This is a genomic window from Nocardioides aromaticivorans (assembly GCF_013408525.1).
Taxonomy (GTDB): domain Bacteria; phylum Actinomycetota; class Actinomycetes; order Propionibacteriales; family Nocardioidaceae; genus Nocardioides; species Nocardioides aromaticivorans.
In genome coordinates, this window is record NZ_JACBZM010000001.1 from 2884914 (window position 1) to 3112010 (window position 227097).

Below are 227097 nucleotides of genomic sequence, written 5' to 3' on the forward strand. Positions count from 1 at the left end.
GGCGCGCGGTCGCGTCGACCGCGGTCCAGCCGGGGCCGGAGACCCAACGCTCGACGGCGACGTCCGCCGGCGAGGCAGGCCCGTCGCCGGCCGACGAGCCGAGGAGGGTGAGCTCGCCGCCGACCTGCGGGAAGACCGTGACCGACTCCACCGTGGGGGTCGCCGCGGCGGCCGGCGACGCGAGGACCGGCCCGAGCGGCAGGCAGGCCAGGGCCACGACCAGCGCGATGCGCAGGGCGTTCCGCACGCTGCGAGCTCCTCGTCCCCCTCCCCAGGGGTGGACCCTGGCGAGGGTAGCGACGGGTCGCGCTGCCGTTCACCGGTTCGGCCGAAATTTCACGCGTGCTCGCGGCTCCGTAGGCTGGGGGTGTGAACCCGCGCCACCGTCGACTCGTCATCCCGGCTGCGCTGGTGGTCCTGCTGCTGATCGTGGTCGTCGCCGCGCTCGTGAAGTGAGGCCCTGATGGCGAGCCGTACGGAGACGCTGGAGCAGGGACTGGCCCGGGTGCGCGAGGACCTGCTGGCCGACGACCGGCTGGTCCGGGCCGTCGCGTCCGGCCGGCGCCGCTCGGCGACCCCCGACTGGCGTCGCGTCGAGCTGCGCTGGGTCGACCTCAAGGCGGGCCGGCACCTGCAGGTCGTCCGGTACGACGCCACCCAGGCGCACACCTCCAACCACCTCGCCGGCGACGCGGCCGCTGCCGTGGTCGAGGACCTCCTCGCCGAGCCGTTCGGCAACTGGACGGTCGAGACCACGGCCCACCTGCTGTCGCTGCGGGTCACCAAGAAGGGCGACGCCGCACTGCACACCTCGGCCCGCACGCTGCCGGCGGCCGGCGCGGCGGTGGCGCCCGACCGGGGCCACGACCGCGCCAAGGAGCGGATGCTCGCCGAGGACGACCCGCTGTTCGCCGCCCTCGGGCTGGCCGACGCGCAGGGCCGGATCAAGCCCAGCCGGATGGCGAAGTACCGGCAGGTCGAGGACTTCCTGCGCATCCTCGACCGCTCGGTCGCCGACGCCCGGGCGCGCGGCCACCTGCGCAAGCCGACCGCCGAGGACCCGCTGCGGGTCGTCGACCTGGGCTGCGGCAACGGCTACCTCACCTTCGCCGCGCACCGCTTCCTCACCGAGCGCCGCGGCCTGCCGGTGCACCTGACCGGCGTCGACGTGAAGGAGCAGTCGCGCGACCACAACGCCGCCGTCGCGGCCGGCCTCGGCATCGACGCCTCCTTCGTGGCGGGCACGATCGGCGAGGCCGTCCTGGCGGAGGCGCCGGACGTCGTCCTCGCCCTGCACGCGTGCGACACCGCCACCGACGACGCCCTCGCCCGCGCCGTCGACTGGGAGGCCTCGCTCGTGCTGGCCGCGCCCTGCTGCCACCACGACATCGCGGCCCAGCTGCGCAAGGCGGACACCCCGACGCCGTACACGGCGCTGGTGCGCGACGGCATCCTCCGCGAGCGCTTCGCGGACACCCTCACCGACGCGCTGCGGGCGCAGCTGCTGCGCAGCCGCGGCTACCGGGTCGACGTGATGGAGTTCGTCGACAGCGCGCACACCCCGCGCAACACCCTGCTGCGCGCGGTGCGCACCGGCGGCGTGCAGCCCCTGACCGAGTACGACGACCTGGTGGCCACGTGGGGCATCCACCCTCGCCTCGGCGAGCTCCTGGGGACGTGAGGCGGGTGGAGAAGGTCCTGCTCGCGTTGCTGCCCGTGCCCTTCGGGATCGGCTTCCTCGCCCCCGGACCGGTCGAGGAGCCGATCGCGTCCGAGGTGGCCTTCCACTTCACCGACCCCGAGATCGTCGAGTCCAGCGGCCTGGTCGCGCAGGACGGGCTCGTCGTCACCGTCAACGACTCCGGCGACAGCAACCGGATCTTCACCGTCGACCCGGCGACGGGCGACACCGTCGGGGTGACCCGCTGGCAGGGTGAGGCCGACGACATCGAGTCCCTCGCGCCGGCCGGTGACGGGCAGGTGTGGGTCGGCGACACGGGCGACAACGAGCATGCCCGCGACACCATCACGGTGACCGAGGTGCCCTTCGGCCGCGGCGAGCGCGAGGTCCGCGGGGCGTCGTACGAGCTCTCCTACGGTGGGGCGCCGCAGGACGCCGAGACGCTGCTGAGCGACCCGACGACGGGGCGGCTCTATGTCGTCACCAAGGGCGTGTTCGGGCGGGTCTACGCGGCGCCGGAGGAGCTCGACCCCGATGCGGTCAACCAGCTCACCCCGGTCGACGAGGTCCTCGGGATCGCGACCGACGGCGCCTTCCTCCCTGACGGGAGGCACGTGATCATCCGCAATTACACGCAGGCGGCCGTCTACACCTGGCCCGACCTCGACCGGGTCGCCCTGCTCGACCTGCCCGCGCAGCAGCAGGGCGAGGGCGTCGCGGTGACCGCCGACGGCGAGATCCTGCTCAGCTCGGAGGGCCAGGACGCCGAGGTGCTGCGGGTGGAGCTGCCGGCCGACGTCCGCGCGCAGCTGGCCGGCACCTCCGCGTCGCCGTCGCCGTCGCTGTCACCGGACGCCGCGACGGGCCACGACGAGGTCGCCAACCACACGGAGTGGTGGCCGTGGGCGCTCGGCGGCCTGGCCGGCGCGGCGATCATCGCGGTGCTGGTGCGCTCGCTCCGACCCCGCTGACGGGTCCGAGAGGCTGAACCGGGCGTCGCGGGATACCGACGAGCCGTGGCCCGTCTCCGTCGCAGCTCACCCGACCAGCCGGGCTGGACCCGGCGTCGCGCCGGGCGAGGCTTCGTTCACCTCGACGAGTCCGGCCGGCCGCTGCCCGCCGAGGACGCCGACAGGTGCCGCGCGCTGGTGATCCCGCCGGCCTGGCGCGACGTGTGGATCTGCCCGTTCCCGAACGGGCACCTGCAGGCCGTCGGCACCGACGACGCCGGCCGTCGCCAGTACATCTACCACCCGGACTGGGTCTCCCGCCGCAGCGACGAGAAGCACGCGCGGGTGATCGGGCTCGGGCGCCGGCTGCCGCGGATCCGTGAGGAGGTGCTCGCCGACCTCGGCGAGGACGACCTGGGGCAGAAGGCGACCTGCGCCCTCGCCGTCCGGCTGATCGACCTGGGCTGCTTCCGGATCGGCAACGACATGTACGCCGAGGAGTACGGCTCGTTCGGGCTGACCACCCTCGAGCGCCAGCACGTGCGCCGGTCGGGGGACGCGATGGTGTTCGAGTTCATGGGCAAGTCCGGGGTCGAGCACCACGTGGAGATCGACGACGTCGTGGCCGTCGAGGCGCTCGACCGGCGGCGCCGGCGCCGCCGGTCGGACCGGAGGCTGCTGGACGTGACGGGGACCGACGTCAACGAGTACCTGCGCGGCGTCAGCGGACTGGACGTGACCGCCAAGGACTTCCGCACCTGGCACGGGACCGTGCTGGCGGCCGCGGCGCTCGCCGAGGCGCCGCCGGCGTCCGAGTCGTCGAAGACCGCACGGAAGCGAGCCGTGGCGGCCGCGATGCGGGAGGTCTCCGAGTTCCTCGGCAACACGCCCGCCCTCGCCCGCTCCGCGTACGTGGACCCGCGCGTCGTCGACGCCTACGAGGAGGACCGGACGATCCGGGCCGCCGTCCGTCGTACGGCCGGCGAGGTGGACCCGGACGCCCGCCGGGCGGCGCTGGAGCGCGCGACGCTGCGCCTGGTCGGTGGTCGGTGACACGATCGGCTCGTGACCGAGCACGAGTTCACGGCCGACCTGTGGCGCTGGCAGGCCCGCGACGAGGAGACCGGTGGTGCGTGGTTCTTCGTCAGCCTGCCCTTCGAGGTCTCCGACCTGCTGGACGAGGCCGGTCCGCGCAAGGGCTTCGGCAGCGTGCGGGTGGAGGTCAACATCGGGGCGAGCACGTGGCGGACGTCGGTGTTCCCGAGCGCCGAGGAGAAGACCTTCGTGCTGCCGGTGAAGAAGGCGGTCCGCGCCGCCGAGGGACTGGTCGAGGGCGGCCCGTGCCGCGTTCGGCTGCGGACGGTCTGAGGAGGACCCGCTGATGGAGATCGAGGTCGTCGAGGGCGACATCACCGCGCAGCAGGTGGACGCCGTGGTCAACGCCGCCAACCGGGCGATGCGGGGCGGCGGCGGCGTGGACGGCGCCATCCACCGCGCCGGCGGGCCCGCCGTGCTCGAGGACTGCCGGCGGCGCTTCCCCGACGGGCTGGCGACGGGCGACGCCGGCTGGACGACGGCGGGAGACATGCCGGCCCGCTGGGTGATCCACGTCGTCGGCCCGAACCACCACCGGGGCGAGCGGGACCGGTCGCTCCTCACCTCCTGCTACCGCCGCGCGCTCGAGGTCGCCGACGATCTCGGCGCCCGCAGCGTCGCCTTCCCGCTGGTCAGCGCCGGCGCCTACGGGTGGCCGCAGGAGGACGCGGTCGACGCCGCGCTCGAGACCCTCCGGGGGACGCCCACCCGGGTCGAGCTCGCGCGGATGGTGGCGTTCGGCCGGTCGTCGTACGAGCTCATCGTGCGGCGGCTCTGAGGCCACGGGCCGGGACTTCGTCCCGAATCCACTGACCGGTCGTCACCGCACGCGCCCGGGCGTCGTTGGTCCGCTACCGAACCAACCAGCCCCGACGAAAGGTGCGGACCATGTCGATCGAGCTCCTCGCAGCAGCCCTGCTGGTCGTCGTCGCCTTCGTCTGCGCGGGCAGCCTGGCCCGCGGCCGCGACGTCATCGCGCTGGCCCCCGTGCCCGCCGCTCCCGCGAGTGCCGACGAGTGGCGCTCCGCGGCGCTGCACCACTTCCACGAGCACAAGGACCTGCGGCGCTCGGTCGCCGAGGCCCTCGCCACGCCCGGTGCCGTCACCGGCGAGGCCCGGCGCGACCTGATGGTCGCGCTCGGGGCCCCACGGGTGGACGTGATGGCCTGATCGGGCCGCGGGGGGCGTCACTCCTGTCACAAGATTCACCGGCCGGCCGGTGAATCTCCCGTCCTTGGACGACGAAACTCATGCCTGGACGACGAAACTTCGTCGTCCAGCCATGAGTTTCACCGGCCGGCCGGTGAAACTCCCGCCAGCCGCCCCGCTCAGACCCCGAGCTGCTCCACCACGTAGTCGATCGACCGGGTCAGCGCCTCGACGTCGGCCGGGTCGATGGCCGGGTACATCGCGATCCGCAGCTGGTTGCGGCCGAGCTTGCGGTAGGGCTCGGTGTCGACGATCCCGTTGGCGCGCAGCACCTTCGCCACCGCGGCGGCGTCGATCGCGTCGTCGAAGTCGATGGTGCCGATGACCAGCGAGCGGTGGCTCGGGTCCGCCACGTAGGGCGTCGTGTACGACGTCCGCTCGGCCCAGCCGTAGAGGGCGTCCGACGACGCGGTGGTCCGCTCGACCATGCCCTTGAGCCCGCCCTGGCCGTTCATCCAGTCGAGCTGCTCGGCCATCAGGAACAGGGTGGCGACCGACGGGGTGTTGTAGGTCTGGTTGAGGCGGCTGTTGTCGATGGCCGTCTTGAGGTCGAAGAACGGCGGGATGTAGCGCTCCGACGCGGCGATCCGCTCGGCCCGCTCGATCGCGGCCGGGCTGAAGATGCCGAACCAGAGGCCGCCGTCCGAGGCGAAGCACTTCTGCGGGGCGAAGTAGTAGACGTCCGACTCGGTCAGGTCGACCGGCAGGCCGCCGGCGCCCGACGTCGCGTCGACGAGGACCAGCGCACCCTCGGTGCCCTCGGGCCGCACGACGGGGGCCATCACGGCGGTCGAGGTCTCGTTGTGGGCCCAGGCGTAGGCGTCGACGCCCTCCTCGGCGACGGCGACCGGCCGCGAGCCCGGGTCGGCCTTGATGACCGACGGCTCGTCGAGCCACGGCGCGGCCTTCACCGACGACGCGAACTTCGACGAGAACTCGCCGAACGCCAGGTGCTGCGACTTCCTCTCGACCAGCCCGAACGCGGCGATGTCCCAGAACGCGGTCGCGCCGCCGTTGCCGAGCACGACCTCGTAGCCCTCGGGCAGCGAGAACAGGTCGGCGAGGCCCTCGAGGACGCGGCCGACGGTGTTCCGCACGGGTGCCTGGCGGTGCGACGTACCCATGAGCGCGTCGCCGGTCGCGGCCAGCGCGTCGAGGTGGCTGGTCTGGATCTTCGACGGTCCCGCGCCGAAGCGGCCGTCGGCGGGCTTGAGGTCAGCGGGGATCTGGATGTCGGTCACGTGGTCAACCTTCTCGATCGGCACAGGCAGAGAGGACAGGCTGACGACGCTGTCAGAGATGTCCCCATTGTGACAGGCAGATCACGCCCGTGTTCAATCGGTTTCGCCATGCAAGCCCCGCTCGACCTCCGCCCCGTCGGCTACCTCCACCCCGACGCGACGAGCCTCGTCGCCCGCGTCCAGCGGGAGTACGTCGAGCGCTACGGATCGCCCGACGAGAGCCCCGTCGACCCCGCGCTCTTCGACCCGCCGGAGGGCCTCTTCCTCGTCGGGTACGACGGCGCGGACCCGGTCGCGACGGGCGCTTGGCGTCGCTCGCCGGTCCACGCCCTCGGCGGGTCCAGCGCGGTCGAGGTGAAGCGGATGTTCGTCGTCCCGGAGCGGCGGGGGCGGGGGTTCGCGCGGGCCGTGCTGGCGGAGCTGGAGTCGACCGCGGCCGCGGCGGGGCACGACCTCGTCGTCCTCGAGACGGGCTTGAAGCAGCCGGAGGCGATCGCGCTCTACCTCAGCGAGGGCTACGTGGAGATCCCGGGCTTCGGCTTCTACGCCGGCTACCCGTTGTCGCGGTGCTTCGGGAAGCGGATCGCCGCGGCTGGTTGAGGTCCGCGTGCCGGCGAGCCCCGACAGTCGGGCGACGATCCGGGGCGGACGTCCGGACGTCATGCGAAGTGGTCGCCCGGACGACCGTTTCGCATGACCTCCCGGGCCAGGGGCCGCCGCAAGCGGGTGACGTCATGCGAACCGCGCGCGATGACGCTCGATTCGTATGACGTCCTGACGGCGAGCCCGGCGGAGCCCCAAAAACGGGCTGAGCGGCCCCGAGATGGACGGCCGCTCAGTTCTCCCGACCGGTCCATGCCCGGGGCCGCCCGCCCCAAACACGCGTGAAGGTAAAGACTTCAGGCGACGTCGCGACGGCGGACCAGCAGCAGGCTGAGCGCGATCGCGGCGACGATGTAGACGGTGACCGTGAGCGCCGCCTGCGGACCCGGGACGGTGTCGAGCACGCCGGGTGTCCCGTCGCCCTCGCCGACCCCGACGATCGAGCCGATCAGCGAGCCGGCGCTCGTCCCGGGCAGCACCTCGGTCAGTGCCTCGACCCACGAGAGGAGCTGGCCGACGCCGCGCAGCAGGTTCTCCACGACCAGCGCCCAGACCAGGCCGAGGCCGACCGACAGGGCCGGGCCGCGGGCGAGGGTGCCGAGCGCGAAGCCGAGCACCGCCCACATCTCGAGCACGAGGAAGCCCGCGCCGAACGCCTCCGCCGTCGAGCCGAGCGACGGCAGCACGACGTCCTGGCCCTCGGTCGCGGTGATGACGAGGGAGATGCCGAGGTCGAAGACCAGCGTCACGGCCAGGGTCGCGACGACGAACACGGTCAGCGCGGTGACGGAGCCGATGACGGCGGAGCTGCGGCGTACCCCCTGGGAGAAGACGGTCTTCCACGTGCCCCAGCCGTAGCCGTTGCCGGCCACGAGCGCGCCCAGCACCATCATCAGCGCGCCGCCGAACATCGGCATGCCCTGCAGGAAGACGTTGGGCACGGCGTCCGGCAGGAGCCGGGCGAGCTGCTCGGCCTGCGTGGTCCCCTCGTCGGCGAAGCTGGCGTCGCCGGTCGTGTAGGACAGGTAGGTGAACAGGTAGCCGAACATCAGGCTCAGCGCGAGCCAGGCGCCGAGGGTGATCCACACGGCGGGCCAGGCGCGCAGCCGGCCGAGCTCGGCGCGGGTGCTGCGCAGAGTGCTGGCGACGAGGCCGGTGGACGGTACGACGGTGCGGGGTGCGGTGGTGGCGCTCATCGGACGGCATCCTTGGGTGCAGTGCTGCCGGAGGTGCTGCCGGAGGTGCTGCCGGAGGTGCTGCTGGTGGTGCTGCCGGAGCTGTCACCGGAGGTGAGGTCGAAGAAGACCTCCTCCAGGCTGCGCTCGGCGGCGGTGATCTCGTGGACGTCGATGCCGGCGCTGACCAGCTCACGGGTGACCCGTGGGGCCTGGTCGGGCGGCAGGGTCAGCTGCAGGGCTCCGTCGGTGGTGCGCTGTACGCCGTCGTCGCCGGCCAACCGCATCGCGACCGCCAGCGCCTCCGGCTCGGGGGTGGCCCGGACCCGGATCGAGATGCCCCCGCGGAGCTCGGCCACGCCTCCCTCCCGCAGGAGCCGGCCGTCGTTGATCACGGCGACGCGGTGGCAGATCTCCTGCACCTCGGCCAGCAGGTGGCTGGACAGGAGAACGGTCTGACCGCCGCGGGCCAGGTCGACGACGAGTGCGCGCATGTCGGCCATGCCCGCGGGGTCGAGGCCGTTGGTCGGCTCGTCGAGGACGATCAGCTCCGGGTCGCCCATCAGCGCGGCGGCGACGCCCAGTCGCTGCTTCATGCCGAGCGAGTAGCCCTTGAACCTGTCGTCGCCGCGGCCGGCCAGGTCGACCCGCTCGAGCACCCGCTCGACCTCGGCGTCGTCGAAGCCGCGGTACCGCGCGAGGGTGCGCAGGTTGGCGCGACCCGACAGGTAGGGGAAGAAGCCGGGGCCCTCGATCAGCGCGCCGACCGGCGAGGTCGCGTACGCCGTGCCGGAGGTCGGCCGGATCAGGCCCAGCAGCATCCGCAGGGTCGTGGTCTTGCCGGCGCCGTTGGGCCCGAGGAAGCCGTAGACCTCGCCGCGCCGCACGGTCATCGTCACCTTGTCCACGGCGACCCGGTCGCCGTACACCTTCGTGAGGTTGTCGGTGGAGGCCACCGTGTCGTGTGCGTTCATGTCCTCCAGCGTGCTGCGGCCGCGCCTTTCGCGCGTCCGACGGAGCGCGGCTCCGGCGTACGCAGGACTGCGTACGCCGACGGCGCCCGTCGTCGTACACGCGTGGGGCGCGGCGCGCCTAGCCTCGGTGCCATGAACCACTCCCTGGCCGAGATGCACCGCGCCCACCGCTCGTGGTGGCCGTGGGCCGTGCTGGCGATCGTCCTGCTGGGCACCGCGGCCTCCAACGGGAAGAACGACGTCGAGAACGCGGTCCTCGGTGGGGTGCTGCTGGCCGTGCTCGCGACGGTGCCGGCGGTGCTGCCGGTGCTGCCGGGAGCGCTGGCCTCGGGGCCGCTCCTCGCGTCCGGCGCGCTGTCGGGCGCCTACTTCGCGCTCGGGTACGCCGACGGGCCGATCTTCCTCGCCCTGCCGACCGCGACCTTCCTCGTCGCCTCGGTGGTCGCCGTCCGCCGCTGGCTGCCCGGCGCGCTGGTCGGCGCCGCCCTGCTCGCGGGTGGGCTGGCGGGACGCTGGCAGTGGTACGCGGACGAGCCCCACAAGAGCCTGTGGCAGGGCATCGGCATGTTCGGCGTCGTGCTCGCGGCCGGGGCCGTGGCGACCGCGACGCGCAACCGGTTCGAGGCGCGCGCGGAGCGGGTCGAGCGGGCGTCGACCGAGGAGCGGCTGCGGATGGCCCAGGACCTGCACGACGGTGTCGGCCACGGGCTCGCAGTGATCGCGATGCAGGCCGGGGTGGCGCTGCACGTGCTGGACCGCGACCCGGCCAAGGCGCGGGAGAGCCTGGAGGCGATCCGCGCCACCAGCCGCGAGGCGCTCGAGTCGCTGCGCTACGAGCTCGCGACGATCGCGGGGGAGCCGGCGCCGCGCCGGCCCGCGCCGGGCGTCGAGGCGGTGCCGGCGCTGGTGGAGCGGGTGCGCTCGGCCGGGCTGCGGGTCGAGGTGATCGGTGACCCGGGCACGCTCGCGGAGCCGGTCGGCGAGGCGGCGTACGCGGTGCTGCAGGAGGCGCTGACCAATGTGCTGCGGCACGCGGTCGCGACCACCGCGACGATCGTGTGGGAGCGGGGGAGCGACTCGGTCGCGCTGCGCGTCTCCGACGACGGCCGCGGCGGCGAGGTGCAGGATGAGGGCATGGGCATCGGCGGCATGCGGGCACGGGTGACCGCGATCGGCGGCACCTTCCGGGCCGGGCCGCAGCAGCACGGCGGCTTCGAGGTCACCGTGGTGCTCCCGGCATGAGGGCGGGCGGGAGCATCAGGGTCGCGCTGGTCGACGACCAGCCGCTGGTCCGGATGGGCCTGGCCACCCTCGTCGACGCCGAGCCCGACCTCGAGCTGGTGGGCGAGGCCGCCGACGGCCGGGAGGGCCTCGCGCTGCTGCGGCGTACGACACCCGACGTCGTGCTCTGCGACATCCGGATGCCGGTGATGGACGGTCTGGCACTGCTCGCCGAGGTCGCGGCGGACCCGTCGCTCGCGGACGTGCGGGTGGTCGTGCTGACGACCTTCGAGCTGGACGAGTACGTCTTCGAGGCCCTGCGCAACGGCGCCAGTGGCTTCCTGCTCAAGGACGCCGAGCCGACGGCGCTGCTCGACGCGGTGCGGGTGGTCGCCGAGGGCGGCTCGCTGCTCGCCCCGTCGGTCACCCGCCGAGTGATCGACCACTTCGGCACCCGCGGCGCTGAGAAGCCGCACCCGCGGTTGGGCGACCTGACCGAGCGGGAGCGCGAGATCCTCGGCTGGGTCGCGACCGGCCGGTCCAACGCGGAGATCGCCGCCGAGCTGGTCGTCAGCCCCGACACCGTCCGCACCCACGTGAGCCGAGCGATGGTGAAGCTGCAGGCGCGCGACCGGGCCCAGCTGGTCGTCTTCGCTATCGAGTCCGGCCTGCGCCGCTGACGTCGTCGGGCACCGCGAGGCCGGGGAGGTTGTCCTCGGCGGGGACCGGCGCGTCGATCACCCGGCGCACCGGCACGTGCCCGCCCCAGACGCCGGCCTCGACGTCCTCGGGCTCGTCGACCGGGCCGCCGGCGCGGGCCTTCATGGATGCCTCGTGCAGCGGGACCGCGAGCACCGCCGTCGCGGCCAGCTCCTTGCGGGTGCTCGGGCGCAGCGTCGCCGCGCGTCCGGGGAGCATGTGGTCGACGATCAGGTCGAGCGCGTGCTGCCGCTCGTCGGGGTCGTCGACCAGGCGCGCCCGACCGATCACCACGGCCGAGCGGTAGTTCATCGAGTGGTGGAAGGCCGAGCGGCCGGCGACCAGGCCGTCGAGCTCGGTGACCGTGACGCAGACCGTTCGATCGACCGACGCGCGCAGCCACCGGGCCGCGACGGAGCCGTGCACGTAGAGCGTCCCGCCCGCGTCGGGTCCGTCCACGTCGACCGCGTACGCCGTCGGCAGCACCACCGGGTGGCCGGGCCGGCCGTCGGTGCCGGGCGCCTGGACGCCGACGTGGGCGACCAGTGCATCGGCCAGCAGGTCCAGCAGCTCCGCACGGTCGGCGACGGCGCGGTTGCGGCCGCGGTTGATCCGGGTGCGTCCGGTGGGCTCGAGTCTCGCCTCGGTCACGGTGCTCATGGCACCATCGTGGGCGACAAGTGGCCTGCGCGCACGGGCCAGTTCCGATCGACTTGGACAGGCCAATGCTGACTCTCCCCGTCCGTCTCGACCGCGCCGACCCCCGTCCGCTCGGCACCCAGCTGGCCGACCAGGTCCGCCGGCTGGTCCTCGACGGCGTCCTCGACCGCGGCGACCGGATGCCCTCCTCCCGGCGGCTGGCCGCCGACCTCGGGGTGTCGCGGTCGGTGGTGGAGCAGGCATTCGACCAGCTGCTCGCCGAGGGCTGGCTCGAGGCCCGGCAGGGGTCGGGGACCTGGGTCGCGGGGGGTGCCGGCGCCGAGGGTGCGGCGCGGCCCGCGCGCCGCCGGGCGCCGGCTCCCACGCGTCCGCTGGTCATGCTCGACGCGGGCACGCCGTGGATCGACCCACGCCACGAGGCCGTCTGGCGCCGGGCGTGGCGCGAGGTGTCCTCGGCCACCCCGCCGCGGGGGTACGACGACGCGCGCGGCCTGCTCGAGCTGCGCACCCTGGTGGCCGAGCGCCTCGGCCGCACCCGGGGGCTCGCCGTCGACGCCGACCGCGTGCGAATCACCGGCGGCACCGGCGCCGGCCTGCGGCACCTCCTCGCCGTCCTCCCGCGGGGCCCGGTCGCCGTCGAGGACCCCGGCTACCGCGCGGCGGTGGCCACCGTCCTCGAGTCCGGGCGCACCGTGCGCGACCTGCCCGCGCTGGAGCCCGTGCACGACCTCGCCGGCTGCGTGGCGGCGTACACGACGCCGGCGCACCAGCACCCGCTCGGGCGGGTGATGCCGGCCGCGGACCGGCTCACGCTCCTGGCCACCGCCCGCCGGGACGGGGCGCTGGTGGTGGAGGACGACTACGACTCGGAGTTCCGGTACGACGTCGCGCCGGTGCCGGCGCTCGCCACGCTCGACCGCGAGCAGGTGGCCTACCTGGGGACCGCGTCCAAGTCGATCCTGCCCTCGCTGCGGCTCGGCTGGACCGTCGTACCGGACCGGCTGCTCGACGCCTTCGACCGCCACCGCGACCTGATCCACGACGCGCCGCCGTGGCCGGTGCAGCGGGCGATGGTGACCCTGCTGCGCGACGGGTACGTCGACGCGGTGGTCCGCTCCGCGCGCCGGGTCTACGCGGAGCGGGCGCCGCGGGTGGTCGCCGCGCTGGAGCCGTACGGCGAGCTCGCGGGGCCGGTCGCCGGGATGTACTCGACGTGGCTGCTGCCGCACGCCCGGGCCGCCCGGGCGCGGGCCGCGGCGGAGGAGGCGGGCTTCCGGGTCAATCTGCTGCGCGACTACTGCCGGACGGCGCGGCTCAGTGGTCTGGTCGTCGGCTTCGGCGGCCCGACCGACGAGGAGCTGGATCGCGCGCTGGCGGAGCTGGTCGGCTCGCTCAGCGGCGCGCGCCGATGACGACCGGCCGCCCCGCGAGGTAGCCGGCGCTCACCTGGACGACTCCGAGCCCGACGAGCAGCGCACAGGGGAGCGCCCAGCCGCCGGTGGCGTGGTGCAGGGTGCCGATCAGGAACGGACCGCCGGCCGCGAGCAGGTAGCCGACGCTCTGGCCCATCGTGGACAGCGCGGCGGTGTCCGCGCTGGTCGAGGTGCGCAGCGCGAAGCAGAGCAGCACGACCGGGAACACCGCGCCGCCGGCGCCGAGCAGGGCGGCCCAGACCCAGGCGCCGCCCTCGGGGGCGACCCACAGGCCGGTCCAGCCGATCACGGTCAGCAGGGTCAGGCCGGCGACCAGGTGGCCCTGGTGGCGCAGCCGGCCGGCCACGCTCGGGACGAGGAAGAAGAAGGGGACGCCGATGACGATGCTGATCGCCAGGAGCAGGCCGGCCGTCTCGTCGCTGAAGCCGGCGTCGGCGTACAGGCTCGGGAGCCAGCTCATCATCACGTAGGCGTAGAGGGACTGCGTGCCGAAGAGGACCGTCACGGCCCACGCGGTCGGGCTGCGCCACATCGACGCGCCGCGCTCCGTGGAGCGCGCGACGGCGCGGCCGCGGGCGAAGGGCGCCCAGGCGAGGGCGGCGGCGACGGCGACGAGCGCCCACAGGCCGAGGCCGAGGCGCCAGGTGCCGGTCGCGTTGGTGAGGGGCACGGCGAGGGCGGCCCCGGCGGCGGAGCCGAGCGAGAGGACGGCGGTGTAGGCGCCGGTCATCGCGCCGACGCGGCCGGGGAAGTGCTCCTTGACGATCGCCGGGATCAGCACGTTGGCCAGGGCGATGCCCGCGCAGGCGACGAAGGTGCCGGCGAGCAGCGCGGGGGTGCCGTCGAGGACGCGCAGCACGAGGCCGGCAGTGAGGATGACGAGCGCGAGCGCGAGGCCGCGGTCGACGCCGATCCAGCGGGTCACGGCCATCGCGGTGGCGCCGACGAGGGCGAAGCAGAGCACGGGCAGCGAGGTCAGCAGGCCCTGCGTGGTCGCGGAGACGCCGAGGTCGCCGAGGCGGTCGAGCAGCGCGCCGAGGCTGGTGACCGCGATCCGCAGGTTGAACGCGATCAGGAGCACCGCGAGGACCAGTCCGGCCCCGGCTCGGCGGCGCGAGGCCGCGTCCGGGCCGGGGGATGATGGGGTGGCACCGGTGGGGATCTGGTGGACGACGGTGGCCATGTCCCCTAGCATGACAGACATCGGATGATTGGACGAATGATGCCGCTGGCTCCCGCCGCTCCCACCTCCCTGGTCGACCAGGCCATCGAAGGCATGCGCGCCCTGCTCGCCACCGGCGAGTGGACCCTCGGCACCCGGATCCCGCCCGAGCCGCAGCTCGCCGCCGACCTCGGCGTCAGCCGCAACACCGTCCGCGAGGCGGTCAAGGCGCTCGCCCACGTCGGCGTCCTCGAGGTACGCCGCGGCGACGGGACCTATGTCGCCGCCACCACCGAGGTCCAGGCGCTGATGCGCCGGCAGGCGGAGCGCGTCGAGATCGAGCACCTGCTGGAGGTGCGGCACGCGATCGAGGTACGGGCCGCGGCGTTGGCCGCCGGTCGTCGTACACGGGCGGACCTGGCGGCGCTCGACGCCATCGCCGCCCGACGACTCGCGGCGCTCGACGCCGGTGACGGCGCCGGCTTCGTCGACGCCGACGTCGACTTCCACGTCGCGGTCGTCGCGGCCGCCCACAACCCGCTGCTGAGCGAGCTCTACGACGGCCTCGTGGAGACCCTGCGGGCCAGCATCGACGACCCGACGAAGGGCTACCCGGCCATGCTCCCCGAGCACGACGCCGTGCTCGAGGCGATCCGCCGTGGCGACGCCGACGGGGCCGCCGCGGCCGGCGCCGAGCTGCTCGACCACGTCACGCGCTGACCCGGGAGGCGGCGAGCTGGCCGCCGACGATCGCCGCCAGTGCCACGGCGAACCCGACGAGCTGCACCGGGCGAAGGTCCTGGCCGAGCAGCAGCCAGCCGAGGGTCGCGGCGACCACCGGAGACAGCAGGCCGAGCAGCGCGGTGGCGGCGACCGGGAGCCGGCCGACCCCGCGGAACCAGAGCAGGTACGCCGCCAGCCCGCCGACACCGCCCAGCCACAGGTAGCCGGCAGCCGCCGGGCCGTCGATCGCCGGGGGAGCACCCTCCACCAGGAAGGTGGCCGGCAGCAGCACCAGCCCGCCGGCGGTGAGCAGCCAGCTCACGAGCACCGGCGAGGAGACGCCGTCCGGCCGGCCCCAGCGCCGGGTCAGCACGATGCCGGCCGCCATCGACAGCGCCGCACCGGCGCCCGCCACCATGCCCAGCGCATCGAGCTCGGCCGCCGGGTTGAGGACGACCAGGGCCACGCCGGCGGCGCCGGTCAGCGCCCAGCCGACCCGCGACCGGGTCGGCCGCTCGCCGAGGACGGGGAGCGCGAGCAGGACGACGAGGAGCGGTTGGATCGCACCGACCGTCGCGGCGACACCACCCGGAAGCCGCTCGGCCGCGACGAAGAGGAGCGGGAAGAAGAGGCCGATGTTGAGGGTGCCGAGCACCAGTGCGCGCCACCACCACACGCCCTCGGGCAGCCGGCGGAGCAGGACCAGGAGGACCAGGCCCGCGGGCAGCGCGCGGAGGAGGCCGGCGAAGAGCGGGTGCCCGGGCGGCAGCAGCTCGGTGGTGACGACGTACGTCGTGCCCCACACCATGGGCGCCAGCGCGGTGAGCAGGGTGAGCGCGGCGGTGGAGCCGGCTGCCGTGTCGGAGCTGGGCGCCGGGGCGGAGACGGTGGCGGTGGTCATGCATCCAGCCTGCGGCCTCCTCATTGATGAGTCCAACGCATGCTTTTCATCGGATCGATCGTGATGCACGATTGATCGATGGAGCTCCAGCAGATGAGATATGTCGTGGCGGTCGCCGAGCTCGGCAGCTTCACCCGCGCGGCTGAGCGGTGCTTCGTCGTCCAGTCCGCCCTCAGCCACCAGGTCGCGCGGTTGGAGCAGGAGCTCGGCGCCCGGCTGTTCCACCGCACCAGCCGCCAGGTGCGGTTGAGCGCGGCGGGGGAGGCCTTCCTGCCCGTCGCGCGGCAGTGCCTGGAGGCGGCCGACCGGGCGGCCGCCGAGGTCGCCGCCGCGACCGGCGAGATCCGCGGCCCCCTGTCGGTCGGTGTCATCCCGACGGTCGCCGCGGTCGACGTCCCCGCCACGCTCCAGGCCTTCCGCGCCGAGCACCCAGGCGTCCAGGTGCGGTTCGCCAGCGGCAGCAGCGACGAGCTGGTCCGGAGCGTGGCGGAGGGCAGGCTCGACCTCGCCTTCCTCGGTCTGCCCGAGGGGCAGGAGGTCGCCGGGGTCGCCAGCCGCGTGCTGGCCCGGGACCGGCACCGGGCCGTCGTCGCGCCGGACCACCCACTCGCCGGCCGGCGACGCCTCCGGCTCGACCGGCTGGCCGACGAGACCTTCGTGGACTTCCCGGCGACGAGCCCGGGCCGGCTGCAGACCGACCTCGCCTTCGAGCGCGCGGGACTGGTCCGCGAGGTCGCGTTCGAGGTGACCGACATGCTGCTGATGGCGCGGATCCTGCGCGCCGGCCTCGCCGTCGCCCTGCTGCCGTCGACCTTCGTGGCACATCTCCCGGAGCTCGTCTCGATCCCCGTGGTGGGCGGTCCCGGCCGCACCGAGCACGTCGCGTGGAGCCCGTTCGGGCCGGCGCCCGCGGCCGTCGTACTCCTGGGGCAGCTGGGCATCACGGTCTGACAGGCCCCCGCTCAGGTCGCCGTCGGCCCTGCCGATCGGACAGATCTGTCATCCGCCTGGAGGAACCGTGCGCCGCCTGTCCCTGCTCCTGCTCGTCGTCGTCACCTCGCTGGCGCTCGCGCGCCCGGCCGCTGCCGCGGAGCTGGAGGGCTACGCGCCGTACCAGCCGGCGACGCGCTGCGCGCCCGCCGCCAAGCCGGGCACCGTGCTGTTCGCCCGCTGGACGGTGAACAGGTACGGCGGCCGCTTCGGCGGGATCTCCCGCGCCTGCGGCGGGAGCCGCTCGGAGCACCAGGAGGGTCGCGCGTTCGACTGGTCCGTCGACGTACGACGCCCGGCCGACCGCGCCCGCGTCGCCCGCCTGATGCGTGACCTCTTCGCGGCCGACGCGGCCGACGCGGCCGGCGAGGCCGACGCCCTCGCCCGGCGGATGGGCATCATGTACCTCATCTGGAACGACCGGATCTGGTCGGCGTGGGACGGCTTCGAGCCGCGCCCCTACCGCAGCTCCTCCTGCCCGTCCCTGCGTCGCTGCTCCCGCACCCTGCGCCACCTCGACCACGTGCACGTCTCCCTCACCCGGAGCGCGGCCGCCGGCCACACCTCCTGGTTCGTGGGGCGCCTCTGAGGGCGCGAAGTGTGAGGCTTTCTCCGCCGAAGTGCGTCTTCCCCTCCATCGAGACGTGACATCTCGATGGAGAAACCCTCGCACTTCGCAGGAGAAACCCTCACACTTCGCGGCGAAAACGGCCGACGGGGGGAGCCGCCGGCTGGCAGCTCCCCCCGTCGTACGGGCCCGTTGGGGCTACGACGTCACTTCGCCCAGTCGGGGTTCCAGCCCTCGATGTCGCTCGCGGGGCGGGTCGAGGGGCCGGTGTAGACCGCCGACGGACGGATCAGGCGACCGGTCTTCTTCTGCTCCAGGATGTGCGCCGACCAGCCACCCGTGCGGGCGCAGGTGAACATCGAGGTGAACATGTTGGCCGGGACCTCGGCGAAGTCGAGGACGATCGCCGCCCAGAACTCCACGTTCGTCTCCAGCACGCGGTCGGGGCGACGCTCGCGCAGCTCGGTGAGGGCGGCCTGCTCGAGCGCCTCGGCCACCTCGTAGCGGGCGGCGCCCAGCTCCTTGGCGGTACGACGCAGCACCCGCGCGCGCGGGTCCTCGGCCCGGTAGACGCGGTGGCCGAAGCCCATCAGCCGCTCGCCGGAGTCCAGCAGGCCCTTGACGTAGGCACGCGCGTCGCCCGACTTCTCGACCTCCTCGATCATGCCGAGCACACGCGAGGGGGCGCCGCCGTGCAGCGGGCCGCTCATCGCGCCGATGGCGCCGGAGAAGGCAGCCGCCACGTCGGCACCGGTGGAGGTGATGACACGCGCGGTGAAGGTGGAGGCGTTCATGCCGTGCTCGGCGGCCGACGACCAGTAGGCGTCGATCGCGTGCGCGTGCTTGGGGTCGGCCTCGCCGCGCCAGCGGATGAGGAACTTCTCCGCGAGGGTCCTGCCCTCGTCCACGAGCCGCTGGGGTACGACGGGCAGGTGGATGTCGCGGGCCGACTGGCCGGCGTACGACAGCACCATCACGGCGACCCGGGCGAGGTCCTCGCGGGCCTGCTCGTCGGAGATGTCATAGGTCTGGCCGAAGCCGAACGCCGGCGCCAGCATCGCGATCGCGGCCTGGACGTCGACGCGGACGTCACCGGTGTGGACCGGCAGGCTGAACGCCTCCGCCGGCGGCAGGCCGGGGGTGAACGAGCCGTCGATCAGCAGGCCCCAGACGTTCTCGAAGGGGACCCGGCCGGCCAGGTCCTCGATGTCGACGCCGCGGTAGCGCAGCGCCGAGCCTTCCTTGTCCGGCTCCGCGATCTGGGTCTCGAAGGCGACGACGCCTTCCAGTCCGTGGTGTACCTCGACCATCGGCGACTCCTTCGTTCCTTCGGGCGGCCGGCCGGGAGCCGGCAGGCCGCGGGCCACAGGCATTCTGCCCCACCCCGCATCGGGCCTCGGAGCCGCGGCCTAGATTGGGTCCATGTCGGATGACCGATCGGTGGACCTGGCCGCCCTGCGAGCGGAGTACGGCGACGCCGGGCTCGACGAGGCGAGTGCCGGCGCGGATCCCTGGCAGCTGTGGCAGCAGTGGTTCGACGAGGCGGCCGCAGCGGGCCTGCACGAGCCGAACGCGATGGTCGTCGCCACCGTCGACCCCGATGGCGCGCCGTCCGCCCGGACCGTGCTGCTGAAGGGCGTCGGGCCGGACGGCTTCCGCTTCTTCACCAACACCGCCTCCCGCAAGGGCGCGGCGCTGGCCCACGAGTCCCGCTGTGCACTGCTCTTCCCGTGGCACCCGCTCGAGCGGCAGGTGCGGGTCGAGGGGCTCGCTCGCCCGCTGCCGGCCGGCGACGTGGCGGCGTACTGGGCCTCGCGGCCGCGGGGCTCCCAGCTGGGCGCGTGGGCCTCACCCCAGTCCCAGGTGGTCGCGGGGCGCGACGAGCTCGAGCTGCGCCACCGCGAGGCGGAGGAGCGCTTCGCCGGCCAGGACGTCCCGGTGCCCCCGGAGTGGGGTGGCTACCGGGTCGAGCCGGCGTCCTTCGAGTTCTGGCAGGGCCGGCCCGGCCGCCTGCACGACCGGATCCGCTACGGCAGGGCGTCGAATGGCTGGGAGGTCACCCGGCTCGCGCCCTGAGGCGCACCGGCCCCGTTGCTGTCCTCGTCGCCGCCGTTCTGCGTCGCCCAGAGCACGCCGAGGATGATCAGGACCAGGATCACGCCCACCAGGAGCAGGGTCTGGCGCCGGTCGTCGTCGGACGAGGCGTTCGCGACGGGGGTCCGCTCGGCGCGCACCTTCGGGGGCTTCGATGCCTTTGATGCCTTCGGGGCCTTGGCGGGCTTCGCCGGCTCCCTGGCCGGCTCGGGCTCCACGTCCCGCGAGGACTTCCGGGTACGACGCCGCCGGACCCGGTCGCTCCCCGCCGGCAGCGTGCCCTCGAGCGGCTCGAAGTGGGGCACCGCGAAGCTCGGCGAGACGAAGTTGCGGAACTCGTCGTGCATGCCGCGCGGCCCGTCGTCGACGACCTCCTCCTCGACCTCTTCGACCTCCTGGACGACCTCGTCGACCGGCTCGGGGTCGGGTTCGACGGGCTCGGGTTCGACGGGCTCGACGTCGGCCTCGATGGCGTCCGGCTCCTCGACGACCGGCTCCGGCTCCGTCGTACCGGTCACGAGGTCAAGGTCGATGCGGGCGATCTCGCCCGTGTCGGGATCCCACGGATCGGTGAGCGGGTCGTTCAGCGGGTCGAACCGCGGCACCGCCCGCGACGGGGTCAGCAGGCTGCGGAACTCGTCATGGTGGATCGCGGCGACGCTCGGCTCGGGAGCGCGCTCCTCGACCTCCTCGTCGACCTCGACCTCGACCGCGGGCTCGGCCTCGGGCTCGACCTCAGGCTCGGGCAGGGCGACGACGGGAGTCTCGACCGTGGCGGGTGCGCGGTCCACGACCGGCGTCTCGACGGTCGCCGGCGCCACGTCGGCCACTGCTGCCGGCGCCGCCTCGCCGAGCGTGACGAACGGCTGGTCGGCGCCCGGCCAGGACGCCAGCGGCACCGTGTCCAGCACGATGAGCAGCGCCTGCGCCGTCGGGCGCCGGTGGTCCGGGCCGCAGATGGCGCGCATCAGCACCTCGGCCGCGAACGGCGGGAAGCCGGGAGCGACCTCACCGGGCGGGGGCGGGTCGCCCTCCCCGGGGTCGACACCGGTCAGCGCGTGATAAGCGAGTCGCCCGAGGACCGCCGCATCCTTCTCGCCCGACTGCTGCAGCAGGGGGAGGGCCTGCCCGGCGGGGAGCGGGTCGGGTGCGGCCGCAGAGATCAGCGCGTCCAGCTGGGCGCGCTCGTCCGACGGTTGCCCCATGTCCATGGGCGCATGATGCCCCGCAGATGCCGATTTCGTGGCCGAATCCGATAACCCGCGCGGGCGTGGGACGCGGCCGTCGTACCCGCCGACTTGTGCGTTCCGCCCGCCGAGTTGCCGGTTTCGCCCGCCGAGTTGCCGGTTCCGCCCGCCGAGTTGCCGGTGAGGTGCGTCGAGTTGCCCCTTCGTGCGATCTCGACCGACGAAACCGGCAAGTCGACCGACGAAACCGGCAAGTCGACCGACGACACCGGCAAGTCGACCGACGAAAGTGGCAAGTCGCGCGGCCGAAGCGGCAACTCGGCGGGAGGGGGTCAGGGGAGGAGGCGGGCGCGGACCTCGTCGGCGATGAGGTCGACCGCGGGACGGGCGGCGATGTCGGCGGCGACCTGCTGGGCGGCGCGACGGTACCGGGGGTCGTCGAGGACCTGGCGGATCCGGTTCGCGAGTCCGGCGGGTTGGAAGAGGCGTACGGCGACGCCCGCATCGACGAGTCGCACGGCGTGGTCGAACTGGTCGTAGTCCACCGGCCACACCACGGACGGCAGGCCGGCCGCCAGCGTGTGGCCGAGCACGCCCGCCCCGCCGTGGTGCACGACCGCGTCGAACCGGGGGAGGTCGCGGGCGTAGCTGACGTAGTCGTGCACGACCACCCGTTCCGGCAGCCCGACTCCGGGTCCGCCGACGGGGCCCGCGCAGCCGCCGAGGGTCAGGTGCACCATCACGTCGTCGGGCAGGTCCGCGACGGCGGCGACGGCCGTGTCGAGTAGCGCCTGCTTGTGCCAGGGCAGGTGCGTGCCCGCGGTGAGCAGGACGTGCCGCCGGCCCGGCGCGAGGGTCACGGGAGCGGCGTCCACGGGCGGGGTGAACAGCACCGGGCCGGCGTACCGGACGGCGGCGGGGAGGTGGCGCTCGTACTCGATCGCGGCGGGGGTGAGCGCGAAGGTGCGGTCGGCGGAGTAGATCGCCTCGGAGCCGTCGGGGCGGTAGATCCGCTCCACGCCGACGTCGGCGAGCCGCACCCCGGCCAGCCGCGGAGCGATCCGCTTGAAGCCGCGCACCCACCGGCGCCCGATCGCGTCGCGGGCGCGGCCGGGCAGCCCGACGCCCGGCCGCCACCCGCCGAGGTACGCCGGCGGACCGCTCCGTCCCTCGATCGCGCACGGCGACGGGTGGACCGTCCACCAGGGCAGGCCGGCCTCGTCGGCGGCGGTGCCGACGGCGCCCATCGTGAAGTCGGCGATGACCAGGTCGGGCCGTCCCTGCTCCCACAGGGCCAGCAGCTCGGCCCGGAAGTCCTGCTGCAGCCGCACCGCGGCGCGGAACTGGCGGAAGAGCCTCCGCGGGTTGCTGCCGATCCGGTACGGCGGGTTCACGACCGTCTCGATGACCTCGTCGGCGCCGTCCAGCAGCGCCTGCCCGGTCAGGCCCGCGGCGCGGATCGCCGGCTGTGCGGCGGCGGTGCTGACCACCCGCACGGACAGGCCGGGCTCCGCGGCCAGGCGCTCGGCGATGCCGAGCACCGGGTGCAGGTGCCCGGCCATCGGGGGCGCGACGAGGTCGACGTGCTTCATGCGTCCAGTGCGTCTCGTGACGGTTGCTGCGCAACCTCCTCGACGACCGGGGCGGGCGTCAGCTCGACGGCCAGCCGCCGGCAGAGCGCCGCGAGCTCCGGCGAGGCGAGGTAGTCCAGGTGCCCCGCGGCGACCTCGAGGTCGCGCGGCCACCACCGCGCGAGGTGGTCGCTGCTGCTCGCGACCCGGATCGTGCGGCAGTCCGGCGGCCGGGTGGCGACGGCGCCGTACGCGACGACGGTGAGCCGGTCGAGGACGTCGCGGGGAAGGTCCAGCCGCCCGAGCAGGTCGAGGCCGATCGAGCCGGCCAGGACGAGGGTGTGCTCGGCCCTGCGGAGCTGCTCCTCGACCCGCGGTCGGTGTGTCGCGGCCCAGCCCGCCCTGAGGAGCCGGACCCGCAGGAAGAGCACGAGGTGCCGGAGGCTGCCCAGCCACAACGGCACGGCACGGTACGGCGCCAGCGTGGCGTCGTACGGGAAGTTCAGCCGGACCTTCGCGGCCTCCGGCACGGGCAGGTCGTCGAGGAAGGCCTGCTGGACGGGGGAGAGCGCGCAGCTGCGCGGGTCGCTCTGGCCGGTCAGGTGGAGGACCTGGAGCCTCACCGCACCTCCCGGAAGTCGTCGTCGGCGACGACGCGGTAGGTGTGCGTCCGCCACCGGATGGTCCGCTGCACGGCGCCGTGCCCCAGGTGGAGGGGCTGCACCAGCTCGGACACCAGCGAGATCCCCGGGCGGTGCAGCGGCCGTCCGTAGATGCGCAGCTGGACCAGCCGCAGCAGCAGGAACCGTCCACCGAGCAGCGCCGCTAGGGGCCCGAGACGCCGCTCGCGGACGGTCCCGAGGAGCACCGCCCACAGCAGGTTCGGGTGGGTGCCGTGCAGGACGCTGATCGCGGCGACGGTCCTCAGCGGCTGGCGCCGCAGCAGCAGGTTGGCGAAGAGCATCCAGCGGTGAAGCAGGCGGACGTAGGCGCCGGGGGAGTCGACCGTCGTGGTGATCCACTGCGGCGACGCGGTCTGGCAGATGGTCCCGCCAGTGCGCTGCACGGCGCCCGCGACGGCGAGGTCGTCGGTGAGATTGCGCAGGATCGGCGTGAACCCGCCGAGCGAGCGCAGGTCGCGCACCCGCATCGCCCACGTCATCCCGTTGATCGTGACGGGGTCGAGGGTCAGGTAGGTCATGGCCGCGTTGTTGTCGACGAACTGCTCGACGAGCTGCGCCCACGGCGTCCCGCCCGGGAGGTACGCCGGCAGGCCGGTCGCCAGCGTCGCCCGCTCCAGGCCGCCGAGCAGCGCGCCCAGGCTCGCCCGGGGCAGACGGGTGTCGTCGTCGAGCACGAGGAAGATCTCGTCGTCCGCGGCCTCGTCCAGGGCGGGCTGCAGCTTGGCGAGCTTGGGGTTGGTGCCGTCGGGGGCGGGTGGGCAGATGCGGATGTCGAGGCGGGTGCCGGTCGCGCCGGAGCGTGCGAGCTGGTCGCGGAGGCGGCCGACGATCCGCTGCGCCTCCGGGTCGTCCTCGTCCACCAGCCAGCAGAATCGCGCCCCGTCCAGCGACAGCAGGTTGTCGCGCAGCGCGTCCTCCAGGCCCGGGTCGCCGGAGAGGATCGGCTGCACGACGACGACCTTCCCGATCTCGGCGGGGCCGGGCTCGACGGCCGCGGGCGCACGGGAGGCGGTGCGCAGCGTGATCGCGGCCTTCGCCGCCTGCAGGCCCAGGTAGCCGACGGCAGCGGCGGTGGTGGCTCGGCGACTCACAGGCGCTCCCGCTGCCACGCGACGAACCGGTCGACGCCCTCGGCCACCGACACCCGGGGCGTGCCGAGGTCGCGGAGCATCTTGTCGGGCACGAACGTCTTCGACCAGCTCAGCACGCCGACGCCGTAGGGAGTGATCGGCGGTTCGCCCGGCAGGTGCAGCAGCCGCCACGCCCGCTCCAGCACGGTCGCCGCGCGCATCGCCGTGGTCAGGCTGACCTCGCGGGTCGGCGGCTGCAGGCCGAGCCGGTCGATGACCTCGAGCAGCATCGCCTGGATCTCCACGGGCTCGGCGTTGGTCAGGTGGTAGACGCCGCCGAGCTCGGGCCGGGCTGCCAGCTCGATCAGGTAGGCCGCCAGGTTGTCGACATAGATCAGATCGCCGACGGCAGGCTCGGCACGTCCGGTCAGCCGCGGGACACGGCCGGCCTTCGCGGCGGCGATGATCCGCGGGAACAGCACCGTGTCGCCCGGCCCGAAGACGGCGCGCGGGCGCGCGACGACCCAGCTGCCGTCGTACTCGCGGACGACGGCCTCGCTCTCGGCCTTGGTGCGGGCGTAGTCGTTGGCGAACGTCGGGCCGACCGGCGACTCCTCGGTCAGGTCGAGCTGGTCGCCGTCGCGGTAGAGCACCGAGCTCGACGACACGTGCACCAGCCGCGGGTTGCCGAGCCGCCGGCACCACTCGACGACGGTGCGGGTGGCGGTGACGTTGTCGCGGTCGTAGGCCTTGCGGGGTGCGTACGGCGTCGCGCGGGCCGCGCAGTGGATGACGGCGTCGGGCTGCCAGGGCAGCGCGGGCAGCCCCGCCGGGTCGCCGACGCGGCCGAGGTCGACGCTGGCGTAGTCGTCGCGGTCGAGCCGCCGCCGGCCGATCCCGAAGGTCTCGTGCCCGGCCTCCTGCGCCCTCTCCACGAGCCGTCCGCCGACGAACCCGGACGCTCCGGTCACCAACAGCCTCACGAGACCCTCCTGATCCGACGGCGCTTCTGGTCCGGGGCCTCCACCGGCCACCCCATGGGTACGACGACCGGCGGCCGCGCGCGCAGCCGCTCCGCCAGCCGCTCGATCTCCACGCCGACGCGGGAGATCCCGGCGGGCAGGCCGGTCACGGCGACCCGCCACTCGTCGCCGTGCTGCTCGATCCGGTAGTCGCCGAGCTCGCCGGCGAGCGCCACGGCGTGGCGCAGCGCGTCGGGCCAGACCGGCACGGCGCCTCCGTCGCCGGCCAGCGTCAGCACGTCGTCGGCGCGGCCGAGGACGGCGGCGATGCTGCGGCCCGGACGCCCGCACGGGCACGGACCCGGCGCGGCGAGGAGCACGTCGTCGAGGCGGTGCCGGACGACGAGCTGGGTGGTGCGGGTGAAGTCGGTGACGACCGGGTGGAAGCGGCGGTGGTCGATCCACTCCGGCTCGATGTGCACGTGGCCCTCGTTGAGGTGCAGCCGCCCGGCTGGACAGCTGACGGCGAGCAGGCCCTCGGTGGCCTGGTAGATCTGCTCGACCGGCAGGCCGAACGACCCGCGGATGACGGCCTCGTCCTCGGGGTCGAGGGTCTCGGCGACGGAGATGACCTGGATCGGCCGCAGCCCGGCCGGCTTCGACGCAGCGATCCGGCGCAGCACGCTCGCCGGCGCGACGAGGACGTCGGTGCCGGGCAGGTCGGGCAGGTGGTCCTCGACCGGGACGGTCAGGTCGTGCCACGAGAACGCCACGCGTCGGCTGTCGAGGGTCTCGTAGAGATTGCTGTTGGCGCGGAGGAAGAGCGCGACCCGGAGCGGTCGCCGGGCGAGCACGCGCAGGGACGCGGGCGCCATCATCTGACCGAGCAGGATCCCTGCCCACAGGCGGCTCTCCTGCTCCGAGACGAGGAAGACGCCGCGGGTGCCGGTGGTGCCGGACGACAGCCCGACGGTGACGCCGCCCGGCAGGGTGGCGGTGAAGTCGCGGGAGCGCTCGGCCGCCTCGGCGACGGCGAGCGCCTGCTCGAGGGTGATGCCGTAGCGGTTGAAGGCCGCGAAGTCGGCCAGCACGGTGCGCTTGTCGACCACCGGGAGGTCCCCCAGCGGTCGGCCGGCGAGGCCCGCGTAGAAGGACGCCCGGGGGAGGTCCTCGCGCAGGAACCGCTCGAGCGCACGGGCCCGCGCGGCGTCGTACACGCCGGGGAGGAGCCAGCGCTCGCGGGCGAACGAGGCGGCGACCGCCGCCTGGCTTCCGGGCATCGGCTCAGGCCCCGGCGGTTCCGGTGGCGCCCGCGGTCCACGCCGCGTGGCCCTCCGGGCAGTGCGCCGGCAGTACGAGCAGGCCGGGGTTGGCGGCGTCGAGCTCGTGCAGCACCCCGAGCGTGCGGACGGTGCTGGGCCAGTCGTGCATGACCCCCTTCGCCAGCCGCGACGGCGGCTTGAGGTCGCGGAAGGAGCGCGTCGTCCACGCGGCGTCGCCGACCAGCAGCACCTGCCGGCCGCCGGAGGTGAAGAGCAGGCCGAGGTGGCCGGGCATGTGGCCCGGCAGGTCCACGGCGAGCAGGCTGCGGTCGCCGAGCAGGTCCCAGGTCTGCAGCCCAGCGACGGCGAGTGACGGGAACCCGTCGACCGGGTCGAGCCGGTCGCGCAGGTCGTCGGGCAGCAGCGCCGGCAGGATCGCGTGCCGGGTGGCATTGAACCCGCGCAGCGACAGCGCGTGCTCGGCGCCGGAGGCACCGGCGATGATCCGCGCCCGCGGGTGGTCGAGGAGACCGCCGACGTGGTCGCCGTGGAAGTGCGAGACCACGATCCGGCGTACGTCGACCGGGTCGACGTCGAGCGCCGCGAGCTGGCGCGGCAGGTGCTCCTCGTCGGGCAGGCTCACCGGCAGGGTGGTGCGGTAGAGCAGCTCGGGCAGCCGCCGGGTCGCGTCGAAGAAGTGCTGCGAGTAGCCGGTGTCGAAGAGCGTCCAGCCGTGGCTCGGGTGGTGCAGCGCACCGACGTACGACGGGAACTCGACCGGCCGCAGCCGCCCGCCCTGCCGCGCCAGCGCCTCGGGACCCTTGCAGTGGCCCACGCGGAGCCAGTGGAAGGTGACCTCGGGCTGCTCGATCGTCAGTAGCACAGCACCATCCCGCCCAGGCTGATCCCGGCGCCGGTGCCGAGCAGGAGTGTGTGGTCGCCGCGCTGCAGGCGACCGCTCTCGATCGCGGTGTGCAGCGCCGTCGGCAGCGAGGCGCCGACCTGGTTGCCGTGGTCGGCGTAGATGTCGACCAGCCGGTCGCCGACTCCGAACTGCTGGCGCACCCAGTCGAGACCGTGGTGGCTCGCCTGGTGGGGTACGACGACCGGGAGCTCGTCCATCGTCACGCCCGCCTCGGCGAGCAGGCCCGCCACGAACGGCGGCAGGTGGCGGAAGGCCAGCCGGAACACGGCGCCGCCGTCCATCCGGAAGCGGCCCCAGTCGGCGTACTCGCCCTCGACCCGGTCGGGGGCGTAGCGCGAGCCGCCACCGCGGATCTCGCACGTGTGCGCGCCCTCGCTGTAGGTCTCGAAGCCCGACGACAGCACGGCCGACCCGGTCTCGCCGGCGGGACCGACGACCGCCGCGGCGGCTCCGTCGCCGAAGATCCCGGACGCGCCGAGGTCGTCCCAGTCCAGGCCGACCGAGGCGAGGTCGGAGGACACGATGAGGATCCGCTCGTGGCGCCCGGCGTCGACGAGGGTCGCCGCGAGGTCCAGGGCGACGAGGAAGCTCATGCAGCTGGCGTTGACGTCCCACGCGGGGATCGGCCGCCCCGGCGCGAGCTGCTCGTGCATCAGCGACGCGTTGCAGGGCAGCGGCTGGTCGGGCGTCGCGCTGGCGCCGATGATCACGTCCACGTCGTCGAGGTCGACCCCGGCGGCCGCGAGGGCCTTGCGGGCGGCACGAGCGCCCAGCTCGGCGGCGGAGCCGCGCTCGACGTACCGCACCCGGACGCCGGTCCGCGCCTCGACCGTGCCGGCGGGGAGGCCGAGGCGCTCGTCGAGCTCGGCGCTGGTGAGCGCCTCGTCCGGCAGCGCGGCGCCGGTGCCGAGGATGCGGAGTGCGCGCTTCTCCCGAGATGACTGCGCTGGCACCGGGTCCCCCTTCGTCGTGGTGACTCGGAGGATAACCGGCGTGCGTGGCGGTCCCGTGAGTTTCACCGGCCGGCCGGTGAAACTGGCGTCCTTGGACGACGAAACTCATGCCTGGACGATGAAACTTCGTCGTCCAACCATGAGTTTCACCGGCCGGCCGGTGAAACTCCCACCACCCGGATCCGCATCAACGATCGGCGTCGTCCAGCGCCTGCTTCGTGAGCTGGCGGCCCAGCTCGACCAGCTCCTCGGCCCGGTGGAAGTCGAGCGTGCGGGCGGCGCCGAGCGGCACGGTGACCAGCACGTCGGGCGGCAGCGCGGCCAGCCGGTAGCGCGTGATCAGGCTCTGCATCGCGTCGAACGACAGCGACACCACCTCGGAGGTGCGCACGTCCGGGCGTACGTCGACCTCCGGGCCCACCTCGGCGGGCGCCTCCACCGCCCCGATCGGTACGACGTCCGCGAGATCGTCCACGGCAGCGAGCGCCTCGCCGCGGCGGAACCGGCGGCGCAGGTCGGCCGCCCACTCGGCTCGTCGTACGGAGAAGCCCCGGGCGGGCGAGGAGGGCTCGTTGGGCTCACGGGGGCCCTGCAGGGAGACGGCGAGCGTGAAGTCGGCGGCCGCGGCGGCGGTCGGGTCGAGCGGCAGGGGGTTGAGCAGGCCGCCGTCGACGAGGATCCGGCCGTCGACGACGGCGGGCGTGAACAGGCCCGGGATCGCGATCGAGGCGCGGATCGCCGGCAGCAGCGGGCCGCGCTGGAACCACACCTCGCGCCGGGCGGCGAGGTCGGTCGCCACGGCGGTGTAGGGGATCGGGAGGTCCTCGATCATCACGTCGCCGACGAGCTCGTCGAGGGCCGCCATCAGCCGCTCGGCCGTCGCTGCGCCGCCGCCCGCCCACGTCGGGTCGGCCAGGCGCAGCACCCGGCGGCTGGTCAGGGTGGAGGCCCAGTCGGCGAACTCCCGGTCCTTGCCGGCCGCGACCAGGCCGCCGACGACGGCACCCATCGACGTACCGGAGACGGCCACGATCTCGTGGCCGCGCGAGCGGAGCTCCTCGACCGCACCGAGGTGCGCGTAGCCGCGAGCGCCTCCGGAGCCGAGGACGAGTGCGACGCGGGCCATGGCTCCATTGTCCGGGGTCGGTGGTCCGCGCCCCAGCCCCCACGGGCGTGACGGTGGACATAATGCTCGTCGTACCGGACCCATTGGCTGTGAATCTGGGGGATTTGCAGCCAATGGGTCCGGTACGACGAGGTCGTGGTTGAGCTGAGCCGACCCACCAGACCAATGCGCGGACCCTCGGACGAATAAGCAGTTGTGAGTGAGTGCTCACTCACTTACAGTGGCAGGCATGCCACCTCGTGCCGCGCCGCTCTCCCCGGAGGACCGCCGGGAGGCGCTGATCCGCGCCACCCGGCCACTGCTGTACGAGCACGGCACGCGGGTGACGACCAAGCTGATCGCCGAGGCGGCCGGGGTGGCCGAGGGCACGATCTTCCGGGTCTTCGACTCCAAGGACGACCTGGTCGACGCGACGATCGCCCGCTGCTTCGAGCCCGGTGACGTGCTGACCCGGCTCGACGAGATCGACCTCTCGCTGCCCCTTCGCGACCGGATGCTCGCGATGACCTCGATCCTCCAGCAGCGCTTCCTCGCCATCTTCGAGCTGATGCGGGCGATCGGGGCGGTCGGCCCGCCGCGGCACCTGCACGACCGGCCCGAGATCGCCGACGGCCTCGAGGAGGTACGACGCCGGCTGCTCGCGCTGATCGAGCCGGACGCCGACCGCCTCACCATGCCGCCCGCCCAGGTGCTGCACGTGTGGCGCCTGCTGACCTTCGCCGGCTCCCACCGGGAGATCGCCGACAACGACCTGCTCACCCCCGCCCAGATCGTCGACACCGTCCTGCACGGTGTCGAGAAGACGGTCGAGAAGGGCACCGAGAGGAGCGCCCCCTGATGCTCGTCCGACTCCTGCGCACCCACCTCGCGCCGTACCGCGGCTGGCTCACAGCCATCGTCGTCCTGCAGTTCACCTCGACGGTCGCGATGCTCTACCTGCCCCACCTCAACGCCGACATCATCGACAAGGGCATCGCCCGCGGCGACAACGGCTACGTGCTGAGGATCGGCGCGATCATGCTCGCCATCTCGCTGGTCCAGGCGGCCTGCTCGATGACGTCCGCATGGTTCGGCGGCCAGGCCGCGATGGCCTTCGGCCGCGACGTCCGCAAGCGGATCTTCGGGCGGATCGGCAGCTTCTCCGCCCGCGAGGTCTCGACCTTCGGCGCCCCGTCGCTGATCACCCGCGCCACCAACGACGTCCAGCAGGTGCAGATGCTGGCGATGATGACCTGCCTGATGGCCGTGACCATCCCGATCATGATGGTCGGCGGCGTGATCATGGCGATGCGCGAGGACTTCGGCCTCTCCTGGCTGGTGGTCTCCGTCGTACCCGTCCTCTTCCTGTGCATCGGCCTCGTCGTCTCGCAGATGGTGCCGGCGTTCCGCTCGGTCCAGGAGCGCCTCGACGACGTCAACCGGATCCTGCGCGAGCAGATCACCGGCATCCGCGTGGTCCGCGCGTTCGTGCGCGAGCCCTACGAGACCAAGCGCTTCGACGACGCCAACGGCGACCTGACCGCGGTCTCGCTGCGCGCGGGCCGCTGGATGGCGCTGATGTTCCCGCTGGTCATGGGCGTGTCCAACGTCGCGAGCGTGGGCGTGATCTGGTTCGGCGGCCACCGCGTCGACAGCGGGCAGATGGAGGTGGGTGCGCTGACGGCGTTCCTGTCCTACCTGATGCAGATCCTGATGTCGGTGATGATGGGCACCTTCATGCTGATGATGGTGCCGCGTGCCGCGGTCAGCGCCGACCGGATCAGCGAGGTGCTCGCGACCGACACCAGCGTCGTACGACCGAGGGAACCGGTCACCGAGGTCCACGTCGCCGGCCACCTCGACCTCGAGGGCGTCGGCCTGACCTACCCCGGCGCCGAGGCTCCGGTGCTGTCGGGCGTCAGCTTCTCGGCCCGCCCGGGACAGACGGTCGCGCTGATCGGGTCGACCGGCGCCGGCAAGACCACCCTGGTCAACCTGGTGCCGCGGCTCCTCGACGCGACCGAGGGCGTGGTCCGGGTCGACGACGTCGACGTCCGCGAGCTCGACCCCGAGCTGCTGTGGTCGAGGATCGGGCTCGTCCCCCAGCGGGCCTTCCTCTTCTCCGGCACCATCGCGTCCAACCTGCGCTACGGCCGGCCGGACGCCACGGACGAGGAGCTGTGGGAGGCGCTGGAGATCGCCCAGGCCGCGGACTTCGTGCGCGAGATGCCCGAGGGCCTCGACACCGCCGTCGCGCAGGGAGGTACGACGGTCTCCGGCGGCCAGCGGCAGCGCCTCGCCATCGCCCGCGCACTGGTACGACGCCCGGAGATCTACCTCTTCGACGACGCCTTCTCGGCGCTGGACGTCGCCACCGACGCCCGGCTGCGCGCGGCCCTGGAGCCGGTCACCCGCGACGCCACCGTCCTCATCGTCGGCCAGCGCATCGCGACCATCCGCGACGCCGACCTGATCCTCGTCCTCGAGGACGGGCGGGTCGTCGGGCGTGGCACGCACGAGGAGCTGATGCGGGACAACGAGACCTACCAGGAGATCGCCGCCTCGCAAGGCATCAAGGGAGAGGAGGTCATGGCATGAGCGGGACGAAGCCCCAGAGCACGATGAAGACGACCGAGCGGATCGTCCAGCAGGGCGGTCCCGGCCGGGGCCCGGCCGGCGGCATGGTCGGCCAGAAGGCCGACGACTTCCGCAGCTCCGGGCGCCGCCTGCTCGGGCTGCTCCGTCCGGCGCGCGGCCGCGCCGTCGCCGTACTCCTCCTCGGCATCGGCTCGGTCGCCTCCGTCGCCGTCGGCCCATGGCTGATGGGCAAGGCGACCGACGCCGTGTTCAACGGCTACATCGGCGGCCGGATCGACGCCGGCACCACCAAGGCGGAGGTCGTTGCCGACGCCGAGGCGAAGGGCGACCAGGGCCTTGCCGACTTCCTGCGCGGCCTCGACTTCGTGCCCGGACAGGGCGTCGACTTCGACAAGGTCGGCCACATCCTGCTGATCACGCTGGCGATCTACGTCGGCGGGCAGGTGCTCGGCTGGCTGCAGGGCTTCCTCGTCAACGACATCGTGCAGGCGACCGTGCGGCGGATGCGCACCGACGTCGAGGAGAAGGTCCACCGGCTGCCGCTGTCGTACTTCGACCGCCAGCCGCGCGGTGAGCTGCTCAGCCGGGTCACCAACGACATCGACAACGTCGCGCAGAACCTCCAGCAGACGATGAGCCAGCTGCTCACCTCGATCCTGATGGTCGTCGGCGTGCTCGGGATGATGTTCTGGGTCTCGCCCTTGCTCGCCCTGATCGCGCTGGTGTCGGTGCCGATCGCGATGTTCACGACCGGACGCGTCATGAAGCGCTCGCAGGGCCAGTTCATCGCGCAATGGCGCGAGACCGGCCGGCTCAACGCCCAGGTCGAGGAGTCGATCTCCGGGCACGCGCTGGTGACCGTCTTCGGCCAGCGCGCGCAGGTCGAGGCGGAGTTCGAGGACGCCAACGAGAAGCTCTACCAGTCGTCGTACCGGGCGCAGTTCATCAGCGGCCTCGTGATGCCGATGATGATGCTGATCGGCAACCTCAACTACGTCGTGATCGCCGTCGTCGGCGGGCTGCGGGTCGCGTCCGGCTCGCTCAGCCTCGGTGAGGTGCAGGCGTTCATCCAGTACACGCGGATGTTCACCCAGCCGATCACCCAGATCGCGTCGATGGCCAACCTCCTGCAGTCCGGCGTCGCGTCGGCCGAGCGGGTCTTCGAGCTGCTCGACGCCGAGGAGGAGGTCGACCCGTCCTCGCTCTCGACCGAGCCGGTCCGCGCGGCCGACACGAGGGGCGAGGTGGCGTTCGAGCACGTGTCCTTCTCGTACGACGCCGACGAGCCGCTCATCGAGGACCTCTCGCTCGTGGCGCACCCCGGCCAGATGGTCGCGATCGTCGGCCCGACCGGCGCGGGGAAGACCACGCTGGTCAACCTGATCATGCGCTTCTACGAGCTCGACGGCGGCCGGATCACCCTCGACGGCGTCGACGTGAAGGGCCTGTCCCGCGCCGAGCTGCGCTCGCGGATCGGCATGGTCCTCCAGGACACCTGGCTCTTCGAGGGCACCATCCGCGACAACATCGCCTACGGGCGACCCGGCGCGAGCGAGGAGGAGATCCGCGAGGCCGCCCGGGCGACGTACGTCGACCGCTTCGTGCACTCGCTGCCCGATGGCTACGACACCCGCGTCGACGACGAGGGCTCGAACCTCTCGGCCGGCGAGCGGCAGCTGATCACCATCGCGCGGGCGTTCCTCGCCCAGCCGGCGCTGCTGATCCTGGACGAGGCGACCTCGTCCGTCGACACCCGCACGGAGCTGCTGCTGCAGCAGGCGATGGCGGCGCTGCGCACCGACCGGACGTCGTTCGTCATCGCCCACCGGCTCTCCACGATCCGCGACGCGGACCTGATCCTCGTCATGGAGCACGGCCGGATCGTCGAGCAGGGCTCGCACGCCGAGCTGCTGGAGCGGGACGGCGCGTTCGCCCGGCTCCACGCGGCGCAGTTCGCGGCGGCCTCGGCCTGAGGGGTTGGCCACGCACCTACCGAATTCGCTGCTCCCGTGAGGGATTCACGACAATTCTGGTAGGTGCGTCGCCAACCGGGGAGGCGCCGATCAGCAGTCGTACTGGAAGTTCGGCTTCTGCCCGCCGCTGACGCCGATCACGGCGACCTCGGTGTCATCGGTGACCTCGTCGACCGGGGCGTCGAGGAGGAAGGCGATGTAGACGTCGCCGTCCTCCTCGCCCGGCGGGTAGACCGACGCCTGGTCGAAGCCGTCCTCGACCGGCTCGGTCAGGTCCGGCCAGGCGGCCTTGAGCTCGCCGTAGGTGGAGCCGACCTCGATGTCGCCGTGCTTGGTGTGCGGTCCCGGGGTGCCCACCGTCAGCTGGGTGATCGTGGCGTCCTCGTCGGTGAGGACGCCGAAGCCCTTCGGCTCACCCGCCCAGTGGATCAGCTCGCCCTCGCAGACGAGTGCGCCGTCCTCGAAGAGGCCGGTGCCCTCCCACTCGGCACGGGTCATCCCGACCCGTGCCGCACCGATCGCGCCGGGCTCGATCACCACGTCGCCCGCGTCGGCGTCGGCGTCGTCGCCGAGGTCGGCGTCCGTGGTCGGCGCCGGGGCGTCGCTCGACGTGTCGGTCGTCGCCGTGTCGCTGGTCGGCGTACCCGACGGTGTGCTGTCGGACGCCTTGTCGTCGTCGTTGCAGGCGCTCAGTGACGCGGCGCCGAGGGCGAGGAGCAGGGCGAGGGCGGCAGGGGTACGACGGAACATGAGCTCTCCCGAGTCAGGGGCCCGCCGCGGTGGCGAGCGTCTGCCGGGTGTGATGCGTCGACCCGCCGATTGGTTGTCAGCGGCTGGTGGTCGTCGGGTGGTGGTCGTCGGCTGGTGACGTCATACGAACCGGTCGCCGGGGCGCTCGCTTCGTATGACGTAAACCCGGCGGGTGGGGGCGGTGGGGGGTCGGCCCCCAACGGCGCGGGGACGTCATGCGAACCGGTCGCCGGGGCGCTCGCTTCGTATGACGTAAACCCGGCGGGTGGGAGGGGTGGGGGGTCGGCCCCCAACGGCGCGGGGACGTCATACGAACCGGTCGCCCGGACGCTCGCTTCGTATGACGCATACCCGTCGGGTGGGAGGGGTGGGGGGTCGGCCCCCAACGGCGCGGGGACGTCATACGAACCGGTCGCCCGGACGCTCGCTTCGTATGACGCAAACCGCAGCCGCAGCGGAGGACGTCCCGACCGCCGCCGACCCGCCGCCGCCGACCCCCGCCCGCGGAGCCGCCGATGGGTTGTCAGCGCCGCAGGATCCGTCGCGCGAGCACGTTGCCGCCGAGCTGGATCAGCATCACCATCGCGACCAGCACGAGGATCGCCGCCCACATCACCACCTGGTCGAACTGGCGGAACCCGAAGCGCTGCGCGAACGAGCCCAGCCCGCCACCCGCGATGACACCGGCGATCGCCGTCATGTCGACGATCGCGACGAACGCGAAGGTGTAGCCGAGCACGAGCGGGCCGAGCGCCTCGGGCACCAGCACGGTCAGCGTGATCCGGGTGCGGCTGGCGCCCATCGCGCGGGCGGCCTCGATGACGCCGGGGCTCACCGTGACGAGGTTCTGCTCCACGATCCGGCTGATGCCGAAGACCGCCGCGACGGTGATGCCGAAGGTGGCGGCACGGATGCCGATGCCGGTGCCGACGACGTGACGGGCCAGCGGCTGCAGGGCGGCGATGAAGATGATGAACGGGATCGGCCGGAAGAAGTTGACGACCACGTTGAGGACGACGAACAGCGGCCGGTTGGCGAACAGGGCGCCGGCCCGGGTCAGGTAGAGGCCCAGCCCGAGCGCGAGGCCGAGCGCGCCGCCGATGAGCAGCGCGGACGACGCCATGATGATCGTCTCGCCGGCGGCCGACCAGAACTCCGGCTGCAGGTCGCCGAGCCGGGTGTCGATCGCAAGGCTCTCCAGGGCGGGCGCGCTCATCGGGCCACCTCCGTCCAGGGCACGGTCGTGCCGATCTCGGCCAGCGCCGCGTCGATCGCGGCGTCGTCGCCGGTGAGGGCGAGGGTCAGGTTCCCGAAGCTGCTGCCCTGGATCTCCTCGATGCCGCCGTAGACGAGCTCGAAGGAGACGTCGTGGCGCAGCAGCGCGGCGAACGCGTCGGACTGGCGTACGGCGGGGTCGCGGAAGGCGAGCCGCACGAAGCGGCCCCGATGGGTCGCGCGCAGCGCGGCGAGCACCTCGTCCGGCGGCAGGTCGTCGACGACGGTCCCGACGAAGCGGCGGGTCACGGCGTGCTGCGGGTCCGCGAAGACGTCGAGGACGGGCCCGGTCTCCACGACACGGCCGTTCTCCATCACCGCGACCCGGTGGGCGATGCGGCGTACGGCGTCCATCTCGTGGGTGATCAGCAGGATCGTCGTACCGAGCTCGCGGTTGACCTTCGCGAGCAGGTCGAGGACGTCGCGCGTGGTCTCCGGGTCGAGGGCGCTGGTGGCCTCGTCGGCGAGCAGCAGGCGCGGGTTGGTCGCGAGCGCGCGGGCGATGCCGACGCGCTGCTTCTGGCCGCCGGACAGGTCGGCGACGTGGGCGTGGGCCTTGTCGGCGAGGCCGACGAAGTGCAGCAGCTCCGAGATCCGCCTCTGCTGCTCGCCCTTCGCGACGCCGGCGACCGTGAGCGGGAACGCGAGGTTGCCCCACACGGTGCGCGACTCCATCAGGTTGAACTGCTGGAAGACCATGCCGATGCCCTGGCGGAGCTCGCGCAGGGCGCGCTCGGAGAGCGTGGTGACGTCGACGCCGTCGACGACCACGCTGCCCGAGGTGACCGGCTCGAGCGCGTTGACGAGCCGGACGAGGGTGGACTTGCCGGCGCCGGAGTAGCCGATGATCGCGAAGATCTCGCCCTGCTCGACGCTGAGGTCGACCCCGTCCACCGCACGGTGGACGGGGTCGCCGCGGCGCGCGCCGGGGAACTCCTTGACGACGCGGTGCAGCTCGACCAGTGCCATGGTCACTTCTGGTCGCGGATCTGCGCCTCGACCTCGCGCAGGCTGGCCTCGAGGTCGGCCTGGCTGATCGTGACGAACTCCGCGGTGCCGCCCGACGCCTCGTCGGCGCCGTCGAGCACGGCCTGCGTCTGCTGGTAGACCTCGACGAGCTTCTTCAGCACCGGGTTGTCCTTGTCCTCCGCGCGGACGGCGAAGATGTTGACATAGGGCACGGCCTTCGGGTCGCTCGGGTCGTCGACCGCGATCGCGTCGTCGAACTTCAGCCCGGCGTCCTCGACGAAGTCGTTGTTGACGATCGCCGCGGCGACGTCGGGCAGCGAGGTCGGCGTCAGGTCGGCCTGCAGGGCCTTGACCTTCACCCGCGACGCGGAGGTGTCGACGTCGGCGACGGTCGAGAAGATCGAGCCGCCGTCCTTGAGCTCGATCAGGCCGGCCGACTGCAGCACGAGCAGGCCGCGGGCCTGGTTGGAGTCGTCGTCGGGGACGATCACGGTCTCGCCGTCGGGGATGTCGGCGACGTCGTCGTACTTCTGCGAGTAGAGGCCGAGCGGGTAGATGGCGGTCGAGCCGAGCGGGACCAGGTCGTCGTCGTTGGCGACGTTGTACTCGGCGAGGTAGACGATGTGCTGGAACTGGTTGGCGTCCAGCTCGCCCTCCTTGAGGGCGGGGTTCGGCTGTGTGTAGTCGGCGAAGTCGCGGACCTCGAGGTCGATGCCGGCCTCCTTGGCCGCCTCGGTCAGCGTCTCCCAGTAGGGGTCGCTCGCGCCGACCGCACCGAGCACGAGCTTGACCGGCTTGTCCTTCGAGAGCTCGGCGGGGGCGTCGTCGCCGGTCGCACGCGGGGCGTCGTCGCCGCGGGTCGCGAGGAACGCGACGGCGCCGATGATCGCGAGCACGACGACCACGACTGCGGCCAGCAGCGGCAGCCGGGACTTGGGGGCCTCGATGAGGGGGATCTCGTCCGACATCGTCTTCCTGTTCGTCGGGGCGCGCTGGTGGGCGCACCAAGGGGAGCGGCGGGGTGTGCCGCGGACTGCCGTCACCTTAAAGACATGTATGTCGATAGTGTTAATCGACCATGCCGTGGGCGACAGGAGTCACAAGGTGCTCCCACGGCGCGACATTCCCCGCAGCGCCGGCGAACGGGTGTGATCTCAGTCAGTGGTCATCGCGGGGACTGCGCGGCCAGCCGGACGTGCGTGTTGGCAGCGCCGTAGCCGTCGTAGCCGCCGCGCCGCTCGAGCAGCTCGATGCAGAAGCCCTGCGGCAGCACCGGGGTGTAGGCGTGCAGCAGCTCGCCCTGCGCGCTGCGGTCGTAGAGGGCGCCGTGCTCGCGCAGGGTCGCCACGAACGCGGCGTCGAGGTCGAGGCGCGCCTCGAGGTCCACGTAGTAGTTGTCCGGGACGGCCATCAGCGGGACGCCGGCCGCCCGCAGGCGGCGGACCTCCGCCAGCAGGTCGGTGCAGCCGAAGGCCACCTGGACGACGCCCGTCGGGCGCGGCACGTCGGCCACCTCCGCGACGTTGACCACCACGCGCAGCTCGCCCTTGGCGGGCCGGAACGCGCGGCTGCGGATGCGCCCGTGCGGGTCGATGAACTCCTCCAGCGGCGCGGGCTCCAGGCCGAGGAGGGTGCGCAGGAAGGCCACCTCCTCGTTCAGCCGTCCCGCCGGTACGGCGACGCCGAGGTGGTCCAGCCCCACCCACCCCTCGGGCGAGCGCCCCGGCGCGGCGGCGAAGTCGCGCTGCCAGTCGTCCTGCTCGCCGGCCGGCGCGCTGACGAAGACCGGGACGCCGGCAGGGGAGGTGATCCCGGGCAGCAGGCTGTCGCCGGGGGTGCGGGAGACCGCGACGCTCGGCCACAGGAGGGCCTCCGCGCGCTCGGCGACCTGGGCGACCGGGGAGGCGACGATGCCGAGTGCGGGCTCCGTGGCGGCGGCGTTGACGAGCACGTCGGCGCTCCCGTTGCGCCACCAGGCGACCGGCTTGTGCCGGTGCCAGCCGGCCAGGGTGAAGCCGAGCCGCACCAGAAGGTCGTCGGTCGCCGGGCCGGCGGGCAGCTCGAGGAAGGCGGCGTCGGCGCGCTCCGGCACCGCCGGGGCGAGCGGCGTCCCGCCCGGGCGGAGCCGGGCCAGCTCGTCCTCCAGGAACACCAGCGAGCGGAGCGCGTCGCGCGCGGTCTCGGCCGCCGGGGCCTCCCGGACGACGTCGCTGAACACCTCGAGGGACAGCGGGCCGTCGTACCCGGAGCGGATGACGGCGTCGACGACGCCGGAGACGTCCATCGTCCCCTGGCCGGGGAAGCAGCGGTGGTGGCGGCTCCACTCGAGGACGTCCATGTCGAGCAGCGGCGCGTCCGCGACCTGCAGGAAGCCGATCCGGTCACCGGGCACGCCCTCGAGCGCCTCGGGCCCATCGCCCCGGGAGAGCATGTGGAAGGTGTCGACGGCGAGGGTCACGGCCGGGTGGGCCGCGCGCTGCACGATGTCCCACGCCTGTCCGACCCGGTGCACGTGGCGCCCCCAGGCGAGTGCCTCGAAGGCGAGCACGAGGCCGCGCTCGGCGGCGAGGTCACCGAGGGTCGCCAGCTGGGCGGCCGACAGGTCGGGGTCGTCGATCGCGTCGGGCTGCACGTTGGAGCACAGCAGCACCGCCGGCGCCCCGAGGGCGGCCGCCACGTCGAGCTTCCGCGCCACCCGTCGTACGACGGCAGGGAAGTCGGACGGGGCGACGCCCTCGACGTCCCGCACCGGCTGGAACAGCTCGACGCGCAGACCGAGGTCCGCGCACCGGGCGGCCACCTCGGCCGGGCTGAGCGGGGACGCGACGAGGTCGTTGTCGAACACCTCGATCCCGTCGAAGCCGGCGGCCGCCGCGGCGTCGAGCTTGTCGGCCAGCACGCCGGAGAGGGACACGGTCGCGATGCTGCGGCGCAGGGTCATGACGACGTCAGCTCCGCGAAGTGGCGGGCGATCCGGTCGGCGTCCGCGCGGCGTCCGGTGAAGAGCTCGAACGCGTCGACCGCCTGGCCGACGGCCATCCCGCCACCCGGCAGCACGCGGCAGCCCCGGCCGCGGGCCAGGGCGACGAGCTCGGTCTCCAGCGGGAAGTAGACGACGTCGGCCACCCACAGCCGCTCCTCGACGAGCGCCGCCGGGACCGGCAGGCCGGCGTGGCCGTGCATGCCGATCGGGGTCGCGTTGACGAGTCCGTCGGCGTCGGTGATCGCGGCGGCGACGTCGGTGACCGCGTCGATCCGCTCGGCCGCGAACCGCTTGCCCAGCCGGATCGCGGCGGCCTCGGCGCGGTCGATGTCGGTGTCGTGGATCGCGACGTGCGCCGCGCCCTGGTCGAGCAGCGCGTAGGCGACGGCCAGGCCCGCGCCGCCGGCGCCGACCACGACGGCGCGGTCGGTGACCGCGTCGGGGAGCGTGCTGCGGAAGGCGCGGCCCCAGCCGGACCAGTCGGTGTTGTGGCCGACCAGCCGGCCGTCGCGCATCACCACGGTGTTCACGGCGCCGAGGTCGTCGGCGGCGCGGGACACCTCGTCGAGCAGGGGCAGCACCGCCTGCTTGAACGGGTGGGTGATGTTGAGGCCGTCGAAGCCGAGCGCCTGGGCCCAGTGCACGACGGACGGCAGATCCTCGACGGCGAGGCCGCGGACCTCCGCGTCGATGCGTCGGTAGGTCAGGTTCAGGCCGTGGGCGCGGCCCTCGGCCTCCTGCATCGCGGGCGTCAGGGAGCGGCCGATGCCCGCGCCGACGAGGCCGAGCGCGAAGGACGTCCCGCTCATGACGCGACCTCCTCGACCGCGCCGGCGACCAGGTGGGCGACGTGCTCGACGGCAATCGCGTAGCCACGGGCGCCACAGCCGGTGACGACCCCGTCCGCGACCTCGGCCACGAACGAGTGGTGCCGGAAGACCTCGCGGCGGTGGATGTTGCTCAGGTGCACCTCGACGACGGGGCCCTCGACCACGGCCAGCGCGTCGCGCACGCTGACCGAGGTGTGCGACAGCGCCGCCGCGTTGATGACGACGCCGGCGGCGGTACGCCGCAGCTCGTGGATCGCGTCGACCAGCACGCCCTCGTGGTTGGTCTGGCGGAAGTCGACGTCGAGGCCGAGCCGGTCACCGGTCTCGAGGCAGAGCTTCTCGATGTCGGCCAGGGTCGCGGTGCCGTAGGCCTGCGGGTCCCGCTCGCCGAGCAGGTTGAGGTTGGGGCCGTTGAGCACGGCGACCACCGGGCGTCGTACGGGATCGCTCATCGGGCCAGCTCCGGGACGCGCAGGGCGGCGGCCTCGGCGCGGGTGCGGCCGACCTCGGGCGTGGGGACCCTGTGCGTGCCGGACGGGCCGCTGAGGACGGCGATCGCGGAGATCCCGCAGGCGGCGACGACGAAGGCGGCGACGCGATACCAGTTGGCGGCGTCGCCGTCGATCAGCCAGCCGGCGATGGTCGGGGTGAAGCCGGCGAGGGCGAAGCCGAACTGCGTGCCGACGGCCATGCCGGAGAGGCGGACGGAGGTGGGGAAGTACTCCGCGTAGGTCGCGGGCCAGACGGCGTTCGGCATGCTGTAGACGACACCGGCCAGCGCGATGCCGCTGACCAGCACGAGCGGCACGTTGTGCTCGGTGATGGACCACAGGAAGAGGGTCACCAGCGCGGCGCTGCCGACGAGGCCGGTGAGGAAGACCGGCTTGCGGCCGATGCGGTCGGACAGGCTGGCCCACAGCGGGATGGTGCCGACGGCGACGATGTTGGCGATGATCGCGAGCCACAGCATGGTGGTCTTGCTGATCTCGATGCCGTAGTCCTCCGACGTCGCGAGGTTGAGCGCGAAGACGGCGAACATCGTGTTCACGACCGCGACGAACGCGGCGAAGAAGACGCGGAGCACGCCGGCCCAGTGGTGCCGGAAGAGCACGCCGAGCGGGGCGGCGGCCTTCTCCTGCCGGTCCTGCTGCTCGGCCTCGCGGTGGAACTCGGGGGTCTCGTCCAGCGTGCGGCGGATGAGGAAGCCGATGAGCACGACGGCGGCGCTGAGCCAGAAGGGCACCCGCCAGCCCCAGCTGAGCAGCGCGTCCTCGGGCAGGACCGCCGCGAGCGGCAGGAAGACCGCCGGGGCGAGGATCTGGCCGCCCTGGGTGCCGCTGAGGGTGAAGCTGGTGAAGAAGCCGCGGCGGTCGTCGGGGGCGTGCTCGAAGGACATCGAGTTCGCGCCGGCCTGCTCGCCGGCGGCCGACAGGCCCTGCAGCAGGCGCAGCGTGACGAGCAGCGCCGGCGCGAGCAGCCCGACCTGGTGGTACGTCGGCAGGCAGCCCACGAGGAAGGTCGAGATGCCCATCAGCAGGAGGGTGCCGATGAGGATGCGCTTGCGGCCGAGGCGGTCGCCGATGTGGCCCATGAAGAAGGAGCCGATCGGGCGGGCGACGTACGCGACGCCGAAGGTCGCGAAGGAGGCGATGCTCGCCGCCGTGGCGTTGCCCTCCGGGAAGAAGATCTTGGGGAACACCAGCGCCGCGGCGGTGCCGTAGATGGCGAAGTCGTAGTACTCCAGCGCGCTGCCGCACCACGCGGCGAGGGCGGCCTTCCGCGGGGTGCGGACCGGGGTGAGGTCCGCGGTGTGGTCCTGGGACATCGGAACTGCCTTTCTCCGTCGCCTCCACTGTGGACGCGATCTGCGCAGGACGCTACGAGTGGCGCCCGTCACATGGCAATCGTTTGCCATTTGTTGCCATACACTGCTCGCATGACGCTTCCGAAGCGGGTCACCATCACCGACGTGGCCGAGGCGGCCGGGGTCGCGGCCTCCACCGTGTCCCGCGCGCTGAGCACCCCGGGGCGGGTCAACGCGACCACGCGGGAGCACATCCTCGAGGTCGCCGAACGTCTCGGCTACGTGCCGAACCCGAGCGCCCGGGCGATGAGCTCGGGGCGCACGCACACCTTCGCCCTGCTCGTCCCCGACATCACCAACCCCTACTTCGCGGGCGCGATCAAGGGCGCCGAGCGGGCGGCCGCGGCGGCCGGCAAGACGCTCGTCCTCGGTGACACGCAGGAGAGCCCGTCGGTTGAGCGGGAGCTGGTCCAGCGGCTCGGCCCCGCCGTTGACGGGCTGGTGATCGCGGCCGCCCGTGGCACCGACGAGGACCTCGCCGCAGCTGCTGGACGACACCGGCTGGCGCTGGTCAACCGCACCCTGCCCGGTGTCGCCGGCGTGCCGAGCGTGGTCGCCGACTACGACGCCGGCACCCGCCAGATCGTCGACCACCTGGTCTCGCTCGGCCACGAGTCGCTGGTCTTCCTCGCCGGGCCGCACGAGTCGTGGTCGGGGGCGCGGCGCTGGGCGGGGCTGCTCGCCGCGGCGGAGTCGTCGGGCGTGGCGGCGCGCCGGCTCGGCCCCTACCAGCCGACGCTCCAGGGCGGCCCCGCTGCCGCCGACGCGGCGCTCGCGGCGAGGGCGACCGCGATCGTCTGCCACAACGACATGCTGGCCATCGGCGTGCTCCGCCGGCTGGCCGGCCGGGGCGTCCGGGTGCCCGACGACGTCAGCGTCGTCGGCTTCGACGACATGTTCGGCGCCGACTTCTGCCAGCCCGCGCTGACCACCCTCGCCGAGCGCACGGAGGACGCCGGCGCCTGTGCCATCGACCTGCTGCTGCGACCGGGGTCGGCGGCGACGGTCGTCGTACCGACACAGCTCAAGGTGCGCGACTCCACCGGTCCCTGCCGTTAATCCATTGTGCGGCGCCGGAGCCCGACCTACGGTTGTCGCACACGGGAAAGGAGGTGGTCCGAAGAATGATTTCTCATCGGATGCGTGAGGTGGCTGCTCGCTAGCAGCCCGCAGTACGTACTACTTCGGCTGCGACGCGAATCCAACAGCAGCCACCCGACCCGCAGGTGAGTCCGGATCATCCACCGGACGGGGCTCGTCCGAGCCGCACCTGCGGGTCGCTGCATTTCCGGGGTGCTCGCTGGGGGCCGGTCGGCGGGTGCTGTAACACGCTGTCCACCCGACTGGTCGGCGCTTTTCGGCACGACACGCCGGGCGCGTACGCCGAATCACGCCGAGAACCGCCGGGTAGTCGGGCGAACAGCGTGTTACAGCGCGACCGGGCGGCCGATGTCTGACCGGTCACAGAAAGTTGCCGTCGTCAACCAATCCGAGATATGGTTGATACATGTCAACTACTTCATCGGCGACCGCCGAGCCGGGTCAGATGACCCACCGCGAGATCATGGAGGCCCTGACCGGGCTCCTCCTGGCGATGTTCGTCGCCATGCTCTCGAGCACCGTGGTCAGCAACGCGCTGCCCGCGATCGTGACCGACCTGCACGGCAGCCAGACCGGCTACACGTGGGTCGTCGTCGCCACCCTCCTCACGATGACCGCGACCACCCCGATCTGGGGCAAGCTGGCCGACCTGTTCAGCAAGAAGCTCCTCGTCCAGGCTGCGCTGGTCATCTTCTCCATCGGCTCCGTCGTCGCCGCGATCGCGCCCAACATGGGCGTCCTGATCGGCGCGCGCGCCTTCCAGGGCCTCGGCGTCGGCGGCCTGACCGCGCTGGTGCAGGTCGTCATCGCCTCGATGGTCTCCCCCCGCGAGCGCGGCCGCTACAGCGGCTACATCGGGGCCGTCTTCGCCACCGCGACCGTCAGCGGCCCGCTGCTCGGCGGCCTGGTCGTCGACAGCCCGCTCGGCTGGCGCGGCTGCTTCATGATCGGTCTCCCGGTCGCGGCGATCGCGTTCGTCGTACTCCAGAAGACGCTGCACCTGCCGACGGTCAAGCGCGAGGTGAGGATCGATTACCTCGGCGCGACCCTGATCATGGGCGGCATCAGCCTGATCCTCGTGTGGGTCAGCCTGGCCGGCAACAACTTCGACTGGATCTCCGGTACGTCGGCCGCACTCGTCGCTGCGAGCCTGCTCCTGATCGCCGCGGCCCTGTGGGTCGAGGCCCGCGTCGCCGCCGAGCCGGTCATCCCGCTGCGCCTCTTCCGCGACCGCACCACCGCGCTGGCGACCGCCGCGTCGGTGATGATCGGTGTCGCGATGTTCGGTGCGACGGTCTACCTGAGCCAGTACTTCCAGCTCGCCCGCGGGATGAGCCCGACCGAGGCCGGCCTGATGTCGATCGCGATGGTCGGCGGCCTGCTCGTCTCGAGCATCATCAGCGGCCGGGTCATCACCCGCACCGGCCTGTGGAAGCGGTGGCTGGTCGGCGGCATGGTCTTCGTCATCGCCGGCATCGCCCTGCTCGGCACCATCGACGCGGAGACCCCGCTCCTCGTGGTCGGCGCCTACATGGCGCTCACCGGCATCGGCCTCGGCGCGACCATGCAGAACCTCGTGCTCTCCGTGCAGAACAACACCGCTCCCGAGGACCTCGGCGCCGCCAGCTCGGTGGTCGCGATGTTCCGCTCGATCGGCGGCTCGGCCGGTGTCGCCGCGCTCGGCGCGGTGCTCGCGCACCAGGTCACCTCCAGCGTCAAGGACGGCCTGGGCGCGCTGCTCGCCTCCGGCCAGGTCAGCCCGGAGCAGCTCGCGCAGATGCAGCACTCCACCGGCGACATCCCCGACCTGGCCGCGCTGCCCGCGCCGATCAGGGCGCTCTACGAGGCGTCCTTCGGCGAGGCGGTCGGCCACCTGTTCATGGTCGCGGTGCCGTTCGCGATCGTCGCCTTCGTCTGCATCCTCTTCATCAAGGAGGTCCCGCTGCGGACCACCACCGGCAGCCCCTCGGTCGCCGAGTCGGAGATCGAGGCCGGCGTGGTCGCCACCGGCGAGGCCGTCGACTACCCGGCCTTCGACGTGGAGGGCGAGGGCGCGCGGGTGGGTGAGCGGCGATGAAGGTCGCGGCCTCCCGGACCGACACGCTGCGTGAGCTCGAGGGCGAGGTCGGCGTGCTGATCCGCCGGATCCGCAGGGTCATCGGCGAGCGGGCCCGGGCCGTGCACCCCGAGCTGCTGCCGGCGTCGTACCTCATGCTCAGCTACGTCCGCGACAACGGGCCGCTGCGGGCCTCGGCCATCGGCCAGGTCTTCGACATCGACAAGGGCGCGATCAGCCGGCAGGTCCAGCACCTGATCGACCTCGGCCTGCTCGACCGGTCGCCCGATCCCGCCGACGGCCGGGCCACCCTGCTGACCGCGAGCGAGGACGCCGTGCGCCGGCTCGAGCAGGTCGCCGACGACCGACGGCAGTACCTCGCCGATCGGCTCGGCGACTGGTCCGCCGAGGAGGTGGCGGCGTTCACGGCCTCCCTGCGCCGCTACAACGACGCGCTCAACGAGCCCGGCGACCGCTGACCTGCGGTAGTCCCTGACGAAAAGCACCGGATCCCGCCCGGATCCGGTGCTTTTCGTCAGGGACTACCCTGCGGCGGTCAGCGGAGCCAGGCCGCGGTGTCGGGTGGGAGGACACCGCCGGGCAGCGGGCCGCTGCTGATCAGGACCTCGCCGTCGGGCAGCCCCGCGGGGCGGTCGCCGGTGTTGACGACGACGGTGACATCGCCGCGGCGGATCACCAGCACCTCGTCCTCCGCCACCGCGGTGGTCGCGTCGGGCACGCCCTTGAACACCGCACGGCGCACGGCGAGCGCGCGGCGGTAGAACGCCAGTGTCGAGTCCGGGTCGGCCTGCTGCGCCTCGACCGTCAGCCCGGCCCAGTCGTCGGGCTGCGGGATCCACGGCTGGGTGCCGTCGGCGCCCCCGAAGCCGTACGGCGGCGCCGAGCCCGACCACGGCAGCGGCACCCGGCAGCCGTCGCGCCCCGGCTGGCCGGTCCGGAACCACGACGGGTCCTGCCGGGCCTCGGGCGGCACGTCCACCTGCTCCAGGCCGAGCTCCTCGCCCTGGTAGAGGTACGCCGACCCGGGGAGCGCCAGCATGGCGAGGGTCGCGGCGCGACCGCGGGCGATGCCGGCCGGCCCGCCGCCGTACCGGGTGGGGTGGCGGACGACGTCGTGGTTGGACAGCACCCAGGTCGGTGCGGCCTCGGCGGTCGCCACCGCCGCGATCGAGGACGTGATCACCTCGGCGAAGTCCGCGGCCGACCACGGGGTGCCGAGCCAGCCGAAGTTGAACGCCTGGTGCAGCTCGTCGGGGCGGATGAACTCGGCCATCGACTCAGCGGTCTGCGTCCACGCCTCGGCGACGGCCATCCGGTCGCCGGGGTACTCCTCGAGCACCTTGCGCCAGCGGCGGTAGACGTCGTGGACCTCGGGCTGCTCCCACATGGGCTCGTCGCGCAGGGTCCGCTCGACCATCGACTCGGGCTGGCTCTTCTTCCTGCCCTTCGCCTTCTTCGTCTCCTTCGGCAGGACCTGGTCGCGCAACGAGGCCTCCTTGTAGAGCCCGTGCGCGACGTCGACGCGGAAGCCGTCGACGCCCCGGTCCAGCCAGAAGCGCAGCACGCCCTCGAACATGTCGCCGACCTCGGGGTTGCGCCAGTCGAGGTCGGGCTGGGAGCTGTCGAAGAGATGCAGGTACCACTGGCCGTCGGGCACACGCGTCCACGCCGGCCCGCCGAAGATCGAGCTCCAGTTGTTCGGCGGCTCGCTGCCGTCGGCCCCCTTGCCCTCGCGGAAGAGGTAGCGGGCGCGCTCCGGCGAGCCCGGCCCGGCGGCGAGGGCCGCCTGGAACCACACGTGCTGGTCGGAGGTGTGGTTGGGCACCAGGTCGACGATCACGCGCAGCCCCAGCTCGTGGGCCGTCGCGAGCAGGGTGTCGAAGTCGGCGAGGTCGCCGAAGAGGGGATCGACGTCCTCGTAGTCCGCGACGTCGTACCCGTGGTCCTTCTGGGGGGAGCGGTAGAAGGGCGTGATCCACAGGGCGTCGACACCGAGGTCGCGCAGGTGGGGGAGCCGGGCGGTGATGCCGGGCAGGTCGCCGATGCCGTCGCCCGGGACGGGCATCCCGTCGGCGAAGCTGCGGACGTAGACCTGGTAGACGACGGCGTCGTACCACCAGGGATGGGTGCTGGTCATCGGAAGTCCTCCGGGTCGATCGCGATCCAGACGTGCTCGGCCGTGGCGACCACCTCGTCGCCGGGCCCGTACAGCGTGGCAGCCGTGAACGTCTTGCGCCCGTCGAGGCGCCGCTGCTCGCCGACCACGACGTAGCGCTCCGACGTGCGGGGCAGCCGGTGCACCTCGACGGTGATCCGGCCGAGCACCGACGGACGGCCCTCGAGGTCGCTCGACCAGCCGCCGGTGCAGTCGAGGGCGGCCCAGGTGACCGGGACGGTGCTCTCGTACGGCGTCCAGGTGGCCGCGACCCGGTCCGTACCCACGGCTCCCGGGAAGATCCGCAGTCCGTCGCCGGGTCGGCGGGCGGGCCCGCACACGAAGCAGCCCGGGAAGGGGTGCGTGCGGTGGCCCGGGTACGACGCCTCCGCCTCCGCGGCCTCGCGGGCCGGGGCCGGCGCGACGGCGGTCGGCGCGTGCTCGGCGTACGACGCCTCCGCGACGAGCCCCCCGTCGTGGCTGATCGTGGCGCCGTTGGCCGTCGCGGTGAGCGGCATCGGCGTCTCGAGCGGCGGCGGCTGGCGCAGGGTGACCGTGACCGCGCGCCCCATCGACTGCCCGGGCAGCCGCGCGGCGAGGGCGCCGGCGACCCAGCCGCCGTTGCCGGAGCGTGGCGGGCCGTTGAACCGGTGGGGGACGAGCAGCGTGGTCACGATCCCAAGCCTGCCAGCAACATAGGAACACGGCCGGCAGCGCGGCGGGACGCGGCGCCGGGCAGCGTGCTGACCCCCTCCGCGGTAGACGCGCTCGGCGAATGCGACAGAATGGGCAGGTGAGCGACCTGATCGACACCACCGAGATGTACCTCCGCACGATCTACGAGCTGATCGAGGAGGGCATCGTCCCGCTGCGGGCGCGCATCGCCGAGCGCCTGCACCAGAGCGGGCCGACGGTGTCGCAGACGGTGGCCCGGATGGAGCGCGACGGTCTGCTCACGGTGGAGGGTGACCGCCACCTCGAGCTCACCGAGGACGGCCGCCGGCTGGCGACGCGCGTCATGCGCAAGCACCGCCTCGCCGAGCGCCTGCTGATCGACGTGATCGGCCTCGACTGGGAGCAGGTCCACGAGGAGGCCTGCCGCTGGGAGCACGTCATGTCCGAGAGCGTCGAGCGCCGCCTGCTCGAGCTGCTCGACCACCCGACCGAGTCGCCCTACGGCAACCCGATCCCGGGTCTCGACGAGCTGGGCGAGGCCAAGCCGGTCCAGGACTTCATGGACGACGTCGAGCCCCTCTCGAAGGCCGCCTCGAAGGACTCCTCCCGGGCGCTCGTGCGTCGCATCTCCGAGGAGATGCAGAAGGACGAGGCGTTGATGAGCGCGATGCGCCGCGTCGGTGCGCTGCCCGACAAGACGATCACCATCCAGTCGACGGCCGACGGCGTGCTCGTGGGCTCCGGTGGCGAGACCGCGGAGATCTTCCCCGAGGCGGCCGACCACATCTTCGTCAAGAAGCTCTGACGGCGGCGAGCGCGGTCAACCACTCGCTGGTCCCCGCCTCGACCTTGTACGACGCCAGGTCGTCCCCGCGGGTCGTCCCCCGGTTGACGATGACCACCGGCGTGCCCTGCCGGGCGGCCCGGCGGACGAAGCGCAGCCCGCTCATCACGGTGAGGCTGGACCCGGCGACGAGCAGGCAGCCGTCGGTGCCGGCGAGGGCCTCGACGGCGGCGTAGCAGCGCTCGACGCGCGGCTTGGGGACGTTCTCGCCGAAGAAGACGACGTCCGGCTTGAGCGCTCCGCCGCAGTCGAGGCAGGGCGGCACCACGAACCCGGCGGTGTCCTCGAGGTCGACGTCGCCGTCGGGGCGGACTGCCACGTCGGCGTGCGCCGCGGCCCAGCCGGGGTTGGCGTCCTCGAGCCGTTGCTGGAGGGCGGCGCGCGGCGTCGTACGACGGCAGGCGAGGCAGATGACGTCGGCGATCCGTCCGTGCAGGGCGACCGTGCGGGGCGTCCCGGCCGCCTCGTGGAGGCCGTCGACGTTCTGGGTGATGACCAGCGCGGCGCCGAGGGCGGCGACGGCGCGGTGCCCGGCGTTGGGCTCGGCCCGTCCCATGCGGGACCAGCCGAGGTGGCTGCGCGCCCAGTACCGCTGCTGCGCGGCCGGCCCCGACACGAACTCCTGGTAGGTCATCGGCATCCGCGCCGGCGCCCCCGGGCCGCGGTAGTCGGGGATGCCCGAGTCGGTCGAGAGGCCCGCCCCGGTCAGGACCACGAGCGGTCCGGCGGTGCAGCGCTCGAGCGCGGGGTCCTGCTGACCGACCCCCTGGTGCCCGGGCTGCTGGCCGACGAGTGTCACCCGATCAGGATACGAGCGGCACGAAGACGTAGCGGCCGTGCTCCTCGACCTGCGGGGTCGAGCCGGGCCGCCGGTGGATCCGCAGCATCCGTCCGCGGACCGGGCCGACGAGGGTGCCGTCGGGGGTGAGCTGCTCGACCAGCGGCACCGGGACGTGGGCGGCGTCGGCGGACACGAGGATGCGGTCGTACGGCGCGCCGTCGGGCCAGCCGAGCTCGCCGGGGAGCGCTTGGTGGAGCTCGATCTGCGGTAGTCCCTGACGAAAAGCACCGGACGCGGACGGATTCCGGTGCTTTTCGTCAGGGACTATCCCGAGGGCGCGACCGCAGGAGGCCAGCACCTCCGGGATGATCTCCACGCCGGTGACGTGGCCGTCCGGGCCGGTCAGGTGGGCCAGGAGGGCGGTCGTCCAGCCGGAGCCGCAGCCCACGTCGAGCACCCGGTCGCCGGGCCGGACGGCGAGGAGCTCGAGCATGGCGCGGACCGTCGACGGTTGGGAGTTGGTGACGTCGTACCCGATCGGGAGGGCGCGGTCGACGTCGGCGAACCGTTGCTGGTCCGGCGGCAGGAAGCGCGCGCGGGGGACCGCCGCGAACGCGGCGGCGACGCGGGGATCCCGGGGATCACCCGTAGCGGAGCCGCGCACGCTCGCGCGCCTTCTCGGCCTCGACCTCCCGGTTCTTCGGCGGCGCCGTGGTGACCAGGTCGTCGAGGAGGTGCTGGGTGATGTGGGCGATCTCGTGGACCGCACGGTCGAACGCGGCCTGGTTGGCCTGGCTCGGCTTCGTCGTCCCGCTCACCTTGCGCACGAACTGCAGGGCGGCAGCGGTCACCTCGTCGGTGGTGGCCGGCGGCTCGAAGTTGTTGAGCGGACGGATGTTGCGGCACATGCCTCCACGGTACGCCGCAGCGCCGACCGCCGGCCCCGGTCGCGGCTCAGGACAGCTCGAAGAACTGCGCCTTGTCGCCGGTCACCAGCACGACCCGCCCGTCGGGGAGGGGGACCGCGCGCACGTCGTCCACGTCGGCGCCGTACTCCACCTGGACGAGGCGCTGCTGCAGCTTCCCGTCGACGAGGTGGACGACCGAGACGAAGCCGACCCGGGTGCGGGCGGACCTATCCAGCACCGTGATCACCGTGCGCTCGTCGGGCAGCCAGGTGAACGCGCGCGGGTCGGCGCCGGCGAGCGCCCGGAAGGACCGGCCGTAGTCGTGCACGTCGAGCCGCTTCACCCTGCTCACGTCGCGGACGTCGAAGAGCCCGATCTGCGCGCCCCAGCCCCCCTTGCCGTCGGGACCCTCGCCGAGGCCGATCATCCGCCAGGAGCCGAGCGGGTGGAGGTAGGTCGAGAAGCCGGGCACCTTCAGCTTGCCGAGCAGCCGCGGCTTCGCCGTGTCGCTCAGGTCGATCGCGTACATCGGGTCGACCCTGCGGAAGGTCACCAGTACCGCGAGGTCGTCGAACCACCGCACCGACTTGATGTCCTCGTTGACGCCGAGCCGGTCGAGCCGGCCGTGCTCGACCAGCTCCTTGCCCTGGCGCTGCAGGGTGATGACGGAGTTGAAGCTGCCGGTCTCGCTCGTCGGCCCGACCGCGACCCGCAGCACCCCGTCGGCCTCGTCGACCGACCAGCGGTCGGCGATCGAACCCTCGACCTCGCCGGAGGCGACGTGGGTGGCGGCGGTGCCCTCGAGCTCGAATTCGAAGAGGTACGACGTCCCGCTGGCCGGGCCGCGCACGACTGGTGAGCCGACGCCGTCGAGGCAGCGGATGCAGTCGCCCCACCCGCCACCGCCGGCCTGGGTGGCGAGGTAGAGGTGGTCGACCGACTCGTAGGCGATGCCGGTGTGCCCGGCGAGGCCGATCGCGTCCAGCTTGGCCGGGCTGCCGGCGTCGAAGCCGACGATGCTGGTGGTGTCCAGCAGCAGGTCGTCGGAGGGGACCGCGACGTTGGTGCAGTCGAGGAGCTGCTTGCTGTCGCCGTCGGCGGTGACGGTGGGCAGCCAGTCCTCGATGGTGGTCTTCGCGACGAGCTCGCGGTTCCTCTTCAGCGCCTCCCGCTCGGTCACCTTGCCGCGCGGCTCCACGAAGTCGAGCTGCGGCAGGCCGGACTCGAGCACGACCCGGATCGCCTCGCCGTGCTGGCGCGCGGACATCAGCCCCGCGTCGTAGGTGACGTCGTCGGTGACCTCGGGCGCCGACGGGTCGGCGAGGGAGACGGTGAGGACGCGGGTGCCCGGGTCCTCGTCGTCGGACTCGTCGTCGCGACCGACCGCCACGACGGTGTCACCGGACAGCAGCACCTCGGCGTCCTCGACGCCGGTCAGCGGGATCGAGGAGAGCTTCTCGGTGGAGGAGCCGGAGACGTCGTAGGTCACCAGGTCGTCGTCGCGGACGGTGACGAGGAGCCTGCCGTCGGTCTTGACGGAGTCGGGCTCGTCGACGCCGGCCTCCTGCACGTTGGTGCCGGTGTCGCTGTTGGTGACGCGGTCGGTGCGGGGCGCACGGTCGTTCGCGCTCTTGGTGAAGTCCTCAACGCTGGCCTGCTCGCTGAGGGGCATCGTGCGCCTCGCGCCCTCCAGCAGCCCGTCGTAGCCGTCGGCGTAGTAGTAGGGCCCGCCGCCCCACCCCCACGCGGACACCAGCTCCTTCCCGCGCTTCCGGTACGTCGCCAGCAGGTCGTCGCAGGACTTCGCCGGCTCGAGGTCGGCCTGGAAGGCGACGCGCTGGGGCAGCGCCTGGATCCCGCCGGGGCTGCCCGGACCGGACCCGCCGTCGACGAGCGTCCCGGCGACGAACGCGCCGGCCAGGCCGGTGACCACGCCGGCGGTCAGCAGCGGGCGGAGCAGCACCCGCCGGCGGCGGCGCTGCTCGCCGGCCGCGGCGGCGAGGATCGAGGTGACCGGCGCCTTGCCGGTCGGGTAGTCGTCCCAGAGGTTCTCGAGATCGGTCATTTCGCGTCTCCAGCGATGTCGAGGAGGTGGTCGTTGGCAGCGAGGTGGGCCAGCGCCCGGGAGAGCCGGCTCTTGACCGTCCCGGGCGGTACGCCGAGCGCCTCGGCGGTCTGCTTCTCGCTGAGCTGGACGAAGTAGCGGAGCACCACGACGTCCCGGTTCGGCTTGGTCAGCCCGCCGAGCGCCCGGTGCACGGCGTCCGCGATCGCGACCCGCTCGGCCGCGTCGGAGCCGCCGGGGTCGGTCGCGGGCCGGTCGAGGGCCGCCTGGTCGTCGTACTGGCGGTCCTTCCACCACCGCGTGCGGCGGGTGTCGCGCAGGCAGTTGAGGAGCATCCGGTAGACGTACGCGTCGCGGTTGTCGGCGCTGCTGACCCGGTCCCAGCCGGTGTAGCAGCGCACCAGCGTCGTCTGCGCCAGGTCCTCGGCCTCGTCGGGCCGGGCGCCGAGGAAGACGGCCGCGCGCACCAGCGACGGCCAGCTCTGCTCGACGTAGTCGGCGTAGGCCGACTCGTTGTGTGGTTCCACGGGCGCTCCGGTTCTCCTGGCTGCTTGCTGAAGGTACGACGGGGGCAGCCCGGTCCGGGGTTCCATCGGGTCCCGAGACGGTCGCTGGGCGACCTCCTCGACCACCGGCGGGGGCGGATGGAAGAGTGACGCCATGGCTGACAGCTCCCGCCCGTACGACGTCGTCCTCTTCGGCGCCACCGGCTTCACCGGCGGCCTCACCGCCGACTACCTCGCCTCCCAGGGAGGTGACCTGCGGTGGGCGATCGCCGGACGCAACGAGCAGAAGCTGGAGGGCGTGCGCGACCGGCTCGCCGCGACCAACCCGGCGCTGAAGGACCTGCCGATCCTGGTCGCCGACGCCGAGGACACCGACGCGCTCGCCGAGGTCGTGGCGACCACGAAGGTCGTCGCGACGACGGTCGGGCCCTACATCGAGTACGGCGGCCCGCTGGTCGCCGCGTGCGCCGTCGCCGGCACCGACTACGTCGACCTGACCGGGGAGCCGGAGTTCGTCGACCGCACCTACGTCGAGCACAACGCCGCGGCGGAGGGCTCCGGCGCGCGGCTGGTCCACTGCTGCGGCTTCGACTCGATCCCGCACGACCTCGGCGCCTACTTCACCATCAAGGAGCTGGCCAAGGAGGTCGGCGGCGAGATCACCGCCCCGGTCACGATGCGCGGCGTCGTCCGCTCGAGGGCCGGCTTCTCCGGCGGCACCTTCCACTCGGCGCTGACGGCCTTCTCGCGGGCCCGCCAGATGAAGGAGGCGTCCGGCGCGCGCCGCCGGATGGAGCCGCGTCCCGAGGGCCGCCGGTCCCGGGCGTCGGTGGGCAGGCCGAGCCGCGACCACGACCTCGGGTACTGGCTGCTGCCGCTGCCGACCATCGACCCGTTCATCGTCGCGCGCAGCGGGGCCGCCCTGGCGTCGTACGGGCCGGCGTTCACCTATTCCCACTACGCCGGCACGAAGACCCTGCGCTACGCCGTCGGCGGCGCCGTCGGCGTGAGCGGCCTGACCGTCGCCTCGCAGGTGCCGCCGCTGCGCAACGCCCTGCTGAAGCGGGTCCCGCAGGGCGAGGGGCCCTCGGAGAGCCGCCGCGAGAAGTCGTGGTTCACCGTCGACTTCGTCGCCGAGTCGGCCGGCAGGAAGGTCCACACCCGGGTCTCCGGCGGCGACCCGGGCTACACCGAGACCGCCAAGATGCTGGCCGAGTCGGCCGTCTGCCTCGCCCTCGACGAGAACCCCAACGTCTCCGGCCAGGTGACCACCGCGACCGCGATGGGCGACGCGCTGCTGGCGCGGCTGCAGCGGGCGGGCATCTCGTTCGAGCGCCGTTGACCTCGGTCTTCCCCGAGGAGACGACGACGGCCGCCCGGGTGACCGGGCGGCCGTCGTACCTGCGATGGGCCGTGGCCCCACTCCACGACCCACGTGCGGGGGAGGTCAGCGGCGCGCGAGCCGCTGGCGGGCGAACGCCGCGCCCGCCGCGGTGACGACACCGCCACCGGCGAGCACCCACATGAGCTCCAGGCCCTGATCGTCCTCGGTCGTCGAGACGGCGCCGGCGTCGATCCGGGTCGGGACCGGGACCTCGTCGGCGATCAGGCCGCCGCTGTTGAAGACGTCGAGGTCCTCCTTGTCGCCCTTGTCGCCCTTGTCGTCGCCGCCCTTGCCGCCCTTGTCGGCGGGCTCATCCTCGGGCTCGTCGCCCGGCTCCGGGTTGGCGATGTCGCCGGGGCCGTCGGGGCCGCCGTCCTCGGGGTTGGCGATGTCGCCGGGGCCGTGGGGGTTCGGCTCGGGGTCCTCCTCGCCGTTCGGGCCGTCCTTGTCGTCGGGACCGTTCGGGTTCGGGTCGTCGCCCGGCTGGGGCTGCTCGAAGTCGCCGGGGCCCTGCGGCTCCGGGGCCGGCGGGTCGGGCTGCGGCTCCGGCTCCGGGTTGGCGATGTCGCCGGGACCCTTCGGGCCGTCCGGGTTCGCGATGACGATCGGGCCGTCGGGGTCGAAGCCGTCGGCGTGGGCGACGCCGGCGCCGAACGCGACCGCGCTCACGGCGATCGGGGTGGCGACCAGCAGGCGGAGGGCGGTGCGGGCGGTGCGGTTGCGGTTCATGACTACTCCCTGGTTTCGGTGGGCCGTGGTGGCCTTCGTTGGGAGTAGGAGCAGCGGGTGCTCGGGACCTTGCAGATTTTCTGGCGAGTTTTTCGGGATCCTTCCGGGGCTCCGCGCGGGATCAGCCGACCCGGCGCAGCACGCAGACGAGCAACCGGTCGCCCTGCAGCTCGTGCTCGGTGTGGCTCTCCAGCGCGAACCAGTGGTCGCGGAACGCCCGGCGCACCTGCTCCGGCGTCCGGTAGTCCTCGTGCCGCCGTGCGAATCCCTGCGGCAGGTCCGGGCGCGCCGGACCGCCGGTGTCGGCGCCGAAGGTGGCGGTGACCAGCCGGCCGCCGGGGCGCAGGACCCGCGCCCACTCGTCGAAGGCGAGCTCGGGCTCGGCAAGCAGGTGCAGGGCGGTCACGCAGGTCATGAGGTCCACGGACTCCCCGGCGACCGGCAGGGCGGCGGCGTCCGCCTGCACGAACTGGGCCCGCGGCAGCGCCGTCCGCGCGACCGCGAGCATGCCGGGGGAGAGGTCGACGCCGACCAGCCGTGCCTCGGGACGGCGCGTCGCGATCGCGCGCAGCACGAGCCCGGTCCCGGTCGCCACGTCGACCACGAGCCCGTCCCCGAGGTCGGGGGCCCGCTCGGCGACGAGGGCGGCGAGGTCGCGGTGCATCCCGCTGGCGTCGTACGTCGCGGCGCGGGCGTCGTAGTGCGCGGCGACCGCCTGCTGCTGGGCTTGCGCCTGTCGGAGGTCGGTGAGGAGCGAGAGGTGGAGTTCGCGCTCCTGGAGGACCGCGGCGCGCTGCCGGCCGGAAGTCTGGCGGAACTGCAGGTCCGCGACGGCCCTCGCCTGAACGATGTCGAAGCCGAAGTGGTCGCGCAAGGCGGCGTTCGCGCCATCCTCGTCAGCGCTGTCCAGAACCAGCTGCAGCACCGCGACCGGGTCCTCGAGAGCGGTCGCGAGCGCGGAGATGACGTGGAGTCGATCCTCGACCTGGCGGATCCGCTCGGCGAGCGGCGGCGGTCCGTACATGCGCCCGACCCTCCCATGTCAGGACGGTCATGTCCCGAGAAGGTGTGCGAAGACGATCGTGTTGTCCGGATAGCCACTGGCCGTCCGCGTGCCGCCGCAGGTGATCAGCCGCAGCAGCACGTCGTCGCCGACGGGCCAGATCCGGTCGTAGGGGAGGCGCTCCTTCGGGACGTCCTCGACGGCGTCGACGACGAAGGTCGCCACCGCGCCCGGGCGGTGCACCCGGATCGTGTCCCCGGGCGTGAGCCGGGCGAGGTCCCAGAAGACGTCGGGCCCGTCCGGGCCGTGCACGTGCGCGACGACGACGGCGCCGCCCGGCTCACCGGGACGGGGGCCGGGGGAGTACCAGGCCGCCTTCCCGAAGTCCGGGGTGTCGAGCGAGCCGTCGGCCTTCAGCCCGCGGGCGGTCAACCGCTCGTCGACGCCGATCGCGGGCACCTCGATGCGGCTCGGTGCCGCGACCCGTTGTGCCGGCACTGGTGCGGCCGGGACGGGCGGTGCCGGTGGCAGCGCCAGCGCCGGAGGAGGTACGACGACCGCCGGCTCGGGCTCCGGACCGCGGAGCCCCAGCAACAGGCCGGCCACGAGGGCCAGCACGCCGGCGGCGAGGGCGAGGTCGGTGATCAGTCGGCGGGTGCGCTCCATGGGGGTAGGAGCGCGGCGGCGCCGGGACCTTGCACTTTCCGGGTCAGCCGGGGCAGGGGTCGAAGGTGAAGGTGCGCGACCTGCTCGACCGCAGGCCCGCCTTGTCGGTCGCGGTGAAGGTGACCTTCACGTTGCCGCCGACCGCGACCGGGATGGTCACCCGCCAGCGGCCGCCGGACAGCGTCGCCGTGGCCTGGCCGTCGGCGGAGCCGGACCACGTGGCCTGGACCGACTGCACACCGGTCCCGTCGCTGACGGCGGCGGAGACGGGGATGCTGCAGCTGGTCGCACCGGCGGTGATGGTGCCGATCACCGGCGCCCGGTTGACGGTCAGGCTCACGGCGACCAGCACCGTCCCACCCGACCAGGTGACCGCGACCTGGCCGCGGTGCGTCCCCTCGGCGAGCCCCGAGCGGCTCGCGGTGATCCGCAGCCCGGTGGCGTCACCGGCGGCGACGGAGCCGCCCCCGGTGGACACCGACAGCCAGCCGACCCGTGGCCGCGCGGTGAAGTCGACCGGGCTGCCGCCGACGTTGGACAGGCGCACGGTGTCGCTGGAGCGCCCGGTGCCGAGGTCGATCGAGCGGGTGGAGACGCGCAGGTCGCCGGGCGCGGCGACGGTGGCGTCGGTGCTGGCGGCGGTGCTGCTGGGAGCGGCCGCGGACGAGGTCGCCGTCGCGGACGAGGTGGGCGCGGTCGTCGTACCCGCGGGGGTGGAGGAGGGGGACGCCGGGGTCGACGAGGCCGAGGTCGCGGTGTCGACGGCGACGAGGTCGTCCTCGCCCTGCGGCCAGAGCACGGCGAGCAGGCCGACCCCTGCGAGCAGGAGCAGGACGGCGGCGATCGCCGCCAGCGCCCGACGGCGGCGCGCGCCGCCGTCGTCCGTACCGGCGCCTCCTGCCGGCGGCGCGCCACCGGGCGTCGGCTGGTCCACGTAGAACGCCACCAGCCGCTCGTCGCCGAGGACCCGGTCGCGCAGCGACGGCGGGGCGGCGAAGGCCGGGACGCCGGCGAAGAGGGCCAGCGGGCTGACCATCAGCTTGCGGCGGGTCTCGCAGACCTCGCAGCCGTCGATGTGCCGCGCGACCCGCTTGCGGATGAGCGGCGAGAAGGTGCCGTCCCAGTCCTTCAACAGCGCCGCGAGCTCCTCGCAGTCGTCGCTGCCCCTGCGCGCGATGAGCAGCGCGCCCAGGGCGCGCTCGACCTGGTCACGCGCGCGGCTCAGCATGACGTAGGCGTTGGCCGGGGTGACGTCCATCGCCGCCGCCAGCTCGGCGCCCTCGAGCCCCTGCCGCAGGTGCAGGTCGATCAGCGCGCGGTCGCGGTCGTTGAGACCCTCGACCGCGGCCCACACCAGCTCGCGCAGCTCGGCCTGGACCGCGTCGTCCGCAACCTGGTCCTCGGGTCCCCGTCCCTGGTCAGGCATGGCTTCCAGCCATTCGTCGTCGTGCGCCTCGCGCCCCCGCGCGCGCAGCGTGCGCAGGCACTCGTTGCGGACCACGGCGTACAGCCACGGCCGCAGCCGCGACGGGTCGCGCAGCTGGCCGACCTTCTCGGCCATCACGACGAAGGAGTCCGCGACGCAGTCCTGGGCCTCGACCGGGTTGCGCAGCATCGAGAACGCGAAGTCGTGCAGCCGGTCGGCGTACTTCTCGTAGACGGAGGCGAAGGCCTGCCGGTCCCCGGCGAGCACGCCGGCAACCAGGGACGCGTCGTCGGGCAACGCGTCCGAGGAGCTCATGGCGAGATCGTAGGGACACACGAGTACGAGCGCCCACGACTTCGCACCTTTCACTTTTCCAGAAGTAGAACGAGTTCTAGTGTTCGGCCATGGACAGCACCCGTACCCCGGCCGAGGCGGTCCGTGGCCTCTGGCGCACGCTCTCGGACCGCGACTGGACCGGCATCGCCGACTGGGTCACCGACGACTGCCTCTACGTCGACATGCCCGTCGGTCCCGCCCTCGCCGCGCGCGGGCCGGTCGACATCGTCAAGCGGCTCCAGGTCGGCCTGCGCGACCTGGCGGCGTACGAGAACCACGAGGGGCTGCTCGTCGCCGACGGCGACGTCGTCATGTACGAGCACTCCGAGACGTGGACCTTCGGGACCGGCGAGGTCGTCGAGCTGCCGTTCGTGACCGTGCACCGGGTGCGCGAGGGCCGGGTGTGCCTGTGGAAGGACTACTGGGACTTCGGAGGCGTCGCGAACAGCGCTCCGCCGGACTGGCTGGAGAGCTTGCAGGCCGCCGACATCTCCTGGGTGTACGACGCCACCGGGCAGGTCTGAGGCGTCGTCGGCCGCCCCCGGCCGACCGGGGGCTGGATGGTGCCGACAACGAATCGGCCGCAATCCTGTGGGATCTGTTGTGTCGGCGGGAGGCCGCTGACTGGCACTGTCGGGAACGTGCCTGAGGTCTCTCGAATCGCCATCGTCAACCGCGGTGAGGCCGCGATGCGGCTGATCCACGCCGTCCGCGACCTGAACGCCCGGCACGCGTCGCCGGACGGGCCGATCCGCACCGTCGCGCTCTACACCGACGTCGACGCCGGGTCCGCCTTCGTGCGAGAGGCCGACGAGGCGTACCTGCTCGGTGCCGCCGCCGACCGGCCCTATCTCGACCTCGCCGTCCTCGAGCAGGCGCTCACCCGGACCGGGGCGGACGCCGCCTGGGTCGGCTGGGGCTTCGTGGCCGAGGACCCCGCGTTCGCCGAGCTGTGCGCCCGGCTGGGCGTCACCTTCATCGGCCCCAGCGCCGACGCGATGCGCAAGCTCGGCGACAAGATCGGCTCGAAGCTGATCGCCGAGGAGGTCGGCGTACCCGTCGCTCCGTGGAGCCGCGGCGGCGTCGACACCCTCGAGGAGGCGCTGGCCAGCGCCGAGGAGATCGGCTACCCGCTGATGCTGAAGGCCACCGCCGGTGGTGGCGGCCGCGGCATCCGCAAGGTCACCTCCGGCGAGGAGCTCGCCGACGCCTACCAGCGCACCCGCGACGAGGCCGAGCGTGCCTTCGGCAGCGGCGTGGTCTTCCTGGAGAAGCTCGTCACCGACGCCCGCCACGTCGAGGTGCAGGTCATCGCCGACGGCCAGGGCACCGCCTGGGCGATCGGCGTGCGCGACTGCTCGGTCCAGCGGCGCAACCAGAAGGTCATCGAGGAGTCCGCGTCGCCGCTGCTGGCGGACGCGCAGGCCGCCGACCTCAAGGGCTCGGCGGAGCGGCTCGCCAACGCGGTCGGGTACGCCGGCGCGGGCACCGTCGAGTTCCTCTACCACCCGGGCGAGCGCACCTTCGCCTTCCTCGAGGTCAACACCCGCCTGCAGGTCGAGCACCCGATCACCGAGGAGGTGACCGGCACCGACCTCGTCGCGCTGCAGATCCAGGTGGCGCGCGGCGTCCCGCTCACCGGCGACCGGCCCACGGAGCGCGGCCACGCCGTCGAGGCGCGCCTCAACGCCGAGGACCCCGACCGCGACTTCGCGCCCGCGCCCGGCCGGATCACCCGCCTGGAGTTCCCGGCCGGTCCGGGCATCCGTGTCGACACCGGCGTCGCCGAGGGTGACACCATCCCGGCCGACTTCGACTCGATGATCGCCAAGGTCATCGCGTGGGGTGCCGACCGCGACCAGGCGCTGGCCCGCCTGCGCCGCGCGATGGGCGAAACCACCGTCGTCATCGAGGGCGGCGCCACCAACAAGAGCTTCATCCTCGACCTGCTCGACCAGTCCGAGGTCACCACCGGCACGCCCGCCTGGGCCGACACCGGCTGGATCGACCGCGTGCGCGGCGAGGGCCGCCTGCAGGCCGCCCGCCACTCCGGCGTCGCGCTCGTCGCCGCCGCGATCGAGGCGTACGCCGAGGAGGAGCGCGCCGAGATCGCCCGTCTGCTGCAGACCGCCCAGGGCGGGCGGCCGCAGGTCCAGCACGACCCCGACCGCACCATCGAGCTCAAGCTGCGCGGGGCGACGTACGCCCTGACCGTGCGGCAGACCGGACCCGCCCGCTACCAGGTCACCGTGGCCGCGGGCGCCGACGAGCGCACGGTCACCGCCGGCCTGGACCGCATCGACGAGGTGCACGGCCGGCTCACCGTGGACGGCCACCGGTTCCGCCTGGTCACCGCCACGCACGGCCCCGTCCAGCTGGTCGAGGTCGACGACGTCATGCACCGGGTCAGCCGCGACGAGGGCGGCATGGTCCGCTCGCCCGCGCCCGCCCTGGTCGTGTCGACGCCGCTCGCCGTCGGCGACGAGGTCACGGCCGGCCAGCCGGTGCTTGTGCTCGAGTCGATGAAGATGGAGACCGCGCTCCACGCGCCGTTCACCGGCCGGGTCAAGGAGCTCCTCGTCCGTGTCGGCAGCCAGGTCGAGACGGGTGCGCCGCTGGTACGCCTCGAGCCGACCGGTGACGCCGCCGCCGAGGCCGGCAGCACCGCCCGGATCGCCGACCTCGACCTGCCGACGCCGGTCGGTGCCGCCGCGGGTGCCGAGGGCTGCCCGCTCGACGAGATCGCCAGCCAGATCCTCGGGTACGACGTCGAGGCCGGCCGGCGCCAGGAGCTGCTGGCCGCGCACCTCGCCGGTCGTGACGCGAGCGCTGCCGGCACGCTGCACGCCGAGATGGCGCTGCTGTCGCTCTTCACCGACTTCGCCGAGCTCAGCCGCAACCGCCCGGCCGGCGACGAGCCGCCGGCCGAGCTGCGCGTGCACAGCTCCCGCGAGTACTTCCACACCTACCTGCGCAGCCTCGACCCCGACCGCGGCGCCCTGCCGGACCACTTCCGCGACAAGCTGCTCAAGGTCCTCGCGCACTACGGCGTCACCGACCTCGAGCGGACGCCCGAGCTCGAGCGCGCCGTCTTCCGGGTCTTCCTCGCGCAGCAGCCGCCGTTCGAGGTCGACGTGGCCGTCGCCGTCCTCCAGCGCTGGCTCGGCGACCCGCCGCCGGCCGCCGAGGACGCCGCCGCCGTCCGCGCCCTGCTGGAGCGGATGGTCCGCGCGACCCAGCTCCGCTTCGCCGCCGTCGGTGACCTGGCCCGCTCGGTCCGGTTCGGCTGGTTCGACCAGCCGCTCGTCGACGACGAGCGCCGGAACGTCCTCGGTGGCGTCGCCGCCGAGGTGGAGGCCCTGACCGACCCGGCCGCCCCCGACCGCGACGCGCGGATCGACGCGCTCACCGCGATCCCCGAGCAGCTCGTCGGCTTCCTGCGCGACCGGATCGCCGAGGGCCTGCCCGCCCGCGAGCCGCTGCTCGAGGTGCTGATCCGCCGCCACTACCTCGAGTTCGACCTGCACGACCTGACCGTCAGCAGCCCCGAGGAGTACGACGGCCGCCCCGTCGTGCACGCCGAGTACGCCACCGACGAGAAGGGCGCCACCCGGGTCGTCTCCACGATCGGCGACATCGCCGAGCTGGCCGACCCCGGCAGCGCCCTGGGTGCCGCGATCACCTCGGTGCTCACGGCCGACCACGACGACGTCGTCGAGGTCTACCTGCGCTGGCCCGACGTACCGGCCGACCCCGACGAGGTCTCGGCCGAGGTGGCGAAGATGCTCGCCGGCCAGGAGTTCGCCGCCCGCGCCCGCCGCGTCTCCGTGGCGGTCTGCCCGCCGGCGCCGCAGCCGGTCGGCTACTTCACGTTCCGCGCCGAGGACGGCGCCGAGCTGGTCGAGGACACCCTGGTCCGCGGCATGCACCCGATGGTCGGGCGCCGGCTGAACCTGTGGCGTCTGCGCGAGTTCGACGTCACCCGACTCACCGCCCCCGACGACGTGCTCCTCTACGAGTGCGTGGCCAAGGCGAACCCGGACGACCGGCGCCTGGTCGCCGCCGCGCAGGTGCGGCAGCTGGCCGTCGTACGCAACGAGGACGGCGACGTGATCGCCCTGCCGCACGCCGAGCGCGCGGTCGAGAACTGCCTGGAGGCGATCCGCCGCGTCCGCACCGCCCGCGGCCGCGAGGGCACCAAGCTCGACGTCAACCACGTGTGGGTCACCGTGTGGCCGGTCGTCGACGCCGACCTCGACCAGCTCACCGCGCTGCAGGGCAAGATCACCCCGCTCAGCGAGGGCGCCGGCATCGAGGAGGTCCTCGCCGAGGGCCGCGTCGCCGGCCCGGACGGCACGCCCGTCCCGCTCGCGATCCGCTTCCACGCCAAGCCCGGCGCGGGCGTCGTCGCCGACGTGATCACGCCGCCGACCGAGCCGCTCGCGCCGATGGACGAGTACGCCGCCAAGGTGCTGCGGGCGCGCCGTCGCGGGCTGGTCTACCCCTACGAGCTGCAGGCCGTGCTCGCCGGTGGCGGCACCCTGGTCGAACACGACCTCGACGACACCGGCGCACTGGTGCCGGTGGACCGCGCGCCGGGCCACAACAAGGCCGGCATCATCGCCGCCGTCGTCACCACGCCGACCGCGCTGCACCCCGAGGGCATCACCCGCGTCGTGCTGTGCGGTGACCCGCTGAAGTCGCTCGGCGCCGTCTCGGAGCCCGAGTGCGCGCGGATCATCGCGGCCATCGACCTCGCCGAGCAGATGGGCGTCCCGGTCGAGTGGTTCGCCGTCTCCGCCGGCGCCCGGATCTCGATGGAGAGCGGCACGGAGAACATGGACTGGGTGGCCGCCGCGCTGCGCCGGATCATCGAGTTCACCCAGGCCGGTGGCGAGATCAACATCGTCGTGGCCGGCATCAACGTGGGCGCCCAGCCGTACTGGAACGCCGAGGCGACCATGCTGATGCACACCAAGGGCATCCTCGTGATGACGCCCGACAGCGCGATGGTGCTGACCGGCAAGCAGTCGCTCGACTTCTCCGGCGGCGTCTCGGCCGAGGACAACCACGGCATCGGCGGTTACGACCGGGTGATGGGCCCGAACGGGCAGGCGCAGTACTGGGTGCCCGACCTGGCCGGCGCCTTCGGCGTGCTCATGGCGCACTACGAGCACACCTACGTCGTCCCCGGCGAGGCCGGCCCGCGCCGCGCGCCGACCACGGACCCCGTCGACCGCGACGTCACGACCCACCCGCACGAGGGCGACTTCGCGACGGTCGGCGAGATCTTCTCCGCCGAGCACAACCCCGACCGCAAGCGGCCCTTCGACATCCGCACCGTCATGCGGGCGCTCGCCGATGCCGACCACGAGATGCTCGAGCGATGGGCCGGCATGGCCGACGCCGACACCGCCGTCACCGTCGACACCCGCATCGGCGGCCACCCGGTCAGCCTCATCGGCATCGAGTCCCGCCCGGTGCCGCGCGCCGGCTTCCCGCCCACCGACGGCCCCGACACCTACACGGCCGGCACGCTCTTCCCGCGCTCGTCGAAGAAGGTGGCCCGCGCGATCAACGCGGCCTCGGGCAACCGCCCGGTCGTCGTACTCGCGAACCTGTCGGGCTTCGACGGCTCACCCGAGTCGATGCGCAATCTGCAGCTGGAGTACGGCGCCGAGATCGGTCGCGCGATCGTCAACTTCCGCGGCCCGATCGTGTTCTGCGTGATCTCGCGCTACCACGGCGGCGCGTTCGTGGTGTTCTCCAAGCGGCTCAACCCGTCGATGACGGTGCTGGCGATCGAGGGCTCCTACGCCTCGGTGCTCGGCGGCGCGCCCGCCGCGGCCGTCGTGTTCGCGGCCGAGGTCGCCAAGCGCGCGGCCGCCGACCCGCGGGTCGCCGAGCTGGAGCAGCGGATCGCCGGGGCCGAGGACGCCGAGCGCGGGGCGCTCGTGGTGGAGCTCGCCGAGCTGCGGGCCCAGCTGCGCGCGGACAAGATCGCCGAGGTCGCCGCCGAGTTCGACGGCGTCCACAACATCCACCGCGCGGTCGAGGTCGGCTCCGTCGACGAGGTCATCGCCGCCAGCGACTTGCGACCCAAGGTCGTCGCCGCGATCGAGAAGGCCCTCCCCGCCTGACCCACCCCCTCCGCCGAGTTGCCGGTTTGCCCGGTCGAGTTGCCGGTTTGCCCGGTCGAGTTGCCGGTTTGCCCGGTCGAGTTGCCGACTCCTGACGAGGGGCCGGACGAAACCGGCAACTCGACGACTCGAAGTGGCGAGTCGGCGCGAAAAGGTGGCAAGTCGGCGCGAAAAGGCGGCAAGTCGCGCGGAGGGTCAGACGGGGGTGATGGGGAGCGAGCGGCGGGGCTGGAAGGCGAAGGTCGCGCCGGTGCTGAAGCGGGTGACGGCGACCTCGTCGGCCTCCGGCGCCGGTTCGGTACGACGGACGACGCGCCCCAGCCAGCCACCGCCCTCCGGCAGCGGCGAGACCTCCACGTCCAGGTGGGCGTCGACCGCCCGGACGACCGCCTGCAGCGCGCCGGTCCACCCGGGGCCGCACAGCGAGATCCAGGCCTGGTCCTCGTGGGCGGGGGACGGGCGCACGACGAGGGTGTCCTCGGCGAGCGTCGCGTCGACGTACACGGCGGGGTTGAGGAGCGGGTGCACGGCGAGCAGCCGGACCGCGGCCGCCACGGGGTCCGCGAGGTCCAGCAGCCCCAGTGCCCGGGCGAGCCGCTCGGCGCCGATGCCGGCGACGCCGACGAGCTGCTTGCGGCGCAGCTTCTCCAGCTCGGCGTCGGTCTCGGTCCGCTCGGCGACGGCGAGCGCGAAGCCCCGGTCCAGCAGGTGCATCTGGAGGCAGACCTCGTCGGCGATGCGCACCAGCGCGGACTTCGAGAAGGCGGCGAAGTCGATGTCGGAGAGCAGCGGGCCGGCGTAGTCGGCCAGCCCCTCGTCAGCCGGGTCGATCGGCGCCAGCTCGAGGGTCGCGGCCCGGGACGCGGCGTTGACCGCCAGGGCCGGCACCGGCTCGGGCTCGGGGAACGCGTCGTCGATGACGACCGTCCACGCACAGTGCGGGTGCCCCTCCGCGGCCCGCTCGGCGTCGCTGCGCGGCGGGCGGTGGATCGGCCGCACCTGCGCGTGCGGGTTGGAGGCGATCGCGGTCGCGTCGAAGGTCGGGTCCTCGATGTCGTGGCACATGCCGCGCACGTAGTCCTCGCCCATCGGCTCCACGTCCATCAGCGCGCCGCAGTGGTCGAGCCGGAACTCCCCGCGCCACGGGTCGTGGACGGTGTAGCGGAAGTCCATGAACTGCGGGGGAGCGCCGATGTCGAGCTGCAGCCCCTTGAAGATCGTCACCACGTCGCCGCGCCCCGGCTCGGTGGGCGCGTAGCCGAGCGCCTCCTGCATCCGCCGCGTGTAGATCGGCGAGGCGGCCGCCCACTCCTCGATCGCGACCTGGAGCATCTCCTCGCGCCCGAAGGCCGCGATGCACCACGCCATGCCGGAGCGGTCGATGAGCTGGCCCATCAGCAGCAGCTCGGGTACGACGACCGCGAGCTCCTCGCGGGTCAGGTCGGCGAAGCGGCTCGCCATGTCAGGCCGACAGCCCCAGGCGGGCCGCCATCTTGTCCAGGTAGGTCAGCACCGCGGACTCGTCGGAGTCGGGGACGCCCCAGATCAGCTCGGACGCACCGGCGCCCATCCAGTCGGCGAAGTCCTCCTCGGTGGGCCGCTTCGCGACCAGGATCCGCACGTCGGGCTGGCCCTCTCGGCCTGCGTCGGCCCACACCTTGCGCAGCTTGTCGGCGTTGGCGGCGACGTCGGTGGTGGTGGGCGTGGTCATCCAGCCGTCGGCGTTCGCCGCGATCCAGTCGAAGGTCTTCGGGCCGGCGCCGGCGCCGATGATGACGGGGATCCGGCCCTGCGGGGGCTTGGGGTAGGCCCAGCTCGGTCCGAACGAGACGAACTGGCCGTCGTACGACGCCTCCTCCTGGGTCCACAGCGCCCGCATCGCCTCGAGGTACTCCTTGAGGACGGTGCGCCGCTTCTCCGCGGGGACGTGGTGGTCGGTCAGCTCGTCGGTGTTCCAGCCGAAGCCGGCGCCGATGGTGACCCGGCCGCCGGAGAGGTGGTCGAGGGTGGCGAGCGTCTTGGCGAGGGTGATCGGGTCGGACTCGACCGGCAGGGCCACCGCCGTGGAGAGCCCGATCGTCGTGGTGACCGCGGCGCAGGTCGCCAGCGAGACCCACGGGTCGAGCGTGCGCAGGTAGCGGTCGTCGGGCAGCTCCTCGCCGCCCGTCGGGTGCAGCGCGTCGCGGCGCACCGGGATGTGGGTGTGCTCGGGCACGTAGATGGTGTCGAACCCGCGCTCCTCGGCGGCCACGGCGAGGCGGGCCGGCGTGATGCCGCGGTCGGAGGTGAAGAGGACGATCCCGTTGCGCATGTCCACCAAACTAGAACGAGTTCTAGGAAATGTCTTGCGCCTGCCCGGATCGTCTCCTATGTTGGACACATGTCCAGTCAGGTGTTCGAAGCGCCGCGCCAGGGGCTCAACCCGCGCCAGGCCGAGACGGTCGAGAAGCTCCTCGCCGCCGGCCTCGAGGAGCTGCGCGCGGTGGGCCACGAGGCGCTCACCGTCCGCACCGTCGCCCAGCGGGCGGGGGTCTCCCCGGCGACGGCGTACACCTATCTCGCCTCCAAGAACCACCTCTTCGCCGAGCTCTTCTGGCGCCACCTCAGCGGGGCCCCGGCCCAGCCGCCCGCCGGAGGTACGGCGACCGCGCGGCTCCAGGCCACCATGCGGGCGCTCACGGCACGGATCGTCGAGGAGCCCGCGCTCGCGGCCGCGGTCACCCCCGCGCTGCTCGGCACGGACCCCGACGTGGAGCGGCTGCGGCTGCGGATCGGCGGGGAGTTCCTCAGCAGGTTCGAGGCGGCGATGGGGGACCAGGCCGACGCCGGCGTGCTGGAGGTGCTGGTGCTGACCTTCTCGGGCGCGCTGCTCCAGGCGGGGATGGGCCTGATGACCTACGACCAGATCGCCGAGCGGCTCGTCGCCGCCGTCGACGTGATCATGCGAGGCAACTGATGACGGTCTCGACAGGCTCGACGACCGGGGCGCCGCTCGTCTTCGACCCCTACGACTACGCCTTCCAGGACGACCCCTACCCGACGTACCAGCGGCTGCGCGACGAGGCGCCCGTCTTCCACGCGGAGGCCGACGACATCTGGGTCATCTCGCGCCACCAGGACGTCTTCGACGTGCTGCGCAACGACACCGTCTTCTCCAACCGGATGGGCGTCTCGCTCGACGCGTCGGCCTGGAACCCCGAGGCGCACCGGGTGATGAGCTTCCTCGGGCTCGACGGCGCGGAGCAGTCGCGCATCCGCAAGCTCGTGTCCGCCGCCTTCACGCCGCGCCGCGTGCGCGAGCTGACGCCGGAGGTGCAGGCGCTGACCGAGCGCTATCTCGAGCGCACCTTCGCGGCCGACGCGGAGCGGGGCGAGGCCGACTGGATCCGCGACTTCGCGGGCCTGCTGCCGATGGACGTCATCTCTGAGATGATGGGCGTCCCGGTCGCCGACCGTGACGAGGTACGACGCCTGGCCGACCTCGTCGTGCACCGCGAGGACGGCGTCCGCGACGTCCCGCAGGCGGGCATGGAGGCGTCCTTCGCGCTCTTCGAGTACTACGGCCAGATGGTCGCGCAGCGTCGTACCGCCCCGAGCGACGACCTCACCTCCGCGCTGATCGCGGCCGAGCTGGACGGCGACCGGCTCACCGACGGCGAGATCATGGCCTTCCTGTTCCTCATGGTCGTCGCCGGCAACGAGACCACCACCAAGCTGCTCGGCAACGCGCTCTTCCACCTCGCCGCGCACCCGGAGCAGAAGGCGCAGGTGCTCGCCGACGTCGCCCTGGTGCCGACGTGGATCGAGGAGACGCTGCGCCACGACACGTCGAGCCAGATGCTGGCGCGCTATGTCACCGAGGACGTCGAGGTCGGCGGCGTGCTGATCCCCGGCGGCTCCAAGGCGCTGGTCCTGCTCGGCAGCGCCAACCGCGACGACCGGGTCTTCACCGACCCGACGGTCTACGACATCCACCGCGAGAGGTCCGAGCTCTCCGAGATCCTCAGCTTCGGCACCGGCCGGCACTTCTGCCTCGGCGCCAACCTCGCCCGGCTGGAGGCCCGCGTGGTCCTCGAGGAGCTGGTACGACGGGTGGCCCACTTCGAGGTGCACGCCGACCGCGCGGTCCGGGTGCACTCGACCAGCGTGCGCGGCTTCGCGTCGCTGCCGGTGACCTTCACGGAGCGGAGCCGCTGATGCCCAGGCCCGTCCACCCCGACCGCCGGCCCGCCGTCGTCGCGGGCGCCTCCTCCGGGATCGGCGCCGAGACCGCGCGCGCCCTGGCGGCCGCCGGCTTCCCCGTCGCGCTCGGCGCCCGCCGTGTCGACCGGCTCGAGGAGCTGGCCGCCGAGATCCGCGAGGCCGGCGGCGAGGCCTTCGTGCACGCCCTCGACGTCGCCTCCACCGAGTCGGTCGAGAAGTTCGCCGCGGCCGTGACGGCCGGGCTGGGCGAGGCCGAGGTCGTGGTCTGCAACGCCGGCCTGCTCGCCCCGGGCAGCCTGCTCGACGCGACCACCGACGACCTCGCCGCCGAGTTCGACGTCAACGTCCTCGGCGCCCATCGGCTGGTCCGGGCCTTCGGTGCCGGGATGGTCGAGCGGCAGCGGGGCGACCTCGTGTTCGTCTCCTCCGACACCGCGCTCCGCGCGCGGCCCTTCATGCGCGGCTACAGCGCCACGAAGTCCGGCCTGGAGGGGCTGGTCGAGGCGCTGCAGATGGAGCTCGAGGGCTCCGGGGTGCGGGCGTCCGTCGTACGGCCGGGGCCGACGTGGTCGGAGATGGGCTCCGACTGGGACGCCGAGGCCGGCGCGAAGGTGCTGACCGAGTGGATCAAGTGGGGCCACGCGCGGCACTCCCACTTCCTGAAGGCCACGGCGATCGCCGACGCGATCCTCACCGTGGTCAGCGCGCCGCGCGGCGTGCACATCAGTCCCGTCGACGTGAACCCCGAAGCACCCCTGGAGGGCAAGTGAGTCTCCACGACATCCCCGAGGTCTCGACCGTCCTCGACGACCAGGACGCCAGCGTCCCGGCGATCATCAAGGGCACCGGGCACCTGCCCGAGATGCGCGTCGACCCGATCGCGCTCTTCCACCGCGTCCGCGAGGAGTGCGGCGACATCGGTCGCTTCCGCCTCGCCGACAAGCAGGTCGTGCTGGTCACCGGGGCCGAGGCCAACGAGGCCTTCTTCCGGGCGCCGGAGAGCGTGCTCGACCAGGCGGCGGCGTACCCGTTCATGACGCCGATCTTCGGCAAGGGCGTGGTCTTCGACGCCTCCCCCGAGGAGCGCCAGCAGATGCTGAAGAACCAGGCGCTGCGCGGCGACATGATGCGCGGGCACGCGCAGACCATCGAGGCCGAGATCCGCCGGATGGTCGCCGGGTGGGGCGACGAGGGCGAGATCGACCTGCTCGACTTCTTCGCCGAGCTGACCATCTACACGACCTCGTCCTGCCTGATCGGCAAGCCCTTCCGCGACCAGCTCGACGGGTCGTTCGCGGAGATCTACCACCGCCTCGAGCACGGCACGGACGCGATCGCGTACGTCGACCCGTACGCCGACATCGAGAACTTCCGGATCCGCGACGAGGCCCGCGAGGAGCTGGTCGCGAAGGTGCAGGCGATCATCGCGGCGCGGGTCGAGCTGGCCGAGTCGCTGGGCGGTGAGATCCCCAGGGAGGACAGGGACCTGCTCGACGTCCTCATCGCCGTCGGGTACGACGCCGAGATGGTCACCGGCATCTTCATCTCGATGATGTTCGCCGGCCACCACACGTCGTCCGGCACGGCGTCGTGGGCGATGATCGAGCTGCTCCGCAACCCCGACGTGATGGGCGACGTGGTCGCCGAGCTCGACGCGCTCTACGCCCCCGACGCCGACGGCACCGCCCCCGAGGTCTCCTTCCAGGCGCTGCGCTCGATCCCGGTGCTGGAGGCGGTGCTCAAGGAGACCCTCCGGCTGCACCCGCCGCTGGTGATCCTGATGCGCCTGGTGCAGGAGGACTTCGACCTGCTCGGCCGGACCATCCCCGCCGGCACCGTGCTCGCCGCCTCGCCGCGGGTGTCGAACAGGATCGAGGAGGACTTCCCGAAGGCCGACCGGTTCGACCCGGCCCGGTACGTCGACCCGCGCCAGGAGGACCTGCAGAACCGCTGGACCTGGATCCCGTTCGGCGCCGGCAAGCACCGCTGCGTGGGCAACGCCTTCGCGATGATGCAGATGAAGGCGATCTTCTCGGTGATCCTGCGCGACTTCTCCTTCGAGCCGGTGCAGCCGCTCGACTCCTACCGCGACGACTTCACGAAGATGGTCATCCAGCTCGCGCAGCCCGCCCGGGTCCGCTACCGCCGGAGGGCCCGATGAGGGTCGTCGCCGACACCGGCCTCTGCCAGGGCCACCAGCTCTGCCAGGGCGAGGCCCCGACCGTCTTCGGCTTCGACGAGGACGCGGACGTCGTCGTACTCCTCGACGAGCACCCGGACGAGGCGCTGCGCGCCGACGTCGCCACCGCCGTGAAGTACTGCCCTGCTTTCGCCCTGTCCATCGAGGAGGACTGAGATGAGTGACCCGACCCCGCAGCTGAGCAGGGCCGAGATCGAGGAGTTCTGGGCCACCTGGCTGCAGATCAACCGCGACGTCGAGGCGACGGGCGACTGGCGTCCGATGGCCGAGTGGTACGCCGAGGACGCGACCTACGGCTGGATGTACGCGCCCGACGAGCACTTCATGGCGGTCGGCCGCGACCAGATCCGCGACTGGGCGATCGGCATCGAGATGGACGGCCTCGACGGCTGGCACTACGACTACGTCTGCACCGTCATCGACGAGCAGAAGGCGATGGTCGTCGGCTTCTGGAAGCAGCGCTCCGGCATCCTCGACGACGACGGCAAGGAGTTCGAGATCCTCGGGCTCGGCGGCTCGTGGTTCGGGCTGAAGCGGGTCACCGAGGGCGCCGACGCCGGTCTGGTGAAGATCGACTGGCAGCGCGACTGGTTCGACATGCCGTCGACGGCGCACACCTTCATGGAGATCATCAAGGCCGACAAGGCGCCCGACACGCTGCTCAAGCGCATGTCGGTCGCCGGCCACGGCGTCCCCGGGCACTACCACCACGAGGACCTGCCCTCGACGGTGTGGCCGCCGCCGGTCGAGGCCGGGCTGTACGTCGAGCAGGCCGCGGCGCCGGAGGTGACGGCGTGAGTGCCCTGCCTCCTCCCGCCCAGCAGCTGATCGACGGCAAGCTCGTCGCCGCGTCGTCCGGCGAGACCTACCCGATCCTCAACCCGGCCACCGGCGCCGAGATCGGCGTCGCCCCCGACGGCAGCGCCGCCGACGTGGATGCCGCGATCGCCGCGGCCCGGCGGGCCTTCGACGAGTCGTCGTGGTCGACCGACGTCGAGCTCCGGCTGCGCTGCCTGCGGCAGCTGCACGCCGCGCTGCTAGAGAACGCCGACGCCTTCCGCGCGCTGACCACCGCCGAGGTCGGCATGCCGGGCTTCATGATGGGCGCGGCCGGCTTCGACGTACCCGTCGACGGGTTGAGGTGGGTGACCGACCTGCTGGAGTCCTACGAGTTCGAGACGGACCTGGGGGTCGCCTCGCCGATGGGGATCCCCTCGCGTCGTACCGTGCGCCGCGAGCCGGTCGGCGTCGTCGCCGCCATCACGCCGTGGAACGTCCCGACGCAGATCAACCTCGCGAAGGTCGGCCCGGCGCTCGCCGCCGGCTGCACCGTCGTCCTGAAGCCGGCGCCGGACACCCCGTGGGTGGCGGCCGAGCTCGGCCGCCTGGTCGCCGAGCACACCGACATCCCCGCCGGGGTCTTCAACGTGGTGACGCCGCGCTCCAACGAGGTCGCGTCCGTGCTGTCGACGGACCCGCGCGTCGACATGGTCTCCTTCACCGGCTCGACCGCGGTGGGGCGCGCGATCATGGCCGCCGCCGCGCCGACCCTGAAGAAGGTCTTCCTCGAGCTGGGCGGCAAGTCCGCGGCGATCGCGCTCGACGACGCCGACGTCGCGGCCGTCGCGGGCGGTACGGCGTTCGCCGCCTGCATCCACGCCGGCCAGGGCTGTGCGATCACGACCCGCCTGATCGTCCCGCGGGACCGGTACGACGAGGCGGTCCAGGTCGCGGCGCAGACGATGGAGTCGATCGGGGCCAAGGACCCGGCCGACCCGGGCGCGATCTGCGGCCCGGTGATCTCCGCGGCGCAGCGGGACCGGGTGGCGTCGTACTTCGCGGTGGCGCTGGAGGAGGGCGGTCGTTTCGCCACGGGTGGGGCGATCATCGACCAGCCCGGCTTCTGGGTCGCGCCGACGGTCGTCGCCGGCCTCGACAACTCCTCGCGCCTCGCGCAGGAGGAGATCTTCGGCCCCGTGCTCGTCGTCATCCCGCACGACGGCGACGACGACGCGGTCCGGATCGCCAACGACTCGGCGTACGGCCTCTCGGGCTCCGTCGACTCGGGGTCGCTGGACCGGGCCAAGGCCGTCGCTGCCCGGATCAGGACCGGGACCCTCGCGGTCAACGGGGGTGTGTGGTTCAGCCCGGACGCGCCGTTCGGTGGCTACAAGCAGTCCGGGATCGGCCGGGAGATGGGGGTCGCCGGGTTCGAGGAGTACCTGGAGATGAAGACGGTGGCGTTTCCCGCGTGAGCCTGCAGGTGCATGAATCCCCGGTCGACCGGGGATTCCGGCGCTTGACGGCCGTTGCAACCCCCGACAAGTGCATGAATCCCCGGTCAACCGGGGATTCATGCCCACCAGAGTGACTGGAGTGAACATGCGTTTCGAGAACAAGGTCGTCGTCGTCACCGGCGCGGCGCAGGGCATCGGCGAGGCCTACGCCCGGGCGCTCGCGAAGGAGGGCGCGGCGGTCGTCGTGGCCGACCTCAACGAGGAGTCCGGCGCCAAGGTCGCCGCCTCGATCAACGAGGAGGGCGGCCGGGCGATCTTCGTCAGCTGCGACGTGTCCTCGGCCGAGTCCGCCGAGGCCCTGGTCCGGCAGACCGTCGCGGAGCTCGGCGGGATCGACCACCTGGTCAACAACGCGGCCATCTACGGCTCGATGGAGTTCAACCTGTTGATCTCGGTCGACTGGGACTACTACCGCAAGTTCATGAGCGTCAACCTCGACGGCGCCCTCGTGATGACCCGCGCGGTGTACCCCGAGATCGCCAAGCGGGGCGGTGGCGCCATCGTCAACCAGTCCAGCACGGCGGCGTACCTCTACTCCGGCTTCTACGGCCTCGCCAAGGCCGGCATCAACAGCCTCACCCAGCAGCTCGCGCACGAGCTCGGCGGACAGCGGATCCGGGTCAACGCGATCGCCCCGGGCCCGACGGACACCGAGGCGACCCGCACCCAGGCCGGCGACGCCGCCAAGGACATCGTCCGCAACAGCCTCGCCATCAAGCGGATGGGCTCGGTCGACGACATGGTCGGTGCGCTGCTCTTCCTGCTCTCCGACGACGCGTCGTGGGTGACCGGCCAGGTGCTCGCCGTCGACGGCGGCCAGACCTTCCGGCTCTGATGGCCGACGTGATGGGTGGGGGGATGCGCGTCGGCTTCGTCGGCCTCGGCAACATCGGCAAGCCGATGGCGCTGCGCCTCGCCGCCACCGAGGGCCTCGCCCTGCAGGTGTACGACGTCGCGCCGGACCCCGTCGCCGAGCTGGTCGCGGCCGGCGCCACCGCCGTCGCGTCGGTGGCCGCGATGGACGCCGACGTCGTGTGCGTGATGGTGCGCGACGACGACCAGGTGCGGGCCGTCGCGGCCGAGGTTCCCCACGGCACGGTGCTGGTCGTCCACTCGACCGTGGCGCCGGCGACCCCGGCCGAGCTGGTGGCGGCGGGGCACCGGGTCCTCGACGCCCCCGTCAGCGGCGGTCCGATGGGCGCGGCCGAGGGCAGCCTGGCGATCATGGTCGGCGGTGAGGCCGACGCGTTCGACGCCGCCCGGCCGGCGCTCGAGGCGATGGGCACGAAGGTCGTCCACGCCGGCCCCATCGGTGCCGGCACCCGGATGAAGCTGGCGCGCAACCTGATCCACTTCGTCGCGTTCACCGCCGTCACCGAGGCCCAGCGCCTCGCCGAGGCCGGCGGACTCGACCTCGTCGCGCTCGGCGAGGTCGTGCGGCACACCGACGCGATCACCGGCGGACCGGGCGCGATCATGTATCGCGGCACCACGGCGCCGATCGCCGAGGACGACTTCTGGCACGGCGTCTTCTCCCACGTCGCCGCACTGGGGGAGAAGGACCTGGGCTTCGCGATCGCGCTCGCCGACGAGCTCGGCGTCGACGTACCACTGGCACGCGAGGCGCTGCCACGACTGGGGAAGGGACTGGGACTCTGATGGGCGAGGAGAGCGACAAGTTCGACGACCTGCCGGAGGCGCGGGCACGGGGCCTGCGCAAGATGGAGGAGGTCTACGGCTTCGACATGACCGACGGCACGGGCGACTTCTTCCGCTACACCGCGGAGCACCTGTTCGGTGACATCTGGCAGCGCCCGGGCCTCTCCACCCGCGACCGGCGGCTGTTCCTGATCGGCATGCTGGTCGGCCAGCGCGCCAACGACGTGCTCGGCATCCAGGTCCCCGCGGCCCTCGCCAACGGCGAGCTCGACGAGGAGGCGCTGCGCGAGCTGGTCATCCTCGCCTGCCACTACGACGGCTGGCCGAACGGCTCGCGGATGAACTCGGTCGTCGAGGACGCCATCGCCAAGGCGGCCCGGGCGCGGGCGAAGGCCGCCGAGTCCGACTGACGCACCGGCGAGCCGGGGTCGGTCCTCCGGGTTGAGGCGCATCCGGTCCAGCAGGCCCGGGATGACACCGACCTCCGCCCGGTCGAGCCCGTCGGGTCAGTGACGGGCGGGCTGGCCGGCCAACGCCTCGAAGGAGTCGAGGAGGACGTCGATGCCGGCCAGGAAGACCTCGCGACCGGTGAGCACCAGCAGCTCGGGCAGCACCGCGGCCAGCGCCGGGTGGCGCGCGGCGTCGACGGCACGCAGGTCGCCCACCCAGCTCGTCGGCGGTACGCCGGCTGCCTCGTCGAGCTGCTGCTGGGAGAGGGTCGCGGCCGCTGCCAGCACGTAGCTCGAGTAGGCCGCGTAGCAGCGCACGACCTGGGGCTTGTCGAGCCCGGCCCGGCCGAGCTGCTCGAGGATCCAGTCGATCACCGCGAGCTCGCCCGGGCCGCCGGTGGATATGGCCGCCGCCTGGACCCCGATCTGCGGATGGGAGGCGAAGATGTCGATGGTGTGGAGGGCGCCCCCGCGGAGCTGGTCGCGCCAGGGTGCGTCGCGGTCGACCGCGGCGAGCGACGCGGCGATGAGGCCGTCGAGGAGCGCGGCCATCAGCTCCTCCTTGTCGCGGAAGCGTCGGTAGATCGCGGTCGGGTCGGCGCCCAGGGCGCTGCCCAGCGCACGGAACGTGAGCGCGGAACCGCTCGCGGCGAGCTCGGTCGCCGCCGTGAGGATGGCCTCGCGATCGAGCGCGGCGCGCTTGCGGGGCCGGGGGCCGGTGGGGGATGGGGGCATGCGTGACCTCTCTGTCGCTACAGAACAATAGCGTTGCCAACACCGTTGACAACGCTGTTGGCAAAGTTCTAGCGTTCCCGCCAGTGACCCAGCCCACATCGACGCGGGTCCGGACGCGGAGGACACCCTTGAGCAAGCACGCCGATCTCCTGTTCGCCGGTGGCGCGGTCCACCTCGGCAACGCCGCGCGCAGCCGCGCGAGCTCCGTCGCGGTGCAGGGCGAGCGGATCGTCGCCGTCGGGCACGACGAGCTCCGCGAGCTGGTCGGTCCGCGCACCGAGGTGGTCGACCTCGCCGGGCGCCTGCTCGTGCCGGGCTTCCAGGACGCGCACGTCCACCCCGTCGGCGCCGGCATCGAGCTCGGGCAGTGCGACCTGACCGGGACCGTCGACCCGGAGGAGTACCGCCGCCGGATCGCCGCGTATGCCGCCGCCCACCCCGACCGCCCGTGGATCACCGGTGGTGGCTGGTCGATGGAGAGCTTCCCCGGGGGTGCCCCCGACCGAACGTTCCTCGACGCGATCGTGCCGGACCGGCCGGTCTACCTCGCCAACCGCGACCACCACGGCGCGTGGGCGAACAGCCGCGCGCTCGAGCTCGCGGGCATCGACGCCGGCACCCCCGATCCCGTCGACGGCCGGATCGAGCGTGACGCCGGCGGCGTACCGACGGGCATGCTGCAGGAGGGAGCGATGCACCTCGTCGCGGCGGTCGTCCCCGAGACGACCCGCGAGGAGAAGCTGGCCGGCCTGCTCCGCGCGCAGGAGGTGCTCCACTCCGTCGGCATCACCGCCTGGCAGGACGCGCTCGTGGGTGCCAATCCGGTCATGGGTGACGCGGCCACCGCGTACGCCGACGCCGTGGCGCAGGACGCGCTGACCGCCCGCGTCGTCGGCGCCCTCTGGTGGAGCCGCGACCGCGGGGGCGAGCAGATCGACGACCTGCTGGCCGCGCGCGAGCAGCTCACGCGGGGTCGCTTCCGCGCGACGAGCATCAAGATCATGCAGGACGGCATCGCCGAGAACCACACGGCGGCGATGATCAGTCCCTACGGCCCGGGGTGCGGTTGTCGCGACGCCGGGGACCACCGGGGGCTCTCGTTCGTCGACCCGCAGGCCCTCAAGGAGTACGTCGTCGCGCTGGACGCGCACGACTTCCAGGTCCACTTCCACGCCCTCGGCGACCGCGCCGTCCGCGAGGCGCTGGACGCGATCGAGGCAGCGCGCGAGAAGAACGGCCCCAGCGACGGCCGGCACCACCTCGCCCACCTGCAGGTCGTCCACCCCGAGGACGTCGCCCGCTTCCGCCGGCTCGGTGCGAGCGCCAACATCCAGGCCCTGTGGGCGGCACACGAGCCGCAGATGGACGAGCTCACGATCCCGTTCCTCGGCCCGGAGCGCTCGGCGTGGCAGTACCCGTTCGGCTCGCTGCTCCGGTCCGGCGCGACCCTCGCCGCCGGCAGCGACTGGCCGGTCAGCAGTCCCGACCCGATGCTCGCGATCCACGTCGCCGTCAACCGGGTCGAGCCCGGCACCGACAACCCGGTCTTCTACGCCGAGGAGCGGATCGACCTCGGGAGCGCGCTGGCGGCGTACACGTCGGGGACGGCGTACGTGAACCACCTCGACGACACCGGGACGATCGCGGTGGGCAACCTGGCCGACCTGGCCGTTCTCGACCGCGACCCGTTCGACGGGCCTGCGGCGGACATCTGGGACACGCACGTGGAGCAGACCTTCGTCGGCGGCCAGCGGGTGTTCGCGCGATGACGGGCACCCTGCTCGACGACGCCCCGGCACGGGCCCTGGCCGGCGCCGCGCCGGTGCCCTTCTGGCTGGACGACGTGGACCGGCCGGCCGCCCGTGGCCGGCTGGACGGCGACCTCGCCTGCGACCTCGCGATCGTCGGTGGCGGCTACTCCGGGCTCTGGACGGCCCTGCGGGCCAAGGAGCGCGACCCGGGCCGCGACGTCGTGTTGCTCGAGGCGGACCGAATCGGAGGCGCCGCCAGCGGACGCAACGGCGGCTTCTGCGAGGCCAGCCTGACCCATGGCGAGGCCAACGGGCGCCGTCGCTGGCCGGACGAGGCCGACCGGCTCGAGGAGCTCGGCCTGACCAACCTCGACGAGATCGAGGCGACCCTCCAGCGCTACGGCATCGACTGCGACTTCCGGCGCACCGGCCAGCTCGCGGTGGCCACGGAGGCGCACCAGGTCGAGGAGCTGCGGGCCGAGGCCGACGGCACCACGACGGTGTTCCTCGACGAGGCGGCCGTCCGGGCCGAGGTCGCCTCGCCGACCTATCTCGCCGGGCTGTGGAGCAAGGACACCTGTGCCACCGTCGACCCCGCCCGGCTGGCGTGGGGCCTCGCCGAGACCGCCGAGAGGCTCGGCGTCCGTATCGTCGAGGGCACCGCGGTCCGGCGGATCCGCCGCAGCGGCGGCCAGGTCGCGGTCGAGACCGCGCACGGGACGGTGCGTGCGCACCAGGTCGCGCTCGGCACCAATGCCCACCGGCCGCTGCTACGCCGGCTCCGACTGGCGACGGTGCCGGTCTACGACTACGTGCTGATGACCGAGCCACTGTCCGACGCACAGCTCGCGTCGGTCGGCTGGGCCCACCGGCAGGGCCTCGCCGACTGCGGCAACCAGTTCCACTACTACCGGCTGACCGCGGACAACCGCATCCTGTGGGGCGGGTACGACGCGATCTACCACTTCGGACGCAAGGTCCGGGCGACGTACGACCAGCGGCCGGCGACCTTCGAGGTCCTCGCCCAGCACTTCTTCACGACCTTCCCGCAGCTCGCCGGCATCCGGTTCACGCACCGCTGGGGCGGGGCGATCGACACCTGCACGCGCTTCTGCGCCTTCTTCGGCACCGCGTACGGCGGCCGCGTGGCCTACGCGCTGGGCTACACCGGCCTCGGGGTCGGCGCGACGCGCTTCGGCGCCGACGTGATGCTCGACCTGCTGGCGGGCGAGGACACCGAGCGGACGCGACTCGCGCTGGTGCGCCGGCGACCGCTGCCGTTCCCGCCGGAGCCGGTCGCGTGGATCGGCATCCAGGTCACCCGCTGGTCGCTCGCGCGGGCCGATGCCCGCGGTGGCCGGCGCAACCTGTGGCTGCGCCTGCTCGACCGCCTCGGCCTCGGGTTCGACTCGTGAGCCGGCTGCTCGGGTCGGTGCACGAGCTCGCGTGCGACGACGACGTCCCGCCGGGCGAGGAGGTCCTCGACGGTTCACCCACGGCCGCCGTCGCCGAGCTGGGGACGGTCGGCGGTGCCGAGGTCGGGATCTGGGAGATGACACCCGGGACCGCCCGCGACGTCGAGGCCGACGAGCTCTTCGTCGTGGTCTCCGGCCACGCCACCGTCACCTTCGACGACGACGAGGTCGTCGAGCTCCGTGCCGGCTCCGTCGTCCGCCTCGCCGCCGGCGACCGCACGACGTGGGTCGTCCACGACACCCTCCGCAAGGTCTACGTCACCCCTCGGGACCCGCAGCATTCCGTCGTACAAGGAGAGATCCCGTGACCCGCAACAACCTCGTGCGCGCCGGCGCACTGCTCCTGGCCTGCTCGGTCGCCGCCGTCGGGTGCGGGCGCTCGGCGGACGACCCGTCCACCTCCCGCACGGCGGGCGACCTCAGGCCGACGACCGCGGCGGCGACCAAGGACGCGGACGCGATCACCTGGGCGGTCTACCGCGACGTGCAGACGATCGACCCGCTCTACGTCTTCGACTACCCCGACAACACGGCCCTCACGCTCTTCTGCGAGTCGCTGCTGCGCACCCAGCCGGACGGCACGATCGCCGACGGGATCGCCTCGCTGTCGCGCACGGACCCGACCACCGTCGTGCTGGACGTCAACGCCGACGCGACCTTCTGGGACGGCAGCCCGGTCACCGCCGACGACGTCGTCTACAGCCTCGAGCGGCAACGTGACCCCGAGCTCGGCGGCTTCTACGGCCAGGCCTTCAGCCGGGTCGACACCATCGAGGCCACCGGGGACCGCCAGGTGACCCTCACCCTGAAGCAGGCCGACTACTGGCTCGACGGCGAGCTGGCATCGGTGCCCGGCATCGTCGTGCAGAAGAAGTACGTCGAGGCGAAGGGCGCCGACTACGGCACCCCGTCCGGCGGCGTCATGTGCTCGGGTGCCTACCGCTTCGACTCCTGGTCGCCCGCCTCCGGCGTGGTCGCCGTCCCCAACGACGACTACTGGGGAGAGGCCGACGCGCGGGTCGCGAAGATCACCGTCAAGGGCGTCGTCGACGAGGCGGCGCTCACCTCGGCCCTGATCGCGGGCGAGATCGGCGGCACCTACCCGCCGGCGATCTCCACCCTGCCGGTGCTCGAGGACAACGACGCGGTCACCGTCACCCAGGGCCCGGGCTACGCCACGGCCGCGCTCGTCATCAGCAACCTGAAGGGCACGCTGGGCGACGTCAAGGTGCGCCAGGCCCTGTCCCTCGCCCTGGACCGCGACGGCATCGTCGAGAACGTCTACCACGGTGCGGCGACCGACGCCCGCTGGCTGGCCAACCCCGGCACCTTCGCCTCGGCGCGCGAGACCTACCAGGCGGCGTACGACGACAGCCCGGCGCTGGAACAGGACCTCGACAGGGCGAAGGCGCTCGTCGAGGAGGCCGGCGCGAAGGGCCGGACGATCACGATCGGCATGTCCTCGGCGATCCCGGACATCGCCTACACCGCCGGCGCCTTCAGGACGGCCGCCGAGAAGATCGGCCTCGAGGTGGAGTTCGAGTCGGTGTCCGCCGACGCGTTCATCAACTTCTTCATCGACCCCAAGGCGCGGGAGGGGGTCGACGCCTTTCCGACTGTCACCTACGGCGACTACGCCGACCCGGCGGCACTGTCGGCGACGGTCGTGCTGCCCGACGGGGCGCAGAACTACTCCGGCTTCGACGACCCGGAGGTCACCCGGCTGATGGAGGAGGCACGCGGCACCGAGGACGCCGAGGCCCGCGCCGAGCTCGTCATCGAGGCGCAGCAGCGCACGATGGAGCTGCTGCCGTGGATCCCGACGGCCCAGCCGAACGCGGTCGTGGTCACCGGCAAGGACCTGACCGGGGCCGTGTCCTCCTTCGCCTACATGTCCGCCCCGTGGGCCGAGCACCTCGGAGCGCGCTGACCATGCGGATCGGATACCTGTTGCGCCGGGTGGCGATGCTGGCGGTCACGCTCCTCGTCGCCAGCTTCGCGATCTTCACGGCGACCTACCTCGCGCCGGGCAACCCGCTCGCGGCGCTGTCGGGCGGCAAGTCGCTGTCGCCCGAGGCCCAGGCGGCGCTCGAGCAGCGCTATCACCTCGACGAGCCCTTCCTGGCGCAGTACGGCCACTGGCTCGCCGGTGCGCTGCGCGGCGACCTCGGGGTGTCCATCCCGCTGCACGAGGACGTGTCCTCGCTGATCGCTGACCGCGCGCTGATCACCCTCACCCTCGTCCTGTACGCAGCCCTCCTCATCGTGGTGATCGGCATCGGCCTCGGCCTGCTCGCCGGCCTCCGCCCGGGCTGGATCGACTCGTCGGTGCTGGTGGTCTCGTCGATGGCGGCGGCGGTGCCCGCCTTCGTGGCGGCCATCGTGCTCACCGCGGTGTTCGCCGTGTCGCTCGGCTGGTTCCCGACCATCGGCGCCGGGGAGGGCTTCGTCGGCCGGCTCGAGCACCTCACCCTGCCGGCCGTCGCGCTGGCCCTCTCGTCGGTCGCCGTCGTGGCCCGGGTGACCCGGACGGCCATCCGCGAGGAGGTCGCCCGCGAGCACGTGCAGACCGCGATCAGCCGCGGGATCCCGCAGCACCTCGTCGTGACCCGCCACGTGCTGCGCAACGCGGCCATTCCGATCACGACGGTCACCGGCGTCACGGTCGCGAGCCTGATCGCGCTGTCGTCGGTCGTGGAGACGTCCTTCGGGCTCAACGGCCTGGGGCAGTACCTCGTGAAGTCGGCGCAGTCGAAGGACATCGCCGTGGTGCAGGGCATCTCGCTCGTCCTCGTCGTGGCGTTCGTGCTCGTCAACGTCGTCGTCGACGCGCTGTACGCCGTCCTCGACCCGCGGGTCCAGCTCGGGGCGCGTGCCGCATGAGCGTGGCAGCAGCGGCACCGGCCGCCAACGCGGGCGCGGTCACCGCGCCCCGGCGCCGGGGCCGGCGCGGCCTCGGGCCGACCGGACGCATCGCGGCGGGCGTCGTCGTGCTCGCCACGGTGGTGGCCGTCGTCGGTCCCTGGGTCACGCCGGACGACCCCAACGCGGCCGACCTCGCCCAGGCCTGGATCGCGCCGGGAGGCGGCCACCTGCTGGGCCTGGACGTGCAGGGCCGGGACGTCCTGTCGCGGCTCCTCGCCGGCGCGCGCTCCTCGATGCTCGGGCCGCTGCTGATCGTCGTGCTCTGCATGGTGATCGGCTCCCTGCTCGGCCTGGTCTCCGCCTGGCGCGGCGGCATGGTCGACACCACGGTCGGGGCCGGCCTCGACATCCTCTTCGCCTTCCCCGGCGTGCTCCTGGCCGCGCTGACCGCCGCCGTCTTCGGGGCCGGCCTGTGGGCGGCGGTGCTCGCGATGGCGGTGGCGTACACGCCCTTCGTCGCGCGGATCCTGCGCAGCGCGATGCTCAAGGAGCGCAGCCAGCCCTACATCACCGCGCTGGAGGTGCAGGGCCTCGGCGCGACCGCGATCTGCGTGCGGCACCTGCTGCCCAACGTGTTCCCGTTCATGGTCGCCCAGGCGTCGATCCTCTTCGGCTACGCCGTCCTCGACCTCGCCGTCATCTCCTACCTCGGCATCGGGGTGCAGCCGCCGGACCCGGACTGGGGCGTGATGATCTCCGAGAACCAGTCGGGCATCCTGCTGGGCTACCCGTTGCCCGCGTTGTGTGCCGGAGCGTGCATCGTCGCGGTGGTCGTCGCCATGAACGTCCTCGGGGAGCGCCTCCTCGAGCGCGCGGAGAGGAAGGGCGGCCGATGAGCGCGCCACTGCTGCAGGTCGACCACCTCGGCCTCGACCTGCCGGTCCGGGGCGAGCACCGCACGGTCCTGCGCGACGTGTCGTTCACGGTCGGGGCGGGCGAGGCGGTGGGCCTGGTCGGCGAGTCGGGGTCCGGTAAGTCCATGACCGTCCGGGCGATCGACCGGATCCTGCCGAAGGGTGCTGTCCAGCGGGGCACCGTCTGCTTCGACGGCCAGGACGTCGGCGCCCTGTCCGGCACGGCCTTGCGGACCTATCGCGCCGAGGTGGCGGTCGTCTTCCAGGACCCGCGGGTGCACATCAACCCGGTGCGCCGGGTCGGCGACTTCATGACCGAGGTGCTGCGGACCAATCGCGGTGTCGGGCGCCGTGAGGCCGCCGAGCGCGCCGTGGCGATGCTCGCGAGGGTGGGCATCCCCGACGGCGAGCGCCGGCTCGGGCAGTTCCCGCACGAGCTGTCCGGCGGCCTGCTGCAACGCGTCATGATCGCCAGCGCACTGCTCACCGAGCCGCGGCTGCTGCTCGCCGACGAGCCGACAACGGCGCTCGACGTCACCACGCAGGCCGAGATCATGGGACTGCTCGACGAGCTGCGCCGCGACCTGGGCCTGTCGATCCTGTTCATCACCCACGACCTCGACCTGGCCGCCGCCTGCTGCGACCGGACGGCCGTCATGTACGCCGGCGAGATCGTCGAGCTGCGCGCGTCGCGCCTGCTGCACGACGACCCCCTGCACCCCTACACGGCGGCGCTCGCGGCGGCGCGGCCGTTGCTGGACCGCCGGATGGAGGAGCTGGCCGCCATTCCCGGCCGGCCGCTGTCCGCGCTCGAGGCACCCGCCGGTGCCTGTGCCTTCGCCGCGCGTTGCCCGCACCGCGAGGACGCCTGCACGGCGTCCGCCCCCGGCCTGGTCGAGATCGACAGCGGAGCGGCCCGGTGCCTCCGGGCGGACGCGCTCCGTGGCGTCCTGGGAGGAGCCCCGCATGTCCGTCACTGAGGTCGAGGAGGAGGAGCGGGCCGTCGACGTACCCGTGCTCGAGGTCCGTGGCCTGCGCAAGGAGTTCGGTGGCGTCGTGGCGGTGGAGGACGTGTCCTTCACCCTGCGCCGCGGCGGCTCGCTCGGGATCGTGGGGGAGTCGGGGTCCGGCAAGACCACGATCGCGAAGATGGTCACCGGCCAGGAGCGACCGACGGCCGGCTCCGTCACGGCGTGCGGGCGCGACCGGTCGACGCCGTCGCGCCGAGGCGCCGAGCGCCGTCGCCGGGGGAGCGAGGTGCAGATCGTCTTCCAGGACCCGTACTCGAGCCTCGACCCGCGCCAGCCCGTGGACCGCGCGATCGACGAGGTGCTGCGTCTGCACCGGCCGGACTGGACCCCGGCGCAGCGCACGGCGCGGGTCGCCGAGCTCGTGGGCATGGTCGGCCTCGACGAGCGCCAGGGCAGTGCCCTCCCGCGGGCCCTCTCGGGCGGCCAGCGGCAGCGGGTCGCGATCGCCCGTGCGCTCGCGGCCGAGCCGGAGGTGCTGATCCTCGACGAGTCGGTCGCCGCGCTGGACGTCTCGATCCAGGCGCAGGTCCTGAACCTGCTCATCGACCTCCGCCGCCGGCTCGGCATCAGTTATGTCCTGATCAGCCACGACCTCGCGGTGGTCCGCCAGCTCACCGACACGGTCGTGGTGATGCACCGTGGCATCGTGGTCGAGCGCGGCAGCACCGAGGACGTGCTGGACGATCCCCAGCACGAGTACACCCGGCGGCTGCGGGCCAGCGTGCCGACGCCGGGCTGGGACCTCGCCGAGGTACGACGGGCGCTCCACCGGGCCCCGGAGTGACGCCGACCACCTCCTTGTTAGCCTCGGAGACGATGAGTCGCGACGTGGCGGAGGCGGAACCGGATCGATCGGCGATCCCGGTGGAGCCCGCAGTGCTCGGCTCCCTCCTCGACGCGCCGGAGCCGCGCGCGGAGGCCGGGGTCGGCCTCGGCGTGTGGCGGATGGAGACCGCGCGCTTCGGCGACCACGAGCTCGAGCTCGGCGCCGGGTGGCTCGACGAGGCGGAGCGGGAGCGGGCGTCGTCGTACGTCCGCGCGGAGCTGCAGCGGGCCTACGTGCTCGCCCACGCGGCCGCGCGCCTGGTCGTGGGCGCCACGACCGACACCCCGCCGGAGAAGGTCGTCTGGGGCCGCCATGCCTGCCCCGGCTGCGGTGAGCCGCACGGCCGGCCCCGGGCGGAGGGCGCGCCGGTGGAGTTCTCGCTGTCGCACACGCCGGGTCAGGTGCTGATCGCCGTCGCCGACGTGCCCGTGGGCGTCGACGTCGAGCGTCATCCCGACGACCCGGTCGCGCTGGCCGGCCTGCTCCACCCGCGGGAGACCGACGAGATCAGCGCCGCCGCGCACGGGACCCTCGACGGGGGTCGTGCGACGGTCCGGTTCACCCGCGCCTGGTCGCGCACGGAGGCCTACCTCAAGGGCATCGGCATCGGGCTGGGCCGTGACCCACACCTCGACTACCTCGGCACCGACGACGCCCCCGGCCGCACCATCGGACCGTGGGTCGTGCGGGACGTGGCCGTGCCCGAGGGGTACGGCGCCGCGGTGGCCGTGCTCGGCTGAGCCTGCCGAAATCCTCGCGCTCAGCGCCGCGCGATGGCCACCACGGCCATCGTCAGCACGAGGGCCCACATCACCAGCGCGGCTGTCCACATGATCGTCACACCCGTAGAGACGCGCGGGAGCCGGATTCGGTTGCATGCCCTGGCGTCGGCGATGGGGGACTCTGCCCACCCCCGTCGGATACTTGCCGACGTGGTGAGCTTCCTCCTGTCGGTCACGTTCGCGTGCGGTGTGGTCATCGCGGTCGCGCACGTCATCAACGCCCGCTTCATCGCGCCCGTGTACGACGTCGTGGCCAACCTGGTCGCGTTCGTCTCCGCCGTCGCGGCGTCGGTGATGCTCGGCCACTGGATCCCGGCGGGGCTCTCGAGCCTCGCGGTCGTGTGCTGGCTGGGGCTCGCGCGGCGCACCTGGCGTGCGCTCCGCAACCGGGACGCGGCGCCGGCCGGGGAGCGGGTCAGCGCCCACTGAGTCGTCGGACGCGAAGGGTGCCCCCGGTAGGAGTCGAACCTACGACCTTTCGCTTAGGAGGCGGCTGCTCTATCCACTGAGCTACGGGGGCTCGGCGAACCATCTTGTCAGGACCGGGCGCGTCGGGCCGAGTCGGGGCGGGCCGGACGATTCGCCGCGCGGCGGGGTGAGCGGCGAGAATGGTGTCCATACCACGGACCCGGCTTGGCCGGGACCGTACGGTGGGTGCGGCGCGTGAGCGTCGTACGGCAGCTGACTCGGCAGCGCGTTGAGTTCCACTGACCACGTTCCGCCCCGAGGCGGCCGCACGACCAGGTGATTGATGACGCAGGTAGCTCCTCCCCGGCCCACGCCGGGAGGTCCCCGTGAGCCCGGTAGCCGGGCTCGCCGCGTGTCGACCTCCCGTCCGGTACGACGCACCCGCGGCACGCGTGTCGCGGGCCGGCGCAAGCGGCCGCAGCCCGGCAAGGTGGTCTTCAAGGTCATCATCTCGAGCCTGCTGGGGCTGGGCCTGCTCACCGGCGTCGGCGTCGTGGCGCTCTACAACAACCTCAACGGCAACATCCAGCACGAAGAGGTCGACGCGCAGCTGAAGAACCGGCCCGACAAGGAGGCGGTGGCGGGTCCGCAGGAGCCGCTCAACGTCCTGGTCATGGGCTCGGACACGCGCTCCGGCGAGGGCAACGGCATCGACGGCGAGGCCGGCGGCGGTCTCTCCGACACCACCATCCTGTTCCACCTCTCGGCCGACCGGACGTTCGCCTACGGCATCTCGATCCCGCGCGACAGCGCCGTGATCCGGCCGACCTGCTACGACCACGACGGCAAGGAGATCGCCGGCAGCGGCGGCTACGTGAAGTGGAACGAGGCCTACGCCTCGGGTGGCCCGGCCTGCACGATCCAGCAGTTCGAGCAGCTCTCGCGCGTGCGCATCGACAACTACGTCGTCGTCGACTTCAACCAGTTCAAGGACATGGTCAATGCCCTCGACGGCGTCGAGGTCTGCATCCCCGAGGACATCGACGACCCCAACCACGACGTGCACCTCGAGGCCGGCACCCGCGAGATCAAGGGCAAGGAGGCGCTGACCTACGTCCGCGCCCGCTACCGCATCGGCGACGGCACCGACCCCAACCGCACCCGCCGCCAGCAGGCCTTCATCGGCTCGATGATCAACAAGGCGCTCACCGCCGGCATGCTGGCCCGCCCGGACCGCCTGATCCGGTTCATGAACGCCGCGACCTCCTCGCTGCAGACCGACTTCGACGGCATCGCCGAGATGGCCGACATCGCACTCACCGCGAAGGGCATCGGCGCCGACAACATCAAGTTCGTCACGACGCCGTGGGTGTACTCCGACAAGGTCAGCGCCGGCATCGAGTGGACCCCCGAGGTCGACAAGCTCTGGCGCCTGGTCCGCAAGGACAAGCCGCTGACCTCGGAGTTCCTCAAGGACGCGCTCAGCGCCGGCGACAAGCCCGACGGCACGCCGTCGGCCGGCGGTTCGGGCTCGGCGAGCGACAAGGCGAGCGACAAGGCCAGCGATTCCGCCAGCGGAAGCGCCTCCGGCGGTGCGACGGGTGGCGCCACCGACACCGCGACCGACGGTACGACGAACGGCTCGGACGGCCTCTCCGACGAGGGCCGCGCCGCCGCCGGCCTCTGCTGAGGGACCCGACTGCCATGGCCGACACCCGCGATCCGGACGAGCCGGAGTGGAAGCGCAAGCGCCGCCTCGCCGCGATCTTCGGCGACGTCGAGCCCTCGGTGACCTCCGACGAGAAGGACGACGCCCGACCTGAGGCGGCCCGTGAGTCCGCCTCGGAGAAGTGGCTGAAGGAGCAGGTGCCGCCCCACCACGGCCAGTGAGCGGGTGTCCGGTGTCGGCCCGGTCGGACGTCGGGCGGCGAGGGTTGCGTCATGCGAAGCGGTCGTCCGAGCGCTCGGTTCGTATGACGTCCCGGGCCTGGTCCGTGGCGGCGAGGGTTGCGTCATGCGAAGCGGTCGTCTGGGCGCTCGGTTCGTATGACGTCCCGCCGACGTTGCCGGCGTGCGCACCGCGAGGCGGAGGATCTCGGTCGAAAACGAGCGGTGCCGCCCCACCACGGTCAGTGATGGAGCGGCACCGGGAGTGCTGCGGGCCGGCGTTGCCGGCCGGGGATCAGCGGTTCTGGAGCGAGTCGCGGATCTGGGTGAGCAGGACGATGTCCGGGGCCTCGGCCTCGGGCTGGTCCGGGAAGAAGCGCTCCTTCGCCTTCGTGTACGGCGTCACGACGAGGAAGTACACGATCGCGGCGAGGATCACGAAGGAGATCACCGCGGTGATGAAGGTGCCGATCGGGATGCCGACTCCGTCGCTGTCCTTCCAGATGACGACGCTGTCGAAGTTGGGGCTGCCGCCGAAGATCCGCGACACGAAGCCGAGGAGAACGTCGGTGAAGGTCTTGACGACGACCGCGAACGATGTGGCCATGATGAAGGCAACGGCCACGTCGACCAGGTTGCCCCTGAGCAGGAACTTCTTGAACCCGTCCATGTGATCTCTCCTCTTTCCGAGACTTCCGCGTAGTGAGCGTGCTACGACTGCGAAGCAACCTAACTGCGACGCCATGTATAAGTCACGTAGGCAGCAACGGACGCGGACGTGACCTGATACACGTCCTCCTGGGCCAAGCCCACCACCACCAGGCGCCCCGGCAGGGCACCGTCCCCGGCGTGGCGCGCGTCGGGAATCGCCAGCACCAGCGCGTCGTCGGCCAGGGGCTCGGCGGTCCCGGCCTGCGGATCGGTCGCCACCAGCGTGATCCGGTCGCCCACCGTGAGCAGCGCGGCCTGCCCCGCGTCGGACAGTCGCACGGGCAGCGCGACCGTGCCCGGGGGCTGCGCCGAGGCGAGCCCCTCACCGACCAGGCGGACGTCGGTGACCGGCTCCCCTGCCCGGAGCGGGGCCGCCAGCACCCGTCCCTCGGGGTGCCCCTCCGCCCCCTCCGGTACGACGCCGGGCGGCACCTCCGCGTCCACGAGGTCGTCGTCGGTGAGGACGTGGCCGGCGGGCAGGTCGCGGGCGGCGACCCGCAGGCCGGTGCTCGCCGGTGGTGGCGGCGCGAGGGTGTGCAGCGCGGCGGCGACCGCCCCGGCGGCCAGCAGGACCGCGAGCGGCCGGCGCCGGCGGAGCACGCGGCGTCGTACCCGGGTCAGGGTGTCGGCGACGCGGTGCCGCAGCGGGCGGGGCGGGCGGGGCGGGGTGGACGGAGCCATGCCCGCGACGCTAGGTCGTGGCGCGACCGCGTGCAGCGGTCATCCACAGGCCCCGAGCCGCAGGCCTCAGGCGGGGGAGGCCGCCGCGCCGGTCGAGCTCGACGAGGAGCTGCTCGACGAGCTGCTCGACGAGGAGCTGCTGGACGAGCTGCTCGAGGAGTCGGAGGACGACGAGCTGGACGAGCTGTCGGACGAGGTCGACGCGGCCGGCGTCGTCGACGTGCTCGAGGAGCGGCTGTCGGTCTTGTAGAAGCCGGAGCCCTTGAAGACCACGCCGACGGAGTTGAACACCTTGCGCAGCACGCCGTTGCACTCGGGGCAGACGGTCAGGGCGTCGTCGCTGAAGCTCTGGACCTGCTCGAACGCGTGGCCGCACTCGGAGCAGCGGTACTGGTAGGTGGGCATCGGTGGACTCCGTGGTGATGCGTGTTGGCACTCTCGACTGTCGAGTGCCAATGATACGTCACGCCCACAGGAGGGTGGGCATTCGCCGCGACGCAGGGACCACCCGGCACAATGGCGCCCACCATGGTGGACGGAACCAGCAGCACCGACGACGCGCCCGCCGCGTCCCCGCTCCAGTCCCGCGAGGCCACGACGGACCTGACCCGCCGGGGCTTTCGCGCCTGGTCGGGCCCCCTGCGCTGGATGGCCGGCATCGCCGTCCTCCTGGCGCTGGCGCTGGTCGCCGGGCTCGTCACCGCGGTCGTCGTGGTCCGCCGCCCGTGGCCGCAGACCAGCGGCGAGATCGAGCTGTCCGGCCTCGAGGGCGAGGTCGAGGTGGTGCGCGACGACGCCGGCATCCCGCAGGTCTACGCGGACTCGATGCACGACCTGATGATGGCCCAGGGCTTCGTCCACGCGCAGGACCGCTTCTTCGAGATGGACGTACGACGCCACGCGACCGCCGGGCGGCTGTCGGAGCTGTTCGGCGAGGACGGCCTGGAGAGCGACCTGGTGGTGCGCACGCTCGGCTGGCGGCAGGTCGCGGAGCAGGAGCTGACCATGCTCCGCCCGGCCACCCGCAGCGCGCTCGACGCGTACGCGGAGGGCGTGAACGCGTGGCTGGCGGGCCGTTCGACGTCCGAGATGGCGCTCGAGTACACCCTGCTCGGCATCACCGGCCTCGACTACACCCCCGAGAAGTGGAGCGCCGTCGACTCGATCGCCTGGCTCAAGGCGATGGCGTGGGACCTGCGCGGCAACCTCGAGGAGGAGATCGGTCGCGCGCTGACCGCCGCCGCGGTCGGGACGGAGGCGAGCGCGGAGCTCTACCCGTCGTACCCCTTCGAGAAGCACGCGCCGATCGTCGAGCAGGGCGGCCTGCTCGGCGACGTGTTCGACCAGGACGTCGAGCCCTCCGGGTCCGACCTGCTGCGGCGTCCCGCGCCGGGCGGGCGGCGTACCGTCGCCGCGCTCGCCGGCGTGCGCTCCGTCCTCTCCGGGGTGCCGGCGCTGCTCGGCAGCGGCGACGGGATCGGCAGCAACAGCTGGGTCGTCGACGGCGAGCACACCGCGACCGGTGCGCCGATCCTCGCCAACGACCCCCACCTCGGCATCTCGCTGCCCGGTGTGTGGACCCAGGTCGGGCTGCACTGCCGCACGGTGTCCACCGAGTGCCCGATGGACGTCGCCGGCTTCAGCTTCTCCGGCGTCCCCGGCGTCGTGATCGGCCACAACGCCGACATCGCGTGGGGCTTCACGAACCTCGGCCCCGACGTCACGGACCTGTACGTCGAGCGCGTCTCCGGCGACACGTGGCAGTCCGGTCGCAAGGAGCTCCCGCTGACCACCCGCGACGAGACGATCGAGGTCCGTGACGGCGACCCGGTGGACATCACCGTGCGGTCCACCGACCACGGGCCCCTGCTGACCGACCTGGTCGACCTCGACGAGGAGCTCGACGCCGTCGACCTCGCCGACGACGACGGGCTCGTCGAGCAGGCCGACGACGTCGCGCGGGCCGACACCGCCGCGCCCGGCGACGGCTGGGACGTCGGGGTCTCGCTCGCGTGGACCGCGCTCCAGCCGCACCCCACCGCCGATGCGCTGCTGGCGCTCGACATGGCGAGCGACTGGGAGTCCTTCCGTGCCGCGCTCAGCGACTTCGCCGTGCCCGGCCAGAACGTCGTGTACGCCGACCGCGAGGGCCACATCGGCTACCAGGCGACCGGCCTGGTGCCGATCCGCAGGGCCGGCAACGACGGGCGCACGCCCGCCGCCGGCTGGGAGCCGGACACCGCGTGGACCGGCCGCTTCGTCCCGTACGACGCCCTGCCCAACGTGCTCGACCCCGAGTCCGGGATCATCGCCACCGCCAACCAGGCCGTCATCGACCCGCGCCGCTACCCGCCGCACCTCACCGACGACTGGGACCAGGGCTACCGCTCCACCCGGATCAACGAGCTGCTCGACGCCGACGACGAGCTGAGCGTCGCCAAGATGGGGGCCATCCAGCTCGACGACTGGAGCGCGATCGGCGAGGCGCTGACGCCGTACCTCCTCGAGGTCGACCTGCCCCGCGGCTACTACTCCGACGGCCAGAGGCTGCTGCGCTCGTGGAACTACCGCCAGGGCCCCGACAGCGCGGCTGCCGCCTACTTCAACGTGGTGTGGCGCCAGGTGCTCGAGCGGACCTTCGCCGACGAGCTGCCCGCGGCGCTCGAGCCGGACGGCGGCGACCGCTGGTTCACGGTCGTGGCGCGGATCCTGCGGCGCGCGTCGAGCCACTGGTGGGACGACGTCGAGACCGACGACGTCGTGGAGGACCGCGACGACATCCTGCGCGAGGCGATGATCGCCGCGCGCGACGAGCTCACGGCCCGGCAGTCGCCCAACGCCGACGAGTGGACGTGGGGCGCGCTGCACGAGCTCGAGCTCCGCTCGGCCACCCTCGGCGAGTCCGGCATCGGCATCGTCGAGCGGCTGTTCAACCGCGGCGGCTGGGAGGTCGGCGGTGGGGGATCGCTCGTCGACGCGACCGGCTGGGACGCGCGGGAGGGGTACGACGTCGTGACCGCCCCGTCGATGCGGATGGTCGTGCCGATGGACGACCTCGACGCCGCGACGTGGATCAACCTCACCGGCGTCTCCGGGCACGCCTTCCACCCGCACTACACCGACCAGACCGACAAGTGGGCCCGCGGCGAGACCCTGCCCTGGGCGTTCTCGGAGGATGCGGTCCAGGACGCCGGCGAGGACGTCCTCACCCTCACCCCCGGCGGCTGAGCGTCAGAAGCGGGTGATCCCCGACGGCGTGGCGGCCGCGCTGACCGGCCGGTCGTGCGGCTCCGCGGGTACGACGGGGAGCCGCTCGTCGTCGTACAGGAGCACGCAGGTGAAGGTGCCCACCGGCACGCGACCCAGCGCGCGGTCGTAGGAGCCGCCGCCGCGACCGAGCCGCAGGCCGTCGGCACCGACGGCGAGGCCGGGCACGAGGACCGCGTCGCACGTCGCGACCGCCTCGACCCCGAGCGGGGTGGTCACCGGTTCCAGCAGGCCGCGCCGGGCCGGGGCCAGCGAGCCCGGCCCCGTGTACGGCGCCCAGTCGAGGTCGTTGTCGGGCAGCAGCACCGGCAGGACGACCCGCTTGCCGGCGGCGACCAGCCGGTCGAGCAGCTCGGTCGTGCCGGGCTCGCCGCCGACGGAGACGTAGCAGGCGACACTGGCCGCTCGTCGTACCTCCGGGGCGTCGAGCAGGGCGTCGGCGATCGCCCTGGCGGCGGCCCCGACCTCGGCGAGCGGCCGCCGGCGGCGGGCCGTGAGGAGCTGGTCACGGACTGCCAGCTTGCTGATCGCACCGTGGCCGGTTTGCCCATCCATCACGAAGCAAGCCTACGATCGGAAACATGGGTATGAGTGGCCGCAGCAGCGGCCTGGAGATGGCACGGGCGAAGATGGCCGATGCCGGGGTCGACCCCGTCGCGATCGAGACGTTCGCGCACTACTACCGGCTCCTCGAGCACGGCGAGACCGGGATGATCCCCGAGTCGAGCATCGAGCCGGTCGACATCGAGAGCCTGGCCGACGCCGAGGTGGCCGACGACGTCGCCGCGGACGCCATCGGCAAGACGGTGGCCATCAAGCTCAACGGCGGCCTCGGCACGTCGATGGGGATGGAGCGCGCGAAGTCGCTGCTCTGCGTGCGCCGCGGGCTGTCCTTCCTCGACATCATCGCCCGGCAGGCGCTCCACCTCCGCGCGGAGTACGACGCCCGGCTGCCGCTGATCTTCATGAACTCCTTCCGCACCTCGGCCGACACGCTGCACGCGCTGGGCCGCTACGACGAGCTCGCGGTGGGGGACCTGCCGGTCGAGTTCCTGCAGAACAAGGAGCCCAAGCTCCTCGCCGACTCGCTCAAGCCGGTGGAGTGGCCCAAGGAGCCCGAGCTGGAGTGGTGTCCGCCGGGGCACGGCGACATCTACACGGCGCTGCGCGGCACCGGCCTGCTCGACCGGCTGATCGCGGAGGGCTACCGCTACGCCTTCGTGTCGAACTCCGACAACCTCGGCGCCGTCCCCGCGCCGCGGGTGGCGGGCTGGTTCGCCGCGTCGGGTGCTCCGTTCGCGATCGAGGCGGTCCGTCGTACTCCCTCGGACAAGAAGGGCGGCCACTTCGCGCGCCGCAAGGCCGACGGCCGGCTGGTGCTGCGCGAGACCGCGCAGACGCTGCCCGAGGACCGCGAGGCGCTGGCCGACCTCAGCCGCCACCGCTTCTGCTCGACCAACAACATCTGGTTCGACCTGCGGGCGATGAAGGCGACGCTCGACGCCCGCGACGGCGTCCTCGGACTCCCGCTCATCCGCAACGAGAAGAATGTCGACCCGGCCGACCCGGACAGCCCGAGGGTGATCCAGGTCGAGACGGCCATGGGCGCCGCGATCGAGGTCTTCGAGGGGGCGCGGCTGATCGAGGTCGGCCGCGACCGGTTCATCCCGGTCAAGACGACCAACGACCTGCTGGTGCTGCGCTCCGACGTGTACGAGATCGGCGCCGACTTCGCGCTGACCCAGATCGCGGCCGACGTCCCGTACGTCGAGCTCGACGCCGACCACTACCAGGTCGTCGGAGAGTTCGACAAGCGCTTCCCCGAGGGTGCGCCGTCGCTGGCGAAGGCCTCCTCGCTGAAGGTCGAGGGTGACTGGACCTTCGGCCACGGCGTCCAGGTCGTCGGCGACGTGGAGCTCGACGGCCGCGGGGCGCAGCGCGTTCCCGCCGGTGAAGTCCTCTCGGGGGACGCCAGCGGGTCGGATGCCTGACCCCTCGGTCGCCGACCACCGGCGCCGCGTCGAGCAGGCGATCACCCGGCTGGCGCCGGTCGAGGTGCCGTTGGCGCAGGCTCGCGGACGCGTGCTGGCGGCCGACGTGACCGCCGTGCTGTCCGTCCCGCCGTTCGACCACTCCGCCATGGACGGCTTCGCCGTCCGGGCGGCCGACGTCGCTGCCGTACCGGTCGAGCTGCCGGTCGCCGGTGTCGTCGCCGCGGGCGACCCGGTGACCCCGCTGGAGGCGGGTACGGCGATCCGGATCATGACAGGGGCCGAGGTGCCCCCCGGGGCGGACCTCGTGGTCCCGTTCGAGTGGACGACCGGCACCGACCCCGTGCGGGTCCTGCAGACGGCCGCTGCCGGCCGGCACATTCGTCGTGAGGGCGAGGACGTCGCCGCCGGCGAGGTGGCGCTGAGGGCCGGGAGCGTGGTCGGCGCGGCGCAGCTCGGCCTGCTGGTCTCGACGGGGCACGCCAGCGTGCTGGTCCACGCACGCCCGCGCGTCGGCATCGTGTCGACCGGCGCGGAGCTGGTCAACGGCAGCGTCCCCGACAGCAACTCGGCCACCCTCGCCGCCGCGGCCGCCGGCCTCGATGCCGACGTCGCCTGCTTCGGACCCGCCCCCGACGACCCCGACGGCTTCCTCGTCCAGCTGCGCGAGGCGGCGGCGGTCTCCGACCTCGTCGTCACGACCGGCGGCGTCTCGGCCGGCGACCACGACGTGGTCAAGGCCGCGCTGCGCGACGTCCCCGGCTTCTGGTTCGGCCCGGTGGCGATGAAGCCCGGCCGGCCCCAGGGCTTCGGCGTCCTCGACGTCGACGGCCGGCAGGTTCCGGTGCTCTGCCTGCCGGGCACGCCCGTCGCGGCGTACGCGTCCTTCCTCCTCTACGGCAGCCGCGCCGTGGCTGCCCTCGCCGACCCCGGTCGCATCGAGGTCCGCCTCGCCCGGCTGGCCGTCCCGGTCCAGGCGGGGGACCGCACGGTTCTCCTGCCGGGGGTCTACGACGAGAATGGCCACGTCGTGCCCCTGCCGGGCCACGCCGGCCACTCGCAGCGGCTGCTCGCGACGGCCGAGGTGCTGCTGGTCGTGCCCCCGCGCGAGCAGGAGATCCCGGCGGGCGAGGCGATCGAGGTCCTTTCCCTGTGAACCCAAGGAGCGGTGATGGCTGACCGGCTGACCCACGTCGACGAGACCGGCGCTGCCCGGATGGTCGACGTGTCGGCGAAGGACGTGACGACCCGGGTGGCCCGTGCGTCCGGCCGGGTGCTCGTCTCGCCCGAGGTGGTCGCGCTGCTCCGGGGCGAGGGCGTGCCCAAGGGCGATGCGCTGGCCGTCGCCCGGATCGCCGGGATCATGGGCGCCAAGCAGACGCCGGCGCTGATCCCGCTGTGCCACCCGCTCGCCGTGTCCGGCGTCAAGGTCGACCTGTCGGTCGCCGACGACGCCGTCGAGATCGAGGCGACGGTGAAGACCACCGACCGCACCGGCGTCGAGATGGAGGCGCTCACCGCCGTGTCGGTCGCCGCGCTCACCGTCGTCGACATGGTCAAGGCCGTCGACAAGGGCGCCGTGATCACCGACGTGCGGGTGGAGTCCAAGTCGGGGGGCAAGTCCGGGGACTGGGCCCGATGAGCGGTCTCCCCGCCGTCGTCGTCGTTGCGTCCAACCGCGCCGCCGCCGGCGTGTACGACGACACGACCGGCCCGCTGATCGTGGAGGCCCTGCGGTCGTGGGGCTTCTCCGTCGGTGAGCCGGTGGTGTGCCCGGACGGCGAGCCGGTCGGCCTCGCGATCGCGGCAGCCGTCGACGGCGGCGCCCGGGTGGTGCTCACGACGGGCGGCACCGGGCTCACCCCGACCGACCGCACGCCCGAGGTGACCCGGCCGCTGCTCGACCGGGAGGTGCCCGGCCTGGCCGAGGCGATCCGGGCCGCGGGTGTCGCGAAGGGCGTGCCGACCGCCGTACTCTCGCGCGGGCTGGCGGGCGTCGCCGGCAACGCCCTCGTCGTCAACCTGCCCGGCTCACGCGGGGGAGTGAAGGACGCGCTCGCCGTGCTCGAGCCGGTGCTGGTGCACGCGGTCGAGCAGGTCGTGGGGAGCGACCATTGAGCACCGGTGCGGCGAGCGGGGCGAAGGAGGGGCCGCGCGAGCGGATGGTCGTGGGCGTGCCCGGCCGGGCCTGGCCCAACGAGCTGATCTCGGGCACCCACCCCGTCGTCCGGCTGCGGCCGATCAGCAGGCGCGACGCGAAGGCGTGGCGCTCGGCCCGCCGCCGCAACGCCCTGTGGCTGGCCCGCTGGGACGCGACGGCGCCGCCGGGTGCGGATGCACGGCCGATGACCTTCCGGGCGCTGGTGAAGCGGCTGCGGCGCTCGGCCCGGCAGGGCACGACCTTCCCGTTCGTGGTGGAGGTCGACGGCCGGTTCGCCGGCCAGGTGAGCGTCAACAACATCGTGCGCGGGTCCGCGCAGTTCGCGTCGGTGGGCTACTGGATCGACCAGGAGTTCGCCGGCCGCGGCGTCATCCCGCGCGCGGTCGCGATGGTGATCGACCACAGCTTCTTCACCGCGGGCCTGCACCGGATCGAGATCTGCATCCGCCCCGAGAACACCAACTCGCTGCGGGTCGTGGAGAAGCTCGGCATCCGCGAGATCGGCTACGCGCCGCTGTTCCTGCACATCGACGGCGAGTGGCGCGACCACCGGATCTTCGCGGTGACCCGTGAGGAGGCGCCGCGCGGGGTGCTGGTCCGGCTGGAGTCCCCGGAGGCCGGATCCTCGTGATCCCCGCCCGGTGACGCCGAATCACATCCGTCACACCAATCAATCTGTGACACACCGATGGACATGCGCCCCACTTTGAGTTAACGCTCCTAACCTCTCGGTGTGGACCTGAGCGCGCTGATCTTCGTCGCACTGGCGGTGGCCTGGGCGGTCTACCTCGTGCCGAAGGCGCTCAAGTACCACGAGGAGGACTCCGCCAACCGCTCCGTCGACGGCTTCTCCGACCGGCTGCGGGTGCTCGCCCGGCGCGAGGCCGTCTCGGCCTCCGCGGCCGAGCTCGTCCCGGCCGGCCGCAAGCCGTCCACCGCGCGCGTGGAGGAGTCCGTCGAGGAGCCCGCAGCCCCGGCCGAGCCGGAGGTCGCGCACGACGAGGAGCCCGCGGCGCCCACCCCTGCGCCGCGTGCCCCGCGTCCGGCCCTCGCCCGCCGCCTCGCCGCCCGTCGTGCGGCCGAGCGCCGGCGCCGGGTCTTCAACGTCCTGCTCCTGCTCAACCTGGTCGTCGCCGGCCTCGGCATCGGCAAGGTCATCGGCCTGGCCTGGATCGCGGCCCCCGTGGCCCTGCTGGTGGCCTGGCTGGTCGCCTGCCGGCTGATGGTCCGTCGCGAGCGGGCTGCCCGCGCGGCCGCGAACCGCCGGCGCCGTCGTACCCTCGCCGACGAGGCGATCGCCGCCGAGGACGCCGAGACCGACGAGGTCGCCGACGAGCCGGCCGAGGTCCTCGGCGAGCTCGACGCCGACGACAACACCGACGAGATCCCGGCCGTCACCGCCGCCCTGCTCGAGGAGGAGCCGGTCGTCGACGGGTGGACGCCGGTGCCGGTCCCGCTGCCGACGTACGTCGCCAAGGCGCCGGCCGGTCGCACGGTCCGCACCATCGACCTCGACTCCACCGGCGTGTGGAGCTCCGGGCGCAACGAGGCCGACTCCCAGCTCGCCCGCGAGGCCGACGCCCAGCGCGCGCAGGCCGACGCGGACGCCGCGGCCGACGAGCGCCGCGCCTCCGGCTCCTGACCCGATCCGCTCGCACCACCCGTCTCCCGGACGGGTGTCCGGGTAACTCCTGGGTCCGCGAGGCCGCGTCACGCACCGGCCCCTCGCGGCTGCGGCCGGGATCCACCCGGCCGCCCGAGCTTGGGAGTTGATCCGCATGACGCAGGACAGCAGCGGCGCACAGCAGGCGCAGGACGCTGACGACCAGCGCGCGTACGGCGGCGAGCCCGTCGGCCAGGCCGACGAGGAGCAGGCGCAGCGCGAGGAGCTCGAGTACGGCGACTCCAGCACCGCCGTCTCACCGGACACCCAGTTCAGCGACCCCGGCGAGATCGGCGACGACGGCGAGCAGGCGTTGTCCTCCCAGGGCCAGTCGACGACGTGGCACGACCCCGCCAAGCCGCGGGGGAGCTCGGACGTCGACCAGGGACCGCACGGCGACGAGATGCCGCGCCCGCCCGGCACCGCCGACGAGGACCGCAACCCCGACCAGGCCGACGCCTTTGCCGGCACCACCGACGGCGACCAGGACGCCGAGCCCCCGACCTCCGGCTACGGCGAGCAGCCCGAGGTCGTCTCGGGCGACGACGTCGACGGCGAGTCGGCCGGCGAGACGTCGTACGGCGACGACCAGGACGCCGCTCCTTCGCAGGCTCCGTACGAGCAGCAGTGACCGGCTGACGCCGGAGAGGGGATCCGGATTCGGCTGCGCTCGGGGCGTGGTGCTAACGTTTCCCCTCGCTTGGGGGTGTGGCGCAGTTGGTAGCGCGTCTCGTTCGCAATGAGAAGGTCAGGGGTTCGAATCCCCTCACCTCCACCAGCAAGCAAGAACCGGCAGGTCGCTTCTGACCTGCCGGTTCTCGCGTTTTCGGGTCTGATGGTGTGGGACTTGCATGGGCGGGATTCACCAGGCCGGGCCGTCTCGCTTACCCCCGGCGTACCCCCGGCCCGTGGGGGAGCCGCGCAGCGCCTCCCGCGTGCTTCGGTCGAGGCGGTCAGACGCCTCTGTCTTAGGGTCGGGTCTCGGGGCGGGCCCACGGATGGGGTCGTTCAGGCGATCCAGGCCGGCCTGGTCCGCCGAGGTGCCGAGGAAGTGCAGGTAGCGGTACGTCGTGGCGATCGACTCGTGCCCCATCCATGCCTGGACGGTGCCGGGATCCACACCGCGCGCCAGCCACAGGCATGCCGCGGTGTGGCGCAGGTCGTGGATGCGCCGCCCGCCCGCTGTCTGGTCCCACTTGACCGTGCGCAGCACGGCAGTGCGGTGCAGCTGGGCGCCTCCGCCGGTGGTGATCAGGAGGTCGGTCGGCTGCTTGCCCTCGGCCATGCGCTGGACGATCGGCAGGATGCGGTCGGCTACCGGCACCCGACGGCCGCGGCGTCCCTTGGTGGCCTTGACCGCACCGCCCTCGGTCTGCGAGCGCCGCACCAGCAAGCCGGGCGTGGGTACGACGACCACGTCCTCGACCAGCACGGCCCGCGCCTCGCCCCACCGCATCCCGGTCCAGCCCAGCACCAGGAGCGCGTCGGCCAGGTGCGGATCCCGGGCCTTCCAGCGGTCGTAGGTGGCCTCGAGCTCGGCCTCGGTCCACGGCCGCATCTCCGTCGGCTCCTCCGATGACCGCGGGACCTTCGCCGCGGTCACCGGGTTGCGGACGACCGCCTTCTCCCGCACGCACCACGCGAAGAACGTCGACAGGCTGGCGCGGTACCGGATCACCGAGCGCTCGCTGAGCCCCCGCTGGATCAGCGTCTCGAACGACCGCGCGACCTCACGCTCGGAGACCGCCCCCACCTGCATCGCCTGCATGCTCGTCGGCACCAACCGCTGCAAGGCCTGGTCGCTGCGGTAGGTCTTCGCCGCCACCGTGAACTCCCGAACGACCAACCACTCCTCGAGCAGCGTCCGGACCGGCCGCCGCCCGGCACGAGGATCCATTCCCCCGTCGAGCGCAGCCTTCTCCCTCGCCAGCCAGTCGCTCGCCTCACGCTTCGTGTCGAACGTGCGGCTCGCGACGAACTGCCGCCCGCTCTTCAACCTCGCCCGGAACCGGCCGCCCGAGGTCTTCTCGATCATGGCCGTATTCGCAGTCTGTCGCTCAGGACGCCCGCGCGAGCCACTGCTCGACGTCGCTGCGGCGATACCGCGGACAGGTCGACGTCATCCACGTGACCCGTGGCCCCATCCCGCGCTGCCGCCACCGGCACAACGTCGACTCCGACACCCGGATCCACCGAGCCACCTCGCTGCTGGTGAGGATCTCCTCCACCGTTTCCATCTGGTCACCTCCGACTCCGAGAGCGGCAACCGCCGCCCGAGACACCTGACAGTCACCTAAGGAATGGATGGGCGCTTGAGCGATCAGATGCCGGCGGCGAATCTCCTGCAATGCTCGGGCCCGCTGAGGATCGATGACGCGCAGAACACATCCGGGGATCGTTCGAACTGCGCGGAAGGTTCGGCGGCTGCCGATGCGCTGGGGGCCTTCCGCCGCTATTGCCCTTGCTGAAAGCGCGCCTGCAGGCTCGAGTCCCGAACTTCGAACGGAGAGAACGCCAACTCGGTCAACATCGGGCCGAGGATCCCTTCGATGGCTACGACGTCCCTCAAAGTGAGCTGCGCGTACCCGCGAAGTAGTTTGCTGAGGCGTCCCGCCGCGATCCCGGAGCGCTCTTCCAGCCAGGACTTCGAACGTCCGAGCCGCTCCAAGCGATCGGTCGTCTCGACCACGAAGTGGTGCTGCAGTTCGGCTGCCCGGGCGCTCGCGTACGCCGCGGGCGTCGTCGGTTGAATCCAAGTGACATCGCCTGGCCGGCCGAACATGACGGACTCCTCGAGAAGGTCCCGGGGCATGGTCGACGGAGGCTTCGGCACCGGTCAAACATACGGCGCGAGGATGGTCGATCTGGACCTGTGGATGGCGATGAAGGGCCGGGCGTTTCGGCGTATCTTCCATTTATGGAAGAAGACAAGAAGTGCGAAGTTGACGCCCTTCCCGGGCGAGTGGTGACGCGCATGACGATGACCGGGCATGCGATGCGGTGTGGTGAAGGCTGGTTTGCGCTCGTTGAAGAGCTCGATCGGGCGCTGGCGGCCCTCGATCCGGGCTACCGCCTCTTTGCGATTGCCCGCACCGGTGGTGCGCTCGTTTTCGATGCCGAGCCGTCGTCACCCGAACTTGCTAATCGTTTCGCTGCGATCGTCGGCTCGGCCTCTGAAGCGGCGAGCAGGAACTGTGAGGTCTGCGGGGAACCTGGCGAGAGGAGCGCGATCTGCGGGGTGGTCGAGGTGTTGTGTGCTGAGCACCGAGCCGCCGCCGAAGCAGCCGGACGGCGGCATCGAGAAACGCCGTACTGACCGATTCCCCGGACGAGCAGCGGGCACATCGGCTTCCATGGTGCAGAGGCCGAGGAGGTCATATGCGTTCGTTTCAGCCCTTCCCGCGACGAGAACTGAAGCGGTTGCGGCGCCGCTGGCTGCGCCGCAACCTCGGCATCGTCGCCTTCTTGATGGCCGGGTTCGTCCTTGTGGCGGCACTGACATCGGTGCCCCTGGCTACTAGTGAGCTACCGGTCCGGTGGTACGTCATCGGACTCCTCCAAGCCAGCCTCGTTGCTGCGGCTCTGCACCTCGTCAACTCGGCGTTCCTGGCGCACGAGGCAACTGCGATATGGCAGCTCAGGGGTGCATGGGGTGAGGACAACACGCGGTCGGAGCTGCAGAAGGCGAAGCGACGACGGCTCGTCTGGGGGTGGGTCGACAGCATCACGCTGCAGGGTGGCGACCTCGACCACGTGGTTGTCACGCGCTCGGGTGGCATCGTCGTACTGGACTCCAAGTGGCGCGGCTCGATCGACGCGGACGCTGTTGCGGAGATGACCGCGTCCGCCAAGAAGGCAGCGATCAGGGCACAGGGACTCGCCAGATCCATGCTCAAGTCAGAGCGCGGAGCGAAGCATCGGGCGCGCGCGCAACCGGTGACCGTGGACGCCGCCGTGGTGCTCTGGGGTGCGGCGCGGGAGCTAGTGAACGACGGTCGGGAGGTCGACGGCGTGCGGTTCGTGGATGGTCGCAAGCTCGTCGATTGGCTCCGCCAGCTCGAGGGGCCGCCAGTGCCGCCGGACGCGGCCAAGGAGTTGCTCGAGCAGCTGGCGGCGTACCGCGCGACGGCATTCAAGGCAGCGGAACTTCGGGCGGCAGAGCGCGCGTGAGGGTGGCCGTGCGGAGCCAATCGCGCCGCGCGAAACGTCCGGCAGATTGCTTCAACGAACCCAGCGACTCCCGGTGTCCGGCCGACGGAGGCGAGCGATTTCGTCCGAGACTGAGCTCCATTTTGCGTCCACGAGCTCGCCCCGAGCACTGCGGTCGTTGAGCTCTCGGAGGACGCGTCGGCAGGCACTGGGGGAGTCGAGAACGGCGCTGACGTGTTGCTCGATGCTCACCGGCTCGGTGACATAGGTGATCGCTGTGCGGCCCGCTTGAGCAGCACGACGTTCCTCGGATGCAAGCCTCCGGCAGGCACTGCTGCACCAGCGACGAGGGCGGCCGGCCTTCGGCCGATCGGAGACGAAGAACGGCCGGCCGCATCGGGGACAGGCCTTCTCGATGATCACTGGTTCCGCTCCTGGTCCAGCGACCATTCGAAGACCGTGGCCACCCGCCAGCGGAGATGCTTGCCGACGCGGAATCCCTTGGGCCCGCGTCCTCGGCTGCGCCAGGCGTAGACGGTCTTGATGGGTACACCGAGGTACGCAGCCACGTCGATGGCTGTCCAGAGGCGCTCGCCGGCGGAGTGGGGTTGGGGGTTCGCGGGAACGGTCGGCTGGGGTGGGGGAGCGGCCTCAGGGCGGGGTCGCGTGCGGCAGCGCGTCCGTGTCGACTCCGGTGTGGGTTCGTCCCAAAGGGCTGGTTGTTCGAGGTTGTACTCGTTGTTGCTCATCGCGTGCCCGTCTTGATCCCGTGGGTGCTGGATGCACCCCTCCTGGTCTCCTAAGACATCGCCAGCCGCTCGAGCGATCACTACGCGGCGAGAAACTTCCGCCGGCAAAGGGGGACGCGGCAGCTCCGGATGCTCGCAGGCATTACGCCGGACGTTTCCGCGCCGAGAATGCAAGAGGTGTGTGGCACTTCATCAGTCGCGCGTGGGCGACGGGAGCAATGTCAGGATTCCTGTGTAAGCGGGCGTCGGGCTCGGATGCCTGCGGCCGTCATGGCGAGGTGCGCCTTGCATTGGTTGGAGACGCACATCAGCAGAGCCTGACGTAGCCGTGGGCTTCGAGTTGCTACGCCGAGAGGGGCACTCGGGCACCGGCTCCGGCGCTCGTTCGAACCAACCTGTGAGGTCGCTCTCCGGAGCGAGGGTGGGCTTCGTCTCAGGAGTCGAATCCCAGGCCGACGGCGTCCAGCGCGCGCAGGAAGGCATTCCTCTGTCCTTGTTGGTGATCTGCCCGGTTCAGGGACCACCTGGTGAGGTTGATCCCGGCGGCCGCTGCGGGCTCGGGCGGGAAGGGGAGTGGCCTCTTGCGGACCATCTCGAGCTCGGTGCGTTCGGTTCGCTCTCCGGAGAGCTTGTCGAGCAGGACGTTGGCGGCGAAGCGGGTGGCGCCGACGCCGAGGCCGGTGAAGCCGGCGGCGTAGGCGATGCGTCCCTGTCGCGCGAGTCCGTAGTAGGCGGCGAACTGTGTGCAGGTGTCGATGGCGCCGGCCCATTGGTGACTGAACCTGAGGCCTTCGAGCTGCGGGAAGGTCGCGAAGAAGTGTGAGGCGAGCTTCTCGTAGGTGTGAGGCCGATCCTCGTAGGTCGCGCGGATCTTGCGGCCCGCGTGATAGACGGCGTCGTAGCCGCCGTAGAGGATCCTGTTGTCGGCGGTGAGTCGCGAGTAGTGAAACTGGTTGGCCATGTCGGCGAGGCCTTCGCGGTCGTTCCAGCCGATGGAGCTCAACTGGTCGGCACTGAGGGGCTCGGTCATCAGGACGTAGTCGTACACCGGCACCGTCATGAGCCGGTTGCGGCGCAGCAACGACGGGAAAACGTTGGTCGCGAGCGCCACCCGGTCGGCAGTCACGACGGCGCGTGCGGTTTCGAGTCGAACCTTGCCGGTCGAACGACTGGAGAGGCCTGTGACAGACGAGTGTTCGTAGATCTCCACGCCGAGGTGCCGCGCGACCCGAGCCAGCTCGTTGGCAAGGCGAGCCGGGTGGACGAGCGCGCACCCGTCCGGCTCCTGGCTCCCGCCCAGGAACAGCGGGCTGTTGATGCGACTGCGGACCGAGTCCTGGTCGAGGTGGTTGTCGCCGAGCCACGGGATCTCGTGGGGTTCGACGGCAACCCTGAGGGTGCCGGTTCGCTCCCACTGACAGTCGATGGCAAGGTCGCCGAGGTCCTTCTCGAATTCGTCGAGGTTGTCTCTCCCGAGACGCTCGAGAATCGTGTACTCGTCGCGCCACCGTGCGCGGCCGTTCTCCTCGCCGTGGGTGATGGAGGCTTCGCAGAAGCCGCCGTTGCGGCCCGACGCAGCCCATCCGACTCGTTGGGCTTCGAGGAGAATCACCTTCTGGCCAGGGTTGCGGCGCTTGGCGAGGACCGCAGTCCATAGGCCGAGATACCCACCTCCCACGATCGCAAGGTCTGCGGTCGTGGCGGACGTGAGAACCAGAGCGGGTCCGTCTTGGCCGGCGTCCTCGATCCAGAACACCCCTCGATTCGTCGTCGCCAGCGATTCCCGGACGACCCGTGCATCCGGGGCGTTCCTCTCGTAGGCGGTCTCCTGCAATGGACCCGGCATGATGCGCTCCTCAAAGTGTGTCTAGCGGTGTGTCGATGGACGTGGCGGGGAACTCGAGCACGCGGTCGAGCTCTCTGCGGACCGGCACCCCTTGAGGAAGTACAACATGTGTTGTACGTTCCCCGCACCCGGTATCGCTACTTGTGCCGGACGCCGTTACGAGAGGCCGAACCATGTCGCAGTACGTCGTCGTTGACCCGTTCACTGGGTGCGAGCATCGTCGGTTTCCAGGCATCAATGATCGCCAGCTCGATGACCTCGTCGCGCAAGCTGCGAGCGCGGTTCCGGTCGTGGCACGTTCGACATCGGCTGACCGCTCCGGGCTGCTGGCCAAGGTTGCCGACCTGTATGTGGAGCGGTGCCGTGATCTCGCCGAGATCTCGGTCATGGAGATGGGCAAGCCGATCGCCCAGGCGATTCACGAGATCGAGTTCACGGCCAGCATCTTCCGGTACTACGCGACGAACGCCGATGACCTGCTGGCCGACGAGCCCATCCTCGTGCGCGACGGAAGGGGAGAAGCGCTCCTGCGACGTGCACCGCTAGGAGTCATTCTCGGTGTGATGCCCTGGAACTACCCGTACTACCAGGCGGCTCGATTCGCGGCGCCGAACGTTCTGGTCGGCAACTCGGTCCTGTTGAAGCCTGCGCCCCAATGCCCCGAGTCGGCCGCGGCCATGCAGCAGGTCATGCAAGACGCGGGCGCACCCGATGGGGTGTACTCGACAATCCTGGCCTCCGACGAGCAGGTCGTCTCGTTGCTCGAGAATCCCGATGTCCAGGGAGTGTCAGTGACGGGATCTGAGCGCGCGGGCGCCGCCATCGCAGAGGTCGCGGGTCGAAATCTGAAGAAGGTCGTGCTGGAGCTCGGCGGGTCCGATCCCTTCATCGTCTTCAGCACGGGCGACCTGGACGCCACGGTCTACCACGCGGCGACCACCCGGCTGGAGAACACGGGGCAGGCGTGCAACGCGGCCAAGCGATACATCGTGCACGATGACATCTACGACGAGTTCGCAGCCCGGCTGGTCGAGCTGTTCGGCAGTGATCAGCTACGTCCGGCCGATCCGCGCCTCGAGGAGACGATGATCGGTCCGGTCTCGTCGACTGTCGCGGCGGACAGGCTCGCCGACCAACTTGCGCGAGGCCTCGAGCAGGGCGCCCGGGTCCTCGTCGGCGGGCAGCGAGACGGGAACCTCTTCGCTCCGACCGTCCTGGTCGACGTCACTGCGGACAACGACATCTACCACGAAGAGGTCTTCGGGCCGATCGCCGTTCTGCACCGCGTTTCCAGCGAAGGGGAAGCGATCGCGTTGGCGAACGACACCCCCTTCGGGCTGGGTGCCTACGTGTTCAGCGCCGACCTCGAGCAAGCAGAGCGTGTTGCTGACCGGCTGCAGACAGGAATGGTGACGATCAACCTGGCGCACGGGGAGGCTCCTGAGCTGCCCTTCGGCGGCGTGAAGCGCTCCGGGTACGGGCGTGAACTGGGGCGGCTCGGGGTCGACGAGTTCGTCAACAAGCGCCTCGTTCGGAAGGCGTGAGTGCGATGGCGAGCTGCACTGACTCATTCATGGTCGCGATGGCCGACGGCGTCCGTCTGGCCACCGACGTGTATCTCCCTGAACCCATCCACCACTCGCGAGCGACAGTTCTGGTCCGCCTTCCCTACGACAAGACGGGTCGCTACACCTTCCTGCCTGACATCGCGGCCCGGATGACCGCCCACGGATTCGCCGTGGTCGTCCAGGACGTACGCGGGAAGTTCCTGTCCGAGGGAGAGCGCGTTCCGTTCGTCAACGAGGTGGCGGACGGCGCCGCGACGCTGGACTGGATCGTCGCGCAATCCTGGAGCAACGGGGTCGTCGGAATGATGGGCGACTCGTACTACGGCTTCACGCAGTGGGCAGCCGTCGCGTCGGGCCACCCCGCACTCCGGGCCATCGTTCCTCGCGTGACCGGGTCGGAGTTCTTCCGCATCTTCGCCCCGGACCTGGTGCCTCGGCTTCCGCTGCACGAGTGGGTCATGCACACCTTCTCGGTGCCGGAGATGCTCGAGAGCCCTTACGCCACCATGCGCGGTGGGCGAGCTGCATATGAGCTGCCGGCGGAGGCCGCTCGCGTCGGCGATCTTATTCGGGACCTCGCGAACGGCCATGCGCGAAGGTCGCTGGTCACCCCAGCCCTCCCACTTGGCCGGCCGGCTGCGAACCTGAGCATCCCGGCGCTTCACATGGGCGGCTGGTGGGACAACCTACAGCGCCACCAGCTCTCGGACTGGCATGCCGCAAGCAGATCACCCGCCGGCGGACACCAGTTCCTGCGCATGGGCGCATCCGACCACGAGGACTTCAGGCTCCACGAGGATGACGAGCCGCACGCCAACCATGAAGTCGACGACGACGCACTGGCGCACTACCTGGACCGCATGACTGCTGATCCGATCGCCTTCCTGGATCACTACCTCCACGGGCGTCAAGGACGGTGGCTCGCGCCGCGGGTCCGGTACGAGATCGCCAACCTGGGCTGGCAAGCCGCTGACCGGTGGGTCCCCGCGGACGTGGTTGAGCGCCAACTGGTGCTCGGTCGCCTCGAGGCGGCAACGGGAACTGCCGACGGTGGCAGCCTGTCCCCAACCGTAAGGGCCGAGCGTTCCAGCATCAGCTGGACGCACAACCCGGCCGAGCCGGTTCCGTTCCTCATCGCGTCCGAATGGGCCCAGTGCGAGCACCTGCCAGACGAGCAGGCCTTGCACGAGCGCGCTGACGTCGCCACCTTCACGACCGACGGGTTCGGGCTGGCGACCGACATCGTCGGACATGTCGAGGCCGAGCTGCACGTGAGCACCTCTGGTCCGAGCGGTCACATCGTCGCTCGGCTCCTCGATGTGTACCCGTCTGGTCGAGCCCGTGTCGTCCTCGAAGGCGCTGCCCTGGTCGAGGGTCCGCAAGTGGCCACACGATGTCGAATCGACCTGGGAGACACCGCCTACCGCATGCGGCCAGGGCATCGCCTGCGGCTCGCGATCAGCGCATCGTGCTTCCCGCTGTACCCGGTTCACCCCGGCACGTCCGCCGAGGTCTGGGACGCGCAAGCAGCCATTGCCCCCGCGACGCACACGCTGCTGGGTATGCCCGGCGCCCCGTCCGTCCTCAAGATCACGACCCGCCGCTGACTGACTACTGAAGGAGAACCATGACCGACGAACTGATCTGGAAGAGCGCTGCCGACCTCGGCGATCTCTACCGCCGTCGCGAGGTATCGCCTGTTGAGGTGGTCGAGGCTGTCCTCGACCGCATGGACCACGTCCAGCCGATCCTGAACATCATGGTCACCGCGACCGCGGAGCAGGCCCGGGCAGACGCAAAGGAAGCCGAGAAGCGCTTCACGGCCGGGGACGATCTTCCCCCGCTCTTCGGTGTGCCCATGACGGTGAAGGACCTGGCCGAGACGAAGGGAGTGCGAACCACCTACGGATGTGTCGCGTTCGCCGACCACGTCCCGGACTTCGACGCCGTAGGTTGGGAACGACTCAAGGCGCAGGGCGTGATCCTCCTCGGCAAGACCACCACTCCTGAGTTCGGGCTCCTCGGCGTCACCGAGAGCAAGCTGACCGGCTCGACCAGCACTCCGTGGAGACCGGGCTTCAACGCCGGCGGATCCTCGGGCGGTGCAGCGGCCGCTGTGGTGGCAGGAGTCGGCCCGATCGCCTGGGGGTCGGACGGCGGAGGCTCGATTCGGGTGCCGTCCTCGCTGTGTGGAGCTGTCGGCATCAAGCCCTCTCTCGGCCGCATCCCGACGATCGACTCCGAGGACGGCGACTCGACCGACGGTCCGATCGCACGGACCGTGCTCGACGCCGCCATGGTCCTGGAGGTCACCAACGGCCACGATCCGCGCGATCGCCACTCCGTTGCAAAGGACACGCGGAATTACATCGAAGCAGCAACGGCGCCCGGCGATCTCACGGGCGTGCGCATCGCAGCCTGCTACCACCTGGGCCAGGACATCCTCGACCCGGAGGTGCGACGCCTCTTCGGGGAAGCCGTCGATGACATGCGTGCCGCCGGAGCCGTCGTCGAGGAGGTCGAGATCGAGCTGCCTGACACGATGACCTACTTCGACCACATCAACGGTCACGCCTATCAGCAGGCCGCCGAACAGATGAAGACCTGGAGCATCGAGATCTGGCCCATGATCCTCGAGCTTGCCGACCGAGCCGGTGCGGCCACGGCCCGGCAGATCCACGACGCCAACCACCGCGTCAAGACCGACATCTACAACGCGTTTCGTGCAGCGATGAACGGCGCTGACGTCATGGTCACGCCCACCACAGCGACCCCGGCCTTCCCTCATGGCGGACCCGGTGGCCCCGCGGGCACCGTCGACGGCCGCCACGTGCCTGCGCTCGGGAACCTGGCCCACATGACCACCGAGCCGCCAAGCCATGCCGGCCTGCCCGCGATCAGTGTCCCGGGCGGCTTCACGTCGGACGGCCTGCCTATCGGAGTGCAGTTCATCGGCAAGCTCTGGGCCGACTTCGATGTCATCTCTGCAGCGTCGAGGTATGAACGGGCCACGACCTGGCACACCCGTCACCCCATGCTCTGACCCATCGGCTCGATGCGCGGGACACCGATCCAAAGATCGGGGAGCAAAACGCTGGCGCGTAGTAGAACACTTGTTGTACATTCATTGTTGTAAGTGACCTGGATCACCCGAAGGACATCTCATGGCGCACCAAACCTCTGGCCCACGACGTCTCGGTCTGTTGGCGCTCTCGCTGGCAGCGACGGCGATGCTCGCTGCATGCGGGAACGGCTCGGACGACCGACCCGAGCCGGTGACGAAGGACGACCTGGTCGACGTCCTGCCGCGCGCGAAGGGTGGCGTCGACGTCGTCAAGTGGAATCTCCCCGCCGAACCCGACACGCTCGACCCGGCCAACACGGTGACCTACGCGTCCGGAACGGTCGTCCGTAGCCTCTGCGACACCCTGCTCACACGTGACCCCGACCTCGCGCTGAAGCCCAACCTGGCCAGCTACGAAGTCGTGTCGCCGACCGAGATCGTCTACACCATCCGGGACGACGTGAAGTTCTGGGACGGCACGCCCTTGACGGCCGAGGACGTCGCCTGGAGCCTCAACCGGATGCGCTCCTCGGACTTCGTCCTCAGCTTCGCGTTCATCAACGTGAAGTCCATCGACGTCACGGGGCCGGACCAGGTGACCGTGTCCTTCAGCGAGCCCGATGAACTGTTCCTCAACTCTGGTCCGGCTCTCGGCGTGATGGAGAAGAAGTACTCCGAGGAGCACGCCGACGCGATCGGGACACCTGACGGTGGCCTGATGTGCAGCGGACCGTTCGAGCTCGAGTCGTGGAGCCCCGGCAGCAGCATCAAGCTGAGCCGCAACCCGGACTACTGGAACGCCGAGCGAAAGCCGTTCGCCGAGACGGTGGCGTTCTCCTTCGTGGGTGACGCCACTGCTCTCACGCAAGCCCTGAACGCCGGCGAGATCGACGGCGCTTACGAGATTCCGGCCTCGGCCGTGCCGGCGCTGTCGAAGTCCAGCGTCGGGCGCATCACCTTCGGCCGGTCCATGCAGGGGCTCAACCTCAACGTCGCGCGCCCGGACGGTCCCATGTCCGATAATGACGTGCGCCAGGCCCTGCAGCGCGGCATCGACCGGGGGGCGTTGGCCGACGTGATCTACAACGGGGCAGCAGAGCCGACCTATACCTACGTCACCCCCACGACCTGGCCCGAGGGGCAGAAGGACGCCTACCAGAAGGCCTACGACGCCTTCGTCGCCGAGCGCAAGTATGACGTGGAGGCCGCCAAGAAGCTCGTCGCGAAGTCGGGTTACGACGGCGAGACGATCGTGCTGGCGCTCACAGCCGGAGACGACACCGAGTCGCGATCCGCGCAGCTCATCCAAGAGCAGGCGGCAGCGATCGGGCTGACTGTCAAGCTCAAGCCGCTGCAGCCCCTGGTATACGACCAGGCTGGCTACGACGCAGCCAAGCGCAAGGAGCTCGGCCTCGATCTGATGCTGTCCTCGAACTTCAACGGCGCTCCGGACCCGCTGGAGCCGATGGGATTCACGTCCCTGCCTGGGCAGCCGTACAACTACACCGACTTCGACGATGCCGAGGCGACGGCTCTGCTGACCGAGGCGCGACAGACCTTCGATGACGACCAGCGCGCTGAGATGGTGATCAAGGCGCAGCAGATCATCGAGGAGGACTCGGCAGTCATCCCGTTGTTGTCGACCTACACGACAACGTTCCTCAACGACCGGCTCACTGGCGCGATCACCTCGTTCGCCTACTGGTCGATGCCGGCCATGGCCTTCATCGGCGCTGCTAAGTAGAGCCAGAGATGAGTCTTCTGTCGACGGTCTCGGCCGGGGTGAGTGCCGGCGCAGCTCGGGGGCGGGGCGAGTTGGGCCGCCGAGCGGTGACCACCGTGCTGGGCGCGTGTGGAACCATCGTGGCGTCGTCGTTCGTGATCTTCGTCGCGCTGAGCAACGCCCCAGGTGACCCGGTCGCCGGTCTTCTCGGGGCCAAATCCACGGATGCGGCGCGCGCGGCGAAGAGGGCGGAGCTCGGCCTCGACGACCCGTTGCTGGTCCGCTACTGGCACTGGCTCACCGACGCACTCCACGGTGACTTCGGTACCTCGGTCGTCTTCAGGCAAGACGTGGCCGGCCTCATCGGACCGCGGCTCGAGACGACTCTGCTGCTGGTGGCGCTTGCATCTGTTCTGATGCTCGCCGCTGGTATCTCGCTCGGCGTGGCTGGCGGGGTGTCGCGCCGGTGGCGGTCGCTGGTCAGTGCGGCTGTCGGCCTCGGGATCTCCGTGCCGGCGTTCGTAGCAGCCGGTTTCCTCACCAGCGTGTTCGCCGTCAGTCTGGGCTGGTTCCCCACCTTCGGGGCAGGAGTCGGCCTTCTGGACCGGATCCACCACCTCGCGCTTCCTGCGGTGGCGTTGTCGATCGGGTACGGCGCCTACATCGCTCAGCTCACCTCGGCCGCGGTCCATGAAGAGAGTGGCAAGGAACACGTGGAGACCAGCAGGGGGCGTGGGATCTCTGAGAGACGCATCCTGCGCGCGCACATCCTGACCAACGCTGCTCTTCCGGTGATGACGGCATCCGGGCTGGCCATCGCGGGGCTGGTGACGGGGGCAGTCGTCGTCGAGGAGGCCTTCGCAATCGACGGAATCGGCTCCCTCCTGGTCAAGAGCATCTCCAGCAAGGACTACTCCGTCGTTCTCGCCGTGAGCCTGGTCATCGTGACGGTGTTCGTCGTTATGACGACCATCATCGACATCGCGCAGGCGTTCCTCGACCCGCGACAGAGAGGAGCTGTGCGATGAGCGCCATCACTGCGTCGTTGGGAGACCTCGCAGGTCGACGACTCCCTCGTGACCCCGTCCTCCTGATCTCCGGGGTGGTCTGCGCGGTGCTGGTGGCCCTGGCGGTCATCGGCCCCTTGCTGGCGCCGTACCCGGTCGGCAAGTCAGACATCCTGGCCTCCGGGCAGGGGCCGAGCGCTGACCATTGGCTCGGCACAGACTCTCTCGGGCGGGACCTGCTGTCGAGGGCGCTCTCTGGTGCTCGGCTGAGCCTGACCGGCCCGGCGATCATCGTGTTGGGCAGTGCAGCGGCCAGCACTGCCCTCGGCATCCTGGCCGCCTGGCGCGGCGGTTGGATCGACCGGATGCTCAATCGAGCACTCAACGTGATGTTCGCGGTTCCGGGGATCCTGGTTGCGGTCTTGGCGTCGGCATCCTTCGGAGCGGGCTTCTGGGCTCCGGTCGTCGCGCTGAGCATCGTCTACACGCCGTACGGCGCCCGGGTCGTACGAAGTGCTGCCGTCAAGGAGCGGAACATGCCCTACATCGAAGGCCTGCGTCTCGGGGGAGTCAGTTCTTGGCGGATCTGCACGCGCCACCTCCTCCCCAATGTCGCTCCCATCGTGCTGGCCCAGGCCACCGTCGCTTTCGGTACCGCCCTCGCCGACTTCGCCGCAGTCTCGTTCCTCGGCCTCGGCGTTCAGGCGCCTGCCGCGGAGTGGGGCCTCATGGTCGCCGACGGCAGGTCGGAGATCCTGGAAGGAGCGATCCAGCAGAGTCTGGTGGCCGGCCTCCTCATCGTCGTGACCGTGGTCGCCTTCAACGTGCTCGGTGAGCGCGTTGCTGCCCGGCTGGGGGTGGACCTGTGAACGACGGCACACTCCTCGACATCCAGGGGCTCGGCATCGAGCTCACCCGCACGCGGCCGGCTCGCCCTCTCGTGCGCGATGTCAGTCTCGCGATCAGGTCCGGCGAATCCGTCGGCCTGGTGGGCGAGTCGGGGTCTGGCAAGTCGATGACGGTCAAGGCAGCGATGCGTCTGTTGCCGGCCGACGCGAAGGTTGACGGCGACATCATGTTCGAGGGCCGTTCCGTGCTCCGTCTCGACAGGTCCGGTCTCGCAAGCTATCGGCGGGCGGACGTGGCGATGATCCATCAAGACCCCCGAGCGCACACGAACCCGATCCGAACGGTCGGCGACTTCGTCACCGAGGCCGTCGTCACAACCGGGCGTGCAACCAAGCGCGAGGCGGCCGAACGCGCCCGTGAGCTGCTCGAACAGATGGGTGTGCACGACGCAGACCGTCGTCTGCAGCAGTATCCTCACCAGCTCTCGGGTGGGCTGCTCCAGCGGGTCATGATCGCGGCAGCGCTGATGACCGAGCCGAGGCTGATCTTTGCCGACGAGCCGACGACGGCGCTTGATGTGACCGTTCAGTCGGAGGTCGTCGCGATTCTCGCGGAGCAGGTCCGTCAGCGGGGTCTCGGCATGCTCTTCATCACCCACGACCTCGATCTCGCCGCTGCAATTACCGACACGCTCGCGGTCATGTATGCCGGCACGCTGGTCGAGAAGGGGCCATCCGCGGATCTGTACGCAGCGCCGCGACACCCTTACACGGCCGCTCTCCTGGCATCGCGGCCCAGTGCTACCGAGGTTCGGCGTCTGGTCACGATCCCCGGCAGGCCAGTGGCGGCCTTCGAGGTCGAGCAGGGGTGCGCCTTCGCGGCGCGCTGTCCGTTCGCGGTCGACCGTTGCCGGGGCGAGAGGCCGGCACTGCGCGACATCGGCGGCCGCAGCGTCGCTTGCCACCGTGCAGAGGAAGTGGCCTCAGAGCTCAAGATGGCGGCGTCCGCGTGAACGCCGGGGGAGCAGTGGCCAGGCGAGGGAAGGCGAGGGACGTGGTGCAAGAGCCGCAGCGCTCAGGTGGGGACACCATTCTCGAGGTCGATGGCCTGACCAAGGTCTTCGCGTGGCGAGGTCATTCCCACGTTGCGGTCGACGGCGTGAGCTTCGCGCTGCACGCGGGCGGCTCGCTCGCGGTCGTCGGTGAGTCCGGGTCCGGCAAGACGACGATCGCGCGCATCATCGCCGGCCTCGAGACGGCCACGTCCGGCACCGTGGTGGTCGATGGCAGGACGATCACGGCAAAGGCGGGCGACGTATCCGCTCGCCGTGGTCTCCGGGGAAACCGTGGTGGCCGATCGGAGCGCGACCGGGTCGTGCAGATGGTGTTCCAGGACCCCTTCGGTTCGCTGGATCCGCGGCAGCGCATCGGTGCGGGGCTGAGTGAGCTGCTGACGATCCACTTCGACCTGAGCCGCACGGCACGCAGCGCCCGTGTCTCGGACCTGTTGCAGCAGGTGGGTCTCGACGACCGGCACGCGCAGATGGTTCCTCGGACACTGTCGGGCGGACAGCGTCAGCGCGTGGCGATCGCGCGGGCGCTCGCAGTCGAACCCAAGGTTCTCATCCTTGACGAAGCCGTCTCAGCGCTCGATGTCAGCGTTCAGGCTCAGGTGCTCAACCTGTTGGCCGACATCCGCGCCGAGACCGGCATCTCCTACCTCTTCGTGTCTCACGACCTTGGTGTGGTCCGGCAGATCACCGACACGTGCATCGTCCTCAACCGCGGGGCCGTGGTGGAGGCGGGATCGACGAGTCAGGTTCTCGACGACCCCCGCGACCCCTACACGCAGGCATTGCTCGAGGCCGTCCCGAAACCGGGCTGGCGGCCGCGCCGCCGTACCTGATTGCTGGCCCCTGCCACGTGCATCGCACTGTCCTCGTAGTGGAACAACCGTTTCAAGAAAGAGAGCTCGCTGAATGACCATCGACAGCACGGACACGTCCGAGGTCGTCACCCTGACCGTCGACAGTCCGGACGAGGTGCCGACCCTGGCCGGAAAGACCTTCGTGACGCCCTGGTTCACCATGGACGAGGACCGGCACAAAGCATTCGAGCACGGCACGTACCTCGACAGCTACCCACACGGATACGGTGGAGAGTCGGGGTACGGCGACGATCTCATCGAGGGCTTCCATCTGCTGGGGATGCTCGACTACCTGTGCAACCACGCTCTGTGGTCCGAGGGACCGTGGCTCGCCTGGAACTACGGGCTGGACCACGTGCGGTTCGTCAGTGTCGTGCGGAGTGCCGACTCGCTGCGGATTCGCGGAACGGTACGTGAGGTCATCGACCGCGGAGATCAGGGTCACCTCGTCGTGGTCGATGCCGTCGGCGAGGTGAAGGGGCGGGAGAAGCCCGGATTCGTCGCCACGTTGCGCGCTCTGTGGACCACGGTCGACGAGGAGGCCGGTCGATGACGACGGCGAAGATCGAGCTGAACGAGTTCCAGGCCTCGTTGCGCGGGTTGTCGATGCCTGCGGCGCTGGACCGAGCGGCGGCTATCCACGGGTCGCGGCTCGCCATCACCCACATCGAAGGTGGCGGTCCGTCGGTGACCTGGGCTGAGTTCCGCGATCAGGTCTCGCGCCTTCGCAGCGGTCTGCAGCAGTTGGGGGTGCGGGCTGGGGACAAGGTGGGTGTCCAGCTGCGCAATCAGCTCGAGTTCCCGCTGACCTGGTTCGCCGTGGCCGAGATCGGAGCGGCTGTCGTTCCCCTCAATCCCAAGTACACCGCACGTGAGTGTGCCTTCGTTCTGGAGGACTCGGGCGCCTCGTGGCTGGTGGTGGCCAGCGACATCGTCCAGACCTACGTCGACGACGGGCAACTGACTGCGCCAGTTGAACGCGAGCGCATTGTCGTGGTCGGTGACCGGTCCTCGATCGCGCCAGGGTTCGAGGACCTCCGGGCGTTCGGGGAGCTTGCCTCGGCGGAGGTCACCCCCCTGGCGGACTACCCCGATCAGGACACGGTCGTGAATATCCAGTTCACGTCCGGAACCACGGGCCTTCCGAAGGGCTGCCTGCTGACGCACCGGTACTGGATCGAGCTTGGCGTGTGGGGTTCAGGTCTCTATCACAGCGAGCGCATCCTCGCCGACCACCCGTTCTACTACATGCAGAACCAGGGCTACCTGATGAACGCCCTAGCGGGCGGAGGTGCCATCTACGTCACCGCCGGGATGAGTCGGCGCAAGTTCATGGACTGGCTCGTCGACCACGAGATCGACATGGCCTGGATCGACGAGGGGCTCCTCGACGAGCCGGTGAGCGACAAGGACCGGCGGCTGAAGCTGAGGCGGGCCCCCGTGGCAGCCGTGCCACCGGAGGAACTGGCGAAGCTCGAGGAGCGATTCGGGCTTCTGGCGAGAGACTTCTATGCCAGCACCGAGGTCGGATGCGGCACTGTCGTGCCGTGGGACCGGGCCGACCTTGCTGCCAAGGGCTCAATGGGCCTGTGCTTCCCGACCAGGGAGTCCAAGATCGTCGACGAGAACCTCGAAGAGGTGCCGCCCGGTCGTTCGGGCGAGCTGTGCATTCGCGGCGAGGGGATGATGCTCGGCTACCACAACCGTCCCGAGGTCAACGCCGAACTGTTCTTGCCCGGTGGCTGGTTCCGAACCGGAGACGTGGTGCGAAAGGGCGCCGACGGCGCCCACTACTACGAAGGCCGCCTCAAGGACATGATCAGCCGAAGCGGCGAGAACATCGCGTCGGCCGAGGTCGAGTACCAACTCCTCACCATGCCGGAGATCGACGACGTGGGTGTCATTCCCGTTCCTGATCCGGACAGGGGAGAGGAGGTCAAGGCGATCGTCGTGCTCAAGGCCGGTGCTGACGTCACGCACGTTGCGGTCGTCGACTGGGCGCGGCGCGGCCTCGCCCAGTTCAAGATCCCGCGCTACGTCGAGTTCCGCTCCGAGCTGCCCTACACGGCGAGCGGCAAGGTCCACAAGGCCGGGTTGAAGCAAGAAGCGCCGTTCAACGCCGCGACGGTGGACGTGACTGGCTCGGGCTCACGGACCGTTCAGGGCGCGTCGTGATGGTGTTGGCCGGCCGGCGGGCGCCGCCGGCCGTAAGGTGATTCGCGTGTTGTACAACGTCGAAGGAGGCTGGTAATGCCGCGCTATGTCGATCCCGAGCAGCGGAAGAACGACATCATCGATGCCACCTTCGAGGCCATAGCTGAAGGTGGATTCCCTCAGCTGACGGTGCGCTCTCTCGCCAAGCGGCTGGGTGGCTCGAGCACGTTGGTCACCCACTACTTCCCCAACCGCGACGCGTTGCTGTCGGCGATGACCGACCGCGTCCTCAGCGACGCGGAGTCAAAGAGCGCCGAGCTCTTGGAGATCGCCGATCCGCACGACCGGCTCCACGCGGTCCTCGAGTGGTTCCTGCCCAACACGCCCGAGTCCCTGATGGTCGAGCGCGTCCGCGTCGTCCTCGTGGCGCACATCGCGACCGAACCGGTCGTCGCTGACATGTCCGCTCGCATGGAACCCGGGATGCGTGGCCTCATGCGGCAGGCGTTGGCGGAGTTCGTGGACCCGGCCGAGCTCGAGGGCATGGTCGATCTCCTCCGCGCCTGGACCAGCGGCGTCGTCCTGTCGGCCGTCGAGCATCCAGACCTCTGGACACCGGAACGACAGGCAGCGGCGCTGGACCGGTTCCTGTCGTCGTTCGAGCTCCCGCTCTCGCGGTCAGCTGCGGGAGCTCCTGCAGTCAACCGCTGACCAAGTCCCGCGGCCTCCTAGGTCGCCCCTCTCCCTACTTCGTCCCAAGGAGCGTCCTCATGACGTTCGAGATACTCGAACACGTCACCGCGGCAGAGCCCGTCGCGCGGGCCGAGCAGAGCATGGTCCGCATGCGCGACGGTGTTCGGCTCGCGACCGACGTCTACCTGCCTCCGGTGCCGGGCCGTCACGGCGTGGTCTTGATCCGCGGTCCGTACGACAAGAACAGCCGCTACCAAGGGTTGGCGGACATGGCCGAGGTGTTCAACGATCGTGGACTGGTCCTCGTCGCCCAGGACGTCCGGGGCAAGTTCCGTTCCGAGGGCGTCACGCACCCGTACGTGTCGGACGTCGCGGACGCCTACGACACCCTGGACTGGATCATCGGCCAGTCGTGGAGCAACGGCAGTGTCGGTCTCGTCGGCGTGTCCTATCTAGGTTTCACGGTCTGGGCAGGCATTGCCTCGGGTCACCCGGCGGTCAAGGGCGCGGTGCCCCAGGGAACCGGCGTCAACATGGCTCGCCACCACCTCGGCAGCCCCTGGCGACAGGACCCGGCCCCGCTCCTCGGAGCGGACGACCTGCTGCAGATCTGGGCGGACAACGACATCCGCTACCTCTCGATCGACTACACCCGTGCACCGCTCATCGACACCTTCGAAGAGGCTGCGCGCTCGATCGGCGTCCGGCCTCCTGCCCTGGACGACTACTTCCGGCGGGTCCGGACCGGCGACGTCTTCAACCCGTACGGCGACCGCCACCCCTACTGGACCACCAACGTGCCGGTGCTCCACTGGAGCAACTGGTTCGATCCCGGTCTCGGTCCCGAGGGACTTCACGACTTCCGCTACTTCCGAGGTGCAGGCGGTCGCCGCGGTCTGCACTACCTCCGCGCCGAGTCGGCGGACCACGGCGGCGTACGGCTCGAGGACATTCCCTACGCAGACCAGCAGCACCCGTGGGTGAACGATGCCGAGCACACGCAAGTCCAGTACCGGCAGGCGATCGATGCGGCGGACTTCCTGCTACCGCTGCTGACGGGGCGGGGCTCGCTTCCGTCGCCGTCGCAGCGCGTCAGGTGGCACACCGGCCACGCCGGATGGCGCACGGCGGAGGACTGGCCTCCGGCCGGCGTCGTGCATCGGAATCTGTTCCTGTCGGCAGCGGACAGCGCCCTCGACGGGTCGGAGGGCGGTGCACTCTCGCATCATCCGGACACCGAACGCGCGACGGTCTCGTGGGAGCACGATCCGGCGAGCCCAGTTCCTTCCTCGGTCACGCACGATGAGTGGTGGACGTTCCTCGCCTCCTACCCTGACGAGCGCGACTTCGGTAGCCGGTCTGACGTCGTGACCTTCACCTCCGAGCCGACTCCGACAGCCCTCGACATCGCTGGCAATGCAGTGCTCAACGTTCGTGCCGCGACGAGCGGTCCGTCCATGCATCTCTTCGCCAAGCTCCTTGATGTCGCGCCTGACGGATCGGCCCGACCCGTCTCGCATGGCCGGACGTTGCTGGAGCGGCCTGACCTGGAGGATCTCATTTCCTTCGAGCTCGACGCCGTCGCCTATCGGGTGCGCCCGGGCCACCGACTCCGGCTCCACCTCGCATCCAGTGACTATCCGCTCTGGGTTCGACACCCGGGCACGGATGAGAACCCTTGGCACGCCGAACTCTTCGAGGTGAACCATCAGCGGCTCCTCCTCGGCGGCCTCGACGCGAGTCACCTCCGGCTTCCGATCTACCCAGACTCAGGGGACGAGGGTCTGCGCCTGTGATGGCTCCACTGTCCATGGCCGAGGAACTGGCGAAGTGTTGACTCGCGGCGCTTGTCAATCACGAGACCAGTCTCGCGGAGCAGCCTTCGGCAGCTAGCCCAAGTGCCCCCGGGGCGGCAAGGCAGTCACGATGTTCCTTGGCTCGACATGAACTCCTGGGTCATGTGGCCGGTGGTGTTGACCATCTGGCAGTCCCGTGTGCTGCCCAGCATTGTCGCTTGTTCGGCAATGAGCCCTTCGGGAATCGACTGTCGGGCTTGTTGGGCGCAACGAATGCACCCTCACCAGCTTGGACAAGCTCCAGCAGCTCGGCGCGCTGACGACGTGCTTGGTGAGTCTCGGTCGACGAGTCCCTGCTTCCGCGGCGGACGTTGATGGGCTCCGCGGCGTCTACAACGCTTACCCCCGGCGTACCCCGCGGATGCAATCCGTGCGGTTCCATGCGTTGAATCCACGCCTGCACAGGCGTGAAACCGGCCAACCGATGGGCAGGAAGCCATTCGCAATGAGAAGGTCAGGGGTTCGAATCCCCTCACCTCCACCAGCACAGCTTGAACCGGCAGGTCGCCTCTGACCTGCCGGTTCTCGCGTTTTCGGGTCTGGTGCGTTGAGACTTCCACGGGGGATTCACCGTGCCGGGATGTCCCGCTTACCCCGCCGGGTACCCCGGGCGACGGGGAGCCGCGCAGCGCTTCTTGGGTGCTCCGACGAGCCGGTCAGACACTTCGGTCTGGGCGGGCCTCGGTGACCTGCAGTCACAGTGAGTGCACAGGTGGGGGACAGGGCGGTCCCACCGACGGTTCCGAGACTGGGCGTGTGAATGACGACACCACCACCTCGACACCGGAGACCGAGCCGCTGGTCGCGGGCTCCGGCAACCGCTGGGAGCGCAGCGCCCAGCCCGACGACGCCCCACCCGCCGACGGTCCGCCGTCCGGTCCGCCCCCGGACACCGGGGCTTACCCCGTCGTCGCCGCGCCCGTCGCGAAGCGTCGCCGGGCTCGGGCCGCGGCTGCCATCGCCGCCGCGGCGGTGGTCGCGGGCGCCGGCGGCTTCGGGATCGGCCGCGCGACGGCGGGCGGCGACGCCGTACCGGTGAGCAACCAGGTCGGCGACTCCGACCAGGGGCCGGGACGGTTCGGCGATCGTCAGTTCGGCGACGGCGACCGGCCGGAGTTCCCGGGCGACGGTCAGCCGCCGGGGGACTTCCCCGGACAGGGCCAGGACACGGGCCAGGACTCGGGCCAGGACTCGGGCCAGGACTCGGCGACGTCATGAGCACGACGCCCGCCGCTCGTGGCTGGGAGGTGTCCCTGTCGTCGGCGACCCGGCCGCGAGCAGCGGTCGTCGACGAGGCGGTCCGCACGGTTGCCGGTCTGGCGTTGTGGGTCGGGCTGTTGCTGGTGGCCTACTGGTGGGTACGCGACGGCGGCCTCGGTGCTCTCGGCAGCGCCGGCGCGGCCTTGACCGGCCTCGGTCAGCTGTCGGGACTGGTCGGCTCGGTGCTGCTGCTCGCGCAGGTGCTGCTCATGGCCCGCATCCCGGCACTGGAGCGGGCGTTCGGCCAGGACCGGCTCGCGGGGCTGCACCGCACGATCGGGTTCACCTCCTTCAACCTGGTGCTGGTGCACGTGCTGACCGTGACGTGGGGGTACGCCGCCGGCTCGCTTCTCGCCGTACCCACCACCTTGTGGGAGCTCACCTGGGACTACCCGGGCATGTTGCTGGCCGCCGCCGCGACGCTGTGCCTGGTGCTGGTCGTGGTGACGAGCGTCCGGGCCGCGCGTCGGCGGCTGCGCTACGAGTCGTGGCACCTGATGCACCTCTACGCCTATCTCGGTGTCGGGCTGGCGCTGCCTCACCAGCTCTGGACCGGTGGGCAGTTCACCGCCTCGTCCGCCCGCACCGTGTTCTGGTGGGGCACCTGGATCGTGGCGGCGGGGGCCGTGCTGGCCTGGCGGGTCGGGCTGCCGGTCGTCGTCAACCTGCGCCACCGGCTGCGGGTCACCTCGGTGGTCGGTGAGGCGCCGGGTGTCTGGTCGGTGTACGTGACCGGCCGCAGGCTGGACCTGCTGCGCGTCGAGCCCGGCCAGTTCCTCACCTGGCGCTTCCTCGGCGCGCCGGGCCGGAGCCGGGCCCACCCCTACTCCCTGTCCGCCGCACCCGACGGCTGCAGCCTGCGGATCACCGTGGCCGATGCCGGGGACGGCAGCCGCGACGTCGCGACACTGCGGCCCGGCACCCGTGCGTTCGTGGAGGGCCCGTACGGACGGCTCTCGCCCCGTGCCCGCGAAGCCGGCGCGTCGGGCAAGGTCGCCTTCCTCGGCGCCGGCGTCGGCATCACGCCGCTGCGGTCACTGCTCGAGGGGATGGCCTATCCACCGGGTGCTGCCGTGTACGTCGAGCGCTACCAGCACACGCCGCTGTTCGCCGCGGAGGTGGACCAGATCGCCGCCGAACGCGGCGCCCGGGTGCTCCGGCTGCCGGGTCGGCGCCGTGCCGACGGATCCTGGCTTCCCCACCTGTCCGCCCCCGTCGACGACGTGGGCGCGCTGCGCGGCTGGATCCCCGACGTCGCCGAGCGCGACCTCTACGTCTGCGGACCCCCGGCATGGACCGAGTCGGTCCGCGCCGCTGCCCGAGCCGCCGGCGTACCCGACCGGCAGCTGCACATCGAGAAGTTCGAGTGGTGACCTCCATGCGACGCATCGCCCTGTGGGCAGCCAGCACCGTCTCCGTGCTGGTCCTCCTCTTCGGCTACCACACCTCCTCCAGCGGACCCGAGGCGACGACAGCCGCTCCGCCGGTGTCCGGATCCCTCCCGGTGTCCGGGACCTCCGGCTCGTCCAGCTCGTCGGGAAGCCCGGGCTCGTCCGGCGGCTCGGGGTCGGCCTCGGGTGCGACGACGACCGGCGACTCCGTCGACACGCGATGGGGACCGGTCCAGGTCGCGATCACCGTCGAGGACGGCACGATCACGGCCGTCGACGTCCCCGTCTACCCGACCGGGAACCCCAAGGACCAGCAGATCAACAGCTACGCACTGCCGATCCTCGTGCAGGAGACCCTTGATGCGCAGAGCGCGTCGATCGACATGGTGAGCGGCGCGACGGTCACCAGCGTCGGCTACCAGCAGTCGCTGCAGAGCGCGCTCGACCAGGCCGGTCTCTGAGCATGGGTACGACGCACCGCCGCACCGTCGAGGTGATGGGCACCGTCGTCAGCCTCGCCCTGCGTGGCCGCCACGCGGACGGGCCCGAGGTCGACGCGCTCTGGGCCGAGGTCGTCGGTGTGCTGCGCCATGCCGACGAGGTGTTCAGCACCTACCTGCCGGATTCGCCGATCAACAGGTGGGGCCGGGGTGAGCTCTCGCTCGCCGAGGCTCCGCCGGAGATTGCGGAGGTGCTGGCACTGGCCGAGGAGGCCCGCCTCCTGTCGGGTGGTGCGTTCGACATCAGGGCCACCCGGTCGCAGTACGGCGGCGGTCCGGATCCGTCCGGCGTGGTCAAGGGCTGGGCCGTGCAGCGGGCAAGTGCGCTGCTGGAGCGGCTTGCCGACACCGACTTCTGCCTCTCTGCCGGCGGTGACATGGTCTGCCGGACCCGGCGTGTCGACGCCGAGCCGTGGTGGATCGGCATCGAGGACCCGGTCGACCCGACCCGACTGATCGCCCGAGTTCCCGTCCACAACGGTGCGATCGCCACCTCTGGCACGGTGCACCGCGGCGAGCACATCATGGATCCGCGGACGGGCTCGCCGGCGCGGACCCTGCGGCAGGTCACCGTCATCGGCCCCGACCTGACGGAGGTCGACCCAGAAGCCACGTCCGCATTCGTCCTCGGCGACGAAGCCCGCGGCTGGCTGCAGGCGCGACGGAGGACGGGTGTCCTGGTGCACACCGACGGCCGGGTCGAGGTGGTCGCACCTGCAGCCGGCCGGCGCGTCACTCCGGTTCGGCCGGGTGCTCCTCGGTCGAGTGGGAGTCGGTGAGGGTGAGCGCGCCGACGACCGCGACCAGGCCGACGACGACCGCGAGCACGCCGTAGGTGATCCGCTCGCCGTGGAAGAAGGACTGCACCAGCGCGCTGCTCCACGTGCCGGCCGGGAGCTGTGCGGTGACCAGGGCGGCGATCAAGGTGCCGACGACCGCCGTACCCACGCTGGTGCCGATCTCCTGCGCGGTGTCGTTGAGGGCGGCCCCCATCGAGGTCCGGTTGGCGGGCATCGCGTCGACGAGCGCGATCGCGCAGATGGTCATCACCGTGCGCAGTCCGATGGTCATCACGACCATGGCGGCGGCGATCGCCGAGTAGCCGTGCTCGACGCCCCACGCCAGGCCGGCCAGTGAGCCGGTCAGGGCGAGTGCGCCGACCAGGCAGGCGATCCGGTGGCCGAAGCGGGCGGCAAGGCCCTCGGACAGTGGGGTGGCGGCGATCATCGTGACGATGATCGGGAGGTTCGCGAGGCCTGCCCGCACAGGGCTCCAGCCGTAGGCGTACTGGAAGTGCAGGATCAGTCCGAACATCACGCTGGCCATCGCGATCGACGTGCCGACCTGGGCGATGACCGCGCCGCGGACGGTGCCGTTGGAGAAGAGGCCCAGGTCAAGCATCGGGGAGTCGGTACGACGCTCGCGCCACACGAACCCGAGTCCCGCGCCCACGGCGCCGGCGACCGACGCCAGGGTGAGGGCGGAGAGCCAGCCGTGCTCGACGCCGCTGGTGAGCGACCAGCACGCCAGCCCGATGCCGGTGATGCTCAGCAGGGTGCCGGGGACGTCGAGCCGGTCCCTGGTCAGGCCGTCGGCGTCGTCGGCGGGGACGCCGAGGTGGACGCCGACGAAGGCGACCAGCGCGATCGGCGCGTTGACCAGCAGCAGCCACTCCCATCGCACGTGCGCCAGGGCGGTGCCGCCGAGCAGCGGACCGAGGACGAAGCCGGACATGCCGACGAGGATCATCACCGTCATCGCCCGCATCCGCAGCGTCTTGTCGTCGAAGAGCCGGAAGACGAGGGAGTTCGTGATCGGCGCCATCGCCGCGGCGGCGACGCCGAGGGCAGCCCGCAGCGCGATCAGCTCGCCCGCGGTGCTGACGAACACCACCAGCCCGCTGAGCACGCCGAACACGACGAGGCCGACCTGCAGCACGCGGCGCCGCCCGAACCGGTCGGCGATCGACCCAGCGGTGAGCAGCAGGCCGCCGAAGGTGAGCGAGTAGGCGCCGGTGACCCACTGCAGCGCCGTCGTACCGCTGCCCAGGTCGCGGCCGATGGTCGGCAATGCGATGGACAGCAGGGTGTTGTCGACCATCTCGACGAAGAAGGCCAGGCACAGTGCGGCCATCGGGATCCACGCCGCACGCAGCGACGGGTAGGTGCGTGACGGACCGGCGGTCACGATCGTGGTGCTGGACATGGTGGGCTCCCCTCGGGTCAGGGCCCACCTTGAGGAGCACCGGTTTCACGGTGGTTTCACGACGCCTTCACGGCTCTTCGGGCCACGCGCCGACAGGCGAGGTATCCCTTGCGGAGATGGCGCCGTCCTCGACCGCGTGCCGAGGCGGCCGACGTCGTGACTGCCTGGAGTCCCGATCCGATTCCAGGGCTGGCAAGGCGGTGGACGCGTCGCCAGTTCGCCTGCTGTCTCGGCAGGAACTCAGCCTGTCGAGCGTCGTACGACGAGCTCGGGCTCAAGCACGATGTCGCGCACCTGCGCGGACGGATCCTCGATGGCGGCCAGCAGGAGGTCGGTGGCGACTTCGCCCAGCTCCTCGCGGGGCTGGCGGACGGAGCTCAGCGGGATCGCGGCGGACGCGGCGAAGTCGATGTCGTCGTAGCCGAGGATCGCGACGTCGTCGGGCACCCGGACGCCGGCGAGGGTGAGCGCCTGGAGCACGCCAAGAGCGACGAGGTCGTTGGCTGCGAAGATCGCGTCGGGCCATTCGCGGGCAGGCAGTGCGAGCAGCGACTCCGCGCCCTGGCGGCCGGCGTCGGCGTCCATGGTCCCGGTCTCGACGAAGCGGAGCGAGGTGCCGGCGTGCTCGGCGACGACTGACTCCGCCCCGCGGAGGCGGTGCTTGATCTGGGTCAGGCCCCGCGGGCCGCCGATGAAGGCCAACCGGCGGCGTCCCACTTCGACGAGGTGCGCGGCGGCGATCCGCCCGCCCCGCACGTCGTCGACAGCGACTGACGAGAACTCCCGTGAACCGGTACGACGGTCGACCACCACGACCTGTGTGCCGCGCTCCCTCAGCCGACGCAGCCGGGGGAGCACCTTGCCGACGGGGGTGATGAGCAGGCCGCTGACCCGTTGCTCCTCGAACAGGTCGAGGTAGGTCGACTCGCGCTCGGCGTCCTGGCCCGAGCTGCCGAGGATGAGCGGTCGGCGGTGCTCGCCCAGGCGCAGCTCGACGCCCCGCGCGACGTCGGTGAAGAACGGGTTGCGGACGTCGAGCACGATCATCCCGACAGCGCGGTTGGTGCCGGCCCGCAGCTGGCGCGCGGCGTCGTTGCGGATGAAGCCCAGCTCGCCGATGACGCGCTGCACGTGCTCGAGCGTGGCGGGGGAGACCTTCTCCGGTCGGTTGAGGACGTTGGACACCGTCCCGACGGAGACGCCGGCCGCGGACGCGACGTCCTTGACCGAGACGTTGCGTCCCTGCTCGCCCGGCCGGGCGGCCTCGCTGGTGGTCACCGTTCCTCCTCCGTGTGGGCTCACCCTAGGACCACGGCGCCGTCAGCCCGCGACATTTGATTCGTTTCAAGAAAGTTTCGACGGGCTCCTTGACGTGTGTGATCGCAGTCACCTACTGTCCCGTTATCGCCGATTGAAACCTTTCAATCGCCTGATGTCCAGAGCTTGAGGAGAGAGATGTCGACAGCAGCGGGTCACGAGGAGCGCATCGCGCCGACCCTCGAGTTGCGTGACGTCGCGAAGTCCTTCGGCGCCGTCGCGGCCCTGCGTTCGGGCACTCTCGTGGTGGACCCCGGGTCCATCCACGCGCTGGTCGGCGAGAACGGCGCCGGCAAGTCGACCCTGGTCAAGATCGTCGCCGGCGTGCACCGTCGCGACGCGGGGGTGTTCCGGCTCCTGGGCCAGCCAGTCGACTTCGGCTCGACGGCCGACTCGAAGGCCGCTGGCGTCGCGGTGATCTACCAGGAGCCGACGCTGTTCCCGGACCTCTCGGTCGCGGAGAACATCTTCATGGGCCGGCACCCGCTCGGCCGCGGCCGCCGGATCGACCGCACGCGGATGTACGACGAGGCGAGCGCCCTCTTCGCCCGGCTGGGCGTCGCCATCGACCCCCGCCGGGTCGCGAACGGCCTGTCGATCGCCGACCAGCAGCTCATCGAGATCGCCAAGGCCATCTCGCTCGACGCGAAGCTGCTCGTGATGGATGAGCCGACCGCGGCACTGAGCGGCAACGAGGTCGCCCGTCTGTTCGCGGTCGCGCGCAGCCTCCGCGACGAGGGTCGCGCGCTGGTCTTCATCTCGCACCGCTTCGACGAGGTCTTCGACCTCTGCGACACCGTCACCGTCATGCGCGACGGGGCCTACGTCTCCACCCACCGGATCGCCGAGACCACCGAGGCCGAGATCGTCGCGAAGATGGTCGGCCGCGAGGTCGCCGAGCTCTTCCCGAAGACGCCCGCCGAGATCGGCGAGGTCGTCCTCGAGGTCGAGGACCTCAGCTCCGCCGGCGAGTTCCACGACATCACCTTCCAGGTCCGTGCCGGGGAGATCGTCGGCCTGGCCGGCCTTGTCGGGGCCGGCCGCAGCGAGATCGCGCGGGCCGTCTTCGGTGTGGACGGGTACGACGCCGGGCGGGTCGCGCTCAACGGCAGGCCCGTCCCGAAGCGGCAGCCCCGGCGGGCGATCCGTGCGGGCATGGCGTTCGTCCCGGAGGACCGGCGCCAGCAGGGCCTCGTGATCGAGGGCTCGGTCGCGAAGAACGTCGCGTCGGTCATCCGCGGCGGGCTCAGCAAGGCGGGTCTGCTCACCGCCTCGGCCGAGAACAGGGCGGCCGGACCATGGGCTGCGAAGCTGCAGGTCAAGACGAGCGCCCTCGACATGCGGGCCGCCACCATGAGCGGCGGCAACCAGCAGAAGGTCGTCATCGCCAAATGGCTGGCGACCGGGCCGAAGCTGCTGATCATCGACGAGCCGACCCGCGGCATCGACGTCGGCACCAAGGCCGAGGTCCACCGCCTGCTCTCCGACCTCGCCGGCCAGGGCCTCGCGATCCTGATGATCTCCTCCGAGCTGCCGGAGGTCCTCGGCATGGCCGACCGCGTCCTCGTCGTCTGCGAGGGCCGGCTGACCGCCGACCTCGCCCGCGACGTGGCTACCCCCGAGAACGTCATGGCCGCCGCCACCCGCTCGGCGCAGCCCTCGTCCACGAAGGAGCCGGCTGCATCATGAGCACCGCCACCCTCCATCCCTCGCAGGAGAGCGCTGCGACCCGCGTACTGCAGGCGCTGCTCCGCTCCCGCGAGCTCGCCATCGTGATCGTGCTGGCATTGATCCTCATCGTCGCGACCAGCCGCCGCAGCTCGTTCGTGTTCAGCGCCGACGGCTGGCGCGACACCCTGCTCGCGCCGTCGATCCTGCTCCTGCTCGCTGTCGGCCAGATGGTGGTCGTGGTCACCCGCAACGTCGATCTCTCGGTCGGCTCGACGCTCGGCATCACCGCCTATGCGACAGGGAAGATCTTCGTCGCCAATCCCGAGACGTCGGTCGTGGTCGTGTTCGTGGCCGGCCTCGCCATCGGCGCGGTCGTCGGCGCCCTCAACGGCCTGCTGGTCACCGTCTTCAAGGTGCCGGCCCTGGTGATCACGCTCGGCACGATGTACGTCCTGCGTGGCGCGCTGACCCATGAGGTCGGCAGCGACCGGATGACGGCGGGCGACTACCCGGCCCACTTCGAGAAGCTCGGCACCCAGCAGGTGCTCACGATCCCGGTGCTCACGATCATCGCGCTCGTCGTCGTCGGCCTGGTCGGCTACTACCTCCACACCGCCCGCGGCGGCCGCGAGCTCTACGCGATCGGCTCCGACCCGGACGCCGCCGACCTCTACGGGCTGCCCTCCGGTCGCCGCGTGTTCGGCGCCTTCGTCCTCTGCGGCGCGCTCGCGGGACTCGCCGGGGTCTTCTCCGCCGCCCGCTACGCCACGGCCTTCTCCGGCACCGGCTCCGGCATCGAGCTCCAGGCCGTCGCCGCCGTCGTCATCGGCGGGGTCGCCATCTTCGGCGGCAGCGGCACCGTCTGGGGCGCCGCCATCGGCGCCTTCCTCCTGGTCACCATCAACCGGGCGCTCCCGATCCTCGGCATCAGCGAGTTCTGGCAGGGCGCCGTCGTCGGCGCTCTGATCATCGGCTCGATCGTTCTGGACCGCGTGCTGAGCGTCCGTCGTACGAACAAGCTCGTGGAAGCGAGGGACCACGCATGAGCACCCTGACGAAGGAGCCGACGCCGGCTGCTGCCGCTCCGGCCCGCACCTACCCGGCGTACTCCCGCAACCTCCTTGCCCGCGTCCTGCTCAACCGCGAGGCGGCGGTCATCCTCGGCCTGGTCGCGGTCTACCTCTACGCGATGGCCAACGTGCAGTTCTTCGACGGCCCACTGACGACGTACAACCTCAGCAAGGAGTACGCGCCGATCCTGCTGATGGCGCTGCCGATGACGCTGATCATCATCACCGGCGAGATCGACCTCTCCGTCGCGAGCACCCTCGGCGCGAGCGCCGCGATCACCGGCGTGCTGGTCGTGGAGCACGACCTGTCGGTCCCGGTCGCCGCGCTCGTCGCGATCGGCGTCGGTGCGCTCCTCGGCGCGCTCAACGGCTTCTTCGTCGCCTACGTCGGACTGCCCTCGCTCGCGGTCACGATCGGGAGCCTCGCGCTCTACCGCGGTCTGGCGGAGGGACTCATCCAGGACAAGCGGATCGCCGGCTTCCCGGAGAGCTGGCAGGACTGGCCGACCGAGCGGATCGGCGAGTCGCAGTACCCCAACATCGTCATCCCGATCGCCGTCCTGGCCGTGCTGTTCGCGCTGCTGCTGCACTTCACCAGCTTCGGCCGCGGGGTCTTCGAGATCGGCCTGAGCGACGAGGCCGCGCACTTCTCCGGCGTCAACGTCGCCCGCACCAAGCTCATCCTGTTCACGCTCAGCGGTGCGGTCGCCGCCCTCGCCGGGGTGTACGTCGCGCTCAAGGCGAACTCGGTCGCCACCGACACCGGCAACGGCTTCGAGCTCAAGGTCATCGCGGGCGTGCTGCTCGGCGGGGTCTCCATCTTCGGCGGGCGCGGAGCCCTGCACGGCGTGGTCGCCGGCGTCCTCCTCATCGCCGTCCTCAACTCGGCGCTCCAGCTCGACGGGCAGGGCTCCGAGGTCATCCAGATCATCATCGGCCTCCTGCTGGTCGGCTCGGTGATCGCCTCCAACTTCCTGCCGCGTATCCGGGCCTTGATCCCGCGGCGGGCAGCGGTAGCAGCTACCGCACCACAGACGCCGGTCAACGGCGACCAAACCCGAAAGGCAAGTCAATGAGGATCAACTCCAAGCGGTTCGCTGCCGGCGCCGCCCTGGCGCTGGTCGCCTCCCTCGGCCTCGCCGCCTGCGGAAGCAGCGACGACGGCGGCTCGGGCAGCGACGGCGGTGACGTCACGGTCACCTTCCTGCCGAAGAACCTCGGCAACCCGTACTTCGAGACCAGCGACGCCGGCGGCAAGAAGGCCGTCGAGGAGTTCGGTGGCACGTACGACGAGGTGGGTCCCGACACCGCCGGCCCCGACGCCCAGGTCAGCTTCATCGACACCGCCGCCCAGCAGGGCGTGAAGGGCCTCGTCGTCTCCGCCAACGACCCGACGGCGCTGTGCGACTCGCTCGACGCCGCCCGCGACGCCGGCACGAAGGTCGTCACCTTCGACTCCGACACCGACGCCGAGTGCCGCGACCTGTTCATCAACCAGGCCACCGCCGAGGGCATCGCGAAGGTCCAGGTCGACATGATCGCCGAGCAGATCGGTGACTCCGGCGAGATCGCGATCCTGTCGGCGGCCGCCAACGCGACCAACCAGAACGCCTGGATCAAGCTGATGGAGGAGGAGCTGAAGAGCCACCCCGACATCAAGCTCGTCGACACCGTCTACGGCGACGACGACGACCAGACCTCGTTCGACAAGACGGCCGCGCTGCTGGCGGACCACCCGAACCTCAAGGGCATCATCTCGCCCACGACCGTCGGCATCTCCGCGGCCGCGCGCTACCTGTCGACCTCGGACGCCAAGGGCAAGGTCGCGCTGACCGGCCTCGGCACCCCGAACCAGATGCGCGACTACGTCAAGGACGGCACCGTCAAGGAGTTCGCGCTCTGGAACCCGGAGGACCTGGGCTACCTGGCGGCGTACGCCACCAAGGCGCTCGTCGACGGCGACATCACCGGCAAGGAGGGCGACACCTTCGAGGCCGGCGACCTCGGTGAGTTCACCGTCGACGAGAACGGCACCGTCCTGCTGGGCGACCCGTTCCGCTACAACGCCGACAACATCGACGACTTCAACTTCTGAGCCGTCACCCACCCGCAGGAACAGGGAGAGGAGGTCACCCATGCCCCGCTACTGCTTCAGTCTCCAGGTCCGTCCCGACCGGATGGAGGAGTACGTCGAGCGCCATCGGACCGTCTGGCCGGAGATGCTCGACGCGCTCGAGGAGACGGGCTGGCGCAACTACTCCCTGTTCCTGCGGGAGGACGGGCTGCTGATCGGTTACGTCGAGTCCGACGACCTGGTCGCCGCCCAGGCCGCCATGGCCGCCACCGAGGTCAACGCCCGGTGGCAGGCCGAGATGGCGCCGTACTTCACCCAGCTCGAGGGCGCACCCGACGAGGGGTTCGTCCTGCTCCACGAGGTGTTCAACCTCGACGACCAGCTCGAAGGCACACGATCATGACAAGTCACCAGGGATTCGCCGCCATCGCGGCCCAGCTCGAAGGCCAGGCCATCGAGCTCCCGTCCTGGGCGTTCGGCAACTCCGGCACCCGGTTCAAGGTCTTCGGCAGCGCGGGGACCCCGCGCTCGGTCGAGGAGAAGATCGCCGACGCCGCGACCGTGCACCGGTTCACCGGACTCGCCCCGACGGTCGCCCTCCACATCCCGTGGGACAAGGTCGACGACTACGCCGCGCTGCGGTCCTACGCCGGCGAGCAGGGTGTCGCGCTCGGCACCATCAACTCGAACACCTTCCAGGACGACGACTACAAGTTCGGCGCCCTGACCCACGTCGACCCCAAGGTCCGCCAGAAGGCGATCGACCACCACTTCGAGTGCATCGACATCATGCACGCGACCGGCTCGCGCGACCTCAAGATCTGGCTCGCCGAGGGCAGCAACTACCCCGGCCAGGCCGACCTCCGTGGCCGCCAGGACCGGCTCGCCGAGTCGCTGGCCGCGATCTACGACCGGATCGGCGAGGACCAGCGACTCGTGCTCGAGTACAAGTTCTTCGAGCCGGCGTTCTACCACACCGACGTCCCGGACTGGGGCACGTCGTACGCCCAGGTGAGCGCCCTCGGCGAGCGCGCCGTGGTCTGCCTCGACACCGGCCACCACGCGCCCGGCACCAACATCGAGTTCATCGTGATGCAGCTGCTGCGGCTCGGGAAGCTCGGCTCGTTCGACTTCAACTCGCGCTTCTACGCCGACGACGACCTCATCGTCGGCGCGGCCGACCCGTTCCAGCTCTTCCGCATCCTGTTCGAGGTGATCCGTGGCGGCGGCTACGGCCCGGCCAACCCGGACGGCCGCAGCGAGGTCGCGTTCATGCTCGACCAGTGCCACAACGTCGAGGACAAGATCCCCGGCCAGATCCGCTCCGTGCTCAACGTGCAGGAGATGACCGCGCGGGCGCTGCTCGTCGACCGCGAGGCGCTCGACGCCGCACAGTCGGCCGGTGACGTGCTCGGCGCACACGGTGTGCTGATGGACGCCTTCTACACCGACGTCCGCGCCGACCTCGCCGCTTGGCGCGAGGAGCGCGGCCTGCCCGGCGACCCGATGAAGGCGTACGCCGAGTCCGGCTACCAGGCGCAGATCGAGGCCGCCCGCGTCGGCGGCACCCAGCTGTCCTGGAACTGACCAACCGCCGGTGGTCGAGGAGGTCGCGCAGCGACCGACACGAGACCCCGTGACCGACCAGACCAACCGCACCCCGAGAAGGACGTCATGACGAACCCCGCAGCGGCCGCGCTGATCGCGCGCTCCAACCGCCTCGGCGCCGACCCCAAGAACACCAACTACGCGGGCGGCAACACCTCGGCCAAGGGCACCGAGACCGACCCGGTCACCGGCGAGCCCGTCGAGCTCCTCTGGGTGAAGGGATCCGGCGGCGACCTCGGCACCCTCACCGAGTCCGGACTGGCCGTCCTCCGCCTCGACCGGATGCGCAGCCTGGTCGACGTCTACCCCGGTGTCGAGCGCGAGGACGAGATGGTTGCCGCGTTCGACTACTGCCTCCACGGCAAGGGCGGCGCCGCGCCGTCGATCGACACCGCCATGCACGGCCTCGTCGACGCTGCGCACGTGGACCACCTGCACCCCGACTCCGGCATCGCGATCGCGACCGCCGCCGACGGCGAGGCGCTGACCAAGGAGATCTACGGCGACAAGGTCGTCTGGGTGCCGTGGCGCCGTCCCGGCTTCCAGCTCGGCCTGGACATCGCCGCGATCAAGGAGCAGAACCCGCAGTCGATCGGTTGCATCCTCGGCGGGCACGGCATCACCGCCTGGGGTGACACCAGCGAGGAGGCCGAGGCCAACTCGCTCTGGATCATCGACACCGCGGCGGCGTACATCGCCGAGCACAGCAAGGCGGAGCCCTTCGGCGCCGCGCTCGACGGGTACGGCGCCCTGCCGGCCGCCGAGCGCCGGGCACGGGCCGCCGCGCTCGCCCCGACCATCCGCGGCATCGCGAGCGCTGACCGGCCGATGGTCGGCCACTTCACCGACAGCGACGTGGTCCTCGAATTCCTCGCGAGCAGCGAGCACCCGCGCCTGGCCGCCCTCGGCACTTCCTGCCCCGACCACTTCCTGCGTACCAAGGTGAAGCCCCTGGTGCTCGACCTCCCCCCGACCGCGTCGGTCGAGGACAGCATCGCCCGGCTGCACGAGCTGGCCGTTGCCTACCGCGAGGACTACCAGGGCTACTACGACCGCAACGCCGTCGCGGACTCGCCGGCGATCCGCGGCAAGGACCCACTCATCGTGCTGGTGCCCGGCGTCGGCATGTTCAGCTTCGGCAAGGACAAGCAGACCGCCCGTGTGGCCGGTGAGTTCTACGTCAACGCGATCAACGTGATGCGCGGCGCCGAGGGCCTGTCGTCGTATGCGCCGATCGACGAGGCGGAGAAGTTCCGCATCGAGTACTGGGCGCTCGAGGAGGCCAAGCTCCAGCGGATGCCGAAGCCGAAGCCGCTCGCCACCCGGGTCGCGCTGGTCACCGGCGCCGCCTCCGGCATCGGCAAGGCGACCGCCGCCAAGCTGGCTGCCGAGGGCGCCTGCGTCGTGATCGCGGACCTCAGCCTGGAGAAGGCCCAAGAGGCCGCCGCGGAACTGGGCGGCTCGGACGTCGCCGTCGGCGTCCAGGTCGACGTCAGCGACGAGGCCGCCGTCCAGGCCGCCGTCGACGCCGCGGTCCTGGCGTTCGGGGGTGTCGACCTCGTCGTCAACAACGCCGGCCTCTCGCTCTCGCGCTCGCTGCTCGAGACCACGGAGAAGGACTGGGACCTCCAGCATGACGTGATGGCCAAGGGCTCCTTCCTCGTCGCCAAGGCGACCGCGAAGGTGATGATCGACCAGCAGCTGGGCGGTGACATCGTCTACATCTCCAGCAAGAACTCGATCTTCGCCGGCCCCAACAACGTCGCGTACGGCGCCGCGAAGGCCGACCAGGCCCATCAGGTCCGCCTGCTCGCGGCCGAGCTCGGCGAGCACGGCATCAAGGTCAACGGCGTCAATCCCGACGGCGTCGTCGCCGGCTCGGGCATCTTCGCCAGCGGCTGGGGCGCCAACCGGGCCGCCGTCTACGGCGTCGAGGAGAAGGACCTCGGCAAGTTCTACGCCCAGCGCACGATCCTCAAGCGGGAGGTGCTGCCGGAGAACATCGCCAACGCCGTGTTCGTGCTCTGCGGACCCGAGCTCACCCACACCACCGGTCTGCACATCCCGGTCGACGCCGGGGTGGCTGCCGCCTTCCTCCGATGAACGCCGTCCGGGTCGCAGCGGTCGACCTCGGTGCCACCTCCGGCCGGGTGATGTCCGGCCGGATCAGCGGCGAGCGCGTCGAGATCAACGAGATGCACCGCTTCCCCAACGGGGCGGTGCGGGTGCGCGGCTCGCTGTTCTGGGATGTCCTCGGCATCCACCGCGAGGTGCTCAACGGCATCGGCGAGGTGGCCCGGACCGGCCCGCTGCACGGCATCGGCATCGACTCGTGGGCCATCGACCACGGGCTGCTCGACCGCGACGGCCAGCTGCTCGGCCAGGTCTTCAGCCACCGCGACGCGCGCGTCGACGGAATCGCCGAGAAGGTGGTCGCAGAGGTCGGTGCCGACCGCCTCTACGGGACGACCGGCATCCAGCAGCTCCCTTTCAACACCCTCTACCAGCTGGTCGCCGCCCGCGGCACGGCTGCGCTGGAGTCCGCGGAGACGATGCTGCTGCTGCCCGACCTGCTCGGCTACTGGCTCACTGGCGCGATCGGCGCCGAGCGCACCAACGCCTCGACCACCCAGCTGTACGACGTCCGCACCGGCACCTGGGCGGTCGACCTGTGCCGGGAGCTCGGGCTGCCGTGGGGGATCCTCCCTCCCCTGCGGGAGCCGGGCTCCCTGCTCGGCCCGCTGCTGCCCGACGTCGCCCGGGAGCTCGGTGTGTCCGCTGACGTACCGGTCGTCGCAGTGGGCTCGCACGACACCGCGTCGGCGGTCGTCGGCGTCCCCGCGCAGGCCGAGGACTTCGCCTACATCTCCTCGGGCACGTGGTCGCTGGTGGGCCTCGAGCTCGACCAGCCGGTGCTGACCGAGGACGCCCGCCTGGCCGACTTCACCAACGAGATCGGCGTCGACGGAACGGTCCGCTTCCTCAAGAACGTGATGGGCCTGTGGGTCCTCTCGGAGTCGCTGCGCTCGTGGAGCGAGCGGCGCTTCAAGGACGTCGAGCTGCGCTCGCTGATCGAGGCCGCGGCCGGGTTCGAGCCGCTGCGTACGGTGGTCGACATCAACGACCCCCGTCTGCTCTTCCCGAGCAGGGCGGCCGACCCGATGCCCGAGCGGATCGCGAAGCTGGCGGCTGAGGCCGGCGAGGTGATCCCGCACTCGCCGGTCGCGATCACCCGCTGCATCGTGGACAGCCTCGCCGTCGCCTACCGTCGGCACGTCCGCACCGCGGCAGCGCTCGCGGGCACCGCGCCCGAGGTCGTCCACGTCGTCGGCGGTGGCTCTCAGAACGAGGTGCTCTGCCAGCTCACGGCCGACGCCTGCGGCCTGCCCGTCCTCGCCGGCCCCGTCGAGGCGGCCGCACTCGGCAACGTCCTCGTCCAGGGTCGCGCCCTCGGCGCGGACCTGCCGGACCTGCCGGCGATGCGTGACCTCGTCCGTCGCTCGTACAACGTCAAGCGGTTCGAGCCGCGCGACGGACTCGACTGGGATGCGGCCGAGGCGCGCATCTCCTGACCTGCTGCTCCTTCCTCCTCCCACTCCTCCCGGAAGGCCGACCCGCATGACCGACCCGACCCCCGTCCCCGGCGCCCGCCTCAACCGGCGCGCGCTCTTCGGTGCCGCCGCCGCGACCCTCGGCACGGCCGCCGCGGTCGGCGCCGCCGGCACCGCCGCCATGGCTCCGGCCCAAGCCGCTGCGCCCGGCACCGCCGGACTCCCCGACGCCCTCGTGAAGGCCTTCCGCAAGCCGGGGACCGCCACCGCAGCGGGCTTCCGCTGGTGGTGGCCGCACGGCCTCGTCGACCCGGTCGAGGTCGCCCGTGAGGTCGACCAGGTCGCCGACGCCGGCTTCGGCGTGCTCGAGGTCGCCGACGTCACCCACAGCCTGCGCGCCCGCGGCATCGAGATCGACGTCGCGTCCCACGGCTGGGGGACCGGCCCGTGGGTGGCCGGGGTCAAGGCCGCGCTGGCCCGTGCCGCGCAGCGGGGAGTGCGCGTGGACGTCACGGTCGGGCCCTCCTGGCCCGCGGCCGTCCCGACCATCACGCCCGACGACGACGCGGCCTGCACCGAGCTGGTGCACGGGCAGGCGACATTGCTCGCCGGCCAGGCCTACGACGCCGCGTTGCCCGAGCCCGTCGTCGAGGCCGCGTCGTCGGTGACCCGTCAGGAGCTGGTCACGGTGCAGGCCCACCGGGTCACCGGCCACGTGCGTGACCGCAACAACAACATCACCAGCACGATCCTCGACCCGGCGTCGTACGTCGACCTGGCCGCCGAGGTCGATGGTGAGCACCTCACCTGGGCCGCCCCCGCCGAGCCCGCCGGTGCGACCTGGGTCCTGCTCGCCACCTGGCAGCGCGGCTCGGGCCAGGAGCCCGAGGCCGGCCCGCACACCTCGCCCCGCGCCTACGTGGTCGACCACTTCAGCCGCCGCGGCGCGCAGAAGGTCATCGACCTCTGGGAGGACCGCGTGCTCGACGGGGAGCTGCGGGCGCTGTTCCGCGCGGCCGGCGGGTACCTCTTCGAGGACTCCCTCGAGATCGAGACCGACGCGACCATCTGGACCCGCGACTTCCTCGACGCGTTCGAGGCGACCCACGACTACGACCTGCGGCCGTGGCTGCCGTTCGTGCTGGAGAAGGACGAGAAGTACCAGTTCTCGCTGGCCGCCGCCGACCCCACGACGGCCGACAACCTTCGCACCAACGAGGTCCGCGACGACTACAACATCGTCCTGTCCGACCTCTACCGCGACCAGCACCTGCGCCCGATGCAGGAGTTCGCGAAGACGCTCGGCATGGGCATCCGGATCCAGCCCTACGGCCTGGAGACCGACACCATGCAGCACGCGGCGGTCGTCGACGTGCCGGAGACCGAGTCGCTCGGCTTCAAGAACCTCGACGACTACCGGGTGATGGCGGCCGGTCGCGACCTGGCCGGCCACAAGGTCCTGTCCTGCGAGGCGATCTGCTACAACGGCGCGGCCTACAACACGACCTGGGGCGCCAACAGCACCAGCCCGACGGCACAGAACCAGGCGCTGTTCACCATCAACAGCATCTTCGTCGCGGGCGTCAACCACCTGATGGTGCACGGCTTCCCCTATGCGAAGGCGCCCGACGTCACGTGGCCGGGCTTCGCGGCGTTCTCGCCCTACTACAACAACGCCGTCGGCTTCGGTGAGGCCTGGGGACCGCGGACCCCGCAGTGGCAGCACGTCCCCGGCATCGCCGCCTACCTCGCCCGGACCCAGCTGGTCCTGCAGACCGGCGCCCCGAAGTACGACGTGGCGTTCTGGCGGCACAAGGGCTGGGCATCGACCGGCATCGGCCCGCAGTGGATCACCAACAACGGCACCAAGCTCGGCTGGTCGCACTCCTTCGTGAGCGCGTCGTTGCTCGCGCTCGACGGCGTGGACTTCGCGAACGGCCGCCTGGCCCCGGACGGCCCGGCCTACAAGGCCGTCGTCGTGGGCCCCGACAACCTGCGTGGCAACGCCTTCACGATGGACGTCGACGGCGCGAAGCGACTGTTCGCGCTGGGCCGCAAGGGCCTGCCGATCGTGCTCATCGGCGACTGGACACAAGTGACGCCGGCCGGCCGGGACGACGCCGCGGCGACCACCGAGGTCCGCTCGCTGATGACCCAGATCGGTGCGTTGCCGACCACCCGCACGGTCCCCGAGGCCGAGGTCGGCAACGCGCTGGCTGCCCTCGGCGTCGTACGCGACGTCGAGCACACCGACTCCACGGTCATGCACGTCCGCCGGGTCACCGGCGACGTCGACCTCTACTACCTCGCCAACGCTCGCCACGCCGAGAACCGACGGCTCAACCCGGTCCAGCAGGACGTGTGGCTCACCGCCACCGACCGCGCGTCCGTCCCATGGCTGCTGGACGCATGGACCGGCGAGGTCACGCGGATCGCAGCCTACGAGCGCTCGGGCGCCCGAGTCCGGGTCCGGGTCGACCTGGTGCCCGGGCAGTCCACCGTCGTCGCACTGGCCGCGCCCGGCGCGGGCGTCGCCCGCTCGGTGCTGCCCGTCGCGACGGCCGGCCAGAGCATCGTGGCGCGCGGCGCCAACGCCGCCCTGCGGACGACGACCGCCGGCACCTTCGAGCTCACGAAGGCCGACGGGCGCACCGCGAAGGTGGTCGTCGACCGGGTCCGGCAGCCCGTCGTACCGGCGTCGTGGAGCCTGGAGCTGGAGGACTGGAGGCCGGCGAACCCGGCCGACCCGAAGGACCTCGCGACGTCGAAGGAGGTCCTCACCCGCGACCTCGCCTCCGTGCAGGCGTGGTCGAAGGTGAGTGGTCTCGAGGACGTCTCCGGTGTCGGCCGCTACCGCATGACCGTCGACCTCGGCGCCGACTGGACCGCGGCCGACGGCGCCTTCCTCGAGCTCGGCGAGGTCAACGACACCTTCCGGGTGCGGGTCAACGGCGAGCTGCTGCCGGCCCTCGACCCGATGGACGCGGTCGTGGACCTCGGCCACACCCTCGTCCCCGGTGCGAACGTGATCGAGGTCGAGGTGGCCTCGACGCTGCTCAACCGGCTGCGAGTCGTGACGCCCGGCGTCTACGGCGTCACCACCCGCCAGAGCTACGGCCTGACCGGTCCGGTACGGCTCGTGCCCTACGTCGAGAAGGTGGTCCCTGCCTGATGGACTCCGCGAGGATGAGCGCATGCGCGTCGCACTGATGGTCACCTGCGTCAACGACGCGATGTTCCCCGGCACGGGCCAGGCCGTCGTACGGCTGCTGCGGCGGGTCGGCGTCGACGTCGACTTCCCGCAGGCGCAGACGTGTTGTGGGCAGCCGATGGTCAACACCGGCTACCTCGACGAGGCGGTCCCGGCGGTGCGCTCCTTCGTCCGTGCCTTCGAGGGGTACGACGCCGTCGTCACGCCGTCCGGGTCGTGCGCGGGCTCGGCGCGGCACCAGCACCAGCTGGTGGCCGCACGGTCGGGTGATGCGGGGCTGGCTGCCGCGGTCGCGGAGACCTCGCCGAAGACGTACGAGCTGACCGAGTTCCTCGTCGACGTGCTCGGCGTGACCGACGTGGGGGCCTACTTCCCGCACTCGGTGACCTATCACCCGACCTGCCACTCGCTGCGGATGCTCAGCGTCGGCGACCGGCCCCGGCAGCTGTTGGAGAAGGTGCGCGGGCTGCGGCTCGTGGACCTGCCGAAGGCCGAGGAGTGCTGCGGCTTCGGCGGCACCTTCGCGCTCAAGAACGCCGACACCTCCGTGGCGATGGGCACGGACAAGGCCCGGCACGTACGGGAGACCGGCGCCGAGGTCCTCGTCGCGGGTGACAACTCCTGCCTGATGCACATCGGCGGTGTGCTGAACCGCGGCCGCTCCGGCGTCCGGGTGATGCACTTGGCCGAGATCCTCGCCTCGACCGAGGAGCGGCCGGCATGACGGGCACCTTCGTGGGCATGCCGACGTTCCCGTCGGCCGCGCGTACCGCACTGGCGGACACCCAGCTGCGCCACAACCTCGCCCACGCCACCGGGGTGATCCGCGGCAAGCGCGCTGCGGTCGTCGGTGAGGTCGAGAACTGGGAGGACCTGAGGCTCGCCGGTGCGGCCGTCAAGGACCGCGCCCTGCGCTCACTGGACTCCCGGCTCGTGGAGCTGGAGGAGTCGCTGACCGCCCGTGGTGCCGTCGTGCACTGGGCCCGTGACGCCGACGAGGCCAACCGGATCGTCGTCGAGGTCGCGCGCGCGCACGCGGTCGACGAGGTCGTGAAGGTCAAGTCGATGGTGACCCAGGAGATCGGCCTCAACGAGGCGCTCGAGGCTGAGGGCATCGCAGCCTGGGAGACCGACCTGGCCGAGCTGATCGTCCAGCTCGGCGGTGACCTGCCGAGTCACATCCTGGTGCCCGCGATCCACCGCAACCGCGCGGAGATCCGTGAGATCTTCCGCCGCCGGATGGGCGAGGTCGGGCGGCCCGCGCCGGACGACCTGACCGACGAGCCGGCGGTCCTCGCCGGCGCGGCGCGCGAACACCTGCGCGAGAAGTTCCTGCGCGCGAAGCTCGCCGTCTCCGGCGCCAACTTCGCCGTCGCCGACTCCGGCACCCTCGTGGTCGTCGAGTCCGAGGGCAACGGCCGGATGTGCCTGACCCTGCCCGACGTGCTGGTCAGCATCGTCGGGATCGAGAAGGTCGTCCCGACCTGGGCCGAGCTCGACCCCCTCATCCGCTTGCTGCCCCGGTCCTCGACCGGCGAGCGGATGAACCCCTACACCTCCACCTGGACCGGCATCACCCCCGGCGACGGACCCCAGGAGGTGCACGTCGTCCTCCTCGACAACGGCCGCACCCGCGCACTGGCCGATGAGACCGGCCGCCAGGCCCTGCGGTGCATCCGCTGCTCGGCCTGCCTGAACGTCTGCCCGGTCTACGAGCGGACCGGTGGACATGCCTACGGCTCGGTCTACCCCGGCCCGATCGGCGCGATCCTCAACCCCCTGCTCAAGGGGACGGGCGACCCGCAGACCGACTCGCTGCCCTATGCCTCCTCGCTGTGCGGCGCCTGCTTCGAGGCCTGCCCGGTGCGGATCGACATCCCTGAGGTGTTGGTCCACCTACGTGCCAAGGTCGTCGACGGCCACCGCGACGACCGGGTGCCGAAGCCCGAGGCGCTCGCCTTCCGCGGCGCGGCCTGGGCCTTCGCCGACCCTGGTCGCCTCGGCCGCGCCGAGCGGCTCTCCTCCGTCGCGGGGCGGGTCCTGCGCCGGCGCGGCAAGGCTTCGCTCGGGCGACTGCCCGGTCCGGGCGGTGCGTGGACCGACGCCCGCGACCTGCCGGTCCCGCCGGCCGAGTCGTTCCGGGACTGGTGGAAACGGACCGACGGAGGTGAGCGCGAATGACGAGCGCCAGGGACGAGGTCCTCGGCCGCGTCCGCGCCGCACTGCGCGACGTCGAGGGCGCCGACGAGCCGGTGGTCGCACCGCCCGGCGCTGCGGCGCCGGCAGGTACGTCACTGGTCGAGCATTTCGCCGAGCGGGTCGCCGACTACCGAGCCACGGTCGTCCAGTGCCCGCCCGACGGGCTCGCCGCGGCGGTCGCGGCCGCCCTCCCGGACGGCGCGCGGGTCGTCGTACCGGTGGGGCTGCCGGACGTCGTGCTCGCCGGCATCGCGTCGCCGGTCGTCGACGACGCCCTCTCGGCGGCCGACCTCGACGCGATCGACGCGGTCGTGACCTGCGCCCGCGTCGGCATCGCCGAGACCGGCACCATCGTGCTCGACCATGCGCCCGACCAGGGCCGCCGCGTCATCTCGCTCGTGCCCGACCGCCATGTCTGCATCGTGTACGCCGACCAGGTGGTCGCCGACGTGCCCGACGCCTTCCCGCTGCTCGACCCCGTCCGCCCGCTCACCTGGATCAGCGGCCCGAGCGCGACCAGCGACATCGAGCTGGACCGGGTCGAGGGGGTCCACGGGCCGCGGCATCTGCACGTGATCGTGGTGGATGAGTCGTCATGAGCGCAGGCGGCGGTCGAGCCGCCGACACCTCGACGCACTCAAGCGTGTCGCAGCCCGCGCACGCCTCGACGCCCGTGCGGAGTCGAGACTCTGTGCAGGCGTGAATCCGATCGCCCAACGGCCGGAGAGCCATTCACGGTGAGAAGGTCAGGGGTTTCGAACCCCCTCGCCTCCACCGGTGCAGCGTGAACCGGTCCGACGCCTCGATCCGAGGCGGGTCGCGGGCCAGCGCATCGGCCGGCTGCTCGCGGATCTGCCGGCTGCGCATCCGTCGGTCCGGCGTGCACAGCGGTTCCATCCACCGTGCACGTACGTCCACGCGGCGGCGGGGGGCAGGCGGAGAGATTGGGCGCATCACGAGATCTCCGTCACGTGACGGAGTCGCAACCCGAGGAGGCCGCCATGGCAATCGACTTCACCCTGAGCGAGGAGGAGCTGGGTCTCCGCAAGCAGGCGCGGGCATTCGCTGACGAGGTGCTCAGCGGCGTCGCGGACGCGATCGCCCCGTTCACGGACCCGCTGGACCGGTTCCGTGCCATCCGTCCGTTCTACGAGCAGATGGTCGCCGGTGGCTTCCTCCGCGGGCTGGTCCCGGCCGAGTACGGCGGCGGCCGCTTCACCAACCTGCAGTTCGCGCTCGCCTGCGAGGAGATCGCCCGTGTCGACGTCAACGTGGCGTCGGCACTGCTCGGCACCGGCCTCGGTCTCCACCCGGTCATCGTCGGGGGCACCGAGGAGCAGAAGGAGCGCTTCCTCCGCCCGTTCACGGGCGACCAGCCACGGCTCGGCGCCATCGCGTTCACCGAGGCCGCGGGCGGTGCGAACTACGACTCGCCCGACCCGGCGGCCGGCACCCGGACGTTTGCCGAGCTGGACGGGGACGAGTGGGTCATCAACGGCAAGAAGGCCTACACCACCAACGCCTCCGGGTGGGACGACCGCGGCGCCGACCTGATCAGCGTCATGGTCCGGACCGACATGTCCCGGCCTTCGTCGGAGTCGTTGGCGGTCATCGTCGTCGAGGCCGGTGCGCCGGGTGTCGAGATCACCGGCATGATCGACACGATCGGCCACCTCGCCACGAACTCGCCCGTGGTGGAGTTCAACGACGTCCGGGTGCCGGCGTCCAACATGATCGGCTCGCCGGGCGACGGACTCGAGCTCATCAAGGCCGCCTTCTCCTGGACCTGCTCGAGCATCGGGGCTGCCTGCGTCGGTCGGATGCGCGCGGCCTTCGACTTCGCCTACGAGTTCACGCGGACCGACCACCGGTCCGGTCCCCACCCCGTCCTGGAGTACCAGAACGCCGGCTACATGCTCGCCGACATCAAGACCCGCATCGAGGCCGCCAGGTACTTCGCGTGGAAGGCGGCCGACCACTACGACAAGACCGGCGGCAAGGACCGGGAGCTGGCCAACATGGTCAAGATCTTCAACTCCGAGCTGTCGGTGCAGACGGTCTACGACGCCATGCGCCTGGTGGGCGTCGAGGCGTACGGCGACCGCACCCCGATCGCGTCGATCATGCAGGACGTCCTCTGCTTCCCCGTGTACGACGGCGGGAACATGGGCGTCCGGCGCCGCGCGATCCACGAGATGCTCCTCAACCCTGCCTTCGACCCGCTGGCTGCCGGTGAGAACCGGCTCTCCCTCTGACCACTCCCTCGATGGGCGTCGGGTGAACCAGCCCGGGCGGCCACGCACACAGACGAAAGAAGGCACATCATGACGATCTCCCTGGAGATCCCGGACGCCGTGTCGGCGTTCCTGAAGTCCACGGTCTCCCACCTGATCGGCGGGGCGGACGTCTGGTCGGCGAGCGGCGAGACCTTCACGACACTGAACCCCTGCGACGGATCGGCGCTGGCCGACGTCGCCTCGGGCGGCCCGCGCGAGGTCGACTTCGCGGTCACGGCCGCCCGTCTCGCCCTCGACGGGCCGTGGAAGCGGATGCCTGCGGGGGAGCGCTCCAAGGTGCTCTGGCGGCTCGCCGACCTGATCGAGGAGCGGGCCGAGGAGTTCGCCACCCTCGAGGCGCTCGACACCGGCAAGCCGCTCACGCTGGCCCGTGCCGTCGACATCCCGCTCGTGGTCGAGTGGTTCCGTTACATGGCGGGTTGGCCGACCAAGCTGACCGGCTCCACCATCCCGGTCACGGCGCCGGCCGGACCCGGGAACTACTTCGCCTACACCTTGCGCGAGCCGGTGGGTGTCGTCGGCGCGATCATCGCGTGGAACTTCCCTCTCCTGCTCGTGGCGTGGAAGCTCGCGCCCGCACTGGCGGCGGGCAACACGGTCGTCCTCAAGCCGGCCGAGCAGACGCCACTGACGGCTGCGCTCTTCGCCGAGGTCGTCCGGGAGGCAGGGATTCCCGACGGTGTGGTCAACATCGTCCACGGCGGCGGCGAGGAGACGGGCGCCGCGCTGGTCAACCACCCGGGCGTCGACAAGGTGTCGTTCACCGGTTCCACGGAGGTCGGCAGGAAGATCATCCAGGGAGCAGCCGGCAACCTGAAGAAGGTGACGCTCGAGCTGGGTGGCAAGTCCCCGAACATCATCTTCGGTGACGCCGACCTGGACACGGCGATCCCGGGCGCCGGCATGGCGATCTTCCTCAACCAGGGCGAGGCCTGCGAGGCGGGGAGCCGCCTCTTCGTCCACGACAGCGTGTACGACGAGGTGGTCGCCGGCGTCGCCGACATCGCGCGCGGGTTCAAGCTCGGGAACAGCCTGGACCCGGAGACGACCATGGGACCGGTCGTGTCGCAGGCCCAGCTCGACACCGTGCTCGGCTACCTCGACGCCGGGCGCCAGGAGGGTGCCCGTGCGGTGGCGGGGGGCCGCCGCCACGGCACCGAGGGCTTCTTCGTCGAGCCCACGGTCCTGGTCGACACCGAGCCCGGCATGCGGGTGGTCGACGAGGAGATCTTCGGCCCGGTGCTGACCGTTCAGCGCTTCACCGACACCGAGCAGGTCGTCCAGGCCGCCAATGCGACCGCCTACGGACTGGCCGGCGGCATCTGGACCCGCGACCTGGCGCTCGCCCACGACGTCGCCGGCGAGCTGCGTGCCGGATCGGTGTGGATCAACACCTACCACGTGCTGGACCCGGCCCTCCCCTTCGGCGGCTACAAGCAGTCCGGGTGGGGACGCGAGCACGGCGCCGAGGTCTTCGACGCCTACACCGAGACCAAGACGGTCGTGGTCAACAAGGGCTGACCACGGTCGTCAGTCGGCCGCGACGCCCTGGCGGGGCGTCCCTGGCACCGGACGGGGCGAGAGCGGATCACCTCCCGCCCCGTCCGGTCACCAACGGGACGGCAGAGATGCCAGAATGGATGGGGATGCACCGATCCGCGCCGCACGGGCGGATCCACCCGTAGACCGAATCCCGTTCTCCTGAGCAGCACCAAGACGGAGAAGTGGTGGACAGAACCTGGAGCACCGACACCTACCCGGTCGACCAGCAGCTGGCGTACTGGGCCGATGTGGTGTGCCAGGCCTTCACCCCCCTCGCGCCGACCCGCGCCCGCGAGCACATCGACCGCAGCCGCACGCCCGTCGGGCTGGAGGGCTGGGTCCGGTCCACCCGCCTCGGCGAGACGAATGCGGCCGAGATCGCCTCCTGCACCCAGCTCCTGCGCCACGGACCCCGAGAGGTCCGGCAGTCCCCGAGCGAGGAGGTCTTCGTCAACCTCCAGCTGGCGGGCTCCTGCAAGGGCGAGCAGGGCGACGAGCGGCTGGTGATCGGCCCCGGTCAGATCGGGATCTACGACACGACGGCGCCGTACACCCTCGAGTTCGAGGAGGCCCGCGACGGACAGGCGTGGCGCGTGCTGTCGTTCCGCGTCCCGCGGACCAAGCTCGCGCGGATCATGCCGGCGGACAGCAGGATCGGAGGGCGAGGCATCGACCGCCAACGCGGTGCCTCGAGGGTGGCCATCGACATGATGCTGAGCATCTGGGAGTCGCGCGGGCATCTCACGCCGGCCGCGCAGCTGGCGCTCGACGACAGCTTCGCCCAGGTCCTCGCCACTGCTCTCGGAGCGTTCGACGGGCCCACGATCGAGGACCGCGGCGCACGCGACGCGGCATTGCGGGCTGCGGCCACGCGCTACGCCCGCAGCCGCATCAGGAGTGGGCGAGTCCTCGCCGAGGAGGCGGCCGGTCACGTCGGGATCTCCGTGCGCAAGCTCCACCAGGTCTTCTCGAACGACGGTGAGTCCTTCGGATCCGTCGTACGCCAGCTCCGTCTGGAGCAGGTCGCCCGCGAGCTGCGCGCCCAACCGTCGGCGAACGTGACCGACCTGGCCCATGCGTGGGGGTTCTCCGACAGCTCCCACATGATCCGGCTCTTCAGGGAGCACTTCGGCTGCACCCCGACGGAGTACCGGTCGAGGACGGAGTGGGTGTCCCCGACGCCCAGCACGTAGGGGTCGGCCTGCGGCGCGCGTTCGGGCGCGCCTTCGAAGGTCCGGCGCCTGGGGCCGTCAGAGCAGGACGGTCCGTGCCAGCTGCTTGAGCCGCTCGACGTGGCGCCGCGTCGGCTCCTCGCGGGGGTCGAACGAGGTGGTCAGCGCCATCCCGCGCAGGCTGGTGAAGAGCACCTCGCGCAGGCCCTCGTAGCCGGGGCGCGCGCAGAGCTCCTCGCCGAAGAACGAGTCCATCGCGACGCGGACCGCGCGGGCGATCTCGCGCTCACCGGGCAGCAATGCCTCGCGGAGGTCCTCGTGGGTCCGGGCTGCGATCCAGAGCTCGGTCGCTGCCCAGAAGTAGGGCTGGGTGAAGGTGCCGGCCATCGTCTCGACGACGGCGTCGATCCGCTTGCCGGGGTCGGCGGGCCAGGAGTGGCCGGACGGCAGCTCGCCGACGCGGGCGCGGGCGAGGTGCTGGGAGGCCGCGATCAGCAGCGCGTCGCGTGAGGGGAAGTGGTGCAGGAGCCGTCCGCGGGAGACGCCCGCGCGCTCCTGGATCCGCACCGTCGAGGCCCCGCTGTAGCCCTGTTCGAGCATCACCTCGACCGCCGCGTCGAGGATCCGGCGCTGCACGTCGATGGTGCGGCTCTGCACGGCGCGCGACATGGGGCGCTCCTCTCGATCCGGGTCGGGGAGGGGTGACAAACGGCGGAGTCGAAGGCTACCCTCGACCTAACCAGTCAGCACTGACTGGTTTGTTGTCCGTCCTCCCGGAGGTCCCCGTGCCCACTCCCGTCATCGTCGACGTCGTCCGCCTCGCCTCCGGAAGGGGCAAGCCGGGCGGCGCCCTGTCCGGCACCCACCCGACGTCGATGCTGGTCCACGTCCTGCGCTCGATCGTCGAGCGCAACGACCTCGATCCCGCCCTCGTCGACGACGTCATCGCCGGCTGCGTCATGCAGGCCGGCGAGCAGGCGATGAACATCGGCCGCGCCGCGGTCCTCGGCGCCGGCTTCCCTGAGTCGGTCCCGGCGACGACCATCGACCGCGCCTGTGGCTCGAGCCAGCAGGCCGTCCACTTCGCCGCCCAGGGCGTCGCCGCCGGTGCGTACGACGTCGTGATCGCCGCCGGCGTCGAGTCGATGAGCCGCGTCCCCATGGGCTCCTCGACGATGGGCAAGGACACGTTCGGGCCGGAGGTCCACGCCCGCTACCCGGAGGGCCTGGTGCACCAGGGCATCTCCGCCGAGCTGGTCGCGCAGCGGTGGAAGCTCGACCGCGCGACCCTCGACGCCTACTCCGCCGAGTCGCACCGCCGCGCCGCCGAGGCCACCGCAGCCGGCCTGTTCGACAGGGAGATCGTGCCGATCACGGTGACCGACGCGGAGGGGAACGCGGTCGAGCACCGCGTCGACGAGACCGTGCGCGCGAGCACGACCGCCGAGGGCCTCGGCGGCCTCCAGCCGGCCTTCCGCACCAACGAGTTCGCGGCCCGCTTCCCCGACATCGAGTGGCAGATCCACCCGGGCAACTCCTCGCCCTTCACCGACGGCGCCTCGGCTGCGCTGATCATGAGCGAGGAGATGGCGAGCCGGCTCGGCCTGACGCCGCGGGCCCGCTTCGCGTCGTACGCCGTGACGGGCGACGACCCGCTGCTCATGCTGACCGCGCCCATCCCCGCCACCCAGAAGGCCCTGGCCAGGGCCGGCCTCGGCATCGACGACATCGACGCCTACGAGGTCAACGAGGCCTTCGCGCCGGTCCCGCTCGCGTGGGCCCACGACCTGGGCGCCGACCCGGCGCGGCTCAACCCGTGGGGCGGCGCGATCGCGCTCGGCCACGCGCTCGGCTCGTCCGGCACCCGCCTGCTGGCCACGCTCGTCAACCACCTCGAGGCGACCGGCGGCCGCTACGGCATCCAGACCATGTGCGAGGCCAACGGCATGGCCAACGCCACGATCATCGAGAAGTTCTGAGAAGGAAGACCAAGCATGCAGATCAACGACACCGTCGCCCTCGTCACCGGCGGGGCCTCCGGCCTCGGCCGTGCCACCGTCGAGGCCCTCCTCGCCAAGGGCGGCAAGGCCGTCATCCTCGACCTGCCCGGGGGTCCGGGCGAGGTCGCCGCGAAGGAGCTCGGCGACGCCGTGTGCTTCGTCCCCGGCGACGTGCGCAGCGAGGACGACGTGCTCGCCGCGATCGCCGCGGCCTCCGAGCTCGGCACCCTGCGGGTGGTCGTGAACTGCGCCGGCACCGGCGACGCGATCAAGACCGTCGGCCGCGACAACACGCCCTACCCGTACGACAAGTTCCAGCGGATCATCGAGATCAACCTGATCGGCACCTTCAACGTCATCCGGCTCGCCGCCGCCCACATCGCCGGCCTCGAGCTCGTCGGCGAGGAGCGCGGCGTCATCATCAACACGGCGTCGGTCGCCGCGTTCGACGGCCAGATCGGGCAGGCGGCGTACTCCGCCTCCAAGGGTGGTGTGGTCGGCATGACGCTCCCGATCGCCCGCGACCTGTCGACCATCGGCATCCGCGTGGTCACCATCGCGCCGGGCCTCTTCGACACCCCGCTGCTCGCCTCGCTGCCGGAGGAGGCCCGCACGAGCCTCGGCCAGCAGGTCCCGCACCCCTCGCGCCTCGGCGACCCGAAGGAGTACGGCGCCCTGGCGGCCCACGTCGTCGAGAACCCGATGCTCAACGGCGAGACCATCCGCCTCGACGGCGCGATCCGGATGGCGCCTCGATGAGCGGGCCGATGAGCTCGCTCAACCACCGCACCGGCTTCTACACCGAGGACCACGAGGCCTACCGCGCCTCGGTCCGGGAGTTCGTGCGCCGCGAGGTCGAGCCGCACCACCTCGAGTGGGAGGACGAGCGCCTCACCCCGCGCAGCGCGTGGCAGGCCGCCGGCAAGAACGGCATCATCGGCCTCGCCGTGCCCGAGGAGCTCGGTGGCGGCGGCGAGCCCGACTTCCGCTACCCGATGGTCGTGGCCGAGGAGCTCGCGGCGATCGGTGCGACGTCGTACTGCCTGGGGCTGCGGCTCCAGGACGACATCGTGCTGCCCTACCTGCTCGACCTGTGCACCGACGAGCAGAAGCAGCGCTGGCTGCCGGGCATGGCCACCGGCGAGCTGGTCGGCGCGATCGCGATGACCGAGCCGGGTGCCGGCAGCGACCTGCAGGGCATCCGTACGACGGCCGTCCGCGACGGCGACGGCTGGGTCCTCAACGGGCAGAAGACGTTCATCACCAACGGCATCAACGCCGACCTCGTCATCGTCTTCGCGAAGACCGACCCGGACGCCGGCTCGCGCGGCTTCAGCCTCTTCGTCGTCGAGCGCGACGACCCGGGCTTCTCCCGTGGCCGCAAGCTCGACAAGGTCGGCCTGGCCGGCCAGGACACCGCCGAGCTCGTCTTCGAGGACGTCCACGTCGGACCGGAGAACGTGCTGGGCGAGATCGGGCAGGGTCTCATCTACCTCATGCAGCGGCTCCCGAAGGAGCGGCTCTCGCTGGCGATGCAGGCGCTCGCCTCCGCCGAGGCGGCGGTGCGGTGGACGCAGGACTACGTCTTCGACCGCACCGCCTTCGGCCAGCGGGTCGGTGACCTGCAGGCCACCCGCTTCGAGCTCGCCGAGCTCGAGACGGAGGTGGAGATCACCCGCGCCTACGTGCAGAACGCCGCCCTCGCGCTCAACGAGCACTCGCTGACGACCGCCGAGGCGTCGAAGGCGAAGCTGTGGGCGACCGAGATGCAGGTGCGCGTCACGAGCCGCTGCCTGCAGCTGTTCGGTGGCTACGGCTTCATGAACGAGTACCCGATCGGGCGGGCGTTCCGGGACAGCCGCGTGCAGACGATCTACGGCGGCACCAGCCAGATCATGAAGGAGATCATCGGCCGCGACATCGCCGGCCGCTACGCGAAGGACGCCACCCGATGAGCACGGCACCGACCGACCGGATCAAGCTCGGCATGGTCGTCGACTACGCCGGCGGCTTCGACGAGACCGTCGAGCTGATGCTCGCCTACGAGCAGGCCGGACTCGAGCTGGCCGCGATCCCGGAGGCCTACTCCTTCGACGGCGTCAGCCAGCTCGGCTACCTCGCCGCGAAGACCGAGAGGCTCGAGCTGCTCTCCGCGATCTTCCAGATCTACTCCCGCACCCCGGCCCTGCTGGCGATGACGGCAGCGGGCCTGGACTTCGTGTCCGGCGGCCGGTTCACGCTCGGCCTCGGCGCCAGTGGCCCGCAGGTCGTGGAGGGCTTCCACGGCGTCAAGTACGACGCCCAGCTCGGTCGCACACGCGAAGTGGTGGACATCTGCCGCCAGGTGTGGCGGCGTGAGCCCGTCGTCCACCGGGGGAAGAACTACACGGTGCCGCTGACCCGCGAGGACGGCGGTTCGGGCCTGGGCAAGCCGCTCAAGCTCATCAACCACCCGGTCCGCAGCGAGATCCCCGTGTCGATCGCGGCGCTGGGGGAGAAGAACGTCGCCCTCGTCGCCGAGATCGCCGAGGGCTGGCAGCCGCTCTTCTTCCACCCGCTCAAGGCGCAGCAGGCTTGGGGCGACGCGCTCGCCGCCGGCTTCGAGAAGCGTGATCCCGCGCTCGGCGAGCTCGACATCCAGCTGCAGGTGAACTTCCACGTCGGCGAGCCGCCGGCCGAGGTGGTGCAGAAGGTGCGCGACCAGCTGGCGCTCTACATCGGCGGCATGGGTGCGCGCGACAAGAACTTCTACAACCAGCTCACCTGCCGCTACGGCTACGAGGACGAGGCGAAGGAGATCCAGGACCTCTACCTCGCCGGCCAGAAGGCGGAGGCGGCCGCGACCGTGCCGCAGGACCTGGTCGAGGCCGTCACCCTGATGGGCGACGAGGCGTCGATCGCCGGCCAGGTCGAGGAGTTCCGCGCCGCCGGCGTGCGCACCTTCCTGGTCAACCCGATGGCCGCCGACCCGGCCGACCGGGTGGCCCACGTGCGCAGCCTCGCCGGGATCCTCCAGAGCGCGCGGGTGCCGGCATGACGACGATCGCGATCCTGGGCGGGACCGGCCGCAGGGGCGCGGCCTCGCGCAGGTCGAGGCACTGACCGCCGACCTCGCCGCCGTCGACAAGCGCTACAAGGCCCACGCCGGAGTCCACATCACCGACGTCTGAGGGCGTTCGCCGGTGACGCCCCCGCCAGACGTCGATACGGTGGCGGCATCGGTGGCGCACCGTGGCGCACCCGTACCGAGGGGAGACGGCGGTGGACCAACGGGCAGGCAGGCCGGCGGAGGCGTCCGACCTGGTCGACGTCGCGCACCTGGTGACGGCGTACTACACGCAGCAGCCCGACCCCGACGATCCCGAGCAGCGCGTGGCCTTCGGCACGAGCGGTCATCGTGGGTCGTCGCTGCGGACCTCCTTCAACGAGCACCACATCGCCGCGACGACGCAGGCGATCTGCGAGTACCGCGCCGGCCAGGGCATCACCGGGCCGCTCTTCCTCGGCCGCGACACCCACGCCCTCTCCGAGCCGGCGTGGGCCACGGCGCTGGAGGTGCTGGCCGGCAACGACGTGACCGTTCTCGTCGACGACCGTGATGGCTACACGCCGACGCCAGCCGTCTCGCACGCGATCCTGAGGGCCAACGCGGGTCGGGCCCCGGCGGCGCCCGGCCTCGCCGACGGCATCGTGGTCACGCCCTCCCACAACCCGCCCGCCGACGGCGGCTTCAAGTACAACCCGCCGCACGGCGGCCCCGCCGACACCGACGCGACCTCGGTCATCGCGCAGCGCGCCAACGAGCTGATCGCGGCCGGGCTCACCGGCGTACGCCGGGTGCCGTTCGCGCGCGCTCGGGCCGCCGCGTCGGCGTACGACTTCATGGGCACGTACGTCGACGACCTTCCGTCGGTGCTCGACCTCGACCGGGTCCGTGACGCCGGCGTCCGGATCGGCGCCGACCCGCTGGGCGGAGCCAGCGTCGCCTACTGGGCCGAGATCGCCGAGCGGCACCGGCTCGACCTCACGGTCGTCAACCCCCTCGTCGACCCGACCTGGCGGTTCATGACGCTCGACTGGGACGGCAGGATCCGGATGGACTGCTCGTCCCCGGCCGCCATGGCCTCGCTGATCGGGCTGATGGCCGGCGGCGACCGCTACGACCTCGCCACCGGCAACGACGCCGACGCCGACCGGCACGGCATCGTCACGCCCGACGGCGGCCTGCTCAACCCCAACCACTTCCTCGCCGTGGCCATCGGCCACCTGTTCGGCGGCGCCCGGCCCGACTGGCCGGCGCGCGCGAGGATCGGGAAGACGCTCGTCTCGTCGTCGATGATCGACCGGGTGGGAGCGGACGTGGGGAGGCCGGTCGTCGAGGTGCCGGTCGGGTTCAAGTGGTTCGTGCCGGGGCTGCTCGACGGCAGCTTCGGCTTCGGCGGCGAGGAGTCGGCCGGCGCGTCCTTCCTGCGCCGGGACGGGTCGACGTGGACGACCGACAAGGACGGCATCCTGCTCGCCCTCCTCGCCTCGGAGATCCTCGCTGCCACCGGCTCCACGCCGAGTGAGCTGTACGCCGACCTGGTGGCGCGCCACGGCGACCCGGCCTACGCCCGGGTGGACGCGCCCGCCGACCGCACCCAGAAGGCGAAGCTGGCCGCTCTCTCGCCCGACGACGTCACCGCCACGGAGCTGGCGGGCGAGCCGATCGTCGCGCGGCTGACGGCGGCGCCCGGCAACGGTGCGCCGATCGGCGGGCTCAAGGTGACGACCGCGTCGGCGTGGTTCGCGGCGCGCCCCTCGGGCACCGAGGACGTCTACAAGATCTATGCGGAGTCCTTCCGCGGCCCCGAGCACCTCGCCGAGGTGCAGGCCGAGGCCCGCGAGGTCGTGGCCGCGGCGCTCGGCTCCTGACCGGTCGAGCACCCGGGCGAGCAGCTCAGGCGAGCAGCTCAGGCGAGCAGCGAGGAGTACAACTCCACCGTGCGGGCCGCGATCGGCTCCCACCCGAAGGCGTCGGTCGCGCGCGCCCTGCCGGCCGCGCCGAGGGCGCGGGCCCGCTCGGGGTCGGCGACGAGCGTGTTGGCGGCCGCCGCGAACCCGCGCTCGAAGTCCTCGGGCGCCGCGGGGTCGTAGTCGACGAGGAGCCCGGTCTCGCCGTCCACCACGACGTCCGGGATGCCGCCCACCCGGCTGGCGACGACGGCGGTGCCGCAGGCCATCGCCTCGAGGTTGACGATGCCGAGCGGCTCGTAGACCGACGGGCAGCAGAAGAACAGCGCGTGGCTGAGGACCTGGCGCACGTCGCCCGGCGGCAGCATCTCGGAGACCACGAAGACGCCCGTACGCCGGGCGTGGAGCTCGGCGATGGCGGCGTCCGTCTCCGCCTTGAGCTCCGGGGTGTCCGCGGCTCCCGCGAGCAGCACGAGCTGGATCTCCGGCGCGAAGTCCAGCGCCGCCCGCAGGAGGTGCGCGACGCCCTTCTGCCGGGTGATCCGGCCGACGAAGGCGGCGTAGGGCCGGTCGGGGTCGACACCCAGTCGGTCGAGCGTGTCCCGCGACGGGTCCGGGTGGTAGAGGTCGGCGTCGATCCCGTTGTGGATCACGTGGACCCGCGACGGGTCGACCGCCGGGTAGGCGCGCAGGACGTCGTCGTGCATCGCCCGGCTGACCGCGACGACCGCGTCGGCGGACTCGTACGCCGTGCGCTCGGCCCAGCTCGAGAGGGCATAGCCGCCGCCCAGCTGCTCGGCCTTCCACGGCCGGTCCGGCTCGAGCGAGTGGGCGGTGATGACGTGCGGGACGCCGTAGAGCAGCTTGGCCCAGTGGCCGGCCATGGCGGCGTACCAGGTGTGGGAGTGCACGATCGCCGCGCCCTCGCAGGCGGCGGTCATCGCGAGGTCGGTGGAGAACACGCGCAGCGCGGGGTTGGCGTCGCTGAGGCGGGCGTCCTTCTCGGAGTGCGCGGTCGCGCCCGGGCGGGGCTCGCCCATGCACTGCACCCCGACGTCGACGAGCTTGCGCAGCTCGCGGACCAGGAAGTCGACGTGGACCCCCGCGCCGCCGTACACGTCGGGCGGGAACTCGCGGGTGAGGATCTCGACGCGCATCTCGGCGGGGCTCACAGCACGTGGCCCTTGCCGATCGCGACGACGCCCCCGGGGCTGACGGAGAACCCGCGACGGAGGTCCTCGTCCCGGTCGATGCCGATGAGGGTGCCGGGCGGGACGGTGACGTTCTTGTCGATGATCGCGTTGCGGATGATCGCGCCCTTGCCGATGAGCACGTTGTCCATCAGCACGGATCGCTGCACCGTCGCGCCCTCCTCGACCCGGCTGTTGGTCCCGATGACGGAGCTCTCGGTGCTGGCCCCCGAGATGATCGACCCGGCGCTGACGATGGAGTCGCGCACCGTGGCGCCGTGCACGAACTTCGCCCCGGGCAGCTGGGCGGGCAGCGAGTAGATCGGCCACTCCGCGTTGTAGAGGTTGAAGACCGGCTCGGCGGAGACGAGGTCCAGGTGGGCCTCGTGGTAGGAGTCGATGGTGCCGACGTCGCGCCAGTAGCCGCGGTCGCGCTCGGAGGTGCCCGGCACGGAGTTGTGCTTGAAGTCGTAGACCGCGGCCATCCTCCTGCGGACGAGTGCGGGCACGATGTCCCCGCCCATGTCGTGCTTGGAGGCCGGGTCGGCGGCGTCCGCCTCGAGCGCCTCGATGAGGACCTCGGTGCTGAAGACGTAGTTGCCCATCGAGGCGAGCACCTCGTCGGGGGAGTCCGGGAGGCCGGGCGGGTCGGCGGGCTTCTCGAGGAACTCGTCGATCGCCACGCCGTCGGCGCCGACCTTGATGACGCCGAACTGGTCGGCCTGGGCGCGGGGCACCCGGATGCCGGCGACCGTGACGCCTGCCCCCGAGGCGAGGTGGGCGTCGACCATCTCGCGGGCGTTCATGCGGTAGACGTGGTCGGCGCCGAACACGACGATGACGTCGGGCCGCTCGTCGACGATCAGGTTCATCGACTGGTAGATCGCATCGGCGCTGCCCATGTACCACTGCTTGCCGCGACGCTGCTGCGCCGGCACGGGGGTGACGTAGTTGCCGAGCATGCTGGACATCCGCCAGGTCAGCGAGATGTGCCGGTCGAGCGAGTGCGACTTGTACTGGGTGAGCACGGCGCACTTGAGGAACCCGGAGTTGATGAGGTTCGACAGCGCGAAGTCGATCAGCCGGAAGCTCCCCGCGAACGGTACGGCGGGCTTCGCCCGGTCCTCGGTCAGGGGCATCAGCCGCTTGCCCTCGCCGCCGGCGAGCACGATGCTCAGCACCTTCATCGTCGTGCTCCTCCGCTGCCGGTGGGGTGCGCGCCTCGCGCAGTGACGTGATCGGCGTCACATCGGCAGCGTACCCACCTGCCGTCCGACGGCTGCCGGGATTGACGCTCACCTGCCGTCTCTACCGGTCCGGCGTCGGGCGGCCCGAGGTGCTCCGGTGGAGTCCTCGGGCGGTCCGTCGACCGGTTGCGGCGCGGACGAGCGCCGTCCGTGCGGTTGGTGGGCTGTGCGATCTTGAGGTGCGTGACGACCGGGCTCGACGGCGACGTGCTGCGGCGGCTCCGCGACGCGGGGCCGCAGACCAAGTCACAGCTCGCGGAGTGGCTGGGCGTGCCGCGGACCACCCTCACCACCTCGCTGCAGTCGCTCGCGGCCTCCGGCCACATCGAGGACGGGCCGCTCGCGCCCAGCTCCGGTGGCCGGCGCTCGGTGACGGTGCGCACGACGTCCGACCGCGTCGTGGTCGCGCTCTCCCTGGGTGAGCGCCGGGTGCGGATCGCCGTCCTCGACGGGCACCTCGCGATCGAGAGCGGCGTGAGCATCGACCTGCAGGACCGCGGGACGGACCCGGACCCGATCACGGCCACCGTCCGGCGCGCGACCGAGCAGGTCCTCGCCGGCCGCGTCCCGGTGGCGTTCGGCATCGCTGCCGCCGGATCCGCACCCCTGACACCCGAGGACCTGGCCGACTTCCTCGAGGAGGACTATCCCGGTACGCCGGTGGCGACCATCCCCGCCGTCCGCGCCATGGCGCTGGGGGAGCACCGCTCGGGCGAGGCCCGCGGCATCGACGACTTCGTGGCCGTGCGCCTCGGCGACACCGTCACCGTGGCCACGATGGCGGGCGGGCACCTGAGCGCCGGCGGCTCGGGTCGGGCCGGCGAGATCGGCCACCTCCGCGTCGAGGAGTTCGGGCCGGCCTGCGTGTGCGGCCTGACCGGCTGCCTCGACTCCTTCGTCAGCTCGGTGGCGCTGGTGGCGCAGGCGACCGACCTCGCCCAGCGCGGGCGGTCGGGCACCCTCGCCAACGTGCTCGCGCGCTCGGGCGCGCTCGACCTCGCCGACCTGGTCGCGGCCGGCCGCGCCGGTGACCCGGCCGTGGCGCAGCTGGCCCGCGAGCTCGGTCAGCGGCTGGGCGGCGTGCTCGCCACCCTCGTCGCCCAGGGCGACCCGCTGCGCGTGGTCATCGGAGGACCGGTGGCCGCCCTCGGGGCCCACGTGCTCGGGGACCTGCGGACCACCGTCTACCGGCTGGCGCCGGCGCGGTTGGCCGAGAACCTCGACATCGTGCTCAGCGAGCTCGGCGACCACGCCGTCCTCATCGGCGCCGGTTCGACGGCGTGGGAGGCGTGGATCGCGGCGCTCGGACGCTGATCCCGGACAACTTGTGACGATTCTCGTCACAATGGTGAGAGGGTTCGTCAGAAGTCGGGAATTCGTCCCGGGCATCTTGCTCAGGTGCCTTGCCGCCCTTCGTTGAGCCGCCTTAGTTTGGGCGTCGCCCCAACAAACAGGTGACCACGGTCACACAGCCGGGGCACAGCAGCAGGACCGCCTCGCGCATCTCGGGCGCACCGGTCCTGCCACCCCCCAACTCCCACCCCCACCGTCGCCGACGCCTGCCGTCGGCGCTCTTCTGAGCGCGCCCGCCGGCGTACAGCCCTGCCCGAGAGGAGGCATCGTGTCGACCCTCAGCCACACCGCGGACCACAGCCTCGCCAACCCCGACGTCCGTCGGTCCAACCTCGGCCTGGCGCTGCGCCACCTCCGCGACCACGGGGCGCGGTCACGGGCCGCCCTGGCCGTCGAGCTCGGCATGACCCGGTCGACGGTCTCCAACCTGGTGAGCGAGCTGATCGAGCGCGGGCTCGTCAGCGACGGGCAGCTGGTGCAGAACACCGTCGGCCGGCCGAGCACCGCTGTCGAGCTCGACGGCCGCACGGTCTGCGGCATCGGGGCCGAGATCAACGTCAACCACGTCTCCACGATGGCCCTCGACCTGCGCGGCGAGGTGGTCGAGGAGCGCAAGCTCGCGCTCGACGCCCGCTCGCTCGACGCGGAGCGGGTGCTGTCCCACCTCGCCGACCTGGTCCGCGAGACGGTCGCCGGCCTCGGGCAGGCCGGCGCCACGCCCGTGGGCCTCACGGTCGGCGTCGCCGGGCTCTACGACCAGACGAGGGACCTGCTCAGCCACGGCCCCAACCTCGGTTGGTACGACGTCCCGGTCGGGTCGATCCTCCGTGAGGAGCTCGGGAGCGCCTACCCGATCGTCGTCGACAACGAGGGCAACCTGGCGGCGACCGCCGAGGTCACCCCGGGCGACCCGGCGCGCCAGGACATCCTCGTCCTGCACGGCGAGGTCGGTGTCGGCGGCGGCATCGTCACCGGAGGCCGCCTGCTGCGGGGCAGCCACGGCTACGCCGGCGAGTTCGGCCACATGATGGTCGACCCGCGCGGGCGCCAGTGCGGCTGCGGACGGCAGGGCTGCTGGGAGACCGTGAGCGGCCTGCGGGCCCTGATCGAGAAGGCCGCGGACCCCGACGACCCGATCCGCAACGCGAGCATGGACATCGACGACCGCCTCGCCGAGATCAACCGCAGGGCCGACCTCCGCGACGCGCGGACCCTGGCCGCCCTCGAGGAGGTCGGCGCCTGGGTCGGGGTGGGCGCATCGATCCTGGCCAACACGCTGAACCCGGCCACCATCGTGCTGACCGGCTACTACGCCGCCGTCGGCCACCACATGCGCCCGGCGATCGAGCGCGAGCTCGGCGCGGGCGTGGTCGCCCCCGGTGCCGGCGGCACCCGGGTCGAGCTGTCGACCCTCGGCTTCAGCGCCGCCGTGCGCGGCGGCGCGACCGCATCCCTCGAGGTGGTCTTCGCCGACCCCACCCGAGTGGCCCGTCGATCGGCGACAGGAGACGCGAAGTGACCACCACCGGCGGCGAGGGCCGCGAACCCGAAGGCCGCGCGGCCGCCCCGCTGCTGCGGATGGCCGGCATCACCAAGCAGTTCTCCTCGGTGCGGGCCCTCGACGGCATCGACCTCGAGGTCGCGGCGGGCGAGGTCCACTGCCTGCTGGGGCAGAACGGCGCCGGCAAGTCGACGCTGATCAAGATCCTCTCGGCGTCGTACCAGCCGGACGAGGGGACGATCTGGTGGAAGGGCGAGGAGGTCCGCTTCGGCCATCCGCAGGCGGCGATCGACGCGGGCGTCGCCACGATCTACCAGGAGCTCGACCTCGTGCCCGGGCTGACGGTCGCGGAGAACGTCTTCCTGGGCCACGAGATCTCGACCGTCGGGTTCTCGCGGCGCGCGGCGACCAACCGCCGGGCGCAGGAGATCCTGGCCCGGCTCGGCCACGGGGAGATCAGCCCCACGCAGCTGGTCGGCGACCTGTCGCCGGCGGGCCAGCAGGTGGTCAGCATGGCGCGCGCCCTCTCCCACGAGGTCGACCTCCTCATCCTCGACGAGCCCTCGGCCGTCCTGGACAGCGGCGAGGTCGAGAACCTCTTCCGGGTCATCCGCGCCCTCACCGCCCAGGGCGTCGCGATCGTCTACATCTCCCACCGTCTCGAGGAGATCCGCCAGATCGGCGACCGGATCACCGTCCTCAAGGACGGCTCCACGGTCGCCACCGGACTGCCCGCGGCGACGACGCCCACCGCCGACCTCATCAAGCTGATGACCGGCCGGTCGATCGAGTACGTCTTCCCGGAGCGCAGCCGGGAGGCGGCGCCCGGCGAGGTCGTGCTCGAGGTCAGCGAGCTCTCGCTCGACGGTGTCTTCGACGACGTCAGCTTCGACGTCCGGGCCGGCGAGATCGTCGGCCTGGCCGGCCTGGTCGGCTCCGGGCGCACCGAGATCCTCGAGGCCGTGTACGGCGCCCGCCGGGCCAGCTCCGGCACGGTCACCGTCGACGGGAGGCGCCTGCGCCGTGGCGCCGTCCACGCCGCGGTCGCCGCGGGCATGGGCCTCGCCCCCGAGGAGCGCAAGAGCCAGGGCCTGCTGCTCGACCAGGCGGTCTTCGCCAACATCTCGGTCTCGTCGATGAAGGACTTCCAGCGGGTCGGCTTCATCCAGCGGGCCCGCGAGAAGGCGAAGGCCAGCGAGCTGGTCGCCTCCCTCGACGTACGCCCCCGCAACATCTCGCGGCACGTGCGGACCATGTCGGGCGGCAACCAGCAGAAGGTCGTGGTGGCCCGATGGCTGCTGCGCGGCTGCCGGGTGCTGCTCCTCGACGAGCCCAGCCGCGGCGTCGACGTGGGCGCGCGGGCCGAGATCTACAAGCTGATCCGCTCCCTGGCCGATTCCGGGGTCGCGGTCGTCGTCGTGTCGAGCGAGGTCGAGGAAGTCCTCGGCCTCGCCGACCGGGTCCTGGTGATCCGCGAAGGCTGCGTCGTGCACGAGAGCGCCTCTCACGAAATCGACGAGTCCCGGGTCCTCGACCTGGTCATGGAAGGAACCCCCGCATGAGCGACCAGACCACCAGCGCCGCCGTACCGGCCGTCGCCTCGACCGAGTCGTCGCAGGCCATGGACGCCCACGGGTCGCACCGCACCAAGGGGAGCACGACGACGTGGCTGGCCGAGGCGGGCTTCTTCCGCATGCTCGGCCTGATCATCGCGCTCGCGCTGCTGTGCATCGTCGGGGCGGTGACGGCGGGCGACCGGTTCGTCGACAGCGACAACCTGCTCACCATCCTGCGACTCTCCACGGTGATCGGCGTGGTCGCGATCGGGATGACCTTCGTGATCACGGGCGGCGGTATCGACCTGTCGGTCGGCGCGATCCTCGCCCTCTCCTCCGTGTGGGCGACCACGCTCGCGACGCGGCAGATGGCCCAGGACACGCACTGGATCGTGATGGTGCTGACCGCCCTCGCGGTCGGCGCCGGGTGCGGTCTCGTGAACGGCGTCCTGATCGCCTACGGCAAGGTGGTCGCCTTCATCGCCACGCTGGCGATGTTCGTCTCCGCCCGCGGGCTGGCGGAGATCATCTCAGAGAAGAAGACGCAGATCGCCACGGACGTCCCGGGGTACTTCGACTTCTTCACCGCCAAGCCGCTCGGCATCGACATGTCCATCTGGATCTTCGCCGTGGTCGCCGTCGCTGGCTGGGTCCTGCTCAACCGCACGACCTTCGGCCGTCGTACCTTCGCGGTCGGCGGCAACCCGGAGGCCGCCCGCCTGGCCGGCATCAACGTGCGTCGCCACACCGTGCTGCTCTACGTCCTGGTCGGCGTCTGCTGCGCCATCGGCGCCCTGCTCATCGTCGCCCGCACCACGACCGGGTCCTCGACGCACGGCCAGCTGCTCGAGCTGGACGCGATCGCCGCCGTGGTCATCGGCGGCACGCTCCTGGCCGGCGGCCGCGGCACCATCACCGGCACCGTCCTGGGCGTCCTCATCTTCACGACCCTCACCAACGTCTTCACGCTCAACAACAGGGACAACTCGGAGCAGTCCCTGCTCAAGGGCGTGATCATCGTCGCCGCCGTCCTGCTCCAGCAGTGGTTGGCGTCTCGGAAGAGCACCAACTGATCCATCCGCACCACTACCCCTCACGCACCACCAAGGAGCACCACATGTCCCTCAAGCAGATGTCCGCCGTGCACAAGAAGGCGGCCGCCGCGCTCGCCGTGGTCGCCGTGCTCGGCCTCAGCGCCTGCACCAGCAACGACCCCGACGACGGCAACGACAACCTCAAGGGCGGCACGTCCGACGCCGAGGCGGGTTCCAACGACGAGGCCGGCGACAAGATCACGATCGGCTTCTCGGCCCCGGCAGCCGACCACGGCTGGATGGCGTCGATCACCGAGTCGACCAAGGCCGTCGCCGAGAACTACGAGGACGTGGAGCTGGTGGTCGCCGAGGGGACCAACGACCCGCAGGTCCAGATCCAGCAGATCGAGACCTTCATCAACGACAAGGTCGACGCCATCGTGCTGCTGCCGTTCGACGGCGCCGCGCTGACCCCGATCGCCCTGGAGGCGATGGAGGCCGGCATCCCGGTCGTCAACGTCGACCGAGAGTTCAACGACCCCAACGCCGCCCGCGTGACGGTGCTCGGCGACAACTACGGCATGGGCGTCTCGGCAGGGGAGTACATCTGCTCCCAGGCCGGCGACGACTCCGACGCGGTCGTGGCCGAGATCGCGGGCATCGACTCGCTGCCCCTGACCCAGGACCGCAGCAAGGGCTTCAAGGACGCCCTGAAGGAGTGCGGCCTCGACGTCGACAACCGGGTCGCCGCCGACTTCACCGTCCAGGGTGGCGAGGAGGCCGCGACCAACCTCCTGCAGGCCGCGCCGAAGATCGACTACCTCTGGAACCACGACGACGACCAGGGTGTCGGCGTCCTCGCGGCGATCGACAACGCCGGTCGCGACGAGTTCGTGATGATCGGCGGCGCCGGCTCGAAGAACGCCATGGAGGCGATCAAGGCCGGCAACAGCGTGCTCAAGGCGACCGTCATCTACCCGTCCACGCAGGGTGCCGACGGCCTCAAGCTGGCCCGCCTGCTCGCCCAGGAGAAGTCGGTCGACGACCTCGTCGAGGTCGAGGTGCCGCGCCAGGTCCAGCTCTACGCCCCGGTCGTGACCGCGGACAACGTCGACAAGTACCTGCCGAGCGCCTTCACGTCCTGATCCGTCCTGCTCCCCCCGGATCGCGCGGCTGCGCGATCCGGGGTGGGCACCTGCCAGAAAACAGGTGAGCCATGTCCTCGGACACCCCCCAGACCAGCGGTTCCACCGGCGCCGTCCTCAACATCGGCATGGTCGGCCACTCGTTCATGGGTGCCGCCCACTCGCAGGCGTGGCGCTCCGCCGGGCGCTTCTTCGACCTGCCGCTCGCCCCGGTGATGCAGGTCCTCGGCGGGCGCGACGAAGCCCGTACGGCGGCCGCCGCCGCCCGGCTCGGGTGGAACCAGCACGTCACCGACTGGCGTGAGCTCGTCCACCGCGAGGACGTCGACGTGGTCGACATCTGCACCCCGGGCGACTCGCACGCGGAGATCGCCATCGCCGCCCTGGCCGCCGGCAAGCACGTCCTGTGCGAGAAGCCGCTGGCCAACTCGGTGGCCGAGGCCGAGGAGATGACCCGTGCCGCCGCGGAGGCGGCGCAGCGCGGCGTACGCGCGATGGTGGGCTTCACCTACCGCCGGGTGCCGGCGATCGCCCTGGCCCGCAAGCTGGTCGCCGACGGCCGGCTGGGCACCGTCCGCCACGTCCGCGCGCAGTACCTCCAGGACTGGATCGCCGACCCGGAGGCGCCGCTCTCGTGGCGGCTGCAGAAGGAGCGCGCCGGCTCGGGGTCGCTGGGCGACATCGGCGCCCACGTCATCGACCTCGCGCAGTACATCACCGGCGACGCGATCACCGAGGTCTCCGGCCACCTGGAGACCTTCGTCAAGGAGCGCCCCCTCGCGGCCGAGCACGCCGGCCTCTCCGGCACCGCGTCGGAGGAGCGCGGCGAGGTCACCGTCGACGACGCCGCGATGTTCCTGGCCCGCTTCGCGTCCGGCGCGGCCGGGGTCTTCGAGGCGACCCGCTTCGCGACCGGCCGCAAGAACGCGATCCGGATCGAGGTCAACGGCTCGCTCGGCAGCCTCGCCTTCGACTTCGAGGACATGAACGTCCTGCAGTTCTTCGACGCGACCCTCGCGGACGAGGAGGCCGGCTTCCGCCGGATCCTCGTCACCGAGCCGACCCACCCGTACGTCGCCGCCTGGTGGCCGCCCGGCCACGGGCTGGGCTACGAGCACGGCTTCACCCACCAGGTCGTCGACCTGGTGACCGCCATCGCGGACGGCACCCAGCCCACGCCGACCTTCGCCGATGGCCTGCAGATCCAGAGAGTGCTCGACGCCGTCGAGACGAGTTCCGCGACCCGCACCTGGCAGGAGATCACCGCATGACCGACCCGTACCAGCCCGTCCCCGAGGACAAGTTCTCCTTCGGTCTCTGGACCGTCGGATGGGAGGGCGTCGACGTCTTCGGCCCGGCCAGCAGGCCGCCGCTCGACCCGGTCGAGAGCACCTACAAGCTCGCCGAGCTCGGCGCCGCCGCCGTCACCTTCCACGACGACGACCTGCTGCCCGACGACAGCACCCGCGACGTGACCCTCAAGCGCTTCGAGCAGGCGCTGTCCGAGAGCGGCCTCCGCTGCGAGATGGTGACCACGAACCTGTTCAGCCACCCGGTCTTCAAGGAGGGCGGACTCACCGCCAACGACCGGACGGTACGCCGCTACGCGCTCGCCAAGGTGCTGCGCAATATCGACCTGGCGGCCTCGCTCGGCGCGGAGACCTTCGTGATGTGGGGCGGGCGCGAGGGCGCCGAGCACGGCGCCAGCAAGCACATCCCGGCCGCGCTCGACCGCATGGCCGAGGCGCTCAACATCGTCTGTGCCTACGTGAAGGAGCAGGGCCACCACCTCCGCTTCGCCCTCGAGCCCAAGCCCAACGAGCCGCGCGGCGACATCCTGCTGCCGACGATCGGGCACGCCCTCGCCCTCATCTCCGAGCTCGAGCACCCCGAGATGGTCGGCCTGAACCCCGAGGTCGGCCACGAGGAGATGGCGGGACTGAACTTCGCGCACGGCATCGCGCAGGCGATGTGGCACGGCAAGCTCTTCCACGTCGACCTCAACGGCCAGCACGGCCCGCGCTTCGACCAGGACCTGCGCTTCGGCGCCGGCAACCTGCGGGGGGCCTTCTGGACCGTGGACACGCTGCTCGGCGGCGGCCAGGCGGCGCCGTACCAGGGCTATGTGCACTTCGACTTCAAGCCGCCCCGGGCCGAGGGCCTCGACGGGGTCTGGGAGTCGGCGCGCGGCTGCATGCGCAACTACCTGATCCTGCGGGAGCGGGCGCTCGCCTTCCGCGCCGACCCCGAGGTCCGCGCGGCGCTCGACGCGGCGCGGGTCGAGGAGCTCTCCACCCCCACCGTGGCGCCGGGCGAGCCGCTGTCGGCGCTGCGTGACGCGGACTACGACCTGGCCGCCCTGACCGCACGCAGCGTGGCCATGGAGGCGCTCGACCAGCTGGCGATGGACCACCTGCTCGGCGCCCGCTGACGCCCGCCGCCCCTGTCCCTCGACCCCCACAGCAGCACCCGCACCACCAGCACGACCAGCACGACCAGGGCCGAACGCCCGGGGACCCGCCCCGGAACCGATGGAGCGCAATCCGTCACCAACGAAGGGAATCGTGATGAAGAACGTCATCACGCGGCTACGGAAGGGCTCGCGCGCAACGCTCGGCACGACCGTCGCCATGATCGTGTCGTTGCCCTTGGGCGCGGCAGCCCTCGCCGTACCAGCCGCGGCAGCCGAGCCGGCACCCGCGGCCGTCGCATCGGCCGAGGGTCCCGCCACCGCGAAGAGTCCTGCGGAGGCGGCTCCTCCGAGCAACGCCGTTCCGTGGACGGCCGACGAGGTGGCAGCCGCCGCCGAGGCCGACGAGTTCGACGCCCTGGTCTTCTCGAAGACCGCTGCCTTCCGGCACAGCAACATCGACGAGGGCATCACCGCCATCCAGCAGCTCGGCACCGCCAACGGCTTCAACGTCACGGCGACCGAGGACGCCGCGGCCTTCACCGACGAGAACCTCGCCCAGTACGAGGTCGTCATCTTCCTCTCCACCACCGGCGACGTGCTCAACGAGGCCCAGCAGGGCGCGTTCGAGCGCTACATCCAGGCCGGTGGCGGGTACGCCGGCATCCATGCGGCCTCCGACACCGAGTACTCGTGGCCCTGGTACGGCAACCTGGTCGGCTCCTACTTCAACAACCACCCCGCGGGCACCCCGACCGCGACCGTCAAGGTCGAGGACCCGGCCCACGCCTCGACCGCCGGCATCGACCGGCGGTGGGAGCGCACGGACGAGTGGTACAACTTCCGCACGAACCCGCGCGGCAAGGTCCACGTCCTCGCGTCGATGGACGAGACGACCTACGCGCCGGGCGGCGGCGCGATGGGTGCCGAGCACCCGATCGCCTGGTGCCAGGACTACGACGGCGGCCGCAGCTGGTACACCGGCATGGGCCACACCGAGGCGTCCTTCACCGACGCGAAGTTCCTCAAGCACATCCTCGGCGGCATCAAGACCGCCGCGGGCGTCGTACCGTCCGACTGCAAGGCGACGCTCGAGCCGAGCTTCGAGAAGGTCGCGCTCGACGAGAACACGTCGAACCCGATGGAGCTCGACATCGCCGACGACGGCCGGGTCTTCTACATCGACCGCAACGGCGCCGTCCGCATCATCCTCACCAACGGCTCCGTGGTGACGGCGGGCACGATCCCGGTCTACACCGGCCAGGAGTTCGGCCTGCTGGGCATCGCCCTCGACCCGAACTTCTCGACCAACAACTGGGTCTACCTCTACTACTCGCCGACGGGGTCGACCCCGACCGACCGCATCGCGCGGTACACGATGTCGGGCAACACGCTGCAGCTCGACAGTGCGACCACGATCCTCGACGTGCCGACGCAGCGCGACCAGTGCTGCCACGCCGGCGGGTCGATGGAGTTCGACAAGGACGGCAACCTCTACCTCGCGACGGGTGACAACACGAACCCGTTCGACTCCGGTGGCTACACCCCGATCGACGAGCGCCCCGGCCGCAGCGCCTGGGACGCCCAGCGCACGGCGGGCAACACCAACAGCCTCAACGGCAAGGTGCTGCGCATCAAGCCGCTCCCGGCCGGCGGCTACTCGATCCCGGCGGGCAACCTGTTCGACGAGGCCAGCGACACCGACCAGAAGACCCGGCCCGAGATCTACGCGATGGGCTTCCGCAACCCCTTCCGGATCGGCCTGGACGAGCAGAACAACCACCTGCTCGTGGCCGACTACGGCCCGGACGCCGGTTCGGTGAGCGACACCCGTGGCCCGAACGGCCGCGTCGAGTGGAACGTGCTCGCCGAGCCCGGCAACTACGGCTGGCCCTACTGCGTCGGCGACAACGCGGCGTACAACGACTACAACTTCGCCAGCAGCACCGCGGGTGCGGCGTTCAACTGCGCCAACCCCGTCAACGACTCGCCGAACAACACCGGCCGGACGCAGCTCCCGCCGGCGAAGCGCGCGGTCATGTGGCAGAGCAACAACGGCTCGATCACCGGCACCCCGGAGATCGGCGCCAGCGGTGCCCCGATGACCTCGGGCACCTACTCGTACGACGCCGACCTGGTCTCCGACCGCAAGTGGCCGGCGTACTTCGACAGCAAGGCGATCTGGGCGGACTGGAACAACAGCCGCCTGTTCACCGTGCAGATGAACGAGGGCGGCACCGGTTACACCGACATCAACCGCTTCCTGCCCAACCTGCCGATGGTCCGGCCGCACGCGCTGCAGTTCGGTCCCGACGGTGCGCTCTACATGATCGAGTGGGGCAGCGGCTTCAACGGGAACAACGCCGACTCGGGCATCTACCGGATCGACTACGTCGAGGGCAACCGCGCCCCGGTGGCCCGGGCGACGACCGACAAGACGTCGGGTCCGGCGCCGCTGACGGTCCAGTTCGACGGCTCCGACTCCTTCGACCCCGACACCGGGGACGCGACCGGGATGTCGTACGCCTGGGACTTCGACGGCGACGGTGACACCGACGCCACGACGCCGACGGGCAGCCACACCTACACCGAGGCCGGCAACTACACCGCCCGCCTCACGGTGACCGACGAGGGCGGTCGCACCGGGACGACGAACATCGACATCGTCGCCGGCAACACCGCTCCGACCGTGGAGCTGCTCGCTCCGCCGGACGGTGGCTTCTTCGACTTCGGCGACACCCTGAAGTACGAGGTCAAGGTGACCGACCCGGAGGACGGGGCGATCGACTGCGACCGCGTCGTCGTACAGCCGGGCCTCGGCCACGACCAGCACTCGCACGACTACGAGCAGTACCACGGGTGCAGCGGCTCCCTGGCGCTCCCGGGCGACGTCGGCCACGTCGGCGCGAACATCTTCGGCACGATCAAGGCCACCTACACCGACGACGGTGCGGGTGCGGCCGGAGAGCTGACCGGTGTCGACGGCATCGTCGTCCACACGAAGCACAAGGAGGCGGAGTTCTTCGACGAGACCGGGCGCACCGGGACCGGCACCGGCACGGCCGGTGTGACGACCCAGACCACCACCGACTCCGGCGGCGGCCTCAACGTCACCGGCGTGGAGACCGGCGACTGGTTCCGCTGGGACGTCATGAACCTGACCGGCATCACCGGCGCGAAGCTGCGCGTCGCCTCGACCACCACCGGCGCGGAGTTCGCGATCCGGCAGGGGTCGCCGACCGGCACCACGATCGGCACCGTCACGGTCCCGAACACCGGTGGGGCGCAGACCTTCCAGGACGTCTCGACCACCTTCACCGGCGCCACGACGGACAGCGCACCGCTGTACTTCGTCGCGACGACGGGTGGCGCGAACGTCAACTGGATCGAGTTCGCAGGCCGCGGCATCACCGACAACCAGCCGCCGACGGTCGCCATCGAGGCCAGCACGCTCCGTGGCGAGGCGCCGCTGCCGGTGCAGTTCACCAGCACGGTGAACGACCCCGACGGTGACACCCCGGTCGAGTACGAGTGGGACTTCGGCGACAACGCCACCTCCACCGAGGCGAACCCGAGCCACACCTTCACCACGCCGGGCAAGTACGTCGTCTCGCTGACCGCGACCGACGCCCGGGGAGCGAAGAGCAACCGCACGCTCGAGGTGACCGTCCTGCAGGCGCTGGACATCTGCTTCAGCGGTCGCTCGGACGACTTCGTGGGCGACGCCCTCGACACCGACCGCTGGAACCGCAGCGTTCGCGTCGACCAGTCGCTGACGGTGGCGGACGGGACGCTCAACATCCCGATCACCGCGACCGACATCTACCAGACCACCAACACCACGCCGAACATCGTGCTGCAGGACCTCCCTGCCGGTGCCTTCGAGGCGACGACGCGGCTCACGCTGCCGGCGGTGCGGTCGTACCAGCAGGCCGGACTGGTGGTCTACGGCGACGACAACAACTACCTGAAGCTCGTCTACTCGGGACGCTCCAGCTCCCCGGACAAGGCGAGCAACGTCATCCAGGTCGCCAAGGAGGTCAACGCCACCGCGTCGGAGACCAACTCCGCCAACCTCGGGGCCGACTTCCCCGACACGGTGTGGTTGCGGATCTCGAGCACGAACGGGAACGCCGTCACCACGTCGTACAGCACCGATGGTGCGACCTGGACGACGTTGTCGACGAACCGTGACCTGACCGGCATCACCGCGCCCAAGGTCGGACTGCTCGCGCTGGGCAACCAGGCCGCCGCGGTCGGGATCACCGCCCAGTTCGACTACTTCACCCTCACCCCCGACGACACGGCCGAGCCGTGCGCCCCGGACTGCCTCGTCGAGAACTTCGACGGGAACGCCCTGGGTGAGGGCTGGGACGTCGTCCGGCCGAGCGGCAACCTCTCGGTCTCCGGCGGCTCGGTGAAGATCCCGCTCGAGGCGACGGACCTCTACCAGGGCACGAACACCGCACGGGACCTGGTCCTCACCGACCTGCCCGACGGCCCGTTCGTGGTCACGACCAAGGTCAGCGCCCCGATCAACCGGTCCTACCAGTCGGCGGGCCTGCTGCTCTACGGCAATGACGACAACTACATCAAGCACGTGTTCCAGGGCCGCAGCAGCGACCCGAGCGCGGCGTCCAACATCATCCAGACGGCGAAGGAGGTCGGCGGCACCGCCACCGAGACCAACACCCCGGGCCTCGGGGCGAGCTTCCCGAGCACCGTGTGGCTGCGCCTCACCAGCGACGACGGTGAGCAGGTCATCGGTTCCTACAGCACCGACGGCGAGACCTGGACGGAGATGTCCGGCGGGTACGACCTGACCGGCATCACCAACCCCCGGGTCGGCCTGCTGGCCGCGGCCAACACCGCGAACGGCGCCGGCATCACCGCCAGCTTCGACTGGTTCACGCTCGGCGAGGACGCCACCTGTGAGCCGGACGGCGGGGAGCCGACCGACACCACCGCACCGACCACGACCATCACGGTCCCGGCGGCGGACGGCGAGGCCGGCTGGCACACCACCCGGCCGTCGTTCACCCTGACGGCCACCGACGGTGCGGAGGGCTCGGGCGTCGCATCGGTCGAGTACCGCATCGCCGGAGGTGCCTGGACGCCGTACACCACGGCGGTCGAGGTGAGCGGTGAGGGCGAGCGCCTGGTCGAGTTCCGTGCGACGGACGAGGCCGGCAACGTCGAGGAGACCAGGTCCAGCACGGTCAAGGTCGACACCGTCGTCCCGACCGTCACCGCGGACGAGACGGGCACCCGGACCAAGACGCTGACGCTCAGCGCCAGCGACGCGACGTCCGGAGTGGACCGGATCGAGTACCAGGTCGGCACCGCGACCACGTGGTCGGACTACAGCTCGCCGCTGTCGTTCGAGGACGTCGGCACCCACGTCGTGCGCTACCGCGCGGTCGACGTGGCGGGCAACGTCTCCGCGGTGGGCACCTCCACCGTCGAGGTCGGGCCCATCACCGCCCCGAAGGTCACCGTCACGACCGACCCCGCCGCTCCGAACGGGCGCAAGGGCTGGTTCGCCGGACCCGTCACGGTCACCCTGACCGGGACCGGCGGCGACGGCGACCTGACGCTGGAGTACCGCACCGGCAAGGGCTCGTGGACGACGTACACCGCTCCGTTCCGCATCACCAAGGACGGTGTCACGAAGCTCGAGGCCCGGGCGCGCGACGAGGCGGGCACCGTCTCGGCGGTCGTCGGCAAGACGTTCAAGATCGACGACACCGCACCGGCGCTGAGCGTCAGCGGGATCGCGAACGGCGCGCAGCTGAGCGTGGCGACGGTCCGCACGGTGCAGGTCACGGCAGCGGACCCGACGTCCGGCGTCGTGAGCAGGTCGGTCCGCCTCGACGGCAAGGTCGTGGCGTCCCGGACGCGCATCGATGCACTGGTGCTGCGGACCGGTACCCACCGCCTGGCGGTCGTCGTCACCGACGAGGCCGGCAACCAGCGGACGCGGACGGTCACCTTCAAGGTGGTCGCCACGTACGCCGGCGGCAGGGCGTTGGTCGACCGGCTCGACCGTGAGAACCGGATCGGAGCCCGGCTCGCCGGGAAGCTCGAGAGCGCCCTCATCACGGCGCAGCGAGCCGACGGACGCGGGGACGAGCGTCAGGCCAGCCAGGCCCTGACCAGGTTCCGGGTCCTCGCCTCCGGCATCCGGAGCACCGTGGTGAGGACCGCTCTCACGGACCTCGCCCGCCGGCTGGATGCCCAGCTGTAGGCGAGCGGAACCGGAGAGGAGAACGTTCGCCGATGGGATCGCCCCGCCACGTCGCACCACCAGGTGAGGCAGCCGACGGCCAGCAGGATCGGCCCTGCCGGCCGGCCGGTGGGTGGGGTCCCCGTCCCGGACGGGGGAGCGGCGCCGCGAGGCGCCGCTCCCCGCGGCCCGGTGCCGGGACCGTGCGCTCCGTCCCGGCACCGGCCCGCACGGGCTGCCCGCCGACCAGAACCTGAACCACCACCACCCGCACATCCACCGCAACCCGAGGAGACGCCATGGCACGCCCGATCACCCTGTTCACCGGCCAGTGGGCCGACCTGCCCTTCGAGGAGGTCTGCAGTCTCGCCTCCGAGTGGGGGTACGACGGCCTGGAGATCGCCTGCTGGGGCGACCACCTCGACCCGTGGCGGGCCGCCGAGGACGACGCCTACGTCCAGGAGAAGCTCGACCTGCTCGAGAAGTACAACCTCCGCACCTGGGCCATCTCCAACCACCTGACCGGCCAGGCCGTCTGCGACGACCCGATCGACGGGCGCCACCAGGCGATCCTCTCCGACCGGGTCTGGGGCGACGGCGACGCCGAGGGCGTGCGCCGGCGCGCGGCCGAGGAGATCACGATGACCGCGCGCAGCGCGCAGCGGCTGGGCGTGAAGACCGTCATCGGCTTCACCGGCTCGGCCATCTGGAAGTACGTCGCCATGTTCCCGCCCGCGACCGAGGAGATGGTGGCCGCCGGCTACCGCGACTTCGCCGACCGCTGGAACCCGATCCTCGACGTGTTCGACGAGTGCGGCGTCCGCTTCGCCCACGAGGTGCACCCCTCCGAGATCGCCTACGACTACTGGACCACGGTCGCGACCCTCGACGCGATCGGCCACCGCGAGGCCTTCGGCCTCAACTGGGACCCGTCGCACTTCGTGTGGCAGGACCTCGACCCGGTCGGCTTCCTCTGGGACTTCAAGGACCGGATCTACCACGTCGACTGCAAGGACGCGAAGAAGCAGGTCGGCAACGGCCGCAACGGCCGAATGGGCTCGCACCTGCCGTGGGCCGACCCGCGTCGCGGCTGGGACTTCGTCTCGACCGGGCACGGCGACGTCCCGTGGGAGGCGTCCTTCCGGATGCTCAACACGATCGGGTACGACGGCCCCATCTCGGTCGAGTGGGAGGACGCCGGCATGGACCGCCTCGTCGGCGCCCCCGAGGCGCTCGCGTTCGTCCGTCGCCTCGCCTTCGACCCGCCGAGCGCGGCGTTCGACGCGGCCTTCTCCTCCTCGTCGTGAGGCCGGGACCGGTCATGCAGGCAGCGTCGGCGGACCTCGGGGCGACGGCCGTCGCGCCGCTGGACCTGCGGTCGCGGCGCGGCGAGCTCGGGCTCTCCGCGCCGGACGTCGCGAGGTCGGTCGGCGTGCAGACCGCGACGGTGCTGCGCTGGGAGCGCGGGGAGAGGCTGCCCGGGCCGAGCGTCATCGACCGCCTCGCCCAGGTGCTCGCGGCCGACCGTGCCGCGGTGGTCCGCTTCTTCGACGCGCACCGTCCTCCGGCCGCCCCGAGGACGCGGGTCAGGGCGACCGGGCTGCGTGGCCTACGGCGCCGGCAGGGCTGGTCGGCCGCGTACGTCGCCGACCGGCTGGGCGTGCCCGTGGCGACCGTCTTCAACTGGGAGGCGGGCCGGGCGGGCATGCCGGTCGCCATGGTCCCCCGTGTCGTGGACCTCATGAGCGGGCGCGACGACGCCCTCACGCCGCACACCGTGCGCACCCTGCTCACCCGCCCCCGGGCGCAGCGGCCGATGCGGCACGGGCCGCTGCGCCGGGCGCGGGGGAGGCGGGGGCTCTCGCAGCAGCGCCTCGCCGACGAGCTCGGGGTCTCCCGCCAGCTCGTGGGGTGCTGGGAGCGCGGCCTCGCGCCGCACATCGCCCACCAGCGCCGGCTCGCCCGCGTCCTCGGCACCGACGTCGCGACGGTCAGCGGGTGGTTCGCCACCCCGCCGCCGATCGGACTCCGGCCGGCCCTCTGGCGCCCCGGCGACCTGGGCCAGGTGCTGCGGGACCTCCGCGCGTGGAGCGGCCTGCGGCAGTGCGACGTCGCCCGGCACTGCGGCCGCTCGACCGCGACGGTCCGGGCATGGGAGACGGGGCGCACGGTGCCCCCGGCCGGGCAGCGCGAGCTGCTCGCGGACCTCTTCCGGCTGCCGCCGACGGCCTTCGACGCGGCACTCCCGCAGGCGCCGGGCGGGGGAGACGAGCGATGACACTCGTCCTCGGTGTCGACTCCTCGACCCAGTCCACCAAGGCCGTCCTCGTCGACGTCGACGACGGCATGGTCGTCGACTCGCGCACGGCGCCCCACCCCGCCGGCACCGAGGTCGATCCCCGGGCCTGGCTGGCGGCGTACGACGACGCGGCGGGGCCGCTGCTCCACCGCGCCGCCGCGGTGTCGGTCGCCGGCCAGCAGCACGGCATGGTCGCCCTCGACGCCGTGGGTGACCCGGTCCGTCCCGCCCTGCTGTGGAACGACATCCGCTCCGCGGGCGCGGCCCGCACGCTCGTCGAGGAGATGGGCGGTGCGCAGGCGTGTGCCGAGGCCGTCGGGAGCGTGCTGGTGGCGTCGTTCACCTCGACCAAGCTGCGCTGGCTCCGCGACCACGAGCCGGCCGCCGCCGACCGCGTGGCGGAGGTGCTCCTCCCGCACGACTTCGTCGCCCGGCACGCGGCGGCACCCGGGACGCGGTCCTTCACCGACCGCGGCGACGCGTCGGGGACGGGCTACTACGACACGGCCGGCGGCACCTGGCGCCCCGACCTCCTGGCGGCGGCGCTCGGCCACGACGCCGCGCTGCCCGAGGTGGTGGCCGGCGGTGCCGTCGCGGCCACGACGCAGGACGGCGCCGTCGTCGCCGCGGGCACCGGCGACAACATGGGCGGTGCGCTGGGCATGGCGCTGGAGCCCGGTGACCTCCTCGTCTCGGTGGGGACGAGCGGCGTGGTCTCCGCCATCAGCCCCCGCCCGGTCGCGGACGGGTCCGGTGTCGTCACCGGCTTCGCCGACGCCCACGCCGGCTTCCTGCCGATGGTCACGACCATGAACGCCGCCGGGATCCTCGACCTCCAGGCGCGCTGGCTCGGCGTCGACCACGCCGCGCTCGCCTCGCTCGCGCTGTCCGCGCCGTGGGGGTCCGGGGGAGTGAGCCTGCTGCCCTACTACGGGGGAGAGCGCACGCCGAACCGCCCCGACGCGGTCGGGACCTGGCACGGCCTGACCTCCACGACGACCCGTGCCGAGCTCGCCCGAGCGGCCTTCGAGGCCCTGCTCTGCTCGCTCGCCGACGCCGTCGACCAGCTCATCGCCACCACCGGCCTCGAGCCGAACCGCCTGTTCCTGGTCGGTGGTGCCACCCGCAGCCCCGCCCTCCGGGCGATGGCGCCGGCCCTGCTCGGCCGCGCCGTGACGCTCCCGCCCCCCGGTGAGTACGTCGCCCTCGGCGCCGCCCGCCAGGCGGCATGGGCCCTCGCCGGCACCGCCGACCCGCCGTCGTGGGGACGGCGCTCCGTCGAGGAGCTGGCCCCGCCCGGCGACAGCGACGAGGCAGCAGCCGCCGAGGTGCGGGCGGCGTACGCCCGTCTCCGCGACCGCACCTGACCGACCCCGCGGCTCCCGCCGCCCCACGAGATTCGAGGACCCCCATGACCAGCAACGACCTTCCCGTGAACGCCCCGACGACCGGCAACACCGGCGTGTGGTTCATCGGTGCGCGCGGCTCGGTCGCGACGACCGCGGTGGTGGGTGCCCTCGGCGCGAGCCACGGGCTGGTCCCTGCGACGGGGCTCGTGACCGAGCTGCCCGAGCTCCACCCGGAGGGGCTCCCCGACCTGTCCAGCCTGTTCTTCGGTGGGCACGAGGTCGGCGGTGGGTCGCTGGCCAAGAAGGCCGAGGCGCTCGTGGCGGGCGGCGTGCTCCCGGCGGCCGTCGTCAGCGCCGTGGCGGCTGACCTGGAGGCCGTCGACGTGGCGATCCGGCCGGGGCACGTCGCGGGCGAGGAGACCGCTGCCGCCGCCGTCGAACGGCTCGCCGCCGACATCTCCGGGTTCCGGGAGCGGCACCGGCTCGACCGGGTCGTCGTGGTCGACGTCGCCAGCACCCAGCCGCCGGTCGACGACCCGGTGCAGGTGCGGGGCGTCACGGACGGCCTGCCGGTCACCGCGGTCTACGCGCTCGCCGCGTTCCGGGCCGGGGCGTCGTACGTCTCGTTCACGCCCAGCCCGTGCCTGCGCCTGCCGGTGGTGCTGGAGGCAGCCGAGCGCAGCGGGCTTCCCTACGCGGGCTGCGACGGCAAGACGGGGGAGACCCTGGTGAAGTCGGCGCTCGCACCGATGTTCGCGATGCGCGCCCTCGACCTGCGCTCCTGGACGTCGATCAACCTCCTCGGTGGCGGCGACGGCGCGACCCTGGCGGACCCCGCCGCGGCGCGGAGCAAGACGGTCGCCAAGCGCAGCGGCCTCGACGCGATCGTCGGCCGGCCGGTCCCGGGCCCGATGCACATCGACAACGTCGAGGACCTCGGCGAGTGGAAGACGGCCTGGGACCACGTCCGGTTCGACGGCTTCCTCGGCACGCGGATGACCCTGCAGTTCACCTGGCAGGGCTGCGACTCGGCCCTGGCCGCGCCACTCGTCCTCGACCTGGTGCGCCTGATGTCCACCGCGCACGCGGCCGGCCGGACCGGGCCGCAGGCCGAGCTCGCCTTCTTCTTCAAGGACCCCGTCGGTGCGACGGAGCACCGGCTCTCCGAGCAGTGGCGGGCGCTGGTCGAGTGGCGTGAGGGGCTGGACGCGTGACCGCCCTGCCTGCCGCACGGGACCTGGCCGAGCTGGTCCGGCTGCCGGCTGCGCTGACGGTGCCGGGCGACGCGTGGTCCGGGGCCGCGTGGGCCGGGACGTCCGCCGCCGGCAGCGGGCTGATGCCGGTCGGCTCCGTGCTCCTGTACTGGTCGGGCATGGCGCTCAACGACTGGGCCGACCGAGCGGTCGACGCCGTCGAGCGGCCCGAGCGGGTCATCCCGTCCGGTCGCGTGCAGGCGCCGACGGCCCTGGCGATCGCGGCCGGCCTCGGCGTCGCCGGCGTGGCCGTGACCGCCGCGGTGGGTGGGCGCCGGGCACTGCGGGTCAGCGTCCCGCTCGCCGCGCTCGTCGCCACCTACGACGTCCTCGCCAAGGACTCACCTGCCGGGCCCGTCGTCATGGCCTCGACGCGGGGGCTCGACGTCCTGCTCGCCGCTGCGGCCGCCCCCGGCGCGGCGGCCCGACCCGCCGCTGCCGTGGCCGTCCACACGGCCGGGGTCACCCTGCTCAGCAGGGGAGAGGTGCACGGCGCGACGCCGGCGACGGCAGGCGCCGCCCTCGCCGCCACGGGCACCGCGCTCGGCATCCTGGCGTCGTCACTGCGCCGGGGGTCCGGGATCCCGCCCGGCCGGCGGCGTACCGCCGCGGCGTTCGCGCTCCTCTACGCAGCCCGGGTCGGTGTCGCACAGGCCCGCGCGGCCGCGTCCCCCGATGCCGGTACGGTCCGGGCCGCGACCGGCGCCGGCATCGGCGGCCTGACCTTCCTCCAGGCGGCCTGGCTCGCGGCTCGCGGCCGGTTCCTCCCGGCGGTCGTCGTGGCCGGCGCGAGCCCCGCCTTCCGTCGGGCGGCGCGGGCGGTGAGCCCGACATGACGGTGCGCCTCGGCTACGGCCTCAACGGGTTCGCCGGCCACCGGCTGGCCGACGCGTGCGCCGTCGTCTCCTCGATCGGCTACGAGGGCGTGGGCCTCACCCTCGACCAGCCGCACCTCGACCCCTTCGGCGACCTTCCCGGCCAGGTCGCCCAGGCGCGCCGCTGCCTGGAGGCGAACGGCCTCGCATCGGTCGTCGAGACCGGGTCGCGCTACGTGCTCGACCCCTGGCACAAGCACGAGCCGACGCTGGTCAGCGACGAGGGGCGCGAGCGCCGTGTCGAGCTGCTCCGCCGTGCGGTGCGCATCGCCTTCGAGCTCGGCTCGGAGGCCGTCTCCTGCTGGTCGGGCACGGCGCCCGCGGGCACCGGCCCGGAGGCGCTGTGGCAGCGGGTGGTCGACGGACTCGGCCCGGTCCTCGACGACGCGGCCGACCTCGGCGTCAGCGTCTGCGTCGAGCCCGAGCCGGGGATGTTCCTGGCGACCCTCGACGACGTCCTCGCCCTCCGGGAGCGGCTCGGTCGTCCCGAGCACCTGCGGGTGACCCTCGACCTGGGCCACCTCGTCTGCAACGAGCCGCGGACCCCTGCGGACACCGTGCGGCAGGCAGGCGCGCTCCTCGGCAACGTCCAGGTCGACGACATGGTCCGCGACGTCCACGAGCACCTCGAGCTGGGGACGGGCGAGCTCGACCTCGAAGCGGTGCTGGGCGCCCTCCTGGAGATCGGGTACGACGGCCTCGCCTGCGTCGAGCTGCCCCGGCACTCGCACGCCGCCCCTGCGGTGGCGGCGTCGAGCATGGTGGCGCTCCGGGCCTCGCTTGCCCGCATCGGCCATGCGTCCGGCGTCGCCGGGGGTGTGCGATGACGTCCGTGGCGCTGCTGGTCCGTCCCGGTGAGCTCAGGGCCGTGCTCGGAGCAGGCCGGGCCGACGCGCTCGACGAGCTCGTGGCCGGGGTCGTGGCCGACCCGGGCACCCTCGGCCGGGTCTTCCCCGCGGCGGCCCGGCGTACGGCGCGCGGCGAGCTCCCCGGCGGCGGACGCATCGAGGACGCCGTCCGGGTGGAGCTGGTCGCGGCTGCCGCGTCGGTCCTGACCCCGGGCGCGCTCGTCGAGGAGCTGGGCCTCGTCTACCACCACGGCGACGCCGACGAGCGACGCGCCGTGCTGCTGGGGCTCTCCGCCCTCGACGACCCGCAGGTCGACGGCTCGGCGATCCTCCTCGACGCGCTGCGGACCAACGACATCCGCCTGGTGACCGCCGCGATGGGCCGGCACGCGCGGACGCTGTCCCTCCACGACTGGCGCCACGGCGTCCTCAAGTGCCTCTTCGTCGGGGCTCCGCTGGCGCAGGTCGCCGACCTGGCCGAGCGCGCGGACGACGAGCTCGGCGCGATGGTCCGTCGCTACGTCCTCGAGCGGCAGGCAGCGGGCCGGTCGGTCCCCGACGACGCCCACCTCGTGCTCGAGCTGACCCACCCCACCCCTCCCCGGGAGTCCTGACATGCGCATCTTCGATCCCCACATCCACATGACCTCGCGCACGACCGACGACTACGAGCGGATGTACGACGCCGGCGTCCGCGCGCTCGTCGAGCCGGCCTTCTGGCTCGGGCAGCCTCGCACCAACGTCGGCTCCTTCACCGACTACTTCGACGCGCTGGTCGGCTGGGAGCGGTTCCGCGCAGCGCAGTTCGGCATCGCCCACCACTGCACGATCGCGCTCAACCCCAAGGAGGCCAACGACCCGCGCTGCACGGGGGTCCTCGACGTCCTGCCCCGCTACCTGGCCAAGGACGGCGTGGTCGCCGTCGGCGAGATCGGGTTCGACTCGATGACCGCGGAGGAGGAGAAGGCGTTCGTCCGGCAGCTCGAGCTGGCGGTCGAGTTCGAGCTGCCCGCGATGGTGCACACCCCGCACCGCGACAAGGAGGGCGGCACCCGGCGCACGCTGGAGCTCGTCGAGGCCTCCGGGCTCGCCCCGCACCGGGTCGTCGTCGACCACCTCAACGAGATGACGGTGGGGCAGGTCGCCGAGAGCGGCTGCTGGATGGGCTTCTCGATCTACCCGGACACCAAGATGGACGAGCACCGGATGGTGCGCATCCTCGAGGAGCGCGGCCTCGACCGGGTCCTCGTGAACTCCGCCGCCGACTGGGGCCGCAGCGACCCGCTCAAGACCGCCTCCACGGGCCGGGCGATGCTCGCCGCGGGCTTCTCCACGGACGACGTGGACCGGGTGCTGTGGCGCAACCCGCTGGAGTTCTTCGGGCAGAGCGGCCGGCTGCTGCTCGACGACCTGACGGAGACCACTGGCGGCATGCCGGACGGGGTGTCGACCTTCGAGGGCAACTCCGTGCTCCGCGGGGCGAGGGCCGACGCATGAGGTTCCGCCACCCCGACGGCTCGGTCGTCCACCTCGCCTACGGCACCAACGTGCTGCCTGCGCAGGACGTCGACGGCATCGTGGCGCAGGCGTCGGGGCTCGGCGACCGGCTGCGCGCGCACCTCGACGTCGACCGCGTGGGGCTCGGCATGTGGTTGCCCGCGACGGCGGCGTACCGGCTGATCGCGGACCCGGGCGACCTGGAGCGGCTGCGCAAGAGCCTCGACCACCACGGGGTCGAGGTGGTCACCGTGAACGCCTTCCCCCACGCCGACTTCCAGGGCGAGGTCGTCAAGAAGGCCGTCTACCACCCGGCGTGGAGCGAGCCCGAGCGGCTGCGCTACACCCTGGCGGCGGCACAGGTGCTGGCGGCGCTCCTGCCCGACGACGTCGACCGCGGGACGATCTCGACCCTGCCCCTGGGCTGGCGCGCGCCCTGGCTGGTGGACCGCCAGCACGCGGCGGAGCGCCATCTCGCCCAGCTCGCGGAGGGTCTCTCCACGATCGCCGGGGAGACCGGCCGCGCCGTCCGGGTCGGCCTCGAGCCGGAGCCCGGTTGTGCCGTCGAGACGGTCGACGAGGCCGTGGCCCGCCTCGCCGGGGTGGACCGGGACTGGATCGGTGTCTGCCTCGACCTGTGCCACCTGGCCGTCGGCTTCGACACGGCCGCCGCCGCCCTCGAGCGACTCGACGAGGCGGGCCTGGCGGTGGTCAAGGCCCAGCCGGCTGCCGCGCTGGTCGTCGACGACCCCGGCGACACGACCACGCGCTCCGCGCTCGCGGCGTACGCCGAGGACCGCTTCCTCCACCAGGTGCGCCAGGAGACCGGCGGCCGCCTGACCGGGCGCGACGACCTGCCCGACGCTCTCGACGGTCCGCGGAGCCTGCGCACCGGCCGGCCGTGGCGGGTCCACTTTCACGTGCCGGTGCACGCCGACCCGGCCCCGCCGCTGCGCAGCAGCCGCGACGAGCTGCGCGCCTCGCTGGCCGCCCTCGTGGGCGGGCCTCGCGCGCGCGTCCACCACCTGGAGGTCGAGACCTACACCTGGTCGGTCCTTCCCGGTGGCGGCCCGACCGACGACGACGCCTTCGCGGCAGCGCTCGCCGCCGAGCTCGCCTGGGTGCGCGCGGAGCTCCTCGACCTCGGCCTGACCGCCCTCTGAACCCATCCCCACGACCCCCTGGAGATCCCCATGGACAAGCTCCTCGTCGCCGACGTCGTCGGCCTCACCCCCGACCTGCTCCAGCACATGCCCCGGCTCCAGCGCCTGGCGGCGAAGGGCTCGTCCGCGGTCCTCGACCCCGTGCTGCCGGCGGTCACCTGCTCGGTGCAGTCGACCTTCCTCACCGGCCTCACCCCGGCCGAGCACGGCATCGTCGGCAACGGGTGGTACTTCCGCGACCTCGGCGAGGTGCACCTGTGGCGCCAGCACAACCGCCTCGTCCAGGGCGAGAAGGTCTGGGAGACCATCCGGCGCCAGGTCCCCGACTACACCGTCGCCAACGTCTGCTGGTGGTACGCCATGGGTGCGTCGACCGACTGGACCGTCACGCCGCGGCCGATCTACTACGCCGACGGCAAGAAGGCGCCCGACTGCTACACCCGCCCGCCCGAGCTCCACGACGAGCTGGTGCACGAGCTGGGCGAGTTCCCCCTCTTCCAGTACTGGGGGCCGACTGCGTCCCTCCGCTCGACCGAGTGGATCGTCGGCGCGGCCCGCCGCCTCCTGCCGCGGGCCGACCTGACCCTCGCCTACCTCCCGCACCTCGACTACGACCTCCAGCGGTTCGGGCCCGACTCGGCCCAGGCCCGCCGGGCCGCGCACGACGTCGACGCGGCGCTGGCGCCCCTGCTCGACGACGCGGAGCTGATGGACGCGCGCGTGGTCGTCCTGTCCGAGTACGGCATCACCCGGGCGGACACGCCGGTCGACATCAACCGGGCCCTGCGCGCCGCCGGCCTGCTGAACGTCCACACCCAGGACGGCATGGAGTACCTCGACCCCTGGACGTCGCGGGCCTTCGCCGTCGCCGACCACCAGGTCGCCCACGTGTACGTCGCCGACCCGACCGACCTCGAGCAGGTCGGCGCGCTGTGCGCGGGCGTGCGCGGCGTGGCGCAGGTGCTGGACCGGGCCGGCCAGGCCGCCGTCGGCCTCGACCACGAGCGTGCGGGCGAGCTCGTGCTGGTGGCGGAGCCGACCGCGTGGTTCACCTACTACTACTGGGAGGACGACGACCGGGCGCCGGACTTCGCGCGCGGCGTCGAGATCCACCGCAAGCCCGGCTACGACCCGGCCGAGCTCTTCTTCGACCCGAAGGACCGGCTGGTCAAGGCCCGCGCGGCCCTGACCCTGGCCCGCAAGGCCGCCGGCCTCCGCTACTCGATGAAGGTGGTGCCGCTCGACCCGGCGCCGGTGCGGGGCACCCACGGTCGCCTTCCGCTCCGCGACGAGGAGGGGCCCATGGTGATCTGCGACCGGCCCGACACGCTGGGCAGCCGACTGGCCGCGACGCAGGTGCGGGACCTGCTGCTCGACCTGGCCGGCGCCAGCGCCGCGACCCCGACGGTGTCGACGGTGTCGTGATGGTCGACGAGGTGCTGGGCGCGGTGCGTGAACGGCTCCGGACACCGCCGTCGTGCGGGGTCGCCGGCCTCGACCGCGTGGTCGCCGACGCCCTGCGCCCGGGCAAGCTGCTCAGGCCCGGGCTCGTGGTCGGCAGTGCGGCGGCGGCCGGCGCCGGGCTGGCCGACCGTGCCCTGCGGAACCGGGTGGTGCTGGCGGCGGAGGCGATGGAGCTGCTGCACGTGGCCACGCTCGTCCACGACGACATCATCGACGGGTCCCCGCTCCGCCGCGGCCGGCCCTCGGTCGTCGCGAGCGCCGGTGTGGCGTCCGCGCTCGTCATCGGTGACCTGCTCCTCGCCCGGGGCGCCCTCGCCGCGGCCGGCGCGGCGCCGAACGGCCCGCTCGTCTGGGCGCGTGCCCTGGCGTGCATGGCGAGGGGCCAGCTCCTCGAGGGCGATCTCCGGGGCGCTCCGTCGGTCGAGGCGCACCGGGAGTACGCCGCCCTCAAGACCGCCGAGCTGTTCCGGGCGAGTGCCGAGATCGGCGCCCTCGCGGTGGACGCCGAGCCGGACGTCGTCCGCGCGCACGGGGAGTTCGGGCTCCACTTCGGCATCGCCTTCCAGCATGTCGACGACCTGCTCGACGTGGTCGGCGACCCGGCCCGGACCGGCAAGCCGGCCGGCCTGGATGCCGCCAACGGCGTACCGACGACCGCCGCGCTCCTCCTCGAGGTGCCCTCGCCCGGTGGCCTCGCCACCCTGGTGGCCGCCGAGCTGGAGGACGCCTCGGCGTCGCTGCCCCCGGGGCGGGGCTCGGCCGAGCTCCGGGCCTGGGCGGCCGACGCCCTGCGCAGGACCCTCCACGCCGCCGACGACAGGCCCCGCCGCACGCTCGTCCAGCTCTCCGCCGTGCTGGACCGGTTCGAGCACGACATCCACCCAGTCAGGGAGACCACGCCATGCACGCCTACGCCCGTCCTGTGAGCTCCAGCCGGCTCGTCCGCTGGGTCGCCGTCGCCCTGGTGGCCGCCCTGCTCGGCCTCCTGCCTGCACCTCCTGCGTCGGCCCACGACGAGCTCGTCTCCTCCGACCCCGCCGAGTCGAGCGTGGTCGAGACGCTGCCGTCGCGGGCCACCCTGACCCTGAGCGGCAAGGTCCGCAAGGTCCGCTCGGTCACGGTGACCGGACCCGACGGCGACGTCGCCAACGGCAAGGCGACCTTCCGGGACGACGAGGTGCGCCAGAACCTGTGGTCCGGACCCGACGGCGAGTACGTACTCGCCTACGACGTCGTCTCGGCCGACGGCCACCAGGTCACCGGCGAGGTCCACTTCGAGGTCGGCCCGGTCTCCGGGCCGACGGACAGCGGACCGCGCGCCACGGTGAAGCAGGATGCCGGCGGTGGGCAGCGCGGCATCCTGCTGGTCGGTGTGGTGCTCCTGGCGGGTGCGGGCGGGCTGGTGGCGCTGCGGCGGCGCCGGCTCGGGTGAGCGCCGACGGCGCGCTCTCGACGACCTGCGAAGGGCCGCCGGCGAAGTTGATTGACGTCAATCAATTTCGCCGGCGGGCCCTCGTCGATCGTGCCGCGACCGGACCGTCGCGCCGCGAGACTAGGCGGGCACCGGGACCGGCTTCGGTGCCTCCGGTCGTGGCGCGGTCATCGCCTCCAGCCTCGGGCTGAGGTAGGCGAGGCCGGCGGCCACGATCAGGGCGACGCCCTGGGCGACCTGCTGCCAGAAGGTGGGGACGCCGAGCAGGGTCAGGCCGTTCTGGAGGATGCCGAGGAAGGCGACGCCCAGGACCACCCCGACCAGCGAGCCGGAGCCCCCGGCGAGCGCCACCCCGCCGACCAGCACGGCGGTCAGCACCGCGAGCTCGAACCCGAGGCCCGCCGTACCGGACTGCACGGCGCCGAGGACGGAGGCCTTGATCGCGCCGGCGAGCGCGGCCAGGGCACCGGTCAGCAGGAAGAGGCCGAAGGGCACCATGCGCACCCGCACGCCCGAGAGGTACGCCGCCTCCCGGGAAACCCCGATGGCGTAGATGTGGCGCCCGAGGGGCGTGGCGACGAGGACGAAGCCGGCGACGAGGACCACCAGGATCGCGATGATGACGGGGGAGGGCAGGCCCGCGACCTTGGACCCGCCGAGCCAGGCGAAGGACTCGGAGAAGCCGGTCTGCGGCAGGGGCGCGAGCTGCTGGGCGATGCCGCGCACGGCGGTCAGCGTGCCGAGCGTGACGATGAACGGCGACAGGCCCAGTCCGCAGCACAGGAGGCCGTTGACCGCGCCGACGGCGACGCCGGCGAGCAGGGCCAGCAGCACGCAGCCCAGCATGCTGCCGTTGTGCTCGGAGGCCAGCCAACCGGCGGCGACCGCGCCGAGGGCGTAGGTGGAGCCGACCGACAGGTCGAGGTAGCCGCTGATGACGAGCATCGCCGTCGGGACGGCGACGATCGCGAGGGTGGCGCTGTCGGTGGCGATGCCGAGCAGGTTCTGCTGGCCGACGAAGCTGCCGGTGCTGGCCTCGAAGGCGATCGCCATCACGATGATGACGGGGATCAGCGGGTAGCGCGCGAGCTGGCGCACGGACTGGGGTGTGCTCATGACGGAACCTCCATGGGAGTGGGGCGGTGGACGGCTGCCAGGAGCGCGTCCTCGGTGAGGTCGGGGCCGGCGATGGTCGCGACCACGCGGCCCTGGTCCATCACGAGGCAGCGGTCGGCGAGCGTCACCACCTCCTCGGGATCGGTCGAGGCGAAGAGCACGGCCGCGCGGCGCTCGCTGGCGATCGTCCGGACGACGCGGTAGATCTCGTGGCGGGCGTTGACGTCGACGCCCTGGGTCGGCTCGTCGAGCAGCAGGACCGTGGTCGGCAGGACGCCGTTGATCCACCGGCCGAGGAGCAGCTTCTGCTGGTTGCCGCCCGAGAACGCGCGGGCCGGTGCCACCGCCGAGGCAGGCCGCACCTTCAGGGAGTCGGTCAGCGAGGCGAAGGTCTCGCGCTCGCGCCGGCGGTTGCGGACGCCGAAGCGGGACAGCGCGCGCTGCGCCGGGAGCAGGGCGTTGTCGAGCGCGGAGAGCGAGGCGAACAGCCCCTGCCGGCCGCGGTCCCCGGGCACGAGCGCCAGGCCGGCCGCGAGCCCGCCGCGTGGGCCGCGCCGGGTCACCGGGCGCCCGCCGACGCTCACCGTGCCGTGGCGCCGGTAGCGGCCGAAGACGGTCTCGATGGTGCGGGTGCGGCCGGAGCCGATCAGGCCGTAGAGGCCGACGATCTCGCCGGGCCGGACGTCGAGGTCGATCGGGCCGATGCCCGGCCCGGTCAGGCCACGCAGCTGCAGCTGGGGCGGGTCCGCCTCCAGGATCGGCGCGCGCTCGGGCAGCTCCGAGGAGGGCTCCGCGATCGCCTCGATGATGTCGCGCCGCGACTTGCCGGCCAGTGACGTGGCGACGTGGACCTGCCCGTCGCGCAGCACCGTCATCCGGTCGGCGAGCCGCTCGACCTCCCCGAGCAGGTGGGTGACATAGCAGATCGCGAGGCCGTCGCGCTTCAGCGCGAGGACGGTGCGCTCGAGCGCCTGGATCTCGTGCACGGACAGGGCCGCCGTGGGCTCGTCGAGGATGAGGACGGCGGGGTCGCGGCTCAACGCCTTGGCGATCTCCACCAGCTGCCGCTGGCCCATCGGCAGGGTGCCGACCCGGGCGTCCACCGCGACGTTGGCGCCGAGGCGGTCGAGCAGCCCGCGGGCCTGCTCGCGCTGGCTCCCGCGGCTGACGATGCCGCCGCGGTGCTCCTCCTGGCCGAGGAAGATGTTGTCGACGACCGACAGCGAGTCGACCAGGCTGAGGTGCTGGAAGATGATCGCGATGCCGGCGTCGATCGACTTGCGGGGCGACAGGGCGTCGTACGTGTGCCCGGCGACCTCGATCGTCCCGCTGTCGGGCGAGAAGGCGCCGCCGAGCGCCTTGATCAGTGTGGACTTCCCCGCGCCGTTGTGGCCGAGGAGGGCGTGGACCTCACCGCTCTCGATGGTGAGGTCCACGCCGCGCAGGGCGTGCACGCCGCCGAAGGACTTCGCGAGTCCGGTGACCCTGAGTGTCATGACGTGTCCGCCTCGGTCCTCGGGTCAGGCGTACTGCGAGATGATCTCGTCGAGCAGGCTGTCGCCCTGCTTGACGAGCGCGATCGGCACGTCGGCGCTGGCGTCCGCGTCGCTCTTGCCGTCCGCGACGGCCAGCGGTACGTCGATGACCGCGTTGCCGATGTCGCGCAGCTGGAGTGCGGCCGAGGCCCGGTAGAAGGTGCCCTTCTTGATCAGCTCGAGCGAGCCGAGGTCGCCGTCCTGGCCGCCGACGTAGGTCTTCGCGTCGCTCTCCGCGCGACCGGCCTCGACGAGCGCCTTGTAGCCACCGAAGGCGGCGCCGTCGGTGATGCCCAGGACCATGTTGAGGTCGGGGTGCTTCGCCAGGATCGCCTTGATCTTCGACAGGCCGGTGTCGGGGTCGATGGCCTGCTCGCGGCCGACGACCTCCATGTCCGGGGCAGCCTTGGTGAAGGCGTCCATCATGCCCTTGGTCCGCTCGCGGCCGAGCTGGATCGTGTCGTCGACGAGGAACGCGATCTTGCCCTTGCCGCCGAGGTTCTCCTTCGCCCAGGTGGCGGCGTCCTCGCCGAGCAGCCGGCCGCCCTCCTCGAAGCTGAAGGTGATCGAGGCGCTCTGGTTCTTCAGCGTCCCTCCGTAGGTGACCCAGATCAGGCCGGCGCTGCGCGCAGCCGCGGCCTGCGTCTCGAGCGCCTCGAAGACCATCGGGAACGACACGATCGCCGGGACCTTCTGGGCGATCAGGGTGTCGAGGTTGGACGTCTGGACGTCGGGGCGGCCGTTGTCGCTGGTCTGGGTCAGGTCGACGCCGACCTCCTTGGCCCGGGCCTTGGCGAACTTCGTGACGCCGGCGTACACGGGCAGGAAGGTGAAGGGGTAGTCGAAGCCGATCTTGTCGACGTCCTTGCTGGACTTGGCGACCTTGTCCTTGGCGTCGGAGGAGCTGGACGGGGCCGAGCAGGCCGCCAGGAGCACGGCGGCGCCGGCGCCGCCGGTCCAGCCGAGGAAGCGGCGGCGCGAGAGGTCAGCGGGCTGGGACATGGTGGTTCTCCCTTGGAGTGGTGCCGAGTGGTGCGGAGGGTGGTGGGTGGAGCGGGATCAGGCGCGGTTGCCGGAGCCGATGGCGTCGAGGAGCGGCACGACCTGGTCGAGCAGCGCGGTCTGGTGGGGCTGCAGCTCGAGCTGGCCCATCCCGCCGAAGATCGGCTCGTAGGGGTCGGCGAGGGGCTCGGTCACGCCCGCGAGGGCCTCGATGACGGCCAGGCCGCAGAACGGCACGTAGACCGGGTTGTAGCCGCCCTCGTGGCTCATCGCCAGGCGGCCGCCGGCGTGCTGGCCGGCCACCTCGAGCAGCCGCTCGGTCATCGTCCGGTAGGCGCTGCTGGTGAGGCCCTGGCGGGCGAGCGGGTCGGCGGCGTTGGCGTCGAACCCGCTGGCGACGAGGACGAGGTCCGGCTGGAACCGGTCGATGGCCGGTGCGATCACGCGGTCCATCGCCGCCAGGTAGCCGCCGTGCCCGGTGCCGGGCGGGAGCGGGATGTTCAGCGCGTAGCCCTCGCCGGCGCCGGTCCCGCGCTCCTCGACGAGCCCGGTGTCGGGCGGGAAGACGCGGTCCTGGTGGATCGAGATCGTCAGCGTGTCCGGGTCGTCGTAGAACGCCGCCTGCGTGCCGTTGCCGTGGTGGACGTCCCAGTCGACGATCGCGATCCGCTCGACACCGCGGCTGTGGCGTACCGCCTTGGCGGCGATCGCGAGGTTGGCGAACATGCAGAAGCCCATGCCGTGCTCCGGCACGGCGTGGTGGCCCGGCGGGCGGACCAGGGCGTAGCCGTTGTCGACCGCGCCGTCGACGACCTGCTCGACGAGGGCGATGACCCCGCCCGCCGCGAGCCGGCCGATCTCGATGCCGCCGGGGCCGAACGGGCTGAGGCCGTCGCCGGAGTCGCCGCCCTTGGGGTGGTCGCTGCCGGCCTGGATCCGGGCCAGGTGCTCCTCGGTGTGCACGAGGAGGATCTCCTCGTCGGTGGCCTTGCGCGGGCGCACCGGGGTCAGCTGGTCGATCAGGCCCGAGACGACCACCAGCTCGTGGAGCCGCCGCTTCGTCTCGGCGTTCTCGAAGTGCTGGAAGGGCTGGATGCCCAGGCGGTGGTCCGCCGGGAAGAGGCCTGCGTTGGTGCCGGTGTCGTGCCAGCCGAAGACCTCGTTGTAGACGTACCCGGTCGTCATCGTCGCTCCCGTGGTCGGGCGCCGGTGTGCCCGGCGCGGTCGGACCATCGTGGGACCGGGGTGTCCCGCGTCACATTGGCAGAATTGCCAGTCTTCGTCAGACGACGGGGCGGCGCAGCACGGCCGAGAGCGAGCGCACGGAGTCGGGCCGGCCCGACGGCAGGAGTACGCCGGCCGCGGTCGCCTTGGCCGCGGCACCCGCCCGCGACGGGGCGTCCAGGCGGGTCAGGATCGCCTCGACGTGCGCCGCCACGGTGCGCTGGGTGAGGAAGAGCTCCTCCGCGATCTCGCGGTTGCCGGCGCCGGTCGCGACGGCCGTGAGCACCTCGAGCTGGCGCATGGTCAGGCCGAGCGTCGACTCGGCGGGACGGGTCGCGACGACATACGGCTGGTGCACCGTGCTGCGCCCCTCCGGCGCGTGGACCCGGACCTCGACCAGGCGGCCGTCCTGCTGGTGGAGGAAGCCCGCGAAGCGCACCCCGGTCGACAGGATGTCGTGCAAGATCGCCAGCACGTCGTCGTCGAGGTCGAGGTGCAGCGGGTCCCGGCCGACGACCGGACGGACCCGTCCCTGGGCGTCGACCCGCACCACGGCGTACTCCGGCGGGAGGGTGACGTCGCGGACCGTGCAGGACGCGACCTCCGTGACGCGCGCCAGCACGCGCCCGATCGCCGGCAACGCCGCCAGCGTCTCGGTGCGCAGGTCGTCGGCCGAGCAGGCCGACAGGTGGACGATCCCGACCACGACGTCGTCCGGCGAGCGGAGCGCGAGGGAGATCCCGTCGTCGTACCCGGCGGGCTGGAGCACGTCGTGGAAGTGCGTCGTGCCGCGGAAGTCATGGGTGTCGGCCTCGATCCGCAGCGGGTCACGGCTCTCGAGCACCAGGCGGCCGTGGGCGGAGTGGAGGAACTCCCCGCCGAGGTGGCGGGACACCGGTCGCGCGTAGCCGATGCTGGCGAGGGTCTGCCAGTGCTTCGTCGCGGTGCCTCGACTGGTGGTCGTCGCGGCGTCGACCTGGCAGGCGTTGGCGCCGACCTCGTCGGCCAGGCGGTCGAGCATCTGGGGGAGCCGGGCGGTCGTGTCGTCCGGCGACCCGAGCGTCGCGAGGTCGGCGACGAGCTCGAGCATCGACACGTCCGGGACTGCCGGAACGGGGGCGTCGTCGACAACTGCCATGGAACCGCCATTGCTCAGGCCCGAGAACGTTAGGAGCCAAATCGTAAGAGGGCCGTCGCGTGCTGGCAACGGTTCGGTCCGGCCCTCGGATGCCAAGCCCTCGCCGAAACCCGGCAGTCGAACGCCCTCTTGCGTGATCCGCGCCATACCAATACGTTCGGGTCCAAACGAAATCGTTCGCATCAAAACGATCTGGCATCCGCGAGAGGACGACGCGATGGCATCCCAGCAGCCCAGTGGCCCCCGATCCGACGTGCAGGGCGGCCTGGGGCGCCTGTCCCGCCGCTCCCTGGTCGCCGGTGCGACGACCGCCGCCGTGACGGTGGGTGTCGCCGGCGCCGCCCGTGCCGCGGCGCCCGAGGTGGCGTGGCCGAAGGTCGAGCGGCCGGCCGACCTGCGCCGCATCGTCTGGTGGTCGGCGGCCGAGCTCGCCGTCGCGATCCGGCAGCGCAAGGTCAGCTGCGTCGAGGTGATGACCGCCTACCTCGACCACATCGACGAGGTGAACCCGGCGGTCAACGCCATCGTGGCGCTGCGCCCGCGGGCCGAGCTGCTCGCCGAGGCCGCGGAGAAGGACGCGCTGCTCGCGAAGGGCACCTACCAGGGCTGGATGCACGGCTTCCCGCAGGCCGTGAAGGACCAGTGGAACGTCAAGGGCATGACCACGACGGTCGGCTTCTTCGGCCAGCCGGGCGTGCCGTTCAACCCGCCGGCCACGAGCGACGCGCTCCTGGTCGAGCGGATCCGCGCCGCGGGCGCGATCTTCATCGGCAAGACCAACCTCCCCGAGTTCGGCGTCGGGTCGCACACGTACAACCTCGTCTACGGGACGACGGGCAACGCCTACGACCCGACCAAGTCGGCCGGCGGCAGCAGCGGCGGCGCCGCGGCGGCCGTGGCGCTGCGGATGCTGCCTGTCGCGGACGGCAGCGACTTCTTCGGCTCGCTGCGCAACCCGCCGGGCTGGAACAACGTGCTCGGCCTGCGGCCCTCCTTCGGGCGCACGCCCGAGCTGGGCGGGGAGCAGTTCGTCCAGCACGGCGGCGCGACGGGCCCGATCGCCCGCGACGCCCGCGACCTCTCGCTCCTGCTCTCCACCATGGCCGGGTACGACGCCCGGGTGCCGCTGTCCCTCGAGGACGACCCCAAGGCCTTCACCACGGTCCGCCGCACGTCGCTGCGTGGGGTGAAGGTGGCCTGGATGGCGGACCTCGGTGGCTACCTGCCCACGGAGCCGGAGGTGCTGGCCGTCACCGGCGCGGCCGTCGACAGGATGCGGGCCCTCGGCGCCAAGGTGGACCGGATCGACAAGCTCAACCAGGTGGGCGGGACCTTCACGAACGCCGACCTGTGGCCGACCTGGCTGGTCTTCCGGCACTGGATCAGCGGCAGCCTGAACTTCCCCGTCTACGCCAACCCGGCGTGGAAGCCGTACGTGAAGCCGGAGACGACCTACGAGGTCGAGGGCCTGCTCAACGGCATCGACGGCCAGGGGCCGATCACCGCGCAGGAGGTCTGGAACGCGTCGTCGAAGCGCACGGCGCTCTACCAGAGCTTCCGCCTCCTGTTCGAGAAGTACGACTACGTGCTGCTGCCGACGGCGCAGGTGATGCCCTTCGACAACGTCGACGGCGAGGGCAACGAGGTGCACTGGCCGAAGGAGATCAACGGCGTGCCGATGGCGACGTACCACCGCTGGATGGAGGTCACCGCGATCGGCACCCTGCTCGGGGCGCCGACCCTGGCGATGCCGGCCGGCTTCGGCACCTCCGGCATGCCGATCGGCTTCCAGGTCATCGGCCGCAACCACGATGATGCCGGTGTGATCGAGTTCGCCGCGGCCTGGGAGCGGGAGACGCGCTTCGTGCAGGAGCACCTCCCGCCGCTGATCGCGCCATGAGCCGCCGACCGCTGATCGTGGTGCCGGCGCGGTTCTCCGCGTCCGCATCCGCCCTGAGGTACGGCGCCGACGTGGCCGCGCGTGCGCTGGTGGAGGCCGTGCACGCGGCCGGTGGCGAGCCGCTGGTCGTCCACCCCGCCGCTCCCGGGGCTGCCGTGGACGTCGACGAGGTCCGCGAGCGCCTGTGGTTCGCCGACGGCGTGCTCCTCCCGGGCGGGGGCGACCTGGCCGCACACTGGTCCGGTCAGCAGCCCCACCCCTCGCAGTACGACGTCGACGAGGAGCAGGACGCCTTCGACCTCGCCGTCGCGCGGCACGCACTGGCGGCCGGCCTGCCGATGCTGGCGGTGTGCCGGGGCAACCAGGTGGTGAACGTCGCCCTGGGGGGTGACCTGGTCCAGGACCTGGGGGAGCGGATCCACCGCCACGTGGTCCAGGAGATCGCGGTCGACCCCGGCACGGCGCTCGCGCGCCTCGTCGGGACCGCGCCGACGATCTCCTGCTACCACCACCAGGGCATCGGCCGGCTGGGCGCCGGTCTCCGCGCGGTGGCGCACGCCCCGGACGGCGTCATCGAGGCGGTCGAGCTCGAGGGCTCGACCGGCTGGTACCTCGGCGTCCAGTGGCACCCGGAGGACACCGCCGCCCACGATCCCGTCCAGGCCGGGCTCTTCGGGGAGCTGGTCGCTCAGGCCTCGGCGCGGGCTTCGTCGCGCGCTTCGTGCTGAGCCTCGACGGCATTCACCACGTCGCGCAGGGTGCGCGTGAACGCGCTGACCTTGCGGTCGGACAGCTGGCTGACGATCTCGGACTCGACGGCGTTGAACTCGGGGTAGATCTCCTCCATCAGCCGCACGCCCTCCTCGGTGAGCCGCAGGCGGACCAGCCTCCGGTCGTGCTCGTCGCCCTCGCGCAGGATCAGGCCGCGGCCCTCGAGCGTCTTGACGACGCCGGTCAGGGTCGCCTTGGAGATGTCGGCCGAGTCGGCCACGTGGCGCGTCTCCATGCCGTCCCAGATCCACACCACCCAGAGCACGACGAAGCCGGTCCAGGTCATGTCGTGCTGGCGCAGGACCCGGTTCGTCAGCTCCGTCCGCACCGCGTTGGCGGCGCGGAAGAGGTTGGAGAGGGCGTTCGCGGCGGCGAAGTCGAGGGGCAGCGCCCCGACGTGGTCCTTCATCGCACGTTCGGTCTCTTCGAGCGTGTGGCGGTCCGGCATGTGGCCAGCCTAACCATCCTCATGTGACCACCTAATCGTTCGGGGCCAAACATTTCTAGGGAAATTTGTCCTGAGGGGATGGTGCCCTGGGTCACAACGTGGTTATCGTACGGATCCGAACGATCTCGCGTGGAGGTCGCCGCGACAGTGAAGGAGTCCCGATGTCGGACACCGTCAACACCACACTCCGCAAGGACGCGCTCGGCGTCGGCGCCATCGTGTTCCTCGTCCTTGCGGCGGTGGCGCCCCTGACGGGCATGGTGGTGGTCGCCTCGCTGGCCATCGCCTTCGGGAACGGCGGAGGGGCTCCCTTCTCGTTCCTCGCGGTCGCCGCGGTGCTCCTGCTCTTCGCCATCGGCTACGGCAGGATGTCGAGCCAGCTGGTCAACGCCGGCGGGTTCTACGCCTTCGTCGTGAAGGGCCTCGGCCGTCCGGCCGGCCTGGCCGCCGGCTACATCGCCACCCTCGGCTACAACTTCTTCGTCGTCGGGACGATCGGCACCAGCGGCTTCTTCATGATGGTCCTCATCGACTTCCTGTTCGGCCTCAGCCTCAACTGGTTCCTGTGGGGCGCGGCCTCGATGGTCGTCGCCTACCTGATGGCCGTGAAGGGCATCGACTTCAGCTCCAAGGTGCTCGGCGTCTCGCTGGTCCTGGAGACCTCGATCCTCGTCATCTTCGACGTCGCGGTGCTGTTCAAGCACGGCTACGACTTCTCCGCCTTCTCCGGCGACGCGATCACCTCGGGCTCGCTCTCGATCGGCCTGCTGCTCGCCGCCACCGGCTTCCTCGGCTTCGAGGCGACCTCGCTGTTCAGCGAGGAGGCGCGCAACCCGCTGAAGACGATCCCGCGGGCGACCTACCTCGCCATCACGATCATCGGCCTGCTGCTCGCCGTCACCACCTGGGCCGTCGTGAGCGCGACCGGCGTCGCGGAGGCCCAGCAGACCAGCATCGACCACCTGGAGACCGGTGACCTCGTGTTCAGCCTGGGCGCCGAGTACCTCGGCGAGTTCATGATGAAGGTGATGATGGTGCTGCTGCTGGTCAGCCTGTTCGCCGCGATGCTCGCCTTCCACAACTCCGCGACCCGCTACCTCTTCTCGCTCGGTCGTGCCGGCGTCCTGCCGAAGGCGCTGTCCCGCACCAGCTCGACCGGCTCGCCCGTCCTGGCCGGCACCCTGCAGGCCGGCTTCGCCCTGCTGGTCGCGGCGGCCTTCCGGATCGCCGACCTCGACCCGATCCTGCAGGTGGTGCCCGCGATGCTCGGCTTCGGGACCCTGGCGATCGTCGTCCTGCAGGCGCTCGCCGCGCTCTCGATCGTCGTCCACTTCCGCCGCACGGGCGACCCGCACCTCGGCAGCACCTTCGTCGCCCCGGCGATCGGGTTCGTCGGCCTGTCCTTCATCGTCGTCATGGCGGTCACGCACTTCGACGTGGTCGCGGGCTCGACGGAGAAGGCGATCACCAACCTGCCCTGGCTCCTGGTCCTGGCTCTGGTCATCGGCGTGGCGCAGGCGTTGTATCTCAAGAGCAACCAGCCTGATGCCTACGACGGCCTCAACTCCGACCTCGAGCGGTTCGACACCGCCGACGCCACCCACTGACCGCCTGACTGACAGGGGAGAGGGACACCTCCGATGGGACACTTTGACGAAGACTCCCTGCGCCAGCTCGCGGAGCAGCTCCGGGCCGATGGCATCGACATCGTCCGGATCGGCTACAGCGACCTGATCGGCACCGAGCGTGGCCGGGACGTGCTGGTCGACCGCTTCGACCGGACCGTCGGTGACGGCGTGGCGTTCTGCCGCTCGGTCTACGGGACCTCACCGATGGGCGACGTGGTCGACATCGCGGGTGGGCTCTCGGCCGGCCTGCCCGACATCGTCGCCTTCCCCGACGTCGCCACGGCGCGGAAGGTGCCGTGGGAGCCGGGCGTGGCGCACGTGATCGCCGACGTCCACAACCCCGACGGCTCGCCGTCGGAGGAGAGCCCGCGGATGGTGCTGCGGCGCGTCGTGGAGCGGTTCTCCGAGCTGGGCATGACGCCCATCGCGGGGCCCGAGCTCGAGTTCTACGTCGTCGAGAAGGACGACGCGGCCGCCAACGGCTACCGGCGCTACGGCGAGGCGACCGGCAACGTCTACGTGTCCGGCCTGAAGGGGGACCCCGAGAACCTGCTGCTGGGCTCGCTGCGCGAGCTGGCGGCGTACGACATCGACGTGGTGGCCGCCAACCACGAGTTCTCCAGCGGCCAGTTCGAGATCAACCTGTGGCACTCGGAGGCGCTCGACGCCGCCGACCGCGCGTTCCGGTTCAAGACGGCCGTCAAGGAGCTCGCCCGCCGCCAGGGCAAGATGGCGACCTTCATGGCCAAGCCGTTCAACGACGAGGGCGGGTCCGGCTTCCACATCCACTTCTCGACCGTCGACGACGAGGGCCGGCCGCTGTTCGACGACCCGGCCGGCGAGGACGGGCTCTCGAAGACCGCCCGGTCGGCGATCGCGGGCGTGCTGGCGCACGCGCCGGCGCTGGCCGCGATCAGCAACCCGACCATCAACTCCTACAAGCGCTTCGGTCCCGACACGCTCGCGCCGTGGCTGGTCGACTGGGGCCTCGACAACCGCAGCGCGATGGTCCGCATCCCGCCGGAGCGGGGCCGTGCCTCCCGCATGGAGCTGCGCCTGGGCGACGCGTCGGCGAACCCGTACCTCGCGATCGCCGGCCTGCTGGCAGCGGCGTACCTCGGCATCCGCGACGGCCTCGAGCCGCCGGCCAAGCTCGAGGGCTACGGCTACGACCCGACCAGGGCCGACAAGCTGCCGGGCGACCTGGGCACCGCGCTGGCGGCGCTCGAGGAGGACAAGGACCTCGCCGAGATCCTCGGGCCGGAGTTCGTGTCCACCTTCGTCGCCTACAAGCGCAACGAGCTCGAGCGGTTCGGCCAGTACGTGACCGACTGGGAGTTCCGGGAGTACGCCTACCACCTGTGAGTGGGGGCTGGAGGAGAGATCTGTCGTGACGACCCAACCGATCGTCCGTGAGTTCGAGGCGGACCTGACCATCGTCGAGGCCGTCGAGTCGGCCACCGACGTGCTGACCCTGACCCTCGCCGCGAGCGACGGGTCGGCGCTGCCGCCGTGGACGCCGGGCGCCCACGTGGACCTCGTCCTCGGACCGGACCTGGTCCGCCAGTACTCCCTGTGCGGGAGCCCGGCGGACAGCGGTCGGTGGCGCGTCGGCGTGCTGCGCACCCCCGACAGCCGGGGCGGCTCGAAGGCCGTCCACGAGCTCACCGCGGGCGCGGCCGTGCGGGTCCGCGGCCCGCGCAACCACTTCCCGATGGTGGCCTCGCCGCGCTACCTCTTCATCGCCGGCGGCATCGGCATCACGCCGATGCTGCCGATGATCGCCGAGGCCGAGGCCTCCGGTGCCGACTGGCGCCTCGTGTACGGCGGCCGCACGCGCTCCTCGATGGCCTTCGTCGACGAGCTCGCGGTGTACGGCGACAAGGTGACCCTGCTGCCCCAGGACGAGGCCGGCCTCCCCGACCTCGACGCCCTCCTCGGCACGCCCGAGCCGGGCACGCTCGTCTACACCTGCGGCCCCACCGGCCTGCTCGACGCGGTCGAGGCCGGCTGCGCCGGGTGGCCCCCGGGTAGCCTCCACCTCGAGCGCTTCTCCGCGAAGGCCGCCGAGCCGGCCGAGGGTGGCGACAAGGAGTTCGAGCTGGTCCTCCAGCGCTCCGGCCTCACCCTGACCGTGCCGCCGGACAAGTCGATCTTCGAGGTCTGCCGGGCGGCCGGCGTCAGCGTCGTCGGCTCCTGCCTCGAGGGCGTGTGCGGCACCTGCGAGACCGAGATCATCGAGGGGGAGGTGGACCACCGCGACTCGATCCTCAACGACGAGGAGAAGGAGTCCAACGAGTTCCTGATGATCTGCGTGTCCCGCTGCCGCGAGGACCGCCTGACCCTGGACCTCTGAGGGGATCGCCATGAGAGAGCCGAGAGAGCACCGCAGCACCGGCCACCCGCGCAACGCGTGGTACGCCCTCGCCGCCTCCACCGAGGTCGGCGCCAGCCCGTTCGGCACCCGCGCCCTCGGTGCGCCGATCGTCCTGTTCCGTGCCTCCGACGGCTCCGTCGTCGCGCTCGGCGACCGCGACGCCCACCGGCCCTACCCGCTGAGCCTGGGCCGGGTCGAGGGCGACACGATCGTCTCCGGCTACTCGGGCTTCGCCTACGACCGCACCGGTGCCTGCGTGCGCGTGCCGTCGCAGGCCCAGGTGCCCTACGGCGCGCGGGTGCCGTCGTACCCGGTGCTGGAAGAGGGCGGCCTGGTCTGGGTGTGGCTGGGGGAGCCGTCCCTGGCCGACCGCCGTCCGCCGGTCGCGACGCCGTGGCTCACCGACGACGCCTGGGAGACCTTCGGTGGCCAGTGGGAGACCGCCGCCGACGTGCGCCTGCTGCACGACAACTTCGCCGACATCACCCACGTGGCCGTGGTCGACCCCGTCATCTCGCCGCCGGCGCTCTCCGGCGTCGCGCCCGCGCTCCAGGTCGAGATCACCGAGACGACCGTGCACTTCCACCGGGACTGGCCGGCCGCGCCGGTGCCGGAGTGGCAGGCCAAGCTGACCGACATCGCGCCCGATGCCGCCTTCCCGCAGCGGGAGGAGGGCGCCTTCCTCGCGCCGGGCCTGTGGGCCGACCGCTGGGACGTGCTGGTGCCGGACGAGCAGGGCGGGCCGCAGTGCTTCCGGTTCACCCACGCCGTGACGCCCGTCGAGGACGGCCGGACCCGCCACATCTGGCGGGTGAGCCGCAACTTCGCGCCGGGTGCGGAGGTGACCGACGTGCTGCGGCCGATCTTCGAGTCCTACTACCTCAAGGTCCGCGAGATCCTGGAGACCATGCAGCAGGTCATCGACCGCGACGGGTACGGCGACGACGTCAACGTCGCCGCGGACGCGGCTGCGCTGCAGGTGCGCAAGATCCTGCGGCGGCTGGTGGCCGACGAGGGCTGAGCCGCCGGCTCAGTCGGCGAACCGGCCGGGGTTGACCGCCACGGGCCGGGCCAGCTCGGGCCGCACCGCGCGGTAGGCCTCGACGATCGGCGCCAGCTCGTGCGGCTCCGCGCCGTGCAGGATGACCGAGTGGCAGCCGAGCTCGAGCTCGCGCACGATGGTCGCGGCCGCCTCGGCGGACGTGCCGTGGGCCGAGGCCTCGAGCCACTCCTCGGGGACCAGCTCGGCGATGCGGTGCAGGGTCTCGGCGTCGGCGGTGGCGTCGATCGCGCCCGCGGCAGCGGCCTCGGTGAAGACCTCGGAGGTGCGCAGGCGCTCCCACGCGGCGGGGTCCCAGCCGTTCACCGACACCAGCACGTCGCCGTACGCCTGGAAGTAGGTCACCAGCCGGCCAACGCCGCGGCGTACCCTGTCGTCGTCGGAGAGCCCGTCGGGCACGGTCGCCAGGCACGACCAGATCCGGATGCCGTCGGGGTCGCGGCCGGCACGCTCGGCGCCGCGACGGACCGCCTCGATCGAGGAGCGGGTCGCCTGCTCGCCGAAGAAGGTGTGCATGACCACCCAGTCGCAGATCTCGCCGGCCAGCTCCATCGTCCGCGGTCCGACCGCGACCAGCCCGACGGGCGGTCCCTCGCCCAGCCCGCTCAGGTTGTGCACGACCGGCCAGGATCCCGACGGGCCCTGGTGGTCGACGACGTAGCCGTCGGACCAGACCTTGCGCAGCAGGCCGATGAAGTCGCGCAGGGCCGCCTCGGTGACGACGGGCAGCCCGATCGCCTTCCAGTGCTGTGACGAGCCGCGGCCGAAGGCCATGGCGTACCTGCCCTCGGTCATCTGGTGCATCGTCGAGCCGAGGGTCGCGGTGATCATCGGGTGCCGGGTGTGGTGGTTGATCGCGGCGCTGGCGATGCCCAGTGAGGGTGCCCGCCCGGCCACCCCGCCGGCCAGTGAGCCCGCCTCCTTCACCGTGAACCTCTCGCTGATGTGGCAGGAGCCCAGCCCGAGCTCCTCGGCGGAGGTGGCCTCGGGGAAGAGCACCCGCGCGTCGGCGGGGTGGTGGGTCACGGCGTAGTAGCCGAGCTCGTTGAGCTGTGGCAGCGCGCTGGTCGTCATGGCCGGTAGTCTTATCAAGTGATTAGACTCGGTCAAGGGGTCCTAGGATCGACCTCGCCATGACTGCCCGTACGACGCCCACCCGCCCCGGGCCCCGCACCGACGTCGACGTGCGCACCCGGCTGCTCGACGTGGCCGAACGACTCTTCGCCGCCAACGGCGTGGGCGCCGACTCGCTGCGCGCCATCGGGCGCGAGGCCGGCGTGTCGTCGGCGGCGGTGCCCTACCACTTCGCGACCAAGCAGGCGCTGGTCGACGCCGTCGTCGCGCGGCGGGGCGAGGAGCTGACCCGGCACGCCCGGGACCGGCTCGCCGTACTGCTGGACCGTCCCGAGGGGACGGTGGGCACGCGCGACGTGGTCGACGCCGTGCTGGTGCCGCTGGTCGCGATGATCGACGCCGACCCGGACGGCGGCCTGGCCTGGGTCAAGGTGGTCACCCAGCTCGCCAACAACCGTGACGTGGCCTGGGCCGACCTCGCCGACGGCGGACCGACCGCATCGGAGCTGTTCCACGCCGCCGCTGTACGGGCGCTGCCGCGGTACGAGTCCACGGCCGTGCAGTTCCGCCTCGGGATCGCGATGTTCTCGATGCTCGGCTCGCTCGCGGGAGCCGACCAGGGCAAGCCCGGCGGGAAGTTCGGCCCGGCGGGCCTGGACCCGGTCTTCGTGGAGGAGCTGGGCCGCTTCACCGCGGCCGGGCTGGCCGGCTGACGGCGGGATGGGGAATCAGTCGTTGGTGGTGACCTTGACCGGCAGGGTCTTGATGCCGTTGACGAAGTTGCTGCGGACGCGGCGTACCTCGCCGTTGAGCTCGACCGTCTTCAAGCGGGGGATCAGCTCCTCGAACATCAGGCGGATCTCCATGCGGGCCAGGTTGTTGCCCATGCACAGGTGCGGGCTGCCCTTGCCGAAGGTGACGTGGTCGATGTCGGAGCGGGTGACGTCGAAGTCGTAGGGGTCCTCGAAGACCTCCTCGTCGCGGTTGCCCGAGGCGAACCACATGACGACCTTGTCGCCCTCCTTGATCTGCTGGCCGCCGAGCTCGACGTCGCGGGTGGCGGTCCGCCGGAAGTGGTAGACCGGCGAGGCCCAACGGAGGAACTCCTCGACCGCGTCGGGGATCAGGTCCGGGTTGGCCTGCAGCTTGGCGAGCTGCTCGGGGTGCTCGATCAGCGCCAGCATCGAGTGCGTGATCGTGTGGCGGGTGGTCTCGTTGCCGGCGACGACGAGCAGCAGGAAGTACGAGTCGTACTCCGAGGCCGACATGGCCCGGCCGTCCTCGGGGATCTTGTTGACGAGCTGGCTGACCAGGTCCGTGCCGTCCCCGCCCTTGCGGTCGGCCGCGAGCTCGCGGCCGTAGTCGAAGACCTCCTGCGAGACGGGGGAGCGGAACGGCAGGTGCTTGTACTTCTCGCTCTCGGGGTCCGAGATCAGCACCCGGGCGTGCTCGGGGTCGGAGAAGCCGACGATCTCGTTGCCCCAGTCGATCAGCTGGCCGGTCTTCTCCTGGGGTACGTCGAGCAGGCGGGCCAGCACCTGGATCGGGAAGTCGGCGCTGACCTCCTCGACGAAGTCGAACTCGCCCTTGGCGAGGGCGGCGTCGACCGTCGCCCGCGTGATGTCGCGCAGCAGCGCCTCGTAGTTCCTCATCAGGTTGGGGCGGCTGAACTCGCGCGAGATGAGCTTGCGCAGCGCGCGGTGGCGCAGGCCGTCCATCTCCAGGATCGAGCGGCGCGCCTCGCGCAGGTCCTCGTCGACCTCCTCGAGGTTCACGAAGCCGGTCGACGTGTAGGTCTCCGGGTCCTTGTCGACCTCGCAGATGTCGGCGTGCCGGGTGACGGCCCAGAAGCCCTTGCCGCCGTCGGTCTCGCGCTGGAAGTGGACGGGCGACTCCTTGCGCAGCGTGTCGAGCATGCCCCAGGCCTCGGGGCCCTGGAAGCGGTCGAGGTCGACGAGGTCGACGTCGGCCAGCGGGATGTACGGGGGCTTCTCCACGGCAGGTCTCCATCCGTTCTCGAGTAGATCGTTCGGGTCCGAACAATATCTCCTGAGAAGTTTGCCCGCAAGGGTGGTCTTCGGGCCGATGGCTGGCTATCGTACGGATCCGAACGATCTTTCGCACCGACCTGATCTGAGGCCCGATGAACAACATGGAGGGGTTCTTCTTCCCCCGCACCGCGACCGGCCAGTCCTCCCTCATCCCGTCGCCTCCGTGGTCGTACTCGGGTGACCTGCTGACGGTCGAGTACCGCACCGACCCCGAGCGCGTGGCCGAGCTGCTCCCCGAGCCGCTCGAGCTCGCCCCGGAGGACCCGGGCGCCGTCGCGCTGATCTGGGCCGACTGGCAGTCGTGCTCCAGCAGCCGCGAGGAGCTGCTCGACCCGGTGCGCTCGCAGTACAAGGAGGCGTTCGTCGTCGTCCGGTGCGCGTTCGAGGGCGTGACCTACTCGCGCTGCGTGTACATCTGGGTCGACAAGGACTTCGCCTTCGCCCGCGGCATGCACCAGGGCTACCCGAAGAAGTTCGGGTCGATGTGGCAGACCCGGCCGCACCCGTTCGGCCAGGCTGCGCCCCAGGTCGCCGCCGGCGGCGTCTTCGGTGCCACCCTCGCGGCCGGCGACCGGCGCCTCGCCCAGGCCGTGCTGACGCTGCGCGAGGAGTCGCCGCACAACGGCTTCGTCAACGGCCACCCGATGGCCCACCACCGCGTCTACCCGGGCATCGCCAAGGGCAGCCCGGATGCCTACGCCGAGCTGATCTCGTCGGGAGCCAGCTCCTTCGAGGCCGGTCCGGCCTGGACCGGTGACGTCGAGCTGGAGCTCTTCGAGTCCCCCACCGAGGAGCTGCACCGCCTGCCGGTGCGCGAGGTGATCGGCGGCTACTACCGCCAGGTCGGCGTCGTCTGGGACGGCGGCGCGACCCTCGCCACCGCCGGTGCCGCCGGATGGGAGTCGGCCCGATGAGCGAGCACCTCGATCACATCGCGATCGTCGAGGGTGTCGAGGTCGACACCCGCCACTGGATCGGCGGCCAGCGGGTCGCCTCGGCCAGCACGTTCACCGACATCTCGCCGATCGACGAGACGCCGCTCGCCGAGGTCCACGCCGGTACGGCGACCGAGGTCGACGCCGCGGTCGCGGCTGCCCGAGCGGCCTTCCCCGCGTGGGCGGCCCTGTCGGTCAAGGAGCGCAGCGACATCCTGCGCCGGGTGGCCGACGGCATCGAGGCCCGGATCGAGGACCTCTCGCTCGTCGAGACCCGCGACAACGGCTCGCTCATCCGCAGCCACCGCCGCGGTGTCATGCCGCGGGTGGCCATGAACTTCCGCGCCTTCGCCGACTTCGCGGAGCACCAGCTCGGCCACCCCGACATGGAGGTCCCGGGCCGCGGCCACCGCGAGCGGATCACCTACGACCCGGCCGGCGTCGTCGCGGTCATCACGCCGTGGAACGCGCCGCTGATGCTCGCCAGCTGGCGGATCGGTCCGGCCATGGCCGCCGGCAACACCGTCGTGGTCAAGCCGCCGGAGTGGGCCCCGCTCACCGCGAGTCTGCTGGCCGACATCATGCACGAGGCCGGCGTCCCGGCCGGTGTGTTCAACGTCGTCCAGGGCACCGGCGCCGACGCCGGCGCGCCGCTCACCGCGCACCCCGACATCAACCGCCTCGCCTTCACCGGCTCGGTCCCGACCGCGGGCGTGATCGCCAAGGCGGCCGCCACCAACATCGTGCCGCTGTCCTACGAGCTCGGCGGCAAGTCGCCGCTGCTCGTCTTCGAGGACGCCGACCTCGACCTCGCCGTCGAGATCGCCGTGGAGCAGTTCGACAACGCCGGCCAGGTCTGCCTCAAGGCGGCCCGGATGTACGTGCACTCCTCGCTCGCCGACGAGTTCACGCGCCGCGTCGTCGAGGGTGCCTCGAAGCTGGTCCAGGGCGACCCGCGCGACGAGTCCACGGACGTGTCCGCGCTCGTCGCCCGGCGCCACTTCGAGCAGGTGTCCGGCTTCGTCGAGCGGGCGGTCGCCGACGGTGCGCGCCCGCTGCTCGGTGGGGGTCCCAACCGCGAGCTCGGCGGTCTCTACTACCGGCCGACGATCCTGGTCGACGCCCGCGACGACTCCGAGATCATGACCGAGGAGGTCTTCGGCCCGGTCGTCACGATCAGCACCTTCGAGACCGAGGAGGAGGCCGTCACCAAGGCCAACGACACCCCCTTCGGCCTCGCCGCCACGATCGTCACCGGCGACAAGGACCGCGCCGAGCGGGTCTCGGCCGCGCTCGACGCGGGCACGGTGTGGGTCAACTGCTTCTTCGTCCGCGACCTCAACGCGCCCTTCGGCGGCAACGGCAAGTCCGGCATCGGCCGCGAGGGCGGCATCTGGTCGTTCGACTTCTACACCGACATCAAGAACAGCGTGTTCTCCCCGACCGGCTGGACCGACAAGGGTGGTGAGTGACCATGGGTGAGGTCGTCGGAGCGGGCTTGATCGCCCACGTCCCCACGATCGTGCTCCCGGAGGAGATCCGGCGCGAGCTCAACGACGGCGAGGACACGACCCTGGTGTCCGGCCTGCGGCAGCTGCGCCGCGAGGTGTTCGACGTCCTGGACTACGACACGGTCGTCGTCCTCGACTCGCACTGGGCCACCACCGTGGAGTGGGTCGTCACCGCGCAGGACCGCCGCAGCGGGCTGTTCACGTCCGAGGAGCTGCCCCGCGGCATGACCCGGCGGCACTACGACTTCCCGGGCGACCCCGAGCTGGCGCAGCTGGTCGCGAGCAAGGCCGAGGAGAACTCGACCTGGATCACCGCGATCGACGACCACTCGCTGCCGATCTTCTACGCGACCACCAACGTGTGGGAGTACCTCGGCCAGGGCCTGCCGGACAAGAAGTGGATCTCGATCGGCGTCTGCCAGACCGCCGACGGCGAGGACGCGCTGCGGCTGGGCCGAGCGCTCGGGGCGGCGATCGCCGAGTCCGACCGCAAGGTCCTGCTCGTGGCGTCCGGCGCGATGTCGCACACCTTCTGGTCGCTGCGGCAGCTGCGCGACCACGAGGCGTCCGGCGTCGAGCACATCTTCACCCCGGAGGCGGCGGCCGCCGACGCCGAGCGGATCGGCTGGTTCAAGCAGGGTGACCACGCCCGCGTCCTCGACACGATGGACGAGTTCTACCGGTTCAAGCCGGAGGCCCGCTTCCAGCACTACCTGATGATGATGGGCGCGATCGGCGAGGGCGACTGCACCGCCCCCGGCCGCCAGTACGGCGAGTACGAGAACTCCATCGGCACCGGCCAGGTGCACATCTGGTTCGACCGTCCCGAGGGAGGCTTCCCCGCCGCCCGCACCACCCCGACCGACCCCGACTACGTCCGCCAGATGAGCGGTTCCGGCGCCGACGTACCGGCTGCCGGCTGACCCCTGGCTGAGAGGAAGACCTGCGATGACCACCGAGTACCGCCGCATCCTGCTGGACGGCAACGCCGTCGACGTACGACGGGAGGGCGAGACCCTCGTCGCCGGTGACGGCCGCACCGTCGCCGTCGCCGACGCCACGCACCTGCCGCCGGTGACGCCGAGCAAGATCGTCTGCGTCCACCTCAACTACTCCTCGCGCGTCGAGGAGATGATGACGACGCTGCCGCCGGCTCCGACCTACTTCCACAAGCCGGTCTCGGCGCTGAACGCGCACGAGTCGGCCGTGGTCCGACCGCAGGGCTGCAAGTGGCTCAACTACGAGGGCGAGATCGCCATCGTGATCGGCAGGACGGCGCGCAACATCTCGCCCGAGGAGGCCGGCGACTACATCCGCGGCTACTCCATCGGCAACGACTACGGCCTGCACGACTTCCGTGACACCGACTCCGGCTCGATGCTGCGGGTCAAGGGTGCCGACACGCTGTGCCCGATCGGCCCCGGCATCGTCGAGGGCTGGGACTTCCGCGACAAGCGGATCCGCACCATCGTCAACGGTGAGGTCCGCCAGGACGGCAACACCAACGAGATGAAGTGGGACATGCACTACCTGGTCGCCGACATCGCGCGGACGATCACGCTGCACCCCGGCGACATCCTGATGTCCGGCACGCCGGCGATCTCGCGCACCGTCTACCCGGGCGACGTCGTCGAGGTCGAGGTCGAGGGCCTCGGCACGCTGCGCAACCACATCGTCGAGGGACCCACGCCGATCCGCAGCGACGTCGGCGCGCAGCCCACGGAGAGCGAGGAGGTCCTCTCGACCGCCAAGGGCGGCGACTGGGAGTTCCGCGGGATCCGCAAGCCCGACCTGTCCAACACCCACTGACCGTCGTACACGACGACCGAAGGACCGCACCGTGCCCGCACCCCGCATGCTGATGATCCTCAGCGAGAACTGGACGCTCACCGACGGCCGCAGCCTGAACGACCTGGTGACCTGGGCCCGGATCGCCGAGGACACCGGCTTCGACTCGGTGATGATCTCCGAGCACGTCGTCCTCGGCCCCGACGCCAGCGACAAGGGCGTCATGGGCAACCCGCGTGACTACGCGGCGCCCGGCAACCAGGACCCGCTGATGCCCTGGCCGAACTCGCTCATGCTGTTCTCCGCGATCGCCAGCGTCACCGAGCGGATCCGCCTGGTGGGAGCGGCCGTCCTCGCGCCGCTGCGCCACCCGCTGCTGCTCGCCCGCGAGCTCGGCACCCTCGACCTCATCTCCGAGGGGCGTCTGGTCGTGCAACCGAACGTCAGCTGGAGCAAGGACGAGTACGCCGCCATGGGCGTGCCCTTCCGCGAGCGCGGCAAGATCCTGAGCGAGCAGCTCGAGGTGATGAAGCTGGTGTTCGAGCAGTCGCCGGCGACCCACCACGGCCACTACTTCGACTTCGAGGACATCTACCTCGAGCCGAAGGCGTTCCGGCCCGAGGGCCCGCGGATGTGGTTCGGCGGGCAGAAGGCGCACGGAGCCGTCGTCGAGCGGATCGTGAAGTACGGCCACGGCTTCCACCCGTTCGGCCGCCCGACCGAGGAGGACCTGCGGATCATCCGCGAGGCGATGGCCGAGGCGGGGCGCGACATGGCCGAGCTCGAGATGGTCGGTGGCGTGCGCTACTCCTTCCCGGACGACCACTCGCTTGCGGACCTGGGGGAGTCGATGGACTCGATCCCCGAGCAGCTCGAGCAGGGCTTCACCACCATCTGCATCAAGCCGTCGATGTATATCAACGACAAAGCCGAACTCGAGTCCTTCTGCAAGGACGTCATGAAGCGCGCGGAGGCGATGGGCTGATGGGCAAGCGCCTGCTCGTCATCGGCCACGACTACCTCGAGACCTCCGGCGCGATCGAGGGGCGCTTCGTCGAGCGTGGCTACGACGTCGAGGGCCTGCGGGTGGTCCCGTCGGACCGCTTCGACGACCCCGGCGTCGACGTGGAGTTCCCCGACCCCCGCGAGTACGACGCCGTGCTGGTCCTCGGCGCCCGCTGGAGCGCCTACAGCGACGCCGTCGCGTCGTGGGTGAAGCCGGAGACCGAGCTGCTGCAGGCCGCCGACGAGGCCGGTGTGCCGGTCTTCGGCATCTGCTTCGGCGGCCAGATGCTGGCCCAGGCGCACGGCGGGCAGGTCGTGCCGTCGCCGGTTCCGGAGGTCGGCCCCAGCGTCGTCACCGGCGTCCCGGCGGTGAGCGGCGTGTGGACCCAGTGGCACTACGACCGGTTCGTGCCGCCGGCCGACGCGACCGTGGTCGGCGCCAACGCCGCGGCGCCGCAGGCGTTCGTCCTGCGGCGCAACCTCGCCGTCCAGTTCCACCCCGAGGTCGACGCGGCGAACGTGCAGGGCTGGCTGGACGACGGCGGCACCGAGGACGCACGGGGTCACGGCTTCGACCCCGAGGTGCTCATCGAGCACGTCCGCTCGCTCGACGGCGAGGTCCCGGCGCGCGCGGCCGCCCTGGTCGACTGGTTCCTCGACGAGGTCGCCGAGGCGCCGCGATGAGCACCGCCACGAGGTCCGGCGGCAAGGTCGTCCTCGTCACCGGCGGCGGCACCGGGATCGGGGCCGCGATCGCACGGCTGCTCGCAGCCACGGGCGACCAGGTCGTCATCTGCGGCCGCCGGGAGGCGCCGCTGCGCGCGGTGGCCGAGGAGACCGGCGCCCACGTCGTCGTCGCCGACGTCGCCGAGAACGCCGGTGTGGAGCGGGTCGTCGCGGACACGGTCGCCACCTTCGGGCGGCTCGACGGCCTCGTGGTCAACCACGGCATCATCCACGTCGGCCGGGTCGACGAGGTCACCCCCGAGCAGTGGGACGACACGATCCGGGTCAACCTGACCTCGCCCTTCCTCCTCGTCCGGGCCGCCCTGCCGCACCTGCTGGCCGCCCGCGGCGCGGTCGTCGCCGTGTCCTCCGTCGCCGCGCTGCGCGCCAGCGACGGGATGGCGGCGTACTCGGCCAGCAAGGCGGGCCTGCTCCTGCTCACCCAGTCGCTCGCGGTCGACCACGGCCGGGACGGGCTGCGCGCGAACGCGGTCTGCCCGGGCTGGACCGCCACCGAGATGGGTGACATGGAGATGGCCGAGCTCGGTGCCGAGCGGGGGATCAGCGCGGACGAGGCCTACCGGCTCGCCACCGCGATCGTCCCGCAGCGCCGCGCCGCGCAGCCCGAGGAGATCGCGGGCGTCGTCGCCTGGCTGCTCTCCGGCGCGGCGTCGTACGTCAACGGCACGGTGCTGCCCGTCGACGGCGGCTCCTGCATCGTCGACCCCGGCACCGTCGCGCTCGACCCCCGCGTCTCCATCGACCTCTCTCCCAGGAGTCCTGAATGAGCAAGTACGCCGTCTGCAACCCCGCGACCGGAGAGGTCGTCGAGACCTTCCCGTCGGCCACCGACGAGGAGGTCGCCGCCGCGGTCGCCTCGGCCCACGACGCCTACACCGGCTGGGGGCGCACGTCGACCGTGGCCGAGCGCGCCGCCCTGGTGCGCCGGGTCGCCGAGCTGCACCGCGAGCGCGCCGGGGAGCTGGCGAAGGCGATCAACGAGGAGATGGGCAAGGCCCTGGCGGCGGCCGAGGGCGAGGTCCTCTTCTCGGCCGACATCTACCAGTACTACGCCGACCGGGCCGAGGAGTTCCTCGCCGACCAGGAGATCGAGCTGCTCGGCGGCGAGGGACGTGCGCTGCTGCGCCGCCAGCCTGTCGGTGCGCTGCTCGGCATCATGCCGTGGAACTACCCCGTCTACCAGGTCGCCCGCTTCGCCGCGCCCAACCTCGTCACCGGCAACACGATCGTGCTCAAGCACGCCGCCCAGTGCCCCCGCTCGGCCGCCCTCCAGGCCGCGATCTTCCGCGACGCCGGACTGCCGGAGGGCGCCTACGTCAACGTCTACGCGACGAACGACCAGATCGCCGACGTGATCGCCGACCCACGGATCCAGGGCGTCTCGCTCACCGGCTCCGAGCGCGCGGGCTCGATCATCGGGGAGATCGCGGGCCGCAACCTCAAGAAGTGCGTCCTCGAGCTCGGCGGCGCCGACCCGTTCGTGCTGCTGTCCACCGACGACCTCGACGGCGCCGTCGACGACGCGCTGTCCGCGCGGACCGGCAACGTCGGCCAGGCCTGCAACGGCGCCAAGCGGTTCGTCGTCGTCGACGACCTGTACGACGACTTCGTCGCCACGCTGCACGAGCGGGTCGCCGCCGCGGTGGCCGGAGCGCCGCTGTCCTCGCTCGCGGCGGCCGAGGGGCTGGCCGAGCAGGTCGACGCGGCGGTCGCCGCCGGCGCCCACCTGGTCACCTCCGGCGAGCGCAACGGTGCCTTCCACCCCGTCGGCGTGCTGACCGACGTCACGCCGGACAACCCGGCGTACCACCAGGAGTTCTTCGGGCCGGTGGCGATGGTGTTCCGGGCCGCCGACGAGGCGGACGCGGTCCGGATCGCCAACGACACGCCCTACGGCCTCGGGTCCTACGTCTACTCGACCGACCCGGAGCAGGCCGACCGCGTCGCGAGCGCGCTCGAGGTCGGGATGGTCTTCGTCAACGGTGTCGGCCTCGAGGCCGTGGAGCTGCCCTTCGGGGGCGTCCGGCTCTCCGGCTACGGCCGCGAGCTCGGGAGCCTCGGGATCGAGGAGTTCGTGAACAAGAAGATGATCAGGATCGCCCGATGACGACGCACCACACGGTCGCCGTGATCGGTGGCACCGGTCCGCAGGGCAAGGGGCTGGGCTACCGGTTCGCGCGCCAGGGCCATGACATCGTGCTGGGCTCGCGTGCCGCGGAGAAGGCCGAGGCCGTCGCGGCCGAGGTGACCGAGCGGCTGGCGGGTGTCGAGGGCGCCGGGTCGGCGCGTGGTGCGGCCAACGAGGACGCGGTGGCGGCGGCCGACGTGGTGCTGCTGGCGGTGCCCTACGACGGGCACGACGAGCTGGTCGCGTCGCTGGCGGGGGCGCTGGCGGGCAAGACGGTGATCTCGTGCGTGAACCCGCTGGCCTTCGACAAGCGCGGCGCGCACGGGCGGGTCGTCAACGGCGGTGAGGGCTCGGCGGCGGAGTCGGCGGCCGAGTTGGCTCCCGAGGCCGTGGTCGTCGGCGCGTTCCACAACGTGTCGGCGGTGGGCCTGTGGGGCGATGAGGAGTTCCTCGACGAGGACGTGATCGTGGTGGGTGACTCGGTCGAGGGCAAGCAGGTCGCGATCGACCTCGCTGCTGCGGTGACGGGTCGTCCGGGTGTGGATGGCGGGAAGCTGCGCCTGGCGCGGGTGCTGGAGCCGTTCACGGCGGTGCTGATCTCGATCAACCGGAAGTACAAGGCGCACTCGGGCATCCGGGTCACCGGGCTCGACGCCCACTGACGCCGGCGTACGACAGGTCGCCCCGGGACTCGGACCCGGGGCGGCCGCCGTGATGGTTCGATGCATCCCATGACCGACCCGGTGATCGGAGCACGAGCATGAGCGGCCCCCTCGACGGCGTGCTGGTGGCCGACTTCAGCCGGGTGCTCGCCGGCCCCCTGGCGACGGCGACGCTGGCCGACCTCGGCGCCGAGGTGGTCAAGGTCGAGCGGCCCGGCACCGGCGACGACACCCGCCACTGGGGGCCGCCGTGGAGCGTGGACTCCAGCTCGTACTTCGAGGCGGCCAACCGCTCGAAGAGGTCGGTCGAGCTCGACCTCGCCGACCCCGCGGACCTCGCCGTCGCCCAGGAGTTGGCGGCGCGGTGCGACGTGCTGGTCGAGAACTTCCGGACCGGTTCGCTCGACCGCCTCGGCCTCGGGTACGACGACGTGGCGGCCCGCAACCCCGGCGTCGTCTACACCTCGATCACCGGCTTCGGCAGCCATGAGGGCGCGGACCTCGCCGGCTACGACTTCCTCGTGCAGGCCGTCGGCGGCCTGATGAGCGTGACCGGCCCGCCGGGGGAGCCGACGAAGGTGGGCGTCGCGCTGGTCGACGTACTCACGTCGAAGGACGCGGTCGTCGGGATCCTCGCGGCGCTGCGGGCCCGCGACCAGCAGGGAGGGCGCGGGCAGCGGGTCGAGGTCAACCTCCTCTCCAGCCTGCTGGGGTCGATGGCCAACCAGGCCTCGGCCTTCCTTGCGACCGGCGAGGCACCCGGTGCGATGGGCAACCGGCACCCGTCCATCGCGCCCTACGAGACCCTGCACGCGAGCGACGGGCAGGTCGCCGTCTGCTGCGGCAACGACCGCCAGTTCGCCGTCCTGGCCGGGGTCCTGGGACTGCCGGCGCTGGCGGCGGACCGGCGGTTCGCGACCAACGCCGACCGCGTGGCCCACCGCGACGCGCTGGTCGCCACGCTGGAGGCGGCCCTCGCCACCGACACCGTGGACGCCTGGGTCGAGCGGCTGTCCGCGGCCGGCCTGCCCGTGGGCCAGGTCGGCACGGTCGCCGACGCGTTCGCGCTCGCCGAGCGCCTCGGCCTCGCCCCCACCGTGGAGGTCGGCGAGGGTCGGCCGCCGCAGGTCCGCAGCCCGCTCACCTTCTCGGAGACGCCCGTCACGGGCTACGTCCGGCCGCCGCGGCTGGGGGAGCACAACGACGAGGTGCGCGGCTGGCTCGGCCGGACGGCTACGCCGTGAGCAGCGCGGCCACCTTCGTCGCCGTCTCCTTCGCCGATCCCGGGTTCTGCCCGGTGACCAGGTTGCCGTCGACGACGGCGTACGAGACGAACGGCAGCCTCGCCTTCTCGTAGAGGGCACCGCGCTCCTTCGCCCGCTCCTCGGCGTTGTAGGGCACGAGCTTGTCGACGCGCGCGAGGACCTCCTCGGTCCAGGCGAAGCCGGTCATCCGCTTGCCCGCGATCAGGTAGGAGCCGTCGGAGAGCTTCGTTTCGAGCAGGCCGCAGTAGCCGTGGCAGACGGACGAGACGATGCCCCCGCGCTCCCAGATCTCGCGAGTGATCCGCTGCAGGCCCTCGCTGCCGGGGAAGTCGTACATGACCGCGTGGCCGCCGGTGAAGTAGATGGCGTCGTACTCCGACGAGTCGACCTCCTCGGGCGCCAGCGTGGTCTTCAGGAGCGCCATCCTCTCGGGATCGGCCCGCCACGCCTTGGCTGTCCTGTCGTAGTTCGGGAACTTCAGGGCGCGGGGCTCCAGCGGCACCCCGCCGCCGGCCGGACTCACGAGAGTCTGCTCGAAGCCGGCCTCCTCGAACACGTGCCAGGCATGGGTCAGCTCGGAGAGCCAGAGGCCTGTCGGGTGGGACGGGTCGTCGTAGTGGCTGACGTTGGTGACGACGTTGAGGATGCGCTTGGTCATGGTTCCTCCTGACGGGTCGACGGGTGGGTCAACGGGTGGCGACGGACGTGGGGACGGGCATGTGCAGGGCCAGCTGGCCCTCCGCGACGACGTCCAGCTGGACGGACCGGATCGGCTTCAGCGAGCGCAGGTCGTCGGACATCCGGCCCTCGCCGAGCTGCAGGTCCACGCGTCGCGGCAGCACGGCGGTTCCGGACGACAGCACGTTGGTCTGGCTGAAGGTCGAGTGCCACGCCCCACCGATCGTCGTGTACGACGTCAGCGCGGTCACGCGCGATCCGTCGGCGTGCGAGGTCTGCGCCGGCGTGGCCACGGACAGCGCGACATCGGTGCCGCCGTCGTCGTTGGCCACCCGGGCGGTGGTCCGCTCGGTGTCGATCGCGACATCGAGGCCCGTCACCCACTTCGGGAACCCGTAGCCGTCGTGGCCCCGGACCTGGGCGATCTGGCTGCTGACGGGCAGCGACAGCACGTAGCTGTGCACGTCGTCGTTCTTCAGCGCGGCGACCGTGTCGACCAGACCGAGCCCGCCGTGCCGGGCCGGGCGGACGGCGATGCCGACGGCCGCCTCGGTGTAGAAGTCGATGTCGCAGACGTCGTACCGGAAGAACATGAGGGAGATCAGGCCCAGGCCCGGGGCGACCTCGAGCGGGGCCAGCTCGTCGGGCAGGCGCCGACGGACCGCTCGGGACGGCGCGAGCATGGTGAGCCGCGCGGTCGAGATCCAGTAGTAGAAGTTCGGTGTCAGGGTCTCGCCGATGGGGGAGTCCACACGCGCCTTCGGCAGCTGCCGGAAGAAGTCGACACTGCTCACGCGCGGGTCCGCAGCGACGGCGTCCAGGTCGGTGTCCATGCGGTAGCGGTCATAGAGGCCGCCCTTCGGCACGTCGACCGGGCGGCCGCCCACGTCGACCCGGACCGTCTGCTGCGTCTGCTGGACCATCGTGCGCTCCTGAATGTTGACAATGCTTACATGGAGGAGGCTAGGGAGTCGATGTAAGCAGTGTCAACACTGCATGCCGTGATCGCGACCACCTCCGGCGTGACGATTCAGGCGGCCAGCGAGAGCATCGCCCCGAAGGCGGTGCGAACCCGGTCGGCGACCTCCTGGTCGGAGCCGGCGGACAGCTTGCCGTCGAGGTGGAGGTAGGCCATGCCGTGCGCGAACGCCCACCCGGCGGACGCGAGCGCCTCGGCGTCGCCGTCGGGGAAGACCGTCGTCATCGCGATGCCGAGCAGGTCGTGGATCTCGCCCGCGGCCCGCACGCGCTCCTCGTTGCCCTCGTCGCAGGCGTTGCCGAACATGAGCCGGAAGAGTGCCGGCCGACGGCGCGCGAAGTCGACGTACGCGACGGCCAGCTCGGCCAGGTCGTCGGGGGTCGCCGGCAGCTCGCGGCCGCGGGTCAGGTCCTCCTTGAGGTCGCGCAGGCCCTCGGCGGCCAGGGCCGACTCGAGCGCGTCACGGTCGGTGAAGTGACGGTACGGCGCGGTCGGCGAGACCCCGGCCTCGCGGGCGATCGCGCGCAGCGAGAACGGCTCGCCCGCCTCCAGCATGTGCATCGCGGCGGTCAGGAGCGCGGTCCGCAGATCGCCGTGGTGGTAGCCGCTCCGCGTTGAAGTTGACACTGCTTACATCCCTTTTCTAGCCTTATGTGAGCAACGTAAACATACCGCATCCAAGGAGCGCAGCAACGATGGTGTCCCCGGTCTTCGAGCACGTCCGGCTTCCCGGCGGCGCCGTGCTGCCCAACCGCCTCGCCAAGGCGGCGATGGAGGAGAACATGGCTGCGGACGGCCAGCTCCCCGGGGGCTCCCTCGTCCGGCTCTACCGCCGCTGGAGCGAGGGCGGCGTGGGGCTGATCGTCACGGGCAACGTGATGGTCCACGCCGAGGCGCTGACCGGGCCGGCCGGGGTCGTACTCGACGCCGACGCCCCGCTCGAGCCCTTCCGGGAGTGGGCGGCCGCCGCGAAGAGCGGGGGCGCGCAGGTGTGGATGCAGATCAACCACCCCGGCCGCCAGGTGCGCGCCGACATGCCCGGCGTCGCGTGGGGACCGTCCGCGATCCGTGTCGACCTCGGGCGGAACAGCGCCCGGATCGCCCGGCCGATCGCGATGACGCCGGAGCAGATCGCCGAGACGGTGGCGCGCTTCGCCACCACGGCCCGCCGGGCGGAGGAGGCCGGCTTCGACGGCGTCGAGGTCCACGCGGCCCACGGCTACCTGCTCTCGCAGTTCCTCTCGCCCCTCGCGAACCAACGCACCGACCAGTGGGGCGGCCGTCTCGAGAACCGCGCCCGCCTGCTCCTCGATACCGTCCGCGCCGTGCGGGCCGTGGTCTCCCCGACCTTCGCCGTCGCGGTCAAGCTCAACTCGGCCGACTTCCAGCGGGGCGGCTTCGATGCCGACGACGCGGCGAAGGTGATCGCGATGCTCGCCCCGCTCGGCGTCGACCTCGTCGAGCTCTCGGGCGGCAGCTACGAAGCGCCCGCGATGACCGGCCAGGCGGGGGACGAGCGCAGCCGCGCCCGGGAGGCCTACTTCCTCACCCTCGCCGAGGAGCTCGCGGCCACCAGCCCGCTCCCGTTGATGCTCACCGGCGGCATCGTCCGGCGCGCGGTCGCCGAGGAGGTGCTGGCCAGCGGGATCGAGGTGGTCGGGATGGGCAGCGCGCTCGCCGTCGACCCCGACCTGCCCAACACCTGGCGCCACGACGCCGACGCCAGCGTCGAGCTCGCGCCGGTGCAGATCGCCGACAAGGCAGTCGCGTCCGCCGCCAGCATGGCCCGGGTACGACGCCAGCTGCGCCGGCTGGGCGCGGGCCGTCGTACCCGGCCGGGCGTCAGCCCCAAGGTCGCGCTGCTGGCCGAGACGCTGCACCAGAAGCGCGCGCTGCGTCGCTACCGCGCGTGGCTGGAGGCCCGGACCGTCTGAGGGGGAACGACCGCCGTCGGTATGCCGTCGTACGACCGGGGTACCGACCCGCCGTCGCGGTCGCCGCGACCCATGGGGTGAGAACGGAGAAGCCGATGAAGGTCGTCGCCAGCAGCATGAGTTCCGGTGCCTCCGGTCGTCCGGCAGGCCAGGGGAGCGCGCACCCGTGGCGGGACGAGGTCGCCCGGATGAGGAGCCTCGTCGCGCGGTGGATCTGCACCTGGGGCGGTCCGAGCGCGGGAGCGGCCCGGTGACCGCCGTCGCCGAGCTGCCCGGCCCGGGGCAGCCGCGCCTCATCGTCGACTTCCTCGAGGCGATGATCGTCGACGTCGGCACGCTCGCCCGGCGCGACGCGCTGCTCGACCCGCGCCCCGAGGTCGAGCCGCCGGACTGACGGCTACGCGCGGGCCGTGCGGCGCAGCTCGCCGGGGGACACCCCGAAGCGCTTCTTGAACATCCTGCTGAAGTGCGCCGGGTCCGTGATGCCCCACCGCTCCGCCACGTGCGCCACCGGCTCCTCGACGGCTGCCTCGAGCAGGTCGCGGTGGACCGCCTGCAGACGCTGCTCCCGCACGTAGCCGGCGACCGTCGCGTCGTCGTTGGCGAACAGGCGGTGCAGGTAGCTGAGCGAGATGTTGCACGCGGCCGCGACGTCGGCCGGGGTCAGTCGCGGGTCGCCCAGGTTGCGCGCGATGAAGGACTTCGCCAGGGAGAGGTTGACCGCCGGCGGGTTGCCGCCGAGCCCGGCCTCCGAGAGCAGCGCGACGTACATGCTGACCATCGCCTGCTGCAGGGCGAGCTGCTGGGCGGCATCGGCGTCGGAGCTGGCCCGGGCGAGTGAGCAGAGGAAGGGCGCGACCGCAGCGGCGACGCCTCCGCTCGTGGGCAGCGCGCGTGCGGTCCACTGGCGCTGCACCCGCTCGGGGACGGGCAGCAGCCGCTTGGGCAGCAGGCAGATGGTGAACTGGAAGTCGTCGTCGGTGCGGAACCGGAACGGGCGCGTGCTGTCGTAGAGCAGCAGGTCGCCGGCGCGCACCGGCGCGGTGCGGTCGTCCTGCTCGACCAGCGTCTCGCCGTGGTCCATGTGCAGCAGGTGCAGCACCTCGGGGTCGGTCTGGGCGATGTCGGCGTCGCGACGCTCGAACCGGTGGCGGGTCGCCCGCATCCGGCGCATCCGGATCTCGGCCACGTTGCCGCCCGCGACCCGGCCGCGCAGCGCATCGCCCGCCGGCTCGACCGCGAGGGGGACGAACTGGTCGCACACGCTGGTGCGCCAGTACTCCGCCCGTTCCGTGGCGGGCCGGTCCGCGGCACTGATCTCGAACCACTCCGACATGGCTCAACAGTGAGCGCGCCGTGACCGGCGGTCAAGGGTCCACCTCCCTTTGTGACCACCGTCCTGCACCTGCGTCGCCTCGCCTTGACCGTCCCTATCCAGAACCCGGCCGGGGGCCGGTCGGCCGTTGACCCCGGGGTCGACGGGGGCGTTCGCTCTGCCGCCAGGGAACGACCGACAGAGCATCAGGAGGAACTGCCATGGACCTGCCGTCCCGAGCGGCGATCGACGACCTGGCGGACGAGCTGCGGCTCGGCATCCCGTCCGGGGACGTGGACTTCTACCACGCCGCGGCCACCGGGCTGCTGGGCTCGTGGGCCGTCGTCGAGGAGCTGTACGACGCCGAGGTGGCGCCGGTCGCGCCCGAGCGTTCGTGGGCCGAACCCGCCGAGAACCCCCTCGGCGCCTGGTACGTCACCACCGAGCTGACCGGCTCCGCCGAGGGCCCGCTCGCCGGCCGCCGGGTCGCCGTCAAGGACAACATCGCCGTGGCGGGCGTGCCGATGATGAACGGCTCCGAGACGGTGCGCGGCTTCGTGCCTGCCGTCGACGCGACCGTGGTCACGCGACTCCTCGACGCCGGAGCCACGATCGCGGGCAAGGCGGTGTGCGAGGACCTGTGCTTCTCCGGCGCCTCGCACACGTCGAAGTCCGGCCCGGTGCGCAACCCGTGGGACCGCCGCCGCACGACGGGCGGTTCGTCCAGCGGCAGCGCCGCGCTCGTCGCCGCGGGCGTGGTGGACCTCGCGCTCGGCGGCGACCAGGGCGGCTCGATCCGGATCCCGGCGTCGTTCTGCGGGGTGGTCGGGCACAAGCCGACCTTCGGCCTGGTGCCCTACACGGGAGCCTTCCCGATCGAGCAGTCCATCGACCACCTCGGCCCGATCGCGCCGACCGTCGCGGACGCCGCCGCGATGCTGACCGTGATCGCAGGCGCCGACGGCCACGACCCCCGCCAGCCCACCGGGGTCACCGGACAGGACTACCTCGCGGGACTGGAGGACCTCGACCGCGGCCTGCGCATCGGCGTGGTCACCGAGGGCTTCGACCTGCCCAACTCCGACCCCGAGGTGAACGCCGTGGTGCGCTCGGCGATCGAGCGGCTCACCGCCGCCGGCCACGTCGCCGAGGAGGTCGCCGTCCCGTGGCACAAGCACGGAGCGGCCCTGTGGGACGTCATCTCCGTCGAGGGCGCGACCTGGCAGATGGTCCAGGGCAACGCCTACGGCCTGAACTGGAAGGGCACCTACGACCCCGACCAGATGGCGTTCTACGGCGAGCGCTGGCGCCGCGACCCGGCCGCCTTCTCCGAGACGGTCAAGCTCGTCGCCCTGGGCGGCACCTGGGCACTGCGCAACGGGTACGGCGCCGCCTACGGCAAGGCCCGCAACCTCGAGCCCGTCCTCGCCGCCGCGTACGACGCCGCGCTCGCGTCGTTCGACGTGCTGGTCATGCCGACGCTGCCCATCACGGCCAGCCTCATCCCGGCGCCGGACGCCGGGGTCGAGGAGGTCGTGACCCGCGCCCTCGAGATGGTCGCGAACACCGCGCCCCTCGACGTCACCGGCCACCCGGCCTGCAGCATCCCGGCGGGCCTCTCGGACGGACTCCCGGTCGGCCTCATGGTCGTCGGCCGGAGGTTCGACGACGCCGGCGTCCTGCGCGCCGCACACGCCTTCGAGCAGACGCTCGGAACCCTCACCGCACCCCACCACCAGTCCCACGACAGCAAGGAGCTCACCGCATGAACGGAGTCTTCGACCTCGCCGGCACCGACGGGCTCGGACCCGTCGTCGTCCCCGACGAGGAACCGGTCTTCCGCGCCGACTGGGAGCGCGCGGTCTTCCCGATGTTCGCGATGTGCTTCCGCGCCGGCTTCTTCGGCGTGGACCAGTTCCGCCACGGCATCGAGCTGATCGACCCCGCCGTCTACCTCAAGTCGCCCTACTACGAGCACTGGATCCACACGGTCGAGCACTTCGGCGAGCAGCTCGGCAAGCTCGACATCGCCGAGCTCGACCGGCGCACCGAGCACTACCTGGCGAACCCCGACGCCCCGCTGCCCGAGCACGCCGACGACCCTGACCTGCTGGCCTTCGTCGAGGCCGTCGTCCCGGCCGGCGCCCCCGCCAAGCGGGAGTCCGACAAGGTCGCGAGGTTCAAGGTCGGAGACATCGTGCGCGTCGACCGGTCCGCCCCCAAGGGGCACACCCGCCGTGCGCGCTACGTCCGCGGCGCGGTCGGCGAGGTCGTCCTGCACCACGGCCCGATGATCTACCCCGACACGGCCGGCAACGGCCTCGGCGAGAACCCCGAGCACGTCTACACGGTGAGGTTCAGCGCCGAGGAGCTCTGGGGCGCCGAGCACGCCGAGCCCAACCAGTCCGTCTACTTCGACGTCTGGGACCCCTACCTCGAGCTCGTCACCGAGCACACCCACCGCACCGAAGGAGCACCCGCATGAGCGCCGTCACCCGCACCCAGGAGGAGATCGCCGCGCGCGTGAAGGCGCTCGAGTCGATGCTCATCGAGCAGGGCGTGATGACCACGCAGGCCATCGACCGGATGGTCGAGATCTACGAGAACGAGGTCGGCCCGCAGCTCGGGGCGCAGGTCGTCGTCCGGGCCTGGATCGACCCCGCGTTCCGCGCCCGCCTGGTCGCCGACGCCAGCGAGGCCTGCCAGGAGCTGGGCATCAGCGGCCTGCAGGGCGAGGACATGGTCGTCGTCGAGAACACCGACACCGTGCACAACATCATCGTCTGCACCCTCTGCTCCTGCTACCCGTGGCCCGTGCTCGGCCTGCCGCCGAACTGGTACAAGGACCCGCAGTACCGCGCCGCCATCACGCGGGAGCCGCGCAAGGTGCTGCGCGAGTCGTTCGGCTTCACCGTGCCCGACGAGGTCGAGGTGCGGGTCTGGGACTCGAGCAGCGAGATGCGCTACTGGGTGCTGCCGCAGCGGCCGGCGGGCACCGAGGGCTGGAGCGAGGAGCAGCTGCTGGCCCTGGTCACGCGCGACGCGATGATCGGCGTCGGCCCGGTCGGGGCGGTGGCGTGATGCTCTCGGCGCCGTACGCCGACCCGGCGGAGCTGGTGGCTGCGCGGAGCAGTGTCGCCGAGCTGGTCTGCGACCTGCCGGAGGGGGACCCGGAGCAGCTGTCGTTCGAGCACCCCTGGGAGATCCGGGCGTTCGCGATGGCCGTCTCGGCCCACCGCGCGCTCGGCTTCGACTGGACCGACTTCCAGCAGGCGCTGATCACCTCGATCAGCGGCTGGGAGGAGAGCACCGGCACCAGCGACCGCGGCTGGTCCTACTACGAGCACTGGCTCGCCGCGCTCGAGTCGGTGCTGGCGGGCCTCGGCCTGCTCAGCACCGACGACCTGGCCCGCGCCACCGGCGAGGTGCTCGCCGTCCCCGCGAACCGGAACCACCACGAGGCGCACACCGAGCCGATCGCGATCGACCCGGCCCGCCTCACCCACCCCTGAACCATCCTCACCGCCACCACTGATCGGAGTCCCGTCATGGCATCCAGCACCACCCTGGCCCCCGGCCGCGCCGCCGCACCCGTCGTCGGCCTCGCGCTGGCCCTCGTCGCCCTGCTCGGCGTGCTGTTCCTCCTGCAGGAGAACGGCCTGCTGCTCTCGGCCGACGCGGCGTCGTACCTGCACGAGGTCACCCACGACGCACGGCACGCCCTCGGCGTGCCCTGCCACTGAGCGGGGCGGACACGTGTCCGGCCCGACCCCGCAGCCCAGGCTGGGCCGCACCGTCGGCAACGGCGCCCTGGCCGGCGCCGTCGCCGGCGGGCTCGGCGCGGCCGCGATGTACTGGCTCGTCGAGCCGTCGATCCGCGCGGCGATCGCCATCGAGGAGGCCGGCACGGCGCACGAGCACGGCGCCGGCGCGTCCCACGACCACGGGACCGAGGCGCTGGTCTCGCGTTCCGAGCAGGTGGTGGCCGGGTTGGTGACCGTGCTCGTCGTCGGCGTCCTCATCGGGATCGCCTTCGCGCTCGCCCACCGCTTCCTCGCCCCGCGCCTGCCGGGACGCACACCGGTGGCGACCACGATGGTGCTCGCCGGGCTGGGCTTCCTGACCTTCACCCTCGCCCCCGCGATGGTGGTGCCCGCCAACCCGCCGGCGGTGGGGGACCCCGCGACGGTCGACCTGCGCACGGCGACCTACCTCGGCACGATCGTGTGCGCGGTGGCCCTCACCGCGCTCGTCGCCGGGGTCGCCCGCGCCGGCGCGCTGGCTCCGGGGACGCGGGCCGTGGCGGCCGCCGCGCTCGGCGTCGTCGGGACCGTCGTCCTCGTGGCGGTGCTGCCGCACGCCGCGGACCCGGTGCCGGCGAACGTGCCGGCGGACCTCATCTGGCGGTTCCGGGTCGCCTCGCTCGCGCAGATCGGCCTGATGTGGCTGGCCATGGGCGCCACCTGCGCCTGGCTCGGGCAGCCGCGGACCGTCCCGCTCGCGCGCACCCGCCGTCTCGTGGCGGCGTGAGCGCCGTGGCCGGCGAACGGGGTCCACGGGTCCGGATGTGCCGCGGCTGCTGCTGCGGGACCCGGCGCAAGCACCGCGACGTCGACCACGACGCCATCGCCCTCGCTCTCGGTGAGGGGCTCGGCGACGACGCCGAGCTCCTCACCGTCGACTGCCTCTGGGCCTGCGACCTCTCCAACGTCGTGGTCGTCAACCCGTCGACCACGGCCCGGTCGGGCGGCGCCCGGCCGGCCTGGGTGCGCGAGGTCAACACCGTCGAGCGGGCCCGCGAGCTCGCTGCCTGGGTACGCCGCGGCGGCCCGGGCGTCGTCCCACCACCCGCCGCGCTCGGCGAGGTGCACACCGCCGCAGGCCTGCGCCGGGTCAGCAACGCCGGCTGGTGACCGGCTCCCCGAACACCCCGATGTGAATACCCAGGAGGAACCATGGAATCCGCGATCGACACCCACCTGACGTGCCCGCGCACCCTCTCGCGCCGGGTGCCCGACGACTACCAGCCGCCGTTCCCGATGTGGGTCGCGCGCGCCGACGCCTCGCTCCAGCAGGTCGTGATGGCCTACCTCGGCGTCCAGTACGACGACGAGGCCCGCCGCGGCGACGCCCTCGCCGCGCTGCGGACGATCGTCGGGACCTTCGACGCCGCGGACGGCCCGGTGCACCACGACCTCACCCACCACGTCGACAACCGCGACCACCACAACCTGATGGTCGTGGCGTACTGGGCCGACCCGGCGGCGTACGGCCGCTGGCTGCGCTCGGACGAGGTCGCCGGGTGGTGGGAGTCCGACGAGCGCCTGCACGACGGGCTCGGCCACTTCCGCGAGGTCGTCGCCCCGCGGGTCGACCAGTTCGAGACCCTCTACGCCTTCCAGGAGCAGCTGCCCGGCGTCGGCGCGGTGATGGGCGGCATCAGCGGCGACATCAACGAGCACGGGTACTGGGGGTCGATGCGTGAGCGATTCCCGATCTCCCAGACCGACTGGATGCAGCCCAACGGCGCGCTGAGCGTCGTGGAGGGCGACCCCGCGAAGGGCGGGCGGGTCGTGGTCCGCGGCCACGACAACATCGCGCTCATCCGGTCCGGCCAGGAGTGGATCGAGGCCGGGGAGGAGGAGCGCTCCCTCTACCTCGACGAGATCCTGCCGACCCTCGAGGCCGGGATGGACTTCCTGCGCGACAACGGCGAGGCCGTCGGCTGCTACAGCAACCGCTTCGTGCGCAGCATCGACCTCGACGGCAACGAGCTCGACGAGAGCTACAACATCGGCCACTGGAGCTCGCTCGACAAGCTCGAGCGCTGGGCCGAGTCGCACCCCACCCACCTGCGGATCTTCACGACCTTCTTCCGGGTCGCCGAGGGCCTGGACAAGCTGCGGCTCTACCACGAGGTCTCGGTGTCGAGCGGCTCCGAGCAGCTCTTCGAGTACGTCAACTGCCACCCCGGCACCGGCATGCTGCGCGACGCCCGCGTCGGGTCCCACGCCTGAGCCGCGTCACTGCGTCCTCCCGGGCCGGCGGTCGTGCGTCCGCCGGCCCGGGGATCCACCTTCGTTCGGGGGTGCCGTCCGGCGCCTCGGGAAGCGAGCCTTCGACCATGAGCATCACGACCCCTGTCTCGACCGGACTGGGCGCCACGCGGGACCGCCTGCTGGCGCTGCGCACCGACCACGCCGCCGCGGTGGAGGAGTTCCGCTGGCCCGACGTGGGCCCGACCTTCAACTTCGTGCACGACTGGTTCGACGCCTACGCGCGAGGCAACGACCAGCCCGGGCTCGTGATCGTCGAGGAGGACGGCGCCCGGGCGTCGTACACGTTCGGTGAGCTGGTGACCCGTTCGGAGCAGGTCGCGAACCATCTGTCCGCGCTGGGGGTGCGGGCAGGTGACAGCGTCGTGGTGATGCTCGGCAACCAGGTCGAGCTGTGGGAGTCGATGCTCGCGCTGATCCGGCTCGGCGCGGTGATCATGCCGACCACGACGGCGGTCGGGCCGGCCGAGCTGGTCGACCGCCTCGCCCGCGGCAACGCCCACGCGGTGGTCTGCAACGCCGCTGACACGGCCAAGTTCGACGAGGTCCCCGGCGACTACCTCCGGGTCGCCGTCGGCGAGGTGCCCGAGGGCTGGAGCCCGTACGCCGCTGCCTTCGCGACCCCGGCCGCCCCCGTCCCGCACCCGGGCAACGCCAGCGACGACCGCCTGCTGCTCTACTTCACCTCCGGTACGACGAGCCGGCCGAAGCTGGTGGAGCACACGCATACGTCCTACCCGGTCGGGCACCTGTCGACGATGTACTGGCTGGGCCTGCAGCCCGGCGACGTGCACCTCAACATCTCGAGCCCCGGCTGGGCGAAGCACGCGTGGTCGAACTTCTTCGCCCCGTGGCTGGCCGAGGCGACCGTGTTCGTCTACAACTACGCACGCTTCGACGCGGCCGCGCTGCTCGAGCGGATCCGGAGCGAGGGCGTGACGACCTTCTGCGCCCCGCCGACGGTCTGGCGGATGCTCATCAACGCCGACCTCTCCGGCGGTAAGGGCGCGCTGCGCGAGGCGATCGCCGCGGGCGAGCCGCTCAACCCCGAGGTGATCAGCCAGGTCGAGAAGCACTGGGGCCTGACCATCCGCGATGGGTTCGGCCAGACCGAGATGACCGCCGCGATCGCGAACCCGCCCGGCCAGCCGGTGACGTCGGGCTCGATGGGGCGGCCGCTGCCGGGTGTCCCGGTCGTGCTCGTCGACCCGCTCGAGGGCACCGTCGTCGACGGGGTCGGCGAGGGCGAGATCTGCCTCGACCTGTCCGTCCGCGACGGCGCCGGGCCGCTCCCGCTGATGACCGGCTACCAGGGAGACCCGGAGAAGAACGCCGAGGCGATGGCCGGCGGCTTCTACCACACCGGCGACGTCGCGGCCCGCGACGAGAACGGCTACATCACCTACATCGGCCGCACCGACGACGTGTTCAAGGCCTCCGACTACAAGGTGAGCCCCTTCGAGCTGGAGTCGGTGCTGATCGAGCACCCGGCGGTGGCCGAGGCGGCCGTCGTACCGGCGCCCGACCCGGTTCGCCTCGCGGTCCCCAAGGCGTACGTCGCGCTCGTCGACGGCCACGAGCCGACGGCGGAGACGGCGGAGTCGATCCTGCGCTACGCGCGCGAGCACCTGGCGCCGTACCTGCGGGTCCGACGGCTGGAGTTCCACGAGCTGCCGAAGACGATCTCGGGCAAGATCCGCCGGGTCGAGCTGCGCCAGCGCGAGACCGAGGTCGAGGGCAACCGGCCGGCCGGCGAGTACCGCGACGAGGACTTCCCTGCGCTGAAGGGCTGACGTCGCGGCCGGCGAACTCCGCCGTTCCCCGGACGCGGTGGCCTCGCGGATGTCACTGTCGGCGTCTCGTCCCGAGCAGGTCGGGACCGGCGAAGGGGCATGTCGTGGAGCGAGCCGGGCTCAGCCGCGTCGGTCGGCTGTCGTTGCTGGCCGCCGTGGCCGCGACCATCGCGGGCGTCGCGGCGGTCACCGCCGTCGTGGCCGCGCAGGACGACGCCGACCCGTCGTCGCCGCGTGCGAACGTCCTCAGCGACCACGTGCCGGTCGTCGACCACACGGGGACCGTCACCTACCGGGGTCACGTCGTCCCCGGTGCCGAGCGGACGGTGGTCTCGGTCGGGACCTCCACCGGAGGCCTCGTCCTCACGATCGCGCCCGAGGACGACGACCTCCGCGCGGTCGCCATCCACGACGGCTCGGACGAGCTCGCGGCGTACGACGACGTCCGCGGCATCGCGCTCTCGGACCCGGGCGGCACCCTCGCGGCCTGGGTCGAGGTGGAGGAGTCCGGCACGGGGTCCACCGACACCGTCATCGCCGTCGACACCTCGACGGGGGAGGAGCTCGGCCGGCTCCCGGTCTCCGGGTACGCCAATGTCACCGCCGTCCGCGGCGACGAGGTGGCGATCACCGACGGTGGCTCCAGCAGGCTCTGGACCCCCGGCGGATCCGCGCGGCGGGTGCGCTTCGTCCCCGAGGACCACCTGGTCGTCGGGTTCACCGACACCCGCGTCATCGCGGCCGACTCGGACCTGGAGACGACCGTCTACGACCGGAGCACCGGCGCCGAGATCGCAACGATCGCCGACCTCACCCAGTGGGACACCAACGTCGCCGGCGACCTGCTCGTCGGCGCGGCGGGCGAAGGCGACGTACGACAGGTCGAGCTCGCCACCGGCACGTCGAGGCTGGTCGACACGACCGTCGAGGCCGGCGTGGCGACCTTCGGCGAGGACGACGCGGTCGTGGTGCTGGGCATCGACGCGTTCGAGGGCGACGACGCCGGGGGGATCACCGTCGACATCTGTCCCCAGGGAGGGGAGTGCAGGAGCGTCACCAGCCCGTCGGTGCCGCTGATCCCCAACGACGCGGTCGGGCAGCTCGTGTCGCAGTCGGCCTGAGGGCGCCTGCCCCTAGTCTGCGGGTCATGCTCCCCACGCCCTTCGGCCCGGTCGTGCAGCTCGCCTGGGTCACCGACGACCTCGAGGCGACCGAGCAGGCCCTGCACGCCACCCTCGGGGCCGGCGCGTGGACGCGGATGCCCGGCATCCACTTCGGCCCGGAGGACTGCGTGCTGCGGGGAGCGCCCGCGGACTTCGTCGCCGACATCTCGCTGGCCTATGCGGGCGACCTGCAGCTCGAGCTCATCCGGCCGGTGAGCGGGGCGTCGATCTACGAGGAGTTCCTCCGCGAGCGGGGGCCCGGAATGCACCACGTCTGCTGCGAGGTCGACGACATGGACGCGGCGCTGGCGCAGGCGGCCGAGGGCGGGCTCGACGTGGTCCAGGCCGGCACCATGGCCGGCGGCCTGATGCGCTTCGCCTACCTCGACCTGACGGCTGCCGGCGCCGGCCTGGTCGAGCTCGCCGAGATCTCGCCCGACCTGCACGCGATGTTCGCCGACATCAAGGCGCGGGGCTGACGACCCGGTCGCCCGCAAATTGATTGACGTCAATCAATTTCCGCGGCCGGGGCATCGTCGCACCCGGGCGACCGAGCCGGGCGCTCAGCGCGCGGTCGCGTACGGCGCCTCCGCGACGACGTGGTCGCGCAGCCGGACAGCCGGCGGCGCGAGCGGGCGGTCGGTGCGCCAGGTCAGGCCGATCGTGCGGCGCGCGCGGGCGTGGAGGATGCGCAGCGAGAGGGTGTCCGACAGGCCCGCCTGTGCCTCCGGCACGATCGCGAGGCCGAGGCCGGCGGCGACCAGGCCCTCGATGGTCACGAGGTCGGCGCTCTCGAAGGAGACCGGTGGGGCGACGCCGGCATCGGCCAGCAGGCTGTCGACGAGCGTACGGTGACCGAAGCCGACGGGGGTCGTGACGAGCTCGTCGTCGGCCAGCTCGGCCAGGGCGACCTGCTTGCGCCCGCGCAGCCGGTGGCTGGGGCCGACGATCACGACGAGGCGCTCCTCCTGGAGCGGCACCCAGGCGAAGTCGCCGTCCGGCCGGGTCGAGGTGACGGCGAGCTCGGCGGTGCCGCGGTGCAGGTCGCGGATGATGTCGTGCCCGGGCTCCTGGACCAGCTCCACGCGCACGAGGGGCGCGAGCTCGTGGAAGCCGCGCAGGATCCGGGGGACCAGCGAGGTCGCCATCGAGTCGAGGAAGGCGAGCCGGACGACACCGCGGTCCGGGTCCCGCCGGCCCGCGAGGTCGCGCACGAGCTGGTGGTAGCGGCCGAGGATCTCCCGTGCGGCGTCGACGACCAGCTCGCCGTCGGGTG

At 72.0% G+C, this 227097-nt stretch carries 206 protein-coding genes, 2 tRNA genes and 1 pseudogene (2 of these 209 running past the window's edge); 143 read left to right on the plus strand and 66 right to left on the minus strand.

Annotated features, from left to right (window positions below):
* A protein-coding gene (locus tag BJ993_RS13675; RefSeq protein WP_179649251.1) for an SGNH/GDSL hydrolase family protein crosses the window boundary here: on the minus strand, window positions 1–247 show its 5' portion. 1901 nt of this gene lie to the left of the window's left edge; only the first 247 of its 2148 coding nucleotides appear in the window; the start codon lies at window positions 245–247; its stop codon lies off the left edge, out of view.
* Between the two features lie 216 nt (window positions 248–463).
* Between BJ993_RS13675 and BJ993_RS13680 the strand changes: the two genes are divergently transcribed.
* The 6 genes from BJ993_RS13680 to BJ993_RS13705 all read left to right on the plus strand — a co-directional run bounded on the left by BJ993_RS13680 (window position 464) and on the right by BJ993_RS13705 (window position 4896).
* Window positions 464–1681, plus strand: a complete 1218-nt coding sequence (locus BJ993_RS13680; RefSeq protein WP_179649253.1) for a class I SAM-dependent methyltransferase — start codon at window positions 464–466, stop codon at window positions 1679–1681.
* 5 nt (window positions 1682–1686) lie between these two features.
* On the plus strand, window positions 1687–2652 hold the full coding sequence (locus tag BJ993_RS13685) for a hypothetical protein (protein WP_179649254.1): 966 nt from the start codon (window positions 1687–1689) through the stop codon (window positions 2650–2652).
* Between the two features lie 45 nt (window positions 2653–2697).
* On the plus strand, window positions 2698–3684 hold the full coding sequence (locus BJ993_RS13690) for a DNA topoisomerase IB (protein WP_179649256.1): 987 nt from the start codon (window positions 2698–2700) through the stop codon (window positions 3682–3684).
* A 12-nt stretch (window positions 3685–3696) separates the two neighbouring features.
* Complete coding sequence (locus BJ993_RS13695) at window positions 3697–3999, plus strand: DUF1905 domain-containing protein (protein WP_179649258.1); 303 nt, start codon at window positions 3697–3699, stop codon at window positions 3997–3999.
* Between the two features lie 10 nt (window positions 4000–4009).
* Entirely contained in the window at window positions 4010–4504 is a 495-nt protein-coding gene (locus BJ993_RS13700) for an O-acetyl-ADP-ribose deacetylase (protein ID WP_218865114.1), read from the plus strand.
* Between the two features lie 110 nt (window positions 4505–4614).
* Window positions 4615–4896: a hypothetical protein gene (locus BJ993_RS13705; protein ID WP_036550354.1), complete on the plus strand. Its 282-nt coding sequence runs from the start codon at window positions 4615–4617 to the stop codon at window positions 4894–4896.
* A gap of 158 nt (window positions 4897–5054) precedes the next feature.
* On the opposite strand, the gene serC is transcribed toward BJ993_RS13705, so the two are convergent.
* The gene (gene serC, locus BJ993_RS13710) at window positions 5055–6176 is read right to left on the minus strand and encodes a phosphoserine transaminase (protein ID WP_179649262.1); all 1122 of its coding nucleotides are present in this window, start codon (window positions 6174–6176) and stop codon (window positions 5055–5057) included.
* Window positions 6177–6284: 108 nt separating this feature from the next.
* On the opposite strand from serC, the gene BJ993_RS13715 reads away from it, so the two are divergent.
* Window positions 6285–6776, plus strand: a complete 492-nt coding sequence (locus BJ993_RS13715) for a GNAT family N-acetyltransferase (protein ID WP_179649264.1) — start codon at window positions 6285–6287, stop codon at window positions 6774–6776.
* A 299-nt stretch (window positions 6777–7075) separates the two neighbouring features.
* On the opposite strand, the gene BJ993_RS13720 is transcribed toward BJ993_RS13715, so the two are convergent.
* Together BJ993_RS13720 and BJ993_RS13725 are read right to left on the minus strand one after the other, a co-directional pair.
* Window positions 7076–7975, minus strand: coding sequence for an ABC-2 transporter permease (locus tag BJ993_RS13720; protein ID WP_179649265.1), 900 nt, complete (start codon window positions 7973–7975; stop codon window positions 7076–7078).
* On the minus strand, window positions 7972–8928 hold the full coding sequence (locus BJ993_RS13725; protein WP_179649267.1) for an ABC transporter ATP-binding protein: 957 nt from the start codon (window positions 8926–8928) through the stop codon (window positions 7972–7974). The genes BJ993_RS13720 and BJ993_RS13725 overlap by 4 nt, the downstream gene beginning before the upstream one ends.
* A 132-nt stretch (window positions 8929–9060) precedes the next feature.
* On the opposite strand from BJ993_RS13725, the gene BJ993_RS13730 reads away from it, so the two are divergent.
* A complete protein-coding gene (locus BJ993_RS13730; protein WP_179649269.1) occupies window positions 9061–10170 on the plus strand; it encodes a sensor histidine kinase in 1110 nt (369 codons plus the stop codon).
* On the plus strand, window positions 10167–10829 hold the full coding sequence (locus tag BJ993_RS13735; RefSeq protein WP_179649271.1) for a response regulator: 663 nt from the start codon (window positions 10167–10169) through the stop codon (window positions 10827–10829). Before BJ993_RS13730 ends, BJ993_RS13735 begins: the two co-directional genes overlap by 4 nt.
* Here BJ993_RS13735 and BJ993_RS13740 read toward each other — a convergent pair.
* Window positions 10804–11508 (minus strand): pyridoxamine 5'-phosphate oxidase family protein, encoded by a 705-nt coding sequence (locus BJ993_RS13740; RefSeq protein ID WP_179649273.1) that lies wholly within the window; start codon window positions 11506–11508, stop codon window positions 10804–10806. The genes BJ993_RS13735 and BJ993_RS13740 overlap by 26 nt on opposite strands.
* Before the next feature lie 65 nt (window positions 11509–11573).
* On the opposite strand from BJ993_RS13740, the gene BJ993_RS13745 reads away from it, so the two are divergent.
* Window positions 11574–12920 (plus strand): aminotransferase-like domain-containing protein, encoded by a 1347-nt coding sequence (locus BJ993_RS13745; RefSeq protein ID WP_179649275.1) that lies wholly within the window; start codon window positions 11574–11576, stop codon window positions 12918–12920.
* Here the strand turns inward: BJ993_RS13745 and BJ993_RS13750 are convergent.
* Window positions 12901–14124 (minus strand): CynX/NimT family MFS transporter, encoded by a 1224-nt coding sequence (locus BJ993_RS13750; protein WP_179649277.1) that lies wholly within the window; start codon window positions 14122–14124, stop codon window positions 12901–12903. The genes BJ993_RS13745 and BJ993_RS13750 overlap by 20 nt on opposite strands.
* Before the next feature lie 36 nt (window positions 14125–14160).
* Here BJ993_RS13750 and BJ993_RS13755 point away from each other — a divergent pair, with 36 nt between their 5' ends.
* Window positions 14161–14823, plus strand: a complete 663-nt coding sequence (locus BJ993_RS13755) for a FadR/GntR family transcriptional regulator (protein WP_257026884.1) — start codon at window positions 14161–14163, stop codon at window positions 14821–14823.
* On the opposite strand, the gene BJ993_RS13760 is transcribed toward BJ993_RS13755, so the two are convergent.
* Window positions 14813–15727 carry an EamA family transporter gene (locus BJ993_RS13760; RefSeq protein WP_179649279.1) on the minus strand — a complete coding sequence of 305 codons (915 nt, stop codon included), beginning with the start codon at window positions 15725–15727 and terminating at the stop codon, window positions 14813–14815. The two genes, BJ993_RS13755 and BJ993_RS13760, sit on opposite strands and share 11 nt — an antisense overlap.
* 78 nt (window positions 15728–15805) lie before the next feature.
* Here BJ993_RS13760 and BJ993_RS13765 point away from each other — a divergent pair, with 78 nt between their 5' ends.
* Together BJ993_RS13765 and BJ993_RS13770 are read left to right on the plus strand one after the other, a co-directional pair.
* Window positions 15806–16678 (plus strand): LysR family transcriptional regulator, encoded by an 873-nt coding sequence (locus tag BJ993_RS13765; protein WP_179649281.1) that lies wholly within the window; start codon window positions 15806–15808, stop codon window positions 16676–16678.
* A 67-nt stretch (window positions 16679–16745) separates the two neighbouring features.
* A complete protein-coding gene (locus BJ993_RS13770) occupies window positions 16746–17306 on the plus strand; it encodes a VldE C-terminal domain-containing protein (RefSeq protein WP_179649283.1) in 561 nt (186 codons plus the stop codon).
* 185 nt (window positions 17307–17491) lie between these two features.
* Here BJ993_RS13770 and BJ993_RS13775 read toward each other — a convergent pair whose 3' ends face one another.
* Entirely contained in the window at window positions 17492–18595 is a 1104-nt protein-coding gene (locus tag BJ993_RS13775) for a citrate synthase 2 (protein WP_036550374.1), read from the minus strand.
* 112 nt (window positions 18596–18707) lie between these two features.
* On the opposite strand from BJ993_RS13775, the gene pdxH reads away from it, so the two are divergent.
* Window positions 18708–19361, plus strand: coding sequence for a pyridoxamine 5'-phosphate oxidase (gene pdxH / locus BJ993_RS13780; RefSeq protein WP_179649285.1), 654 nt, complete (start codon window positions 18708–18710; stop codon window positions 19359–19361).
* Here the strand turns inward: pdxH and BJ993_RS13785 are convergent.
* The 9 genes from BJ993_RS13785 to BJ993_RS13825 all read right to left on the minus strand — a co-directional run bounded on the left by BJ993_RS13785 (window position 19313) and on the right by BJ993_RS13825 (window position 29118).
* The gene (locus BJ993_RS13785; RefSeq protein ID WP_179649287.1) at window positions 19313–20590 is read right to left on the minus strand and encodes a hypothetical protein; all 1278 of its coding nucleotides are present in this window, start codon (window positions 20588–20590) and stop codon (window positions 19313–19315) included. The genes pdxH and BJ993_RS13785 overlap by 49 nt on opposite strands.
* A 308-nt stretch (window positions 20591–20898) precedes the next feature.
* Window positions 20899–22158, minus strand: coding sequence for a glycosyltransferase (locus tag BJ993_RS13790; protein WP_179649289.1), 1260 nt, complete (start codon window positions 22156–22158; stop codon window positions 20899–20901).
* Complete coding sequence (locus BJ993_RS13795) at window positions 22155–22760, minus strand: hypothetical protein (RefSeq protein ID WP_179649292.1); 606 nt, start codon at window positions 22758–22760, stop codon at window positions 22155–22157. The genes BJ993_RS13790 and BJ993_RS13795 overlap by 4 nt, the downstream gene beginning before the upstream one ends.
* Complete coding sequence (locus BJ993_RS13800) at window positions 22757–23911, minus strand: glycosyltransferase (protein WP_179649294.1); 1155 nt, start codon at window positions 23909–23911, stop codon at window positions 22757–22759. The genes BJ993_RS13795 and BJ993_RS13800 overlap by 4 nt, the downstream gene beginning before the upstream one ends.
* On the minus strand, window positions 23908–24873 hold the full coding sequence (locus tag BJ993_RS13805; protein ID WP_179649296.1) for an NAD-dependent epimerase/dehydratase family protein: 966 nt from the start codon (window positions 24871–24873) through the stop codon (window positions 23908–23910). The genes BJ993_RS13800 and BJ993_RS13805 overlap by 4 nt, the downstream gene beginning before the upstream one ends.
* Complete coding sequence (locus BJ993_RS13810; RefSeq protein WP_179649298.1) at window positions 24870–26132, minus strand: F390 synthetase-related protein; 1263 nt, start codon at window positions 26130–26132, stop codon at window positions 24870–24872. Before BJ993_RS13810 ends, BJ993_RS13805 begins: the two co-directional genes overlap by 4 nt.
* Before the next feature lie 4 nt (window positions 26133–26136).
* Entirely contained in the window at window positions 26137–26997 is an 861-nt protein-coding gene (locus BJ993_RS13815; protein ID WP_179649300.1) for an MBL fold metallo-hydrolase, read from the minus strand.
* Window positions 26988–27992, minus strand: coding sequence for a 3-oxoacyl-[acyl-carrier-protein] synthase III C-terminal domain-containing protein (locus BJ993_RS13820; RefSeq protein ID WP_179649302.1), 1005 nt, complete (start codon window positions 27990–27992; stop codon window positions 26988–26990). Before BJ993_RS13820 ends, BJ993_RS13815 begins: the two co-directional genes overlap by 10 nt.
* 187 nt (window positions 27993–28179) lie before the next feature.
* A complete protein-coding gene (locus tag BJ993_RS13825) occupies window positions 28180–29118 on the minus strand; it encodes a patatin-like phospholipase family protein (protein ID WP_036550380.1) in 939 nt (312 codons plus the stop codon).
* A 229-nt stretch (window positions 29119–29347) separates the two neighbouring features.
* Between BJ993_RS13825 and BJ993_RS13830 the strand changes: the two genes are divergently transcribed.
* The 3 genes from BJ993_RS13830 to BJ993_RS13840 are packed head-to-tail and all read left to right on the plus strand — an operon-like array spanning window position 29348 to window position 33668.
* Window positions 29348–29956 (plus strand): TetR/AcrR family transcriptional regulator, encoded by a 609-nt coding sequence (locus BJ993_RS13830; RefSeq protein ID WP_179649304.1) that lies wholly within the window; start codon window positions 29348–29350, stop codon window positions 29954–29956.
* Entirely contained in the window at window positions 29956–31695 is a 1740-nt protein-coding gene (locus BJ993_RS13835) for an ABC transporter ATP-binding protein (RefSeq protein WP_179649306.1), read from the plus strand. The genes BJ993_RS13830 and BJ993_RS13835 overlap by 1 nt, the downstream gene beginning before the upstream one ends.
* The gene (locus BJ993_RS13840) at window positions 31692–33668 is read left to right on the plus strand and encodes an ABC transporter ATP-binding protein (RefSeq protein WP_218864696.1); all 1977 of its coding nucleotides are present in this window, start codon (window positions 31692–31694) and stop codon (window positions 33666–33668) included. Before BJ993_RS13835 ends, BJ993_RS13840 begins: the two co-directional genes overlap by 4 nt.
* Window positions 33669–33758: 90 nt before the next feature.
* Here the strand turns inward: BJ993_RS13840 and BJ993_RS13845 are convergent, their stop codons facing one another.
* From BJ993_RS13845 to BJ993_RS13880, 8 genes are all read right to left on the minus strand, one after another.
* Window positions 33759–34418, minus strand: a complete 660-nt coding sequence (locus BJ993_RS13845; RefSeq protein ID WP_179649308.1) for a hypothetical protein — start codon at window positions 34416–34418, stop codon at window positions 33759–33761.
* 523 nt (window positions 34419–34941) lie between these two features.
* On the minus strand, window positions 34942–35634 hold the full coding sequence (locus tag BJ993_RS13850) for a methionine ABC transporter permease (RefSeq protein ID WP_179649310.1): 693 nt from the start codon (window positions 35632–35634) through the stop codon (window positions 34942–34944).
* Window positions 35631–36662 (minus strand): methionine ABC transporter ATP-binding protein, encoded by a 1032-nt coding sequence (locus BJ993_RS13855; protein ID WP_179649312.1) that lies wholly within the window; start codon window positions 36660–36662, stop codon window positions 35631–35633. Before BJ993_RS13855 ends, BJ993_RS13850 begins: the two co-directional genes overlap by 4 nt.
* A gap of 2 nt (window positions 36663–36664) precedes the next feature.
* On the minus strand, window positions 36665–37630 hold the full coding sequence (locus tag BJ993_RS13860) for a MetQ/NlpA family ABC transporter substrate-binding protein (protein ID WP_179649314.1): 966 nt from the start codon (window positions 37628–37630) through the stop codon (window positions 36665–36667).
* A 197-nt stretch (window positions 37631–37827) separates the two neighbouring features.
* On the minus strand, window positions 37828–39603 hold the full coding sequence (locus tag BJ993_RS13865) for a sugar phosphate isomerase/epimerase and 4-hydroxyphenylpyruvate domain-containing protein (RefSeq protein ID WP_218864697.1): 1776 nt from the start codon (window positions 39601–39603) through the stop codon (window positions 37828–37830).
* Entirely contained in the window at window positions 39600–40454 is an 855-nt protein-coding gene (locus BJ993_RS13870; protein ID WP_179649316.1) for a shikimate dehydrogenase, read from the minus strand. The genes BJ993_RS13865 and BJ993_RS13870 overlap by 4 nt, the downstream gene beginning before the upstream one ends.
* Window positions 40451–40927 carry a type II 3-dehydroquinate dehydratase gene (gene aroQ, locus BJ993_RS13875; protein WP_179649318.1) on the minus strand — a complete coding sequence of 159 codons (477 nt, stop codon included), beginning with the start codon at window positions 40925–40927 and terminating at the stop codon, window positions 40451–40453. Before aroQ ends, BJ993_RS13870 begins: the two co-directional genes overlap by 4 nt.
* Window positions 40924–42300, minus strand: a complete 1377-nt coding sequence (locus BJ993_RS13880) for an MFS transporter (protein ID WP_179649319.1) — start codon at window positions 42298–42300, stop codon at window positions 40924–40926. Before BJ993_RS13880 ends, aroQ begins: the two co-directional genes overlap by 4 nt.
* Before the next feature lie 111 nt (window positions 42301–42411).
* Here BJ993_RS13880 and BJ993_RS13885 point away from each other — a divergent pair, with 111 nt between their 5' ends.
* From BJ993_RS13885 to BJ993_RS13895, 3 genes are all read left to right on the plus strand, one after another.
* Window positions 42412–43398 (plus strand): LacI family DNA-binding transcriptional regulator, encoded by a 987-nt coding sequence (locus BJ993_RS13885; RefSeq protein WP_036550394.1) that lies wholly within the window; start codon window positions 42412–42414, stop codon window positions 43396–43398.
* A 448-nt stretch (window positions 43399–43846) separates the two neighbouring features.
* Window positions 43847–45517: an MDR family MFS transporter gene (locus BJ993_RS13890; protein ID WP_242530495.1), complete on the plus strand. Its 1671-nt coding sequence runs from the start codon at window positions 43847–43849 to the stop codon at window positions 45515–45517.
* Window positions 45514–45975, plus strand: coding sequence for a MarR family winged helix-turn-helix transcriptional regulator (locus tag BJ993_RS13895; protein WP_036550396.1), 462 nt, complete (start codon window positions 45514–45516; stop codon window positions 45973–45975). The genes BJ993_RS13890 and BJ993_RS13895 overlap by 4 nt, the downstream gene beginning before the upstream one ends.
* A 77-nt stretch (window positions 45976–46052) precedes the next feature.
* On the opposite strand, the gene BJ993_RS13900 is transcribed toward BJ993_RS13895, so the two are convergent.
* Window positions 46053–47654, minus strand: coding sequence for a glycoside hydrolase family 13 protein (locus BJ993_RS13900; RefSeq protein WP_179649321.1), 1602 nt, complete (start codon window positions 47652–47654; stop codon window positions 46053–46055).
* Window positions 47651–48346: a hypothetical protein gene (locus BJ993_RS13905; protein WP_308645569.1), complete on the minus strand. Its 696-nt coding sequence runs from the start codon at window positions 48344–48346 to the stop codon at window positions 47651–47653. The genes BJ993_RS13900 and BJ993_RS13905 overlap by 4 nt, the downstream gene beginning before the upstream one ends.
* Window positions 48347–48465: 119 nt before the next feature.
* On the opposite strand from BJ993_RS13905, the gene BJ993_RS13910 reads away from it, so the two are divergent.
* Window positions 48466–49152 carry an iron-dependent transcriptional repressor DtxR gene (locus tag BJ993_RS13910; RefSeq protein WP_036550400.1) on the plus strand — a complete coding sequence of 229 codons (687 nt, stop codon included), beginning with the start codon at window positions 48466–48468 and terminating at the stop codon, window positions 49150–49152.
* On the opposite strand, the gene BJ993_RS13915 is transcribed toward BJ993_RS13910, so the two are convergent.
* The 5 genes from BJ993_RS13915 to BJ993_RS13935 are packed head-to-tail and all read right to left on the minus strand — an operon-like array spanning window position 49139 to window position 53472.
* Window positions 49139–49990, minus strand: a complete 852-nt coding sequence (locus BJ993_RS13915; RefSeq protein ID WP_179649323.1) for a Sir2 family NAD-dependent protein deacetylase — start codon at window positions 49988–49990, stop codon at window positions 49139–49141. The two genes, BJ993_RS13910 and BJ993_RS13915, sit on opposite strands and share 14 nt — an antisense overlap.
* A 4-nt stretch (window positions 49991–49994) precedes the next feature.
* Window positions 49995–50636: a protein-L-isoaspartate O-methyltransferase family protein gene (locus tag BJ993_RS13920; protein WP_179649325.1), complete on the minus strand. Its 642-nt coding sequence runs from the start codon at window positions 50634–50636 to the stop codon at window positions 49995–49997.
* Window positions 50614–50880, minus strand: a complete 267-nt coding sequence (locus BJ993_RS13925) for a DUF2277 domain-containing protein (protein ID WP_036550403.1) — start codon at window positions 50878–50880, stop codon at window positions 50614–50616. Before BJ993_RS13925 ends, BJ993_RS13920 begins: the two co-directional genes overlap by 23 nt.
* A 46-nt stretch (window positions 50881–50926) precedes the next feature.
* Complete coding sequence (locus BJ993_RS13930) at window positions 50927–52945, minus strand: beta-propeller domain-containing protein (RefSeq protein WP_179649327.1); 2019 nt, start codon at window positions 52943–52945, stop codon at window positions 50927–50929.
* A complete protein-coding gene (locus BJ993_RS13935) occupies window positions 52942–53472 on the minus strand; it encodes an RNA polymerase sigma factor (protein WP_218864699.1) in 531 nt (176 codons plus the stop codon). Before BJ993_RS13935 ends, BJ993_RS13930 begins: the two co-directional genes overlap by 4 nt.
* A gap of 133 nt (window positions 53473–53605) precedes the next feature.
* On the opposite strand from BJ993_RS13935, the gene BJ993_RS13940 reads away from it, so the two are divergent.
* A complete protein-coding gene (locus BJ993_RS13940) occupies window positions 53606–54793 on the plus strand; it encodes a saccharopine dehydrogenase family protein (RefSeq protein WP_179649329.1) in 1188 nt (395 codons plus the stop codon).
* A 105-nt stretch (window positions 54794–54898) separates the two neighbouring features.
* Here the strand turns inward: BJ993_RS13940 and BJ993_RS13945 are convergent, their stop codons facing one another.
* The 4 genes from BJ993_RS13945 to BJ993_RS13960 all read right to left on the minus strand — a co-directional run bounded on the left by BJ993_RS13945 (window position 54899) and on the right by BJ993_RS13960 (window position 58974).
* Complete coding sequence (locus tag BJ993_RS13945; RefSeq protein WP_179649331.1) at window positions 54899–55564, minus strand: hypothetical protein; 666 nt, start codon at window positions 55562–55564, stop codon at window positions 54899–54901.
* Window positions 55565–55685: 121 nt separating this feature from the next.
* Entirely contained in the window at window positions 55686–56588 is a 903-nt protein-coding gene (locus BJ993_RS13950) for a class I SAM-dependent methyltransferase (protein ID WP_179649333.1), read from the minus strand.
* Between the two features lie 27 nt (window positions 56589–56615).
* Complete coding sequence (locus tag BJ993_RS13955; protein ID WP_179649335.1) at window positions 56616–57233, minus strand: sortase domain-containing protein; 618 nt, start codon at window positions 57231–57233, stop codon at window positions 56616–56618.
* A gap of 43 nt (window positions 57234–57276) precedes the next feature.
* A complete protein-coding gene (locus BJ993_RS13960) occupies window positions 57277–58974 on the minus strand; it encodes a sigma-70 family RNA polymerase sigma factor (protein WP_179649337.1) in 1698 nt (565 codons plus the stop codon).
* An 89-nt stretch (window positions 58975–59063) separates the two neighbouring features.
* Here BJ993_RS13960 and BJ993_RS13965 point away from each other — a divergent pair, with 89 nt between their 5' ends.
* A complete protein-coding gene (locus BJ993_RS13965) occupies window positions 59064–59519 on the plus strand; it encodes a limonene-1,2-epoxide hydrolase family protein (RefSeq protein WP_179649339.1) in 456 nt (151 codons plus the stop codon).
* A 117-nt stretch (window positions 59520–59636) separates the two neighbouring features.
* Entirely contained in the window at window positions 59637–65135 is a 5499-nt protein-coding gene (locus tag BJ993_RS13970) for an ATP-binding protein (RefSeq protein WP_308645570.1), read from the plus strand.
* A gap of 195 nt (window positions 65136–65330) precedes the next feature.
* On the opposite strand, the gene BJ993_RS13975 is transcribed toward BJ993_RS13970, so the two are convergent.
* Both BJ993_RS13975 and BJ993_RS13980 read right to left on the minus strand, forming a co-directional pair.
* Entirely contained in the window at window positions 65331–66596 is a 1266-nt protein-coding gene (locus BJ993_RS13975; RefSeq protein WP_179649343.1) for a hypothetical protein, read from the minus strand.
* 1 nt (window position 66597) lies between these two features.
* Entirely contained in the window at window positions 66598–67446 is an 849-nt protein-coding gene (locus BJ993_RS13980; protein WP_179649345.1) for an LLM class F420-dependent oxidoreductase, read from the minus strand.
* 69 nt (window positions 67447–67515) lie between these two features.
* On the opposite strand from BJ993_RS13980, the gene BJ993_RS13985 reads away from it, so the two are divergent.
* The 10 genes from BJ993_RS13985 (at window position 67516) to BJ993_RS14030 (ending at window position 75904) form a co-directional block, all read left to right on the plus strand.
* Complete coding sequence (locus BJ993_RS13985) at window positions 67516–68091, plus strand: TetR/AcrR family transcriptional regulator (RefSeq protein ID WP_179649347.1); 576 nt, start codon at window positions 67516–67518, stop codon at window positions 68089–68091.
* A complete protein-coding gene (locus BJ993_RS13990; RefSeq protein ID WP_179649349.1) occupies window positions 68091–69332 on the plus strand; it encodes a cytochrome P450 in 1242 nt (413 codons plus the stop codon). The genes BJ993_RS13985 and BJ993_RS13990 overlap by 1 nt, the downstream gene beginning before the upstream one ends.
* Window positions 69332–70108 carry an SDR family oxidoreductase gene (locus BJ993_RS13995; RefSeq protein WP_179649351.1) on the plus strand — a complete coding sequence of 259 codons (777 nt, stop codon included), beginning with the start codon at window positions 69332–69334 and terminating at the stop codon, window positions 70106–70108. The genes BJ993_RS13990 and BJ993_RS13995 overlap by 1 nt, the downstream gene beginning before the upstream one ends.
* Window positions 70105–71499, plus strand: a complete 1395-nt coding sequence (locus BJ993_RS14000) for a cytochrome P450 (protein ID WP_308645571.1) — start codon at window positions 70105–70107, stop codon at window positions 71497–71499. Before BJ993_RS13995 ends, BJ993_RS14000 begins: the two co-directional genes overlap by 4 nt.
* Window positions 71496–71693: a ferredoxin gene (locus BJ993_RS14005; protein WP_179649353.1), complete on the plus strand. Its 198-nt coding sequence runs from the start codon at window positions 71496–71498 to the stop codon at window positions 71691–71693. The genes BJ993_RS14000 and BJ993_RS14005 overlap by 4 nt, the downstream gene beginning before the upstream one ends.
* A gap of 1 nt (window position 71694) precedes the next feature.
* Complete coding sequence (locus tag BJ993_RS14010; protein WP_179649354.1) at window positions 71695–72336, plus strand: nuclear transport factor 2-like protein; 642 nt, start codon at window positions 71695–71697, stop codon at window positions 72334–72336.
* Entirely contained in the window at window positions 72333–73793 is a 1461-nt protein-coding gene (locus tag BJ993_RS14015; RefSeq protein WP_179649357.1) for an aldehyde dehydrogenase, read from the plus strand. Before BJ993_RS14010 ends, BJ993_RS14015 begins: the two co-directional genes overlap by 4 nt.
* Window positions 73794–73920: 127 nt before the next feature.
* Window positions 73921–74670, plus strand: a complete 750-nt coding sequence (locus BJ993_RS14020; protein ID WP_179649359.1) for an SDR family oxidoreductase — start codon at window positions 73921–73923, stop codon at window positions 74668–74670.
* Window positions 74670–75494 (plus strand): NAD(P)-dependent oxidoreductase, encoded by an 825-nt coding sequence (locus tag BJ993_RS14025; protein ID WP_179649361.1) that lies wholly within the window; start codon window positions 74670–74672, stop codon window positions 75492–75494. Before BJ993_RS14020 ends, BJ993_RS14025 begins: the two co-directional genes overlap by 1 nt.
* Complete coding sequence (locus BJ993_RS14030; protein WP_218864700.1) at window positions 75494–75904, plus strand: carboxymuconolactone decarboxylase family protein; 411 nt, start codon at window positions 75494–75496, stop codon at window positions 75902–75904. Before BJ993_RS14025 ends, BJ993_RS14030 begins: the two co-directional genes overlap by 1 nt.
* A 96-nt stretch (window positions 75905–76000) precedes the next feature.
* Here BJ993_RS14030 and BJ993_RS14035 read toward each other — a convergent pair whose 3' ends face one another.
* Entirely contained in the window at window positions 76001–76678 is a 678-nt protein-coding gene (locus BJ993_RS14035; RefSeq protein ID WP_179649363.1) for a TetR/AcrR family transcriptional regulator, read from the minus strand.
* 128 nt (window positions 76679–76806) lie between these two features.
* Between BJ993_RS14035 and BJ993_RS14040 the strand changes: the two genes are divergently transcribed.
* The 10 genes from BJ993_RS14040 (at window position 76807) to BJ993_RS14085 (ending at window position 86751) form a co-directional block, all read left to right on the plus strand.
* Window positions 76807–78447, plus strand: a complete 1641-nt coding sequence (locus BJ993_RS14040; RefSeq protein ID WP_257026885.1) for an amidohydrolase — start codon at window positions 76807–76809, stop codon at window positions 78445–78447.
* Window positions 78444–79844 carry an NAD(P)/FAD-dependent oxidoreductase gene (locus tag BJ993_RS14045; protein ID WP_179649366.1) on the plus strand — a complete coding sequence of 467 codons (1401 nt, stop codon included), beginning with the start codon at window positions 78444–78446 and terminating at the stop codon, window positions 79842–79844. The genes BJ993_RS14040 and BJ993_RS14045 overlap by 4 nt, the downstream gene beginning before the upstream one ends.
* Window positions 79841–80212, plus strand: coding sequence for a cupin domain-containing protein (locus BJ993_RS25905; protein ID WP_179649368.1), 372 nt, complete (start codon window positions 79841–79843; stop codon window positions 80210–80212). The genes BJ993_RS14045 and BJ993_RS25905 overlap by 4 nt, the downstream gene beginning before the upstream one ends.
* A complete protein-coding gene (locus BJ993_RS14055; protein ID WP_179649370.1) occupies window positions 80209–81834 on the plus strand; it encodes an ABC transporter substrate-binding protein in 1626 nt (541 codons plus the stop codon). The genes BJ993_RS25905 and BJ993_RS14055 overlap by 4 nt, the downstream gene beginning before the upstream one ends.
* A 2-nt stretch (window positions 81835–81836) precedes the next feature.
* On the plus strand, window positions 81837–82787 hold the full coding sequence (locus BJ993_RS14060) for an ABC transporter permease (protein ID WP_179649372.1): 951 nt from the start codon (window positions 81837–81839) through the stop codon (window positions 82785–82787).
* Window positions 82784–83665 carry an ABC transporter permease gene (locus tag BJ993_RS14065; RefSeq protein WP_179649374.1) on the plus strand — a complete coding sequence of 294 codons (882 nt, stop codon included), beginning with the start codon at window positions 82784–82786 and terminating at the stop codon, window positions 83663–83665. Before BJ993_RS14060 ends, BJ993_RS14065 begins: the two co-directional genes overlap by 4 nt.
* Complete coding sequence (locus BJ993_RS14070) at window positions 83662–84663, plus strand: ABC transporter ATP-binding protein (RefSeq protein ID WP_179649376.1); 1002 nt, start codon at window positions 83662–83664, stop codon at window positions 84661–84663. The genes BJ993_RS14065 and BJ993_RS14070 overlap by 4 nt, the downstream gene beginning before the upstream one ends.
* Complete coding sequence (locus tag BJ993_RS14075; RefSeq protein WP_179649378.1) at window positions 84650–85498, plus strand: ABC transporter ATP-binding protein; 849 nt, start codon at window positions 84650–84652, stop codon at window positions 85496–85498. The genes BJ993_RS14070 and BJ993_RS14075 overlap by 14 nt, the downstream gene beginning before the upstream one ends.
* Before the next feature lie 32 nt (window positions 85499–85530).
* Complete coding sequence (locus BJ993_RS14080) at window positions 85531–86280, plus strand: 4'-phosphopantetheinyl transferase family protein (protein WP_179649380.1); 750 nt, start codon at window positions 85531–85533, stop codon at window positions 86278–86280.
* Window positions 86281–86472: 192 nt separating this feature from the next.
* Window positions 86473–86751, plus strand: coding sequence for a hypothetical protein (locus BJ993_RS14085; RefSeq protein ID WP_179649382.1), 279 nt, complete (start codon window positions 86473–86475; stop codon window positions 86749–86751).
* A gap of 18 nt (window positions 86752–86769) precedes the next feature.
* On the opposite strand, the gene BJ993_RS14090 is transcribed toward BJ993_RS14085, so the two are convergent.
* Window positions 86770–86842, minus strand: a tRNA-Arg gene (locus BJ993_RS14090).
* A gap of 300 nt (window positions 86843–87142) precedes the next feature.
* Between BJ993_RS14090 and BJ993_RS14095 the strand changes: the two genes are divergently transcribed.
* Both BJ993_RS14095 and BJ993_RS14100 read left to right on the plus strand, forming a co-directional pair.
* On the plus strand, window positions 87143–88420 hold the full coding sequence (locus BJ993_RS14095) for an LCP family protein (protein ID WP_179649384.1): 1278 nt from the start codon (window positions 87143–87145) through the stop codon (window positions 88418–88420).
* Between the two features lie 14 nt (window positions 88421–88434).
* On the plus strand, window positions 88435–88620 hold the full coding sequence (locus tag BJ993_RS14100) for a hypothetical protein (RefSeq protein WP_179649386.1): 186 nt from the start codon (window positions 88435–88437) through the stop codon (window positions 88618–88620).
* Between the two features lie 292 nt (window positions 88621–88912).
* On the opposite strand, the gene BJ993_RS14105 is transcribed toward BJ993_RS14100, so the two are convergent.
* From BJ993_RS14105 to BJ993_RS14115, 3 genes are all read right to left on the minus strand, one after another.
* Complete coding sequence (locus BJ993_RS14105) at window positions 88913–89287, minus strand: MscL family protein (RefSeq protein ID WP_036550430.1); 375 nt, start codon at window positions 89285–89287, stop codon at window positions 88913–88915.
* 59 nt (window positions 89288–89346) lie between these two features.
* The gene (locus BJ993_RS14110; protein ID WP_179649388.1) at window positions 89347–90009 is read right to left on the minus strand and encodes an SAF domain-containing protein; all 663 of its coding nucleotides are present in this window, start codon (window positions 90007–90009) and stop codon (window positions 89347–89349) included.
* 66 nt (window positions 90010–90075) lie between these two features.
* The gene (locus BJ993_RS14115; protein WP_179649390.1) at window positions 90076–90414 is read right to left on the minus strand and encodes an FmdB family zinc ribbon protein; all 339 of its coding nucleotides are present in this window, start codon (window positions 90412–90414) and stop codon (window positions 90076–90078) included.
* Window positions 90415–90537: 123 nt separating this feature from the next.
* Here BJ993_RS14115 and BJ993_RS14120 point away from each other — a divergent pair, with 123 nt between their 5' ends.
* Window positions 90538–93237, plus strand: coding sequence for a penicillin acylase family protein (locus BJ993_RS14120; protein WP_257026886.1), 2700 nt, complete (start codon window positions 90538–90540; stop codon window positions 93235–93237).
* A 3-nt stretch (window positions 93238–93240) separates the two neighbouring features.
* Here the strand turns inward: BJ993_RS14120 and BJ993_RS14125 are convergent, their stop codons facing one another.
* A complete protein-coding gene (locus BJ993_RS14125; protein ID WP_179652294.1) occupies window positions 93241–93831 on the minus strand; it encodes a 5-formyltetrahydrofolate cyclo-ligase in 591 nt (196 codons plus the stop codon).
* A 32-nt stretch (window positions 93832–93863) separates the two neighbouring features.
* On the opposite strand from BJ993_RS14125, the gene BJ993_RS14130 reads away from it, so the two are divergent.
* The 8 genes from BJ993_RS14130 (at window position 93864) to BJ993_RS14165 (ending at window position 99869) form a co-directional block, all read left to right on the plus strand.
* Window positions 93864–95267 (plus strand): UTP--glucose-1-phosphate uridylyltransferase, encoded by a 1404-nt coding sequence (locus BJ993_RS14130; RefSeq protein ID WP_036550436.1) that lies wholly within the window; start codon window positions 93864–93866, stop codon window positions 95265–95267.
* Window positions 95260–96423 (plus strand): molybdopterin molybdotransferase MoeA, encoded by a 1164-nt coding sequence (locus BJ993_RS14135; RefSeq protein ID WP_179649392.1) that lies wholly within the window; start codon window positions 95260–95262, stop codon window positions 96421–96423. The genes BJ993_RS14130 and BJ993_RS14135 overlap by 8 nt, the downstream gene beginning before the upstream one ends.
* Before the next feature lie 15 nt (window positions 96424–96438).
* Window positions 96439–96909 (plus strand): cyclic pyranopterin monophosphate synthase MoaC, encoded by a 471-nt coding sequence (moaC, locus tag BJ993_RS14140; protein WP_036550439.1) that lies wholly within the window; start codon window positions 96439–96441, stop codon window positions 96907–96909.
* Entirely contained in the window at window positions 96906–97385 is a 480-nt protein-coding gene (locus BJ993_RS14145; RefSeq protein WP_036550441.1) for a MogA/MoaB family molybdenum cofactor biosynthesis protein, read from the plus strand. The genes moaC and BJ993_RS14145 overlap by 4 nt, the downstream gene beginning before the upstream one ends.
* Complete coding sequence (locus BJ993_RS14150; RefSeq protein WP_242530499.1) at window positions 97382–98059, plus strand: GNAT family N-acetyltransferase; 678 nt, start codon at window positions 97382–97384, stop codon at window positions 98057–98059. The genes BJ993_RS14145 and BJ993_RS14150 overlap by 4 nt, the downstream gene beginning before the upstream one ends.
* Window positions 98060–98161: 102 nt before the next feature.
* Complete coding sequence (gene sepX, locus BJ993_RS14155) at window positions 98162–99070, plus strand: divisome protein SepX/GlpR (protein ID WP_179649393.1); 909 nt, start codon at window positions 98162–98164, stop codon at window positions 99068–99070.
* Between the two features lie 136 nt (window positions 99071–99206).
* Window positions 99207–99722 (plus strand): hypothetical protein, encoded by a 516-nt coding sequence (locus BJ993_RS14160; RefSeq protein ID WP_179649394.1) that lies wholly within the window; start codon window positions 99207–99209, stop codon window positions 99720–99722.
* A 71-nt stretch (window positions 99723–99793) separates the two neighbouring features.
* Window positions 99794–99869, plus strand: a tRNA-Ala gene (locus BJ993_RS14165).
* 84 nt (window positions 99870–99953) lie between these two features.
* Here BJ993_RS14165 and BJ993_RS14170 read toward each other — a convergent pair.
* Both BJ993_RS14170 and BJ993_RS14175 read right to left on the minus strand, forming a co-directional pair.
* Window positions 99954–101126, minus strand: a complete 1173-nt coding sequence (locus BJ993_RS14170; protein WP_179649395.1) for a tyrosine-type recombinase/integrase — start codon at window positions 101124–101126, stop codon at window positions 99954–99956.
* Window positions 101127–101543: 417 nt separating this feature from the next.
* Complete coding sequence (locus BJ993_RS14175; RefSeq protein WP_179649397.1) at window positions 101544–101873, minus strand: helix-turn-helix domain-containing protein; 330 nt, start codon at window positions 101871–101873, stop codon at window positions 101544–101546.
* A 135-nt stretch (window positions 101874–102008) separates the two neighbouring features.
* Here BJ993_RS14175 and BJ993_RS14180 point away from each other — a divergent pair, with 135 nt between their 5' ends.
* Complete coding sequence (locus tag BJ993_RS14180; RefSeq protein ID WP_179649399.1) at window positions 102009–102407, plus strand: hypothetical protein; 399 nt, start codon at window positions 102009–102011, stop codon at window positions 102405–102407.
* Window positions 102408–102469: 62 nt separating this feature from the next.
* The gene (locus tag BJ993_RS14185; protein ID WP_179649401.1) at window positions 102470–103261 is read left to right on the plus strand and encodes a nuclease-related domain-containing protein; all 792 of its coding nucleotides are present in this window, start codon (window positions 102470–102472) and stop codon (window positions 103259–103261) included.
* Window positions 103262–103659: 398 nt separating this feature from the next.
* Here BJ993_RS14185 and BJ993_RS14190 read toward each other — a convergent pair whose 3' ends face one another.
* Window positions 103660–103989 (minus strand): helix-turn-helix transcriptional regulator, encoded by a 330-nt coding sequence (locus tag BJ993_RS14190; protein WP_179649403.1) that lies wholly within the window; start codon window positions 103987–103989, stop codon window positions 103660–103662.
* A 433-nt stretch (window positions 103990–104422) separates the two neighbouring features.
* Window positions 104423–105835 carry an NAD(P)/FAD-dependent oxidoreductase gene (locus BJ993_RS14195; protein ID WP_179649405.1) on the minus strand — a complete coding sequence of 471 codons (1413 nt, stop codon included), beginning with the start codon at window positions 105833–105835 and terminating at the stop codon, window positions 104423–104425.
* 173 nt (window positions 105836–106008) lie between these two features.
* Between BJ993_RS14195 and BJ993_RS14200 the strand changes: the two genes are divergently transcribed.
* The 16 genes from BJ993_RS14200 to BJ993_RS14275 all read left to right on the plus strand — a co-directional run bounded on the left by BJ993_RS14200 (window position 106009) and on the right by BJ993_RS14275 (window position 124605).
* Window positions 106009–107379: an aldehyde dehydrogenase family protein gene (locus BJ993_RS14200; protein ID WP_179649407.1), complete on the plus strand. Its 1371-nt coding sequence runs from the start codon at window positions 106009–106011 to the stop codon at window positions 107377–107379.
* 29 nt (window positions 107380–107408) lie between these two features.
* Window positions 107409–109010: a CocE/NonD family hydrolase gene (locus BJ993_RS14205; protein WP_179649409.1), complete on the plus strand. Its 1602-nt coding sequence runs from the start codon at window positions 107409–107411 to the stop codon at window positions 109008–109010.
* Between the two features lie 20 nt (window positions 109011–109030).
* On the plus strand, window positions 109031–110446 hold the full coding sequence (locus BJ993_RS14210; protein WP_179649411.1) for an amidase: 1416 nt from the start codon (window positions 109031–109033) through the stop codon (window positions 110444–110446).
* 121 nt (window positions 110447–110567) lie between these two features.
* Complete coding sequence (locus tag BJ993_RS14215) at window positions 110568–112211, plus strand: ABC transporter substrate-binding protein (RefSeq protein ID WP_207007234.1); 1644 nt, start codon at window positions 110568–110570, stop codon at window positions 112209–112211.
* An 86-nt stretch (window positions 112212–112297) separates the two neighbouring features.
* Window positions 112298–113218: an ABC transporter permease gene (locus BJ993_RS14220; RefSeq protein ID WP_207007232.1), complete on the plus strand. Its 921-nt coding sequence runs from the start codon at window positions 112298–112300 to the stop codon at window positions 113216–113218.
* Window positions 113215–114066, plus strand: coding sequence for an ABC transporter permease (locus BJ993_RS14225; protein ID WP_179649415.1), 852 nt, complete (start codon window positions 113215–113217; stop codon window positions 114064–114066). The genes BJ993_RS14220 and BJ993_RS14225 overlap by 4 nt, the downstream gene beginning before the upstream one ends.
* Window positions 114063–115058, plus strand: a complete 996-nt coding sequence (locus BJ993_RS26585) for an ABC transporter ATP-binding protein (RefSeq protein ID WP_179649417.1) — start codon at window positions 114063–114065, stop codon at window positions 115056–115058. The genes BJ993_RS14225 and BJ993_RS26585 overlap by 4 nt, the downstream gene beginning before the upstream one ends.
* A gap of 41 nt (window positions 115059–115099) precedes the next feature.
* Entirely contained in the window at window positions 115100–115951 is an 852-nt protein-coding gene (locus BJ993_RS14235; RefSeq protein WP_242530388.1) for an ABC transporter ATP-binding protein, read from the plus strand.
* A gap of 73 nt (window positions 115952–116024) precedes the next feature.
* Window positions 116025–116525 carry a hotdog family protein gene (locus BJ993_RS14240; RefSeq protein ID WP_179649419.1) on the plus strand — a complete coding sequence of 167 codons (501 nt, stop codon included), beginning with the start codon at window positions 116025–116027 and terminating at the stop codon, window positions 116523–116525.
* The gene (locus BJ993_RS14245) at window positions 116522–118147 is read left to right on the plus strand and encodes a class I adenylate-forming enzyme family protein (RefSeq protein ID WP_179649421.1); all 1626 of its coding nucleotides are present in this window, start codon (window positions 116522–116524) and stop codon (window positions 118145–118147) included. Before BJ993_RS14240 ends, BJ993_RS14245 begins: the two co-directional genes overlap by 4 nt.
* Window positions 118148–118222: 75 nt before the next feature.
* A complete protein-coding gene (locus BJ993_RS14250) occupies window positions 118223–118837 on the plus strand; it encodes a TetR/AcrR family transcriptional regulator (protein ID WP_179649423.1) in 615 nt (204 codons plus the stop codon).
* Between the two features lie 59 nt (window positions 118838–118896).
* Window positions 118897–120615 carry a CocE/NonD family hydrolase gene (locus BJ993_RS14255; RefSeq protein ID WP_179649425.1) on the plus strand — a complete coding sequence of 573 codons (1719 nt, stop codon included), beginning with the start codon at window positions 118897–118899 and terminating at the stop codon, window positions 120613–120615.
* A gap of 816 nt (window positions 120616–121431) precedes the next feature.
* On the plus strand, window positions 121432–121893 hold the full coding sequence (locus BJ993_RS14260) for a hypothetical protein (protein WP_179649427.1): 462 nt from the start codon (window positions 121432–121434) through the stop codon (window positions 121891–121893).
* Window positions 121890–123308, plus strand: coding sequence for a ferredoxin reductase family protein (locus BJ993_RS14265; RefSeq protein ID WP_179649429.1), 1419 nt, complete (start codon window positions 121890–121892; stop codon window positions 123306–123308). The genes BJ993_RS14260 and BJ993_RS14265 overlap by 4 nt, the downstream gene beginning before the upstream one ends.
* Before the next feature lie 5 nt (window positions 123309–123313).
* Window positions 123314–123787, plus strand: a complete 474-nt coding sequence (locus BJ993_RS14270) for an FMN-binding protein (protein WP_179649431.1) — start codon at window positions 123314–123316, stop codon at window positions 123785–123787.
* A 2-nt stretch (window positions 123788–123789) separates the two neighbouring features.
* Window positions 123790–124605: an FAD:protein FMN transferase gene (locus BJ993_RS14275; RefSeq protein WP_179649433.1), complete on the plus strand. Its 816-nt coding sequence runs from the start codon at window positions 123790–123792 to the stop codon at window positions 124603–124605.
* Here the strand turns inward: BJ993_RS14275 and BJ993_RS14280 are convergent.
* Together BJ993_RS14280 and BJ993_RS14285 are read right to left on the minus strand one after the other, a co-directional pair.
* Window positions 124559–126031, minus strand: a complete 1473-nt coding sequence (locus BJ993_RS14280; RefSeq protein WP_179649435.1) for an MFS transporter — start codon at window positions 126029–126031, stop codon at window positions 124559–124561. The genes BJ993_RS14275 and BJ993_RS14280 overlap by 47 nt on opposite strands.
* Before the next feature lie 240 nt (window positions 126032–126271).
* Window positions 126272–127309 carry a LacI family DNA-binding transcriptional regulator gene (locus BJ993_RS14285; protein ID WP_179649437.1) on the minus strand — a complete coding sequence of 346 codons (1038 nt, stop codon included), beginning with the start codon at window positions 127307–127309 and terminating at the stop codon, window positions 126272–126274.
* A gap of 177 nt (window positions 127310–127486) precedes the next feature.
* Here BJ993_RS14285 and BJ993_RS14290 point away from each other — a divergent pair, with 177 nt between their 5' ends.
* From BJ993_RS14290 to BJ993_RS14360, 15 genes are all read left to right on the plus strand, one after another.
* Window positions 127487–129037, plus strand: a complete 1551-nt coding sequence (locus tag BJ993_RS14290) for a sugar ABC transporter ATP-binding protein (protein WP_179649439.1) — start codon at window positions 127487–127489, stop codon at window positions 129035–129037.
* A complete protein-coding gene (locus BJ993_RS14295; protein WP_036547143.1) occupies window positions 129034–130065 on the plus strand; it encodes an ABC transporter permease in 1032 nt (343 codons plus the stop codon). The genes BJ993_RS14290 and BJ993_RS14295 overlap by 4 nt, the downstream gene beginning before the upstream one ends.
* Window positions 130062–131165: an ABC transporter permease gene (locus BJ993_RS14300; RefSeq protein WP_179649441.1), complete on the plus strand. Its 1104-nt coding sequence runs from the start codon at window positions 130062–130064 to the stop codon at window positions 131163–131165. Before BJ993_RS14295 ends, BJ993_RS14300 begins: the two co-directional genes overlap by 4 nt.
* Entirely contained in the window at window positions 131162–132184 is a 1023-nt protein-coding gene (rhaS, locus tag BJ993_RS14305; protein ID WP_179649443.1) for a rhamnose ABC transporter substrate-binding protein, read from the plus strand. Before BJ993_RS14300 ends, rhaS begins: the two co-directional genes overlap by 4 nt.
* A 40-nt stretch (window positions 132185–132224) precedes the next feature.
* Window positions 132225–132566: an L-rhamnose mutarotase gene (locus BJ993_RS14310; protein WP_036547149.1), complete on the plus strand. Its 342-nt coding sequence runs from the start codon at window positions 132225–132227 to the stop codon at window positions 132564–132566.
* Window positions 132563–133750: an L-rhamnose isomerase gene (gene rhaI / locus BJ993_RS14315; RefSeq protein ID WP_036547152.1), complete on the plus strand. Its 1188-nt coding sequence runs from the start codon at window positions 132563–132565 to the stop codon at window positions 133748–133750. The genes BJ993_RS14310 and rhaI overlap by 4 nt, the downstream gene beginning before the upstream one ends.
* Window positions 133751–133837: 87 nt before the next feature.
* On the plus strand, window positions 133838–135874 hold the full coding sequence (locus tag BJ993_RS14320; RefSeq protein WP_036547155.1) for a bifunctional rhamnulose-1-phosphate aldolase/short-chain dehydrogenase: 2037 nt from the start codon (window positions 133838–133840) through the stop codon (window positions 135872–135874).
* Window positions 135871–137343 (plus strand): rhamnulokinase, encoded by a 1473-nt coding sequence (locus BJ993_RS14325; RefSeq protein ID WP_179649445.1) that lies wholly within the window; start codon window positions 135871–135873, stop codon window positions 137341–137343. Before BJ993_RS14320 ends, BJ993_RS14325 begins: the two co-directional genes overlap by 4 nt.
* A 46-nt stretch (window positions 137344–137389) precedes the next feature.
* A complete protein-coding gene (locus BJ993_RS14330; RefSeq protein ID WP_179649447.1) occupies window positions 137390–140494 on the plus strand; it encodes a glycosyl hydrolase in 3105 nt (1034 codons plus the stop codon).
* Window positions 140495–140516: 22 nt separating this feature from the next.
* Window positions 140517–141257: a (Fe-S)-binding protein gene (locus tag BJ993_RS14335; RefSeq protein WP_179649449.1), complete on the plus strand. Its 741-nt coding sequence runs from the start codon at window positions 140517–140519 to the stop codon at window positions 141255–141257.
* The gene (locus BJ993_RS14340; protein ID WP_179649451.1) at window positions 141254–142714 is read left to right on the plus strand and encodes a lactate utilization protein B; all 1461 of its coding nucleotides are present in this window, start codon (window positions 141254–141256) and stop codon (window positions 142712–142714) included. The genes BJ993_RS14335 and BJ993_RS14340 overlap by 4 nt, the downstream gene beginning before the upstream one ends.
* On the plus strand, window positions 142711–143331 hold the full coding sequence (locus BJ993_RS14345; RefSeq protein ID WP_179649453.1) for a LutC/YkgG family protein: 621 nt from the start codon (window positions 142711–142713) through the stop codon (window positions 143329–143331). The genes BJ993_RS14340 and BJ993_RS14345 overlap by 4 nt, the downstream gene beginning before the upstream one ends.
* Window positions 143332–143733: 402 nt before the next feature.
* On the plus strand, window positions 143734–144987 hold the full coding sequence (locus BJ993_RS14350) for an acyl-CoA dehydrogenase family protein (RefSeq protein ID WP_179649455.1): 1254 nt from the start codon (window positions 143734–143736) through the stop codon (window positions 144985–144987).
* A gap of 69 nt (window positions 144988–145056) precedes the next feature.
* Window positions 145057–146550, plus strand: coding sequence for an aldehyde dehydrogenase family protein (locus BJ993_RS14355; RefSeq protein WP_218864703.1), 1494 nt, complete (start codon window positions 145057–145059; stop codon window positions 146548–146550).
* A gap of 206 nt (window positions 146551–146756) precedes the next feature.
* Window positions 146757–147764, plus strand: coding sequence for a helix-turn-helix domain-containing protein (locus tag BJ993_RS14360; RefSeq protein ID WP_179649457.1), 1008 nt, complete (start codon window positions 146757–146759; stop codon window positions 147762–147764).
* Window positions 147765–147821: 57 nt separating this feature from the next.
* Here BJ993_RS14360 and BJ993_RS14365 read toward each other — a convergent pair whose 3' ends face one another.
* Window positions 147822–148412: a TetR/AcrR family transcriptional regulator gene (locus BJ993_RS14365; protein WP_179649459.1), complete on the minus strand. Its 591-nt coding sequence runs from the start codon at window positions 148410–148412 to the stop codon at window positions 147822–147824.
* A gap of 116 nt (window positions 148413–148528) precedes the next feature.
* Here BJ993_RS14365 and BJ993_RS14370 point away from each other — a divergent pair, with 116 nt between their 5' ends.
* From BJ993_RS14370 to pgm, 5 genes are all read left to right on the plus strand, one after another.
* Complete coding sequence (locus BJ993_RS14370; RefSeq protein ID WP_179649461.1) at window positions 148529–149722, plus strand: thiolase family protein; 1194 nt, start codon at window positions 148529–148531, stop codon at window positions 149720–149722.
* Between the two features lie 15 nt (window positions 149723–149737).
* Entirely contained in the window at window positions 149738–150502 is a 765-nt protein-coding gene (locus BJ993_RS14375; RefSeq protein ID WP_179649463.1) for a 3-hydroxyacyl-CoA dehydrogenase, read from the plus strand.
* Between the two features lie 8 nt (window positions 150503–150510).
* Window positions 150511–151698: an acyl-CoA dehydrogenase family protein gene (locus tag BJ993_RS14380; RefSeq protein ID WP_036547187.1), complete on the plus strand. Its 1188-nt coding sequence runs from the start codon at window positions 150511–150513 to the stop codon at window positions 151696–151698.
* Window positions 151695–152780 (plus strand): LLM class F420-dependent oxidoreductase, encoded by a 1086-nt coding sequence (locus tag BJ993_RS14385; protein ID WP_257026889.1) that lies wholly within the window; start codon window positions 151695–151697, stop codon window positions 152778–152780. The genes BJ993_RS14380 and BJ993_RS14385 overlap by 4 nt, the downstream gene beginning before the upstream one ends.
* A 224-nt stretch (window positions 152781–153004) precedes the next feature.
* The gene (pgm, locus tag BJ993_RS14390) at window positions 153005–154657 is read left to right on the plus strand and encodes a phosphoglucomutase (alpha-D-glucose-1,6-bisphosphate-dependent) (RefSeq protein WP_179649465.1); all 1653 of its coding nucleotides are present in this window, start codon (window positions 153005–153007) and stop codon (window positions 154655–154657) included.
* A 38-nt stretch (window positions 154658–154695) separates the two neighbouring features.
* Here the strand turns inward: pgm and glgA are convergent, their stop codons facing one another.
* Window positions 154696–155853, minus strand: a complete 1158-nt coding sequence (gene glgA, locus BJ993_RS14395; RefSeq protein WP_179652306.1) for a glycogen synthase — start codon at window positions 155851–155853, stop codon at window positions 154696–154698.
* 11 nt (window positions 155854–155864) lie between these two features.
* Window positions 155865–157091, minus strand: a pseudogene (glgC, locus tag BJ993_RS14400) (glucose-1-phosphate adenylyltransferase); the annotation flags it as partial.
* Between the two features lie 225 nt (window positions 157092–157316).
* On the opposite strand from glgC, the gene BJ993_RS14405 reads away from it, so the two are divergent.
* The 20 genes from BJ993_RS14405 (at window position 157317) to BJ993_RS14500 (ending at window position 184538) form a co-directional block, all read left to right on the plus strand.
* Window positions 157317–158447 (plus strand): ROK family transcriptional regulator, encoded by a 1131-nt coding sequence (locus tag BJ993_RS14405; protein WP_179649467.1) that lies wholly within the window; start codon window positions 157317–157319, stop codon window positions 158445–158447.
* Window positions 158448–158754: 307 nt separating this feature from the next.
* Window positions 158755–160005: an ROK family protein gene (locus BJ993_RS14410; protein ID WP_308645572.1), complete on the plus strand. Its 1251-nt coding sequence runs from the start codon at window positions 158755–158757 to the stop codon at window positions 160003–160005.
* Window positions 160002–161549: a sugar ABC transporter ATP-binding protein gene (locus BJ993_RS14415; protein WP_308645573.1), complete on the plus strand. Its 1548-nt coding sequence runs from the start codon at window positions 160002–160004 to the stop codon at window positions 161547–161549. The genes BJ993_RS14410 and BJ993_RS14415 overlap by 4 nt, the downstream gene beginning before the upstream one ends.
* Window positions 161546–162616: an ABC transporter permease gene (locus tag BJ993_RS14420; RefSeq protein ID WP_036547217.1), complete on the plus strand. Its 1071-nt coding sequence runs from the start codon at window positions 161546–161548 to the stop codon at window positions 162614–162616. Before BJ993_RS14415 ends, BJ993_RS14420 begins: the two co-directional genes overlap by 4 nt.
* Before the next feature lie 44 nt (window positions 162617–162660).
* Window positions 162661–163722: a substrate-binding domain-containing protein gene (locus BJ993_RS14425; protein WP_218864705.1), complete on the plus strand. Its 1062-nt coding sequence runs from the start codon at window positions 162661–162663 to the stop codon at window positions 163720–163722.
* Between the two features lie 71 nt (window positions 163723–163793).
* Window positions 163794–164993 (plus strand): Gfo/Idh/MocA family protein, encoded by a 1200-nt coding sequence (locus tag BJ993_RS14430; RefSeq protein ID WP_218864706.1) that lies wholly within the window; start codon window positions 163794–163796, stop codon window positions 164991–164993.
* Entirely contained in the window at window positions 164990–166153 is a 1164-nt protein-coding gene (gene xylA / locus BJ993_RS14435; RefSeq protein ID WP_179649469.1) for a xylose isomerase, read from the plus strand. The genes BJ993_RS14430 and xylA overlap by 4 nt, the downstream gene beginning before the upstream one ends.
* A gap of 136 nt (window positions 166154–166289) precedes the next feature.
* On the plus strand, window positions 166290–172379 hold the full coding sequence (locus tag BJ993_RS14440) for a ThuA domain-containing protein (protein ID WP_179649471.1): 6090 nt from the start codon (window positions 166290–166292) through the stop codon (window positions 172377–172379).
* 278 nt (window positions 172380–172657) lie between these two features.
* Window positions 172658–173665, plus strand: a complete 1008-nt coding sequence (locus tag BJ993_RS14445) for a sugar phosphate isomerase/epimerase family protein (RefSeq protein WP_179649474.1) — start codon at window positions 172658–172660, stop codon at window positions 173663–173665.
* Entirely contained in the window at window positions 173662–174636 is a 975-nt protein-coding gene (locus BJ993_RS14450) for a helix-turn-helix domain-containing protein (protein WP_179649476.1), read from the plus strand. Before BJ993_RS14445 ends, BJ993_RS14450 begins: the two co-directional genes overlap by 4 nt.
* On the plus strand, window positions 174633–176024 hold the full coding sequence (gene xylB / locus BJ993_RS14455; protein WP_179649478.1) for a xylulokinase: 1392 nt from the start codon (window positions 174633–174635) through the stop codon (window positions 176022–176024). Before BJ993_RS14450 ends, xylB begins: the two co-directional genes overlap by 4 nt.
* Window positions 176025–176068: 44 nt before the next feature.
* Entirely contained in the window at window positions 176069–177220 is a 1152-nt protein-coding gene (locus BJ993_RS14460) for an inositol-3-phosphate synthase (RefSeq protein WP_179649480.1), read from the plus strand.
* Entirely contained in the window at window positions 177217–178095 is an 879-nt protein-coding gene (locus tag BJ993_RS14465; RefSeq protein WP_308645574.1) for an SCO3242 family prenyltransferase, read from the plus strand. Before BJ993_RS14460 ends, BJ993_RS14465 begins: the two co-directional genes overlap by 4 nt.
* Window positions 178092–178961 (plus strand): sugar phosphate isomerase/epimerase family protein, encoded by an 870-nt coding sequence (locus BJ993_RS14470; protein WP_179649482.1) that lies wholly within the window; start codon window positions 178092–178094, stop codon window positions 178959–178961. The genes BJ993_RS14465 and BJ993_RS14470 overlap by 4 nt, the downstream gene beginning before the upstream one ends.
* The gene (locus tag BJ993_RS14475; protein WP_179649484.1) at window positions 178958–179596 is read left to right on the plus strand and encodes an EboA domain-containing protein; all 639 of its coding nucleotides are present in this window, start codon (window positions 178958–178960) and stop codon (window positions 179594–179596) included. Before BJ993_RS14470 ends, BJ993_RS14475 begins: the two co-directional genes overlap by 4 nt.
* A 1-nt stretch (window position 179597) precedes the next feature.
* Complete coding sequence (locus tag BJ993_RS14480) at window positions 179598–180479, plus strand: TatD family hydrolase (protein WP_179649486.1); 882 nt, start codon at window positions 179598–179600, stop codon at window positions 180477–180479.
* Window positions 180476–181642, plus strand: coding sequence for a metabolite traffic protein EboE (eboE, locus tag BJ993_RS14485; RefSeq protein WP_179649488.1), 1167 nt, complete (start codon window positions 180476–180478; stop codon window positions 181640–181642). The genes BJ993_RS14480 and eboE overlap by 4 nt, the downstream gene beginning before the upstream one ends.
* 30 nt (window positions 181643–181672) lie before the next feature.
* The gene (locus BJ993_RS14490; protein WP_179649490.1) at window positions 181673–183067 is read left to right on the plus strand and encodes an alkaline phosphatase family protein; all 1395 of its coding nucleotides are present in this window, start codon (window positions 181673–181675) and stop codon (window positions 183065–183067) included.
* Window positions 183067–184032 carry a polyprenyl synthetase family protein gene (locus BJ993_RS14495; protein ID WP_179649492.1) on the plus strand — a complete coding sequence of 322 codons (966 nt, stop codon included), beginning with the start codon at window positions 183067–183069 and terminating at the stop codon, window positions 184030–184032. Before BJ993_RS14490 ends, BJ993_RS14495 begins: the two co-directional genes overlap by 1 nt.
* Window positions 184029–184538: a copper resistance CopC family protein gene (locus BJ993_RS14500; protein ID WP_179649494.1), complete on the plus strand. Its 510-nt coding sequence runs from the start codon at window positions 184029–184031 to the stop codon at window positions 184536–184538. The genes BJ993_RS14495 and BJ993_RS14500 overlap by 4 nt, the downstream gene beginning before the upstream one ends.
* Window positions 184539–184658: 120 nt before the next feature.
* Here the strand turns inward: BJ993_RS14500 and BJ993_RS14505 are convergent, their stop codons facing one another.
* The 5 genes from BJ993_RS14505 to BJ993_RS14525 all read right to left on the minus strand — a co-directional run bounded on the left by BJ993_RS14505 (window position 184659) and on the right by BJ993_RS14525 (window position 190553).
* Window positions 184659–185654 carry an ABC transporter permease gene (locus BJ993_RS14505; protein WP_179649496.1) on the minus strand — a complete coding sequence of 332 codons (996 nt, stop codon included), beginning with the start codon at window positions 185652–185654 and terminating at the stop codon, window positions 184659–184661.
* On the minus strand, window positions 185651–187150 hold the full coding sequence (locus tag BJ993_RS14510) for a sugar ABC transporter ATP-binding protein (protein ID WP_179649498.1): 1500 nt from the start codon (window positions 187148–187150) through the stop codon (window positions 185651–185653). The genes BJ993_RS14505 and BJ993_RS14510 overlap by 4 nt, the downstream gene beginning before the upstream one ends.
* A gap of 24 nt (window positions 187151–187174) precedes the next feature.
* Window positions 187175–188191 carry a sugar ABC transporter substrate-binding protein gene (locus BJ993_RS14515; protein WP_179649500.1) on the minus strand — a complete coding sequence of 339 codons (1017 nt, stop codon included), beginning with the start codon at window positions 188189–188191 and terminating at the stop codon, window positions 187175–187177.
* A gap of 57 nt (window positions 188192–188248) precedes the next feature.
* Window positions 188249–189376: a histone deacetylase-like amidohydrolase gene (locus tag BJ993_RS14520; protein ID WP_179649502.1), complete on the minus strand. Its 1128-nt coding sequence runs from the start codon at window positions 189374–189376 to the stop codon at window positions 188249–188251.
* Between the two features lie 97 nt (window positions 189377–189473).
* Complete coding sequence (locus BJ993_RS14525) at window positions 189474–190553, minus strand: helix-turn-helix transcriptional regulator (RefSeq protein ID WP_179649504.1); 1080 nt, start codon at window positions 190551–190553, stop codon at window positions 189474–189476.
* 217 nt (window positions 190554–190770) lie between these two features.
* On the opposite strand from BJ993_RS14525, the gene BJ993_RS14530 reads away from it, so the two are divergent.
* Together BJ993_RS14530 and BJ993_RS14535 are read left to right on the plus strand one after the other, a co-directional pair.
* On the plus strand, window positions 190771–192453 hold the full coding sequence (locus BJ993_RS14530; protein WP_179649506.1) for an amidase: 1683 nt from the start codon (window positions 190771–190773) through the stop codon (window positions 192451–192453).
* Window positions 192450–193181: a gamma-glutamyl-gamma-aminobutyrate hydrolase family protein gene (locus BJ993_RS14535; protein ID WP_179649508.1), complete on the plus strand. Its 732-nt coding sequence runs from the start codon at window positions 192450–192452 to the stop codon at window positions 193179–193181. Before BJ993_RS14530 ends, BJ993_RS14535 begins: the two co-directional genes overlap by 4 nt.
* Here BJ993_RS14535 and BJ993_RS14540 read toward each other — a convergent pair.
* A complete protein-coding gene (locus BJ993_RS14540; RefSeq protein WP_179649510.1) occupies window positions 193142–193672 on the minus strand; it encodes a MarR family winged helix-turn-helix transcriptional regulator in 531 nt (176 codons plus the stop codon). The two genes, BJ993_RS14535 and BJ993_RS14540, sit on opposite strands and share 40 nt — an antisense overlap.
* 161 nt (window positions 193673–193833) lie before the next feature.
* On the opposite strand from BJ993_RS14540, the gene BJ993_RS14545 reads away from it, so the two are divergent.
* From BJ993_RS14545 to BJ993_RS14560, 4 genes are read left to right on the plus strand one after another with little or no spacing between them, the layout of a single operon-like run.
* On the plus strand, window positions 193834–195279 hold the full coding sequence (locus BJ993_RS14545; protein ID WP_179649512.1) for an APC family permease: 1446 nt from the start codon (window positions 193834–193836) through the stop codon (window positions 195277–195279).
* Window positions 195280–195312: 33 nt separating this feature from the next.
* Window positions 195313–196665, plus strand: a complete 1353-nt coding sequence (locus tag BJ993_RS14550; RefSeq protein ID WP_179649514.1) for a glutamine synthetase family protein — start codon at window positions 195313–195315, stop codon at window positions 196663–196665.
* A gap of 25 nt (window positions 196666–196690) precedes the next feature.
* Window positions 196691–197656 carry a PDR/VanB family oxidoreductase gene (locus tag BJ993_RS14555; protein ID WP_308645575.1) on the plus strand — a complete coding sequence of 322 codons (966 nt, stop codon included), beginning with the start codon at window positions 196691–196693 and terminating at the stop codon, window positions 197654–197656.
* A gap of 10 nt (window positions 197657–197666) precedes the next feature.
* On the plus strand, window positions 197667–198698 hold the full coding sequence (locus BJ993_RS14560) for a Rieske 2Fe-2S domain-containing protein (RefSeq protein ID WP_179649516.1): 1032 nt from the start codon (window positions 197667–197669) through the stop codon (window positions 198696–198698).
* 9 nt (window positions 198699–198707) lie between these two features.
* Here BJ993_RS14560 and BJ993_RS14565 read toward each other — a convergent pair whose 3' ends face one another.
* Entirely contained in the window at window positions 198708–199811 is a 1104-nt protein-coding gene (locus BJ993_RS14565) for a TIGR03857 family LLM class F420-dependent oxidoreductase (protein ID WP_179649518.1), read from the minus strand.
* Between the two features lie 59 nt (window positions 199812–199870).
* On the opposite strand from BJ993_RS14565, the gene BJ993_RS14570 reads away from it, so the two are divergent.
* On the plus strand, window positions 199871–200524 hold the full coding sequence (locus tag BJ993_RS14570; protein WP_179649520.1) for a TetR/AcrR family transcriptional regulator: 654 nt from the start codon (window positions 199871–199873) through the stop codon (window positions 200522–200524).
* Between the two features lie 15 nt (window positions 200525–200539).
* Here BJ993_RS14570 and BJ993_RS14575 read toward each other — a convergent pair whose 3' ends face one another.
* Window positions 200540–201808 (minus strand): cytochrome P450, encoded by a 1269-nt coding sequence (locus tag BJ993_RS14575; protein ID WP_308645576.1) that lies wholly within the window; start codon window positions 201806–201808, stop codon window positions 200540–200542.
* Between the two features lie 146 nt (window positions 201809–201954).
* On the opposite strand from BJ993_RS14575, the gene BJ993_RS14580 reads away from it, so the two are divergent.
* From BJ993_RS14580 to BJ993_RS14625, 10 genes are all read left to right on the plus strand, one after another.
* Window positions 201955–202776, plus strand: coding sequence for an acetoacetate decarboxylase family protein (locus BJ993_RS14580; RefSeq protein ID WP_036547278.1), 822 nt, complete (start codon window positions 201955–201957; stop codon window positions 202774–202776).
* Entirely contained in the window at window positions 202773–204269 is a 1497-nt protein-coding gene (locus BJ993_RS14585; RefSeq protein WP_036548328.1) for an aldehyde dehydrogenase, read from the plus strand. The genes BJ993_RS14580 and BJ993_RS14585 overlap by 4 nt, the downstream gene beginning before the upstream one ends.
* Before the next feature lie 2 nt (window positions 204270–204271).
* Window positions 204272–205231: a DODA-type extradiol aromatic ring-opening family dioxygenase gene (locus BJ993_RS14590; protein ID WP_179649523.1), complete on the plus strand. Its 960-nt coding sequence runs from the start codon at window positions 204272–204274 to the stop codon at window positions 205229–205231.
* A 25-nt stretch (window positions 205232–205256) separates the two neighbouring features.
* Complete coding sequence (locus BJ993_RS14595) at window positions 205257–206117, plus strand: fumarylacetoacetate hydrolase family protein (protein WP_036547284.1); 861 nt, start codon at window positions 205257–205259, stop codon at window positions 206115–206117.
* A gap of 31 nt (window positions 206118–206148) precedes the next feature.
* Window positions 206149–207081, plus strand: a complete 933-nt coding sequence (locus BJ993_RS14600) for a TIGR03619 family F420-dependent LLM class oxidoreductase (RefSeq protein ID WP_242530508.1) — start codon at window positions 206149–206151, stop codon at window positions 207079–207081.
* Window positions 207081–207785 carry a type 1 glutamine amidotransferase gene (locus BJ993_RS14605; RefSeq protein WP_257026892.1) on the plus strand — a complete coding sequence of 235 codons (705 nt, stop codon included), beginning with the start codon at window positions 207081–207083 and terminating at the stop codon, window positions 207783–207785. The genes BJ993_RS14600 and BJ993_RS14605 overlap by 1 nt, the downstream gene beginning before the upstream one ends.
* On the plus strand, window positions 207782–208615 hold the full coding sequence (locus tag BJ993_RS14610; protein WP_179649525.1) for an SDR family NAD(P)-dependent oxidoreductase: 834 nt from the start codon (window positions 207782–207784) through the stop codon (window positions 208613–208615). Before BJ993_RS14605 ends, BJ993_RS14610 begins: the two co-directional genes overlap by 4 nt.
* The gene (locus BJ993_RS14615) at window positions 208612–209955 is read left to right on the plus strand and encodes an NAD-dependent succinate-semialdehyde dehydrogenase (protein ID WP_179649528.1); all 1344 of its coding nucleotides are present in this window, start codon (window positions 208612–208614) and stop codon (window positions 209953–209955) included. Before BJ993_RS14610 ends, BJ993_RS14615 begins: the two co-directional genes overlap by 4 nt.
* A complete protein-coding gene (gene npdG / locus BJ993_RS14620; RefSeq protein ID WP_179649530.1) occupies window positions 209952–210638 on the plus strand; it encodes an NADPH-dependent F420 reductase in 687 nt (228 codons plus the stop codon). Before BJ993_RS14615 ends, npdG begins: the two co-directional genes overlap by 4 nt.
* A 98-nt stretch (window positions 210639–210736) precedes the next feature.
* Entirely contained in the window at window positions 210737–211882 is a 1146-nt protein-coding gene (locus BJ993_RS14625) for a CaiB/BaiF CoA transferase family protein (RefSeq protein WP_179649532.1), read from the plus strand.
* Here BJ993_RS14625 and BJ993_RS14630 read toward each other — a convergent pair.
* The 3 genes from BJ993_RS14630 to BJ993_RS14640 form a co-directional block, all read right to left on the minus strand.
* Entirely contained in the window at window positions 211872–212561 is a 690-nt protein-coding gene (locus tag BJ993_RS14630) for a type 1 glutamine amidotransferase domain-containing protein (protein ID WP_179649534.1), read from the minus strand. The genes BJ993_RS14625 and BJ993_RS14630 overlap by 11 nt on opposite strands.
* 28 nt (window positions 212562–212589) lie before the next feature.
* A complete protein-coding gene (locus BJ993_RS14635; RefSeq protein ID WP_179649536.1) occupies window positions 212590–213504 on the minus strand; it encodes an acetoacetate decarboxylase family protein in 915 nt (304 codons plus the stop codon).
* A gap of 107 nt (window positions 213505–213611) precedes the next feature.
* On the minus strand, window positions 213612–214187 hold the full coding sequence (locus BJ993_RS14640) for a TetR/AcrR family transcriptional regulator (RefSeq protein ID WP_179649538.1): 576 nt from the start codon (window positions 214185–214187) through the stop codon (window positions 213612–213614).
* Between the two features lie 68 nt (window positions 214188–214255).
* Between BJ993_RS14640 and BJ993_RS14645 the strand changes: the two genes are divergently transcribed.
* Together BJ993_RS14645 and BJ993_RS14650 are read left to right on the plus strand one after the other, a co-directional pair.
* Window positions 214256–215494, plus strand: a complete 1239-nt coding sequence (locus tag BJ993_RS14645) for an NADH:flavin oxidoreductase/NADH oxidase family protein (RefSeq protein WP_179649540.1) — start codon at window positions 214256–214258, stop codon at window positions 215492–215494.
* A gap of 208 nt (window positions 215495–215702) precedes the next feature.
* Entirely contained in the window at window positions 215703–215888 is a 186-nt protein-coding gene (locus BJ993_RS14650) for a hypothetical protein (protein WP_179649542.1), read from the plus strand.
* A gap of 3 nt (window positions 215889–215891) precedes the next feature.
* Here BJ993_RS14650 and BJ993_RS14655 read toward each other — a convergent pair whose 3' ends face one another.
* Window positions 215892–216830 carry an AraC-like ligand-binding domain-containing protein gene (locus BJ993_RS14655; RefSeq protein ID WP_179649544.1) on the minus strand — a complete coding sequence of 313 codons (939 nt, stop codon included), beginning with the start codon at window positions 216828–216830 and terminating at the stop codon, window positions 215892–215894.
* Between the two features lie 200 nt (window positions 216831–217030).
* Here BJ993_RS14655 and BJ993_RS14660 point away from each other — a divergent pair, with 200 nt between their 5' ends.
* The 11 genes from BJ993_RS14660 to BJ993_RS14710 all read left to right on the plus strand — a co-directional run bounded on the left by BJ993_RS14660 (window position 217031) and on the right by BJ993_RS14710 (window position 226300).
* Window positions 217031–218578 (plus strand): amidase, encoded by a 1548-nt coding sequence (locus tag BJ993_RS14660; RefSeq protein WP_179649546.1) that lies wholly within the window; start codon window positions 217031–217033, stop codon window positions 218576–218578.
* Window positions 218575–219294 carry a nitrile hydratase subunit beta gene (gene nthB, locus BJ993_RS14665; protein ID WP_179649548.1) on the plus strand — a complete coding sequence of 240 codons (720 nt, stop codon included), beginning with the start codon at window positions 218575–218577 and terminating at the stop codon, window positions 219292–219294. Before BJ993_RS14660 ends, nthB begins: the two co-directional genes overlap by 4 nt.
* Window positions 219291–219890 carry a nitrile hydratase subunit alpha gene (gene nthA / locus BJ993_RS14670; protein WP_179649550.1) on the plus strand — a complete coding sequence of 200 codons (600 nt, stop codon included), beginning with the start codon at window positions 219291–219293 and terminating at the stop codon, window positions 219888–219890. Before nthB ends, nthA begins: the two co-directional genes overlap by 4 nt.
* Window positions 219890–220321, plus strand: coding sequence for a nitrile hydratase accessory protein (locus tag BJ993_RS14675; RefSeq protein WP_179652324.1), 432 nt, complete (start codon window positions 219890–219892; stop codon window positions 220319–220321). Before nthA ends, BJ993_RS14675 begins: the two co-directional genes overlap by 1 nt.
* 36 nt (window positions 220322–220357) lie before the next feature.
* A complete protein-coding gene (locus BJ993_RS14680; protein WP_179649552.1) occupies window positions 220358–220552 on the plus strand; it encodes a CbtB domain-containing protein in 195 nt (64 codons plus the stop codon).
* Window positions 220553–220565: 13 nt separating this feature from the next.
* Window positions 220566–221339 (plus strand): CbtA family protein, encoded by a 774-nt coding sequence (locus BJ993_RS14685; protein WP_179649554.1) that lies wholly within the window; start codon window positions 220566–220568, stop codon window positions 221337–221339.
* The gene (locus BJ993_RS14690; RefSeq protein ID WP_179649556.1) at window positions 221336–221722 is read left to right on the plus strand and encodes a hypothetical protein; all 387 of its coding nucleotides are present in this window, start codon (window positions 221336–221338) and stop codon (window positions 221720–221722) included. Before BJ993_RS14685 ends, BJ993_RS14690 begins: the two co-directional genes overlap by 4 nt.
* Before the next feature lie 42 nt (window positions 221723–221764).
* Window positions 221765–222826: an aliphatic aldoxime dehydratase gene (oxdA, locus tag BJ993_RS14695; RefSeq protein ID WP_179649558.1), complete on the plus strand. Its 1062-nt coding sequence runs from the start codon at window positions 221765–221767 to the stop codon at window positions 222824–222826.
* A 107-nt stretch (window positions 222827–222933) separates the two neighbouring features.
* Window positions 222934–224658 (plus strand): AMP-binding protein, encoded by a 1725-nt coding sequence (locus BJ993_RS14700; protein WP_179649560.1) that lies wholly within the window; start codon window positions 222934–222936, stop codon window positions 224656–224658.
* Window positions 224659–224762: 104 nt separating this feature from the next.
* Window positions 224763–225779, plus strand: a complete 1017-nt coding sequence (locus BJ993_RS14705) for a WD40 repeat domain-containing protein (protein WP_179649562.1) — start codon at window positions 224763–224765, stop codon at window positions 225777–225779.
* Window positions 225780–225805: 26 nt separating this feature from the next.
* A complete protein-coding gene (locus BJ993_RS14710) occupies window positions 225806–226300 on the plus strand; it encodes a VOC family protein (protein ID WP_179649564.1) in 495 nt (164 codons plus the stop codon).
* Window positions 226301–226384: 84 nt separating this feature from the next.
* Here the strand turns inward: BJ993_RS14710 and BJ993_RS14715 are convergent, their stop codons facing one another.
* Window positions 226385–227097: the 3' portion of a LysR family transcriptional regulator gene (locus BJ993_RS14715; protein ID WP_257027440.1), read on the minus strand. Its footprint extends 166 nt past the window's final position; only the last 713 of its 879 coding nucleotides appear in the window; its start codon lies beyond the right edge, outside the window — the gene reads right to left on this strand; its stop codon occupies window positions 226385–226387.

Coding starts and splice junctions, on each gene's coding strand:
- BJ993_RS13680 (WP_179649253.1), top strand. CDS start 464: ATGGCGAGCCGTACGGAGACGCTGGAGCAGGGACTGGCCCGGGTGCGC.
- BJ993_RS13705 (WP_036550354.1), top strand. CDS start 4,615: ATGTCGATCGAGCTCCTCGCAGCAGCCCTGCTGGTCGTCGTCGCCTTC.
- BJ993_RS13715 (WP_179649264.1), top strand. CDS start 6,285: ATGCAAGCCCCGCTCGACCTCCGCCCCGTCGGCTACCTCCACCCCGAC.
- BJ993_RS13720 (WP_179649265.1), bottom strand. CDS start 7,975: ATGAGCGCCACCACCGCACCCCGCACCGTCGTACCGTCCACCGGCCTC.
- BJ993_RS13725 (WP_179649267.1), bottom strand. CDS start 8,928: ATGAACGCACACGACACGGTGGCCTCCACCGACAACCTCACGAAGGTG.
- BJ993_RS13730 (WP_179649269.1), top strand. CDS start 9,061: ATGAACCACTCCCTGGCCGAGATGCACCGCGCCCACCGCTCGTGGTGG.
- BJ993_RS13735 (WP_179649271.1), top strand. CDS start 10,167: ATGAGGGCGGGCGGGAGCATCAGGGTCGCGCTGGTCGACGACCAGCCG.
- BJ993_RS13740 (WP_179649273.1), bottom strand. CDS start 11,508: ATGAGCACCGTGACCGAGGCGAGACTCGAGCCCACCGGACGCACCCGG.
- BJ993_RS13745 (WP_179649275.1), top strand. CDS start 11,574: ATGCTGACTCTCCCCGTCCGTCTCGACCGCGCCGACCCCCGTCCGCTC.
- BJ993_RS13750 (WP_179649277.1), bottom strand. CDS start 14,124: ATGGCCACCGTCGTCCACCAGATCCCCACCGGTGCCACCCCATCATCC.
- BJ993_RS13755 (WP_257026884.1), top strand. CDS start 14,161: ATGATGCCGCTGGCTCCCGCCGCTCCCACCTCCCTGGTCGACCAGGCC.
- BJ993_RS13760 (WP_179649279.1), bottom strand. CDS start 15,727: ATGACCACCGCCACCGTCTCCGCCCCGGCGCCCAGCTCCGACACGGCA.
- BJ993_RS13765 (WP_179649281.1), top strand. CDS start 15,806: ATGGAGCTCCAGCAGATGAGATATGTCGTGGCGGTCGCCGAGCTCGGC.
- BJ993_RS13775 (WP_036550374.1), bottom strand. CDS start 18,595: ATGGTCGAGGTACACCACGGACTGGAAGGCGTCGTCGCCTTCGAGACC.
- pdxH (WP_179649285.1), top strand. CDS start 18,708: ATGTCGGATGACCGATCGGTGGACCTGGCCGCCCTGCGAGCGGAGTAC.
- BJ993_RS13785 (WP_179649287.1), bottom strand. CDS start 20,590: ATGGACATGGGGCAACCGTCGGACGAGCGCGCCCAGCTGGACGCGCTG.
- BJ993_RS13790 (WP_179649289.1), bottom strand. CDS start 22,158: ATGAAGCACGTCGACCTCGTCGCGCCCCCGATGGCCGGGCACCTGCAC.
- BJ993_RS13810 (WP_179649298.1), bottom strand. CDS start 26,132: ATGCCCGGAAGCCAGGCGGCGGTCGCCGCCTCGTTCGCCCGCGAGCGC.
- BJ993_RS13825 (WP_036550380.1), bottom strand. CDS start 29,118: ATGGCCCGCGTCGCACTCGTCCTCGGCTCCGGAGGCGCTCGCGGCTAC.
- BJ993_RS13830 (WP_179649304.1), top strand. CDS start 29,348: ATGCCACCTCGTGCCGCGCCGCTCTCCCCGGAGGACCGCCGGGAGGCG.
- BJ993_RS13835 (WP_179649306.1), top strand. CDS start 29,956: ATGCTCGTCCGACTCCTGCGCACCCACCTCGCGCCGTACCGCGGCTGG.
- BJ993_RS13840 (WP_218864696.1), top strand. CDS start 31,692: ATGAGCGGGACGAAGCCCCAGAGCACGATGAAGACGACCGAGCGGATC.
- BJ993_RS13845 (WP_179649308.1), bottom strand. CDS start 34,418: ATGTTCCGTCGTACCCCTGCCGCCCTCGCCCTGCTCCTCGCCCTCGGC.
- BJ993_RS13850 (WP_179649310.1), bottom strand. CDS start 35,634: ATGAGCGCGCCCGCCCTGGAGAGCCTTGCGATCGACACCCGGCTCGGC.
- BJ993_RS13855 (WP_179649312.1), bottom strand. CDS start 36,662: ATGGCACTGGTCGAGCTGCACCGCGTCGTCAAGGAGTTCCCCGGCGCG.
- BJ993_RS13860 (WP_179649314.1), bottom strand. CDS start 37,630: ATGTCGGACGAGATCCCCCTCATCGAGGCCCCCAAGTCCCGGCTGCCG.
- BJ993_RS13865 (WP_218864697.1), bottom strand. CDS start 39,603: ATGACCCTGCGCCGCAGCATCGCGACCGTGTCCCTCTCCGGCGTGCTG.
- BJ993_RS13870 (WP_179649316.1), bottom strand. CDS start 40,454: ATGAGCGGGACGTCCTTCGCGCTCGGCCTCGTCGGCGCGGGCATCGGC.
- aroQ (WP_179649318.1), bottom strand. CDS start 40,927: ATGAGCGATCCCGTACGACGCCCGGTGGTCGCCGTGCTCAACGGCCCC.
- BJ993_RS13880 (WP_179649319.1), bottom strand. CDS start 42,300: ATGTCCCAGGACCACACCGCGGACCTCACCCCGGTCCGCACCCCGCGG.
- BJ993_RS13885 (WP_036550394.1), top strand. CDS start 42,412: ATGACGCTTCCGAAGCGGGTCACCATCACCGACGTGGCCGAGGCGGCC.
- BJ993_RS13890 (WP_242530495.1), top strand. CDS start 43,847: ATGTCAACTACTTCATCGGCGACCGCCGAGCCGGGTCAGATGACCCAC.
- BJ993_RS13895 (WP_036550396.1), top strand. CDS start 45,514: ATGAAGGTCGCGGCCTCCCGGACCGACACGCTGCGTGAGCTCGAGGGC.
- BJ993_RS13900 (WP_179649321.1), bottom strand. CDS start 47,654: ATGACCAGCACCCATCCCTGGTGGTACGACGCCGTCGTCTACCAGGTC.
- BJ993_RS13925 (WP_036550403.1), bottom strand. CDS start 50,880: ATGTGCCGCAACATCCGTCCGCTCAACAACTTCGAGCCGCCGGCCACC.
- BJ993_RS13930 (WP_179649327.1), bottom strand. CDS start 52,945: ATGACCGATCTCGAGAACCTCTGGGACGACTACCCGACCGGCAAGGCG.
- BJ993_RS13940 (WP_179649329.1), top strand. CDS start 53,606: ATGGCTGACAGCTCCCGCCCGTACGACGTCGTCCTCTTCGGCGCCACC.
- BJ993_RS13945 (WP_179649331.1), bottom strand. CDS start 55,564: ATGAACCGCAACCGCACCGCCCGCACCGCCCTCCGCCTGCTGGTCGCC.
- BJ993_RS13950 (WP_179649333.1), bottom strand. CDS start 56,588: ATGTACGGACCGCCGCCGCTCGCCGAGCGGATCCGCCAGGTCGAGGAT.
- BJ993_RS13955 (WP_179649335.1), bottom strand. CDS start 57,233: ATGGAGCGCACCCGCCGACTGATCACCGACCTCGCCCTCGCCGCCGGC.
- BJ993_RS13960 (WP_179649337.1), bottom strand. CDS start 58,974: ATGAGCTCCTCGGACGCGTTGCCCGACGACGCGTCCCTGGTTGCCGGC.
- BJ993_RS13965 (WP_179649339.1), top strand. CDS start 59,064: ATGGACAGCACCCGTACCCCGGCCGAGGCGGTCCGTGGCCTCTGGCGC.
- BJ993_RS13975 (WP_179649343.1), bottom strand. CDS start 66,596: ATGGCGAGCCGCTTCGCCGACCTGACCCGCGAGGAGCTCGCGGTCGTC.
- BJ993_RS13980 (WP_179649345.1), bottom strand. CDS start 67,446: ATGCGCAACGGGATCGTCCTCTTCACCTCCGACCGCGGCATCACGCCG.
- BJ993_RS13985 (WP_179649347.1), top strand. CDS start 67,516: ATGTCCAGTCAGGTGTTCGAAGCGCCGCGCCAGGGGCTCAACCCGCGC.
- BJ993_RS13990 (WP_179649349.1), top strand. CDS start 68,091: ATGACGGTCTCGACAGGCTCGACGACCGGGGCGCCGCTCGTCTTCGAC.
- BJ993_RS13995 (WP_179649351.1), top strand. CDS start 69,332: ATGCCCAGGCCCGTCCACCCCGACCGCCGGCCCGCCGTCGTCGCGGGC.
- BJ993_RS14005 (WP_179649353.1), top strand. CDS start 71,496: ATGAGGGTCGTCGCCGACACCGGCCTCTGCCAGGGCCACCAGCTCTGC.
- BJ993_RS14010 (WP_179649354.1), top strand. CDS start 71,695: ATGAGTGACCCGACCCCGCAGCTGAGCAGGGCCGAGATCGAGGAGTTC.
- BJ993_RS14020 (WP_179649359.1), top strand. CDS start 73,921: ATGCGTTTCGAGAACAAGGTCGTCGTCGTCACCGGCGCGGCGCAGGGC.
- BJ993_RS14025 (WP_179649361.1), top strand. CDS start 74,670: ATGGCCGACGTGATGGGTGGGGGGATGCGCGTCGGCTTCGTCGGCCTC.
- BJ993_RS14030 (WP_218864700.1), top strand. CDS start 75,494: ATGGGCGAGGAGAGCGACAAGTTCGACGACCTGCCGGAGGCGCGGGCA.
- BJ993_RS14035 (WP_179649363.1), bottom strand. CDS start 76,678: ATGCCCCCATCCCCCACCGGCCCCCGGCCCCGCAAGCGCGCCGCGCTC.
- BJ993_RS14045 (WP_179649366.1), top strand. CDS start 78,444: ATGACGGGCACCCTGCTCGACGACGCCCCGGCACGGGCCCTGGCCGGC.
- BJ993_RS14060 (WP_179649372.1), top strand. CDS start 81,837: ATGCGGATCGGATACCTGTTGCGCCGGGTGGCGATGCTGGCGGTCACG.
- BJ993_RS14065 (WP_179649374.1), top strand. CDS start 82,784: ATGAGCGTGGCAGCAGCGGCACCGGCCGCCAACGCGGGCGCGGTCACC.
- BJ993_RS14070 (WP_179649376.1), top strand. CDS start 83,662: ATGAGCGCGCCACTGCTGCAGGTCGACCACCTCGGCCTCGACCTGCCG.
- BJ993_RS14075 (WP_179649378.1), top strand. CDS start 84,650: ATGTCCGTCACTGAGGTCGAGGAGGAGGAGCGGGCCGTCGACGTACCC.
- BJ993_RS14080 (WP_179649380.1), top strand. CDS start 85,531: ATGAGTCGCGACGTGGCGGAGGCGGAACCGGATCGATCGGCGATCCCG.
- BJ993_RS14100 (WP_179649386.1), top strand. CDS start 88,435: ATGGCCGACACCCGCGATCCGGACGAGCCGGAGTGGAAGCGCAAGCGC.
- BJ993_RS14105 (WP_036550430.1), bottom strand. CDS start 89,287: ATGGACGGGTTCAAGAAGTTCCTGCTCAGGGGCAACCTGGTCGACGTG.
- BJ993_RS14110 (WP_179649388.1), bottom strand. CDS start 90,009: ATGGCTCCGTCCACCCCGCCCCGCCCGCCCCGCCCGCTGCGGCACCGC.
- BJ993_RS14115 (WP_179649390.1), bottom strand. CDS start 90,414: ATGCCCACCTACCAGTACCGCTGCTCCGAGTGCGGCCACGCGTTCGAG.
- BJ993_RS14120 (WP_257026886.1), top strand. CDS start 90,538: ATGGTGGACGGAACCAGCAGCACCGACGACGCGCCCGCCGCGTCCCCG.
- BJ993_RS14125 (WP_179652294.1), bottom strand. CDS start 93,831: ATGGATGGGCAAACCGGCCACGGTGCGATCAGCAAGCTGGCAGTCCGT.
- BJ993_RS14130 (WP_036550436.1), top strand. CDS start 93,864: ATGAGTGGCCGCAGCAGCGGCCTGGAGATGGCACGGGCGAAGATGGCC.
- BJ993_RS14135 (WP_179649392.1), top strand. CDS start 95,260: ATGCCTGACCCCTCGGTCGCCGACCACCGGCGCCGCGTCGAGCAGGCG.
- moaC (WP_036550439.1), top strand. CDS start 96,439: ATGGCTGACCGGCTGACCCACGTCGACGAGACCGGCGCTGCCCGGATG.
- BJ993_RS14145 (WP_036550441.1), top strand. CDS start 96,906: ATGAGCGGTCTCCCCGCCGTCGTCGTCGTTGCGTCCAACCGCGCCGCC.
- BJ993_RS14160 (WP_179649394.1), top strand. CDS start 99,207: ATGACGCAGGACAGCAGCGGCGCACAGCAGGCGCAGGACGCTGACGAC.
- BJ993_RS14170 (WP_179649395.1), bottom strand. CDS start 101,126: ATGATCGAGAAGACCTCGGGCGGCCGGTTCCGGGCGAGGTTGAAGAGC.
- BJ993_RS14175 (WP_179649397.1), bottom strand. CDS start 101,873: ATGTTCGGCCGGCCAGGCGATGTCACTTGGATTCAACCGACGACGCCC.
- BJ993_RS14180 (WP_179649399.1), top strand. CDS start 102,009: ATGGAAGAAGACAAGAAGTGCGAAGTTGACGCCCTTCCCGGGCGAGTG.
- BJ993_RS14185 (WP_179649401.1), top strand. CDS start 102,470: ATGCGTTCGTTTCAGCCCTTCCCGCGACGAGAACTGAAGCGGTTGCGG.
- BJ993_RS14190 (WP_179649403.1), bottom strand. CDS start 103,989: ATGAGCAACAACGAGTACAACCTCGAACAACCAGCCCTTTGGGACGAA.
- BJ993_RS14195 (WP_179649405.1), bottom strand. CDS start 105,835: ATGCCGGGTCCATTGCAGGAGACCGCCTACGAGAGGAACGCCCCGGAT.
- BJ993_RS14200 (WP_179649407.1), top strand. CDS start 106,009: ATGTCGCAGTACGTCGTCGTTGACCCGTTCACTGGGTGCGAGCATCGT.
- BJ993_RS14205 (WP_179649409.1), top strand. CDS start 107,409: ATGGTCGCGATGGCCGACGGCGTCCGTCTGGCCACCGACGTGTATCTC.
- BJ993_RS14210 (WP_179649411.1), top strand. CDS start 109,031: ATGACCGACGAACTGATCTGGAAGAGCGCTGCCGACCTCGGCGATCTC.
- BJ993_RS14215 (WP_207007234.1), top strand. CDS start 110,568: ATGGCGCACCAAACCTCTGGCCCACGACGTCTCGGTCTGTTGGCGCTC.
- BJ993_RS14225 (WP_179649415.1), top strand. CDS start 113,215: ATGAGCGCCATCACTGCGTCGTTGGGAGACCTCGCAGGTCGACGACTC.
- BJ993_RS14240 (WP_179649419.1), top strand. CDS start 116,025: ATGACCATCGACAGCACGGACACGTCCGAGGTCGTCACCCTGACCGTC.
- BJ993_RS14245 (WP_179649421.1), top strand. CDS start 116,522: ATGACGACGGCGAAGATCGAGCTGAACGAGTTCCAGGCCTCGTTGCGC.
- BJ993_RS14250 (WP_179649423.1), top strand. CDS start 118,223: ATGCCGCGCTATGTCGATCCCGAGCAGCGGAAGAACGACATCATCGAT.
- BJ993_RS14255 (WP_179649425.1), top strand. CDS start 118,897: ATGACGTTCGAGATACTCGAACACGTCACCGCGGCAGAGCCCGTCGCG.
- BJ993_RS14265 (WP_179649429.1), top strand. CDS start 121,890: ATGAGCACGACGCCCGCCGCTCGTGGCTGGGAGGTGTCCCTGTCGTCG.
- BJ993_RS14270 (WP_179649431.1), top strand. CDS start 123,314: ATGCGACGCATCGCCCTGTGGGCAGCCAGCACCGTCTCCGTGCTGGTC.
- BJ993_RS14275 (WP_179649433.1), top strand. CDS start 123,790: ATGGGTACGACGCACCGCCGCACCGTCGAGGTGATGGGCACCGTCGTC.
- BJ993_RS14280 (WP_179649435.1), bottom strand. CDS start 126,031: ATGTCCAGCACCACGATCGTGACCGCCGGTCCGTCACGCACCTACCCG.
- BJ993_RS14290 (WP_179649439.1), top strand. CDS start 127,487: ATGTCGACAGCAGCGGGTCACGAGGAGCGCATCGCGCCGACCCTCGAG.
- BJ993_RS14295 (WP_036547143.1), top strand. CDS start 129,034: ATGAGCACCGCCACCCTCCATCCCTCGCAGGAGAGCGCTGCGACCCGC.
- BJ993_RS14300 (WP_179649441.1), top strand. CDS start 130,062: ATGAGCACCCTGACGAAGGAGCCGACGCCGGCTGCTGCCGCTCCGGCC.
- rhaS (WP_179649443.1), top strand. CDS start 131,162: ATGAGGATCAACTCCAAGCGGTTCGCTGCCGGCGCCGCCCTGGCGCTG.
- BJ993_RS14310 (WP_036547149.1), top strand. CDS start 132,225: ATGCCCCGCTACTGCTTCAGTCTCCAGGTCCGTCCCGACCGGATGGAG.
- rhaI (WP_036547152.1), top strand. CDS start 132,563: ATGACAAGTCACCAGGGATTCGCCGCCATCGCGGCCCAGCTCGAAGGC.
- BJ993_RS14320 (WP_036547155.1), top strand. CDS start 133,838: ATGACGAACCCCGCAGCGGCCGCGCTGATCGCGCGCTCCAACCGCCTC.
- BJ993_RS14325 (WP_179649445.1), top strand. CDS start 135,871: ATGAACGCCGTCCGGGTCGCAGCGGTCGACCTCGGTGCCACCTCCGGC.
- BJ993_RS14330 (WP_179649447.1), top strand. CDS start 137,390: ATGACCGACCCGACCCCCGTCCCCGGCGCCCGCCTCAACCGGCGCGCG.
- BJ993_RS14335 (WP_179649449.1), top strand. CDS start 140,517: ATGCGCGTCGCACTGATGGTCACCTGCGTCAACGACGCGATGTTCCCC.
- BJ993_RS14340 (WP_179649451.1), top strand. CDS start 141,254: ATGACGGGCACCTTCGTGGGCATGCCGACGTTCCCGTCGGCCGCGCGT.
- BJ993_RS14345 (WP_179649453.1), top strand. CDS start 142,711: ATGACGAGCGCCAGGGACGAGGTCCTCGGCCGCGTCCGCGCCGCACTG.
- BJ993_RS14350 (WP_179649455.1), top strand. CDS start 143,734: ATGGCAATCGACTTCACCCTGAGCGAGGAGGAGCTGGGTCTCCGCAAG.
- BJ993_RS14355 (WP_218864703.1), top strand. CDS start 145,057: ATGACGATCTCCCTGGAGATCCCGGACGCCGTGTCGGCGTTCCTGAAG.
- BJ993_RS14365 (WP_179649459.1), bottom strand. CDS start 148,412: ATGTCGCGCGCCGTGCAGAGCCGCACCATCGACGTGCAGCGCCGGATC.
- BJ993_RS14375 (WP_179649463.1), top strand. CDS start 149,738: ATGCAGATCAACGACACCGTCGCCCTCGTCACCGGCGGGGCCTCCGGC.
- BJ993_RS14380 (WP_036547187.1), top strand. CDS start 150,511: ATGAGCTCGCTCAACCACCGCACCGGCTTCTACACCGAGGACCACGAG.
- BJ993_RS14385 (WP_257026889.1), top strand. CDS start 151,695: ATGAGCACGGCACCGACCGACCGGATCAAGCTCGGCATGGTCGTCGAC.
- glgA (WP_179652306.1), bottom strand. CDS start 155,853: ATGCGCGTCGAGATCCTCACCCGCGAGTTCCCGCCCGACGTGTACGGC.
- BJ993_RS14420 (WP_036547217.1), top strand. CDS start 161,546: ATGAGCGACCAGACCACCAGCGCCGCCGTACCGGCCGTCGCCTCGACC.
- BJ993_RS14425 (WP_218864705.1), top strand. CDS start 162,661: ATGTCCCTCAAGCAGATGTCCGCCGTGCACAAGAAGGCGGCCGCCGCG.
- BJ993_RS14430 (WP_218864706.1), top strand. CDS start 163,794: ATGTCCTCGGACACCCCCCAGACCAGCGGTTCCACCGGCGCCGTCCTC.
- xylA (WP_179649469.1), top strand. CDS start 164,990: ATGACCGACCCGTACCAGCCCGTCCCCGAGGACAAGTTCTCCTTCGGT.
- BJ993_RS14440 (WP_179649471.1), top strand. CDS start 166,290: ATGAAGAACGTCATCACGCGGCTACGGAAGGGCTCGCGCGCAACGCTC.
- BJ993_RS14445 (WP_179649474.1), top strand. CDS start 172,658: ATGGCACGCCCGATCACCCTGTTCACCGGCCAGTGGGCCGACCTGCCC.
- xylB (WP_179649478.1), top strand. CDS start 174,633: ATGACACTCGTCCTCGGTGTCGACTCCTCGACCCAGTCCACCAAGGCC.
- BJ993_RS14460 (WP_179649480.1), top strand. CDS start 176,069: ATGACCAGCAACGACCTTCCCGTGAACGCCCCGACGACCGGCAACACC.
- BJ993_RS14470 (WP_179649482.1), top strand. CDS start 178,092: ATGACGGTGCGCCTCGGCTACGGCCTCAACGGGTTCGCCGGCCACCGG.
- BJ993_RS14475 (WP_179649484.1), top strand. CDS start 178,958: ATGACGTCCGTGGCGCTGCTGGTCCGTCCCGGTGAGCTCAGGGCCGTG.
- BJ993_RS14480 (WP_179649486.1), top strand. CDS start 179,598: ATGCGCATCTTCGATCCCCACATCCACATGACCTCGCGCACGACCGAC.
- eboE (WP_179649488.1), top strand. CDS start 180,476: ATGAGGTTCCGCCACCCCGACGGCTCGGTCGTCCACCTCGCCTACGGC.
- BJ993_RS14490 (WP_179649490.1), top strand. CDS start 181,673: ATGGACAAGCTCCTCGTCGCCGACGTCGTCGGCCTCACCCCCGACCTG.
- BJ993_RS14495 (WP_179649492.1), top strand. CDS start 183,067: ATGGTCGACGAGGTGCTGGGCGCGGTGCGTGAACGGCTCCGGACACCG.
- BJ993_RS14505 (WP_179649496.1), bottom strand. CDS start 185,654: ATGAGCACACCCCAGTCCGTGCGCCAGCTCGCGCGCTACCCGCTGATC.
- BJ993_RS14510 (WP_179649498.1), bottom strand. CDS start 187,150: ATGACACTCAGGGTCACCGGACTCGCGAAGTCCTTCGGCGGCGTGCAC.
- BJ993_RS14515 (WP_179649500.1), bottom strand. CDS start 188,191: ATGTCCCAGCCCGCTGACCTCTCGCGCCGCCGCTTCCTCGGCTGGACC.
- BJ993_RS14520 (WP_179649502.1), bottom strand. CDS start 189,376: ATGACGACCGGGTACGTCTACAACGAGGTCTTCGGCTGGCACGACACC.
- BJ993_RS14525 (WP_179649504.1), bottom strand. CDS start 190,553: ATGGCAGTTGTCGACGACGCCCCCGTTCCGGCAGTCCCGGACGTGTCG.
- BJ993_RS14530 (WP_179649506.1), top strand. CDS start 190,771: ATGGCATCCCAGCAGCCCAGTGGCCCCCGATCCGACGTGCAGGGCGGC.
- BJ993_RS14535 (WP_179649508.1), top strand. CDS start 192,450: ATGAGCCGCCGACCGCTGATCGTGGTGCCGGCGCGGTTCTCCGCGTCC.
- BJ993_RS14540 (WP_179649510.1), bottom strand. CDS start 193,672: ATGCCGGACCGCCACACGCTCGAAGAGACCGAACGTGCGATGAAGGAC.
- BJ993_RS14545 (WP_179649512.1), top strand. CDS start 193,834: ATGTCGGACACCGTCAACACCACACTCCGCAAGGACGCGCTCGGCGTC.
- BJ993_RS14550 (WP_179649514.1), top strand. CDS start 195,313: ATGGGACACTTTGACGAAGACTCCCTGCGCCAGCTCGCGGAGCAGCTC.
- BJ993_RS14560 (WP_179649516.1), top strand. CDS start 197,667: ATGAGAGAGCCGAGAGAGCACCGCAGCACCGGCCACCCGCGCAACGCG.
- BJ993_RS14565 (WP_179649518.1), bottom strand. CDS start 199,811: ATGACGACCAGCGCGCTGCCACAGCTCAACGAGCTCGGCTACTACGCC.
- BJ993_RS14570 (WP_179649520.1), top strand. CDS start 199,871: ATGACTGCCCGTACGACGCCCACCCGCCCCGGGCCCCGCACCGACGTC.
- BJ993_RS14580 (WP_036547278.1), top strand. CDS start 201,955: ATGAACAACATGGAGGGGTTCTTCTTCCCCCGCACCGCGACCGGCCAG.
- BJ993_RS14585 (WP_036548328.1), top strand. CDS start 202,773: ATGAGCGAGCACCTCGATCACATCGCGATCGTCGAGGGTGTCGAGGTC.
- BJ993_RS14590 (WP_179649523.1), top strand. CDS start 204,272: ATGGGTGAGGTCGTCGGAGCGGGCTTGATCGCCCACGTCCCCACGATC.
- BJ993_RS14595 (WP_036547284.1), top strand. CDS start 205,257: ATGACCACCGAGTACCGCCGCATCCTGCTGGACGGCAACGCCGTCGAC.
- BJ993_RS14605 (WP_257026892.1), top strand. CDS start 207,081: ATGGGCAAGCGCCTGCTCGTCATCGGCCACGACTACCTCGAGACCTCC.
- BJ993_RS14610 (WP_179649525.1), top strand. CDS start 207,782: ATGAGCACCGCCACGAGGTCCGGCGGCAAGGTCGTCCTCGTCACCGGC.
- BJ993_RS14615 (WP_179649528.1), top strand. CDS start 208,612: ATGAGCAAGTACGCCGTCTGCAACCCCGCGACCGGAGAGGTCGTCGAG.
- npdG (WP_179649530.1), top strand. CDS start 209,952: ATGACGACGCACCACACGGTCGCCGTGATCGGTGGCACCGGTCCGCAG.
- BJ993_RS14625 (WP_179649532.1), top strand. CDS start 210,737: ATGAGCGGCCCCCTCGACGGCGTGCTGGTGGCCGACTTCAGCCGGGTG.
- BJ993_RS14630 (WP_179649534.1), bottom strand. CDS start 212,561: ATGACCAAGCGCATCCTCAACGTCGTCACCAACGTCAGCCACTACGAC.
- BJ993_RS14635 (WP_179649536.1), bottom strand. CDS start 213,504: ATGGTCCAGCAGACGCAGCAGACGGTCCGGGTCGACGTGGGCGGCCGC.
- BJ993_RS14645 (WP_179649540.1), top strand. CDS start 214,256: ATGGTGTCCCCGGTCTTCGAGCACGTCCGGCTTCCCGGCGGCGCCGTG.
- BJ993_RS14655 (WP_179649544.1), bottom strand. CDS start 216,830: ATGTCGGAGTGGTTCGAGATCAGTGCCGCGGACCGGCCCGCCACGGAA.
- BJ993_RS14660 (WP_179649546.1), top strand. CDS start 217,031: ATGGACCTGCCGTCCCGAGCGGCGATCGACGACCTGGCGGACGAGCTG.
- nthB (WP_179649548.1), top strand. CDS start 218,575: ATGAACGGAGTCTTCGACCTCGCCGGCACCGACGGGCTCGGACCCGTC.
- nthA (WP_179649550.1), top strand. CDS start 219,291: ATGAGCGCCGTCACCCGCACCCAGGAGGAGATCGCCGCGCGCGTGAAG.
- BJ993_RS14675 (WP_179652324.1), top strand. CDS start 219,890: ATGCTCTCGGCGCCGTACGCCGACCCGGCGGAGCTGGTGGCTGCGCGG.
- BJ993_RS14680 (WP_179649552.1), top strand. CDS start 220,358: ATGGCATCCAGCACCACCCTGGCCCCCGGCCGCGCCGCCGCACCCGTC.
- oxdA (WP_179649558.1), top strand. CDS start 221,765: ATGGAATCCGCGATCGACACCCACCTGACGTGCCCGCGCACCCTCTCG.
- BJ993_RS14700 (WP_179649560.1), top strand. CDS start 222,934: ATGAGCATCACGACCCCTGTCTCGACCGGACTGGGCGCCACGCGGGAC.
- BJ993_RS14710 (WP_179649564.1), top strand. CDS start 225,806: ATGCTCCCCACGCCCTTCGGCCCGGTCGTGCAGCTCGCCTGGGTCACC.